The organism is Pseudomonas sp. BF-R-24, from assembly GCF_019947335.1.
GTDB classification, from domain to species: domain Bacteria; phylum Pseudomonadota; class Gammaproteobacteria; order Pseudomonadales; family Pseudomonadaceae; genus Aquipseudomonas; species Aquipseudomonas jessenii.
Genome location: NZ_JAGYGG010000011.1, coordinates 1 through 169,983 on the forward strand (window position 1 = coordinate 1; position 169,983 = coordinate 169,983).

The 169,983-nt window shown below is 60.2% G+C and carries 155 protein-coding genes and 2 tRNA genes; 69 read left to right on the forward strand and 88 right to left on the reverse strand.

The genetic code is table 11. From position 1 onward, the window contains the following. Together KGA98_RS11105 and KGA98_RS11110 are read right to left on the reverse strand one after the other, a co-directional pair. Nucleotides 1–697: TPM domain-containing protein (locus tag KGA98_RS11105; protein WP_223502344.1), on the reverse strand; the 697-nt coding region annotated here is incomplete at its 3' end. Between the two features lie 37 nt (nucleotides 698–734). Then, entirely contained in the window at nucleotides 735–1,340 is a 606-nt protein-coding gene (locus KGA98_RS11110) for a LemA family protein (protein WP_150717735.1), read from the reverse strand. A 263-nt stretch (nucleotides 1,341–1,603) separates the two neighbouring features. Between KGA98_RS11110 and bglX the strand changes: the two genes are divergently transcribed. Further along, entirely contained in the window at nucleotides 1,604–3,895 is a 2,292-nt protein-coding gene (gene bglX, locus KGA98_RS11115) for a beta-glucosidase BglX (RefSeq protein WP_223502345.1), read from the forward strand. Between the two features lie 141 nt (nucleotides 3,896–4,036). Here the strand turns inward: bglX and KGA98_RS11120 are convergent, their stop codons facing one another. The 5 genes from KGA98_RS11120 to KGA98_RS11140 all read right to left on the reverse strand — a co-directional run bounded on the left by KGA98_RS11120 (nucleotide 4,037) and on the right by KGA98_RS11140 (nucleotide 8,515). Then, nucleotides 4,037–5,194, reverse strand: coding sequence for a phospholipase D-like domain-containing protein (locus KGA98_RS11120; RefSeq protein WP_223502346.1), 1,158 nt, complete (start codon nucleotides 5,192–5,194; stop codon nucleotides 4,037–4,039). Between the two features lies 1 nt (nucleotide 5,195). Beyond that, entirely contained in the window at nucleotides 5,196–5,786 is a 591-nt protein-coding gene (locus KGA98_RS11125; protein ID WP_090453580.1) for a YceI family protein, read from the reverse strand. A 271-nt stretch (nucleotides 5,787–6,057) separates the two neighbouring features. Further along, a complete protein-coding gene (locus tag KGA98_RS11130) occupies nucleotides 6,058–6,381 on the reverse strand; it encodes an amidase (protein ID WP_223502347.1) in 324 nt (107 codons plus the stop codon). Next, nucleotides 6,378–7,472 (reverse strand): serine hydrolase domain-containing protein, encoded by a 1,095-nt coding sequence (locus tag KGA98_RS11135; RefSeq protein WP_223502348.1) that lies wholly within the window; start codon nucleotides 7,470–7,472, stop codon nucleotides 6,378–6,380. The genes KGA98_RS11130 and KGA98_RS11135 overlap by 4 nt, the downstream gene beginning before the upstream one ends. Before the next feature lie 155 nt (nucleotides 7,473–7,627). Next, nucleotides 7,628–8,515 (reverse strand): acyl-CoA dehydrogenase family protein, encoded by an 888-nt coding sequence (locus KGA98_RS11140; RefSeq protein ID WP_223502349.1) that lies wholly within the window; start codon nucleotides 8,513–8,515, stop codon nucleotides 7,628–7,630. A 155-nt stretch (nucleotides 8,516–8,670) separates the two neighbouring features. Here KGA98_RS11140 and olsB point away from each other — a divergent pair, with 155 nt between their 5' ends. After that, nucleotides 8,671–9,426, forward strand: coding sequence for an L-ornithine N(alpha)-acyltransferase (gene olsB / locus KGA98_RS11145; protein ID WP_057400777.1), 756 nt, complete (start codon nucleotides 8,671–8,673; stop codon nucleotides 9,424–9,426). Continuing rightward, complete coding sequence (locus KGA98_RS11150; RefSeq protein WP_154909678.1) at nucleotides 9,426–10,217, forward strand: lysophospholipid acyltransferase family protein; 792 nt, start codon at nucleotides 9,426–9,428, stop codon at nucleotides 10,215–10,217. Before olsB ends, KGA98_RS11150 begins: the two co-directional genes overlap by 1 nt. Nucleotides 10,218–10,325: 108 nt before the next feature. Here KGA98_RS11150 and KGA98_RS11155 read toward each other — a convergent pair whose 3' ends face one another. Beyond that, a complete protein-coding gene (locus KGA98_RS11155; protein WP_223502350.1) occupies nucleotides 10,326–10,904 on the reverse strand; it encodes an ACP phosphodiesterase in 579 nt (192 codons plus the stop codon). 170 nt (nucleotides 10,905–11,074) lie between these two features. On the opposite strand from KGA98_RS11155, the gene KGA98_RS11160 reads away from it, so the two are divergent. Genes KGA98_RS11160 through KGA98_RS11170 form a run of 3 tightly spaced genes read left to right on the forward strand, consistent with a single transcriptional unit; the run spans nucleotide 11,075 to nucleotide 13,652 of the window. Then, nucleotides 11,075–11,377: an ArsR/SmtB family transcription factor gene (locus KGA98_RS11160; protein WP_008019443.1), complete on the forward strand. Its 303-nt coding sequence runs from the start codon at nucleotides 11,075–11,077 to the stop codon at nucleotides 11,375–11,377. 34 nt (nucleotides 11,378–11,411) lie between these two features. After that, complete coding sequence (locus KGA98_RS11165; protein ID WP_223502351.1) at nucleotides 11,412–12,581, forward strand: MFS transporter; 1,170 nt, start codon at nucleotides 11,412–11,414, stop codon at nucleotides 12,579–12,581. A gap of 21 nt (nucleotides 12,582–12,602) precedes the next feature. Further along, nucleotides 12,603–13,652: an alkene reductase gene (locus KGA98_RS11170; protein ID WP_223502352.1), complete on the forward strand. Its 1,050-nt coding sequence runs from the start codon at nucleotides 12,603–12,605 to the stop codon at nucleotides 13,650–13,652. A 280-nt stretch (nucleotides 13,653–13,932) separates the two neighbouring features. Here the strand turns inward: KGA98_RS11170 and emhR are convergent, their stop codons facing one another. Then, the gene (emhR, locus tag KGA98_RS11175) at nucleotides 13,933–14,565 is read right to left on the reverse strand and encodes an efflux system transcriptional repressor EmhR (protein WP_102672174.1); all 633 of its coding nucleotides are present in this window, start codon (nucleotides 14,563–14,565) and stop codon (nucleotides 13,933–13,935) included. A gap of 289 nt (nucleotides 14,566–14,854) precedes the next feature. On the opposite strand from emhR, the gene emhA reads away from it, so the two are divergent. The 4 genes from emhA (at nucleotide 14,855) to KGA98_RS11195 (ending at nucleotide 22,335) form a co-directional block, all read left to right on the forward strand. Next, the gene (gene emhA / locus KGA98_RS11180) at nucleotides 14,855–16,012 is read left to right on the forward strand and encodes an efflux RND transporter periplasmic adaptor subunit EmhA (RefSeq protein ID WP_223502353.1); all 1,158 of its coding nucleotides are present in this window, start codon (nucleotides 14,855–14,857) and stop codon (nucleotides 16,010–16,012) included. A 3-nt stretch (nucleotides 16,013–16,015) separates the two neighbouring features. Continuing rightward, nucleotides 16,016–19,177: an efflux RND transporter permease subunit EmhB gene (gene emhB / locus KGA98_RS11185; protein ID WP_057716082.1), complete on the forward strand. Its 3,162-nt coding sequence runs from the start codon at nucleotides 16,016–16,018 to the stop codon at nucleotides 19,175–19,177. Next, nucleotides 19,177–20,637 carry an efflux RND transporter outer membrane subunit EmhC gene (emhC, locus tag KGA98_RS11190; RefSeq protein WP_090453567.1) on the forward strand — a complete coding sequence of 487 codons (1,461 nt, stop codon included), beginning with the start codon at nucleotides 19,177–19,179 and terminating at the stop codon, nucleotides 20,635–20,637. Before emhB ends, emhC begins: the two co-directional genes overlap by 1 nt. Before the next feature lie 438 nt (nucleotides 20,638–21,075). After that, nucleotides 21,076–22,335 (forward strand): OprD family porin, encoded by a 1,260-nt coding sequence (locus KGA98_RS11195; RefSeq protein ID WP_223502354.1) that lies wholly within the window; start codon nucleotides 21,076–21,078, stop codon nucleotides 22,333–22,335. Between the two features lie 121 nt (nucleotides 22,336–22,456). Here KGA98_RS11195 and pcaC read toward each other — a convergent pair whose 3' ends face one another. From pcaC to pcaR, 11 genes are all read right to left on the reverse strand, one after another. Next, entirely contained in the window at nucleotides 22,457–22,849 is a 393-nt protein-coding gene (gene pcaC / locus KGA98_RS11200) for a 4-carboxymuconolactone decarboxylase (protein ID WP_223502355.1), read from the reverse strand. A 10-nt stretch (nucleotides 22,850–22,859) separates the two neighbouring features. Further along, the gene (gene pcaD / locus KGA98_RS11205; protein WP_223502356.1) at nucleotides 22,860–23,651 is read right to left on the reverse strand and encodes a 3-oxoadipate enol-lactonase; all 792 of its coding nucleotides are present in this window, start codon (nucleotides 23,649–23,651) and stop codon (nucleotides 22,860–22,862) included. Between the two features lie 12 nt (nucleotides 23,652–23,663). Next, on the reverse strand, nucleotides 23,664–25,028 hold the full coding sequence (locus KGA98_RS11210; protein ID WP_223502357.1) for a 3-carboxy-cis,cis-muconate cycloisomerase: 1,365 nt from the start codon (nucleotides 25,026–25,028) through the stop codon (nucleotides 23,664–23,666). A gap of 43 nt (nucleotides 25,029–25,071) precedes the next feature. Beyond that, nucleotides 25,072–26,376 (reverse strand): MFS family transporter, encoded by a 1,305-nt coding sequence (locus KGA98_RS11215; RefSeq protein ID WP_090453557.1) that lies wholly within the window; start codon nucleotides 26,374–26,376, stop codon nucleotides 25,072–25,074. Nucleotides 26,377–26,572: 196 nt separating this feature from the next. Then, entirely contained in the window at nucleotides 26,573–27,139 is a 567-nt protein-coding gene (pcaG, locus tag KGA98_RS11225; protein ID WP_223502358.1) for a protocatechuate 3,4-dioxygenase subunit alpha, read from the reverse strand. A 1-nt stretch (nucleotide 27,140) separates the two neighbouring features. Then, entirely contained in the window at nucleotides 27,141–27,845 is a 705-nt protein-coding gene (gene pcaH, locus KGA98_RS11230; protein WP_057716089.1) for a protocatechuate 3,4-dioxygenase subunit beta, read from the reverse strand. Nucleotides 27,846–27,882: 37 nt separating this feature from the next. Beyond that, nucleotides 27,883–29,088, reverse strand: a complete 1,206-nt coding sequence (gene pcaF, locus KGA98_RS11235) for a 3-oxoadipyl-CoA thiolase (protein ID WP_174245503.1) — start codon at nucleotides 29,086–29,088, stop codon at nucleotides 27,883–27,885. Beyond that, complete coding sequence (locus KGA98_RS11240) at nucleotides 29,085–29,864, reverse strand: CoA-transferase subunit beta (protein WP_102672185.1); 780 nt, start codon at nucleotides 29,862–29,864, stop codon at nucleotides 29,085–29,087. Before KGA98_RS11240 ends, pcaF begins: the two co-directional genes overlap by 4 nt. Beyond that, nucleotides 29,864–30,721: a CoA transferase subunit A gene (locus tag KGA98_RS11245; RefSeq protein ID WP_008054173.1), complete on the reverse strand. Its 858-nt coding sequence runs from the start codon at nucleotides 30,719–30,721 to the stop codon at nucleotides 29,864–29,866. Before KGA98_RS11245 ends, KGA98_RS11240 begins: the two co-directional genes overlap by 1 nt. A 271-nt stretch (nucleotides 30,722–30,992) precedes the next feature. Then, complete coding sequence (locus KGA98_RS11250) at nucleotides 30,993–32,339, reverse strand: MFS transporter (protein WP_057716092.1); 1,347 nt, start codon at nucleotides 32,337–32,339, stop codon at nucleotides 30,993–30,995. A gap of 123 nt (nucleotides 32,340–32,462) precedes the next feature. Next, nucleotides 32,463–33,305, reverse strand: coding sequence for a pca regulon transcriptional regulator PcaR (gene pcaR, locus KGA98_RS11255; RefSeq protein ID WP_057716093.1), 843 nt, complete (start codon nucleotides 33,303–33,305; stop codon nucleotides 32,463–32,465). Between the two features lie 684 nt (nucleotides 33,306–33,989). Here pcaR and KGA98_RS11260 point away from each other — a divergent pair. Then, complete coding sequence (locus tag KGA98_RS11260) at nucleotides 33,990–34,190, forward strand: hypothetical protein (RefSeq protein ID WP_007986337.1); 201 nt, start codon at nucleotides 33,990–33,992, stop codon at nucleotides 34,188–34,190. 376 nt (nucleotides 34,191–34,566) lie between these two features. Then, nucleotides 34,567–36,042, forward strand: a complete 1,476-nt coding sequence (locus KGA98_RS11265) for an inorganic phosphate transporter (protein WP_057716094.1) — start codon at nucleotides 34,567–34,569, stop codon at nucleotides 36,040–36,042. A gap of 268 nt (nucleotides 36,043–36,310) precedes the next feature. On the opposite strand, the gene ccoM is transcribed toward KGA98_RS11265, so the two are convergent. From ccoM to KGA98_RS11275, 3 genes are all read right to left on the reverse strand, one after another. After that, complete coding sequence (ccoM, locus tag KGA98_RS28500; protein ID WP_007976669.1) at nucleotides 36,311–36,421, reverse strand: cytochrome c oxidase subunit CcoM; 111 nt, start codon at nucleotides 36,419–36,421, stop codon at nucleotides 36,311–36,313. A 143-nt stretch (nucleotides 36,422–36,564) separates the two neighbouring features. Then, nucleotides 36,565–36,726, reverse strand: a complete 162-nt coding sequence (locus KGA98_RS11270) for a hypothetical protein (RefSeq protein WP_008016476.1) — start codon at nucleotides 36,724–36,726, stop codon at nucleotides 36,565–36,567. A gap of 99 nt (nucleotides 36,727–36,825) precedes the next feature. Beyond that, nucleotides 36,826–37,167, reverse strand: coding sequence for a hypothetical protein (locus KGA98_RS11275; protein WP_057716095.1), 342 nt, complete (start codon nucleotides 37,165–37,167; stop codon nucleotides 36,826–36,828). Between the two features lie 217 nt (nucleotides 37,168–37,384). Between KGA98_RS11275 and rapA the strand changes: the two genes are divergently transcribed. Then, entirely contained in the window at nucleotides 37,385–40,231 is a 2,847-nt protein-coding gene (rapA, locus tag KGA98_RS11280) for an RNA polymerase-associated protein RapA (protein WP_057716096.1), read from the forward strand. A 170-nt stretch (nucleotides 40,232–40,401) separates the two neighbouring features. On the opposite strand, the gene KGA98_RS11285 is transcribed toward rapA, so the two are convergent. Beyond that, complete coding sequence (locus KGA98_RS11285) at nucleotides 40,402–41,751, reverse strand: spinster family MFS transporter (protein WP_057716097.1); 1,350 nt, start codon at nucleotides 41,749–41,751, stop codon at nucleotides 40,402–40,404. A gap of 268 nt (nucleotides 41,752–42,019) precedes the next feature. Between KGA98_RS11285 and KGA98_RS11290 the strand changes: the two genes are divergently transcribed. After that, on the forward strand, nucleotides 42,020–42,385 hold the full coding sequence (locus KGA98_RS11290; RefSeq protein ID WP_046043993.1) for a YkgJ family cysteine cluster protein: 366 nt from the start codon (nucleotides 42,020–42,022) through the stop codon (nucleotides 42,383–42,385). 147 nt (nucleotides 42,386–42,532) lie between these two features. Then, complete coding sequence (locus KGA98_RS11295) at nucleotides 42,533–44,749, forward strand: putative bifunctional diguanylate cyclase/phosphodiesterase (protein ID WP_317848852.1); 2,217 nt, start codon at nucleotides 42,533–42,535, stop codon at nucleotides 44,747–44,749. Here the strand turns inward: KGA98_RS11295 and KGA98_RS11300 are convergent. Beyond that, nucleotides 44,706–45,602, reverse strand: a complete 897-nt coding sequence (locus tag KGA98_RS11300; RefSeq protein ID WP_223502360.1) for an NAD(P)-dependent oxidoreductase — start codon at nucleotides 45,600–45,602, stop codon at nucleotides 44,706–44,708. The two genes, KGA98_RS11295 and KGA98_RS11300, sit on opposite strands and share 44 nt — an antisense overlap. Nucleotides 45,603–45,798: 196 nt before the next feature. On the opposite strand from KGA98_RS11300, the gene KGA98_RS11305 reads away from it, so the two are divergent. After that, nucleotides 45,799–47,997, forward strand: coding sequence for a hypothetical protein (locus tag KGA98_RS11305; protein WP_154861793.1), 2,199 nt, complete (start codon nucleotides 45,799–45,801; stop codon nucleotides 47,995–47,997). A 284-nt stretch (nucleotides 47,998–48,281) separates the two neighbouring features. Here the strand turns inward: KGA98_RS11305 and KGA98_RS11310 are convergent, their stop codons facing one another. Continuing rightward, complete coding sequence (locus KGA98_RS11310) at nucleotides 48,282–48,587, reverse strand: DUF2288 domain-containing protein (RefSeq protein ID WP_008052913.1); 306 nt, start codon at nucleotides 48,585–48,587, stop codon at nucleotides 48,282–48,284. 350 nt (nucleotides 48,588–48,937) lie between these two features. On the opposite strand from KGA98_RS11310, the gene KGA98_RS11315 reads away from it, so the two are divergent. The 5 genes from KGA98_RS11315 (at nucleotide 48,938) to KGA98_RS11335 (ending at nucleotide 53,940) form a co-directional block, all read left to right on the forward strand. After that, a complete protein-coding gene (locus tag KGA98_RS11315; RefSeq protein WP_223502361.1) occupies nucleotides 48,938–50,065 on the forward strand; it encodes a branched-chain amino acid ABC transporter substrate-binding protein in 1,128 nt (375 codons plus the stop codon). A 232-nt stretch (nucleotides 50,066–50,297) separates the two neighbouring features. Further along, nucleotides 50,298–51,221: a high-affinity branched-chain amino acid ABC transporter permease LivH gene (gene livH / locus KGA98_RS11320; RefSeq protein ID WP_218543446.1), complete on the forward strand. Its 924-nt coding sequence runs from the start codon at nucleotides 50,298–50,300 to the stop codon at nucleotides 51,219–51,221. Then, nucleotides 51,218–52,474 carry a high-affinity branched-chain amino acid ABC transporter permease LivM gene (locus KGA98_RS11325; RefSeq protein ID WP_150727615.1) on the forward strand — a complete coding sequence of 419 codons (1,257 nt, stop codon included), beginning with the start codon at nucleotides 51,218–51,220 and terminating at the stop codon, nucleotides 52,472–52,474. The genes livH and KGA98_RS11325 overlap by 4 nt, the downstream gene beginning before the upstream one ends. After that, the gene (gene livG, locus KGA98_RS11330) at nucleotides 52,471–53,238 is read left to right on the forward strand and encodes a high-affinity branched-chain amino acid ABC transporter ATP-binding protein LivG (RefSeq protein ID WP_150812949.1); all 768 of its coding nucleotides are present in this window, start codon (nucleotides 52,471–52,473) and stop codon (nucleotides 53,236–53,238) included. Before KGA98_RS11325 ends, livG begins: the two co-directional genes overlap by 4 nt. Further along, nucleotides 53,239–53,940 (forward strand): ABC transporter ATP-binding protein, encoded by a 702-nt coding sequence (locus KGA98_RS11335; RefSeq protein WP_020798122.1) that lies wholly within the window; start codon nucleotides 53,239–53,241, stop codon nucleotides 53,938–53,940. 182 nt (nucleotides 53,941–54,122) lie between these two features. Here KGA98_RS11335 and KGA98_RS11340 read toward each other — a convergent pair whose 3' ends face one another. Beyond that, nucleotides 54,123–55,031: a LysR family transcriptional regulator gene (locus tag KGA98_RS11340; protein WP_218495061.1), complete on the reverse strand. Its 909-nt coding sequence runs from the start codon at nucleotides 55,029–55,031 to the stop codon at nucleotides 54,123–54,125. Between the two features lie 106 nt (nucleotides 55,032–55,137). Between KGA98_RS11340 and KGA98_RS11345 the strand changes: the two genes are divergently transcribed. Further along, entirely contained in the window at nucleotides 55,138–55,737 is a 600-nt protein-coding gene (locus KGA98_RS11345; protein WP_150812948.1) for a short chain dehydrogenase, read from the forward strand. Nucleotides 55,738–55,749: 12 nt separating this feature from the next. Here the strand turns inward: KGA98_RS11345 and KGA98_RS11350 are convergent, their stop codons facing one another. Continuing rightward, on the reverse strand, nucleotides 55,750–56,106 hold the full coding sequence (locus tag KGA98_RS11350) for a hypothetical protein (protein ID WP_223502362.1): 357 nt from the start codon (nucleotides 56,104–56,106) through the stop codon (nucleotides 55,750–55,752). Between the two features lie 172 nt (nucleotides 56,107–56,278). On the opposite strand from KGA98_RS11350, the gene KGA98_RS11355 reads away from it, so the two are divergent. Continuing rightward, nucleotides 56,279–56,947, forward strand: coding sequence for a COG3650 family protein (locus KGA98_RS11355; protein WP_223502363.1), 669 nt, complete (start codon nucleotides 56,279–56,281; stop codon nucleotides 56,945–56,947). Between the two features lie 95 nt (nucleotides 56,948–57,042). Then, nucleotides 57,043–58,656 carry an NAD(P)/FAD-dependent oxidoreductase gene (locus KGA98_RS11360; protein ID WP_090453539.1) on the forward strand — a complete coding sequence of 538 codons (1,614 nt, stop codon included), beginning with the start codon at nucleotides 57,043–57,045 and terminating at the stop codon, nucleotides 58,654–58,656. A 117-nt stretch (nucleotides 58,657–58,773) separates the two neighbouring features. Here the strand turns inward: KGA98_RS11360 and KGA98_RS11365 are convergent, their stop codons facing one another. Next, nucleotides 58,774–59,871 (reverse strand): PLP-dependent cysteine synthase family protein, encoded by a 1,098-nt coding sequence (locus tag KGA98_RS11365; protein ID WP_223502398.1) that lies wholly within the window; start codon nucleotides 59,869–59,871, stop codon nucleotides 58,774–58,776. A 247-nt stretch (nucleotides 59,872–60,118) separates the two neighbouring features. Between KGA98_RS11365 and nhaA the strand changes: the two genes are divergently transcribed. Next, the gene (nhaA, locus tag KGA98_RS11370) at nucleotides 60,119–61,306 is read left to right on the forward strand and encodes a Na+/H+ antiporter NhaA (protein ID WP_057716110.1); all 1,188 of its coding nucleotides are present in this window, start codon (nucleotides 60,119–60,121) and stop codon (nucleotides 61,304–61,306) included. Between the two features lie 102 nt (nucleotides 61,307–61,408). On the opposite strand, the gene KGA98_RS11375 is transcribed toward nhaA, so the two are convergent. Beyond that, nucleotides 61,409–61,873, reverse strand: coding sequence for a glycine zipper 2TM domain-containing protein (locus KGA98_RS11375; RefSeq protein WP_057716111.1), 465 nt, complete (start codon nucleotides 61,871–61,873; stop codon nucleotides 61,409–61,411). Between the two features lie 165 nt (nucleotides 61,874–62,038). On the opposite strand from KGA98_RS11375, the gene KGA98_RS11380 reads away from it, so the two are divergent. Next, complete coding sequence (locus KGA98_RS11380) at nucleotides 62,039–62,275, forward strand: hypothetical protein (protein WP_046041257.1); 237 nt, start codon at nucleotides 62,039–62,041, stop codon at nucleotides 62,273–62,275. A gap of 5 nt (nucleotides 62,276–62,280) precedes the next feature. Here KGA98_RS11380 and pdxH read toward each other — a convergent pair whose 3' ends face one another. The 5 genes from pdxH to dinG form a co-directional block, all read right to left on the reverse strand. Further along, nucleotides 62,281–62,928, reverse strand: a complete 648-nt coding sequence (gene pdxH, locus KGA98_RS11385) for a pyridoxamine 5'-phosphate oxidase (protein WP_223502364.1) — start codon at nucleotides 62,926–62,928, stop codon at nucleotides 62,281–62,283. A 24-nt stretch (nucleotides 62,929–62,952) separates the two neighbouring features. Then, entirely contained in the window at nucleotides 62,953–63,960 is a 1,008-nt protein-coding gene (locus KGA98_RS11390; RefSeq protein WP_223502365.1) for an OmpA family protein, read from the reverse strand. A 113-nt stretch (nucleotides 63,961–64,073) separates the two neighbouring features. Beyond that, on the reverse strand, nucleotides 64,074–65,219 hold the full coding sequence (locus KGA98_RS11395) for a serine hydrolase domain-containing protein (RefSeq protein WP_223502366.1): 1,146 nt from the start codon (nucleotides 65,217–65,219) through the stop codon (nucleotides 64,074–64,076). A 219-nt stretch (nucleotides 65,220–65,438) separates the two neighbouring features. After that, entirely contained in the window at nucleotides 65,439–67,931 is a 2,493-nt protein-coding gene (locus tag KGA98_RS11400; RefSeq protein ID WP_223502367.1) for a beta-galactosidase, read from the reverse strand. Between the two features lie 96 nt (nucleotides 67,932–68,027). Next, nucleotides 68,028–70,172: an ATP-dependent DNA helicase DinG gene (gene dinG / locus KGA98_RS11405; protein WP_007992389.1), complete on the reverse strand. Its 2,145-nt coding sequence runs from the start codon at nucleotides 70,170–70,172 to the stop codon at nucleotides 68,028–68,030. Between the two features lie 99 nt (nucleotides 70,173–70,271). On the opposite strand from dinG, the gene KGA98_RS11410 reads away from it, so the two are divergent. Then, on the forward strand, nucleotides 70,272–70,736 hold the full coding sequence (locus KGA98_RS11410) for a CopD family protein (RefSeq protein ID WP_223502368.1): 465 nt from the start codon (nucleotides 70,272–70,274) through the stop codon (nucleotides 70,734–70,736). 153 nt (nucleotides 70,737–70,889) lie between these two features. On the opposite strand, the gene KGA98_RS11415 is transcribed toward KGA98_RS11410, so the two are convergent. The 4 genes from KGA98_RS11415 to KGA98_RS11430 all read right to left on the reverse strand — a co-directional run bounded on the left by KGA98_RS11415 (nucleotide 70,890) and on the right by KGA98_RS11430 (nucleotide 73,556). Further along, entirely contained in the window at nucleotides 70,890–71,648 is a 759-nt protein-coding gene (locus tag KGA98_RS11415) for a collagen-like protein (protein WP_223502369.1), read from the reverse strand. Further along, on the reverse strand, nucleotides 71,641–71,919 hold the full coding sequence (locus tag KGA98_RS11420; protein ID WP_223502370.1) for a DUF1145 domain-containing protein: 279 nt from the start codon (nucleotides 71,917–71,919) through the stop codon (nucleotides 71,641–71,643). Before KGA98_RS11420 ends, KGA98_RS11415 begins: the two co-directional genes overlap by 8 nt. A 148-nt stretch (nucleotides 71,920–72,067) precedes the next feature. After that, nucleotides 72,068–72,775, reverse strand: a complete 708-nt coding sequence (locus KGA98_RS11425; protein WP_102669871.1) for an OmpA family protein — start codon at nucleotides 72,773–72,775, stop codon at nucleotides 72,068–72,070. A 91-nt stretch (nucleotides 72,776–72,866) separates the two neighbouring features. After that, entirely contained in the window at nucleotides 72,867–73,556 is a 690-nt protein-coding gene (locus KGA98_RS11430) for an OmpA family protein (protein WP_057716121.1), read from the reverse strand. A gap of 189 nt (nucleotides 73,557–73,745) precedes the next feature. Here KGA98_RS11430 and KGA98_RS11435 point away from each other — a divergent pair, with 189 nt between their 5' ends. From KGA98_RS11435 to KGA98_RS11450, 4 genes are all read left to right on the forward strand, one after another. Next, entirely contained in the window at nucleotides 73,746–74,243 is a 498-nt protein-coding gene (locus KGA98_RS11435) for a DUF6231 family protein (RefSeq protein ID WP_090453527.1), read from the forward strand. Nucleotides 74,244–74,247: 4 nt separating this feature from the next. Next, nucleotides 74,248–74,724 carry a YchJ family protein gene (locus tag KGA98_RS11440; RefSeq protein ID WP_150812936.1) on the forward strand — a complete coding sequence of 159 codons (477 nt, stop codon included), beginning with the start codon at nucleotides 74,248–74,250 and terminating at the stop codon, nucleotides 74,722–74,724. An 87-nt stretch (nucleotides 74,725–74,811) separates the two neighbouring features. Beyond that, the gene (locus tag KGA98_RS11445; RefSeq protein WP_150812935.1) at nucleotides 74,812–75,306 is read left to right on the forward strand and encodes an LEA type 2 family protein; all 495 of its coding nucleotides are present in this window, start codon (nucleotides 74,812–74,814) and stop codon (nucleotides 75,304–75,306) included. Further along, nucleotides 75,303–75,515, forward strand: coding sequence for an SEC-C metal-binding domain-containing protein (locus tag KGA98_RS11450; protein ID WP_223502371.1), 213 nt, complete (start codon nucleotides 75,303–75,305; stop codon nucleotides 75,513–75,515). The genes KGA98_RS11445 and KGA98_RS11450 overlap by 4 nt, the downstream gene beginning before the upstream one ends. 149 nt (nucleotides 75,516–75,664) lie before the next feature. On the opposite strand, the gene KGA98_RS11455 is transcribed toward KGA98_RS11450, so the two are convergent. Further along, nucleotides 75,665–76,222 carry a cysteine hydrolase family protein gene (locus tag KGA98_RS11455; RefSeq protein WP_150812934.1) on the reverse strand — a complete coding sequence of 186 codons (558 nt, stop codon included), beginning with the start codon at nucleotides 76,220–76,222 and terminating at the stop codon, nucleotides 75,665–75,667. A gap of 194 nt (nucleotides 76,223–76,416) precedes the next feature. Between KGA98_RS11455 and KGA98_RS11460 the strand changes: the two genes are divergently transcribed. The 6 genes from KGA98_RS11460 to KGA98_RS11485 all read left to right on the forward strand — a co-directional run bounded on the left by KGA98_RS11460 (nucleotide 76,417) and on the right by KGA98_RS11485 (nucleotide 83,417). Continuing rightward, complete coding sequence (locus KGA98_RS11460; protein ID WP_223502372.1) at nucleotides 76,417–78,867, forward strand: penicillin acylase family protein; 2,451 nt, start codon at nucleotides 76,417–76,419, stop codon at nucleotides 78,865–78,867. 352 nt (nucleotides 78,868–79,219) lie between these two features. Continuing rightward, on the forward strand, nucleotides 79,220–80,002 hold the full coding sequence (locus tag KGA98_RS11465; protein WP_057716127.1) for a transporter substrate-binding domain-containing protein: 783 nt from the start codon (nucleotides 79,220–79,222) through the stop codon (nucleotides 80,000–80,002). Nucleotides 80,003–80,058: 56 nt separating this feature from the next. Beyond that, nucleotides 80,059–80,787 (forward strand): ABC transporter permease, encoded by a 729-nt coding sequence (locus KGA98_RS11470; protein WP_057716128.1) that lies wholly within the window; start codon nucleotides 80,059–80,061, stop codon nucleotides 80,785–80,787. Continuing rightward, nucleotides 80,784–81,494 (forward strand): ABC transporter permease, encoded by a 711-nt coding sequence (locus KGA98_RS11475; RefSeq protein ID WP_057716129.1) that lies wholly within the window; start codon nucleotides 80,784–80,786, stop codon nucleotides 81,492–81,494. The genes KGA98_RS11470 and KGA98_RS11475 overlap by 4 nt, the downstream gene beginning before the upstream one ends. A 26-nt stretch (nucleotides 81,495–81,520) precedes the next feature. After that, complete coding sequence (locus KGA98_RS11480) at nucleotides 81,521–82,639, forward strand: succinylglutamate desuccinylase/aspartoacylase family protein (RefSeq protein WP_150812930.1); 1,119 nt, start codon at nucleotides 81,521–81,523, stop codon at nucleotides 82,637–82,639. Nucleotides 82,640–82,652: 13 nt separating this feature from the next. Further along, nucleotides 82,653–83,417, forward strand: a complete 765-nt coding sequence (locus KGA98_RS11485; RefSeq protein WP_057716131.1) for an ABC transporter ATP-binding protein — start codon at nucleotides 82,653–82,655, stop codon at nucleotides 83,415–83,417. 132 nt (nucleotides 83,418–83,549) lie between these two features. Here KGA98_RS11485 and KGA98_RS11490 read toward each other — a convergent pair whose 3' ends face one another. Both KGA98_RS11490 and dcd read right to left on the reverse strand, forming a co-directional pair. After that, nucleotides 83,550–83,759: a hypothetical protein gene (locus KGA98_RS11490; protein WP_008052149.1), complete on the reverse strand. Its 210-nt coding sequence runs from the start codon at nucleotides 83,757–83,759 to the stop codon at nucleotides 83,550–83,552. A 107-nt stretch (nucleotides 83,760–83,866) separates the two neighbouring features. Continuing rightward, nucleotides 83,867–84,433 carry a dCTP deaminase gene (gene dcd, locus KGA98_RS11495; RefSeq protein ID WP_007940589.1) on the reverse strand — a complete coding sequence of 189 codons (567 nt, stop codon included), beginning with the start codon at nucleotides 84,431–84,433 and terminating at the stop codon, nucleotides 83,867–83,869. 353 nt (nucleotides 84,434–84,786) lie between these two features. On the opposite strand from dcd, the gene KGA98_RS11500 reads away from it, so the two are divergent. Then, nucleotides 84,787–84,996: a cold-shock protein gene (locus tag KGA98_RS11500; RefSeq protein WP_002554837.1), complete on the forward strand. Its 210-nt coding sequence runs from the start codon at nucleotides 84,787–84,789 to the stop codon at nucleotides 84,994–84,996. Nucleotides 84,997–85,145: 149 nt separating this feature from the next. Here KGA98_RS11500 and KGA98_RS11505 read toward each other — a convergent pair whose 3' ends face one another. Continuing rightward, a complete protein-coding gene (locus tag KGA98_RS11505) occupies nucleotides 85,146–86,153 on the reverse strand; it encodes a DUF481 domain-containing protein (protein ID WP_223502373.1) in 1,008 nt (335 codons plus the stop codon). A gap of 130 nt (nucleotides 86,154–86,283) precedes the next feature. Between KGA98_RS11505 and KGA98_RS11510 the strand changes: the two genes are divergently transcribed. From KGA98_RS11510 to KGA98_RS11525, 4 genes are all read left to right on the forward strand, one after another. After that, complete coding sequence (locus KGA98_RS11510; RefSeq protein WP_223473832.1) at nucleotides 86,284–86,670, forward strand: MGMT family protein; 387 nt, start codon at nucleotides 86,284–86,286, stop codon at nucleotides 86,668–86,670. 44 nt (nucleotides 86,671–86,714) lie between these two features. After that, the gene (locus KGA98_RS11515) at nucleotides 86,715–88,274 is read left to right on the forward strand and encodes an AmpG family muropeptide MFS transporter (RefSeq protein ID WP_057716135.1); all 1,560 of its coding nucleotides are present in this window, start codon (nucleotides 86,715–86,717) and stop codon (nucleotides 88,272–88,274) included. A 151-nt stretch (nucleotides 88,275–88,425) separates the two neighbouring features. Continuing rightward, a complete protein-coding gene (locus KGA98_RS11520) occupies nucleotides 88,426–90,141 on the forward strand; it encodes a proline--tRNA ligase (RefSeq protein WP_223502374.1) in 1,716 nt (571 codons plus the stop codon). 19 nt (nucleotides 90,142–90,160) lie between these two features. Then, nucleotides 90,161–91,114 carry a hypothetical protein gene (locus KGA98_RS11525; RefSeq protein WP_057716137.1) on the forward strand — a complete coding sequence of 318 codons (954 nt, stop codon included), beginning with the start codon at nucleotides 90,161–90,163 and terminating at the stop codon, nucleotides 91,112–91,114. Nucleotides 91,115–91,212: 98 nt separating this feature from the next. Here KGA98_RS11525 and dinB read toward each other — a convergent pair whose 3' ends face one another. After that, complete coding sequence (dinB, locus tag KGA98_RS11530) at nucleotides 91,213–92,274, reverse strand: DNA polymerase IV (RefSeq protein ID WP_057716138.1); 1,062 nt, start codon at nucleotides 92,272–92,274, stop codon at nucleotides 91,213–91,215. Nucleotides 92,275–92,574: 300 nt separating this feature from the next. Here dinB and KGA98_RS11535 point away from each other — a divergent pair. From KGA98_RS11535 to KGA98_RS11550, 4 genes are all read left to right on the forward strand, one after another. Further along, nucleotides 92,575–92,651, forward strand: a tRNA-Met gene (locus KGA98_RS11535). A gap of 232 nt (nucleotides 92,652–92,883) precedes the next feature. Then, nucleotides 92,884–92,960: transfer RNA gene (locus tag KGA98_RS11540), tRNA-Met, on the forward strand. A 279-nt stretch (nucleotides 92,961–93,239) separates the two neighbouring features. Continuing rightward, the gene (mprF, locus tag KGA98_RS11545; RefSeq protein WP_090453509.1) at nucleotides 93,240–95,882 is read left to right on the forward strand and encodes a bifunctional lysylphosphatidylglycerol flippase/synthetase MprF; all 2,643 of its coding nucleotides are present in this window, start codon (nucleotides 93,240–93,242) and stop codon (nucleotides 95,880–95,882) included. Further along, the gene (locus tag KGA98_RS11550; RefSeq protein WP_223502375.1) at nucleotides 95,882–97,177 is read left to right on the forward strand and encodes a virulence factor family protein; all 1,296 of its coding nucleotides are present in this window, start codon (nucleotides 95,882–95,884) and stop codon (nucleotides 97,175–97,177) included. Before mprF ends, KGA98_RS11550 begins: the two co-directional genes overlap by 1 nt. Before the next feature lie 178 nt (nucleotides 97,178–97,355). On the opposite strand, the gene KGA98_RS11555 is transcribed toward KGA98_RS11550, so the two are convergent. Further along, a complete protein-coding gene (locus KGA98_RS11555) occupies nucleotides 97,356–99,257 on the reverse strand; it encodes a potassium transporter Kup (protein ID WP_150812924.1) in 1,902 nt (633 codons plus the stop codon). Nucleotides 99,258–99,550: 293 nt separating this feature from the next. On the opposite strand from KGA98_RS11555, the gene rimO reads away from it, so the two are divergent. From rimO to tsaA, 6 genes are all read left to right on the forward strand, one after another. Continuing rightward, nucleotides 99,551–100,888 (forward strand): 30S ribosomal protein S12 methylthiotransferase RimO, encoded by a 1,338-nt coding sequence (gene rimO / locus KGA98_RS11560; protein ID WP_057716142.1) that lies wholly within the window; start codon nucleotides 99,551–99,553, stop codon nucleotides 100,886–100,888. A 112-nt stretch (nucleotides 100,889–101,000) separates the two neighbouring features. Next, a complete protein-coding gene (locus KGA98_RS11565; RefSeq protein ID WP_150812923.1) occupies nucleotides 101,001–101,474 on the forward strand; it encodes a GNAT family N-acetyltransferase in 474 nt (157 codons plus the stop codon). Between the two features lie 190 nt (nucleotides 101,475–101,664). Continuing rightward, entirely contained in the window at nucleotides 101,665–102,375 is a 711-nt protein-coding gene (locus KGA98_RS11570; RefSeq protein WP_057716144.1) for an rRNA pseudouridine synthase, read from the forward strand. A 75-nt stretch (nucleotides 102,376–102,450) separates the two neighbouring features. Further along, nucleotides 102,451–102,921 (forward strand): DUF1456 family protein, encoded by a 471-nt coding sequence (locus KGA98_RS11575; protein ID WP_046041186.1) that lies wholly within the window; start codon nucleotides 102,451–102,453, stop codon nucleotides 102,919–102,921. A gap of 215 nt (nucleotides 102,922–103,136) precedes the next feature. After that, nucleotides 103,137–103,907, forward strand: a complete 771-nt coding sequence (locus KGA98_RS11580) for an SDR family oxidoreductase (protein WP_223502376.1) — start codon at nucleotides 103,137–103,139, stop codon at nucleotides 103,905–103,907. A gap of 185 nt (nucleotides 103,908–104,092) precedes the next feature. Continuing rightward, nucleotides 104,093–104,791, forward strand: a complete 699-nt coding sequence (tsaA, locus tag KGA98_RS11585; RefSeq protein ID WP_090453501.1) for a tRNA (N6-threonylcarbamoyladenosine(37)-N6)-methyltransferase TrmO — start codon at nucleotides 104,093–104,095, stop codon at nucleotides 104,789–104,791. 183 nt (nucleotides 104,792–104,974) lie between these two features. Here the strand turns inward: tsaA and fpr are convergent, their stop codons facing one another. Next, the gene (fpr, locus tag KGA98_RS11590) at nucleotides 104,975–105,754 is read right to left on the reverse strand and encodes a ferredoxin-NADP reductase (RefSeq protein WP_008054100.1); all 780 of its coding nucleotides are present in this window, start codon (nucleotides 105,752–105,754) and stop codon (nucleotides 104,975–104,977) included. A 147-nt stretch (nucleotides 105,755–105,901) separates the two neighbouring features. On the opposite strand from fpr, the gene KGA98_RS11595 reads away from it, so the two are divergent. Beyond that, entirely contained in the window at nucleotides 105,902–106,828 is a 927-nt protein-coding gene (locus KGA98_RS11595) for a LysR family transcriptional regulator (RefSeq protein WP_043302480.1), read from the forward strand. Here KGA98_RS11595 and KGA98_RS11600 read toward each other — a convergent pair. The 3 genes from KGA98_RS11600 to KGA98_RS11610 form a co-directional block, all read right to left on the reverse strand. Next, nucleotides 106,825–107,187, reverse strand: a complete 363-nt coding sequence (locus tag KGA98_RS11600) for a diacylglycerol kinase (protein WP_057716147.1) — start codon at nucleotides 107,185–107,187, stop codon at nucleotides 106,825–106,827. The genes KGA98_RS11595 and KGA98_RS11600 overlap by 4 nt on opposite strands. 75 nt (nucleotides 107,188–107,262) lie before the next feature. Beyond that, nucleotides 107,263–107,913, reverse strand: a complete 651-nt coding sequence (gene erdR / locus KGA98_RS11605; RefSeq protein WP_057716148.1) for a response regulator transcription factor ErdR — start codon at nucleotides 107,911–107,913, stop codon at nucleotides 107,263–107,265. Between the two features lie 218 nt (nucleotides 107,914–108,131). Continuing rightward, entirely contained in the window at nucleotides 108,132–108,890 is a 759-nt protein-coding gene (locus tag KGA98_RS11610; RefSeq protein WP_223502377.1) for a tRNA-uridine aminocarboxypropyltransferase, read from the reverse strand. 189 nt (nucleotides 108,891–109,079) lie between these two features. Between KGA98_RS11610 and KGA98_RS11615 the strand changes: the two genes are divergently transcribed. Beyond that, nucleotides 109,080–109,502: a PA3611 family quorum-sensing-regulated virulence factor gene (locus tag KGA98_RS11615; RefSeq protein ID WP_057716150.1), complete on the forward strand. Its 423-nt coding sequence runs from the start codon at nucleotides 109,080–109,082 to the stop codon at nucleotides 109,500–109,502. Here KGA98_RS11615 and KGA98_RS11620 read toward each other — a convergent pair whose 3' ends face one another. Further along, nucleotides 109,503–109,697, reverse strand: coding sequence for a hypothetical protein (locus KGA98_RS11620; RefSeq protein WP_057716151.1), 195 nt, complete (start codon nucleotides 109,695–109,697; stop codon nucleotides 109,503–109,505). A gap of 481 nt (nucleotides 109,698–110,178) precedes the next feature. Between KGA98_RS11620 and KGA98_RS11625 the strand changes: the two genes are divergently transcribed. Next, nucleotides 110,179–111,297: a TIGR00730 family Rossman fold protein gene (locus tag KGA98_RS11625; RefSeq protein WP_223502378.1), complete on the forward strand. Its 1,119-nt coding sequence runs from the start codon at nucleotides 110,179–110,181 to the stop codon at nucleotides 111,295–111,297. Between the two features lie 45 nt (nucleotides 111,298–111,342). Here the strand turns inward: KGA98_RS11625 and recX are convergent, their stop codons facing one another. From recX to KGA98_RS11650, 5 genes are all read right to left on the reverse strand, one after another. Further along, nucleotides 111,343–111,810, reverse strand: a complete 468-nt coding sequence (gene recX / locus KGA98_RS11630) for a recombination regulator RecX (protein WP_056720921.1) — start codon at nucleotides 111,808–111,810, stop codon at nucleotides 111,343–111,345. 8 nt (nucleotides 111,811–111,818) lie between these two features. Then, nucleotides 111,819–112,877 carry a recombinase RecA gene (gene recA / locus KGA98_RS11635; protein ID WP_007996915.1) on the reverse strand — a complete coding sequence of 353 codons (1,059 nt, stop codon included), beginning with the start codon at nucleotides 112,875–112,877 and terminating at the stop codon, nucleotides 111,819–111,821. 83 nt (nucleotides 112,878–112,960) lie between these two features. Continuing rightward, nucleotides 112,961–113,461: a CinA family protein gene (locus tag KGA98_RS11640; RefSeq protein ID WP_057716659.1), complete on the reverse strand. Its 501-nt coding sequence runs from the start codon at nucleotides 113,459–113,461 to the stop codon at nucleotides 112,961–112,963. Between the two features lie 118 nt (nucleotides 113,462–113,579). Beyond that, entirely contained in the window at nucleotides 113,580–113,921 is a 342-nt protein-coding gene (locus tag KGA98_RS11645; protein WP_150812918.1) for a phage holin family protein, read from the reverse strand. Nucleotides 113,922–114,093: 172 nt separating this feature from the next. Further along, a complete protein-coding gene (locus KGA98_RS11650; protein WP_150812917.1) occupies nucleotides 114,094–114,828 on the reverse strand; it encodes a helix-turn-helix transcriptional regulator in 735 nt (244 codons plus the stop codon). 209 nt (nucleotides 114,829–115,037) lie between these two features. Here KGA98_RS11650 and mutS point away from each other — a divergent pair, with 209 nt between their 5' ends. Beyond that, nucleotides 115,038–117,617 carry a DNA mismatch repair protein MutS gene (gene mutS / locus KGA98_RS11655; RefSeq protein ID WP_223502379.1) on the forward strand — a complete coding sequence of 860 codons (2,580 nt, stop codon included), beginning with the start codon at nucleotides 115,038–115,040 and terminating at the stop codon, nucleotides 117,615–117,617. 142 nt (nucleotides 117,618–117,759) lie between these two features. Continuing rightward, the gene (fdxA, locus tag KGA98_RS11660) at nucleotides 117,760–118,083 is read left to right on the forward strand and encodes a ferredoxin FdxA (RefSeq protein WP_007970729.1); all 324 of its coding nucleotides are present in this window, start codon (nucleotides 117,760–117,762) and stop codon (nucleotides 118,081–118,083) included. A 473-nt stretch (nucleotides 118,084–118,556) separates the two neighbouring features. Here fdxA and rpoS read toward each other — a convergent pair whose 3' ends face one another. The 8 genes from rpoS to KGA98_RS11700 all read right to left on the reverse strand — a co-directional run bounded on the left by rpoS (nucleotide 118,557) and on the right by KGA98_RS11700 (nucleotide 125,690). Further along, on the reverse strand, nucleotides 118,557–119,564 hold the full coding sequence (rpoS, locus tag KGA98_RS11665; RefSeq protein ID WP_007990225.1) for an RNA polymerase sigma factor RpoS: 1,008 nt from the start codon (nucleotides 119,562–119,564) through the stop codon (nucleotides 118,557–118,559). Nucleotides 119,565–119,668: 104 nt separating this feature from the next. Further along, a complete protein-coding gene (locus KGA98_RS11670; protein ID WP_090453404.1) occupies nucleotides 119,669–120,526 on the reverse strand; it encodes a peptidoglycan DD-metalloendopeptidase family protein in 858 nt (285 codons plus the stop codon). Nucleotides 120,527–120,737: 211 nt separating this feature from the next. After that, the gene (locus tag KGA98_RS11675; RefSeq protein WP_172435346.1) at nucleotides 120,738–121,373 is read right to left on the reverse strand and encodes a protein-L-isoaspartate(D-aspartate) O-methyltransferase; all 636 of its coding nucleotides are present in this window, start codon (nucleotides 121,371–121,373) and stop codon (nucleotides 120,738–120,740) included. 41 nt (nucleotides 121,374–121,414) lie between these two features. Further along, entirely contained in the window at nucleotides 121,415–122,164 is a 750-nt protein-coding gene (gene surE, locus KGA98_RS11680) for a 5'/3'-nucleotidase SurE (RefSeq protein ID WP_057716156.1), read from the reverse strand. Next, nucleotides 122,152–123,210: a tRNA pseudouridine(13) synthase TruD gene (gene truD, locus KGA98_RS11685; RefSeq protein ID WP_223502380.1), complete on the reverse strand. Its 1,059-nt coding sequence runs from the start codon at nucleotides 123,208–123,210 to the stop codon at nucleotides 122,152–122,154. The genes surE and truD overlap by 13 nt, the downstream gene beginning before the upstream one ends. Next, nucleotides 123,207–123,680 (reverse strand): 2-C-methyl-D-erythritol 2,4-cyclodiphosphate synthase, encoded by a 474-nt coding sequence (ispF, locus tag KGA98_RS11690; RefSeq protein ID WP_223502381.1) that lies wholly within the window; start codon nucleotides 123,678–123,680, stop codon nucleotides 123,207–123,209. Before ispF ends, truD begins: the two co-directional genes overlap by 4 nt. A 43-nt stretch (nucleotides 123,681–123,723) precedes the next feature. After that, complete coding sequence (fghA, locus tag KGA98_RS11695) at nucleotides 123,724–124,569, reverse strand: S-formylglutathione hydrolase (RefSeq protein ID WP_154861809.1); 846 nt, start codon at nucleotides 124,567–124,569, stop codon at nucleotides 123,724–123,726. An 8-nt stretch (nucleotides 124,570–124,577) separates the two neighbouring features. After that, nucleotides 124,578–125,690, reverse strand: coding sequence for an S-(hydroxymethyl)glutathione dehydrogenase/class III alcohol dehydrogenase (locus KGA98_RS11700; RefSeq protein WP_015093777.1), 1,113 nt, complete (start codon nucleotides 125,688–125,690; stop codon nucleotides 124,578–124,580). Nucleotides 125,691–125,797: 107 nt separating this feature from the next. Between KGA98_RS11700 and KGA98_RS11705 the strand changes: the two genes are divergently transcribed. Then, nucleotides 125,798–126,694: a LysR substrate-binding domain-containing protein gene (locus tag KGA98_RS11705; protein WP_218543484.1), complete on the forward strand. Its 897-nt coding sequence runs from the start codon at nucleotides 125,798–125,800 to the stop codon at nucleotides 126,692–126,694. A gap of 177 nt (nucleotides 126,695–126,871) precedes the next feature. Here the strand turns inward: KGA98_RS11705 and ispD are convergent, their stop codons facing one another. The 23 genes from ispD to rpsB form a co-directional block, all read right to left on the reverse strand. After that, nucleotides 126,872–127,579, reverse strand: a complete 708-nt coding sequence (ispD, locus tag KGA98_RS11710) for a 2-C-methyl-D-erythritol 4-phosphate cytidylyltransferase (RefSeq protein ID WP_223502382.1) — start codon at nucleotides 127,577–127,579, stop codon at nucleotides 126,872–126,874. Further along, a complete protein-coding gene (gene ftsB / locus KGA98_RS11715) occupies nucleotides 127,576–127,854 on the reverse strand; it encodes a cell division protein FtsB (RefSeq protein WP_007970710.1) in 279 nt (92 codons plus the stop codon). The genes ispD and ftsB overlap by 4 nt, the downstream gene beginning before the upstream one ends. Before the next feature lie 169 nt (nucleotides 127,855–128,023). Then, nucleotides 128,024–129,313 carry a phosphopyruvate hydratase gene (gene eno, locus KGA98_RS11720; RefSeq protein WP_056720952.1) on the reverse strand — a complete coding sequence of 430 codons (1,290 nt, stop codon included), beginning with the start codon at nucleotides 129,311–129,313 and terminating at the stop codon, nucleotides 128,024–128,026. Between the two features lie 156 nt (nucleotides 129,314–129,469). Continuing rightward, nucleotides 129,470–130,315, reverse strand: a complete 846-nt coding sequence (kdsA, locus tag KGA98_RS11725) for a 3-deoxy-8-phosphooctulonate synthase (protein ID WP_223502383.1) — start codon at nucleotides 130,313–130,315, stop codon at nucleotides 129,470–129,472. A 5-nt stretch (nucleotides 130,316–130,320) separates the two neighbouring features. Further along, complete coding sequence (locus tag KGA98_RS11730; protein ID WP_057716161.1) at nucleotides 130,321–131,952, reverse strand: CTP synthase; 1,632 nt, start codon at nucleotides 131,950–131,952, stop codon at nucleotides 130,321–130,323. A 274-nt stretch (nucleotides 131,953–132,226) separates the two neighbouring features. Further along, the gene (gene tilS, locus KGA98_RS11735) at nucleotides 132,227–133,555 is read right to left on the reverse strand and encodes a tRNA lysidine(34) synthetase TilS (RefSeq protein ID WP_223502384.1); all 1,329 of its coding nucleotides are present in this window, start codon (nucleotides 133,553–133,555) and stop codon (nucleotides 132,227–132,229) included. 133 nt (nucleotides 133,556–133,688) lie between these two features. Further along, nucleotides 133,689–134,636 (reverse strand): acetyl-CoA carboxylase carboxyltransferase subunit alpha, encoded by a 948-nt coding sequence (locus tag KGA98_RS11740; RefSeq protein ID WP_223502385.1) that lies wholly within the window; start codon nucleotides 134,634–134,636, stop codon nucleotides 133,689–133,691. 139 nt (nucleotides 134,637–134,775) lie between these two features. Next, nucleotides 134,776–138,297: a DNA polymerase III subunit alpha gene (gene dnaE / locus KGA98_RS11745; RefSeq protein WP_057716164.1), complete on the reverse strand. Its 3,522-nt coding sequence runs from the start codon at nucleotides 138,295–138,297 to the stop codon at nucleotides 134,776–134,778. Nucleotides 138,298–138,373: 76 nt separating this feature from the next. Further along, the gene (rnhB, locus tag KGA98_RS11750) at nucleotides 138,374–139,000 is read right to left on the reverse strand and encodes a ribonuclease HII (protein ID WP_223502399.1); all 627 of its coding nucleotides are present in this window, start codon (nucleotides 138,998–139,000) and stop codon (nucleotides 138,374–138,376) included. Nucleotides 139,001–139,011: 11 nt separating this feature from the next. Continuing rightward, nucleotides 139,012–140,142 (reverse strand): lipid-A-disaccharide synthase, encoded by a 1,131-nt coding sequence (gene lpxB, locus KGA98_RS11755; protein WP_223502386.1) that lies wholly within the window; start codon nucleotides 140,140–140,142, stop codon nucleotides 139,012–139,014. A 2-nt stretch (nucleotides 140,143–140,144) separates the two neighbouring features. After that, a complete protein-coding gene (gene lpxA / locus KGA98_RS11760) occupies nucleotides 140,145–140,921 on the reverse strand; it encodes an acyl-ACP--UDP-N-acetylglucosamine O-acyltransferase (RefSeq protein ID WP_057716167.1) in 777 nt (258 codons plus the stop codon). Continuing rightward, nucleotides 140,918–141,358, reverse strand: a complete 441-nt coding sequence (fabZ, locus tag KGA98_RS11765; RefSeq protein WP_007978374.1) for a 3-hydroxyacyl-ACP dehydratase FabZ — start codon at nucleotides 141,356–141,358, stop codon at nucleotides 140,918–140,920. Before fabZ ends, lpxA begins: the two co-directional genes overlap by 4 nt. Before the next feature lie 108 nt (nucleotides 141,359–141,466). Beyond that, nucleotides 141,467–142,522: a UDP-3-O-(3-hydroxymyristoyl)glucosamine N-acyltransferase gene (gene lpxD / locus KGA98_RS11770; RefSeq protein ID WP_223502387.1), complete on the reverse strand. Its 1,056-nt coding sequence runs from the start codon at nucleotides 142,520–142,522 to the stop codon at nucleotides 141,467–141,469. 2 nt (nucleotides 142,523–142,524) lie between these two features. Next, complete coding sequence (locus tag KGA98_RS11775; RefSeq protein WP_007990260.1) at nucleotides 142,525–143,028, reverse strand: OmpH family outer membrane protein; 504 nt, start codon at nucleotides 143,026–143,028, stop codon at nucleotides 142,525–142,527. A 45-nt stretch (nucleotides 143,029–143,073) separates the two neighbouring features. Beyond that, entirely contained in the window at nucleotides 143,074–145,449 is a 2,376-nt protein-coding gene (bamA, locus tag KGA98_RS11780) for an outer membrane protein assembly factor BamA (protein ID WP_223502388.1), read from the reverse strand. Nucleotides 145,450–145,523: 74 nt separating this feature from the next. Continuing rightward, nucleotides 145,524–146,876: a sigma E protease regulator RseP gene (gene rseP / locus KGA98_RS11785; protein ID WP_223502389.1), complete on the reverse strand. Its 1,353-nt coding sequence runs from the start codon at nucleotides 146,874–146,876 to the stop codon at nucleotides 145,524–145,526. A gap of 53 nt (nucleotides 146,877–146,929) precedes the next feature. Further along, nucleotides 146,930–148,120, reverse strand: a complete 1,191-nt coding sequence (gene ispC / locus KGA98_RS11790; protein ID WP_223502390.1) for a 1-deoxy-D-xylulose-5-phosphate reductoisomerase — start codon at nucleotides 148,118–148,120, stop codon at nucleotides 146,930–146,932. After that, complete coding sequence (locus KGA98_RS11795) at nucleotides 148,117–148,923, reverse strand: phosphatidate cytidylyltransferase (protein ID WP_057716172.1); 807 nt, start codon at nucleotides 148,921–148,923, stop codon at nucleotides 148,117–148,119. Before KGA98_RS11795 ends, ispC begins: the two co-directional genes overlap by 4 nt. Next, entirely contained in the window at nucleotides 148,923–149,678 is a 756-nt protein-coding gene (uppS, locus tag KGA98_RS11800) for a polyprenyl diphosphate synthase (RefSeq protein WP_150812904.1), read from the reverse strand. The genes KGA98_RS11795 and uppS overlap by 1 nt, the downstream gene beginning before the upstream one ends. A 14-nt stretch (nucleotides 149,679–149,692) precedes the next feature. Then, nucleotides 149,693–150,250: a ribosome recycling factor gene (gene frr, locus KGA98_RS11805; protein WP_008000041.1), complete on the reverse strand. Its 558-nt coding sequence runs from the start codon at nucleotides 150,248–150,250 to the stop codon at nucleotides 149,693–149,695. Further along, the gene (gene pyrH, locus KGA98_RS11810) at nucleotides 150,247–150,990 is read right to left on the reverse strand and encodes a UMP kinase (protein WP_056720982.1); all 744 of its coding nucleotides are present in this window, start codon (nucleotides 150,988–150,990) and stop codon (nucleotides 150,247–150,249) included. The genes frr and pyrH overlap by 4 nt, the downstream gene beginning before the upstream one ends. Nucleotides 150,991–151,203: 213 nt before the next feature. Next, the gene (tsf, locus tag KGA98_RS11815) at nucleotides 151,204–152,067 is read right to left on the reverse strand and encodes a translation elongation factor Ts (protein WP_008052779.1); all 864 of its coding nucleotides are present in this window, start codon (nucleotides 152,065–152,067) and stop codon (nucleotides 151,204–151,206) included. 189 nt (nucleotides 152,068–152,256) lie between these two features. Next, the gene (gene rpsB / locus KGA98_RS11820; protein ID WP_007978390.1) at nucleotides 152,257–152,994 is read right to left on the reverse strand and encodes a 30S ribosomal protein S2; all 738 of its coding nucleotides are present in this window, start codon (nucleotides 152,992–152,994) and stop codon (nucleotides 152,257–152,259) included. A gap of 371 nt (nucleotides 152,995–153,365) precedes the next feature. Between rpsB and map the strand changes: the two genes are divergently transcribed. The 3 genes from map to dapC all read left to right on the forward strand — a co-directional run bounded on the left by map (nucleotide 153,366) and on the right by dapC (nucleotide 158,290). Next, the gene (gene map / locus KGA98_RS11825) at nucleotides 153,366–154,148 is read left to right on the forward strand and encodes a type I methionyl aminopeptidase (protein WP_102669828.1); all 783 of its coding nucleotides are present in this window, start codon (nucleotides 153,366–153,368) and stop codon (nucleotides 154,146–154,148) included. 41 nt (nucleotides 154,149–154,189) lie between these two features. Further along, nucleotides 154,190–156,892, forward strand: coding sequence for a [protein-PII] uridylyltransferase (locus KGA98_RS11830; protein ID WP_223502391.1), 2,703 nt, complete (start codon nucleotides 154,190–154,192; stop codon nucleotides 156,890–156,892). Between the two features lie 198 nt (nucleotides 156,893–157,090). Next, nucleotides 157,091–158,290 (forward strand): succinyldiaminopimelate transaminase, encoded by a 1,200-nt coding sequence (dapC, locus tag KGA98_RS11835; RefSeq protein WP_223502392.1) that lies wholly within the window; start codon nucleotides 157,091–157,093, stop codon nucleotides 158,288–158,290. Between the two features lie 21 nt (nucleotides 158,291–158,311). On the opposite strand, the gene KGA98_RS11840 is transcribed toward dapC, so the two are convergent. After that, a complete protein-coding gene (locus KGA98_RS11840; protein WP_223502393.1) occupies nucleotides 158,312–159,943 on the reverse strand; it encodes a Na+/H+ antiporter in 1,632 nt (543 codons plus the stop codon). A gap of 317 nt (nucleotides 159,944–160,260) precedes the next feature. Between KGA98_RS11840 and KGA98_RS11850 the strand changes: the two genes are divergently transcribed. From KGA98_RS11850 to KGA98_RS11865, 4 genes are all read left to right on the forward strand, one after another. Further along, complete coding sequence (locus tag KGA98_RS11850; protein WP_008052792.1) at nucleotides 160,261–160,623, forward strand: ArsC family reductase; 363 nt, start codon at nucleotides 160,261–160,263, stop codon at nucleotides 160,621–160,623. A 32-nt stretch (nucleotides 160,624–160,655) separates the two neighbouring features. Beyond that, nucleotides 160,656–161,690 carry a 2,3,4,5-tetrahydropyridine-2,6-dicarboxylate N-succinyltransferase gene (gene dapD, locus KGA98_RS11855; protein WP_102669823.1) on the forward strand — a complete coding sequence of 345 codons (1,035 nt, stop codon included), beginning with the start codon at nucleotides 160,656–160,658 and terminating at the stop codon, nucleotides 161,688–161,690. A 147-nt stretch (nucleotides 161,691–161,837) separates the two neighbouring features. Further along, complete coding sequence (locus tag KGA98_RS11860; RefSeq protein ID WP_223502394.1) at nucleotides 161,838–163,043, forward strand: aminotransferase class V-fold PLP-dependent enzyme; 1,206 nt, start codon at nucleotides 161,838–161,840, stop codon at nucleotides 163,041–163,043. Further along, nucleotides 163,040–163,444 (forward strand): SufE family protein, encoded by a 405-nt coding sequence (locus KGA98_RS11865; RefSeq protein ID WP_223502395.1) that lies wholly within the window; start codon nucleotides 163,040–163,042, stop codon nucleotides 163,442–163,444. The genes KGA98_RS11860 and KGA98_RS11865 overlap by 4 nt, the downstream gene beginning before the upstream one ends. A 117-nt stretch (nucleotides 163,445–163,561) precedes the next feature. Here the strand turns inward: KGA98_RS11865 and tcdA are convergent, their stop codons facing one another. Then, complete coding sequence (gene tcdA / locus KGA98_RS11870) at nucleotides 163,562–164,380, reverse strand: tRNA cyclic N6-threonylcarbamoyladenosine(37) synthase TcdA (RefSeq protein WP_154861817.1); 819 nt, start codon at nucleotides 164,378–164,380, stop codon at nucleotides 163,562–163,564. A gap of 264 nt (nucleotides 164,381–164,644) precedes the next feature. On the opposite strand from tcdA, the gene KGA98_RS11875 reads away from it, so the two are divergent. The 4 genes from KGA98_RS11875 to KGA98_RS11890 all read left to right on the forward strand — a co-directional run bounded on the left by KGA98_RS11875 (nucleotide 164,645) and on the right by KGA98_RS11890 (nucleotide 169,897). Further along, the gene (locus KGA98_RS11875) at nucleotides 164,645–167,236 is read left to right on the forward strand and encodes a glycosyltransferase (RefSeq protein WP_223502396.1); all 2,592 of its coding nucleotides are present in this window, start codon (nucleotides 164,645–164,647) and stop codon (nucleotides 167,234–167,236) included. A gap of 241 nt (nucleotides 167,237–167,477) precedes the next feature. Continuing rightward, the gene (gene dapE / locus KGA98_RS11880) at nucleotides 167,478–168,629 is read left to right on the forward strand and encodes a succinyl-diaminopimelate desuccinylase (protein WP_102669819.1); all 1,152 of its coding nucleotides are present in this window, start codon (nucleotides 167,478–167,480) and stop codon (nucleotides 168,627–168,629) included. Further along, nucleotides 168,629–169,438 (forward strand): putative RNA methyltransferase, encoded by an 810-nt coding sequence (locus KGA98_RS11885; protein ID WP_223502397.1) that lies wholly within the window; start codon nucleotides 168,629–168,631, stop codon nucleotides 169,436–169,438. The genes dapE and KGA98_RS11885 overlap by 1 nt, the downstream gene beginning before the upstream one ends. An 81-nt stretch (nucleotides 169,439–169,519) precedes the next feature. Next, nucleotides 169,520–169,897, forward strand: a complete 378-nt coding sequence (locus KGA98_RS11890) for a hypothetical protein (protein WP_057716183.1) — start codon at nucleotides 169,520–169,522, stop codon at nucleotides 169,895–169,897. Nucleotides 169,898–169,983: the final 86 nt, after the last annotated feature.

The window sequence follows — 169,983 nt, forward strand, 5'->3', positions numbered from 1 at the left end:
CCCCTCCACCGCCGCCGCCAAATCCACCACCGCCAAAGCCGCCCCCGGATCCACCGGAGCCGCCCCGGCCAGCGGGAAGAATACCGAGCATCTGGCACACAAAAACAGTCAGGATGAATAACATCACAAAAAACACGAACAACCCGGGATGCCGCGCGATGAAATCGTCCCCCGGATCGCCTCTGGATTCATACGCCGTGGAGGGTTCGTCCAGGGGGTTGCCGCCCAGCACCACCAGCATCGCCGCTACGCCGTCACTGATGCCTTTACTGAAATTGCCGGTCTTGAATGACGGGGTGATGACCTGGTTGATGATCACCGAACTCTGGGCATCGGTCAGGCGATCCTCCAGGCCGTATCCGACTTCGATACGCAGCCGGCGCTCGTCCCGGGCGATGATCAGCAAGGCGCCGTTGTTCTTGTCCTTCTGCCCGATGCCCCAGTGGCGGCCGAGTTGGTAACCGAAGTCGGCGATGTCGGTACCTTGCAAGTCCGGCAACGTCACTACCACAAGCTGCTCGCCGGTGGCTTGCTCATGGGCCTGAAGCTGTTGGCTGAGCTGCTGGCGCACCGATGGCTCGATCATCTGCGCAGTGTCGACCACCCGCCCGGTCAGCGCCGGAAAGCTCAGCTCGGCGCAGGCAGCGATCGCCACCACCCACAACAACAGCAACAGGCCTGTTTTCAGGACGCGCATTCGCAACCTCTTGCGTGGTGACGCCGATTAGCGCTGTTCAGAATTTGACCTCGGGGGTCTTTTCCGAACCCGGCGTGGCTTCGAAGGTCTCGCGCATCGGCAGGTCGCTATACATCACGGTGTGCCACAGGCGACCGGGGAACGTGCGGATCTCGGTGTTGTATTTCTGCACCGCGAGGATGAAATCGCGCCGGGCCACGCTGATGCGGTTCTCGGTGCCTTCAAGCTGCGATTGCAGGGCGAGGAAGTTCTGGTTGGCCTTGAGGTCCGGATAACGTTCGGAGACCACCATCAAGCGACTCAAGGCGCCGCTGAGCTGGTCCTGGGCCTGTTGGTACTGCTTGAGCTTTTCCGGGTTGTCGAGGGTCGAGGCATCCACCTGGATCGACGTGGCCTTGGCCCGGGCTTCGATGACGGCGGTCAGGGTTTCCTTCTCGTGGGCCGCATAGCCCTTGACGGTTTCCACCAGGTTGGGAATGAGGTCGGCGCGCCGCTGGTACTGGTTCTGCACCTGGCCCCAGGCGGCCTTGGCCTGTTCGTCGAGCGTCGGGATGTTGTTGATGCCGCAGGCGGTCAGCAACGTAGCCAGCATCAGCAGCGTGACGACCTGCAAACGCGAGCGATAGGTTGGACTTACATTCATCAGGATGATGCTCCCTTGTGCATTTCATGAAAAAACCGACCGTGAAACCTTCTGGGCCGGCTCTTGGGGCATAATCGCCCGCGCCTCTGGATTGCAACGGGCCGATGGGCTAAAAAGAGGCCCTGCGCGAAAACGCATCCGCCATCTGGCTGTGGTTTTTTGACTCTGGTCTTTTGAGCCGGCACCCGAACAACAATAGACGCTCCCTAAATTTTGGCTGGCCGGCGTGTACATCGCCGTTTGGGCCCTTGAGAAAACTATTCATGAAGAAGCTGTGTTTGCTGGGCCTGTTCGTCAGCCTGGCCAGTCATAACGTATTGGCCGCCACGACGCCCGCACCCCTGGAGAACAAGGAAGCCTTCGTCAGCAACCTGATGAAGCAAATGACCCTCGATGAAAAAATCGGCCAGCTGCGCCTGATCAGCATCGGCCCGGAAATGCCGCGCGAAATGATCCGCAAGGAAATCGCGGCAGGCAACATCGGCGGTACGTTCAACTCGATCACCCGCCCGGAAAACCGGCCGATGCAAGACGCGGCCATGCGCAGCCGCCTGAAGATCCCGATGTTTTTCGCCTACGACGTGATCCACGGCCACCGCACCATTTTCCCGATCCCGCTGGCCCTGGCCTCGAGCTGGGACATGGACGCCATCGGCCTGTCCGGGCGCATTGCCGCCAAGGAAGCGGCAGCTGACAGCCTCGACATCACCTTCGCACCGATGGTCGACATCTCCCGCGACCCACGCTGGGGTCGTACTTCCGAAGGCTTCGGTGAAGACACTTACCTGGTGTCGCGCATTGCCGGCGTGATGGTCAAGGCGTTCCAGGGTACTGGCGCGAACGCCGCCGACAGCATCATGGCCAGCGTCAAGCACTTTGCCTTGTACGGCGCGGTCGAGGGTGGCCGCGACTACAACGTGGTCGATATGAGCCCGGTCAAGATGTACCAGGACTACCTCCCACCGTACCGCGCCGCCATCGATGCCGGCGCCGGCGGGGTCATGGTCGCGCTGAACTCGATCAACGGCGTGCCGGCCACCGCCAACACCTGGCTGATGAATGACCTGCTGCGCAAGGAGTGGGGCTTCAAGGGCCTGGCCGTCAGCGACCACGGGGCGATTTTCGAGCTGATCAAGCACGGTGTTGCCGCCGACGGTCGCGAAGCGGCGAAGCTGGCAATCAAGGCTGGCATCCACATGAGCATGAACGACACCCTGTACGGCAAAGAGCTGCCAGGGCTGCTGAAGTCCGGCGAGATCCAGCAGAGCGACATCGACAACGCCGTGCGTGCGGTACTGGGCGCCAAGTACGACATGGGCCTGTTCAAGGACCCGTACCTGCGCATCGGCAAGGCCGAGGATGATCCGGTCGACACCTACGCCGACAGCCGCCTGCACCGCGCCGAAGCCCGTGATGTGGCACGCCGCAGCCAGGTGCTGCTGAAAAACCGGAATGACACCCTGCCACTGAAGAAGACCGCGAAAATCGCCCTGGTCGGTCCGCTGGCCAAGGCGCCCATCGACATGATGGGCAGCTGGGCCGCCGCCGGTCGCCCTGCTCAATCGGTGACCCTGTTCGATGGCATGACCAACGCCCTGGGAGACAAATCGACACTGATCTACGCCCGTGGCGCCAACATCACCAGCGACCCGAAAATCCTCGGTTACCTGAACTTCCTCAACTTCGATGCCCCGGAAGTGGTGGACGACCCGCGCCCGGCGAACGTGCTGATCGACGAAGCGGTGAAAGCGGCCAAGGATGCTGATGTGGTGGTTGCCGCCGTCGGCGAATCCCGTGGCATGTCCCACGAATCGTCGAGCCGCACCGACCTGAACATCCCGGAAAACCAGCGCGAGCTGATCCGGGCCCTGAAAGCCACCGGCAAACCGCTGGTACTGGTGTTGATGAATGGCCGTCCACTGACGATCCTCGAAGAGAAGGAACAGGCCGACGCGATCCTGGAAACCTGGTTCACCGGCACCGAGGGCGGCAACGCCATCGCCGACGTGCTGTTCGGCGACTACAACCCGTCGGGCAAACTGCCGATCAGCATCCCGCGTTCGGTAGGCCAGATTCCGACCTACTACAACCACCTGACCATTGGCCGGCCGTTCACTCCGGGCAAACCGGGCAACTACACCTCGCAGTACTTCGATGACACCACGGGCCCCCTGTACCCGTTCGGCTATGGCCTGAGCTACACCGAGTTCAGCCTGAGCGACATGGCGCTGTCGTCGACCACGCTGAACAAGACCGGCAAGCTCGACGCCAGTGTCACGGTGAAAAACACCGGCAAGCGCGATGGCGAAACCGTGGTGCAGCTGTACATCCAGGACGAGACCGGCTCGATGATTCGTCCGATCAAGGAACTGAAGAACTTCCAGAAAGTGATGATCAAGGCCGGCGAACAGAAAGTCGTGCACTTCACCATCACTGAGGACGACCTGAAGTTCTACAACACCCAGCTCAAGTACGCGGCGGAGCCGGGCAAGTTCAACGTGCAGATCGGCCTGGATTCAGAGGACGTGACGCAGCAGAGTTTTGAGTTGCTGTAATCCCTGACACACCGCAAAAACCTGTAGGAGCGAGCCTGCTCGCGATGAGGCCATAACATTCAACATCATTGTTGACTGTCAGGCCGCCATCGCGAGCAGGCTCGCTCCTACAGTAGTTTCAGGGTGTTTGAAAGTTTGCGTTCAACCCCTTCGATTCAGCAGGTTCACCACCACCCGATCCACCCATCCCCACACCCGTTGCTTGACCCGCCGCCACAGTGGCCGGCGCTTCCATTCCTCCAGGCTGACTTGCTCACTCAACCCGAAGTCCCGTTCGAAACTCGCCGCCACCGACCGGGTCAGTCCGGGGTCCAGGGCTTCCAGGTTGGCTTCCAGGTTGAACCGCAGATTCCAGTGATCGAAGTTGCACGAACCGATGCTCACCCAGTCGTCGACCAGGACCATTTTCAGGTGCAGGAAACACGGCTGGTACTCGTAGATTTTCACCCCGGCCCTGAGCAGTCGCGGGTAGTAGCGATGACCGGCATAACGCACGGATGGGTGATCGGTACGGGGGCCGGTCAGCAGCAAGCGCACATCGACGCCCCGGGCAGCCGCCCGGCGCAGGGAGCGGCGGACTTTCCAGGTCGGCAAAAAGTACGGCGTGGCCAGCCAGATTCGTCGCTGACCACTGTTCAGGGCACGCACCAGCGATTGCAGAATGTCCCGGTGTTGACGGGCGTCGGCATAGGCCACCCGGCCCATGCCCTCGCCTATGGACGGCACCCTTGGCAGGCGCGGCAGACCGAAATGCGAAGCCGGTCGCCAGGCACGTCGATGACGGTTGGCAATCCACTGACGATCGAATAGCAGCTGCCAATCGAGTACCAGCGGGCCGGTGATTTCCACCATCACTTCGTGCCATTCGCTGGCGTCTTCCCCCGGAGTCCAGAATTCATCAGTGACACCGGTGCCGCCGACCACGGCCAGGCTCTGGTCCACCAATAACAGCTTGCGGTGATCGCGGTAGAAGTTGCCGACCCAACGTCGCCAGCTCAGGCGATTGTAAAAACGCAGCTCCACGCCAGCGGACATCAGCCGCTGACGCAAGGCCAGGGTGAAAGCGAGGCTGCCGTAATCATCGAACAGACAGCGCACCCGTACACCGCGCTCGGCGGCCTGCACCAATGCCTGGACCGTGGCTTCGGCGCAGGCACCCGCCTCCACCAGATACAGTTCCAGTTCAACCTGCTCTTCAGCCCGGGCAATCGCCACCAGCATGCGCGGAAAAAACTGCGGACCGTCAATCAGCAGTTCGAAGTGGTTGCCTTCACGCCACGGAAAAATCGCTCCGGCCATGTCAGCGCGCCGTGAAAATCAGTACCGCACCCACCGGTACGGAAAGACTGATAGCTGATAAACCGGCCAGTTTGCGCAACGTTTCCAGGCCGGGAGCCAAATCGAAATCCTCGGCGTTGATCACCAGCGGTTCGAGGGTCACCACCTGGAAGCGCCGGTCATCGAGTCGGGTCGCCAACAGTTCGGCCTGGTATTCGTGTTGTTTGCCGTGCAGGTCGACCATCAGCGGCAGGCGCAACTCCAACTGCGCGCCGGGAGCGAGGTCATTGATCGGGCGCAGATCGATTTTCGTGGTGATCATGGCGTCGGGAAACCGGTCGATCTGGAACAGTTCCTTACGCATGCGCTCATCGCGCAACGGGATGCCGCTGTTGATCGACTCCAGCTCGACTTCCACCTGCGCCAGCCCCTCGGGGTCGACCTTGCCGTGCAGCACCAGGAAGCGCTGCACTTCGGAAACATTGGCATTCTTGGTGCTGACAAACGACAGGCGCGAAGACTCGCCATCGAGGTACCAGTCGGCGCGGGCCGACAACGCGGCACCGGCCAGCAGCAGGAAAGTGAGGGTTTGGAAGGTGGAGCGCTTGAACATAGAGACTCGTGGGGCAGATAAACCTGTGCTGAACCTTAACTGGCTTGTCACAGGTTGCAAACTTTCTGTTGCTCCATGAACACATTCCATAGGGCGAGTGAGCTTTTGTGGCGAGGGGGCTTGCCCCCGTTGCGCTGCGAAGCAGTGCTGAAGTCTACAACCAAGTAAGCCTGACGGACCGGAGAGGCTGGCTTTGCGTCTGCTTCGCAGCCGAGCGGGGGCAAGCCCCCTCGCCACAAAAACTCACCACCACCCAAAGCACATACCCCGCTCAAGGCTCCAAACGACAACCCTGGCGCTCGCCGATCCACACCGCGCTGTTGCTGCGGCCCATGCCACTGACCGAGACACGCTTGCCGACCGGGTCATCGGTAAAGCCGCTGGCGGGCAGCCACTGTTTCACATAACCGTGGCAGTACTCGGCATCGTTGTTCATCACGTAGCGGCACGAACAATATTCCTTGGCGGTGTAGGCGCTGATGATGTCGGGGAACGCCCACAGCGCCACCCGCTCGTGCCAGATCCAGCCGAGCAAGGCGATCAGCAGGATCAACAACAGGGAACTGAGCGGTCGACGGCGAATGAAACCGCTCATGGCTGCACCTTCCCGGAAAAGGCCTTGAGCGCGAGCTGGAGCAATTGGTTGTGCCGGTAAGTGCCGTCGCGGTCATCGCCGTAGCGGACGATCACCAGCTGTTCACTGGGGATCACGTACATCGCCTGGCCCCAATGCCCCAGCGCGGCGAAGGTGTCGGCGGGGGCATCGGGCCAGGGTCGTGCCGCGCCCTCAACGGCTCGATTGAGCCACCACTGGCCGCCGGGGACGGCCTCGTCTTGATCGGCGTGATAGTGAGCGAACGGCTCGCGGTTGAACGCCACCCAGTCCCTGGGCAGCAGTTGCCTGTCTGCCCAGCGCCCCTCGCGGGCCATCAACAGACCGACCCGGGCCAGGTCCCGTGCAGTGAGATAGGCATAGGACGAAGCAACGAGAGTGCCCGTGGCATCGGTTTCCCACACGGCTTGGCGGATGCCCAGCGGCTCGAACAGCGCTGTCCACGGATAGTCCGGATAGCGGCCGGGGCCGACGATGGTTTTCAGCGCGGCGGACAACAGGTTGCTGTCACCGCTGGAGTAGCGAAACGCCTGGCCCGGCGCCGCGTACTCGGCATGGGCCGCGGTGAACGCAGCCATGTCGTGGTGACCGCGGGTGTAGAGCATGGCCACTACCGAAGACTTCAGCGGTGCGTATTCGTAGTCTTCCTGCCAATCCAGGCCCGAGGCCCAGTGCAGCAGGTCGGCCATGGTCAGGTCGGGGTATTTTTGCAGGGGCGGATAAAACTTCGCCACAGGGTCGCCGAGTTTGAACAAGCCTTCGCCGTAAGCCACACCGAGGACCGCGGCCATCAGGCTCTTGCTGATCGACCAGGTCAGGTGCGGCGTCTCGGCCGTCGTTGGGCCGGCGTAGCGTTCGTAGATCAACTGGCCGTCGCGGATCACCAGCAAGGCATCGGTGCGAATGCCCTGGCGAGTGGTGTCATCGCGGGATGGGAAGGCATAGGCCTCCAGGGCTTGAAGCGCCGGGCCAGCGGGCGTCGGCGCGGTCGGCCATTGCTCGGCGGGCCAGCTTTCAGCCTGGGTCGTGAGGCTGAGCAACAGCAGGAAAATCAGGGACAGGCCTTTGGGCATGACGGGGGCTCGAAGATTGAACCTGCTGAGCCTAGTCGAGGTTGATGACAGTTCAGGAATTCATGCTGCCAATCAGGCCGCCATCGCGAGCAAGCTCGCTCCCACAGGAGAATGCATTCCAAATGTGGGAGCGGGCTTGCTCGCGAAGAGGCCAGTCAGGGCAGTGAAGATTGCGCCAATGCCTTCGCCAACCGCTTGCCCCGCGCCCCTGCCGCCAAATCCATCACCGCCTGATCCCGCTGCCACATCGCCGCCCACTCTTGAGGCCCTCCGGCCAGCGCTTCATTCACCTCAGCCTTGAGCCCTTCGAACTGCGCAAACAACCCGCCAAGCAACACATGCCCGGCCGGATGGGTGGGTGGCTGGCGGCTGGTTTCCGCGCACCCCGCCAGCAACCCCAGCAACCGCAATTGCAAGCCTTGCGGCCAATCGCATTCCTGGCCGACGCCATACAACCACGCTGTCATGGCGCTCAGCACATAGATGTCTTCCAACGTTCGGAACGGTTTGACGTAAGCGTCCCAACCATCCCCTGCGAGCAACTCGCACAGCGCGTTATCCAGAAACAACCGGCCATGGCTGATGTCCGGCATCAACGGGAGCGGCGCCAGCTTTTCCACCCGCACACCCGGCTCATCGCGATAGATCACCGCCAGGCTCAAGCGTGGGTCGGCGCCGGGCTCCTCGCTGCGCGCCGCCACCAGCAGCCAGTCGGCGGCATTGCCGGCGGTGACGAAATCCTTGCGTCCGCTCAGACGCAAATCGCTCAGTCGGGTTTGCATATCGGCCGGGCGCAGGCTGCCCTGCTCGGTGGCGCACAACGCGCCCAGGCTCAGTGGCGCGCTCGGCCAGAGCATGCGCAAGGCCGCCTGATACCCCACCAGAAACGCTTGCCCCGGTGTCGCCATCAACCGCCCGCCAAGCACCGCCAATTCAAACGGAGTGACCGTTCCCAACTGCTGCAACAAGGTCGCGAAACCTTCCGCCAGATCCGGGTTGGCGGGCAAGCGATCACGGCGGTTCAACAGGGTTTGCCAGGGCATAAGAGTCTCCTCGAAGGCTGTCATATAAGCATCACCAAAGCTTAATGGCGATGACACCGGGGCTACATAGCCTGACTTTGCACAACACGGCTAGACAAAGAAAGTCGATTCGCTGTAGCCCAAAGACGGGTGAGCAGCCCGCACGGAGATTCGCCATGACTCAGATCGCCCGCATCAGCGACACCGGCAACGAACGCCGCCTGCAAGCCGAACGCCTGGTGGGCGCCGAGGCTCTGCAGGAAGCCCAGGCCTTGCGCTTCAACGTGTTCAGCGGCGAATTCAACGCCAGGCTCAAAGGCGCTGAACTGGGTCTGGACATGGATGACTACGACGTTCACTGCGCCCACATCGGCGTGCGTGACTTGAATACCGGGCGCCTGGTGGCAACCACCCGTTTACTCGACCACACGGCTGCCAGCAGCCTGGGCAAGTTCTACAGCGAAGAAGAGTTCAGCCTCCACGGCCTGGTGCACCTGCAAGGCCCGATCCTGGAAATCGGTCGCACCTGTGTCGACCCAGCCTACCGCAATGGCGGCACCATCGCCGTGCTCTGGGGCGAACTGGCCGAAGTCCTGAACCAGGGCGGCTACAGCTACCTGATGGGTTGTGCGAGCATTCCGATGCAGGATGGCGGCGTGCAGGCCCACGCGATCATGCAGCGTCTGCGCGAACGCTACCTGTGCACCGAACATCTGCGCGCCGAGCCGAAAAACCCGCTGCCGAGCCTCGACATCCCGTCGAACGTGATCGCCGAAATGCCACCGCTGCTCAAGGCCTACATGCGCCTGGGCGCGAAGATCTGCGGCGAGCCATGCTGGGACGAAGACTTCCAGGTCGCCGACGTGTTCATACTGCTCAAGCGCGACGAACTCTGCCCGCGTTATGCCAAACACTTCAAGGCGGCTGTGTAATGGGCCGGTTGCGGGTGTACGCGCGAATCGCGCGAGTGCTGATGGTAGTGACGCTGGGCTTGGGCATGGCCAGTGTGTTCGGGCTGTTCGAGCGCTTGGGCATGGCCCATTCGATGGCGCGCCGGCAACGCTGGTCGCGGTTTTTCATGGCCCGCCTGAGCAATGCCCTGCCCTTCGACGTGACTGTCCACGGCGAGTTGCCGAAGGCACCGATGCTCTGGGTCAGCAACCACGTGTCCTGGACCGACATCCCGCTGCTGGGCATGCTCACGCCGCTGTCGTTCCTGTCCAAGGCCGAAGTGCGCACCTGGCCGGTAGCCGGCTGGTTGGCGGCCAAGGCCGGCAGCCTGTTTATCCGCCGTGGCTCGGGTGACAGCCAGTTGATCCGCAAGCAGATGACCCGTCACCTGGAACAGGCACACCCGCTGCTGATGTTCCCCGAAGGCACCACTACCGATGGCCGTTCGCTACGTACTTTTCACGGCCGCCTGCTGTCCGCCGCCATCGATTCAGAAGTGGCAATGCAACCGGTGGCGATTCGTTATGTGCGTGACGGCGAGCCTTGCGCGCTGGCGCCGTTCATTGGCGACGATGACTTGCTGTCGCATCTGATGCGGTTGTTCGCCAATGACCGTGGCGGCGTGGAGATTCATCTGCTCAAGCCAATCGCTTGCGAAGGCCGGGAACGCGCGGCATTGGCGTTCGAGGCGCAGCAGGCGGTGCAGAAGGTGTTGTTCGGGGCGATTCCCGAAAAACAGCAAGTGCCGATGCGTCCCGCGATTGCCGCTTGAACACATGCCATCTGTGGGAGCGAGCCTGCTCGCGAATGCGGTGGATCAGTCGACATCAACGTTGGATGACAGACTGCATTCGCGAGCAGGCTCGCTCCCACAATGGATTTATGTGCCAGTGTGGTTCCGGGCAAAATCCTGAAGCTGCGGATAGAACAACCGAAAGTCCTCGCTCAACGGTTCATACAACCGCCGCAATTCCTGCATTGCCGCCGCCAGTTCCTCCGGTCGGGTCAGGCGTCGCGAGATCCCGCGCAACACCTGCTCCAGCACTTCGAATTCCTGATACGAACCCAGCCAGTCATTGGCCACCATGTGCGGCGCAATCTTCGCCAGCCGCTCCGGCAATTGCCGTTCGCTGGACAGCACCCGGTAAACGTCCGAAGTGAACAACGCCAGGGGCCGGTCGGCATACAGCGTCCAGTCCCGGGCCAGGCAATGGTCGAAAAACACATCGAGCACAATACCCGCGTAGCGACGACGGGTCAGGGAGAAACGCGACAACGCGACGTCCACCAGCGGATGGCGGTCGGTGAACACGTCGATGCTGCGGTGCAACTGGATAGCCCCCTCGATATCCGGAGCGAACTGCCCTTGCAGGCGTCCCTTGACGAAATCGCCATACAGACTGCCGAGCAATTGGCCGGGACGCTGGCCACCGAGGTGAAGATGTGCGAGATAGTTCATGGGCGCAGCTTAGCACTGCCCCCTTGTCTTGTTACACTCAACATATCGTTATAACTCGATATACCGAAATGTGAGTTGGTCAGAGCCAAATCATATTTGTATATCGCGAAATACCGATTTAAAGTTCGCCTCATCGCGATATAGCGTTTTAAACATCACGAGCCCACATCATGACCATCAATCTCGACGAAATAATAAAAGCCCTGGCACACCCAGTACGGCGAGACATCCTGCACTGGCTCAAGGACCCGACCGTCGAATTTCCCGACCAGTCCCACAGTAACGAGCACGGCGTTTGCGCCGGGCAGATCGATCAACGTTGCGGCCTGTCGCAGTCCACGGTGTCCGCACACCTGGCGACCCTGCAACGCGCCGGCCTGATCAGCAGCCGCAAAGTCGGCCAGTGGCATTTTTTCAAACGCAACGAGGAAACCATCCAGGAATTCCTCAAAACCTTCAGTAAAGAGCTCTGACCCTTAACGTCAGTCGGCCGACAAGGAATTAAACATGCCCCTCTCGCTACTCATCCTGGCCTTGAGCGCCTTCGCCATCGGCACCACCGAGTTCGTCATCATGGGCCTGCTGCCCAACGTGGCGGCTGACCTCGGTGTGTCGATTCCCGGTGCCGGCTGGCTGGTGACCGGTTACGCCCTGGGCGTGGCCATCGGCGCGCCGTTCATGGCACTGGCCACCGCCAGACTGCCGCGCAAGGCAGCCCTGGTGGCGTTGATGGGCATCTTCATTGTCGGCAACCTGCTTTGCGCAGTGGCCGGCGACTACAACGTGCTGATGTTTGCCCGTGTGGTCACCGCCCTCTGCCATGGCGCCTTCTTCGGTATCGGTTCAGTGGTAGCCGCCGGCCTGGTGCCTGCGAACAAACGCGCTTCGGCCGTGGCCCTGATGTTCACCGGCCTGACCCTGGCCAACGTCCTCGGCGTACCGCTGGGCACTGCCCTCGGTCAGGAAGCCGGCTGGCGTTCGACCTTCTGGGCCGTGACCGTGATCGGTGTGATCGCGCTGATCGGCTTGATCCGCTTCCTGCCGGCCAAGCGTGATGAAGAGAAACTCGACATGCGCGCCGAACTGGCCGCACTCAAGGGCGGCGGCATCTGGCTGTCCCTGAGCATGACCGCGCTGTTCGCCGCCTCGGTGTTCACCCTGTTCACCTACGTCGCCCCGCTGCTCGGCGAAGTCACCGGCGTTTCGCCCCGTGGCGTGACCTGGACCCTGATGCTCATCGGCCTGGGCCTGACGGTCGGCAACATCATCGGCGGCAAGCTGGCCGACAAAGGCATGGCCGCGACGCTGATCGGTGTGTTCGTCACCATGGCCGTGGTGTCCACCGTGCTGACCTGGACCAGCGTCGCGCTGATCCCTACCGAAATCACCCTGTTCCTCTGGGCCACCGCGTGCTTCGCCGCCGTACCGGCGCTGCAAGTGAACGTGGTGACCTTCGGCAAGGCCGCACCGAACCTGGTGTCGACCCTGAACATCGGCGCTTTCAACATCGGCAACGCCTTGGGTGCCTGGGTCGGCGGCAGTGTGATCGCCCACGGCTTCGGCCTGACCAGCGTCCCCCTCGCCGCAGCGGCCCTGGCGGTACTCGCCCTGCTGGTCACCCTGATTACTTTCCGTCAGAGCGGCAATCCCGACCTGGCCCCAGCTACTTCTAACTGATCTCCAAAAGAGAGCCACTAAATGACGACTATTTTCGATCCGATCAAACTGGGCGACCTCGAGTTGGCCAACCGCATCATCATGGCGCCACTGACCCGCTGCCGCGCCGACGAAGGCCGCGTGCCCAACGCGCTGATGGCCGAGTACTACGTGCAACGTGCCACCGCCGGCCTGATCCTCAGCGAGGCCACTTCGGTGACCCCAATGGGCGTCGGCTACCCGGACACCCCGGGCATCTGGTCCAACGATCAGGTGCGTGGCTGGTCCAACGTGACCAAGGCTATCCATGGCGCGGGCGGCAAGATCTTCCTGCAACTGTGGCATGTGGGTCGCATTTCCCACGGTTTGTACCTGAACGATGAAGCCCCGGTCGCCCCGAGTGCCATCCAGCCCAAGGGCCACGTCAGCCTGGTTCGTCCGCTGGCCGACTTCCCTGTGCCGCGCGCCTTGGAAACCGCTGAAATCGCCGACATCGTCGACGCTTACCGCGTCGGTGCCGAGAACGCCAAGGCCGCCGGCTTCGACGGTGTGGAAATCCATGCCGCCAACGGTTACCTGCTCGACCAGTTCCTGCAAAGCAGCACCAACCAGCGCACCGATAACTACGGCGGTTCCCTGGAAAACCGTGCCCGCCTGCTGCTGGAAGTGACCGACGCCGCCATCGAAACCTGGGGCGCCGGCCGCGTGGGTGTGCACCTGTCGCCACGCGCCGACCTGCATGACATGGGCGACGACAACCTGGCCGAAACCTTCACCTACGTCGCAAGCGAACTGGGCAAGCGTGGCATTGCCTTCATCTGCTCGCGGGAGAAAGAAGGTGCCGACAGCCTCGGCGCACAACTCAAGGAAGCCTTCGGCGGCCCCTACATTGCCAACGAGCGTTTCACCAAGGACAGCGCCAACGCGTTGCTCGCCAGTGGCCAGGCCGATGCAGTCGCCTTCGGTGTACCTTTCATTGCCAACCCTGACCTGCCGGCACGCTTGCAGGCTGACGCGCCGCTGAACGAAGCGCGTCCGGAACTGTTCTACGCCAAGGGCCCGGTCGGTTACATCGACTACCCGACGCTGTAATCAGCAACAGTGGAAACGCAAAAGCCCCGACTCGAAAGAGCCGGGGCTTTTTGTTATCTGACGGTTTGACACTATCCACTAATGTGGGAGCGATCATCCCCGATTATTGGCAGGTGCTCACGGCACTCGACACAAATTCCCTACAAATTACTGAGTTTGCTACCTGTCAACCTGCCGAACGTAAGTATATAAAAGCACCCCATTGTCGAAGGGCGCGTGAAGAACTGTTCATCTGCGGCTTCAACGGTTGACACACAAGGCGCCGATTACGCATTTTGCTTTATTTGCGCAGGCTGGGGCTAAAGCGCAACAGATCCAGCCCGGTATCGACCCAACGCTCGGCTTCGGCGTGCAATTCAAAACTGTCGGGGGCCAGCAGCCACTGGTACAGGATGCCATCAATATAAGCATGCAAGCTGATCGCCGCGCGGGCGGTGTCGAGGTTTTCCGGCAACTGACCGCGATTCACTGCATTACTCAGGGCCAGGCCGATCCGCACATTGCATTCGAGGCTGGCTGACACCCGTTGTTGGCGCAGGTCGCACATTTCATCGGTGAATTCGCACTTATGAAAAAGAATCTCATTGATGCGTCGGGTTTTCGGGTCCAGCGCAATTTGATGAAACAAATGAATCAGCAACTTTCGCATGCAGCCCAGAGGATCGAGTTCGTCTTCGCTCTCGCTGGCCTTGGCCATTTCTTCCAGCGGCTCATGCAGAGTGTCGAGCATGGCCTGCACCAGATCCGCCTTGTTGCTGAAATGCCAGTAGATGGCCCCTCGAGTGACGCCGGCCAGGGTCGCGATGTCCGCCAGGGTCGTGCGTGCCACGCCTCGCTCGAAAAAGGCCTTTTCGGCCGCCACGAGAATTTGCGCGCGGGTTTCCTGAGCTTCCTCTTTGGTACGACGGACCATGGCAGTACAACCTCAATCAGGGTGCTTCAGCGGTGCCTGAACATCAGCTGAATAAAAGTGGGGCGAACGTTCTGGGGGTTCGTCCCCGGCCTACAATTCCAACCTTTCAACGGCTTGTGTAGCGGCTTGTGTAGCGGCTTGTGTAACGGCGTTGATACGCAGCCTGGGTATTTACAAACAGCCATGTACGTAAGTATATTCCTTAGCAAGCTACTTATCCACTCGGCAAACATTTTTCAACCTTCCACCTTTCTAGTGCGCACCTTGCGTGCCTGACCCGAGGATTTTCATGCAATTCAAGCCAGCTGTTACCGCTCTGGTCGCCGCCGTCGCCCTGGCATCGCTGCTCAGCGGATGCAAAAAGGAAGAGGCAGCACCGGCCGCCCCACCGCCTCAGGTCGGCGTCGTGACTCTGCAACCTCAAGCTTTCACCCTGACATCCGATCTGCCCGGCCGTACCAGTGCGTTCCGCATTGCCGAAGTCCGCCCGCAGGTCAACGGCATCATTCTCAAGCGCCTGTTCAAGGAAGGCAGCGACGTCAAGGCTGGCCAGCAGCTGTACCAGATCGATCCGTCGGTCTATGAAGCGACGCTGAAAAGCGCTGAAGCCAACCTGCGCTCGACCAAGTCGATTTCCGACCGCTACCAGCAACTGGTCAACGAACAAGCCGTAAGCCGTCAGGAATACGACACCGCCGTGGCCAACCGCCTGCAATCGGAAGCCGCGTTGCAAACCGCGCAGATCAATGTGCGCTACACCAAGGTCAACGCCCCGCTGACCGGCCGCATCGGCCGTTCCTCGGTGACCGAAGGCGCGCTGGTCAGCAATGCCCAGGCCGATGCGATGGCGGTGATCCAGCAAATCGACCCGATCTACGTCGACGTGACGCAGTCCTCGGTCGAGCTGCTGCAACTGCGCCGTGAGCTGGAAAGCGGTCGCCTGCAAAAGGCTGGCGATAACGCAGCCTCGGTCAAGCTGACCCTCGAAGACGGCAGCGAGTACAAGCTGGACGGCAAGCTGGAGTTCTCCGAAATCTCGGTTGACCAGACCACCGGTTCCGTCACCCTGCGCGCCATTTTCCCGAACCCTGACCACACCCTTCTGCCTGGCATGTTCGTGCACGCCAAGTTGCTGGCCGGTGTGAACAGCGCGGCGATCCTGGCCCCGCAGCAAGGCGTGACCCGCGACCTCAAGGGTACGCCGACCGCACTGGTTGTCGGCCCGGACAACAAGGTCGAACTGCGTCAACTCAAGGCCAACCGCACCGTCGGCAATCAATGGCTGATCGAAGACGGCCTGAAGGCCGGCGATCGCCTGATCACCGAAGGTCTGCAATTCGTCAAACCTGGCATCGAAGTCAAGGCCAGTGAAGCGACCAACGTAGCCGTAAAGAACCCGGCCCCCGCCCAGGTAGCTGATAAAGCCTCTGGCGGCAAAGGGGAGTAAACCATGTCGAAATTTTTTATCGACCGTCCGATTTTCGCCTGGGTAATTGCCCTGGTGATCATGTTGGTCGGGGCACTATCGATCCTCAGACTGCCGATCAACCAGTACCCGAGCATTGCGCCTCCAGCGATCGCCATCTCCGTGGCCTACCCGGGTGCTTCGGCACAAACGGTTCAGGACACCGTGGTTCAGGTGATCGAGCAACAGCTCAACGGTATCGACAACCTGCGTTATGTCTCGTCGGAAAGTAACTCCGACGGCACCATGACCATTACCGCGACCTTCGAACAAGGCACCAACTCCGACACCGCGCAGGTCCAGGTCCAGAACAAGCTGAACCTGGCCACCCCGCTGCTGCCGCAAGAAGTGCAACAGCAAGGTATCCGCGTCACCAAGGCGGTGAAGAACTTCCTGTTGGTGATCGGCGTGGTGTCGCGTGACGGCAGCATGACCAAGGACGACCTGTCCAACTACATCGTGTCGAACATGCAGGACCCGATCTCGCGGACCGCCGGTGTCGGCGACTTCCAGGTGTTCGGTTCCCAGTACGCCATGCGAATCTGGCTCGACCCGGCCAAGTTGAACAACTTCAACCTGACCCCGATCGACGTCAAGACCGCTATCGCCGCGCAAAACGTCCAGGTGTCGTCCGGCCAGCTCGGCGGCCTGCCTGCCCTGCCCGGCACCCAGTTGAACGCGACCATCATCGGCAAGACCCGCCTGCAGACCGCGGAAGAGTTCGAAAAGATCCTGCTCAAGGTCAACAAGGACGGTTCCCAGGTTCGCTTGAGGGATGTTGCCGAAGTCGGCCTGGGGGGTGAGAACTACAGCATCAACGCCCAGTTCAACGGTGCCCCGGCTTCCGGCCTGGCCGTGAAACTGGCCACCGGTGCCAACGCGCTCGATACCGCCAAGGCCCTGCGCGCGACCATCGACAGTCTCAAGCCGTTCTTCCCGCAAGGGATGGAAGTGGTGTTTCCGTATGACACCACTCCGGTAGTAACCGAATCGATCAAGGGCGTGGTTCACACCCTGGTCGAAGCGGTCGCGCTGGTGTTCCTGGTGATGTTCCTGTTCCTGCAGAACTTCCGCGCCACCATCATCACCACGATGACCGTGCCGGTGGTATTGCTCGGTACATTCGGCATCCTCGCGGCTGCCGGTTTCAGCATCAACACCCTGACCATGTTCGGCATGGTGCTGGCCATCGGCTTGCTGGTGGACGACGCCATCGTCGTGGTGGAAAACGTCGAACGGGTGATGAGCGAAGAAGGCCTGTCACCCAAGGAAGCCACCAAGAAGTCCATGGGCCAGATCCAGGGTGCGCTGGTCGGTATCGCCCTGGTGTTGTCGGCGGTTCTGCTGCCGATGGCGTTCTTCAGCGGTTCCACCGGTGTGATCTACAAGCAGTTCTCGATCACCATCGTCTCGGCCATGGCCCTGTCGGTGCTGGTCGCGCTGATCTTCACCCCGGCGCTTTGCGCCACCATGCTCAAGCCGATTCCCAAAGGCGAGCACGGCGTACCCAAGCGTGGTTTCTTTGGCTGGTTCAACCGCAATTTCGACCGTGGCGTTCGCAGCTACGAGCGCGGTGTCGGCAATATCCTGCAGCGCAAGATCCCGTATCTGCTGGCGTACCTGCTGATCGTGGTTGGCATGATCTGGCTGTTCACCCGCATTCCAACGGCGTTCCTGCCGGAAGAAGACCAGGGTGTACTGTTCGCCCAGGTGCAGACCCCGGCCGGTTCGACGTCCCAGCGCACCCAGGTGGTCGTGGACGAAATGCGTGAATTCCTGCTGCGCCCTGGCAAGGATGGCGGCGAAGGCGATGCGGTGAACTCGGTGTTTACCGTGACCGGCTTCAACTTCGCCGGCCGTGGCCAGAGTTCGGGTATGGCGTTCATCATGCTCAGACCGTGGGACGAACGTAACGCCGACAACAATGTGTTCAAGGTGGCGGCCCGTGCCCAGCAGCACTTCTTCACCTTCCGCGATGCCATGGTGTTCGCCTTCGCGCCACCGGCGGTACTGGAACTGGGTAACGCCACCGGTTTCGACGTGTTCCTTCAGGACCGTGCCGGTATCGGCCACGAAAAACTGATGGAAGCGCGCAACCAGTTCCTCGGCATGGCCGCACAAAGCAAGATTCTGTCTCAGGTGCGTCCGAACGGCCTGAACGACGAACCGCAATACCAGCTGGAAATCGATGACGAGAAGGCCAGTGCCCTGGGCATTACCATCGCCGACATCAACAACACCCTGTCGATTGCCCTGGGCAGTAGCTACGTCAACGACTTCATCGACCGTGGCCGGGTGAAGAAGGTGTACGTGCAAGGCCAGCCAGGCGCTCGAATGGGCCCTGAAGACCTGCAGAAGTGGTACGTGCGCAACAGTACCGGCAACATGGTTCCGTTCTCGGCGTTCGCCAAGGGCGAGTGGATTTACGGTTCGCCGAAACTGGCCCGTTACAACGGCGTGGAAGCGATGGAAATCCTCGGTGCCCCGGCGCCAGGCTATTCCACCGGTGAAGCCATGCTCGAAGTCGAGGCCATTGCCAAGAAACTGCCGGCGGGTGTCGGTATTTCCTGGACCGGCCTGTCGTACGAAGAGCGTCTGTCCGGTTCGCAAGCACCAGCGCTGTACGCCCTGTCGCTGCTGATGGTGTTCCTGTGTCTGGCGGCGTTGTATGAAAGCTGGTCGATTCCGATCGCGGTGATGTTGGTTGTACCGCTGGGGATCATCGGTGCGCTGATGGCCACCAGCCTGCGTGGTTTGTCCAACGACGTGTACTTCCAGGTAGGTTTGTTGACGACTATCGGTCTGGCGGCGAAAAACGCCATTCTGATTGTCGAATTTGCAAAGGAATTGCACGAACAAGGGCGTAGCCTGCGCGATGCAGCGATCGAAGCCTGCCGCATGCGTCTGCGACCGATCATCATGACCTCGCTCGCCTTCGTCCTCGGTGTGGTACCACTGGCGATATCCACCGGTGCGGGCTCCGGTAGCCAGCATGCAATCGGTACCGGCGTAATCGGCGGTATGATCACGGCCACTGTGCTGGCGATCTTCTGGGTCCCGCTGTTCTTCGTCACCGTGTCGTCCATTGGCCAGCGCAAAATCGCCGACCAGGATGACGCTATTGAAACTTCTAAAGAGGCTGGCTAATGAGCAAGTCGCTACTCTCCCTGGCAGTCGCCGCCTTCGTGCTCGGTGGCTGCTCGCTGATACCTGACTATCAGCAGCCCGAAGCGCCGGTGGCGGGCCAGTACCCGCAGGGCCCGGCGTACTCGCCGGCCCAGGCACCGGCGCAAGCGGCTGCCGAGCAGGGCTGGAAGCAGTTTTTCCATGACCCGGCGCTGCAACAGCTGATCCAGGTTGCCCTGGAAAACAACCGTGACCTGCGTGTCGCGGCCCTGAACATCGACGCGTTCGCGGCTCAATACCGCATCTCCCGTGCCGATCTGTTCCCGGCCGTCTCGGCCAATGGCAGCGGCAGCCGTCAGCGGCTTCCGGCTGATGCTTCCCAGACCGGCGAAGCCGGCATCACCAGTTCCTACTCGGCAACAGTTGGCGTCAGCGCCTATGAACTCGACCTGTTCGGTCGGGTTCGCAGCCTGAACGAAGAAGCGTTGCAGAAGTACTTCGCCACTGAAGAGGGTCGCCGCAGCACGCAGATCAGCCTGGTGGCCAGCGTGGCCAATGCCTACCTGACCTGGCAGGCCGACAAGGAACTGTACAAGCTGACCCAGGACACCCTCGCCGCCTTCGAGGAGAGCTACAAGCTCACCGCCCGCAGCAACGAAGTCGGCGTCGCCTCGGCCCTGGACCTGGCACAGTCGCGCACCTCGGTGGAAAACGCCCGTGCGCAACTGGCCAAGTACACCCGTCAGGTCGCCCAGGACGAGAACAGCCTGGTGCTGCTGCTCGGCACCGGTGTCCCGGCCAACCTGCAAGCGGCCAAACCACTTGACGACGACCTGCTGAGCGACGTTCCACCCGGCCTGCCGTCGGACCTGCTGCATCGTCGTCCGGACATCCTTCAGGCCGAGTACAACCTGAAGGCCGCCAATGCCAACATCGGCGCGGCGCGGGCTGCGTTCTTCCCGAGCATCAGCCTCACGGCCAATGCCGGCACCCTGAGCCCGGACCTGTCCGGTCTGTTCAAGGGTGGTTCGGGCACCTGGTTGTTCCAACCGCAGATCAACCTGCCGATCTTCAACGCCGGCGCCCTGAGCGCCAGCCTGGATTACTCGAAAATCCAGAAAGACATCGGCGTGGCGAACTACGAGAAGTCCATTCAAACGGCCTTCCAGGAAGTCGCCGACGGCCTGGCTGCCCGCCAGACCTACGTCCAGCAGTTGCAGGCACAGAAAGATTTCGTCAGTGCCAACCAGGACTACTACCGCCTGGCCGAGCGTCGCTACCGCATCGGTGTCGACAGCAACCTGACTTTCCTCGATGCCCAGCGTCAGCTGTTCAGCGCGCAACAGGTGCTGATCACCGACCGACTGGCGCAGCTGGTCAGCCAGGTCAACCTGTACAAGGCCCTGGGTGGTGGCTGGAACGAACAGACGGCGAAGAACGAGCCGTTGAAAGAAGAAGCGCCGAAGATGAAGTATTTCTGATAGCGCTGTAAAAACGAGAAGCCCACCGATTGGTGGGCTTTTTGTTGGCTGCGGGAAAAGGTGTGTTCTCAGTGATGGCCCCATCGCGAGCAAGCTCGCTCCCACAGTGGACTTACAGCGTGCATAAGATTTTTGCCAAACCCGGCCACCTGTGGGAGCGAGCTTGCTCGCGATGAGGCCCGCACAGGCCACACAAAATCCAGCGACATGTTGCGTTCGATAATCGCCCAAAACCTGCTTTTAACAATTGAACCATCCAGTACATTCCACGCACCATCCGAACCACAAAACCAATAACAACAGGTTCGACACCATGCCCCCGCGCCCTGCCCTCTCCGGCTGATCCGCTTCGTTCGTGCTGATTTCGAATATTCGTCTGCAACCCAGGGTTGCGGCATGACCCCGCTTCATCCCAAAGAATTAGAGAGACCCGAGCCCATGACGCCTTCTCCCGCGCAGTACTTCGTTCCCAGCCTGATTGCCATGACTCTGGCCAGCGCGGCCCTGCCCGCCCACGCCGAAGAGTCGGGTTTTGTCGAAGGGGCCAAGGTCAACCTGAACCTGCGCAACTTCTACATAAATCGCAACTTCACCAACCCGACCAAGGCCCAAGGCAAGGCTGAAGAGTGGACGCAAAGTTTCATCCTCGACGCCAAGTCCGGCTTCACCCAGGGCACCGTCGGGTTCGGCATGGATGTGCTCGGTCTGTATTCGGTGAAGCTCGACGGCGGTAAAGGCACAGGCGGTACGCAACTGCTGCCGCTGGATCATGACGGTCGCCCGGCGGATAACTTCGGGCGCACCAATGTCGCGTTCAAGGCCAAGCTGTCGCAGACCGAAGTGAAAGTCGGCGAGTGGATGCCGGTGTTGCCAATCCTGCGTTCGGACGACGGTCGTTCGTTGCCGCAAACCTTCCGGGGCGGTCAGATCACGTCGAAGGAGATCAATGGCCTGACGCTCTACGGCGGCCAGTTCCGGCAGAACAGCCCCCGCGATGACAGCAGCATGGACGACATGTCGATGACCGGCAAAGCGGCGTTCACCTCGGACCGTTTCAACTTTCAGGGCGGCGAATACCTGTTCAACGAAAAGCGCACCCAGATCGGCCTGTGGAACGCCGAACTCAAGGACATCTACAGCCAGCAGTTCATCAACCTGACCCACAGCCAGCCATTGGGTGACTGGACCCTGGGCGCCAACCTGGGTTTCTTCTACGGCAAGGATGACGGCAGTGCCCGGGCCGGCGAGTTGGACAACAAAACGATGTACGGCTTGTTCTCGGCAAAATACGGCGGCAACACCTTCTACGTCGGCCTGCAAAAACTCACCGGCGACAACGCCTGGATGCGGGTCAACGGTACCAGCGGCGGTACCCTGGCCAACGACAGCTACAACTCCAGTTACGACAATGCCCGGGAGAAATCCTGGCAAGTACGCCACGACTACAACTTCGCCGCCCTGGGCGTTCCGGGCCTGACCCTGATGAACCGTTACATCAGCGGTGACAATGTGCACACCGGCACCATCACCGACGGCAAGGAATGGGGACGTGAAAGCGAACTGGGCTACACCGTGCAAAGCGGTGCGCTGAAGGACCTGAACCTGAAATGGCGCAACTCGACCATGCGCCGCGACTACAGCAACAACGAGTTCGATGAGAACCGCCTGATCATTAGCTACCCGATCAGCCTGTTGTAAACACAAAACAAATGTGGGAGCGAGCTTGCTCGCGATGGCGGTGTATCAGGCGACATCAATAGTGAATGTGCCGACGCTATCGCGAGCAAGCTCGCTCCCACAGGTTGTTCTCCGTTACCGCTTACTCCCGCGACTCAACCCCCAACTCATCCCACACCGACTCGGCCAGGTGGAACGTCGCATTGGCTGCCGGGATGCCGCAATAGATCGCGCTCTGCATGATCACTTCCTTGATCTCGCTACGGCTCACGCCATTGTTGGCGGCGGCGCGCAGGTGCAGTTTGAGTTCGCCCTCGCGGTTCATGCCGATCAGCATGGCGATGGTGATCAGGCTGCGGGTATGGCGTGGCAGACCCTCGCGGGTCCAGATGTCGCCCCAGGCGTGGCGAGTGATCATCTCCTGAAACTCCGAGTTGAACTCGGTCAGGGTGGTCAGGCTGCGGTCGACGTGAGCATCGCCCAGTACCGCGCGACGGACTTTCATGCCTTCGTCGTAACGTTGTTTCTCGTCCACGGAATATCCCTCAACGAGCCTTCAGAAAGGCCAGAACACATTCGCTGAAATCAGCGCCAGCCTGCACGTTGGACAAGTGCGCAGCGTAGAACTCGGCGTACTCGGCGCCCGGTACATGTTCCTGAATGAAGTGCCCACCCGACGGCGGCGTGACCGCATCCTCAGTGCCGGTGATCACCAGCAGCGGCGCCTTGATCGAGGACAACTGATCGCGGAAATCGGCATCGCGCACAGCTGCGCAATTGGCCGCGTAACCTTCTGGCGAAGTCGCCGCCAGCATGTCGGTAATCTGCTTGGCCGCCGCCGGGTTGGCTTCGGAAAAATCCGGGGTGAACCAGCGGGCAATCGACGCATCGCGCAGGGCAACCATGGCCGCCTGACCATCGCGCAGCACCATTTCAATGCGCGGGTTCCACACCGACGGATCGCCGATTTTCGCTGCGGTGTTGCACACGATCAGCTTGTTCAGTCGATCGCCGGCGTTGATCCCCAGCCACTGGCCGATCAGCCCGCCCATGGACAAACCGCAGAAATGCGCGCGTTCGATGTGCAAGGCATCCAGCAATACGAGCACGTCGCGGCCCAGTTGCTCGATGCTGTAAGACCCCGGCGTTACCAATGACTGGCCATGGCCGCGGGTGTCGAAACGCAGCACGCGAAAATGCTCGGAGAATGCCGGGATTTGCGCATCCCACATGTGCAGGTCCGTGCCCAGGGAGTTGGACAGCACCAGCACCGGCGCATCGACCGGTCCATCGAGTTGGTAATGCAGTTCGCCCTCGGCGAGTTGTACAAAAGCCACAGCAAGTCTCCTTCAGGCAGTCAATGCAGAATGTTCAGCCACCGCCCTCTCGACCCAGGTTTTGGCCTGGCCGAGGTAATGGGCAGGGTCCAGCAGATGATCGAGCTCAGCCGCCGACAGTTCGGCGGTCACTTGTGGTTCGTCGCCGAGGACCGCACGCAGGTGACGTTGTTCGGCCACGGCGCGTTTGCAGCATTGCTCCAACAGATGATGCGCGGTATCGCGCCCAACCCGCTGCGCGAGGACGATGCTCACCGCTTCGGCGAGCACCAGGCCCTGGGTCAAATCGAGATTGCGCGCCATGCGCTCGGCATCCACTTCCAGCCCTTGGGCGATCAACAATGCTTGATGCAGGCTGCCCGACACCAGGCAGCAGATTTCCGGCAGGGTTTCCCACTCGGCATGCCACAGACCGAGGCTGCGCTCGTGCTCCTGGGGCATGGCGCTGAACAGCGTCGAGAGCAAACCGGGTACGCGAGTCGCCGCGCCGATCAACACCGCCGCGCCCACCGGATTGCGTTTGTGCGGCATGGTCGAGGAACCGCCCTTGCCCGGCGCCGAAGGCTCGAACGCTTCGGCGGCCTCGGTTTGCATCAACAGGCTGATATCACGCCCGAGTTTGCCGAGACTGCCGGCGATCAGGCCGAGCGCAGCGCCGAACTCCACCACGCGATCGCGCTGGGTGTGCCACGGCTGATCGGGCAAGGTCAGTTGCAGTTCTTCGGCCAGCGCTTGGGCAATCGGCATGGCCTGTTCGCCAAGGGCCGCAAGGGTTCCGGACGCACCGCCGAATTGCAGCACCAGCAGACGCGGCTTGAGTTCGGCCAAGCGTTGGCGACTGCGGGTCACCGCCCCCAGCCAGCCGGCGACCTTCATGCCGAGGGTGACCGGTGTCGCATGCTGCAGCCAGGTGCGTCCGGCCAATGGCGTGGTCGCGTAGCGCTGGGCCTGGGACGCGAGTGTCTGCCCCAGTTGTGTCAGGTCGCTCTCGATCAGTTCCAGCGCCCGGCGCAGTTGCAGCACCAGGCCGCTGTCCATCACGTCCTGGCTGGTCGCGCCCAGATGCACATAGCGCTCGGCTTCGGTATCGGTGGCCGCGATCTGCTTGCCCAGCGCCTTGACCAACGGAATCGCCGAGTTACCCGCCGTGGCAATGGCCTCGCCCAACATCGCAAAATCATAAAGCCCGGCACGGCAAGCTGCTTCAATCGGCGCGACAGCACTCGACGGAATCATCCCGACCCGTGCTTCGGCCCGGGCCAATGCCGCTTCGAAATCGAGCATGGCCTGGATCCGACCCTGATCGCAGAACACCTCACGCATATCGCGGGCCGTGAAATAGGCATCGAACAATTGATTGCCCGGTCGCTGGTTCATAAACAATTCCTGGAGGCGCGGGCCTGCGGTCCGCGCGTGAAGATCAAAGGTCGTGATGCAGATACTTCGCCTGTTTCGGCAGACGCAGGCTGAACAGGAACGCTATCGCCATCATCACCGTCACGTACCAGTAGAAGGAGTTTTCCATGCCCACGGCCTTGAGGCTCAAGGCCACATACTCCGCCGAACCACCGAAAATCGCATTCGCCACCGCATACGCCAGGCCGACACCCAATGCACGCACCTCGGGCGGGAACATCTCGGCTTTCACCAGGCCACTGATGGAGGTGTAGAAACTGACGATCGCCAGCGCCAGGGTAATCAACACGAAGGCCAGAAACGGACTTGTCACGCTTTTCAGGCTCAACAGGATCGGCACAGTGCACAGCGTGCCGAGGGCGCCGAACCAGAGCATCGAGTTACGCCGGCCGATCTTGTCGGCGAGCATGCCGAAAATCGGCTGCATGCACATATAGAGGAACAGCGCGCCGGTCATGATGTAGCTGGCGGTCTTGGCCGGCATGCCGGCGGTGTTCACCAGGTACTTCTGCATGTACGTGGTGAAGGTGTAGAAGATCAGCGAACCACCGGCGGTGTAACCGAGTACGGTGATGAACGCGGTTTTATGGTCGCGAAACAGGGCGCTGATGCTGCCGGCGTCCTTGTTTTCGCGCATTGCCTTGCTGGTGGTTTCCTTGAGCGAACGACGCAGATACAGCGAAACCAGCGCCGCCATGGCACCCACTACGAAGGGTATCCGCCAGCCGTAGGCACGCAGGTCATCTTCGGTGAGGAACTGTTGCAGGACCACCACCAGCGACACCGCGAGCAATTGGCCGCCAATCAGGGTCACGTACTGGAACGAGGCGAAGAAACCGCGCTGGCCCTTGAGCGCCACTTCACTCATGTAGGTTGCGGTAGTGCCGTACTCACCGCCCACCGACAAGCCTTGCAGCAAACGGGCGAACAGCAACAGGATCGGCGCCCAGACCCCAATGCTGCTGTAGGTCGGCAGGCAGGCGATAAGCAGCGAGCCGAAGCACATCATCAGAATCGAGATCAACATCGAATTCTTGCGCCCGTGCTTGTCCGCCAAGCGCCCGAAAATCCAGCCACCAATCGGCCGCATCAAGAACCCGGCGGCGAACACGCCAGCGGTATTGACCAGCTGCACGGTGGGGTTATCGGACGGGAAAAAGGCCGGTGCGAAATAGATCGCACAGAAGGCGTAGACGTAGAAGTCGAACCATTCAACCAGGTTGCCGGACGAGGCACCGACAATGGCGAAGATCCGCTTGCTGCGTTCTTCGCCCGTATAAAGAGCTATAGGCGCTGTGGGTGTTGTCATTGTTTTTTCACTCAATGGGGACAGTGAGAGTCTAGACACACTTTGCAACACTCCCGTTCCGCAGATGTTTCAGCGAACACACATCCCTGTGGGAGCGGGCTTGCTCGCGAAGGCGTCGTATCAGTCGATATCAATGTTGTCTGATACACCGCTTTCGCGAGCAAGCCCGCTCCCACAGTTTTTTTGCAGTGTTCACTTAATAGTCGAAGAACACCGTCTCGGCATCGGTACCCTGCAGAATCACATTCCACTGATAAACACCCGACGCATCCTTCTTGGCCAGCAAGGTACTGCGGCGCTCGGCCGGCACGCACTCCAGCAACGGATCGTTGACGTTGGCCGCCTCGCCTTCAAAGTAGATCCGCGTCAGCAGGTGCTTCACCAAACCACGGGCAAACACCAGAACGACAAGGTGCGGTGCCTGGGTCGTGCCTTTGAGACCCTCGACCGAACCGGGCTTGATGGTGGTAAAGCGAAAGCGTCCTTCGGCATCTACCGGCACCCGGCCAAAGCCTTCGAAGTTCGGGTCCAGGGGTTTGTCCTGGTCGTCTTCGGGGTGGTCATACTTGCCGGCGGCGTTGGCCTGCCAGACTTCCAGCATCGCGTCGTTGACGATGTCGCCATTGCCGTCGACCACTTGCCCGGTGATCGCTACGCGCTCGCCCAGGGTTTGTTCGACGGTCAGGTTTTCGCGGTTCAGCCAGGTCAGGCCGATGTGGTAGTACGGCCCGACGGTGTGGGACGTGGTCGCAGTCAGCGTCATCTTATTTCTCCATCGGCGTGGCGTCGCGGCCGCGCAAAACGATGTCCCAGCGATAACCGAGGGCATAGGAAGGGATGGTTTTTTCCAGATCGAACGTGGCGATCAAACGCTCTTTGGCGCTGGTATCAGGCACGCAGTTGTAGATCGGGTCGTACGCCAGCAGCGGGTCGCCCGGGAAATACATCTGCGTCACCAGGCGCGTCAGGATGCTCGGCCCGAACAGCGAGAAATGGATGTGCGCCGGGCGCCAGGCGTTGTGGTGGTTACCCCATGGATAGGCGCCGGGCTTGATGGTCTGGAACTGGTACCAGCCATCGGCGTCGGTCACGGTGCGGCCGGTGCCGGTGAAGTTCGGGTCCAGCGGTGCGTCGTGCAGGTCGCGGGCATGGGCGTAGCGACCGGCGGCGTTGGCCTGCCAGATCTCCACCAGAATCCCCGGCACCGGCAGACCGTTTTCATCCAGCACACGGCCGTGGATGATGATGCGCTCCCCCTGAGGCTGCCCCTCGTGCTGGGCGGTCAGGTCGTTATCCTTCTCGTTGATGCGCTCGGCGCCGACGGTAGGACCGGTGATTTCCGACAGCGAATGCGGCAGGAACACCAACGGCTTGGACGGCGAGCGCAGGTTGGTGGATTGATAGGTCGGGTGCAGGTACTCCGGCTGGGTGCCTTCCTGCGGGCGACGGTAACCAGGCTTGTCAGTCATGAAACATTCCTCAGTTCGTATAAGTCTTCAGAGCGCGTCAGACGCGCTCGATCGCCAGGGCCAGACCCTGACCGACACCGACGCACATGGTCGCCAGACCTTTCTTGCCACCGGTTTTTTCCAGCTGATGCAATGCGGTCAACACCAGCCGCGCGCCGCTCATGCCCAACGGGTGCCCCAAGGCAATCGCGCCACCGTTCGGGTTGACCTGGGCCGCGTCGTCCGCGATCCCCAGTTCACGCAGCACCGCCAGGCCTTGGCTGGCGAAGGCTTCGTTGAGCTCGATCACGTCGAAATCGCTGACCGCCACACCGAGGCGCTCGATCAGTTTACGCACCGCCGGCACCGGGCCAATGCCCATCACCCGCGGGGCAACACCGGCGCTGGCCATGCCCAGCACTTTGGCACGGGCAGTCAGGCCGTGTTTCTTCACCGCTTCGGCCGAAGCCAGGATCAACGCGGCGGCGCCGTCGTTTACACCCGAGGCATTGCCGGCGGTGACGGTCTTGTCGGGGCCGTTGACCGGTTTGAGTTTGGTCAGAGCTTCCAGGGTGGTGTCGGCGCGAGGATGCTCGTCCTGGCTGACCACGGTTTCACCCTTCTTGTGGGCTATGCGCACTTCAACGATTTCTTCGGCGAAGAACCCGGCGGCTTGTGCGGCGGCCGTGCGTTGTTGACTGCGCAGGGCGAACGCGTCCTGGTCGGCGCGGGACACCTTGTAATCGTCGGCCACGTTGTCAGCGGTCTGCGGCATCGCATCCACGCCGTACTGGGCCTTCATCAACGGGTTGATGAAGCGCCAGCCGATGGTGGTGTCTTCGAGCTTCATGTTGCGCGAAAAAGCGGCATCGGCCTTGCCCATCACGAACGGCGCACGGGACATCGACTCGACGCCGCCGGCAATCGCCAGCTCCATCTCGCCGCTGGCGATGGCGCGGAACGCGGTGCCGATGGCATCCATGCCCGAAGCGCAAAGGCGATTGAGGGTCACGCCGGGAATGGTTTCCGGCAGGCCGGCCAGCAACAGTGCCATACGCGCAACGTTGCGGTTGTCTTCACCGGCCTGGTTGGCGCAGCCGAGGAACACCTCGTCCACCGCGTTCCAGTCCACCGACGGGTTGCGCTCCATCAAGGCCTTGATCGGCACGGCAGCCAGGTCGTCGGCACGCACCGTCGACAGGCCACCGCCGAAACGGCCGATGGGGGTACGAATCGCGTCGCAGATATAAACGTCACGCATCACGCTTCTCCGGGGGCTTGGCCGTGTGCGGCAGCGGTACGGGCTTCGAGGTCGCGCAGCGCGGTCAATTCGACTTCAGTCGGCTCGGCGGTTTGCTCAACCTGGTCAGCAAAGCGAATCGCCCAACCGGTGGCAGCAACCACTTGCTCGCGGGTCACACCCGGGTGTAGTGCAGTGACCACGAACTCATGGGTACCGGCTTCCGGCTCCATGATGCACAGATCGGTGATGATCCCCACCGGTCCGGCGCCTGGCAGACCGAGACGCTTGCGCGAATCGCCGCCCTCGCCGTGGCCGACCGAGGTAATGAAGTCGAGTTTGTCGACAAAGGAGCGCGACGACTGCTTGAGGATGATCAACACGCTCTTGGCGGAACCGGCAATCTCCGGCGCGCCACCTGCACCCGGCAGACGGACTTTCGGCGCGTGGTAATCACCCACGACGGTGGTGTTGATGTTGCCGAAACGGTCGACCTGCGCCGCGCCGAGGAAACCGACGTCAATGCGCCCGCCCTGCAGCCAGTAACGGAAAATCTCGCCGGTCGGCACCACGGTGTCGGCGGTTTCCGCCAGCTCACCGTCGCCAATCGACAGTGGCAATACACTTGGCTTGGCACCGATCGGGCCCGATTCGTAGATCAGCACCACATCAGGCGAGGAAGTCAGGCGCGCCAGGTTGGCCGCTTTCGACGGCAGGCCGATGCCCACGAAGCACACCGAGCCGTTCTTCAGGCGACGGGCAGCGGCAACGGTCATCATTTCATTGGTGGTGTAAGTCATTACTTCGCCTCCGAAGCGGCGGCCAGTTTGGCCTGGAACTCGCTGAAGTCAGCGCTGCCGTGGATGTATTCGTTGATCCACGCGGTGAAGGTTTCACGGTCGCGGGCAATCGGGTCCCAGGCCTGGTAGAAGCGGTTGTCGCGTTCGTTGTAACCGTGGGCGTAGGACGGATGCGCGCCGCCAGGTACGTGGCAAACCGCGCTCAAGGCCCAGGTTGGCAGCACACAGGAGTTCATCGGCGCATTGAGGTCGTCGACGATTTCCTCAACGGTGACGATGCAGCGCTTGGCCGCCAGCGCAGCTTCTTTCTGCACGCCGAGGATGCCCCACAGCAGCACGTTGCCCTTGCGGTCGGCTTTCTGCGCGTGAATCACCGTGATATCCGGACGCACCGAAGGCACGGCGGCCAACACTTCGCCAGTGAACGGACAGGTAACCGATTTGATCAGCGGGTTGACCTTCGGCAAATCGGAACCGGCGTAGGCACGCAGCACCGCGAACGGCAGACCGGATGCCCCGGCGACGTAGGCGTTGGCCAGGTCGGCGTGGCTGTGTTCTTCGATTTCCAGCGCGTGGGGCCACTGTTTCTCCACAGCGTCACGCAGGCGATGCAGTGAGCCGACACCCGGGTTGCCGCCCCAGGAGAAAATCAGTTTGCGGGCACAACCGGCACCGATCAACTGGTCGTAGATCAAGTCAGGGGTCATCCGCACCAGGGTCAGGTCTTTCTTGCCCTGACGAATGATTTCGTGACCGGCGGCCGTCGGGATCAGGTGAGTAAAGCCTTCGAGCGCGACCGTATCACCGTCGTTTACGAATTGCTTCACCGCGTCGTGCAGCGAAAGGATTTCAGCCATTGGGGCAGGCTCCCGTTTATTGTTAACCGACAGTGGAAGAAGGCGCCGATGCGCAGCGCCGGAATGACTGAAGGTTAAGCTTCTGAAAAAGGCCAAACAATCCGATAATCGACTGAGCGTTCGATTATCGAACACATTGTTGCTCGGCTAACAATCCAGATCAAAAGCTTCGCGAGCAAGCCCGCTCCCACAGGGATAGGTGTGATCCTTGTGGGAGCGGGCTTGCTCGCGAAGAGGCCCGCAACAGCAATAAAGAACCCGAGTGATGGCCTCAGGTCGCATCCGCATGACTGACCATGCCCTTGATCACCACCGCCGTCGTCGCCAGCGCCGCCGGAATCACCAGCGCCGTCAGCACTTGCTCGAAGTTCCAGCCCAGGCCCAGCAGCGTCGCGCCCATCCACGCCCCGAGGATGGCGCCGAAGCGGCCGATCCCGAGCATCCACGACACGCCGGTGGCCCGCCCCTGAGTCGGATAAAACCGCGCAGCCAGTGACGGCATTGCCGATTGCGCACCGTTGACACACATCCCGGCCACCAGCACCAGCGTCGCCAACAGCGCGATGTTGCCCAGGCTCTGCCCTACCGCGTAGGCAAACACCCCGGCCAGCAGGTAGAAAGTGCCGATGACCTTGTGCGGATTGAACCGGTCCATTGCCCAGCCCACGCCCACCGCACTCAGCACGCCACCAAACTGGAACAGCGCGCCGATGAAGGCGGCCTGCTCCATGCTCGCGCCACTGTCACGCATCAGCGTCGGCAGCCAACTGGTCAGCAGGTAAACGATCACCAGACCCATGAAGTAGGTCAGCCACAAGAGCAAGGTGCCGGTGCTGTAGGTGCCGGAGAAGATCACCGCGAACACATTGCGCGCCTTCACGGTTTTCTGTTCCGGCACACTGAAACTGGACGCCTGGGCCACCACCGTCGGGTCAATCGGCGCCAGTGCCTTGCGTACTTTGTCCGTACCGCGGTTGCGCACCACCAGGTAACGCGCCGACTCCGGCAGCCAGAACAGCAAAACGACGGCGAGGATCAGCGGCAGCACTCCACCGATCAGCAGCAGGCTGTGCCAGCCAAAGGCCGGAATGAGCTTGGCCGAGATAAATCCGCCGCCAGCCATGCCGAGGTTGAAGCCGCAGAACATGCTGGTCACCAGCAGGGACTTTTTGCGCTCCGGGGTGTATTCCGACAGCAGCGTGGTGGCGTTCGGCATGCCGGCGCCCAGACCCAGGCCGGTCAGGAAGCGCAACACCAAAAGCTGATCGACATTGGTGCTGTAGGCCGAGGCCAGGCTGAAGGCACCGAACAACAGCACCGCGCCGACCAGTACGACTTTTCGCCCGAAGCGGTCAGCCAGAGGGCCGGAGCCCAGTGCGCCGAAGACCATGCCGATCAACGCCGCACTCATCACCGGGCCGAGACTGGCTCGGTCGATACCCCAGTCCTGGGACAGGGCCGGGGCGATGAAGCCCATTGCCGCGGTGTCGAGGCCATCGAGGAAGACAATCAGGAAACACAGGATCACCACGCGCCACTGGTAGCGCGAAATGGGTTGGGCATTGATGAAGGACTGCACGTCGAGGCAGTTACCTACAGCAGACTGAGGCTGGTTCATTATTTTTATCCCACGGATCGCGGTCGAACGATGTCAGCAGATGCCGACGAAGCCGCGACAGTAATGATCCGGAGGAAACAGCGTCAATTCGATAAACGCGACTCTGTGCGTTTATCGAACGGCTTAGGCAAACAACTGGGCGCTGAGGTCGCGGCTGGCGCTCAACAAACCGGGCAGGAAACGCTGTTCCAGTTCATTGCGGCTGACTCGCCCGGCGTGAGTGCTGACATTGAGGGCCGCGACCACCTGCCCGGAAGCGTCATACACCGGGACGGCAATCGAACGCAGCCCTTGCTCGAGTTCCTGGTCGACGATGCACCAGCCTTGCTGTCGCACCTCTTGCAGGCATTCGAGCAACGCCTCGGGGGTGTGGATCGTGCGGCTGGTCTTGGCTTGCAATTCGGCGTGGTCGAGGTATTCGCCCAGCGAGGTGTCATCCAGCGCGGCCAGCAGGATCCGCCCCATCGAGGTGCAATAGGCCGGCAAGCGCCCGCCCACCGACAGGTCCACCGAAATCAGCCGCTGGGTGGTCGCGGAGCGCGCAATGTACAGAATGTCATCACCCTCCAGCGTGGCCATGTTGCAGGCCTCGTGCAGTTGCTCGCTCATGCGGTCCAGGTAAGGCTGTGCGGAAACCGCCAGCGGCGTTGATGACACATAGGCATGGCCGAGGGTCAGCACTTTGGGCAGCAGCGAATAGGTGCGGCCGTCGGTGGTGGCGTAGCCGAGTTTGATCAAGGTGTGCAGGCAACGACGCACGGCGGCGCGGGGAATTTCCGTGCGGTGACTGATCTGGGCGATGGTCAGGTGCCGTTTGCGCTCCTGAAACGCTTGCACCACGGCCAGGCCACGGGCCAGGGACGTCATGAAATCCGGGTCGCCGGTCAGTGCCTGGATCCGTTTGGCAGGTGAGGCAACGATGGGAGGAGCCACTGAAGCGAAGGAATTGCGCATTTGATCGTTCATACAAGGTCCTTTTACCCATTCGGATCAGCGACTATTACAAAGGGCGAGCCTGGCGCTCAAGCCCGGCCCGCCAACTCCGTGCGATTATCGAACACTCGACCGATAATCGCAATCCGTCGTGCAAATCACATGCGCTGATGTCCGGTTTTCGCTGACTTGCGCCCCATGTTTGCGCCGACTCGACGCAGGACTTAATGGGGCAATCCAATTACCGTAACTTGCCTGATTTAATGGCGTCAGAAAGGCATCGCAGCAATGCGGTATCCGTCGACGTTCTAGTTAATCGCAAAGTTTCGAGCAACAAAACGGTCACACACCAAGATTCACTTTTAACTCTTTGGAGATAGTGTTCTTCAAATCGGCCGCTATAATACAATTCAGTAGCGCTTCGGTTTTTTACTTGCCGAACCCGCTGCCCGGCCAGGCGATGTTCCATCGCCGTTGCCCGTTGCAAGCGCCAGATCCGCACTGCACAGCCTTGCCATCGCGCTTGCCGAAACAGGAAACTGAAGCTACGTCAGCTGTTTATATCTGGTGTCGTGGCCGCCTGTGACATGGAAGTATTGATCACGTTGTTGCCAAAAACGATGCCTTGACGGGCATTGCCCACTCGACGAACGTGATCAAACGATTTGATGCAGCGCGTTTTCACCAGAATTTATCCCAACTCAATCAGGTAGCACTGTGACGAAAGACGAACTGCGCGCGGAACTAGAGCGCCAGGAACAACGTTACAAGGAAGTTTACGGCGGAGAAGTCACCACTTACGCCGCTCAACCCGAACCGGAACGCAAACCCTGGCGTAAACGCGCCACCGTTCAGGATCAGGTTTTCCAGCAAGAACTTCAAAAAATGGAAAAGGAACTCAAAGCCGAAGAGCCGTGACTGCTTCGGCCTGATCCTTACAAGGGCCTACCTCTGCACCCGTTAAAAGCGGGATGTATTGATGTTGCCTTTCGCGCCCGCTACGAGCGGGCAGCGGCCATCACCGTCGTCGAATCAGGCAGATTTCCGGTATCTGACCTATTTCTCAGATTTTTCTCACAACCGTTCAAGCCCCTCCTGCCGGGCCGTGAAGGTTTTGTGACGGTCAATTTTTTCAATAAAATCAATGACTTAAAAAACACAGCAAAACCGTGGGTTTTCAGGTTCTGCGGCAAAAAAATTCGTTGAAGAATGTTACCGATGAGCAGCTAGTGCATTGATTAGCAGTCTTTTCTGGCATAATCGCGCCCCCTTATGACCGGGTCAGAAAACCTTCATGATCGATTTATTCAGCGGACTGGATGCTTGGGTGCTTGTGAGCCTCTTGCTCGCCCTGGCCTTTGTCCTCGCCTTCGAGTTCATCAACGGCTTTCATGACACCGCTAACGCGGTGGCGACCGTTATCTACACCAAAGCCATGCCGCCTCACCTGGCAGTGTTCTTCTCCGGTGTGTTCAACTTCCTCGGCGTGCTGCTGGGCGGGGTCGGCGTGGCGTATGCCATCGTCCACCTGCTGCCGGTAGAACTGCTGATCAATGTGAACACCGGTCACGGACTGGCCATGGTGTTCTCGTTGCTCGCCGCAGCCATCACCTGGAACCTGGGCACCTGGTACTTCGGTATCCCCGCCTCCAGCTCCCACACGCTGATCGGTTCGATCCTCGGCGTGGGCCTGGCCAACGCCCTGATCAACGAAATTCCGTTGGCTGACGGGGTGAACTGGCAAAAGGCGATCGATATCGGCATGTCGCTGGTATTCTCGCCAATGGCAGGCTTCCTGATCGCCGCGCTGATCCTGATCGGTCTTAAATGGTGGCGTCCGCTGTCGAAGATGCACAAGACGCCGGAACAGCGCCGCAAGATCGACGACAAGAAACACCCGCCGTTCTGGAATCGCCTGGTACTTGTGATCTCGGCCATGGCCGTGAGTTTCGTTCACGGCTCCAACGATGGCCAGAAAGGTATCGGCCTGATCATGCTGGTCCTGATCGGTATCGTGCCAGCCCAGTTCGTCCTCGACCTGAACAGCACGACCTACCAGATCGAACGGACTCGCGACGCTACGTTGCACCTGAGCCAGTTCTACCAGCGCAATTCCGAAACCCTGGGCGAGTTCCTGGCCCTTGGCAAGAGCCTGAATGGCGATCTGCCGGAGAAATTCCGTTGCAACCCGCAACAGACCGAACCGACCATCACCGCCCTGCTCGGCACCCTCAAGGGTGTAGCCGACTACCATTCGCTGTCGGCGGAAAGCCGCATCGAAGTACGTCGTTACCTGCTCTGCCTGGATGACACCGCGAAGAAAGTCAGCAAATTGCCAACGCTCGGGGCGCGTGAAAAGGCTGACCTGGACAAGTTGCGCAAAGACCTGACCACCACCACTGAGTACGCTCCGTTCTGGGTGATCCTGGCGGTTGCACTGGCCTTGGGCCTGGGCACCATGGTCGGCTGGAAACGCGTGGTACTGACCATTGGCGAGAAAATCGGCAAGCAAGGCATGACCTACTCCCAAGGCATGTCGGCGCAGATCACCACCGCCAGCCTGATCGGCATGGCCAACATCTTCAGCCTGCCGGTTTCCACCACCCACGTGCTGTCCTCGGGCGTGGCGGGCACCATGGTCGCCAACAAGAGCGGCCTGCAAGGCGGCACCGTCAGAACCATCCTGCTGGCCTGGGTATTGACCCTGCCAGCCACCGTGGCCCTGTCGGCCGGGTTGTTCTGGCTGGCCTCGAAGGCGCTGGGTAGCTGATACAGCTGCATCGAAAAAGGCGCGCTCCGCAAGGACCGCGCCTTTTTTATTGCCTCTTCCAAACACCACAAATCAACTGTGGGAGCGGGCTTGCTCGCGAAAGCGGTGTGTCAGTCAACATTGATGTTGAATGTCAGTCAGCATTCGCGAGCAAGCCCGCTCCCACACTGGTTTTGTGTACACCGTCCAGAAATCGGAGGCAAAAAAAAGGGCAACCGAAGTTGCCCAAAATGCCTTGCGTGCTCATTACATCCAGAAAGAACGACGGTTATTTCCGCTTGTGCGAATCCTTCCAGATAAAAAGTCCGAACCCTGCAAAAAATACAAACATGAGGCTGACAGTCAGCACTCCGGCGATCACCACGTTGTCGAAAAACATGACGCGTCTCCTGTACCTGCCCTGTTGCGATAGGGCTAAGTTAACCAAACGGGCAGGAGAGAATATTGACCGGGATCAATGTCGCCCGAGACTGGGCAAGAGGAAGGGAGAAGTTTGACCCGCATCAATGAATGCGGGGGATTTCAGCGCTTTTTCGGTTTGTTTTTCGGCTTTTTTTTGGCCTTGCCCAATGGCATGGCCTGCTCGAACGCCTGGCGAACTTCATTGAGCCGCTTGTCATTGAGGTCATGAACACGCTTGGCGCGCTCGGCATTGAGGTCAATCAGTTTGTCGTCTTGGCTCATGGCAGTCAGTGCATCGCTTGAAATGAGTTTAAGCCGCCGTAGCGTTCGGCAACCCTGCGCCAATAATGCGGCCTGACGGCCGTGCTGACCAGCCTGCGCTCAAATCTCGATATCGACCCACAACCCTTGCCGCGGCTGATCTTCCATCAGCGGCGCCACCGGCACGGTGTTGTCAGCATTGAGCTCATCCCCGGGAATCGCCAGGTGAGCCTGCGGGTCATTATCAGCTTCGTGGCGACGTCGTTCCTGCTCCTGCCTGCGGCGCTGTTCCTCGCGCAGCACCAGTCCGTCCTCCTCAGGATTGCGCTTTTGCAGGTCGATCGTGCTTTCACTGGAGCTTTCCTGCACCGGCACCACCGGAGGAATATCCGGACGCTGACGGATCGGGTCGGTCTGTGAAGTGATCGGCACGGCACTCAAGGGGAGCATCGGTGGCAGCATGGTTTTCAGTCTCCTGTCAGCAGGCTGTCGGCTGCGGGGATGGCGACTTGAGCCATCGGTCGCAAACTGTGACTCATTTGGCACTCATTAGTGCACCGGGCGGCGCGTCATGCACAGGTGGGCTAACGTATGACTGTGAGTTTTTCTGAGAGTCCTTTGGCCCTGAAGCCCTCATTCCGTTAAGATAGCCCGCTTTTTCAGGTGGGAGTCAGGCAGCATGGCGCAGCAGTATCAACCGGGGCAACGCTGGATCAGTGACAGCGAAGCCGAGCTGGGTTTAGGCACCGTTCTGGCACAGGACGGCCGCTTGTTGACCGTGCTCTATCCGGCCACTGGCGACACTCGCCAGTACGCGCTAAGGAATGCGCCCCTCACCCGTGTGCGGTTTTCGCCCGGTGACTCCATCACTCACTTCGAAGGCTGGAAGCTGACCGTTCGCGAAGTCGACGACGTCGATGGCCTGCTGGTTTACCACGGCCTCAACGGGCAGAACGAAGTGGTCACCCTGCCGGAAACCCAACTGTCGAACTTCATCCAGTTCCGCCTGGCCAGCGACCGTCTGTTCGCCGGCCAGATCGACCCGCTGGCCTGGTTCTCCCTGCGTTACCACACACTGGAACACACCAGTCGCCAGTTGCAGTCCTCCCTTTGGGGTCTGGGTGGCGTGCGTGCGCAACCGATCGCGCACCAGTTGCACATTGCCCGCGAAGTCGCCGACCGTATCGCGCCACGGGTTCTGCTGGCCGACGAAGTGGGCCTGGGCAAAACCATCGAAGCCGGCCTGGTGATCCATCGCCAATTGCTCTCGGGCCGCGCCAACCGCGTGCTGATCCTGGTTCCGGAAAACCTGCAGCACCAGTGGCTGGTCGAGATGCGCCGCCGCTTTAACCTGCAGGTCGCGCTGTTCGACGAAGAACGCTTCATCGAAAGCGATGCCAGCAACCCCTTCGAAGACACCCAGCTCGCACTGGTCGCGCTTGAGTGGTTGGTGGACGACGAGAAAGCCCAGGACGCGCTGTTCGCGGCGGGCTGGGACTTGCTGGTGGTCGACGAGGCTCACCACCTGGTGTGGCACGAAGATCAGGTCAGCCCCGAGTATTCCCTGGTCGAGCAACTCGCCGAGACCATTCCCGGCGTGCTGCTGTTGACCGCCACCCCGGAACAACTGGGCCAGGACAGCCACTTCGCTCGTCTGCGCCTGCTCGACCCGAACCGTTTCCACGACCTGCAAGCCTTCCGCGCCGAGAGCGAAAACTATCGCCCGGTGGCTGAAGCCGTTCAGGAGTTGCTGGACAAGGGACGCCTGTCGCCGCAAGCCCACAAGACCATCCACGGCTTCCTCGGCAACGAAGGCGAAGCCCTGCTGGCCGCCGTCAACGATGGCGACACCGAAGCCAGCGCGCGTCTGGTGCGTGAATTGCTCGACCGCCACGGCACCGGCCGCGTGCTGTTCCGCAACACCCGCGCTGCCGTGCAGGGTTTCCCGGAGCGCAAGCTGCACCCGTACCCGCTGCCGTGCCCGGACGAATACCTCGAACTGCCATTGGGCGATCACGCCGAGCTGTACCCGGAAGTCAGCTTCCAGGCCCAACCGGACGCCAGCGAAGAAGAACGCTGGTGGAAATTCGACCCGCGCGTCGAATGGCTGATCGATCAACTGAAGATGCTCAAGCGCACCAAAGTGCTGGTGATCTGCGCCCACGCCGAAACCGCCATGGACCTGGAAGACGCCCTGCGCGTGCGTTCCGGCATCCCGGCCACGGTGTTCCACGAGGGCATGAACATCCTCGAGCGTGACCGCGCCGCCGCCTATTTCGCCGACGAAGAATTTGGCGCGCAGGTGCTGATCTGCTCGGAAATCGGCAGTGAAGGTCGCAACTTCCAGTTCTCCCATCACCTGGTGCTGTTCGATCTGCCGTCCCACCCGGACCTGCTGGAACAACGTATCGGTCGACTGGACCGGATCGGTCAGAAGCACATCATCGAACTGCACGTGCCGTACCTGGAAACCAGCCCGCAAGAGCGCCTGTTCCAGTGGTACCACGAAGCGCTGAATGCGTTCCTCAACACCTGCCCTACCGGCAACGCCTTGCAGCACCAGTTCGGCCCGCGCCTGCTGCCGCTGCTCGAAGAAGCCGACGATGGCGAGTGGCAAGCGCTGATCGACGAAGCCCGCACCGAGCGTGAGCGCCTTGAAGCCGAGCTGCACACCGGCCGCGACCGTTTGCTGGAGCTCAACTCCGGTGGCGCTGGCGAAGGTGATGCGCTGGTTGAAGACATCCTCGAACAGGACGATCAGTTCGCCCTGCCGATCTACATGGAAACCCTGTTCGACGCCTTCGGCATCGACAGCGAAGACCATTCGGAAAACGCGCTGATCCTCAAGCCGAGCGAAAAAATGCTCGACGCCAGCTTCCCGCTGGGCGACGACGAAGGCGTGACCATTACCTACGACCGTAACCAGGCGCTGTCTCGCGAAGACATGCAGTTCATCACCTGGGAGCACCCGATGGTTCAGGGCGGCATGGACCTGGTGCTGTCCGGCTCCATGGGCAACACCGCCGTGGCACTGATCAAGAACAAGGCGCTGAAACCTGGCACCGTGTTGCTGGAACTGCTCTATGTCAGCGAAGTGGTTGCCCCGCGCTCGCTGCAACTGGGCCGCTACCTGCCACCGGCCGCCCTGCGCTGCCTGCTCGACACCAATGGCAACGACCTGTCGGCCCGCGTGTCGTTCGAAACCTTGAACGATCAGCTTGAAAGCGTGCCACGTGCCAGCGCCAACAAGTTCATCCAGGCCCAGCGTGACCAACTGACGCCACGGATCAACGCCGGTGAAGCGAAGATCCTGCCGCGCCACACTGAACGTGTCGCCGAGGCGCAGCGTCGCCTGGCCGCCGATACCGACGAAGAACTGGCGCGCCTGACCGCCCTGCAAGCGGTCAACCCGACCGTGCGCGACAGCGAACTGGTGGCCCTGCGCAAACAACGCGAGCAAGGCCTGGCCATGCTCGACAAGGCTGCGCTGCGACTGGAAGCGATTCGGGTGCTGGTGGCGGGTTAACAACCCTCCTCCACCGCTATGAAAAAAAGGCCCGCAGCGATGCGGGCCTTTTTTGTTTACTTCAAATTCAGTAGTGCTGCTGATGACCTCATCGCGAGCAAGCTCGCTCCCACATTGGATCTTCAGTGCCTATGAGATACCTGTGGGAGCGAGCTTGCTCGCGATAGCGGTTAAGCAGTCACCGCAGAACTGTCAGGCTCAACCACCGCCACCAACCCGTCCTTCATCCGCTTGGCGTCCCTCACAAAACACCGCGAAGCCAGGAACAGAAACACCACGGTGAGCAACAACGCCACCGGTATCAGGTACATCGCGTCATGCAGGCCGACCGCTTTAAACGCCTCAGTCATTTGCTCCGCGCCCGCCGCAAGCATCGCCGTGTGGGCGAAGTGATCCGACAAGGCCCCGACCACCACCGGCCCCAGGCCACCGCCCAACAGGTACAGCCCGGCAAAGAACAGCGCCATCGCCGTTGCCCGCAACCGAGGCTCGACCACATCCTGAATCGCCGTGTACACGCAGGTATAAAAGTTGTAGGCGAACAGCCAGCCCATACTGAATACCGCGACAAACACACCGATCTCGATTCGCCCGGAATGCAGCGCCCACGCAGTGCAGACCGTCGAAATCACCAGGCTGAAGGCGGCAAACAAAAGCCGTCCGTTGGCGATGCGCTGGTGAATCTTGTCCGCGATCCAGCCACCGAGGGTCAGGCCGACCAGCCCGGTCACACCGACAATAACCCCGGTCGCCACTGCGGCATCCTGCAACGGCATGAGGAAGTAGCGTTGCAGCATCGGCACCAGAAACGAGTTACAAGCATAAGTGGCGAAGTTGAAACACAGGCCGGCCATCACCAGCCACAGGAAGGTTGGCACTGCCAATACCCGACGGATCGGCCGATCGATTTTTTCCTGCGAAACCTGAACGCTCTCGGCAGCGCCGCGCTTCGGTTCCTTGATGAAAAACATGAAGATTGCCAGGATCAGCCCGGGCACCGCCGCGATAAAGAACGGTGCGCGCCAGCTATCGAAGGCCTTGACCATCGCGCCAATGGTGAAGAACGCCAGCAACAGCCCCAAAGGCAGCCCCAGCATGAAGATCCCCATGGCCCGCGCCCGACGGTGCGCCGGAAACAAGTCGCCGATCAGCGAGTTGGCGGCTGGCGCGTAACTGGCCTCGCCGATGCCGATGCCCATGCGCACGATCAGGAAGCTCCAGAAACTGCCCACCATGCCGTTGACGGCGGTCAACCCGCTCCATACCGCCAGCCCCCAGCCCATCAGCTTGCTGCGCGAGCCGGTATCGGCCATGCGCCCCAGCGGCAAGCCGGCTATGGCGTAGACGATGGTGAATGCCGTCCCGATGATCCCCAACTGGAAATCACTGAGGTGCCATTCCATGCGAATGGGCTCGATGATGATGGCCGGGATGGTGCGGTCGAAAAAATTGAACAGATTGGCCAGGAACAACAGGAACAGAATGCGCCAGGCATTGGCCGCTTGGGTCGAGTTCTGCATGGGTCCGTCTCTTTTATTGTTTTTGGGGCGTCACTGCCCCCGGACTTTGCAATCTAGACAGGCCGGCCGCGCCTGTCTTTCATTATTCGCCAGGCTGATACCAACCCATGGGACGCAACCTGTAGGAGCTTTCGCGGGACGGGTATTTCGCAGTCCGTCCGACCGATGAAAAATACCTTTCAGCCCCCCTTCCCAAGCCGTTGGCGAAGCCTAGAATAGCGGCCTTGTTTCCCCCCCTGTGTCTCCACTCCTCCTTAGATAATCGCCCATGTCCGAAGCCAGTCCGTGTCTGAATTGCGGTGCCTGCTGTTCTCATTTTCGCGTGTCATTTTTCTGGGGTGAATGCGCCTCGTCCGGGGGGACGGTACCCGATGAGCTTGTCGAGCAGATCAGCCCCAGTCGGGTCGCGATGCTCGGAACCGGCTGCAAACCCGTGCGCTGCACCAGCCTGGTCGGAGACGTGGGCAGTACGGTGCAGTGCTCCATTTACGAAAAACGCTCCAGCACCTGTCGGGAGTTCGACGCTTCGTGGGTCGATGGCCTGGCAAATCCCGATTGCGACGCGGCCCGTGCGGCTTTCGGCTTGCCGGCCCTGCAACCCGCGTTCGAGACGCCTCAGAAGCAAATCGCCTGAGTCATAGCACTAATCGCTATTAAGCTAATATCAAAAAAATTGGCATCAATGTGCCACTACCGCTTGCGCTCCATCCACGCCCTCTATACTCCACGACATTCGCCGACGCTCCTTGCGCCGACCTGAAGCTTAACGATGGGGCATGCTATGGAGTGGCTTGGTTTGCATTTCATTACCGAGCTACCAGAGACTGGGCAGGTCATACTTAATTGCACACATGACCCGTTTCTGGTGCTGCTGGCTTATCTGGTCGCCTGTGTCGGCGGTTTCGCGACACTGGACATGGCCGAACGGGTTGCTCACGCTGAAAAATCCGCGTCTCAAACGCTCTGGCGCTGGGTGGGCAGCGGATGCCTGGCCGGCGGCATCTGGGCCATGCATTTCGTCGGGATGCTGGCATTCCAGGCGCCTATCGATCTTCACTACCAACTGCCTGTCACGGTGTTCTCGCTAACCATCGCGCTGTTCGCCGCATGGCTGGCGATGCATACCCTCAGCCTTCCTGAGCTGAGTTTTCGACAGTGCCTCACGTCATCGGTCGGGATCGGCCTGGGTATCGCGACCATGCATTACGTGGGCATGACGGCCATGCACTCCAATGCCTCGGTCTATTACCATCCGGGCCTGTTCGCCCTGTCCATCGCGATCGCGATCGGTGCCGCGCTGGCCGCCTTGTTGCTGGCATGGTATCTGCGCGACGGCGCCGGCATGCTGCATCAGCTTTTCAAATTCTGCGCCAGCCTGGTGCTCGGGGCGGGCATCCTCGGTATGCACCTCACTGCCATGGCCGCCTTCAACATGGTGATGCCCAGTGGCAGCCTGCCAGCGCAAACCGGCGAACACAGCCATCTGCAACTGGCGCTGACCGTGACAGTCATCACCCTGCTGATCATCGGCAGCAGCATCAGCGCGGCACTGGCGGACAAGAAGCTGCAACACAAGGACCACGACCTGCAACGGGTCAACTCCCTGCTAAGCCAACTTGATCAGGCGCGCATGTCGCTGCAACAGCTGGCGCACTACGATGCGCTGACCAACCTGATCAACCGCCGTGGGTTCAACCAGGTCTTCGCTGAAAAACTCATCGAGAAAAGCAACAAAGGCGGGATGCTGGCGGTCATGTTCCTGGACATCGACCATTTCAAGCGGATCAACGACAGCCTTGGCCACGATGCCGGTGACGAACTGCTCAAAGTGCTTGCCGGGCACATCAAGAGCTCTGTTCGCAGTCATGAGGATGTGGTCGCTCGCTTCGGCGGCGACGAGTTCTGCCTGCTCATCGACCTGCGTGATCGTGACGAAGCGCGGCAGATGGCCCAACGCATCATGCTGAAAATGAAGGAGCCCATCGAGTTGGCCGGCAGGCGCATGGTCATGACCACCAGCATCGGCATCAGCCTGTTTCCGGAAGACGGCAAGACCTGTGAGGAACTGTTGAAAAACGCCGACCTGGCGCTGTATCAGTCCAAGGGCGGCGGCCGCAACGGGCTGAGTTTTTTCAGTGCCGACCTGAAAACCCGCGCCACACTCGAGCTGCAATTGGAAGAAGAGTTGCGCCACGCCCTGCGTGAAGATAACGGTTTGATGCTTTATTATCAGCCGATCTATGACCTCAAGACCGGTCAGGTGAGCAAGCTCGAAGCCTTGATCCGCTGGCAACACCCGGTCCACGGTTTCCTCGTACCGGATCGTTTTATCGCCATCGCCGAAGCCAATGGCCTGATCGCCGAGCTGGACAACTGGGTGCTGCGCAAGGCCTGCGAGGATCTGGGCGAGTTGTCGCGCCAAGGCTGTGAAGACCTGAAGATCGCCGTGAACTGCTCGCCCCTGAACCTGGCGCGCGAAGAACTGGCCGATGAAATCGAGTACGCATTGCGGGCCTCCGGTGTAGAGCCCCACCGTCTGGAACTGGAGGTCACCGAAAACGCCTTGATGGGCAATATCGCCGACACCCTGGTGCTGCTGCGCCAGATACGCGCCCTCGGCGTTTCGCTGTCGATCGATGACTTCGGCACCGGCTATTCATCCCTGGCCTACCTCAAGCGCTTGCCGCTCAACACGCTGAAAATCGACCGCTCGTTCATCCAGGACATTCCCAAGGCGACCCAGGATATGGAAATCGTCCAGGCGATTATCGTCATGGCCCATACCCTGCACCTGCAAGTGGTCACCGAAGGGGTCGAAACCTTCGAGCAATACCAGTTCCTGGAAGACCATGGCTGTGACTTCGTTCAGGGCTACCTGCTGAGTCGGCCGGTGCCACTGGCCGAACTGCATCCGGTGCTGAACGAAATCAACCAGCGCAAGCACGCCTACTCCGTCACGACGCTGAGCCTGGTTCACGGTACATCTGCACTAATGTAGACGGGTCCTTTTCAAGAAACCCCTGACTCCCATGCAGGCGCATCAACTGCGCGGCCAGACCGCTGATCGGTGTCGCCGAGCCTTGTTCACGGGAAAACTTCACTGCTGTATCCAGATCCTTGAGTAACGTCCGTACGTGCCACTTGACCGGTTCGAATCGGTTTTGCGCCATCTGCGGAGCCAGGATCTGCAAGGGTTTCGAATCGGCAAAGCCGCCGGCCAGCGCTTCGGCGATCAGGCTTGCATCAACCCCGGAACGCTCCGCCAATGCGACCACTTCGGCAATCACCAATGCATTGCAGGCGACGATCATCTGATTGCACGCCTTGGTCACCTGCCCTGCCCCGACGCCGCCCATGTGTGTCACACGCTGTCCCAGGTTCAACAGGACAGGCCTGACCCGCTCCAGATCCTGTAGCTCACCGCCGACCATGATCGCCAGGCTTCCAGCCTCGGCACCGACCACGCCACCGGACACCGGCGTATCGAGCCAGCCCATGCCGGTTTTAGCGGCAAGTTCTGCAGCCATTTCCCGCGTAGCGTTGGGCTCCAGGCTGGAGAAATCCACCAGCAGCTGGCCTTTTTTGGCGCCCTCCACAACACCTGCCGGACCAAACACCACCTCGCGTACGACCGAGGTATCGGCCAGGCACAGCATCACCACGTCAGCGTGCTGGCACAGTTCGGCCGGGCTGGCGACCTGGCGCGCGCCGGCCTCCACCAGCGGCTTGCACTTGTCCGGATTGCGATTCCATACCGCCAGCGGATAACCCGCGGCCAGCAGGCGCCGGCACATCGGCAGCCCCATCAGGCCGATCCCGGCAAACCCTAGCGAAGGTAGCGTTGACATCATTTTGCCTCTTCTTGATTAAAGATCACCGAATATTGGCCGATTCATCATGACTCAGGAAAGGATTCACTCCGAGCAATGCTCAGGCTAAAGACCAAGGCATGGTCCAAGTACGCGCTGAAAAAAGACGCGATTGTATTCCGTGACGGTTCGACGACAGTGAGTCGGCCAACCAATCAGCCCAGGTAGATGGCGAACTATGACTTCTAAAAACAACCCGGCCACTGCGGTAACCGATCTGACGTTGAGCCCCGCGGCCAACAGCCCGTCATCACCTAAGCCATTGATTCAATCGCGCCCGTTGGCGACCCAGCAATACCTGTACTTCACCGAAACCAACACCGACCGCATCCTCGACAACCTCGACGGCCTGCGCGACATGGTGTTCCCGCGCGCACCGCACCTGGAAGGCGACAGCGAACAGCACAGCGATCAGGAATTCCCGTCGGTATGCCTGATCGGCCTGGGCCGCTGTGGCTCGAACATTGCGCTGGACGTGGCGGAACTGGTGTACAACGCCCGCAAGTTCTACCTCAATGAATTCAATAACGAAGATCGCCTGTCGCCGGACAAGCGCTTTGCCGAAAAGGGTTACAGCCCGGCCCAGTGGATCCGCAACAACCTGCGCCTGGGCCAGAACAAAAACACCAAGCCAGTGTTTCTGGTCGAGCCGCTGGTGATGCTCGGCGACCTGGACAAGGACATCGCCGGGCGCATCCGTTTCTCGCGCAAGGGCGAAAAAAGCGGCTTTCTGCGCGACTACAGCAAGATGAAGATCATGGACCTGTCGGAAGTCCACGCCGGTGGCGCCGGTAACGCGCCGATCCTCGGCCAGTACCTGGCCAAGATCATCCTGAACAAGGACACCCAGCGCTTCTCCAGCCCCGACTGGAAAATGATTCACTCGTACCTGATCGACAGCTGCGGCATCAAGGCCAACCAGTCGCGCCTGTATTTCTCGATCTTCAGTGCCGGCGGCGGTACCGGCTCGGGCATGGCCTCAGAGTTCGGCCTGGCCCAGCAGCACTCGTACATGAACAAGACGTTCGACACCAAGCCGATGGACGAGCACGACAGCAAGAGCGGCCACTCCTTCGTCTTCGAACCGATCTTCACCAGTGGCATCTGTGTACTGCCGAACATTTCAGATCACCGCAGTGAAATGTCCGAGGCGCTGCACATCAACGCCGGTCGCCTGTTGTGCAAATACCTGTCGGAAGAGTGGGACTTCTCCTACAACTTCGCCAACGAAGACAGCAGCGAAGCCAGCGTCATGGGCCGCATCCGCCCATGGAACGCGATGATGCTGATCTCCAACGACATCATGCGTTACGCCGAAGAGAACGATGACGGCAATATCCAGAACATTGATGTCAATGCCATGGAAAAGCATGCCAACCAATATATCTCGCAGCAGATCTTCAACATTCTGACGGCCCAGGCGGTGACCACCGACTACGACCAGAACTATTTCCGTCGCGCCGGCATCGACATCGGCGAAACCATCCGCCTGGACGCCAACGACCTGTTCATGAGCCTGGCCGGCCCGGTGGCGATTGCCTACGCCGAGTCCGTGGTGCCGGAAACCCCGGCGCCGAGCAGCGACAAATTCAAGGTGTTCGAGAAGGAGCCGCAACGCCTGAACATCGATGACCTGTTCTTCCGCTCGATCGACCTGCCGCACTTCAACAAGGTCACCCAGGCCATCGAGGGCATCAGCCTGTTGCCGATCGAGTCCAAGCGCTATCGCGCGTCGCTGGAGCAGTACAAGAACTCGGGTTACGACGCGGCGGCCCTGCATGACCTGCACTTCTTCAAGAATTGCTCGTCGGTGGTGTCGATCGTTTCGTTGCCGAAGGACTACAAGCTGTCCTACATGGATTTGAACCGGTTGAAGACTCATCTCAACAGCCTGTTCCCCAACACCACGCTCAAGCGCTACGCGCTGGTGATCGGTGCTTCGGCCAACCTGTCGCTGACCACCCTGATCGCCAAGAGCCCGTGCCTGTCGGACGATTTCCTGACGCTGATCGTGGCCTTCATCAAGCGCTGCTTCGCGAAAAACCCGTACCGCTTCGACGAGACCCTGGACAACTCGATCCTGGACTTCATCATCAACGAACAGTTCGATGAAGACCGGATTGACGAACTACTCAACGAATTCGAGAACCCGGCGAAGATCCTCGATACCAACTGGTACGCGATCAAGCCGATGTACGAGAAGAAGTACCGTGAGCTGATCAACGACAAGGACAAGTTCGTCTCGATCAACGACATCCGCCTGTCCCGGGATTGCGTGAAGAAATCGATCAAGTACCTGCGCGAGATCTACCGTCACCGCATCGGCAAGACCAAGGTTATTTCGTTGAATAACCATACGGGCAAGACCGCTCACTAAGCGTCGTCCCCATTCGCGAGCAAGCCCGCTCCCACATTCGACTGCATTCCTTCTGGAAGAACACGGTTAAATGTGGGAGCGGGCTTGCTCGCGATGGCGGCCCCACAACCAACGCAAATCAACATCCAGAAACAATTGAGCAGACGTTCAGTTGCCCTCCCAACTGTTCCCGTTACGTTTACGTCACCGTGAGGCTGTGGCCTTTCTCTACGGCAACATGCCATCACGCTACTCGGCTACACACTTTTCCCTCAGAAATGAACGCACCAATCAGGTGCAACCTTTTAAGCCTGCGCCCTTTCCTGGATCAGAATCCACGGCGAAACAACCACGGCCCACAGCTGTGGATCACGTTCAAAAAGATCCAGCGCCCGCGTTTCAGACAGCTTGCCGAGCTTGTCGGCGGCCAGCCAGGCAGCCACTTTCTCCCCTTCATCCTGGGCAACGGCCTCGGCGGCGGCGATCAGATCCAGGCCAGGATCGACCCACAATAGGGCACCCTTGGCGAAGAACGGCTCCAGCTCTTTCCAGGTAATAGATGCGGTTTCACCAAGCAGCTTGGCATAGAGGGTGCTAGGTTCTTGATTCATGGGACTGTCCGGAAAAGAAATCGACGCGAATGATAACGTCGGTGGACTGGCAGAAAAACCCGGATGCAATTGAGTGACCGAAATGAAAAGCGCAGGAAAGCCAGGGAATGCACTGAATACGGCTATAAGCCCCTCAACACCCCGCCGCAATTCTGTCTTTTACTTTCAATAAAGCGACACTTGCAGGTTTTGTCCCCCGGCGCTGCCTTCCCAGGCTGACAATCGGCGCTCTACACTGTACCGGTACAGTTGCCGAGGGACTTTTCCGGGGAATGTCGCAGATATCTGACCCGGTTCTGCTGCTTTCGGCGCCAGGACTATAAAAACTACAACAGTAAGAGTGGAGCACTATGACTAAGGCTACTAAGCAGATTTCCAAACTGTTTGCCGCTATGGTTCTGGCCGGGTTTGCCAGCCATTCGTTCGCAGCTGACACCATCAAGATCGGCATCGCCGGCCCTAAGACTGGCCCTGTAGCCCAATACGGCGACATGCAGTTCAGTGGCGCCAAAATGGCCATCGAGCAAATCAACGCCAAGGGCGGCGTGGACGGCAAGAAACTCGAAGCCGTTGAATACGATGACGCCTGCGATCCGAAACAAGCTGTGGCAGTCGCGAACAAGGTCGTCAACGACGGCGTCAAGTTCGTAGTCGGTCACCTGTGCTCCAGCTCCACTCAACCGGCTTCGGACATCTACGAAGACGAAGGCGTGATCATGATCACCCCGGCTGCCACCAGCCCGGACATCACCGCCCGTGGTTACAAAATGGTGTTCCGCACCATCGGTCTGGACAGCGCCCAGGGCCCTGCAGCCGGTAACTACATTGCCGACTTCGTAAAACCGAAGATCGTTGCTGTTCTGCACGACAAACAGCAATACGGTGAAGGCATCGCCTCTGCCGTGAAGAAAACCCTGGAAGGCAAAGGCGTCAAGGTTGCCGTGTTCGAAGGCATCAACGCCGGCGACAAAGACTTCTCGTCGATGATCGCCAAGCTCAAGCAAGCCAACGTCGACTTCGTCTACTACGGCGGCTACCACCCGGAGCTGGGCCTGATCCTGCGTCAGTCTGCGGAAAAAGGTCTGAAAGCCAAGTTCATGGGTCCGGAAGGCGTGGGTAACGACTCCATTTCGCAGATCGCCAAGGACGCTTCCGAAGGCCTGCTGGTGACCCTGCCGAAATCCTTCGACCAGGATCCGGCCAACGTTGCCCTGGCTGATGCGTTCAAAGCCAAGAAAGAAGACCCAAGCGGTCCGTTCGTGTTCCCGGCCTACTCGGCTGTGACCGTGATCGCCGAAGGTATCAAGGCTGCCAAGTCCGAAGACTCCGCCAAAGTGGCTGAAGCCATCCACGCGGGCACCTTCAAGACGCCTACCGGCGACCTGAGCTTCGACGAAAAAGGCGACCTGAAAGACTTCAAATTCGTGGTTTACGAGTGGCACTTCGGCAAACCTAAAACTGAAGCCAAGCCTCAGTAAGGCGTTGCCTGACTGACTGCCAATAAAGCCCACGGCGTGCCGTGGGCTTTGTTTTACGAACGTATTGGGCCGCGCTGGCGTGATCCGCCAGTCTCCCCACCTGAAAATCTCAAAACCGTCATCAGCGGTTCGCTGGCAAACCCCGAATTCGAAGTGGATGCAGATCCACGGGGCTCGGGCGGGAAAATGACTCCACCAGTGAAATGCGTATCAGGTTTTTAGGAGCGCTGTAATGCCTGACATCTATCACTTCTTCCAACAGCTGGTTAATGGCCTGACCATTGGCAGCACGTATGCCCTGATCGCCATCGGCTATACGATGGTTTACGGCATCATTGGAATGATCAACTTCGCCCACGGCGAGGTGTACATGATTGGCTCCTACGTGGCGTTCATCGCCATCGCCGGGCTGGCCATGCTGGGACTCGACAGCGTGCCGCTGTTGATGACCGCCGCTTTTCTCGCAACCATCGTTGTAACCAGTGCCTACGGCTACAGCATCGAACGGATCGCCTACCGCCCCCTGCGCGGCAGCAACCGTCTGATCCCGCTGATTTCCGCCATCGGCATGTCGATCTTCCTGCAGAACACCGTTCTGCTGGCGCAAGACTCCAAGGACAAATCCATCTCCAACCTGATTCCGGGCAACTTTGCCTTTGGGCCAGGTGGTGCACATGAAGTGCTGATTTCCTACATGCAAATCGTGGTGTTCGTGGTGACCTTTATCGCCATGCTCGGCCTGACGCTGTTCATCTCCCGTTCTCGCCTGGGTCGCGCCTGCCGCGCCTGTGCCGAAGACATCAAGATGGCCAACCTGCTGGGTATCAACACCAACAACATCATCGCCCTGACCTTCGTCATCGGTGCGGCGCTGGCAGCGATTGCCGCCGTCCTGCTGAGCATGCAATACGGCGTGATCAACCCGAACGCCGGTTTCCTCGTCGGCCTCAAGGCCTTCACCGCCGCGGTACTGGGCGGTATCGGCAGTATTCCGGGCGCCATGCTCGGCGGGCTGGTACTGGGTGTGGCGGAAGCCTTTGGTGCCGATATCTTCGGCGACCAGTACAAGGACGTCGTGGCGTTCGGTCTGCTGGTTCTGGTGCTGTTGTTCCGGCCAACCGGCCTGCTGGGCCGTCCGGAGGTTGAGAAAGTATGACTAGGAATCTTAAACAGGCGCTGTTCAGCGCTTTGCTGGTGTGGGCCGTGGCCTACCCGGTACTCGGTCTGAAGCTGACCATCGTCGGCATCAACCTCGAAGTTCATGGCACCAGCGACGCCACCCTGATCACCATCGCGGTGTGCTCGGTGCTGATGTTCCTGCGTGTGCTGTTCGACCAGCAGATCAGCTCGGCCTGGCGTTCTTCGCCGAGCATGCCGCTGATCCCGGCCAAGGCCAGCAACTTCCTGACCCTGCCGACCACTCAGCGCTGGATCATCATCGCGCTGATCGCCGGTGCCCTGGTCTGGCCGTTCTTCGGCTCTCGCGGTGCGGTGGACATCGCCACGCTGGTGCTGATCTACGTGATGCTCGGCCTCGGCCTGAACATCGTGGTCGGCCTGGCCGGTCTGCTCGACCTCGGTTACGTCGGCTTCTATGCCGTCGGCGCCTACAGTTATGCCCTGCTGTCGCATTACTACGGCCTGAGCTTCTGGATCTGCCTGCCGATCGCCGGGATGATGGCGGCCACTTTCGGCTTCCTGCTCGGTTTCCCGGTACTGCGCCTGCGCGGTGACTACCTGGCGATCGTGACCCTGGGCTTCGGTGAAATCATCCGTCTGTTCCTGCGTAACCTGACCGACATCACCGGCGGCCCGAACGGCATCAGCAACATCGAGAAGCCGACGTTCTTCGGCCTGACCTTCGAACGTAAAGCCGCTGAAGGCCTGCAGACGTTCCACGAGTACTTCGGTCTGGAATACAACTCGATCAACAAGGTGATTTTCCTTTACCTGGTCGCATTGTTCCTGGCGCTGTTCGCACTGTTCGTCATCAATCGCTTGCTGCGCATGCCCCTGGGGCGTGCCTGGGAAGCGCTACGTGAAGATGAAATCGCCTGCCGTGCGTTGGGTCTGAACCCGACGATCATCAAGCTTTCAGCCTTCACCCTGGGCGCCTGCTTCGCCGGTTTCGCCGGCAGTTTCTTCGCCGCGCGTCAGGGCCTGGTGACACCGGAGTCCTTCACCTTCATCGAGTCGGCGACCATTCTCGCCATCGTCGTGTTGGGCGGCATGGGCTCGCAATTGGGCGTGGTGCTCGCAGCCACGGTGATGATCCTGTTGCCGGAAATGATGCGTGAGTTCAGTGAGTACCGCATGTTGATGTTCGGCGCCTTGATGGTGCTGATGATGATCTGGCGTCCTCAAGGTCTGCTGCCCATGCAACGCCCTCACATGGAGCTGCGCAAATGAGCCGCGAGATCCTGAAAGTAGAAAATTTGAGCATGCGCTTCGGCGGCTTGCTGGCGGTCAACGGCGTGGCCTTGAGCGTGAAGGAAAAACAGGTCGTGGCACTGATCGGCCCCAACGGCGCCGGCAAGACCACCGTGTTCAACTGCCTGACCGGCTTCTACAAGCCGAGCGGCGGCAGCATCCTGCTCGATGGCGAATCGATCGAGGGCCTGCCCGGCCACAAGATCGCCCTCAAGGGCGTGGTGCGTACCTTCCAGAACGTGCGGTTGTTCAAGGACATGACGGCGGTCGAGAACCTTTTGATCGCTCAGCACCGTCACCTGAACACCAACTTCCTGGCCGGCCTGTTCAAGACCCCGGCGTTCCGCAAAAGCGAACGCGAGGCCATGGAATTCGCCGAGTACTGGCTGGAAAAGGTTCACCTCAAGGAGTTCGCCAACCGCCCGGCCGGCACCCTGGCCTATGGTCAGCAACGCCGCCTGGAAATCGCCCGCTGCATGATGACCCGCCCGCGGATCCTCATGCTCGACGAACCGGCCGCCGGCCTGAACCCGAAGGAAACCGAGGACCTCAAGGCGCTGATCAGCATGCTGCGTGAAGAGCACAACGTCACCGTGCTGCTGATCGAACACGACATGAAACTGGTCATGAGCATTTCCGACCATATCGTCGTGATCAACCAGGGCACCCCCCTGGCCAACGGCACGCCGGAACAGATCCGCGACAATCCTGAAGTGATCAAAGCCTACCTGGGGGAAGCGTAAATGCTGCAGTTCGAAAACGTTTCCACCTTCTACGGCAAGATCCAGGCCCTGCACAGCGTCAACGTCGAAGTCCGCCAGGGCGAGATCGTGACCCTGATCGGTGCCAACGGTGCCGGCAAGTCCACGCTGCTGATGACGCTTTGCGGTTCGCCGCGCGCCCACAGCGGCAGCATCCGCTACATGGGTGAGGAACTGGTCGGCCAGGACTCCTCGCAGATCATGCGCAAGAGCATCGCCGTGGTGCCGGAAGGTCGTCGGGTGTTTTCCCGCCTGACCGTGGAAGAAAACCTGTCCATGGGTGGCTTCTTCACCGCCAAAGGCGACTATCAGGAACAGATGGACAAGGTTCTCGGACTTTTCCCACGCCTGAAAGAACGCTTCAGCCAGCGCGGCGGCACCATGTCCGGCGGCGAACAGCAAATGCTCGCCATCGGCCGTGCGCTGATGAGCAAGCCCAAGCTGTTGCTGCTCGACGAGCCATCGCTGGGCCTGGCACCGATCATCATCCAGCAGATCTTCGACATCATCGAACAGCTGCGCAAGGACGGTGTGACAGTGTTCCTGGTCGAGCAGAACGCCAACCAGGCGCTGAAGATCGCTGACCGAGCCTACGTTCTGGAGAACGGCCGGGTGGTGATGACAGGCACCGGTGAAGCGCTGCTGACCGACCCGAAAGTGCGTGATGCGTACTTGGGCGGCTAAGCCTTAGCGGTAAACAAAAAAACGGCCTTCGCGGGCCGTTTTTTTATGCCCCCCTATAGCTACACAGACCCTCTTCTGTAGGAGCGAGCTTGCTCGCGAAAAACTGGAGGGCGCCACGTTCATTCAGACAGCCCTCATCATCGTTAACGTCCATCGCGAGCCGGCTCGCTCCCACAGGACATTCACAGCCGATCCAGCACCTCCCCACTGCGCTTGAACCACCCGATCAAATAATCCGCCAGTACCTGCGTGCGCTTGGGCAAACCGCCCTGATATGGATGCACCAGGTACATCGGCATGCTGCGGGTCTGATAATCGCGCAGCAGCCATCGCAAGCGCCCGTCCGCCAGCTCTGTTGGCAAACAGTAGGATGGCAGGCGCGCAATGCCGGCGCCGACCAGTGCGGCTTTCTTCAACAGGTTGTAGTGGTTGCTGGCGAACGGCCCCGACACTCGCACCCGCAACAACTCGTGCTGCTGGTGATACAGCCACTCTTCGCGGCCGCTGTAATGACTGTTGAGCAGGCAGCGATGCTCGGCCAGCGCCTGGGGAGTTTGCGGTTCACCGTATTGCTCCAGATAAGCCGGGCTGGCACAGGTCAGTTCTTGCCACGCCAACAGTGGACGCGCCACCAGTCGCTGGTCAATGGCCACGTCGGAACGAATCGCCAGATCGAAGCCGTCGCGAGACAGGTCGCGGTAGCTGTTGTTGAGCTCCAGCTCGATCTGCACCTGGGGATACCTGGCCGAGAACTCCAGCAACAGGCCATCGAAGAAGGTTTCCCCGAGCGACACCGGTACCGTCATCCGCACCGGGCCGGCCATGTCGTCCTTCAGGCGCGCCAGGGCCTGGCGGGCCCGCTCGACTTGCACTACCAGCGCCTGGGCCTGGGGCAACAACGCAGCACCGGCGGCGGTCAGGCTCAAGCGGCGGGTGGTACGTTGCAACAACACCACGGAAAACTGCGCTTCCAACTGGCTGATGCGCTTGGACAGCTGGCCTTTGCTGCAACCAAGCTGCTGCGCCGCCAGGGTAAAACTCCCCGCCTCGATCAACACCGCGAACGCCGCCAGGTCATCCATCTCGCTCATGGATTGTTTCCATTTGAAAACCAAAGGTTGCCTATTAGTGCGCTTATCCGGAGAAAAAACCACCCTAAACTGAAACCTCGTTCAACCCATACGAGGATCAGCCCCCATGAAAATTCTTTTGATCGGCGCAGGCGGCACCATCGGTTCGGCAGTCGACAAGGAACTGTCGCAACGCCACGAAATCATCCGCATCGGTCGCACCAGCGGCGACTTTCAGGTGGACATCAGTGACAGCACCTCGATTCGCAAGCTGTTCGAGCAGACCGGCAAATTCGATGCACTGGTGTGCGCGGCCGGTAACGTGACCTTCGCACCGCTCAACGAAATGACCGAAGAGAGCTTTGCCCTGGGCCTGAAAGACAAGCTCATGGGCCAGGTCAATTTGCTGCTGATCGGCCGCGACTTCGCCAATGACGGCGCTTCGTTCACCTTCACCACCGGCGTGCTCAGCCACGACCCGATTCGCAGTGGCGCCTCGGCGGCGCTGGTCAACGGTGCACTGGACAGCTTTGTCCGCGCCGCCGCCATCGAGCTACCGCGCGGCCTGCGGGTGAACTCGATCAGCCCGAACGTCCTGGTCGAAGCCATGGGCAAATACGCGCCGTACTTCCGTGGCTTCAAGCCGGTTCCTGCGGCGGATGTGGCCTTGGCCTACGCCAAGAGTGTGGAGGGCCTGCAAACGGGTCAGATCTTTCACGTAGGCTGAACCGGCTCAAGCTCAATCAACCAACGTGGGCAAGAGGTCTTTGGCGATGGCTTTCGGGATGGACACCCTGAACTGCGAGCCCAAGACCGATTGCACTGTCGCCGTAGAAACCTTCCAACCATTGATCGATAGCGTCAATTTCTGGCCTATTGACTCGCGTGTAATGCGCTGCATACGCTCAGTTGCTTCAGGACTGAGCGTGACATTCATTTCAAACGCCGAATGAAGTCTGTCGTTGTCCTTCAATAGCAACTCCATTCGGGTGAAGTCGATTGCCGAAGACAAATTGATCTCGGCAGCCTGACTGCCCGTGGCCCCCGTCATCACAATTGAAAACAACCAGATCTTCCAGCCCATTGCGTTCTTCATATCTGCCCCTGCAAAAACGCGGCAGCTTACCTTCGGCATCCTGATACTCGACATCGGAATAATTCACAAGATGTTGCCGGAAATCACCCTCTACTTTGCCTGTGACCAACTCCAGCCTTGTGATGAACGGTCAGCCTGAGTAACGTGGCGGCACCTGTCAGGAGACCCCAAGATGCGTGTTGCCCGTTCCTTAGTCCTCGTTGCCCTGCTTCCGCTGTTCGCCGCTTGCCAGTTGTTCGAGGGTGAGCGGCAGAACGCCTCCCATGTCGGCCAGACACGCATGCAAGGCCAGTTGACCGCGGCGGACGGCAAACTGCTGTTCCAGCCGTGCAACCAGACAAACCGCTACGTGGTCAACGACACGGGCGGTACCAGCGTCCTGCAGCAGGCCGCAAACCTGGTGGACAAGCAGGGCAAGCTGTTTGCCGACGTGCGCGGGCGGGTTGTGGCCGGCGGCGGTGGTGACGGCCAGCTCGATCTGGAGCAGTTGTACCGCGTCGAGCGCTCGGGCACCGCGTGCGACGATCCGAATTTCAAGCTGCTGATCCTGCGCGCCGCCGGCCACACCCCGGAGTGGAGCGTGAAAGTCAGCGGCAAAGGCATGGTCCTCGACCGGGCCGGCCAGCCGCCGTTGGCCGTGCCTTACGTCGAGGAGCAATTGGGCGATGGCCGTTTCAACCTCAGCACCGAAGCCAACAACCAGCACATCGAACTGTGGGTTGCACCGCAACGTTGCGTCGACAGCAGCACCGGCAGCATCCAGCACATGAGTGCCGAGCTGCGCATCGACGGTCAGGTACAGCGCGGCTGCGGGTATTTCGGCGGATCGCGCGACGACTGATCGTTTAAGCCTCACGGGCCTGCGCCTTTGAGGCTTATAATCGCGGGTTTCAAACGCCCTGGCGCAGTTGTGCGCCCCGCGAACCGGATCCCGCCATGTTACGAATCACCGAACTCAAGTTGCCGATCGACCATCCCGAAGAAGACCTGCGCCCTGCCATCGTGCAGCGCTTAGGGCTTGCCAGCGATGACCTGCTCGATTTCACCTTGTTCAAGCGCAGCTACGATGCGCGCAAAAAGTCCTCCGAACTGTGCTTCATCTACACCATCGACCTTGAAGTTCGCGATGAGGCGGCGGTACTGCACAAGTTTGCCGATGACCGTAACGTCAACGTGGCGCCGGATGTCAGCTACAAGGAAGTCGGCCAGGCGCCGGCCGATCTGAGTGTGCGGCCGATCGTCGTCGGCTTCGGCCCGTGCGGGATTTTCGCCGGGCTACTGCTGGCGCAAATGGGCTTCAAGCCGATCATCCTCGAGCGCGGCACCGAAGTACGCCAGCGCACCAAGGACACCTGGGGCCTGTGGCGCAAAAGCGTGCTCAACCCGGAATCCAACGTGCAGTTCGGTGAAGGCGGCGCGGGGACGTTCTCCGACGGCAAGCTCTACAGCCAGATCAAGGACCCGAAATTCCTCGGCCGTAAAGTCCTGCACGAATTCGTCAAGGCCGGTGCTCCGGAAGAAATCCTCTACGTCAGCAAACCGCACATCGGTACGTTCCGTCTGACCGGCGTGGTGGAAAACATGCGTGAGCAGATTCGCGCCCTGGGCGGTGAAGTGCGCTTCCAGCAGCGCGTCACCGACGTGTTGATCGAAGACGGCCAACTGGTCGGCGTCGAACTCAATGGCGGCGAACAGATCCACTCCAAACACGTGATCCTGGCCCTCGGCCACAGCGCCCGCGACACTTTCCGCATGCTTCACGGCCGTGGCGTGTTCATGGAAGCCAAGCCGTTCTCGGTGGGTTTCCGCATCGAGCACCCGCAGTCGCTGATCGACCGTGCGCGCCTGGGCAAGTACGCCGGCCACCCGAAACTGGGCGCCGCCGACTACAAACTGGTGCACCACGCCAAGAACGGCCGTTCGGTCTACAGCTTCTGCATGTGCCCGGGCGGCACCGTGGTGGCGGCGACTTCCGAGCCAAACCGCGTGGTCACCAATGGCATGAGCCAGTACTCGCGTAACGAGCGCAATGCCAACTCCGGCATCGTCGTCGGCATCACGCCGGAAGTCGATTATCCGGGCGGCCCGCTGGCCGGTATCGAGCTGCAGGAACGCCTGGAGTCCCACGCATTCGTGCTGGGCGGCAGCAACTACGAAGCCCCGGCGCAACTGGTCGGCGATTTTATCGCGGGCAAACCGTCTACCGAACTGGGCAGCGTCGAGCCATCCTACAAGCCGGGCGTTGCCCTGGGTGATCTGGCGCTGGCACTACCGGCATTCGCCATCGAAGCAATTCGCGAAGCCTTGCCGGCATTCGAGAAGCAGATTCGTGGTTACTCGCTGCACGACGCAGTGCTGACCGGGATCGAGACCCGCACCTCGTCGCCGCTGCGCATTACCCGTAACGAGTCGCTGCAGAGCCTGAACGTGAAGGGCTTGTTCCCGGCCGGTGAAGGGGCCGGTTATGCGGGCGGGATTCTGTCGGCGGGTGTTGACGGGATTCGCATTGCTGAAGCGGTGGCCCGGGATATCCTCGGTCTCGAGGCCTGATAACACTCTAATGTGGGAGCGGGCTTGCTCGCGAAAGCGGTGGATCAGCCAATGCATATGTTGGATGTGAAACCGTCTTCGCGAGCAAGCCCGCTCCCACATTTGATCTTCGGTGTGTCAGATATTGGAGCGCAAAACCGAGTCCGGCAACGGCTCACCCCGCTCCACCGTCGCTGCCACCGCAGCCATCAAACCACTCAGCTCATACCCCTGAGCCTTGAGCCAGCCCTGATCGTAATAGGTCGTGGCATAGCGCTCGCCGCCGTCACACAGAATCGCCACCATCGACCCCGTCTCCCCTGCCGCCTTCATGTGCTGGGCGGCCATCAGTGCGCCGATCAGGTTGGTCCCGCTCGACCCGCCCACATGCCGTCCCAGACGCTCCGCCAGGTAGTGCATGGCCGCCAGCGACAAGGCATCCGGCACCTTGACCATCGCGTCGATCACCTTGGGCAGAAACGACGCTTCCACGCGCGGCCGGCCGATGCCTTCGATACGCGAGCCGTGGTCCAGTCGCAGGCTGGCATCGCCGGTCTGGTAGTAATCGAAGAACACCGAACGCTCGGCATCGGCACACAGCACGCGGGTGCCATGCTGGCGATAACGCACATATCGGCCCAGGGTGGCCGTGGTGCCGCCGGTACCGGGGCTGGAAATCAGCCAACTCGGTTCGGGATGCTGCTCGAAACGCATCTGCTGAAAGATCGACTCGGCAATGTTGTTGTTCGCCCGCCAGTCGGTGGCGCGCTCGGCGTAGGTGAACTGGTCGATGAAGTGCCCGTCGTGCTCACGGGCCAGGCGCTCGGACTCGGCGTAGATCTGGGTCGGATCGTCCACCAGGTGGCTTTGGCCACCGTAGAAGGCGATCTGCGCAATCTTCTCCTTGGACGTGGTCGCCGGCATCACCGCAATGAACGGCAAGCCCAGCATGCGCGCGAAGTACGCTTCGGAAATCGCCGTCGAACCGCTGGATGCCTCAATCACCGGCGCACCGGGCTTGAGCCAGCCGTTACACAGCGCATACAGAAACAGCGAACGGGCCAGACGGTGCTTGAGGCTGCCCGTGGGGTGGCTGGACTCATCCTTGAAATACAACTCGATGCCTGGAAAACCCGGCAGCGGCAAGGGGATCAAGTGGGTGTCGGCGCTGCGCTGGAAATCGGCTTCGATGATCCGGATCGCTTCGCGGGACCACTGTCGGTTGTCGCTCATGATGGTTTTCTCGTTGTATCGGGCAGGAGTCGGCCTTTTGACAAGGCTGATCCAACAAGCTTAGGAAAAATCCTGCATCCAGCACAGGTACAGATGAAATCCAATACGCCCGGCAACTGCTAGGCTCAGGTCGGTGCCGAGGGATCACTCTGTAACGGCATATAACAAAAAAGAATATAACTTTTGTTTTAACAACTAACGGTACTTGTTAGGGTGTAACACCTATTGAATTCATGGATGGAGAGCGACCTTGCCTCTGCGTAGCACTTTCACGCGTTTCTTTCAGTTGGAAGCTGCCAGCGGTCTGTTACTGATCGCCGCTGCCGTTCTGGCTCTGATCATCAACAACTCGCCGCTGTCGTGGCTGTACAACGGCCTGCTGGACACCCCCGTGGTGGCCCAGATCGGCGCACTGAAAATCGCCAAGCCCTTGCTGCTGTGGATCAACGACGGCCTGATGGCGCTGTTCTTCCTGCTGATCGGCCTGGAAGTGAAGCGCGAAGTCCTCGACGGCCAGTTGTCCAAACCGTCGCAGATCGTCCTGCCCGGTGCCGCCGCCATTGGTGGCATGGTGGTGCCGGCGCTGATCTACTGGTACCTCAATCGCGACACGCCAGCCGCCCTGAACGGCTGGGCAATCCCGACCGCCACCGACATCGCCTTCGCCCTTGGCGTACTGGCGCTGCTGGGCAAACGGGTTCCGGTATCGCTGAAACTGTTCCTGATGACCCTGGCGATCATCGACGACCTTGGCGCGATCATCATCATTGCGATCTTCTATTCCGGCGCGCTGTCGACCCTGTCTCTGGCGCTGGCCGCGACCTGTATTGCGGCGCTGATCGGGATGAACCGGCTTGGCGTGGTCAAGCTCGGGCCGTACATGATCATTGGACTGATCCTCTGGGTCTGCGTGCTCAAGAGCGGTGTCCACGCCACCCTGGCCGGCGTGACCCTGGCATTCTGCATTCCGTTGCGCACGAAAAATGCCGAACCTTCGCCACTGCTTGCCCTGGAGCATGCCCTGCACCCGTGGGTCGCCTACGGCATCCTGCCACTGTTCGCCTTTGCCAACGCCGGCCTGTCCCTGAGCGGTGTCACCGTCGAGAGCTTCACTCACCACGTCCCCATGGGCATCGCCATCGGGCTGCTGCTGGGCAAGACCGTCGGTGTCTTCGGCCTGACCTGGCTGGCCGTGAAAACCGGTATCGCCGCCCTGCCCCAAGGTGCCAATTGGGGCCAGATACTGGGCGTGGCGATTCTCTGCGGCATCGGTTTCACGATGAGCCTGTTTGTCGGCTCGCTGGCCTTCGAGCCAGGCGTGAGTGATTTCGCCGGGATGGACCGCATGGGGATCTTGACCGGTTCGATTCTGGCTGCGCTGATCGGTTATGTGGTGACGGCGATGGCGAGCCGCAAGAACAGCGCGCTGGCTTCCTGATAAACCGCCATAACGGCCGGCATCAATCAGGACTCACCTGCTGAAAAACAAAAAACCCGATCAGTCACCTGATCGGGTTTTTTGTTTAGCCGGTGTTTGCGCTTAGTGCGAAACGCGGCTGGTGCCATTCACACTGGCGATGCGCACACGTTCGCCGACACGGAACACTTCGTTCGGCTGAACTTCCTGAACGTAGGCGCGCATGCTGCCATCGTCTTCGCGCACGGTGATTTCCACGCCCTGGGTGCGGGTCAGGCCTTCTTCAGCCGCTGAACCGAGCAGGCCACCGGCCACGGCACCGATAACCGCTGCAACGACGCTGCCTTTGCCGCCACCGATGGCACTGCCGCCAACGCCGCCGACCACTGCACCTGCAGCGCCGCCGATCGGGGTTTTGGTGCCTTCGATTTTCACCGGGCGCAATGCTTCGATGGTGCCCATGCGAACGGTCTGCACGCGACGCGCCTCGTCACGGGAGTAGGAGTCACCGGTCAGGCTCGATTGGCAACCAGTGAGCAACATCGCCATCGTGGAAAAGGAAGCAACCAGCAGAACAGACTTACGCATAGCATCAACTCCAAAAAAACAGTTGTTCATTAAACTCCGCTGCTTGACGCCTGTCACGGCATCGCCCGGGTAAAATTGGTTTGATTCAGGCTCCGTTAAGGCGCCTCCACGAACTCACACAGTAGCGGCAAATTCGCAAAGCTGCCCCACTGGCCAAGGATTCCCATGGATTACTTTATCATCGTCGTCACGACTGTTGCCGGTTTGTACTTCCATTGGTGGCTGTACGTGCGGATCAAACGCTGGATGGACCGCGACCTGGCGCTAGCGCTGGCGGGCAAGGACGAGCAGAAAAAAGCCTTCATGCTCGAACGATTGGCGAGTGCTCAGGCGCAGAAGATCAAGCGTCGAGACCTGCCGAAGTGGCTGGAGGCCGCTGCGGCAGGCTATCCCGATCGGTAGACTGCTCAGGGTGCCAGACGTTCAAGAATCCAGTCGGCGCCCTGCTGGCGGTAATTGAGGCGGTCGTGCAGGCGGCTTGGGCGACCCTGCCAGAATTCGATGCGTTCCGGCAGCAGGCGATAACCACCCCAGTGTTCCGGGCAATGGGGCTGGGTGTCGCTGAAACGTTGCTCGGTGTCCTTGAGCAGCGCTTCGAGCTCGCTACGATCGGCGATCACCTGGCTCTGCGGCGACGCCCAGGCTCCCAGGCGACTGCCCAGTGGACGGACCTGATAGTAGGCGTCGGACTCTTCAGGCGTCACCTTCACCACCCGCCCTTCGATGCGCACCTGGCGCTCCAGCGCCGGCCAGAAAAACGTCATGGCCGCATACGGATTCGCGGCCAGTTGCTGGCCCTTGGCGCTGTCGTAGTTGGTGAAAAAGGTGAAGCCCTGCTCGTCCAGGCCCTTGAGCAACAGAATGCGACAGTGCGGTCGACCGTCCTGGTCAACGGTGGCCAGGGTCATGGCGTTGGCTTCCACCGGCACCTGTTCGGTTTTCACCGCGTCGGCGAACCATTGGTGGAACAACGCAAACGGCTCGGCCGGGGCTTGTGCCTCGGTCAAGCCATCACGGGTGTAGTCACGACGCATATCAGCCAGGCCCTGGGTCATGGCGCATTCCTTTTGGTTAACGAATCACTGCTTTGAAGTATCGGTGGCTGCGCCTTTCTTGTCAGCCGCGGAGGCTTTGGCTGGCGTGGTCTTTTTCGCCGGCGTTGCGGTTTTCGCAGGTGTTTTCTTGGCCGGTGCTTTTTTCGCGGGGGCTTTTTTCGCCGCTGGAACAGCAGCCTTTTTAGCCGCCGGGGCCGGTGTCACAGGCTTGGCGACCGGCTTGACCTCAGCAGCAGTGACCTTGGTCACAGGGGCCGGCGCCGGCATATTGTACTTGCTCAGCAGTGCGGCCATGGTGTTTTGCGGGGTCACCAGCAGCTCCACGCGGCGGTTCAACGCACGCCCTTCCACGCTGTCGTTGGCGGCGCGCGGCGCATCACCGCCCAGACCACGCAGCATCAGGCGATCACGCTGCAAACCACTGAGACGGAAAATCGCCGCAACGGCCTGGGCACGCTCCTGGCTCAGTTTGACGTTGGCAGGTGCAGCGCCGGACGTATCGCTGTGGCCGAGGATCAACACAGCGGTCTTTGGATCGGCTTCAAGGATTTTGGCAACGCGGGTCAACGGACCGAGTGTGACCGGCAGCAGCATGGCCGGACGGTCAGGATTGAACGAGCCTTCGACCGGCGCAGTCACCACCAGCACGTTTTCGCGGCGCTCGAGTTGCAGGTTACTGCCCTTGACCGCCTCCCGCAGGCGCGGTTCATAGTCGTCAAGCCAGGCCTGGGTGACTTTCGGGTCGGGCATCGGCACAGCCTTGGCGGCGCTCTGCTTGCTGCCGCCGAACGGCCACCACCACTTGCTGCCGCTATCGGTTTCGGCCTTGGCCACCGCAACGGGTTTGACTTCAGGTTTCACCTCCGGCTTGGCCGCAGGCTTACCGGCGCTCTCGTCGGAACCGAATGGCCAGTACCAATGGCTGCCACTTTCAGTCTTGGCAACGGGGGCTGTCGCATCTCTCTGTGGAGTCTGTGCGCAACCGGTAATAGCAAAGCACAGGGCCAAGGCGAGGGTTTTATTGGATGACATTGGATATCCACAAGAATGAAGTCAAAAAAATCTGGCCACAGCGGCCCGCACAAACTGACGCTTTGAAACTGAAAAGGCTATCGGGTTCCAGCCCTGGAACCCGATAACCGCTTTTACAGACAAGTGGCCAGAACCCGCACCAGCTTTTGCGCACGCGGGTCCATCAAGACGTACGGCCCCAGGGTATTTGTCACAAATCCGAAAGCCACGTCGTGCTCCGGGTCGGCAAAACCGATGGAGCCGCCGGCACCCGGATGACCAAACGCCCGCGGGCCAAGGCCAAAGGTGGCATTGGCAACGTCCGGTTGATCGAGCATGCAGCCCAGACCGAAACGGGTCCGGGTCAGTAAGGTCTTGTCCTCGCCGAGGCTGTGCTCGCGGGTCAGCTCATTGAGCATTTCGCTTTCCAGCAGGCTGCCGTCGAGCAGGCCGGCGTAGAACCCGGCCAGGCTGCGGGCATTTCCATGGCCATTGGCGGCTGGCTGTTGCATGCGTCGCCACTCGGGCTTGTTGGTGCTGGTCATGATCGACGGAGGGTTGGTGAACGCCCGGGTCGTCATGGCCGCTGGCTCACGCATGGTCACTTGCAGCAGGCGCTGGGCGGCGGCATCGCCGACACTGCCCTTGCCCCGCGCAATGTGGGCCACGCGATGGAACTCCTCGTCGGCCAGGCCCACATGGAAGTCCAGCCCCAACGGTTTGGCGACCCGCGCGACAATGGATTCACCCGGCCCACGACCGTCGGCACGGCGCAGCAATTCGCCGATCAGCCAGCCATAGGTGATCGCCGCGTAACCGTGGCCTTCGCCCGGCGTCCACCACGGCGTTTCGGCGGCCAGGGCGTCGACCATGGTTTGCCAGTCGTAAAGGGCTTCGGGGGCCAGTAACTCGCGCAATGCCGGAAGGCCGGCCTGATGGCAGAGCAGTTGACGCAAGGTGACGGACTCTTTGCCGGCAGCGGCAAATTCGGGCCAGTAGCGCGCGACCGGGGCATCCAGTTGCAGCTTGCCTTCAGCCACCAATTGCAGCGCGGTGACGGCGGTAAAGGTCTTGGTGCAGGAGAACAGATTGGCGATGGTGTCGCTGTGCCAGGCCTCGGTCCCGTCCTTGTCGGCAGTGCCGGCCCACAGATCGAGGACGGTTTCGCCGCCGACCTGAATGCACAACGCTGCGCCACGTTCCTGGGGATCGTCGAACAGCGCCGCGAACGCCTCTCGCACCGCTTCGAACTTAAGCTCGTAATGACCCTGAATCTGCACCCGCAACTCCCCGGATTAACGCTCTACAAAGTGGCGGGCATTGTTCCAGCCCTTGAGGGTTTTGGGAACAGGGTTGGGCCGGGCGGTCGCTCTGCCATCAACTTGAAATGCAGTGGAGATGCTGATGACGCCTTCGCGAGCAAGCCCGCTCCCACATTGGAATGCATCCTCCTGTGGGAGCGGGCTTGCTCGCGAAGAACGATAACGCGGTGTCAGGGCTCAGTGACCATTCCCGGAGTGCCCGCCAGCGCCCTTCCCCGGCCCCTTGCCGGCCTCGGCCTTGCGGCCGCCCTCAGCGTCGTGGCTGGCTTTGTCGGCGGCGGCCGCAGCCTTCTCGGCCTCTTTGCCCAATTGCTCGACTGTCGCCAGGTTGCTTTTGCGCACGCTGTCGACAAAACCCTGGAACGGCAGATCAGTGATGCCCACCAACCCGAAGTGACCGTTTTCGCCGTCAAGCAGGCGCCCGGTGACCGGTTGATCGAGGTACTGGAACCAATGCACGCCAACAATCGACGGCTCGCTCAATGCCTGCTTGAGGAAGTTGGCGTACGCCGGACCGCGGTCTTCCTCCTTCACCAAAGGCGTAACGCCGCCCCAGAACGGGCCACGATCAGCCGAGCCGAAATTGAACTCGGTGATCAGTACCGGTTTGTCGAGACTGCGCAGCCTGGCGAAGTCGTAACCATCCTGGGGTTGCAAGGTGTACATGTTGAAGCTCAACACGTCGCAATACTGGGCGCAGGACTCCACGGCCTCCGGCGTGCTGATGGCGAAACGGCCGCCGAGCAATAGCTGGTTCGGCGCGTGCCACTTGAGCGAGTCGGAGATGGTCTTGAAGTAAGTGTCGGCAAAGACCTTCTGGAAGTATTTGAAGTCGGCTTCGATTTCCGGGTGCTCGGCGCTTGGCAACGGCGGCACGAATCCCGGATCTTCCATCAGTTCCCAGGCCGCCAGATCGATGCCCCAGGCTTTCGACAAGCCAGCCTGATTGCGGTACTTGTCACGCAGCTGCTTGAGGAATGCGCGCTTGGCCGGCACGTCGGTGGTCATTTTCAAGGTGCCGTAGGCCAAGGCATACCGGGCTTTCGGGTCATCCCCGGGACCGGCCCAGGCCAGTTCGTTGTCGGCGTAGTAACCGATCAACCACGGATCGTCACGATGATCGCGGGCGGCAATGGCCACGGCACGTTCGGTGGCCATCGCGAAACGCGGGTCAAAGGGGTCGGGCATGCCGCCCCACCAGTCGGTACCGGTGCTGATGCTGGCGTAGTCGCCGACGATCGACAGCGGCAAGGTGTAGGGCACGCGATCAGCGTCGCCCAATACGGGTGCGCTCCAGTTGCCAATGGTGTTGAAGCCCCAGGCCTGCAAGCGATCAAGGGTGTGACTGGCCCAACGCTGCTCGTCGAACAGCGGCTTGCACGGTTCGACGGGTTTTTGCTCGGCGGCTTTCGCTACCGTCGCTTCAGTCCTGGCCGCTTCGGCGACACCAGACTCGGCAGTTGCAGGCACTACAGGTTGCTCCGCCGCCATGGCCGCGGTCGCCTCAACTGCATCCGCCTTGGCCGCCGCAGCGACGCCCGCCTTGATATCGCTGCCCTTCACACACGGGTCGCCATACAGGCGTTGCAGGTTGGCACCGTAGAAGTCGTACCAGCGACCGGCATTGTAGCCACGCCCTTGATCGGCACCGTTGCCGCCACGGTTGTCGCCTTCGCCGTAGTGGCTGGCGAGTGCGTCATCTGCTTTGGGCAGGGATTCGAACATCCACTCACGACCGGCAATGTAGGTCGGGTTGACGTCTGCAGCGACGGTGTTAACCCCGAGCGAGTAAAACGGATGGCCTTGCGGCGTCACCAGATACCAGCGTCCATCGCGTTTCTCGGTGCGGAAAAAGCCACTGGCCTTGAAGGACGGGCCTTTGGTCAAACCACCGAACTTGTCCAGGGAGGACTTCTCGCGCTCGGCCAGCCAGGTTTTCAGTTGCTGCTGCTCCTTGCTGGCGGTGCTTTTCAGTTGTTCGTCACTGCTGATTTTTTCCGGCCATTTGTTTCGGGTCGACTGGCCGTAGGCATCCACCAACCCGCCATACACGGCTTGGGTTAGCGACTCACCGTCCTGCACACCAAAGCGCTCCAGCAGGATGCTTTGCGCGGCTTTGGGCTGGTCCATCGACAGGCTCACCGACACCACCCGGCTGCGATCCAGCTCACCGGCGCTGCTGGCCAGCAACACTCGCTGCCCCTCAACGGTCATCGGCATCGGCGGGCCAGCCTTCATGCCCTGGCTCAGCGGTGATGTCGCTTGCAAAGGCACCAACAGGGTTTGCGCAGGCCCCGCCGGCAGATCGACGCGGCTGACCAGTGTCTTGCCGTCGTTGCTCTGGATGGTCACGTAAAGGGTCAAGGCCCAGTTCATGGCGCTCTGGATCCGCAGGCTCATGACGCCCGACTGCGACCAGTCCCAGGCGCCGCTTTGCGGGGTCAGGCGCAACGTCGGCCGGGCAACCGGGTTGAACGTCACCCGGCGCAGCACTTCGCCCTCGGGGGTTTGCTCGGCGTTGGATTGCGGCAGGCTGGCGTCCTGAGTCGCCACCTGGACCACGTCGGCGGGGCGCACAAAGTTGAACAGCGTCTGCTGGCTGGCGGGGGCTGCCAACAGCGGTGTTGCGAACAGCAGGGTAAAAACAGCAGGCAACGAACGGCAAATCATGAGAACGAAATTCTCCCTAACGACCTTCAATGGGCCAGTGGAAAAGCGATGGCAGAGAGATAGACAACGCGGCGGGCAAAACTGCCCACCGGTGCTTCAGGAAATTTCTCGACGGAACGGCGGCAACGCGTTGAGGATGGCTTTGCCATAGCGCTGGGTCACCAGGCGCCGGTCGAGCAAGGTGATGGTGCCGCGGTCTTCTTCGGTGCGCAGCAAGCGACCGCAGGCCTGGACCAGTTTCAGCGAGGCGTCCGGCACGGAGATTTCCATGAACGGATTACCGCCCCTGGCTTCGATCCATTCGGCCAGCGCCGCTTCGACCGGATCATCGGGTACCGAGAAAGGAATCTTGGCAATGACCACGTGCTCGCAATAGGCGCCGGGCAAGTCGACCCCTTCGGCGAAGCTCGCCAGGCCGAACAACACGCTGGAATCGCCGCCATCTACCCGCGCCTTGTGCTTGTTCAGGGTTTCCTGTTTCGACAGGTTGCCCTGGATGAACACTTGCTTGCGCCAGTCGCGGTCCAGGCCGTCGAACACGTCCTGCATCTGTTTGCGCGAGGAAAACAGCACCAGCGTGCCCCGCGAGCCTTCGACCAGCTCAGGCAAATCACGAATGATCGCGGCGGTATGCGCCGCTGCATCACGGGGATCGGCGTTCAGGTTCGGCACCCGCAACACACCGGCGTCGGCATGATGAAAGGGGCTTGGGACCACGGCGGTCACGGCTTTTTTCGGCAGGCCAGCGCGCATGCGAAAGCGATCGAAGGTGCCGAGGGCCGTCAAGGTCGCCGACGTCACCAGGCAGCCATACGCCACGTTCCACAGGTTGCGCCGGAGCATTTCCGCCGCGAGGATGGGGCTTGCATTGACCTCGATATCGAACAGCGAGCCGCTTTCGGCCAGGGTCAGCCAGCGCGCCATGGGCGGGTTGTCTTCCGGGTCTTCGACGGTGAAGGCGGTCCACAACTCCCAGTTGCCGGAAGAACGCGACAACAGGCTGCCGAACAGCGGATACCACTCCTCGGCCTGGTTGCTGGCGATGCCAATGTTGACCTCGCCGTCCATGCCCTCCTTGAGCAACTCGGTCAGGCGGGTGAACAGATCGGTCAGCCGTGCGAAGCCTTTCTTCAGCTCGATGCCCATTTCACGCATGTGCTCGGGAATCACCCCGCCGACGAATCGGTGACGCGGGCGCTCGCGGCCTTCGACGTCTTCGCCGGGCTTGAAATCGGCAATCTGCTCGCACGCGGTGAACATGAACTGCTGCTGGGTCTTGATCTCCCGCGCCAGTTCCGGCACCTGCTCGATCAACTTGCCCAGGTCCCCCGGCAATGGATGCTGGGCCAGAAGTTTGGTGAGGTTCTTGGCGGTGGTTTCCAGCCAGTCGGCGGTGGAGCGCAGGCGCGTGTAATGGGCGAAGTGGCCGATGGCCTTGTCCGGCAGGTGATGGCCTTCGTCGAACACGTAGATGGTGTCGCGCGGGTCCGGCAGCACGGCGCCGCCGCCCAGGGCCAGGTCGGCCAGTACCATGTCGTGGTTAGTGACGATCACGTCGACCTTGCCCATGCCTTCGCGGGCCTTGTAGAAGGCGCACTGGCCGAAGTTCGGGCAATGACGGTTGGTGCACTGGCTGTGATCGGTGGTCAGGCGCGCCCAGTCGGCGTCTTCCAGGGCGGTGGACCAACTGTCGCGGTCGCCGTCCCACTTATTGCCGGCGAGTTTTTCGATCATGCTGGTGAACAGCTTCTGACTGGCCTCGTCGACCTCGATCTTGAAACCTTCTTCTTCGAACAACTGAGCGGTGGCGGTCTGCGCGTGGCCTTCCTGGAGCAACATGTCGAGCTTGGACAGGCACATGTAGCGCCCGCGTCCCTTGGCCAGGGCGAAGCTGAAATTCAGCCCGCTGTTGCGCATCAGGTCAGGCAAGTCCTTGTAGACGATCTGCTCTTGCAGGGCCACGGTGGCCGTGGCGATCACCAGGCGCTTGCCGGCGGCCTTCGCCGTGGGAATCGCCGCCAGGCTGTAGGCCACGGTCTTGCCGGTACCGGTGCCGGCTTCCACCGCGACAATCGCGGGGTCGCCACTGCGCCGGCCTTCGTCGTCGGTGTCGATGTCACCCAGGACCTTGGCGACTTCGGCGATCATCAGGCGTTGGCCGTAGCGCGGCTTGAGGCTCTTGGCTTCGAGAAAACGCGAGTAGGCGCCCTGGATCGTGGTTTTGAGTTCAGTGCTGATCATGGATTGTCGGGCGCAAAAAACGCTGGATAAATTTTCAGTAGTTCGGTTCGGTCGCTATCATACCCCGCTAATGAATCCCGCGCAGAACGGAGTAACCCAATGACACCTTTTAGCCTCATTTATAGCCTGCACGTACTGGCGGCCCTGGTCTGGGTCGGCGGCATGTTTTTCGCCTGGATGGTCCTGCGCCCCGCCGCAATCAAGGCACTTGAAGGCCCAGCCCGACTGAAGCTGTGGGTAGAAGTGTTTCAAGGCTTTTTCCGCTGGGTCTGGGTGGCGGTGGTGCTATTGCCGGTCAGCGGCGTGGGCATGCTGCACATGCAGTTCAATGGTTTTGAAGCCGCGCCGCGCTATGTGCAGGTAATGATGGGCTTGTATGTGGTAATGACCGCGCTGTTCATCCGCATTCAGGCGCTGATGCTGCCGGAACTGCGCACCGCGGTGGCCGAGCAGGATTGGCCAGCCGGTGCAGCGGTGCTGGGACGGATCCGCAAGTTGGTGGGGATCAATCTGCTGGTAGGGTTGGCTTTGGTGGTGATTGCTGCGGCCCGGCCTATGCTTTGATTCTGCCGAACTTTTGTGGCGAGGGGGCTCGCCCCCGTTCGGCTGCGAAGCAGTCGTAAACCAGACACCACTAACCTTCGCGAATGCCGGAAATGGGGCCGCTTCGCGGCCCAACGGGGGCAAGCCCCCTCGCCACAGGGCTTTCGACGCATCTTACAACCGCTGCACCGTCACCGAACCAGCGGCACCTTCTGGCCCAGGCTGACCATCAGCCCCGGGTTTACCGCTCTTGCCACCATCGGCCTTGTAAATCAGGCAGCCCTTGGCCTTGCCACCTGCGCCCGGTTTGCCGCCCAGGCCGGCCAGGCCACCGGCACCGCCAGCCACCTGAACCTTGATCCGGTCTGCCGGGAAGTCGTGCGGCACTGCCAGTTTGACCAGCGCCCCCGGTGCTCCCGGCTGACCGTTGCTGCCATCACTGCCATCAGCACCGCGACCGGCCTGACCCCATGTGCAGCCCGGTTCCTGACCGTTACCCCCATCAAGACCAACGAACCCCGGTGCACCCGCACCACCGCGAGCATCAACGGTCAATTGCGCTGCGTTCAGTGTCTTGATCTGCAAATCAAGGCTGCGCCCGGATCGAGCGGCCTTCTGGTAGGTCCCGGGTGAGCCACGGGAGGTGATCTGGCTGCCTTCGGACAAATCAGCGCGACGGACCTTCAGCGCCAGCGCCTGTTCCCCCGGCACGATGGCAATGCGCGCTTCACGCCCCAGATGCAATTCACCCACGGTGACTTCGGTGACGTTCGAAGGAATCAGCAAGGTGCCGTAATCGGCCACTTCCAGGCGTTCCAGTTGCAGGGCGCTGGCGGTGTTGGGCAAGCGCATCAGCGAGTTGGGTTCGACACTCACCACCTGTGCGCAGGCCAATGGGCTGATGAGTGCGGCGAGCAGACAGAGTTTACGCATGGGAAGCCTTCGAAGCGGTGGGGGCTGGAATGGTTTGCAGGTGGAATACGCCGAAAAAGACGATCTTCAAGCGGTCAAGCCAGGGATGGGTGCGACCTCGAAGGCTGCGATAGCACAGCAACGCTTCCAGGAGATGGATGAACCCCAACAGGCCGCCGGCCAGGTTGACCAACGGGTGCAGCGGAAAGACAAACGGTGTGAGCAGATTGACCAGCACTACCGCCCAGAACAGCAAGGTCAGTAATCGCCCCAGTCCCCATATGACTTTCATACGCGCCCCCGATGAGAATTATTGTTTGCGCGCACAGTAACGGCTTCCACGCGGGATAAGCCAGAGGGCAACGGAAAATTCTTCATGGAGGCCGCCGAACGGCCGTCGCAGCGATCACACCAGTCGCTCGACGGCTCTATCTCTTGGCTCAGCGGTTTATATGCAGTTCCACGCGACGGTTTTTCGCACGGCCTTCTTCTGTTTCGTTGTCGGCAATCGGTTGGCTCTCGCCCCTGCCTTCGCTGGTGATTTTGTTCGGCGCCACACCCTGGCTCAACAGGTATTCCGCCACGCTGCTGGCACGCCGCTCCGACAAGGCCTGGTTATAGGCATCCGAACCGACACTGTCGGTGTGGCCGACCACCTTGATGCTGACCACATCGGCATCCTCGAACTTGCTCATCAACGCATCCAGTTGACTCTTCGCCGTCGGGGTCAGCTCGGATTGATTGAAGACAAACAGTACATCGCTCAGAGTAATGACTTCGGATTGCGCAGGCTCGACCTGGACGCTGTCCGGGTACTGCGGCACCACGCAACCGCGATGGTCGACCGGGGTATTGGCAGGGGTATCAGCGCAACGGTCGCGTCGGTCGAAAACGCCGTCGCCATCTTCGTCGCCATCCTGGGCATAGCAGATCAAGCCGCCGGACAAGATACCCAGCGCCGCCCCACCCGCGGCCCAGGCACTACTCTCGATTGCGCCCAGACCACCACCGACCAGACCGCCGATGAGGCTGCAAATTGGCCAGGTGCGTTGATTGAGGGGGGCGGTGCCATCGCTGTGGGTCGCGCAGCCGGTCAAGAGGCTGCCAAGTAGCAGAACCGGCAAGACGGTCCTTGTGAGAACGATCATGTTGAAAGCTCCTGTGTCCCCGGCCAATACCGGTTACACAGGAGTAAAGACCCGCATCCGCGACTGCACAAGGCGCGGATGCGAGGGGGGCCTAACGCTGGATTTTGATTTCGGTACGGCGGTTCTGTGCACGACCGTCAGCGGTTTTGTTGTCTGCAACCGGCTGGCTTTCACCGGCACCGACAACCGACACGAAGTTGCTGCGAGGTACGCCTTGATCGATGAGGTATTCAACCACCGAGTGGGCGCGTTTATCCGACAGTTTCTGGTTGTAGGCGTCGCTACCCACGCTGTCGGTATGGCCGGTTACGGTCAGTTGAGCAGTCGGGGCTTCGGCTTTCAGGCGAGTGGCAATCTTGTCGAGTACCAGTTTGTCGGACGAGGTAAGCGTGGCTTTATCAAACTGGAAGTGGACATCGCGAATGACGATGGTTTCTTCCTGGACCACAACCGCTTCTTCGACCACAGGCGCAGGTGGTGGGCAACCGTTGGCATCGACTTGAACGCCTTTAGGCGTGCCTGGGCACTTGTCACGACTATCCGGCACACCGTCGCCGTCTTCGTCGCCATCACCGTGCACCCAGCAATAAGCCGCTGCCGTACCGCCGACGAGCAGAGCACCATACCCTGCCCATGCCGAGCTTTCGGTCGCTCCGAGGCCCGCACCCACGACACCACCAACAGCCGCACAGGTCGGCCAGTCGGTTTTCTGCAAACCTGCGCAACCAGTCAAGACACTGGTTAGCAGAACCAAGGGTAATGCTGTCCGAACTATGCTCATCTAGTTTTCTCCTGAAGGATCGGCTTAGAACCGATTCAGGTAGTAAAGACCCGAGTTTTAAACTCCGCCAGCAATAGGCCATGCTGTTTATTTGCGTATTAACGGCAGCTCGGCGCTTTTGTCGCCAAGGCGCTCTAGGCCCGAACGTAAGGGCAGGCTAGTCTTGGCAGATCTGATTGAGGATCTTCGATGACTGCAGGTATTTCTTCACGCACGCCACAACAGGCACTGGCCGCGCTACTCGACCGATATGCCCCAGCACGTCTGTTGTTGATCGGCGCCAGCGAGTTCCCGGCACTGGAGGCTTTCAAACTCGCTCACCCGGACAGCTGCGTCGCTTTCGCCGCCCCCGGGCCGTTGCCCGACGAGTTGGCGGCCCGCCGTTTCGACCTGGCCCTGGTGGTCGATTGCCTGGAGCATCTGCCCAAGCGCGACGGCCTGAACCTGCTGGGTGGCATCCGCAACCTCAACGCCAGCCGCATCGCGGTGCTGGCGGATCTGCCGGCCTGTGGCTGGCAGGAAACCGACTTTTTCTCCCTGGCCCTGCAAGCCAGTGAACGCTTCCAACGGGACGAACAGGTCCTGACCCTGTTTACCTACGATCTGCTTGAATACAAACAAGTCCCCGACTGGCTCAATTCGCGCTTCTGGGCCAATCCGGAAAACTTCGGGAAATACTGGTGGTAATGCAATGAGTACATCCATTTGCCCTTGCGGCAGCGGCACCCTGCTCGACGCCTGCTGCGGTCACTACCATGCCGGACACCCGGCGCCGTGCGCCCAAGCCTTGATGCGCTCACGCTACAGCGCCTATGTGTTGGGGTTGGTCGACTATCTGGTGGCCACCACCCTGCCCGCCCAACAGGCCGGCCTGGACCGTCAATCGATCAGCGACTGGAGCGCGCAAAGTACGTGGCTGGGCCTTGAGGTGGAAAGCTCCGAAGTGCTGGGCGGCCAGCCTGAACACGCTTTCGTGACCTTCACCGCGCGCTGGCACGACAGCAATGGCGAGCACAGTCATCGAGAGCGCTCATCGTTCGTACAGAACGCCGGGCGCTGGTATTTCATCGACCCGACCGTGCAACTCAAACTCGGGCGCAATGACCCTTGCCCGTGCGCGAGTGGGCAGAAGTTCAAGAAGTGTTGTGCGGGGTACTTCAGCAGCTAGTACATGGAATGACTGACCACCACGCAGGAGCTGTCGAAGGCTGCGATCCTTTGGGTCTAGACTGGGGCTCAAGGGAGAAACACCACGATGATCATCCGTCGCTGCGCACTCTGTCTGCTCACCTTGTTCCTGACATTGGGACTCGGTGGCTGTGCGTCGTGGTTCGACGACGACTTACCGGACCCCGAGGTCCATCTGGTGAAGATCGAGGTGGTCAACGCCAAACTGCTGGAACAGAAATTCCTCCTGCATTTTCGCATCGACAACCCCAACGACAGCGACCTGACGGTGCGCGGTCTGGAGTACCGCGTTCACTTGGGCGACATACTGCTGGCCGACGGCGAGTACGAACACTGGTTCACCATCAGCCCCAGGCACAGCGCTTACTTCAAGGTACCGATCCGCACCAACCTGTGGTCCAAGGTCCGTGACCTGGCCAAACTGCTGAAAAAATCCGATCAACCCATTCCCTATCGTCTGGAAGGTGAACTGGAAACCGGTATATTCATCACCCACTACGTGCACCTGACGCGCAATGGCGTGATAATCGCCGCCGATTTAATTCCGGAGCAACACCGATGATCCAGCAACCCCATGTCCACGGCCCTGACTGCAATCACGATCATGATCATGACCATCACCACCATGATCACGACCACGGCCATGTCCACGGTCCGAACTGCGGCCACGCTCACCAGGAACCGGTGCGCAATGCCCTGAAAGACGTCGGCCGCAACGATCCGTGCCCATGCGGCAACGGCAAGAAATTCAAGAAGTGCCACGGCGCTTGATGCTTCGGGCGAAGACTTGCTTCGCCTGTTGAATCGTCTTCGCGAGCAGATCTGTGCTGTGAATGCAGTTCCCTTGCTCGCGATGGACTGTCAGTCGACATCTGTGTAGCTGACACACCATCGCGAGCAAGCTCGCTCCTACAGGTTTTTCAGTCAGCCGTTAATACACATGCGGTGCTGACCACCGTCGCATACTCACCGTGCAAATTCCCCAGCGACATCGCATGCACCACTTCGGCGCTATGGGCTTGGCCAAAGAAATCAGCCTTGTCGAAGGTAAAGCACGCATCCTCGGCCACCCACGTATCAAACCCCAGGTTGCCCGCGGTACGCGCCGTGGACTCCACCGAGTTGTGGGTCGCGACACCGACGATGATCAACTGCCCGATCCCCGCCTCGCGCAACTGCGCCTCCAGCCCCGTCGAACAAAACGCATCCGGCACCTGCTTCTGGATCAAGCGTTCACCGGCCATTGGCTCAAACCGTTCCTGAAACTCCACCCCCGACTGCTGCGGCCAGAACACCGAGTCCTCCGAGCGCGACAGGTGCTGCACATGGATCACCGGCCTAGCGGTGCATCGCCAATGGCCAAGCAAGTCCAGCATGCGCGCTTCGGCCTCTGGATTATTCCTGCGGCCAAGTCTGGGGTGCAGGATGCCCTTTTGTTGATCGATGATGATCAGTGCCGCGTTTGCCTTGAGCTCCATGCCGACTGTTCTCTTGAATTGTTGAGCGTTTCGCACTTCAACATCCCCCATTGCGACTGACAAGACTGCGATCTTTCCGGTTTATCAGACAAATCCTGAAATAACCTTGTACCCCGCTTGCGCGGCCACCTCCCGCTCACTAACGTAGCGCCTTTATTGCGCGCCGCCGCCTCTACCCCCGCAGGAGCTTTGCCATGGCCTCGCCAGCCCTTACTCATTTTCTACCCCGGTTCGGCGTTGCCGCAGCAGTGGCCGGTGTGTTGAGCCTGACCGGTTGTCAGAACTTCAACGCCCAGGACACCCTCCCGCCGACCTCCGGCGTACAACCACTCAAGGGCCTGGCGCAGAGCGTTTCGGTGCGCCGCAATGCCATGGGCATGCCGCTGATCGAAAGCAACAGCTTCCACGACGCGCTGTTCACCCTCGGTTACGTGCATGCCAGCGACCGCATCACCCAGATGGTCACCCTGCGCCTGCTGGCCCAGGGCCGTTTGGCCGAGATGCACGGTGCGGACCTGCTGGATGCCGACCGTTACATGCGGGCGGTCAACCTGAAGAAAAATGCTGGCGAGCTGTACAAGGCTTCTTCACCGCGCCTCAAGCGTTTCTTCGAAGTCTATGCGCGCGGGGTCAACGCCTACCTGTTCCGCTATCGCGACAAACTGCCGACGGATCTGGCGGCCACCGGCTACAAGCCTGAGTACTGGCAGCCGGAGGATTCGGCGCTGATTTTCTGCCTGCTGAACTTCAGCCAGTCGACCAACCTGCCGGAAGAAATTTCCTCGCTGGTACTGGCCCAGACCGTTACCACCGACAAACTCGCGTGGCTGACGCCGTCGGCTCCCGACGAAAAACTGCCGGTCGCCGAAAGCGAAAAACTGCAAGGCCTCAAGCTCAACGGGCAAGTACCGGGGCTGGCCGAACTCAGCAAAGCCACGGGCCAACTGTCGGACCTGAACCTGTTGGGCGCCACTTCGTCGAACAACTGGGCCATCGCTCCACACCGCAGCCGCAGCGGCAAGAGCCTGCTGGCCAGTGACAGTCATGGCCCGCTGGGCGTGCCTTCATTGTTCAGTTACGTGCAGATTCGCACGCCGAAGTATCAGGCATCCGGCGTGACCATCGCAGGTCTGCCGATGGTGCTTGGAGGTTTCAACGGCAAGGTGGCGTGGAGCATGACGTCCGTGATGGGCGACAACCAGGACCTGTTCCTGGAGAAGATCAAGCGCCAGAGCAACGGGCTTACCTACGAAAACGCCGGGAAGTGGCAGCCGGCGATCGTGCGCAACGAAACCTATTTCGTCAAAGGCCAGCGGCCGATTCGCGAAGCGGTGTACGAAACCCGCCATGGCCCGCTGCTCAACAGCGCCCAGGGCACCACGCTGGCCAATGGTTTCGGCCTGGCCTTGCAGACGCCGAACTTCACCGACGACAGGACCCTGGACGCGCTCTTCGACCTGTCCCGCGCCCAGAGTGTCGAGAAAGCCTCGGATGCCAGCCGCGAAATCCGCGCCATTGCGATGAACCTGGTGTTCGCCGACGCGAATCACATCGGCTGGCAAGTCACCGGCCGCTACCCGAACCGCCGCGAAGGCGAAGGCTTGCTGCCCTCCCCGGGCTGGGAAGGTCGATACGATTGGGACGGTTACGCCGACCCGATGCTGCACCCGTACGATCAGGACCCGGCTCAGGGCTGGCTCGGCACCGCCAACCAGCGGGTCATTCCCCATGGCTACGGCATGCAGCTGTCCAATTCCTGGGCCGCTCCGGAGCGCGGCGAGCGCCTGGCCGAACTGGCCGGTGCAGGCAAACACGACAGCCGCAGCCTGATCGCCATGCAATACGACCAGACCACCACCTTCGCTGCCAAGCTGAAGAAAATGTTCGAAGCGCCGGGTATGGCCCAGCCACTCAAACAAGCCATGGACGCCTTGCCGGCGGCCGATCGTGCCAAGGCACACGAAGCCTACAGTCGCTTGATGGCGTTCGACGGCAAGCTCAGCCCGACCTCCACCGATGCGGCCATCTACGAACTGTTCCTGCAGGAAAGCACGCGGCAGATCTTCCTCGATGAACTGGGCCCGGAAAGCAGCCCGACGTGGAAAGCTTTTGTCGCCGACGGCAAGTTGTCCTACGCGGCCCAGGCCGATCACTTGCTCGGGCGTGAGGACAGCCCGTTCTGGGATGACGTGCGCACCGCCCAGAAAGAAGACAAACCGGCCATCCTCGCTCGCAGCCTCGCCGCCGCGATCAGCGCCGGCGACAGCCAGTTGGGCGGCGATCACAAAGCCTGGCAATGGGGCAGACTGCATCGCTATGAATGGAAAAACAGCAGCGGCCAGATCGTACGCGGACCGCTGCCGGCCGGTGGCGATCACACCACTCTCAACACCGCCGCCTTCGCCTGGGGCCAGGACTTCAACACCACGCTGGCGCCAGCCATGCGCTTTATCGTCGACTTCGGCCAGTCCGAACCGCTGATGGCGCAGAACGGCACCGGCCAGTCCGGCAACCCGGCCAGCCCGAACTACCTCAACAGCATCGAGCCGTGGTTCAAGGGCCAGTACATGAGCCTGCCGATGCAGCCGCAGAACTTCGACAATGCCTATGGCAAGGCGCGGTTGACGCTGACACCCGGTAAATAACCCAGCCCTTTACTTGCCCGCGATAGCGGTCTGACATTCAAAATAGAGGTTGAATGTTGAATCGTTATCGCGGTTGCGCTGACTCAAGGACAAGTCGTGTCACGAGGTGGAGTGCCCGGCCCTGCGAAACCTGCTCAGTCAATCCGTTCTTTTGTGGCGAGTTGATTTGGTGCACCCATTTCCCTGCGCCCGTTTTCGTGCATAAATCTGTCTCCGGCCATTTCCAAGTACCTAAATAAAACGCTTGTTCGGCACTCTGGTTCGGAAATTGCTACTTTCAACAGGTCTTACGCTTTCCAGTAACAATAATTCTGCGCCACAAGCGCTCATATTGGTTTTTAGGGATTGAATAATGAAAAAAGCATTGCTGACCCTTTCTGCACTGGCGTTGTGCATGGCGGCTGGTTCCGCCATGGCGAAGGAGTACAAAGAACTGCGTTTCGGCGTTGACCCTTCCTACGCACCGTTCGAATCGAAAGCGGCCGATGGCAGCCTGGTAGGCTTTGACATCGATCTGGGGAACGCGATCTGCGCCGAACTGAAGGTCAAGTGCAAGTGGGTCGAGAGTGACTTCGATGGCATGATTCCGGGCCTGAAAGCCAATAAATTCGACGGCGTGATTTCGTCGATGACCGTTACCCCGGCCCGTGAAAAAGTCATCGACTTCTCCAGCGAGTTGTTCTCCGGCCCAACCGCCTACGTGTTCAAGAAAGGCTCCGGCCTGACCGAAGACGTCGCTTCGCTGAAGGGCAAAACCGTAGGCTACGAGCAAGGCACCATCCAGGAAGCCTACGCCAAAGCCGTTCTCGACAAGGCCGGCGTGAAAACCCAGGCCTATCAGAATCAGGATCAGGTGTATTCCGACCTGACTTCCGGCCGTCTCGACGCAGCGATCCAGGACATGCTGCAAGCCGAACTGGGCTTCTTGAAGTCACCAAAAGGTGAAGGCTACGAAGTCAGCAAGCCAGTCGACAGCGAACTGCTGCCTGCCAAAACCGCGGTCGGTATTAAGAAAGGTAACACCGAGCTGAAAGCACTTTTGGATAAAGGTATCAAAGCGTTACACGATGATGGCACCTACGCCACCATTCAGAAGAAACACTTTGGCGATCTGAATCTGTACAGCGGCAAATAATGCCCGGCGCCCATCTCTCGATGGGCGCTTTTTTCATCCGATCAGGTTGCTGATTTATGTTCGAAACCTTATTAGAAAATCTGGGGCTCTCTGCCTTCAGCCTCAAGGGCTTCGGTCCGCTGCTGATGCAAGGCACCTGGATGACGATCAAGCTGTCGGCGTTGTCGCTGTTGCTGGCCGTGCTACTCGGGCTGCTCGGCGCCAGTGCCAAGCTGTCAAAAGTCAAACTGATGCGCGTGCCTGCCCAGCTCTACACCACACTCATTCGCGGCGTTCCGGACCTGGTCCTGATGCTGCTGATCTTCTACAGCCTGCAAACCTGGCTGACCTCGTTTACCGATTACATGGAATGGGAATACATCGAGATCAACCCGTTCAGTGCCGGGGTCATCACCCTGGGCTTCATCTACGGTGCGTATTTCACTGAAACCTTCCGTGGCGCGATTCTCGCCGTTCCGCGGGGTCAGGTCGAAGCGGCCACCGCCTATGGCCTCAAGCGCGGCCAGCGTTTCTGGATTGTGGTGTTCCCGCAGATGATGCGTTATGCCCTGCCGGGTATCGGCAACAACTGGATGGTGATGCTCAAGGCCACGGCCCTGGTGTCGATCATCGGCCTCGCCGACCTGGTCAAGGCTGCCCAGGACGCCGGTAAAAGTACCTATCAGCTGTTTTATTTCCTGGTGCTTGCCGCGCTGATCTACCTGGTGATCACCAGCGCGTCCAACGTCATCCTGCGCTGGCTCGAACGTCGTTACTCCGCCGGGACCCGGGAGGCCGTACGATGATCGAACTCCTGCAGGAATACTGGAAACCCTTCCTCTATAGCGACGGCAACAACATCACCGGCCTGGCCATGACGATGTGGCTGCTCAGCGCTTCGATCTTCATCGGTTTTATCGTGTCGATCCCGCTGTCCATCGCCCGTGTATCGCCGCACTTCTACATCCGTTGGCCGGTGCAGTTCTATACCTACCTGTTCCGTGGCACGCCGCTCTATATCCAGCTATTGATCTGTTACACGGGGATCTACAGCCTGGCCGCCATTCGGGCCCAGCCCGTACTGGACGCGTTCTTTCGCGATGCGATGAACTGCACGATCCTGGCCTTCGCCCTGAACACCTGCGCCTACACCACGGAGATCTTCGCCGGGGCCATCCGCAGCATGAACCACGGCGAAGTCGAAGCGGCCAAGGCTTACGGCCTGACCGGCTGGAAACTGTATGCCTACGTGATCATGCCATCGGCCTTGCGTCGCTCGTTGCCGTACTACAGCAACGAAGTGATCCTGATGCTGCACTCGACCACCGTGGCCTTCACCGCGACCATCCCGGACGTGCTCAAAGTTGCTCGGGACGCCAACTCGGCGACCTTCCTGACCTTCCAGTCGTTCGGCATCGCCGCGCTGATCTACCTGACCGTCACTTTTGCGCTAGTCGGCCTGTTCCGCCTTGCCGAACGCCGATGGCTGGCCTTCCTCGGGCCGACCCACTAGGTCTCAACCTGCTTCAGGAACAACAGATGCGCCACCAGAAACATGACCTGCTGGCCCCGCTGCCGGGGACCGCGAGACAGATCCACAGCTTTCACTTCGGCCCTCAATCGGCCAACGGCAAGATCTACATCCAGGCCTCCCTGCACGCCGACGAAATGCCCGGCATGCTGGTGGCCTGGCACCTCAAGCAACGCCTGGCGGAGCTGGAAGCCGCCGGGCGCCTGCGCAGCGAAATCGTGCTGGTGCCCATCGCCAACCCCGTGGGCCTGGAACAGGTGCTGATGGATGTGCCGCTGGGTCGCTACGAGCTGGAAAGCGGCCAGAACTTCAACCGCTGGTTCGTCGACCTCAGCGAGGAAGTCGGCAACGCGATCGAAGGCAAGCTCGGTGACGATCCGCAGCACAACCTGCAATTGATCCGCAGCAACCTGCGCGACGCGCTGGCCCGGCAGACCGCCGGCACCCAATTGCAATCCCAGCGCCTGACCCTGCAGCGACTGGCCTGCGACGCCGACATGGTGCTCGACCTGCATTGCGATTTCGAAGCGGTCGCGCACCTCTACACCACACCTGAAGCCTGGTCGCAGGTCGAGCCGCTGGCCCGTTACATCGGCGCCCAAGCCAGCCTGCTGGCAACCGATTCCGGTGGCCAGTCGTTCGACGAATGCTTCACCCTGCTCTGGTGGCAATTGAAGGATCGCTTCGGCGAGGACTTCGACATTCCGCCGGGCAGTTTTTCGGTGACCGTCGAACTGCGCGGTCAAGGGGACGTCAATCACCCGCTGGCCAGCCTCGATTGCCAGGCACTGATCGATTACCTGATCCATTTCGGCGCGATCGCCGGCGAACCCGCGCCCCTGCCCGACCTGCCCTATCCGGCGACACCGCTGGCCGGTGTTGAGCCGGTGGCCACGCCCGTCGGCGGCCTGCTGGTGTTCACCGCGCGGCCGGGCCAGTACCTGGAAGCCGGGCAACTGATCGCCGAGATCATTGATCCGGTCAACGATCTGGTCACTCCCGTTCATTGCGCCACAGCCGGGCTGATGTACGCCCGCTCGCTGCGCCGCATGGCCACTGCCGGCATGGTGATCGCCCACGTCGCAGGCACCGAAGCCTATCGCAGCGGCTATCTACTTTCGCCTTGAGGATGCACGCCCCATGTACAAATTGACCATCGAAGGCCTGCATAAAAGCTACGGCGACCATGAAGTCCTCAAAGGTGTTTCGCTCAAGGCCAAAACCGGCGACGTCATCAGTCTGATCGGCGCCAGCGGCTCGGGTAAAAGTACCTTTCTGCGTTGCATCAACTTTCTGGAACAACCCAACGATGGCGCCATGAGCCTAGACGGGCAGAACATCCGCATGATCAAGGATCGTCACGGCATGCACGTGGCCGACGCCAATGAACTGCAGCGGATTCGCACCCGCCTGGCCATGGTGTTCCAGCATTTCAACCTGTGGAGCCACATGACGGTGCTGGAAAACATCACCATGGCGCCACGCCGGGTGCTGGGCTGTGACAGGAAAGAAGCCGAGGATCGCGCCCGGCGCTACCTCGACAAGGTGGGGCTGGCCCCCCGTGTGGCTGACCAATACCCGGCATTCCTGTCCGGCGGTCAGCAACAACGGGTAGCGATTGCCCGCGCACTGGCCATGGAGCCGGAAGTCATGCTGTTCGACGAACCGACCTCGGCGCTGGACCCGGAACTGGTGGGTGAAGTGCTCAAGGTGATCCAGGGCCTGGCCGAAGAAGGCCGGACCATGATCATGGTGACCCACGAAATGAGCTTTGCCCGCAAAGTGTCGAGCCAGGTGTTGTTTCTGCACCAGGGCCTGGTGGAGGAAGAAGGCGCACCGGAAGAAGTGCTGGGCAATCCGAAAAGCGAGCGGTTGAAGCAGTTCCTCAGCGGCAACCTGAAGTAACACCTGACAAAAAACCTGTGGGAGCGGGCTTGCTCGCGAATGCGGTCTGACATTCAACATTTGTGTTGTCTGGCACACCGCTTTCGCGAGCAAGCCCGCTCCCTCATTTTTTGATCTGTAGTGTCTGGATTATCAGACTACTGGCGCAGGCGGCGGCTCATCCGGCAGCGTAGGCTCGCCCGGTTCATTAGGCTGCTCGTTCGGGGTATCAGGATCAGGCTGGCCGGGAATACCCCCTGCCATGCTGACGGGCGGGTGTGCCAACAAGGACCAGGCCAGAACGCCAACCTGATTGGGTTCAAGCCTTGCCAGTTCGGCACTGATTCGCGGATCGATCTTCATTCGGCACTCCTGAGCGATGACCCGACCCACCTTGCGCGGATCGGAACAGTACACCCCATAGAGTGTACGCCCGCTCAGGAATTCCCGGCATTTGCCAGACGGTTGACTCAGGTGCGAGGCAGGGTCACGCCACGCTGGCCCTGATACTTGCCGCCACGGTCCTTGTAGGACACTTCACACTCTTCGTCAGACTCAAGGAACAGCATCTGTGCCACGCCCTCGTTCGCGTAGATTTTCGCCGGCAGATTGGTGGTGTTGGAGAACTCGAGGGTCACGTGACCTTCCCACTCAGGCTCGAGCGGTGTGACGTTGACGATGATGCCGCAGCGCGCATAGGTGCTTTTACCCAGGCAAATGGTCAAAACGTTACGCGGAATGCGGAAATATTCGACGGTGCTGGCCAGGGCGAAGGAGTTCGGCGGAATGATGCACACGTCGCTGTGGATGTCGACGAAGCTGCCGGCATCGAAGTTCTTCGGGTCGACGATGGCCGAATTGATGTTGGTGAACACCTTGAAATGATTGGTGCAACGCACATCGTAGCCGTAGCTCGACACGCCGTAGGAGATCACACGGCTATCGTCGCTGCCGCGCATCTGGCGCTCGACGAATGGCTCGATCATGCCGTGTTCCTGCGCCATGCGGCGAATCCACTTGTCCGATTTGATGCTCATGGCGGGTGTCCTGAATAGCGAGGTCGAAAAATTCTGTCCGGCATCTTACCGGGCGCGCCGCCGGGTTCAAAGTCCGCGGTGCAATTCTCGCCGAACAGGCGGGAATTACCTGCGCTGGCGACGAACCGTCACACCGCCGATCCTTAAAACAGAGAAACCTGTGCAAGAAGCATTGGCACGTTCCGGAAAAAGGGTTAAGGTGGCGTCACTGTGCTGCTTGTGTCACTGAGAATCTCTACACGATATGTTGAATTTCGATCCAACCATCTACAAGAATTTTTCCTGCTCTTTGCACTCAGTCTCGGCCAGGGTTCTTCCTGAGTCGCAGTTATCTTTGTTCAAGGAGTTACACCATGTCTAATCGCCAAACCGGTACCGTTAAGTGGTTCAACGATGAAAAAGGCTTCGGCTTCATCACTCCACAATCCGGTGACGACCTGTTCGTTCACTTCAAAGCTATCCAGTCCGACGGCTTCAAAAGCCTGAAAGAAGGCCAACAGGTTTCTTTCATCGCTACCCGCGGTCAGAAAGGCATGCAAGCTGAAGAAGTTCAAGTTATCTAACTTGTACTTGCTTTAGTAAAAAGCCCCGCCCTCAACAGCGGGGCTTTTTTGTGGGCGGGTGTTTTGTCCACACAAAAAAGATCGCCGCCTTCGACAGCTCCCGGGTTGACCCTGCAGGCGCTGTCGAAGGCGGCGATCTTTTGATGCTCTTACCAGGTCACGCCAAACCCTGCGGTGTAGCGTGTCTTGTCCAGATCCGCATCGTCGGCGCCGCTGATGATATCGCGTTCCGCCTTCAGGTTCAGCGAAGCCCAGTCAGTCACCTTGTAGCGCAACCCCATCTCGGCATCGAGCGCGTAGTCGGCCACGCCCGACAGCGGCTTGCCGACCTCACCATTGGTGAAGAACTCGACACGTTTGCCGATCAGGTAGCGGTTGTAGTCCCACTTCATGGCCAAGGCGTAGAAACTTTCCTTGCTGCCATCGGAGAATTCATAGTCCGTGCGGTTGACCAGCGAACCCAGGGAGAACGCCCCGAGTTCGTTATCCCAGAACTGATAGCCGGGACCGGTACCGACGGTGCGTTGACGGGAAAGGTCTTCGACCTTGTCGCGTTTGTAGACCAGGCGCCCCTGCCAGAACCATTGCTCGGTCAGGAATCGGTCGATGGAGTACTCCGCCCGCCAGTTGTCCGTGGTCACCACGTCGTCCTGGAACTCACGGTTGTACTCACCTTCAGCGGTGTGCCGCCAGCGCCCGTGTCGCGCACTGGTCTTGAAGTCGATGTCGTAGTCATCGGTGTCGTTTTCCGCCCGCTGATAATCCAGCGCGACATCGACGTTGCCTTTCCACACCAGATCCTCGACCACCGGTTTTGGCTTGAGAATCTGCTGGATGCTCGCCAGTTCGACCGTCTTCGGTCCCTCGCCGTTGGCCAGCGTGACCTTGCCGTCGTCCGCCGCTTTCAACGATTTGGCTTTCTCACCACTGTAGGCATCCTGCTTGACCAGCAACTCCTGATCGCTGTCCAGGGTCTTGACCTGTTTCCAGTCGATCGTCACCGCACCGGCGTACTCGGTCTGGATCAGCAGCTTTCCGCCATCGAACAGCGTGATCTTGCCGCTCAGCTTGTCACCGTTCTTCAACCACACGGTATCGGCCAGCAAGGGAGAGGATGCGCCAAGGACGGCGAGACACAGCAGGGATCTGGACAACATAAACAAAATACAGGCTCAGGCTTGCGAGAAAAGTCGGCATTATCCGTAGGAACAAGGCCCTGACAAGGACTGACCCGACTATTTCTGTTGAGTTCATTTCTCAACTTCCTGCGCAGGAATTACTCTACAGATGGTAAGGCAAACTTCTTCAGGACTGACGGACGTGAGCGATCCAACCGAAGACCCCGAGAGTGCCGCGCAAATCCGACGCACGGCGCTGTATTTGACGCTGGCACAAGTACCCGAGGGCAAAGTCGTCAGCTACGGCCAGCTGGCCGAGCTTGCAGGACTGGGTCGCGCCGCCCGCTGGGTCGGGCGCACACTCAGTCAACTGCCCGGCGACAGCAAGTTACCCTGGCACCGTGTTCTGGGCGCGAACGGGCGTATCAGCCTGCCGGTCGGCAGCCCTTCGGGCGATGAGCAGCGCGCACGATTACGCATGGAGGGCATCAGTGTCCTGAACAATCGTGTTGATATTCAGCGCCATGGCTGGCGTCCGGTAGAGCACAGCGGTTAGAGTGCGCGCTTTGTTTCCGTATTTCTTGAGGCAGACTCCAGCCCATGCCCCGTAAAACCTGGCGCGCCGCGCTCGCCGCTTATGCCAGCCCCTCGACACTCGTGCTGTTGCTGCTTGGTTTCGCCGCCGGCCTGCCCTACATGCTGGTGTTTTCGACGCTTTCAGTCTGGCTGCGCGAAGCCGGCGTGGCGCGTGAAACCATTGGCTATGCAAGCCTGATCGGCCTGGCGTATGCCTTCAAATGGGTCTGGTCACCCCTGCTCGACCAATGGCGACTGCCATTGCTCGGCAAACTCGGTCGACGAAGGTCCTGGCTCGTGCTGTCCCAGGCACTGGTCATCCTTGGCCTGATCGGGATGGGTTTCTGCGACCCGCAAAAGCATTTGTCCTGGCTGATCGCCATTGCTGTCGTCGTCGCTTTCGCATCAGCGACGCAGGACATCGCGGTCGATGCCTACCGTCTGGAAATCGCCGAAGACAACCGCCAGGCCGCACTGGCCGCCAGTTACATGTCCGGTTACCGGGTCGCTGCGCTGCTGGCTACCGCAGGCGCGCTGTACTTCGCCGAAGGTTTTGGCTCCACCGGCTTCAACTACAAGCATTCGGCCTGGGCTGGCACTTACATCCTGTTCGGCGCCCTGATGGTCCCGGCACTGCTGACATCCCTGTTCATGCGCGAGCCGCCAGTACCATTGCGCACGCAACTGCAGGCCGGGCGCTACAGCTTCGTGCATCAACTGGCCTCGGTGTTCGTGCTGATCGTATTGCTGGTGTCCGTGCCGGCCATGTTCACCCAGCTCTACAACACCGACTTCGCCAGCGTACTGTTCGAAGGCGAGAGCCTGCTCGACCTGCTGCTGGAGGACCGCGCCTTCCTGCGCGCGATTCTCTATACCACCCTCACCGCCCTGTGCCTCTCGGCCATGGGCCGTCGTGGCCTGGCGCCAGTGCTGACACCCGTCAACGACTTCATCCTGCGATACCGCTGGCAAGCGCTGCTGCTGCTCGGCTTGATCGCCACCTATCGGATGTCCGATACGGTCATGGGCGTGATGGCCAACGTGTTCTACATCGACCAGGGCTTCACCAAGGACCAGATCGCCAGTGTCAGCAAAATCTTCGGGCTGATCATGACCCTGGTCGGCGCTGGCATGGGGGGCCTGCTGATCGTGCGTTTCGGCATCCTGCCGATCCTGTTCATCGGCGGTGTCGCTTCCGCGGCGACCAACATCCTGTTCCTGATGCTCGCCGACATGGGCCCCAACCTGAACATGCTGGTGCTGACCATCTCCCTGGACAACTTCAGCTCGGGCCTGGCGACCTCGGCGTTCGTCGCCTACCTGTCGAGCCTGACCAACCTCAAATTCTCCGCCACCCAATACGCCCTGCTCAGCTCGATCATGCTGCTACTGCCACGCCTGATCGGCGGCTACTCCGGGGTCATGGTGGAGAAGTTCGGTTATCACGACTTCTTCCTGATTACCGCCCTGCTGGGCGTCCCGACCCTGCTGTTGATCGCCTTGCACTGGTTCCAGGAGAACCGCCGTGAAGGTCCGACACCTACACCGGAACCGGTGCATACCCCGGTCGCCGAAGAATCGTAGGTTCGTTACGCAGGAAGAATCATGGAGGGCCGAGTGAATCGCGCCCTCCTGCCACACCACCGACCGCACGCCTGTACGCCTGTACGCCAGCGGATCTCGCCCGTACAATGCTCCGTCATATCTCGTCATCAGCAATCGATAACGGCCAACCATGCGCACCAGTCAATTTTTGCTCGCCACACAAAAAGAAACGCCTTCCGACGCGGTCGTGATCAGCCACCAGCTGATGCTGCGCGCCGGCATGATCCGCAAACTCGCCTCAGGCCTGTACACCTGGCTGCCGATGGGCTTGCGGGTAATGCGCAAGGTCGAAGCCGTCGTTCGTGAAGAAATGAACGCTGCCGGCTCTCTCGAAGTGTTGATGCCAAGCACGCAACCGGCTGAGCTGTGGCAGGAATCCGGGCGCTGGGAAGAGTACGGCCCTGAATTGCTGCGCTTCAAGGATCGCCACGGTCGCGACTTCTGCGCCGGCCCGACCCACGAAGAAGTCATCACCGATCTGATGCGCAACGAATTGAGCAGCTACAAGCAGCTGCCGATCAACCTGTACCAGATCCAGACCAAATTCCGTGACGAAATCCGCCCACGCTTCGGCTTGATGCGCGGCCGCGAATTCATCATGAAGGACGCCTACTCCTTCCACGCCGACCAGCCTTCGCTGCAGGTCACCTACGACCGCATGCACCAGGCCTACTGCAACGTGTTCACCCGTCTGGGCCTGAAGTTCCGCCCTGTAGAAGCCGACAACGGCTCCATCGGCGGTGCCGGCTCCCACGAGTTCCACGTACTGGCCGAATCCGGTGAAGACGACATCGTGTTCAGCAACGGCTCCGACTACGCCGCCAACATCGAAAAAGCCGAAGCCGTGCCTCGCGAAACCTCGCGTGCCGCTGCGACCGAAGAGCTGCGCCTGGTCGACACGCCGAACGCCAAGACCATTGCGCAACTGGTCGAAGGCTTCAACCTGCCGATCGAGAAAACCATCAAGACCCTCGTGGTGCATGCTGAAGAGAAAGGCAAGCTGATTGCCCTGATCATCCGTGGCGACCATGAGCTGAACGAAATCAAGGCCGCCAACCAGCCAGGCGTTGCCAGCCCGCTGGTCATGGCCTCGGAAGGCGAACTGCGCGAGGCCATTGGCGCCGGTGCCGGTTCCCTCGGCCCGTTGAATCTGCCGCTGCCGATCATCATCGACCGTTCGGTCGAGCTAATGAGCGACTTCGGCATCGGTGCCAACATCGATGATAAACACTACTTCGGCGTGAACTGGGAACGCGACCTGCCTGTTCCGACCGTTGCCGACCTGCGCAACGTCGTGGCCGGCGACCCGAGCCCGGACGGCAAGGGCACCCTGGAGATCAAGCGCGGCATCGAAGTCGGACACATCTTCCAGCTGGGCAACAAGTACAGCAAAGCGATGAAATGCGAAGTGCTGGGCGAGAACGGCAAGCCGGTCACCCTGGAAATGGGCTGCTACGGCATCGGTGTGTCTCGCGTGGTGGCGGCTGCCATCGAGCAGAACAACGACGAAAACGGGATCATCTGGAGCGACACCCTCGCGCCGTTCCAGATTGCCCTGGTGCCTCTGCGCTATGAAACCGAGCAGGTTCGCGAAGCCACCGACAAGCTGTACGCGCAACTTACCGCTGCCGGCTTCGAAGTGCTGCTGGATGACCGTGACAAGAAAACCAGCCCGGGCATCAAGTTCGCGGACATGGAGCTGATCGGCATTCCACACCGGATCGTGGTCAGCGACCGCGGCCTGGCCGAAGGCAACCTGGAATACAAGAGCCGTACCGAGGGCGACGCACAAGCGCTGCCGGTCGCCGACGTGCTGTCCTTCCTTCAGGCCCGCATCCGCCGCTGATAGCAGATATAGGGACGTCATGTTCAAGCGAAACACCTTAGGCCTCGGTGGTGCCGCCTTGTGCGGCGCCCTGCTGGTCAGCGGCTGTGCCAATCAAATGTCACAACGCAGCGAGCACGAGGAACGTGTCGAGCGCAAATTGCTCGATCACAGCCTGCAGATCGATGTCGGTGAGCCCAAGGTGCTTGAGCTTCCGCAACGGCGGGTGAAAATCCACGAGCAGAAGACTTTCGAAGTCACCGAATACGAAGTTACGCGTCACTACGACCGCTATACGCCGTACCAACCCTGGCGGGAGATTTACGAAATCCCGCTGGGCGCGGTGGCCGTGGTAGCGGGTGTCGGTGCCAACGTGGTCAATGTGTTCGCCCTCGGCAATTTGCCGGACAGCGTGACCAAGGACTGGCTGAGCTACGGTTTCGCCGGGCTCAACCCGTTCATGAACGTGCAGTCCCACGGTCGCGCGCAGCAGAACCTGGCCGGTATTGATGAAGTCCAGCGCGACAAGCGCACGGAGTACTCAAGCCTGCCCTGGAGCGAGCGCCCGGTCGAGGTCAAGGCCGGCAAGGAAACCTTCGAACTGACCACCGACAAAAACGGCGTGTTGCGCCTGAATCTGTTGGACAACCCGTTCGCTGAACATGACATCAATCACCTGAGCCGGTTGCTGATTCGTGTCGAGGATGCCAAGGACGACGTACACACCGACTCCTCGCTAGCCGTCAGCAGCACCTTGCGCAGCAAGCTCTATGAGGCCCATGGGCTGATTTATGACGATCTCGAGGGCGACGAAGTCAATCAGTGGGTCCACCGGGTCAAGCGCCTGTCGGAGCTGGGTCTTGAAGAGGAAGCCAGTGAACTGGAACAGAGCCTGATCGAACTGACACGCAATGATCCCGAATTGCAGACTGAGTTCCTGAAGTCACTGGCCCGCAATGGCGAGCGACTGGTAGCGAATCCGGGGCTGAACTAAACGCGAGCAGGCTCGCTCCCACATAGGATTTCAGGTGTTCACAAATCCAATGTGGGAGCGGGCTTGCTCGCGAAGGGGCCCGCACATTCACCACAAAACTACCGCTCAAACAACTCCATCTGCTCGAACCCGCCCCGCAAGTCCTCCAGCCGCACCCCGACACCCAACAACCGCACCGGCTTACCGCCGCGATTGAAGGCCTGGGTCAGCATCAACTGATAACTGCCCAGATCCCGCCCTGCCCCGGCCTGCTCCAATGTAGTCTGGGTGAAGTCGTGGAACTTCACTTTGACGAATGGCTTGCCCGGACGATAGCTGCTGTCGATCCGCGCCATGCGACCGGCCAGGGTCTCCAGCAGCTCGGGCAACTTGTCCAGGCAGCTCTTCAGGTCCGGCAGGTCAACGTCGTAGGTATTTTCAACGCTGATCGACTGACGACGACTGTCGTTGTGCACCACACGGTCGTCGATCCCACGGGCCAGGCTCCAGAGTCGCTCGCCAAAGCTGCCGAACTCACGCACCAGCGCCAACTTGTCCCACTCGCGCAATTGCAGGCAATCGGTGATACCCAGCTTGCCGAGCTTGTCGGCGGTGACTTTGCCGACCCCGTGCAATTTGCTCACCGGCAAACCACTGACAAAGTCCTCGACCTGGTCCGGTGTGATGACAAACAGGCCGTTGGGCTTTTTCCAGTCACTGGCAATCTTGGCCAGAAACTTGTTCGGCGCCACACCCGCCGACACGGTGATATGCAACTGGTTGGAGACCCGGCGCCGGATGTCCTGGGCGATTCGCGTTGCACTGCCTGCAAAATGCGCGCTGTCCGACACATCGAGGTACGCTTCATCGAGCGAGAGCGGCTCGATGATCTCGGTGTAATCGCGAAAGATTGCATGAATTTCCCTGGACGCTTCTCTATAGGCATCCATGCGTGGCTTGACGATGGTCAGGTCCGGGCACAGCTTCAAGGCATGCCCGGAGGACATCGCCGAACGCACCCCGTACGCTCGCGCCTCATAATTGCAGGTGGCGATCACCCCGCGCCGGTCCGCCGACCCACCTACCGCCAGTGGTTTACCGGCCAGGCGTGGGTCGTCGCGCATTTCGATGGCTGCATAGAAGCAGTCACAATCGACGTGGATGATCTTGCGTTGGGTCATAGCAAAGCTGTGTTCATGGCAAGGAAAAGGCGTCATGGCGTGCCGGACAAACAGTATCTCACCGACACCTGTATATAGCACCAGTAGTCTGAATGTTCTTTTCCAATTGTAGGAAGAGTCGATTGTGAATTTATTTTTTCAATCGAAAAAATACTTTCAATAGACTCGCAGGCCTTGTCCTGCCTGCCTCACAGACCGGTCGAACTCCCCTTTTGAACGCTAAGCGATTGAACGGGAAGAGGTTTTATCGGAATTGGAGGTTGACACCCGAGCGCATCTCTATAGAATGAGCCACACAGACGCGGGATGGAGCAGTCTGGTAGCTCGTCGGGCTCATAACCCGAAGGTCGTCGGTTCAAATCCGGCTCCCGCAACCAAACATCAAAAAAGGCTACTCGAAAGAGTGGCCTTTTTTGTGCGTGTTCGTTTTGTAGCACCGAACGCAGGAACAAGGCCTGGACGCTCAACGAAACCGAAACCGGAAATCGTTCTGATTCCGAAACTTAGGCCATCCCTGCGACCGTTTGCCGCGATTCAACATTTATTTGACCTGCTTCAGGATTAACGGTTGACACCCCGGCGCATCTCTATAGAATGCCGCCACACAGACGCGGGATGGAGCAGTCTGGTAGCTCGTCGGGCTCATAACCCGAAGGTCGTCGGTTCAAATCCGGCTCCCGCAACCAAACATCAAAAAAGGCTACTCGAAAGAGTGGCCTTTTTTGTATCTGTTGAAAAAGTCCTTTCGCAACAATGACCTGTCACTGTGTAGCAAGCCGCTTGGGGATCACCCATGCGCCGGGTTCAGACTATGCTCTATCACAGGCTGAAGCCTCCGCGACTGATACCGCGCCATCCCTGTTGCCGGGTGATAGGCGTTAAAATTTGTGATTATTTTTTTCTACAGGGATTGGTAACTTGGCTGGATACCTCCATCCTGTCGCGCACGATCCAAGAGGTGATTGATGCGCGCCAACTCGTCTGATTCACAAGACACTGTCACAGCGACACAACCGATCAATGCCGAGCGCCTGCGCCTGCTTGATCGTTTGAGCAAATACCGTCAACCCATTGGCCTGGCGGTCACCCTGCTGCTGTTCGCGATCGCGCTGATTGCCTGTCGCCACCTGTTGAGCGAACTCGACCTTAACGCCCTGCACGACTCGATCCTCGACGTTCCGAAACCTGCCTTGATGGGCGCACTGGCTGCAACTGTGGTGGGCTTCATCATTCTGCTCGGCTACGAATGGTCAGCCAGCCGCTATGCCGGGGCGAGCCTGGCACCGCGCACCCTGGCCCTGGGCGGTTTCACGGCCTTTGCCATCGGCAACGCCATCGGTCTTTCAATGTTGTCGGGAGGCTCGGTTCGCTATCGCCTCTATGCCCGTCATGGCCTGGGAGCGGCAGAAGTCGCCCGCATGACTTTGTTCGCCAGCCTCTCGCTGGGTTGCGCCCTGCCACCGCTGGCTGCCCTGGCGACGCTCAGCGACCTGCCAGCGGCGTCCTCCGCCCTGGGACTCTCCGAGACGTTGCTGGGCGTGGTGGCGACTGCCGTGCTCGTGCTGTTTTCAGTGCTGGCCATCGGTATCTACCGTCGACGGCTGCCGGAACAGCCTTACCCGGACAACCTGCTGGTCAGGATCGGGCGCCGCACCTTGCGTCTGCCCGGGCGTCGCCTGACCTTCCTGCAATTGGTCATCACCGCCCTGGACGTAGCCGCCGCCGCGACCGTGCTCTATCTGCTGCTGCCGGAAACACCACCCTTCGGTGCGTTCCTTCTGGTTTACCTGCTGGCGCTGGCTGCCGGCGTGCTCAGCCATGTGCCGGGCGGTGTCGGGGTGTTCGAGGCCATTTTGCTGGCGGCGTTTTCCGACACCCTGGGTGCTGCGCCACTGGCGGCCGCCCTGCTGCTCTATCGCTTGATCTACGTGGTCCTGCCCTTGCTGGTGGCCTGCCTGTTGCTGCTGATCAACGAAGGCCAGCGCCTGTTCCAGACACGCCAGACGTTGCGCGCTGCCTCGGGTCTGGCGGCTCCGATACTGGCGGTGCTGGTGTTCCTGTCCGGTGTTGTCCTGCTGTTCTCCGGCGTCACTCCGGAAATCGATACGCGCCTGGAACACATCGGTTTTCTGATCCCCCATCGACTGGTCGATGCTTCGCACTTTGGCGCCAGCCTGGTCGGCGTGCTTTGCCTGTTGCTGGCCCAGGGGCTGCGTCGCCGGCTGTCGGCCGCGTGGATGCTGACCACCATTCTGTTACTGGTCGGCGCCCTGCTCTCGCTGCTCAAAGGCTTCGACTGGGAAGAAGCCAGCCTGATGGTGCTGACGGCGAGCCTGCTCGGGGTATTCCGCCGCTCGTTCTATCGCCCCAGCCGCCTGACCGAAGTACCGTTCTCGCCGCTGTACCTGGTGGCCAGCCTGTGCGTGCTCGGCGCCTCGATCTGGTTGCTGCTGTTCGCCTATCAGGACGTTCCGTACAGCCACCAGCTCTGGTGGCAGTTCACTCTGGACGCCGATGCCCCTCGCGGCCTGCGCTCGCTGCTCGGGGCTGCCGTGCTGCTGGTGGTGGTGTCCCTGACCTGGCTGCTGCGCACCGCGCGTCCGGTCATTCACCTGCCCACACCCGACGAACTGGAGCGCGCCAGCAAGATCCTCATGGCATCGGCCCAACCGGATGGCGGCCTGGCCCTGACCGGCGACAAGGCGCTGCTGTTCCACCCCAACGACGAGGCGTTCCTGATGTACGCCCGTCGCGGTCGCAGCCTGGTGGCGTTGTATGACCCGATCGGCCCGGGCCAGCAACGGGCGGAAATGATCTGGCAGTTCCGCGACCTTTGCGACATCCACCACGCCCGCCCCGTGTTCTATCAAGTGCGTGCAGAGAACCTGCCGTACTACATGGACATCGGCCTGACCGCGATCAAGCTCGGCGAAGAAGCCCGGGTCGACCTCAAGCGTTTTGATCTCGAAGCCAAGGGCAAAGAGATGAAGGACCTGCGCTACACCTGGAACCGTGGCACCCGCGACGGCCTGTCCCTGGAAATCCATGAACCCGGCCAGGCGCCGATGGATGAGCTCAAGGTAATTTCCGATGCCTGGCTGACCGGCAAGAACGTCCGGGAGAAAGGTTTTTCACTGGGTCGCTTCAGCGATGACTACCTCAAGCATTTTCGCATCGCGGTGATTCGTTTCGAAGGACGCCCGGTGGCGTTCGCCAACCTGCTCGAGACCTACGGCCATGACCTGGCCAGCCTCGACCTGATGCGCGCGCACCCGGATGCTCCGAAGCTGACCATGGAGTTCATGATGGTCGGCCTGATTCAACATTATAAAAATCATGGATACGCGCGTTTCAGCCTGGGCATGGTGCCGTTGTCGGGGTTGCAACCCCGTCGAGGCGCACCCTTGACCCAGCGCCTTGGCTCGATGGTATTCCGCCGTGGTGAGCAGCTGTACAACTTCCAGGGCTTGCGCCGCTTCAAAGACAAGTTCCAGCCTGATTGGGAACCCCGTTATATGGCCGTGCCCGCCGGACTCGATCCGCTGGTTGCGCTGGCCGACACCGCTGCCCTGATCGCGGGTGGCTTGACCGGATTGGTGAAACGCTGATGATTCAACGCTCCTTGCGGTATGTATTGGGCACACTGGTGATAGTGGCCCTGATTCTCGGTGGCGGTTTCTGGTACCTGAAACGCCCGGCACCGGAGCCGACCCTCGAATTGCTGACCCCGGCCGATGGTGCGGCGATGACCCGTGTCATCCCCGGCACAACGCCACGCGCCCAGGTGCTGGTGGCGGTCAACGAAGACCAGAAACTCAGCGACAAGCAATTGATGACCCTGAGCCGCAGTGGCGCGGCGCAAATTGTCCAGGTGATCCTGCCCAAGGATTGCCTGCTGCAAAGCCGCGCCCTGCAATCAGGCCTGCGCGAACTCAAAGGCCCGGCGACCCTGGTCAGCGGCATCGGCCCTGGCGCCGTGCTGGCCTGGCGCTGGTTGTCCGAGCAAAAGGACGACAAGGCCCAGGCCGTCTCGGTCGACCTGGCCCTGGAAAAGGGCGGCTGCACTCACCTGCTGCCCAAAAGCGCGGCCCACGGTCACTGGCTGGTCGCGTGGAACGACAACCCGGACGACACCAGTGCCGGTTTCGTGCGTGATCAACCGAACGCCGAAACCAGCATCAGCGACTACGACATCAACCTGCCACAAGTGCTGAACAACGAACTGCGCAAGATCCTCGTCGGTGGCGACAAAGCCGCTGGCGGCCTGCAGATCCCAGTGGTCGAAGTGCCAGCGGGCCAGGCCAGTGACACCGTGACCCTGTTCCTGTCCGGCGACGGTGGCTGGCGCGACCTCGACCGCGACGTGGCGGGCGAGATGGCCAAGATCGGCTACCCGGTGGTCGGCATCGACACCCTGCGCTACTACTGGCAGCACAAGAGCCCGGAGCAAAGCGCGCTGGACCTGGCGGAACTGATGCAACACTACCGGCAGAAATGGGGCACCAAGCGCTTCATCCTGACCGGCTATTCGTTCGGCGCCGACGTACTGCCGGCGATCTACAACCGCCTGGCCGAATCGGAACAGCAACGCGTCGACGCGATCATCCTGCTGGCCTTCGCCCGTACCGGCAGCTTCGAGATCGAAGTCGAAGGCTGGCTCGGCAACGCCGGCAAGGAAGCCGCCACCGGCCCGGAAATGGCCCGGCTGCCAGCCGCCAAAGTGGTGTGCATCTACGGCGAAGAAGAAACCGACGAGAGTGGCTGCACCGACAAGACGGCGGTGGGCGAAGCCATCAAGCTGCCTGGCGGCCACCACTTCGACGAGAACTACCCGGCGCTGGCCAAGCGCCTGGTGGATGTGATCGAGAAGCGTCAAGCCAAAGAAGCAGAAGCTCAAGAGTGATCTGAGCCCCACAAAAAAGCCCCCGCTGCCGCAAGGTAACGGGGGCTTTTTCATTCAACACCACAACACACTGTAGGAGCGAGCTTGCTCGCGATGGACGTCAACGATGACGCGAAAATCCTGAATAAACGCGGTGCATTTGAGACCATCGCGAGCAGGCTCGCTCCTACAGGAAGGTTTACATTTCGACCTGCGTCCCCAGCTCAATCACCCGGTTCAGCGGCAGATTGAAGAAACGCAAATTGCCGTTGGCGTTCTGCAACATGAACGCGAACAGCGCCTCGCGCCAGCGCGACATGCCTTCGAGCTTGGAGGCGATGACCGTTTCGCGGCTGAGGAAGTACGTGGTGCGCATGGGGCTGAAGTCCAGCTCTTCGAGATGACACAGCTTCAGCGCCTGCGGTACGTCCGGCTCATCGGTGAAGCCGAAATGCAGGATGACCCGGAAGAACCCTTCGCCATAGGAGTCGACCTCGAAGCGCCGATTCGGCGGCACCCGCGGGATGTCTTCGTACACTACCGTCAGCAGCACCACTTGCTCGTGCAGTACCTGGTTATGCAGCAGGTTGTGCAACAGCGCGTGGGGCACGGCATCCGGCCGTGCCGTCAGGAACACGGCGGTGCCCTGAACACGATGGGGTGGTTGTACGGCAATACTGCTGATGAAGATCGGCAGCGGCAATCCACCCTCATCGATACGCTCGACGAGCAACTGCTTGCCGCGCTTCCAGGTGGTCATCAGCACAAACAGCGCGAAACCCGCGATCACCGGGAATGCACCGCCCTGAACGATTTTCGGCACGTTGGCGGCGAAGTACAGACCATCGACCAACATGAAGCCGAACAATATCGGAACCGCGAAGATTGGCGGCCACTTCCACAGCAGCAGCATCACCGCCGACACCAGGATGGTGGTCATCAGCATGGTGCCCGTCACTGCCACGCCATAGGCCGAGGCCAGGGCGCCGGAGGATTCGAAACCGATCACCAGCAGGATCACGCCGACCATCAACGCCCAGTTCACCGCACCGATGTAGATCTGGCCCTGTTCGGCACTGGAAGTGTGTCGGATGTGCATGCGCGGAATGTAACCGAGCTGGATCGCCTGGCGGGTCAGGGAGAACGCACCGGAAATCACCGCTTGCGAGGCAATCACCGTGGCCAGGGTCGACAGGCCGACCAGCGGGATCAACGCCCAGCTCGGCGCCAGCAGGTAGAAGGGGTTACGGGCCGCTTCCGGATCACCTAGCAGCAGCGCGCCCTGGCCGAAGTAGTTCAGCACCAGCGCCGGCAGTACAAGGATGAACCACGCACGTGCGATCGGCTTGCGGCCGAAGTGGCCCATGTCTGCGTACAGCGCTTCGGCACCGGTCAATGCCAGCACCACGGCGCCGAGAATCGTCACGCCCATGCCCGGATGGACCATGAAGAAACGTACGCCCCACATCGGGTTCATCGCTTCCAGGACTTCCGGATGCTGGCTGATGCCATAGACGCCCAATGCACCCAGCACGAGGAACCAGGTGACCATGATCGGCCCGAACAGAATGCCGATGCGCGCCGTGCCGTGACGCTGGATCAGAAACAGCGCGACCAGCACCACCAGCGACAGCGGCACGACCCAATGGTCGATACCTTCGAACGCCAGCCCCAGGCCTTCAATCGCCGACAGTACGGAGATCGCCGGGGTGATCATGCTGTCGCCATAGAACAATGCCGCGCCGATCAGTCCGCAGACCACCAGCAACATGCGCAATTTGGCATGCCCCGCCGCCGCCCGCCGGGCCAGTGCGGTCAAGGCCATGATCCCGCCTTCGCCCTGGTTGTCGGCGCGCAGCACGAACATCATGTACTTGATCGACACGACCCAGATCAGCGACCAGAAAATGAGCGCAAGAATCCCCAGCACCCCGTCATGGTTGACCGGCACGCCATAGCCTCCGGAAAACACTTCTTTGAGGGTGTACAACGGACTGGTGCCGATATCGCCATAAACCACCCCGACTGCCGCGACCAGCATGCCGATCGGCTTCACCGCCGAATGCTCGGCATCGGTAGCCTGACTACTTGCCTGACCCATCCACCACTCCTACTTCTCAGACCCGGGCTTCTTTGAAAGAAGCACTATGCTTTGTCGTGCAGCATGCGCTGTTTTACTTCACGTTACAGACGTTTTGTTGACAGTAAAAAATCTGTAAGGCGTAACGGCGCGAAGCATAGCGCAGCACTCGTCGTATTTCCCCGCATAAAGCTGGTCAAGTGAACGACTCATCGCTAGAATTGCGCACTTTTTGATCAGAGGCGCAGTTCAAGCGCCCGTCCGTCGGTTTTGCCCTGCCCGGCAAACGGCGTCACAAAATACCGAGGTTAGACATGTCCACCACTCCTGCGCCGGCCAATCCAAAGGTTGGCTTCGTATCCCTGGGTTGCCCCAAAGCACTGGTCGACTCCGAGCGCATCCTTACCCAGCTGCGCATGGAAGGCTATGACGTGGTGTCCACCTACCAGGACGCCGATGTCGTGGTAGTCAACACTTGCGGCTTCATCGATTCGGCCAAGGCCGAGTCCCTGGAAGTGATTGGCGAAGCCATCAAGGAAAACGGCAAGGTCATCGTGACCGGCTGCATGGGCGTCGAAGAAGGCAACATTCGCAACGTACACCCGAGCGTGCTGGCGGTGACCGGCCCGCAGCAGTACGAGCAAGTGGTCAATGCCGTGCACGAAGTCGTGCCGCCGCGCCAGGACCACAACCCGCTGATCGACCTGGTGCCGCCACAAGGCATCAAGCTGACCCCGCGCCACTACGCCTACCTGAAGATTTCCGAAGGCTGCAACCACAGCTGCAGCTTCTGCATCATCCCGTCGATGCGCGGCAAACTGGTCAGCCGCCCGGTGGGTGATGTGCTCGACGAGGCCCAGCGCCTGGTCAAGTCCGGCGTCAAAGAGCTGTTGGTGATCTCCCAGGACACCAGCGCCTACGGCGTCGACGTGAAATACCGCACCGGTTTCTGGAACGGCGCGCCGGTGAAAACCCGCATGACCGAACTCTGCGAAGCCCTGAGCACCCTCGGCGTCTGGGTTCGCCTGCACTACGTTTACCCGTACCCGCACGTTGACGAGCTGATCCCGCTGATGGCCGCCGGCAAGATCCTGCCGTACCTGGACATCCCGTTCCAGCACGCCAGCCCGAAAGTGCTCAAGTCGATGAAACGCCCGGCCTTCGAAGACAAGACCCTGGCGCGGATCAAGAACTGGCGCGAAATCTGCCCGGACCTGATCATCCGTTCGACCTTCATCGTCGGCTTCCCGGGCGAGACCGAAGAAGACTTCCAGTACCTGCTGAACTGGCTGACCGAAGCCCAGCTCGACCGCGTCGGCTGCTTCCAGTACTCGCCGGTTGAAGGCGCACCGGCCAATGACCTGGACCTGGAAGTCGTCCCGGACGACATCAAGCAGGACCGCTGGGAGCGCTTCATGGCGCACCAGCAGGCCATCAGCTCGGCGCGTCTGCAAATGCGCATCGGCCGTGAGATCGAAGTGCTGGTCGATGAAGTCGACGAGCAAGGCGCGGTCGGCCGCTGCTTCTTCGATGCCCCGGAAATCGACGGCAACGTTTTCATCGACAACGGCAGCAACCTCAAGCCGGGCGACAAGGTCTGGTGCAAAGTGACCGACGCCGACGAATACGATCTGTGGGCTGAACAGATCTAAACGCAAAAAATACGCAAAGCCCCGCTCTCTTGACGAGATGCGGGGCTTTTTTACGGCTATCGTTTGCACATGGAAGGATTCCTATCAACCACTGCATAAGAGGCAGACGGGCATGCGTCAGCATTCGGTCATCCACACGCCGAAACTCGGCGACTACGAAGAATTGACCCGGGTCTGGGAGGCCTCGGTACGCGCCACCCACGACTTTCTGCCAGACAGCTACATCGAACTGCTGAAGAACCTGGTGCTGACCCGCTACCTCGATGCGGTGATGCTGATCTGCACCAAGGATTCGAACCAGCGCATCACCGGGTTCGCCGGCGTCGCGGCCGGCAAGATCGAAATGCTCTTCATCGACCCCGACCATCGCGGCCAGGGCCTGGGCAAGAAATTGTTGCACTATGCCCTGGAACACCTGAACGCCGACGAACTGGACGTCAACGAACAGAACCCGCAAGCCCTCGGCTTTTACTTCAAGCAAGGCTTCGAGGTCATCGGTCGCTCGGAGGTCGATGGCATGGGCCAGCCGTATCCGTTGTTGCACATGCGTTTGCGTCAGGACCAGCAAAAATCACGGCATGGATGACACAACACAGATCAAATGTGGGAGCGGGCTTGCTCGCGAAGGCGGTGTGTCAGCCAACATACATGTTGAGGCTGATGGCCCTTTCGCGAGCAAGCCCGCTCCCACAAAAAGCCTCACTGCGTAAATGGAACCGGGATTAACCGGCGCCAGGCAGGTACAATGCCCACCCCCTTTTTGTTACGGCCCTGACATGACTGACCCGATTCGTCTCTCCAAACGCCTCATCGAACTCGTCGGCTGTTCCCGTCGGGAGGCTGAGCTGTTCATCGAGGGCGGCTGGGTCACCGTCGACGGTGTGGTCATCGACGAGCCGCAATTCAAGGTCGACACCCAGAAGGTCGAGCTTGATCCAGAAGCCAAGGCCACCGCACCGGAACCGGTGACCCTGCTGCTCAATGTGCCCGCAGGCATGGACGCAGACACCGCCTTGGCCACCCTCGGCGCCGAGACCCTGAGCGAAGAGCACCGCTACGGCAAGCGCCCGTTGCGCGGGCACTTCCTGCGCCTGACCGCCAGCACCGACCTGCAGGCCAACGCCAGCGGGCTGCTGGTGTTCACCCAGGACTGGAAAATCCTGCGCAAACTCACCGCCGACTCCAGCAAGATCGAGCAAGAGTATGTGGTCGAGGTTGAAGGCGAGATGGTGGCCCACGGCCTGAACCGCCTGAACCACGGCCTGACCTACAAGGGCAAGGAGTTGCCGGCGGTCAAGGCCAGCTGGCAGAACGAGAACCGTCTGCGCTTTGCCATGAAGAACCCGCAGCCGGGCATCATCGCCCTGCTCTGCCAGGCGGTCGGCCTCAAGGTCGTCGGTATCCGCCGCATTCGCATCGGCGGCGTGTCCATCGGCAAAGTGCCGGTGGGGCAATGGCGCTATCTGTCCGGCAAAGAGAAGTTCTAAGGCTTTTCTCGCCGCCATCCATTTCGGCGCCGCGCCTGGCCGCGACGCCCACAGCTGAATATCAGGACTGCACACATGATTCATAACGACGTACTGCGCAGCGTGCGCTACATGCTCGACATCAGCGACAAGAAAGTCATCGAGATCATCAAGCTCGGCGGCCTGGACGTGACCCTGCCGGACCTGTTGACCTACCTCGACAAGAAAGAGGAAGACGAGGAAGGTTTCGTACGCTGCCCGGACGAAGTCATGGCGCACTTCCTCGACGGCCTGGTGATCTTCAAGCGCGGCAAGGACGAAAGCCGCCCGCCGCAGCCGATCGAAGTGCCGGTGACCAATAACATCATCCTGAAAAAGCTGCGGGTGGCGTTCGAGCTGAAAGAAGACGACATGCACGCGATCCTCAAGGCTGCCGAGTTTCCGGTGTCCAAGCCTGAACTGAGCGCACTGTTCCGCAAGTTCGGTCACACCAACTATCGCCCGTGCGGCGACCAGTTGCTGCGCAATTTCCTCAAGGGCCTGACCCTGCGAGTGCGTCCGCAGTAAGCTCGAGACACATCTGTTTTCTGTAGGAGCTGGCTTGCCAGCGATGGTCGCAAACGATAATGCGTGCTGACTGGATGAACGCGGCGGTCTCTCATCCTTCGCTGGCAAGCCAGCTCCTACAGGACCGAATGCCTCCCTATTCCGCGCAAAAATAGTGGCTCCGCTTCTGGCGGCTGACGACTAGGGTGTAAAGACCTCAGTTCTCAGGATTCGCCATGCATCCCTACTTTTCCCTGCAAGGCCGCACCGCCCTGGTGACCGGCGGCACCCGTGGTATCGGCAAGATGATCGCCAAGGCCTACGTCGAGGCGGGCGCTACCGTATACGTCTGCGCCCGCGACGTCGAAGCCTGCCAGCAAACCGCTGACGAACTCGGTGCACTTGGCCGCTGCCGCGCCATCGCGGCGAACCTCGCCACCGAAGAGGGCGTCCTGCAACTGGCCACGCGCCTGGGCGAGCAGCTCACTCATCTGGACATCCTGGTGAACAATGCCGGCACCACCTGGGGCGCACCGTTGGAGAGCTACCCGATCAAAGGCTGGGAAAAAGTCATGCAGCTCAACGTGACGTCGGTGTTCAACTGCATCCAGCAGTTCCTGCCCCTGCTGCGCAAGGCCGGTTCCGAAGCGAATCCGGCGCGGATCATCAACATAGGATCGGTGGCAGGGATTTCCTCCTTCGGCGAGCAGGCGTATGCCTACGGGCCGAGCAAGGCTGCGTTGCACCAACTGTCGAGGATTCTGGCGCGCGAACTGGTGAGCCAGCACATCAACGTCAACGTGATCGCCCCGGGGCGGTTTCCGAGCAAGATGACCCAGCACATCGGCAATGATGAACAGGCGCTGGCGCAGGATACGGCATTGATCCCGATGAAGCGTTGGGGCCGCGAGGAAGAGATGGCGGCGCTGGCGATCAGTTTGGCAAGTACTGCCGGAGCCTATATGACCGGAAACATTATTCCTTTGGATGGCGGGTTCAGCCTGTAGATCGGCGGTGCGGCCTTCGCGAGCAAGCCCGCTCCCACATTGGTCCTGAGTTGTTCACATATTTGTGTTTCAACCCGTTCAAATGTGGGAGCGGGCTTGCTCGCGAAAGGGCCGGCACTGCCACCACTGAACACAGGTCGATCGGGTTATCATGCCCGCCTCTTCCCCCGTCTCGACCTCAAACCATGACCTACAGCGTTTCCCCCATCGGCTTCGTGCGCTCCTGTTTCAAGGAGAAGTTCGCCATTCCGCGCCAACCGCAACTGGCCCCGGCTGCCCGTGGCGTGCTGGAACTGGTGGCTCCGTTCGATCAAGGGGACGCGGTACAAGGCCTGGAGCAGGTCAGCCACGTGTGGCTGCTGTTCCTGTTCCACCAGGCCCTGGAAGAAAAACCTCGCTTGAAGGTCCGCCCACCGCGCCTCGGCGGCAACAAGTCCATGGGCGTGTTCGCCACCCGCGCCACCCACCGCCCCAATGGCATCGGTCAATCCGTGGTCAAGCTGGACAAGATCGAAGCCAATCGCCTGTGGATATCCGGTATTGACTTGCTGGACGGCACGCCGATTCTCGACATAAAACCCTACGTGCCTTACGCCGACATCATCGATACAGCCACCAACAGCATCGCCAGCGCTGCGCCGCTGTTGATTCCCGTGCAGTGGACGGACGCAGCGCTGCAACAGGCTCACGAGCACGCTCAGCGCCTTGAGGAGCCTTTGGTTGAGTTGATCGAGCAATGCCTGGCGCAAGATCCACGCCCGGCCTATCAAATACCTGCACCCGAGCGGGAATACGGCGCGCAGTTCTGGGATCTGGATGTGCGTTGGCATTACCCGACACCGGAGCTGATCCGCGTCCTGGAAGTCATTCCCGCGCGGGTCTGAACTCCGGAAACGAAAAAGCCCGCATGACCTTCTCAGGTCATGCGGGCTTTTTAGATGCGCTGCAAATCTTCTGTAGGAGCGAGCATGCTCGCGAAAAACCTGAGGACGCCGCGGGGTATCAAGCTTCCCGCGTTATCGTTAACGACCATCGCGAGCCAGCTCGCTCCTACAGGTGACCTGCGGTCACTTCTCGACGAACGCTCGCTCGATCAGGTAATCACCCGGCTCGCGCATCCGCGGCGAAACCTTCAGGCCGAAGCTGTTCAGCACTTCACTGGTCTCGTCGAGCATGCTCGGGCTGCCGCACAGCATGGCGCGGTCGTCCTGCGGGTTGATCGGTGGCAGACCGATGTCGCTGAACAGCTTGCCGCTGCGCATCAGGTCGGTCAGGCGACCTTCGTTCTCGAACGGTTCACGGGTCACGGTCGGGTAGTAGATCAACTTGTCACGCAGCGCGTCACCGAAGAACTCGTTCTGCGGCAGGTGCTCGGTGATGAACTCGCGGTAAGCGACTTCGTTGACGTAACGAACGCCGTGGCACAGGATCACTTTTTCGAAGCGCTCGTAGGTTTCCGGGTCCTGGATGACGCTCATGAACGGCGCCAGACCGGTGCCGGTGCTGAGCAGGTACAAATGTTTGCCAGGCTTGAGGTCATCCAGTACCAGCGTGCCGGTAGGCTTCTTGCTGATGATGATCTCGTCGCCTTCCTTCAGATGCTGTAACTGCGAAGTCAGCGGACCATCAGGCACCTTGATGCTGAAAAACTCGAGATGCTCTTCCCAGTTCGGGCTGGCAATCGAGTAAGCGCGCATAAGCGGGCGGCCGTTGGGCTGTTGCAGGCCGATCATCACGAACTGACCGTTCTCGAAGCGCAGACCCGGATCACGGGTGCACTTGAAGCTGAACAGAGTGTCGTTCCAGTGGTGAACACTGAGGACACGCTCGTGGTTCATGTTGCTCATGTACGTGGGACTCCTGGAGATTGGTCTGCGCGTGTTCGGCGCCTGCTCTGCAAAAAAGCCGGCTCTGCGCAATTGCATCGCATTCTAAAGGCAGAGACAATATCTGTTAAATGGATTATTAAGATAAGGGTTATCGGTTATATCGATATGCGATTTACTCTCCGTCAACTTCAAGTATTCGTCGCCGTCGCCCAGCAGGAAAGTGTGTCCCGTGCCGCGGGTCTGCTCAACCTCTCGCAATCGGCGGCGAGCACCTCGATCACCGAACTGGAGCGCCAGTGCAGCTGCCAGTTGTTCGACCGTGCCGGCAAACGGTTGAGCCTGAACGCCCTTGGTAAACAACTGTTGCCACAAGCGGTGGCGCTGCTGGACCAGGCCAAGGAAATCGAGGACCTGCTCAATGGCAAATCCGGTTTCGGCTCGCTGGCCGTGGGTGCAACCCTGACCATCGGCAATTACCTGGCCACATTGTTGATCGGCAGCTTCATGCAGCGCCACCCGGAAAGCCAGGTGAAGCTGCATGTGCAGAACACTGCCAATATCGTGCAGCAAGTGGCCCACTATGAAATTGATCTGGGTCTAATCGAAGGCGACTGCAGTCATCCGGACATCGAAGTACAAAGCTGGGTCGAGGACGAACTGGTGGTGTTTTGCGCCCCTCAGCATCCGTTGGCCAAGCGCGGCACGGCCACCATGGAGGAGTTGAGCCACGAAGCCTGGATCCTGCGCGAACAGGGCTCGGGCACGCGGTTGACCTTCGATCAAGCCATGCGCCATCACCGCACTTCGTTAAACATCCGGCTCGAGCTTGAGCACACCGAAGCGATCAAACGCGCGGTGGAGTCTGGTTTGGGGATTGGCTGCATTTCCAGGCTGGCTTTGCGCGACGCATTTCGCCGCGGCAGCCTGGTGCCTGTCGAGACGCCGGATCTGGATCTGGCGCGACAGTTTTATTTCATCTGGCATAAACAGAAATATCAGACCTCGGCGATGCGCGAGTTCCTCGATCTGTGCCGCGCCTTCACCGCCGGGGTTCAGCGCAGCGACGAGATCGTGCTGCCGACGATCGCCTAGAGCAGAATCACCGCCCACACCAGGGCAATCATGCTCAATGCCACGGCTTGGGCGGCACTGCCCATGTCCTTGGCATTCTTGGACAGCGGGTGCCGCTCAAGGGAAATGCGGTCGATGGCCGCTTCCACGGCCGAGTTGAGCAACTCGACGATCAACGCCAACAGGCATACCGCGATCAACAACGCCTGTTCGACCCGGCTGACATTCAGGAAGAACGACAAAGGAATCAGGATGACGTTGAGCAATACCAATTGCCGAAAGGCAGCTTCACCGGTGAAGGCTGCGCGCAGGCCGTCCAGCGAATAACCGGAAGCATTGAGAATACGTTTCAGGCCGGTCTGGCCTTTGAAAGGTGACATAGAGTGGGCAACTGGCAAAAAAGAAGTGGGAAAGCTAGTTCAACCAAAGTCAAAAAAGCGTGAATTTGCCAGCCTTTAATGGCTGGAAATTGACTCAAGTTGTTGCAAGAGCAGCGCGGCCTGGGTCCGGGTCCGCACATTCAGTTTACGGAAAATCGCGGTCACGTGCGCCTTGATAGTCGCCTCGGAAACACTCAGCTCGTAGGCGATCTGCTTGTTCAGCAAGCCTTCGCAGACCATGGTCAGCACCCGGAATTGTTGCGGGGTGAGGCTGGCAAGCCCTTCGCTGGCCGCCTTGGCTTCATCCGAGACGCTGACCGCTTCGAACGCCTGTGGCGGCCAGAACACGTCGCCATCGAGGACCGCCCGCACGGCTTTCTGGATCACACTCAAGTCGCTGGATTTGGGAATGAAGCCACTGGCGCCGAATTCACGAGACTTGACCATGATGGTCGCCTCTTCCTGGGCCGAGACCATGACCACCGGAATCTGCGGGTACTGCCCCCGCAGCAGGACCAGCCCGGAAAAACCGTAGGCCCCCGGCATGTTCAGGTCCAGCAGCACCAGATCCCAGTCGGACTTTTCCGTCAGGCGGGCTTCCAGTTCGGCGATGCTCGCCACTTCCACCAGACGGACATCCGGGCCAAGGCCCAGGGTCAGCGCTTGATGCAAGGCACTACGAAAAAGTGGGTGGTCATCGGCAATCAGGATTTCGTATGTGGCCATTTTTCAAATGATCCTGTTTTTCATGGGACGCCCGATGCATTCGGACCTCGCCAAAGCACCTCAAGGCACAGCCACGGAGCTGCACTGACAAGGCACGCTCAGCGCAAAAAACGGCGCCGAAAACTCCGGCCGCACCCTAATCGGCGCCAAGCATGCCCAGCGAAGCCGGGGTGGTCAAGCAGCATGGCCGGTACACTTTATTGCAGTATGCGCGACAATCAGTCCATCAATGGGGTGACCACCTGAACATAGGGCATCAATTCGGCGTGCGCTGGGGTCGAAACGTTCATGTCCAACTGATGTTTGGCATCGAGGTAATGCTGGCTGAACACATCGAAGTAGGCATCCAGCGCCGATGCCGCGGCGACATCACCTGCAAGGTCGAGGCATAGCGCCGCCACTTCCGCCGTGCACAGATGCTCGCTGCGGGTCGAGCGGCGCAACCGGTAGCGGGAGAGTTTCTCTGGCAACAGGCTGAGGATCGGCAGTCGGTCGAAATAGGGGCTCTTGCGAAAGATCTTTCGCGCTTCAGTCCAGGTCGCATCCAACAGAATGAAAAGCGGGCGCTTCGTGCCATCGACGTCCACGCTGTTTGTCACGCGCTCAGGTTCGACGTACTCACCCGGAAACACCAGGAAAGGCTGCCATTGCGGGTCGGACAACAGCGCCAGCAACTTCGGATCAACCTCGGTACGGGACCAGATGAAGGCATGGTTGTCAGGCACCACGTCGGCAATCAGCCAACCGGTGTTGCTCGGTTTGAACACCTCCTTGTTGGTCATGATCAGGCACACGCCGGAGCGGGTAGCGACCTGCGGACGCCATGCACACAGACAGTGACTCTCGATCACCCGGCAGTCACGGCAGCGCGGCGCACGCCAGCCGCGGGCCTGAATCGGCTTGATGCCCTCCTCTTCGCGCTGATCGCGCAAGCGGGCTACGGCATTCAAGGCAAAGCGCGCGGGGGTATGACTCATCGCGGGCAACGCCCACAGAGAAGGGAAATCGACACGAAAAACACTCGACAGGGTAAAAAGTGCCAGCAGTTTACCAGACCGCCCGGCGCAAGCCTGTACCGTCCAGCTAGCCTCCCCTATAATTCGCCGCCACTGAACGCACAGTCACGTGACGGGTCAAACCCCGCATCACTGAACCAGGAGAGTTTCATGCTGCGCCTTATCGTTCCTACCGCGGCCATTTTGCTGGCGTCGTCCTTCAACGCCCAGGCTGCGTCCTTGAAAGACACGGAACTGAACAAAATGCTGCAAAACGTCGCCACCCAAAGCAGCGTCGGCACTCCTCGAGCGATCAACGAAGACATTCTCGATCAAGGCTACACCGTTGACGGCAAACAGCTGATCAACCATCTGAGCGTGCAGAGCAGCCACGCCGACAAGATGCGCGCAGATCCAAAAGCGGTTTACTTCCAGTTGGGAGCCTCAGTCTGCCGAAACGAAGGGTTTCGCAAGCTGATGGCCAAGGGCGCGATCATGCGTTACGACTTCACTGAGGTGAAGACCAACCGCCCGGTCGGTTCCGCAAGCTTCCAGGAATCGGACTGCCTGCAACCTGCCAAGAAGAAAAAGTAATCACCTGGAGTTGGCGCGCCGTTGTTCATCTTCGGCGCGCAGTTCCGCCAGCAGCGCCTGCAAATAATGCGAACGACGCTCGCCACCGCGCAAACGTCGGCAGCACTCCTCTTCGAGACTCAAATGATGGGTCTCGGCCGATGACTTCAGCAATCGATACAGTTGCGTATCGATCTCCAGAACGACTCTGGCCATGGTTTCCCGCCTCCTTGCACTTCACTCATGTTTGAGCAAAAAATCCTTGAACCACTTGTATTGCGCGCCTTGCCGTTGACGCAAAGTTGTCGTGTCGCACCTGTAACTTAGTAAATCAGAGTGCAGCACACGCGACGTGCGTTCAGACGAGCGGTGAAAGCACCTTGCAAATCGTCAATAAGCGGTTGCCAGGAAAGACTTTGAGGCGCAATGATCAAGGCAGCGCAAATCACTGTGAAGGTCTAGATTTCAGGGTATCCACTTTCACTTTTTCAGGCCTGGAAAGGGGCTGGCCGTCGCTTGTCGTGTTATGCGAACGTTTCTTTCATCCAAGGGAAAACAGAACCTGTTTGGATGATCCGATGCCTTTCGGGTCAAGTAGGTCGCCCAGGCATGGGCCTGGGCAGACAGCGACACATGAAGTGTCGTGGCACCGACGTACATTGTCGGGCCGAGGGTTCTGTGCAGAAGGAGAAGTTGAATGCCTTACCAACCGAACGATCTCCTGAGCCGTCATTTTGAAGAAAGCGGCCACGACCTTATCAGCAAGGTCGAAGAACAACTCAAGCTGATTTCACCCAACAGCCCGAACATCCCGATCTACCGCGACATGATCCTGACCGTGCTGCGCATGGCCCAGGAAGACCACAACCGCTGGAATGCCAAAATCACCCTGCAAGCCCTGCGCGAACTGGAGCAGGCTTTCCGCGTGCTGGAACAATTCAAGGGGCGGCGCAAGGTCACTGTATTCGGCTCGGCCCGAACCCCCATGGAACATCCGCTCTACAGCATGGCCCGGGAACTCGGCGCCGCTCTGGCGCGCTCGGACATGATGGTCATTACCGGCGCCGGTGGCGGCATCATGGCCGCCGCCCATGAGGGCGCCGGCCTGACACACAGCCTGGGGTTCAACATCACCCTTCCCTTCGAGCAGCATGCCAACCCCACCGTCGACGGCACGACCAACCTGCTGCCCTTTCACTTCTTCTTCACCCGCAAGCTGTTCTTCGTCAAGGAAGCCGACGCCCTGGTACTGTGCCCGGGTGGCTTCGGTACGCTGGATGAGGCGCTGGAAGTACTGACACTGATCCAGACCGGCAAGAGCCCATTGGTACCCGTGGTGCTGCTCGACTCGCCGGACGGCAAATTCTGGCAAGGCGCACTGGACTTCATTCACCAGCAACTGGAAGAAAACCACTACATCCTGCCCACTGACATGAAACTGGTGAAACTGGTCTACAACGTCGAAGAAGCGGTAGAGCACATCAACCAGTTCTACAGCAACTTCCACTCCAGTCGCTGGCTCAAGCATCAGTTCCTGATTCGCATGAATCACACACTCAGCGACCACGCACTCGAACACATGCAGGCGGCATTCGCCGACCTGTGCCTGAGCGATCATTTCCATCAGCACGCTTACAGCGGTGAAGAACACAACGAAGCCGAATTCAGCCATCTGGCGCGGCTGGTCTTCAACTTCAATGCCCGCAATCATGGTCGCCTGCGCGAACTTGTGGACTACATCAACCTGCCGGAAAACTGGGCACAATCAAAACCCCAGGTACAACAACGCACGCGGGAGCCGTCAAAGGTTTCGTGAGGCATAAAAAAACGGCCCGCTATCTAAATAGCGGGCCGTTTCAGTTCAATCGTCCATCCCTCGACCGCTGAACAGGCGGTTGATCATTTCCATGGAGTATCCCCGATACGCCAGGAACCTGCCTTGTTTGGCTCGCTCCCGAGCATCTGCCGGCAATTGCCCGGAGAACTTGCGTCGCCAGGTATCGATCAATTGCTCCTGCCAATCGATACCGCTCTCACGCAGGGCGAGTTCAATATCGGTGCGCTGCAGGCCACGCTGGCCCAACTCTTCACGAATGCGTAAAGGGCCATAACCGGAGCGGGCGCGGTAGGAAACGAAACTTTCCAGGTAACGGGTTTCGGACAACAACCCCTCTTCCGTCAACCGGTCGAGTGCTGTTTCGATCATTTCAGGGAGGGCGCCGCGCTGACGCAGTTTACGCGTCAGCTCGACACGACCGTGCTCGCGTCGTGCGAGCAGGTCCATTGCGGTTCGCCGCACCGCGACGAGTGTATCGAGTACGGCGGTCATCGCTTCGATCAGATATCAGCGTCAGCCAGGTCGTCTTCGGTCTCTTTGACCGCAGAAGCTTTGGCGTCCGCAACCGATGCAGGCGACAGCAGCTTGTCACGCAGTTGCTTCTCCAGCTTTGCCGCGACTTCCGGATTGTCTGCCAGGAACTTGGCCGAGTTGGCCTTGCCCTGACCGATCTTGGTGCCTTCATAGGCATACCAGGCACCGGACTTCTCGACGAAACCGTGCAGAACACCCAGGTCGATCATCTCACCGTTGAGGTAGATGCCCTTGCCGTAAAGAATCTGGAACTCGGCCTGACGGAACGGCGAAGCCACCTTGTTCTTCACAACCTTGACGCGGGTTTCGCTACCGACGACTTCATCACCTTCTTTCACCGCACCCGTACGACGGATGTCCAGACGAACAGATGCGTAGAACTTCAGTGCGTTACCACCGGTGGTGGTTTCCGGGCTACCGAACATCACACCGATTTTCATACGGATCTGGTTGATGAAGATCACCAAGCAGTTGGCGTTCTTGATGTTACCGGTGATTTTACGCAGTGCCTGGGACATCAGACGGGCTTGCAGGCCCACGTGCATGTCACCCATTTCGCCTTCGATTTCAGCCTTTGGCACCAGGGCGGCCACGGAGTCGACGATGATCACGTCAACCGCGTTGGAACGCACCAGCATGTCGGTGATTTCCAGGGCCTGCTCGCCGGTGTCCGGCTGGGAAACCAGCAGGTCGTCGACGTTGACGCCCAGCTTGCCGGCGTACTCAGGGTCGAGGGCGTGTTCGGCGTCGACGAATGCACAGGTCGCGCCGGCTTTTTGAGCCTGGGCGATCACGGACAAGGTCAGCGTGGTTTTACCGGAAGATTCAGGACCGTAAATTTCAACAATACGGCCTTTTGGCAGACCGCCAATGCCGAGAGCGATGTCCAGCCCCAGAGAGCCAGTGGAAATGGCCGGGATCGCCTGACGGTCCTGATCGCCCATACGCATTACGGCACCCTTGCCGAATTGACGTTCGATCTGACCCAGGGCCGCAGCCAAGGCTTTCTTCTTGTTGTCGTCCATTAAAGTCCTCACGTAATCAATAAGGCCTGACGGCCAACACCTGTATAAGTAGCCAGTATTATTCCACAGCGTTTCCGGATCGCCTACCCCTGATTTGAGATTTCTGCCGCGGCATAGCGCAGCAGCCCCTCTAGCGCGGCCTTCACCGTTTGTCGGCGGACGTCATCGCGATTACCCGGGAAGTGCTGCCGCTCGCAGAACACCTGATCTCCGACGCCCCAGGCCAGCCACACCGTGCCAACCGGTTTGTTCGCCGTTCCGCCATCCGGCCCGGCGATGCCACTGACCGCCACGGAGAAATACGCGCTATTTTTCTCCTGCGCCCCCCGGACCATCGCCTCGACCACCTCGCGGCTGACCGCGCCCACGGTGGTGAACAACTCCACCGGGACATTCAGTTGCAGGGTTTTCTGTCGGTTGGAGTAAGTGACATAACCGGCCTCGAACCAGGCCGAACTCCCGGGGATACGGGTGATTGCCTCGGCGATGCCTCCGCCGGTGCAGGACTCCGCCGTGGTGACGTGGGCATTGAGAACCTGCAGGCGTCTGCCGAGTTCGGCGGCGAGCTGGGTGATTTCGTTCACGGTCATCTCCTGATCGGGCGGGATGAGGTTAACCGTACACGAGCAGACCGCACTTGCAAGCGACAGGAACGATCAAAATGTAAAGAACCGGAGGCTCTGGAAAAGGCCTGTCGGAGAATCAATCCTCCACGTCACCGGAGGGGGTATGGCCGATACCCATGCGCTTGGCCAGCCAACGCTCATACAACCCCAGAACGACGTCTGTCCCGGCCATCGCCGCTAAACAACCACCCGCACAAGCAGCCCAGATGGAAACATTGGCAGCGTGCAGCAGCATGATGACCGAAGCGCCGCAGATCATGCTGGATCCAGACCGCAGGCTCAGGCGCCGGACAAGGGACCAGCCACGAACACCCTCTTTTTCGGCACGCCACATTTCACCGGTAACGCCACCAAGTATTGGCAGACTGATGACCAGCCACAGAGGCATGTCCAGCAACGCATATTGCTCAGCGGTCATTTCATGCCTCCTTGAGTGAGTGTTCACAGCGCATTCTTAAAAGTCAGGCAGCAACACTATGCACTTATGCATAAACAGTCAATGCACAAACGCATGATCAAAGGATGTCCAATGCTTTCGGCACACGAAAAAAACCCGCTCGGGAAGCGGGTTTTATCTAAACGGATGAGTGTTAGCGGGCGTACATACCCCACCAGAAGACATGTCCGAGGATAACAATCGGCTCCTCCTGGATCTCCTGAAAGGTGTAATCCTCGTCCGGATGCTCGTCACGGTTGAAGCTGCGCAGGCGAATCCCGGTCGGCAGGCGATAGAGTTGCTTCACCCGCAATTGGCCGTTGTGATTGATTGCATAAAGGTCGCCGTCAACGATATCGCCAATGCCGCACTTGCCGGCATTGACCCCGACCGTGGCGCCGTCGCGCAGCACCGGCAACATGCTGTTGCCCCGCACTGTCACGCATTTGGCCTGGTCGAACTGCACGCCGTTATGGCGCAGGCTCCGTTTGCCGAAGCGCAGGCTAGAGCGCTCGCTCTCCTCGATAACGAATCTTCCCGATCCCGCAGCCAATTCAACCTCGCGAAGAAAGGGGACCGACACCTCGTCGTCATCGACAGGGGTATCGTCGTCCCACAGACTTATATCCTTGAGTTCCGAATGCACAGGAGCACGCCCGGCATTGGCGGCAGACGAGACGTCCGCGCGGCCACGCAACTGGTCGGTGCTCAAGGCGAAATACTCGGCAATCTTCGAAATATGTTTATCCGAAGGATCGACGATCTTCCCGCTGAGAATGCGCGAGAGCGTGGATTGAGGCACGCCGGTGCGACGGTGAAGCTCCGTGGGGGAGATCCCGTGCTGATCGAGCAATGCCCTTAATACAGTAGATACGTTGCGCTTTTGCATAACGCGCATAGTGCTTGCACTTTTCGAAGAAGACAATGCCGATTTGCATAATCGATGCATAACATGATTTTTGCATCGTAAAGGATGTCACCCGGCCGTGGCGCCTGCGTCGGGCAGACCGCCCATGGTAACCTTGCGCCCATCGCGGAAAAGCCCGGCCGTTGCCCTGCTTTTGCCCCACCTCTTTCAACGAGCTTCCTGACAATCCGATGAATAAAGCCGTCTCCGACCTGTCCTCCCACACCCCGATGATGCAGCAGTACTGGCGCCTGAAAAACCAGCACCCGGACCAGCTGATGTTCTACCGCATGGGCGACTTCTACGAGATCTTCTATGAAGACGCGAAGAAGGCCGCCAAGTTGCTGGACATCACCCTGACCGCCCGCGGGCAGTCGGCCGGCCAGGCGATTCCGATGTGCGGGATTCCTTACCACGCCGCCGAGGGTTACCTGGCAAAACTGGTGAAGCTTGGCGAATCGGTGGTGATCTGCGAGCAGGTCGGCGACCCGGCCACCAGCAAAGGGCCGGTGGAGCGGCAGGTGGTACGCATCATCACGCCGGGGACGGTGAGTGACGAGGCGCTGCTCGACGAGCGCAGGGACAACCTGATCGCCGCTGTCCTGGGCGATGAGCGCCTGTTCGGCCTGGCGGTGCTGGACATCACCAGCGGCAACTTCAGCGTGCTGGAAATCAAGGGCTGGGAAAACCTGCTGGCGGAACTGGAGCGGGTCAACCCGGTGGAGTTACTGATCCCGGATGACTGGCCCAAGGACTTGCCGGCGGAAAAACGCCGCGGCGTGCGTCGCCGTGCGCCGTGGGATTTCGAGCGCGATTCGGCGCTCAAAAGCCTGTGCCAGCAATTCTCGACCCAGGATCTCAAGGGCTTTGGCTGCGAAAACCTGACCCTGGCGATCGGTGCCGCCGGTTGTCTGCTGGCCTACGCCAAGGAAACCCAGCGCACCGCCCTGCCCCACTTGCGCAGCCTGCGCCATGAACGCCTGGACGACACCGTGGTGCTCGATGGCGCCAGCCGTCGCAACCTGGAGCTCGATACCAACCTGGCCGGGGGGCGCGACAACACCCTGCAATCGGTGGTGGATCGTTGCCAGACCGCCATGGGCAGCCGCCTGCTGACCCGCTGGCTGAATCGCCCATTGCGCGACTTGACGGTGCTGTTGGCACGCCAGAGCTCGATCACCTGCCTGCTCGACGGTTATCGCTTCGAAAGACTGCAACCGCAGCTCAAGGAAATCGGCGACATCGAGCGGATTCTTGCGCGGATCGGCCTGCGTAATGCCCGCCCCCGCGACCTCGCCCGGTTGCGTGACGCCCTCGGCGCACTGCCCGAACTGCAAGTGGCAATGACGGCGCTCGAAGCCCCACACCTCCAGCAACTCGCCACCATCACCAGCACCTATCCGGAACTGGCGGCACTGCTGGAAAAAGCCATCATCGACAACCCGCCCGCGGTCATTCGTGATGGGGGCGTGCTAAAAACCGGCTACGACAGCGAACTCGACGAATTGCAGTCGCTGAGCGAAAACGCCGGACAATTCCTGATCGACCTCGAGGCACGGGAAAAGGCCCGCACCGGCCTGTCGCATCTGAAGGTTGGTTACAACCGCATCCACGGTTACTTCATCGAGCTGCCAAGCAAGCAGGCGGAATCGGCACCGGCCGACTATATTCGCCGCCAGACGCTCAAAGGCGCCGAGCGCTTCATTACGCCGGAACTCAAGGCATTCGAAGACAAGGCATTGTCAGCCAAGAGTCGCGCCCTGGCCCGCGAGAAGATGCTGTACGAAGCGTTGCTCGAAGATCTGATCAGCCAGCTGCCACCTTTGCAGGACACCGCCGGCGCCCTGGCCGAGCTGGACGTCTTGAGCAACCTGGCCGAACGTGCACTGAACCTCGATCTGAACTGCCCGCGCTTCGTCAGCGAGCCGTGCATGCGCATCAGCCAGGGTCGTCACCCGGTGGTCGAACAAGTGCTGACCACGCCGTTCGTGGCCAACGACCTGAGCCTGGACGACAACACCCGCATGCTGGTGATCACCGGTCCGAACATGGGCGGTAAATCCACCTACATGCGTCAAACCGCATTGATTGTGCTCCTGGCGCACATCGGCAGCTTCGTGCCAGCGGCCAGTTGCGAACTGTCGTTGGTCGACCGCATCTTCACCCGGATCGGCTCCAGCGATGACCTGGCCGGCGGGCGTTCGACCTTCATGGTGGAAATGAGCGAAACCGCGAACATCCTGCACAACGCCACCGAGCGCAGCCTGGTGCTGATGGACGAAGTCGGGCGCGGCACCAGCACCTTCGACGGTCTGTCCCTGGCATGGGCGGCGGCCGAGCGCCTGGCGCATCTGCGTGCCTACACGCTGTTCGCCACCCACTACTTTGAACTGACCGTCCTGCCGGAAGCCCAGCCGCTGGTGGCCAACGTGCACCTCAATGCCACCGAGCACAACGAACGCATCGTATTCCTGCACCACGTGCTGCCCGGGCCGGCCAGCCAGAGTTATGGCCTGGCCGTTGCGCAGCTGGCCGGCGTACCGAGCGAGGTCATCACCCGTGCTCGCGAGCATCTGAGCCGCCTGGAGGACACCGCCTTGCCCCACGAAACACCGGCACCGGCCAAAGGCAAACCGGCCGCGCCGCAGCAAAGCGACCTGTTTGCCAGCCTGCCGCACCCGGTGCTGGATGACCTGGCCAAGCTCGACCTGGACGACATGACGCCACGTCGTGCTCTCGAAATGCTCTATACACTAAAGACACGGATCTAACGCAGCGGCTTGCAAGCTGTTAGAATCTCGCGCGGTTTGGGATGCTGCTGGCTAATAGCCTGGCCAGCAGACTATCGCTCCCGAACCTGGCGACCCCTACGAGAAGGGGCGCAGCAAGCCGCGCCTGAGGAGAAAATTAGAAATGACCTTCGTCGTCACCGACAACTGCATCAAGTGCAAGTACACCGACTGCGTAGAAGTCTGTCCGGTGGACTGCTTTTACGAAGGCCCGAATTTCCTGGTGATCCACCCGGATGAGTGCATCGATTGCGCGCTGTGCGAACCTGAATGCCCTGCCGTGGCTATCTTCTCTGAAGATGAAGTTCCGGCCGGCATGGAAAACTTCATTGAGCTGAACGCTGAGTTGGCCGATATCTGGCCAAACATCACCGAACGCAAAGATCCAATGCCCGATTCCGCAGAATGGGACGGCAAGCCAGGCAAGATCGCAGACCTCGAACGCTGATTACCCCCGCGTTCGCGAAAAAGGCCCCACAAGGGCCTTTTTGCTTTTCTGCGGGCAAAAAAAGGGGCGGTTTGACCCGCCCACATTTTTTCCCTATTCCCTGTATTCCTTTTCATCGTCCTGATGAATCGCGTCCTGCGATATCCATATCCCTCATCCATGAAGGACGTGTCTGTCCGTCGACACAACCTCAATACTAGAGTGTTCCCCTCCGGGATCAATCGGCCCTTGGCGCGAGATTCTGGTGTCACACATCATTAATACTAAAAAATATTAATATAAATCAAACACATATAGGCAGTCAGCGCTCCGAATGGACGACTGCCGGGGTGTAAAAATAACGAACACTTACGCAAGAGTAAGCCTAGGCTTACAGCACGAAACCAAAATCCCGAGGGGGGGCTCGGTCTCCTGGCCAGGCAATAAAAAACCCCGAGCAAGTCGGGGTTTTTCATGCCATCGCAGTGAGTGCCTTATTGGAACAGCGACTCGCTCGACAGACCATTTTTTTCCAGGATCTCGCGTAGCCGCTTCAAGCCCTCCACCTGAATCTGTCTGACCCGCTCCCGGGTCAGGCCGATTTCCAGGCCGACGTCTTCAAGGGTGCTGCTTTCATGGCCGCGCAGGCCGAAGCGGCGTACAACCACTTCGCGTTGCTTGTCGGTCAGTTCCGAGAGCCATTGATCGATGCTCTGGGACAGGTCGTCGTCCTGCAACAATTCGCATGGATCGGTTGGACGGTCGTCAGTCAGGGTGTCCAGCAGGGTTTTATCCGAATCCGGACCCAGCGAGACGTCGACCGAAGAAACCCGTTCGTTAAGGCCGAGCATACGCTTGACCTCTCCCACCGGTTTTTCCAGCAGGTTGGCGATTTCTTCGGGTGAGGGTTCATGGTCGAGTTTTTGCGTCAGCTCCCGCGCAGCCCGCAGGTACACGTTCAGCTCCTTGACCACATGGATCGGCAGCCGGATGGTCCGGGTCTGATTCATGATTGCGCGTTCGATGGTCTGGCGAATCCACCAGGTCGCGTAGGTCGAGAAGCGGAAACCGCGTTCCGGATCGAACTTCTCCACCGCCCGGATCAAGCCGAGGTTGCCCTCTTCGATCAGGTCCAGCAGCGACAGCCCACGATTGACGTAGCGTCGGGCGATTTTCACCACCAGTCGCAGGTTGCTTTCAATCATGCGTTTGCGCCCGGCCGGATCGCCACTTTGCGACAGGCGCGCAAAATGAACTTCTTCTTCGGGTGACAGCAGGGGAGAGAAACCAATTTCATTGAGATACAACTGCGTGGCATCAAGTGCCCGCGTGTAGTCAATGTACTTGTGCTGTTTCAAGGATGCGGAGTGTTTGGATTTGGCACGAACGGAAGGTGGAGCCGCCCCTTCATCATTCGACATCGAATCCGTATCGATGCTGCTCTCCATCAGGAGAACCTCATCGTCGATGTCAAACTCCGGCACTTCTTTACTGAGAGCCATTGTTATAGTCCTTTGGTGAGTTCGACCTCAAGCTCAAGCGGCGCCTTTCTCCCTGGCAACGCTGGAGCCTGTCCCCTCTACGCGACGGAACAGGCTGGTAGCGATCAACGGCGTGGCAGGAATTGCAGCGGATCTACAGGTTTACCTTGGCGGCGAATCTCAAAATGCAGTTTCACCCGGTCTGTACCCGTTGACCCCATTTCGGCAATTGTCTGTCCGACCTTGACCTGCTGCCCCTCCCGAACCAACAGCCTGCGGTTATGTCCGTAGGCACTGACGTAGGTTTCACTGTGCTTGATGATCACTAATTCGCCGTAGCCCCTTAAGCCACTCCCGGCGTATACCACCGTCCCATCAGACGCAGCTAAAACAGGCTGTCCCAAATCTCCGGCGATATCAATTCCTTTATTCAAACTACCGTTTGAAGAGAATTTTCCAATCAGAATGCCATTAGATGGCCATCCCCAGCCGGTCGGGGCTGGCCCGGGAGGTGGCAAAGGAGCAGGGGCTGGCTTGCTCGCGACGGACGGTACAACCGTCGTTGTGCTGGTGGTCGTACCGTTTGCCGAACGACGGATGACCGTGGTTTTACTCGACGACGAAGGTGTTGAACTGGACGAGCTGACCACCGCCGTCGACGTTGAATTGGTACGACCATCAAAGCGAATCGTCTGACCCGGACGGATGGTGTAAGGCGCAGGAATGTTGTTGCGTGCCGCCAGGGCCTTGTAGTCCCAGCCGTAACGGAAGGCGATGGAGAACAGGGTGTCCTTGGGCCGAACAATGTATTGCCCGGTGGTCACGGCTGGACGCTGAGCCGCGGCATTGTTACGGTCCACGACACGAACATCGCTGGACTTGTTGCTGGAACAACCGACCAGCAAAGTGCTCAAGACAAGGCCAGTCACCAGGCGCTGAAAGCTCGTTTTACTCATACGCTGCGCAATGACTGTGAGACTCACCCGCCGCTCCCTCTGTGGTGGCTGAAAATGTGAAATGCCGGAGTCCGGCATGAACTGTCGCAAGTATAACGGGCCGTGCACGCTTTACCTTTAATGTGGCGAATCGGTGCCGCGCACACGTTTGCTGCCTGACGATGAATCCCGTTTAACACAACGATGCCGCTGTAAGACAAAGGCAATCGAAGAGAATTCAGCGTGCCGAAACAAATGCTCAGGCCAGTGGCCCATTGAGCAGTGGCACGAAGCGCACAGCCCCCAGGACATGCCTGGAAAAACCTTGTTCCTCGCGGATGATCAGCATCAATTGCTGGACTTCGCCGGCCCCGACCGGGATCACCATTCGGCCTCCCGGTGCCAACTGGTCAAGCAATGCCTGGGGCACGTCGGTTGCCACTGCGGTGACGATAATCCCGTTGTATGGTGCCAGTGCCGGCCAGCCCTCCCAGCCATCGCCCCAGCGGAACACCACGTTGCGCAGGTTCAGTTCGACCAGGCGTTCCTTTGCCCGATCCTGCAGAACCTTGATGCGCTCGACCGAGAACACACGCTCGACCAGTTGCGACAGCACCGCCGTCTGATAACCCGACCCGGTGCCGATCTCCAGCACCTTGTCGAGGGGACCGGCCTCCAGCAGCAGCTCGCTCATGCGCGCCACCATATAAGGCTGGGAGATGGTCTGGTTGTTGCCAATCGGCAGCGCGGTGTCTTCATAGGCACGGTGCGCCAGCGCTTCGTCGACGAACAGGTGGCGCGGGGTCCGGCGAATGACCTCCAGTACCCTGGCGTTGGAGATGCCTTCTTCGTACAGGCGCTGGATCAGCCGCTCCCGGGTTCGCTGGGAGGTCATGCCGATGCCGCGACGCAGCATATCGTCTTGTTCGCGACCCATCAGCGCAGCCCCTCCAGCCAGCCGTCCAGACTTCTGAAGGCATCATTGAAGGTGCGATCCAGCTGCAGCGGCGTGATCGAAACATAACCCTGCATCACTGCATGGAAATCGGTACCCGGGCCGCCATCTTCGGCATCCCCGGCCGCCGCGATCCAGTAACCGGACTTGCCCCGCGGATCCACCACTTTCATCGGTGCCGCGGCTCGGGCGCGATGGCCCAGGCGGGTCAGCTGGATACCGCGGATGCGGTCCAGCGGCAAATTGGGAATGTTCACGTTCAGTACCGTACGCGGTGGCAGATCCAGGTCAGCATGGGCTTCAACCAGTTTGCGCGCGAAATGGGCAGCTGTGGGAAGGTTCTCTACCTGGCGTGAGACCAGCGAAAAGGCAAACGAGGGGTGATTCAGGAAACGCCCCTCGAGGGCCGCCGCCACCGTGCCGGAATACAGGACATCGTCCCCCAGGTTCGCACCCAGGTTGATACCGGAAACCACCATGTCCGCTTCGCGCTCCAGCAGGCCGTTGAGGCCCAGGTGCACACAATCGGTTGGCGTGCCGTTGAGGCTGATAAAGCCGTTGGCCAGGGTTTGCGGGTGCAACGGACGGTCGAGCGTCAGCGAACTGCTGGCGCCGCTCTTGTCCTGGTCCGGGGCGATAACCACGCACTCGGTGTAATCCGCCAGCGCAGCATAAAGCGCGGCGAGACCGGGTGCTGTTACCCCATCGTCGTTAGAAATCAGAATACGCATGGGCTGTCCGTCTGCCCCACCGGCACCAGATCAACAAGCTCGCGCACCAATACGGTGGCGAAGCATCCGGCCGGCAGGACGAATTCCAGTTGCAGAATGTCAGGCTCGGGATAATGCCACGTCAACCCGCCAATGGGCAGCCGCAGGATGCGACGTTCGTGGCTCATACCGGCGTTAATCAACCAATCGCGAAGGTCTGCTTCGCGCGCGGCGATTGCCTGCTCCAGTTCATGGACAACGCCCGTGGCCGGCGAGTCACCTTCGCCCCACTGCGGGCCGGTCGGGTGCAGATCGAGAATCGCCAGGCGCGGGTCGCTGCACTCGGCTTCGCCTGCCGGGAAAAAGCTGCGGCTGTCGGTGAACGCCAGCAGGTCACCGACCTGGGCACGCTGCCAGGTACCATCGGCGACACGTGCGGCCAACACTTGGTTGAACAGAAAACTGCGGGCGGTCGAGAGCAGACGCGAGCGCACGTTACGCTGCTCCGGCAAGGCCTTGCGCGCGGCCCAGGTGCGAGCATCGACGACGTTGCCGCCGTCATGGCCGAAACGCTGTGCGCCGAAATAGTTAGGGATGCCGTGCTTAACGATCAGTTGCAGGCGTTCTTCGATAGCGGCCTTGTCGCCAGCGAACTGGGTGAGGCGCAAAGTGAAGCCGTTGGCCGAGTGGGCACCGCGTTGCAGTTTGCGCTTGTGGCGGGCGGTCTTGAGGATCTTCAGCGTATCGTTTTCCGCAGCCGACAGATCAGGGTCGGCCTTGCCCGGCAATTGCACGCTGAACCACTGGCGAGTCAACGCCTGACGGTCCTTGAGCCCGGCATAACTGACGGTGCGCAATGGCACGCCGGCAACCTTGGCAATCCGTCGCGCCGCTTCCTCAGTATTCAGACCACGCTTTTCCACCCAGATCCACAGGTGTTCGCCCTCGCCGCTGAGGGGAATGTCGAGGACTTCGTCGACCTGGAAATCTTCGGCGATCGCTTTCAGGACCGCCGTGCCGAGGGCCTCACCGTAAGCCCGCGGGCCGAGCAATTGCAGTTCGTTCATGCGCGCAGCAACAAGGCAACGGAGTGCACGGCAATGCCTTCTTCGCGACCGACAAAGCCGAGCTTTTCGGTGGTGGTAGCTTTCACGTTCACTTGATCCAACTCTACTTGAAGATCCGCAGCAATCAGCGCGCGCATCGATTCGATATGCGGCGCCATTTTCGGCGCCTGGGCGACGATGGTGTTATCGACGTTGCCGACTTTCCAGCCTTTGGCATGGACCAGTGCGACGACGTGACGCAACAGCGCACGGCTGTCGGCGCCCTTGAATTGCGGGTCGGTATCCGGGAAATGCTTGCCGATGTCGCCCAGCGCCGCGGCGCCGAGCAAGGCATCGCTCAAGGCGTGCAAGAGGACGTCACCGTCAGAGTGGGCGAGCAGCCCGAAGCTGTGTGCAATGCGCACACCGCCCAGAGTGAGGAAATCGCCTTCAGCGAAACGGTGCACATCATAGCCGTGGCCAATACGCATAAAAAAACGCCCCGATTTTTGTCAGGGCGTGATTCTACCTGCATTAGCCAACCAGAGCATGCGCGTGATGCCGCAAGTGCTCATCGATGAAACTGGCAATGAAGAAATAGCTGTGGTCATAGCCCGGTTGCAGGCGCAACGTCAGCGGGTGACCGGCCAGTTTGGCCGCCTGCTGCAAGGCTTCCGGCTTGAGCTGGTTGGCGAGGAAGTCGTCGCGATCACCCTGGTCGACCAACAGCGGCAGCTGCTCATCGGCCTCGGCAATCAACGCGCAGGCATCCCATTCGCGCCATTTCGAACGGTCCTCTCCCAGATAGCGGGAAAAGGCTTTCTGCCCCCACGGGCAATCCATCGGGTTGTTGATTGGCGAGAATGCCGACACCGACAGATAGCGCCCCGGATTGCGCAAGGCGCAGACCAGCGCACCGTGGCCGCCCATGGAATGGCCACTGATACCGCGTCTGTCCGACGCCGGAAAATGGGCTTCGACCAATGTCGGCAATTCCTGCACGACATAGTCATGCATCCGATAGTGCCGCGACCACGGTTCCTGGGTGGCATTCAGGTAAAACCCGGCGCCGAGGCCAAAATCCCAGGCGCCATCCGGATCGCCCGGCACTTCAGGACCGCGAGGGCTGGTGTCCGGTGCGACGATGATCAGCCCAAGCTCCGCGGCCATGCGCATGGCGCCGGCCTTCTGCATGAAGTTCTCGTCGGTGCAGGTCAGGCCGGACAACCAGTACAACACCGGCAGCTTGCCGCCCTGCTCCGCTTGCGGTGGCAGGTAGACGGCGAACACCATGTCGCAGCCGAGCACTTCCGAGCGATGGCGATAGCGTTTGTGCCAGCCGCCGAAGCTTTTCTGGCAGGAGATGTTTTCCAGGCTCATGGCGGACCTCAGAAATGGATGACGGAGCGAATGCTTTTCCCTTCGTGCATCAGGTCAAACGCCTTGTTGATATCTTCCAGGCCCATGGTGTGGGTGATGAAGGTATCCAGCGGAATCTCACCGGTTTCGGCCATTTCCACATAGCTTGGCAACTCGGTACGGCCACGCACGCCGCCGAACGCCGAACCGCGCCAGACGCGACCGGTGACCAACTGGAACGGACGGGTCGAGATTTCCTGGCCGGCACCGGCAACGCCGATGATGACCGACTCGCCCCAACCCTTGTGGCAGCACTCCAGTGCGGCGCGCATCAGTTGCACGTTACCGATGCACTCGAAGGAGAAATCCACGCCGCCATCGGTCATGTCGACGATGACTTCCTGGATCGGGCGATCGAAGTCTTTCGGGTTCACGCAATCGGTAGCACCCAACTGCTTGGCGATCTCGAATTTCGCCGGGTTGATGTCGATGGCGATGATGCGGGCAGCCTTGGCTTTTACGGCGCCGATAACAGCCGACAGACCGATGCCGCCAAGACCGAAAATGGCGACCGTATCACCCGGTTTCACCTTGGCGGTGTTGAGCACTGCACCGATACCGGTGGTGACACCGCAGCCCAGCAGGCAGACTTTTTCCAGTGGCGCTTCCTTGGCGATTTTCGCAACGGAAATCTCCGGAAGCACGGTGTACTCGGAGAACGTGGAAGTGCCCATGTAGTGGAAAATCGTTTCGCCCTTGTAGGAAAAACGCGAAGTACCGTCGGGCATCAAGCCTTTGCCCTGGGTCGCGCGAATCGCCTGGCAGAGGTTGGTTTTTCCCGACAGGCAGAATTTGCACTGACGGCATTCCGGGGTGTACAGCGGGATCACATGATCACCGACTGCAACGGAGGTCACGCCCTCGCCGATCGCTTCCACGATCGCACCACCTTCATGGCCGAGGATCGACGGGAAGATGCCTTCCGGATCAGCGCCGGACAGTGTGTAGGCATCGGTATGGCAAACACCGGAGGCCACCACGCGCAGCAAGACTTCGCCGGCCTTGGGCATGGCGACATCGACTTCAACGATTTCGAGGGGCTTCTTGGCCTCGAAGGCAACGGCGGCGCGCGACTTGATCATGGTGATTCTCCAGTGAATTAAAACGAGACAAGGAGTGTAATACATGGCTCAACGATGAATAATCGATGCAAATGCAAAATATTATTGCCACACAGGGATAATCATTGATGTCCGAAAATCGCTGGGAAGGGATCGACGAGTTTGTCGCCGTTGCCGAATGCAGCCAGTTCACCGCTGCCGCGCAACGCCTGGGGGTTTCTTCCTCCCATATCAGTCGACAAATCGTACGCCTCGAAGAGCGCCTGCAAACCCGCCTGCTCTACCGCAGCACCCGCCGGGTCACGCTGACAGAGGCCGGGCAAACCTTCCTGCAACATTGCCAGCGCTTGCAGGATGGCCGCGAAGAGGCGTTGCGCGCGGTGGGCGACCTGACCAGCGAACCCAAGGGCATGCTGCGCATGACCTGCGCCGTGGCTTACGGCGAGCGCTTCATCGTGCCGCTGGTGACCCGCTTCATGGGGCTGTATCCGCAACTGCGGATCGACATCGAACTGAGCAATCGCCAGCTTGACCTGGTGCACGAAGGCCTCGACCTGGCGATTCGCCTCGGGCGCTTGCAGGATTCACGGCTGGTCGCCACCCGCCTCGCGCCACGACGCATGTTTCTCTGTGCCTCTCCGTCCTACCTTGAACGGTACGGTCGCCCACACAGTTTGTCGGAACTGAGCCGCCACAACTGCCTCATCGGCAGTTCGGACCTATGGCAGCTGGAACAGAACGGGCGGGAATATTCGCAACGGGTGCAGGGAAACTGGCGCTGCAACAGTGGGCAAGCGGTGTTGGACGCGGCGCTACAAGGCGTGGGGCTGTGTCAGTTGCCGGACTATTACGTGCTGGAGCATCTGAAGAGTGGTGCGCTGATTTCGCTGCTGGAGGCGCATCAACCACCGAACACAGCGGTTTGGGCGCTGTATCCGCAGCAGCGGCATCTGTCGCCGAAGGTGCGCAAGTTGGTGGATTATTTGAAGGAAGGGTTGGCCGAACGGCCGGAGTACCAGTGCTAGTGTTTTGTTGGTGTGTCAGCGAGATGTCAGCTGCCTGGACCACCGCTTTCGCGAGCAAGCCCGCTCCCACAGGGGATTAGGGTTGTTCACTAGTATTGCGGGTAACGCCGATCAAATGTGGGAGCGGGCTTGCTCGCGAAAGACGCGACGCAGTCCAGCAGTTGCCCCCAAAACCCTCTAGCGGCGGTTAGCCCAACGCTGCCTCAACCATTCCAGATCCTCCGGCCGAGTGACTTTGAGGTTGTCAGCTCGACCTTCAATCAAGCGTGGCGCCAGCCCCGCCCACTCCATGGCCGACGCCTCGTCGGTGATCACCGCGTCAGCCACCAGACTGTCCGCCAAAGCCCGATGCAACGCCCCAAGGCGGAACATCTGCGGCGTGTAGGCCTGCCAGATCACACTGCGATCCACGGTTTCGACCACACGACCGTGCTTGTCGACCCGCTTGAGCGTATCCCGCGCCGGAACCGCCAGCAGCCCGCCGACAGGATCGTCAGCCAGTTCAGCCAGCAATCTGTCCAGATCGTCACGGCTGAGGTTCGGCCGTGCGGCATCGTGAACCAGTACCCAATCCTCATCATCAGCGCCCTGTGCATGCAAGTACAGCAAGGCGTTGAGCACCGACCCGGAACGTTCGGCGCCGCCCTCGACCCGGGCAATACGCGGATCACTGGCACACGCCAGGTTCGGCCAATAAGGATCGTCCACAGCAACACTGACCACCAAACCTTTCAGGCAAGGATGGTCAAGGAAACAGCCAAGGCTGTGTTCGAGAATAGTGCGCCCGCCCAGTTGCAGATACTGCTTGGGACGGTCCGCGGCCATACGGGCACCGACGCCCGCGGCAGGAATCACGGCCCAGAAGGCCGGTAACGAATTAATCATTGGGCCAACTGGTAAAGGGTTTCACCGTCCTTGACCATACCCAACTCATGGCGAGCCCGCTCTTCGACGGTCTCCATGCCCTTTTTCAACTCACTGACCTCGGCGTCCATCACCCGGTTGCGTTCCAGCAATGCCTGGTTCTCAGCCTGCTGATCCGCAATCTGCTGAGTCAACTCGGCCACTTGCGCCAGACTGCCATTTCCCACCCACAGGCGGTACTGCAGGCCAGCCAGCAACAAAAGCAGGATGAGGAACAACCAATTGGGACTGCGCATCGAATATCAGGTATCCAGTGAAAAAAGACAGCCATGCCAAACGTGAAGCTTCTGATAGCACGAAGCCTGGAAGAACCAGGCTTGTGCATATAAGGCATCAGATTAGTGGCAAAAACGTCGCTGTAGCGATTTTTTCGACACAATCCGGTGTCTTTTTATCGATTTCCGCTTAACCGCGGAACTCGCTGCGACCGTTGTACTTGGCTTTGCCGTTCAACTGCTCTTCGATACGCAGCAGTTGGTTGTACTTGGAAACGCGGTCGGAACGGCACAGGGAGCCGGTCTTGATCTGGCCAGCCGAGGTGCCCACGGCCAGGTCGGCAATGGTCGAGTCTTCGGTTTCGCCGGAGCGGTGCGAGATCACTGCGGTGTAACCGGCGGCCTTGGCCATCTGGATGGCTTCCAGGGTTTCGGTCAGGGTGCCGATCTGGTTGAACTTGATCAGGATCGAGTTGGCGATCTTCTTGTCGATGCCTTCTTTCAGGATCTTGGTGTTGGTAACGAACAGGTCGTCGCCTACCAGCTGAGTCTTCTCGCCGATCTTGTCGGTGAGGATCTTCCAGCCAGCCCAGTCGGACTCGTCCAGGCCATCTTCGATGGAGATGATCGGGTAACGCTCGGTCAGGCCTTTGAGGTAGTCAGCGAAACCTTCGGCGGTGAACACCTGGCCTTCGCCGGACAGGTTGTACTTGCCGTCTTCGTAGAATTCGCTGGCTGCGCAGTCCAGGGCCAGGGTCACGTCGGTGCCCAGCTTGTAACCGGCGTTGGCCACGGCTTCGGAGATCACTTTCAAAGCGTCTTCGTTGGAGGCCAGGTTCGGCGCGAAACCACCTTCGTCACCGACGGCAGTGCTCAGGCCACGGGCCTTCAGCACGGCTTTGAGGTGGTGGAAAATCTCGGTGCCCATGCGCAGACCTTCCGAGAAAGACTTGGCGCCAACCGGCTGAACCATGAATTCCTGGATGTCGACGTTGTTATCGGCGTGCTCGCCGCCGTTGATGATGTTCATCATCGGAACCGGCATCGAGTAGACACCCGGGGTGCCGTTCAGGTTGGCGATGTGAGCGTACAGCGGCAGGTCCTGGTCCTGTGCTGCTGCCTTGGCCGCGGCCAGGGAAACGGCGAGGATCGCGTTGGCGCCCAGGGAACCTTTGTTTTCAGTACCGTCGAGCTTGATCATTGCCAGATCGAGCGCTTTCTGGTCGCTTGGGTCCATGCCTTTCAACAGGTCGCGGATCGGACCGTTGATGTTGGCTACGGCCTTCAGAACGCCCTTGCCCAGGTAACGGCTCTTGTCGCCATCGCGCAGCTCGAGCGCTTCACGCGAGCCAGTGGAAGCACCGGACGGCGCGCAGGCACTGCCGATGATGCCGTTGTCGAGAAGCACGTCCGCTTCCACGGTGGGATTGCCACGGGAGTCGAGAACTTCACGACCTTTGATGTCGACGATTTTAGCCATTGTTGTAAACACTCCAAAGTTGACGAAAACGACGCAGCTGTAGGAAATCTTTGATCGTCGGCAAGTGAGGTGCAGCGGGCAGTCTTGCAGACGACAAGGCTCAGGCCCGAGGGCCTGAGCGTTAAATCGTGCGGTACTTTACCGGAGAATTGAGGATTACGCGGTTTCTACCGTCGGAAAACTCTTCACCAGTTCGTCCAGGGCTTTGAGCTGGGCCAGGAATGGCTCCAGTTTGTCCAGACGCAAGGCGCAAGGGCCGTCGCATTTGGCGTTGTCCGGATCCGGGTGGGCTTCCAGGAACAGGCCGGCCAGAGACTGGCTCATGCCGGCTTTCGCCAGATCCAGGACCTGGGCGCGACGACCACCAGCGGAATCAGCACGACCGCCCGGCATTTGCAGCGCGTGGGTCACGTCGAAGAACACCGGGTATTCGAACTGCTTCATGATGCCGAAGCCGAGCATGTCGACGACCAGGTTGTTGTAACCGAAGCTCGAACCGCGCTCGCAGAGGATCAACTGATCGTTACCCGCTTCCACGCACTTGTTCAGGATGTGTTTCATTTCCTGGGGGGCGAGGAACTGGGCTTTCTTGATGTTGATCACGGCGCCCGTTTTGGCCATCGCGACCACGAGGTCGGTCTGGCGCGACAGGAATGCCGGCAACTGGATGATGTCGCAGACTTCAGCGACGACCGCGGCCTGGTCAGGCTCGTGGATGTCGGTGATGATCGGCACGCCGAAGGCTTGCTTGATGTCCTGGAAGATGCGCATGCCTTCTTCCAGGCCAGGACCACGATAGGAGGTCACAGAAGACCGGTTGGCCTTGTCGAAACTGGCCTTGAACACGTAAGGGATACCGAGCTTTTCGGTGACCTTCACATACTCTTCGCAAACCTGCATGGCCATGTCACGGCTTTCCAGCACGTTCATGCCGCCGAACAGCACCATGGGCTTGTCGTTGGCAATCTCGATGTCGCCGACGCGGATGATCTTCTGTGCCATCGGGGTTACGCCTTCTTCTGGTGTTGAGCCAACGCGGCCTTGACGAAACCGCTGAACAGCGGGTGACCGTCGCGTGGCGTCGAGGTGAACTCAGGGTGGAACTGGCAAGCGACGAACCATGGGTGATCCGGAGCTTCAACCACTTCAACCAGTGCGCCATCACCGGAACGACCGGAGATTTTCAAACCGGCTTCCATGATTTGCGGCAGCAGGTTGTTGTTCACTTCGTAGCGATGACGATGACGCTCGACAATCACGTCCTTGCCGTAGCAACCGTGGACCAGGGAACCCGGCTCCAGCAGGCAATCCTGCGCGCCCAGGCGCATGGTGCCGCCCAGATCGGAGGTTTCGGTACGGGTTTCGACGGCGCCGGTGGCATCTTCCCACTCGGTGATCAGGCCCACGACCGGGTGACCGCTTGCACGATCGAACTCGGTGGAGTTGGCGTCTTTCCAGCCCATCACGTTACGTGCGAACTCGATAACGGCCACTTGCATGCCCAGGCAGATACCCAGGTACGGAACCTTGTTTTCGCGAGCGTATTGAACGGCAGTGATCTTGCCTTCAACGCCACGCAGACCGAAGCCGCCCGGTACCAGGATGGCATCGACGCCTTCGAGCAGCGCGGTGCCCTGGTTCTCGATGTCTTCGGAATCGATGTAGCGCAGGTTGACCTTGGTACGGTTGCTGATGCCCGCGTGACTCATCGCTTCGATCAGCGACTTGTAGGCGTCCAGCAGCTCCATGTACTTGCCGACCATGGCGATGGTGACTTCGTGCTCAGGGTTGAGCTTGGCGTCGACCACGGCTTCCCACTCGGACAGATCGGCACCGCCGCATTGCAGGCCGAAACGCTCGACGACGAAATCGTCCAGGCCCTGGGAGTGCAGGATGCCCGGGATCTTGTAGATGGTATCGGCGTCTTCCAGCGCGATTACCGCACGTTCTTCGACATTGGTGAACTGCGCGATCTTGCGACGCGACGACACATCGATCGGGTGGTCGGAGCGGCAGACCAGCACGTCTGGTTGCAGGCCGATGGAACGCAGTTCCTTCACCGAGTGCTGGGTCGGCTTGGTCTTGGTTTCGCCGGCAGTGGCGATGTACGGCACCAGTGTCAGGTGCATCAGCATCGCGCGCTTGGCGCCGACTTCGAAACGCAGTTGGCGGATCGCCTCGAGGAACGGTTGCGACTCGATGTCACCCACGGTGCCACCGATTTCGACCATTGCCACGTCAGCGTCGCCGGCACCCTTGATGATGCGGCGCTTGATTTCGTCGGTGATGTGCGGGATCACCTGGATGGTTGCACCCAGGTAGTCACCACGGCGCTCCTTGCGCAGGACGTGTTCGTAGACACGGCCCGTGGTGAAGTTGTTGTTCTGGGTCATGGTCGTGCGGATGAACCGCTCGTAGTGACCCAGGTCCAGGTCGGTCTCGGCGCCGTCGTGAGTGACGAACACTTCACCGTGCTGGAACGGGCTCATCGTGCCCGGGTCGACGTTGATGTACGGGTCCAGCTTCAGCATGGTGACCTTAAGTCCCCGCGCCTCCAGGATGGCCGCCAATGATGCCGATGCAATGCCTTTCCCCAATGAAGAAACAACACCGCCCGTGACGAATATGTAGCGCGTCATGAAAAACCCTAGAAGTCTGCGTTAAAGCGGTCCGAGCCGCCGGGGAAAGCGAAGGAAGGCCGAAGCCCCCGATCACCTGCATTAATCACAGTGCACCTTTCGAAAAAACCGCCGCGTTGGGACAGACCGGAAAATGAAACACCGGTTCGTTGCTCGCTACACATTTTTTGGAATCGCCCAGCAAAGACTGCTTGGTAATCGGCAACTCCTGCAATTCAGGCGAATCCACAGAAGTTGTATCAAGAAGGGAGCGTAGTCTACCGGAAAGCCCCTTTCAGCTCAAACCTTGATCTTCGTTCAGTGGCTGCCAATGCAAATGCCAGTCGCCGAGTGCACCACCATCGAGCCCCTTGAGGTTCGCTACCGCCAGCAGTTGCCCGTCTTTGTAGAGCAGCGGCAATCTGCCGCGTACGAAGGACGGTACAGCACTTTCATTGAGCAAACGTTTCAGGTCCCTATGGCCGCGGCCTGACAATGCCATGACCTCTCCCCCTTCACGATAGCGGATATGCAGCGGGCCATCGGGGATTTGCCCGGTCAGCGAAAGCACGCCGTTGCCCGGGATAGCCAGCGGTGAAGCCGGATCCAGCCACACCCCGGCGCCGGGCAGAGGCCTCAGCCAGTGGCCGGACAGCCACCAGATCCGTCCGCCCGCCCGATGCAGTTCGCCATCGGCCAGCCGCCACACCGGGCAGGCATCGCCGGTGGCATCGCGCAAATCCTCCCAACCCGACCAATGGTCAGTGTCCGGCAAGCGGGTCAGCGGTTCGAGCCAATGACTCAAGGCGTTGCGCTGCCGGGCATCAGACAATTGCGCAAGCGGCGCCAGCTCAAGCGAGCGCAAGCCCAGCCAGGCAAACTCACTGGCAGAGCTGGCCTCACGCAAATCCATGTCCGCCAGTTCTTCGAGCAGTCCCTGCGCCTCACTCAAATGCGTCGCGCTGCGGGCCATGGTCGCCACCGCTTGCGGCCAGCGCTGGATCAGCACGGGCAAGACTTGATGCCTAAGGTAATTGCGCGAGTACTGCCGATCCTGGTTCGAGGGATCTTCGACCCAGCTCAAGCCATGCGCACTGGCATAAGCCTCCAACTCAGCCCGCGTGACATCAAGCATTGGCCGCAGCAAATGCCCCTTGCCCAAAGGGCGCTGACGCGGCATCCCGGACAATCCGCGCACGCCCGCTCCGCGCAACAAGCGAAACAGCAGCGTTTCCGCCTGATCATCGCGGTGCTGGGCCGTCAGCAGCACTTCGTTGGCCTGAAGGGCTTCAGTGAAGGCGTGATACCGCGCATCCCGGGCTGCACGTTCAAGGCTGGCACCCGGTTGCACCTGCACGCGAACCACTTGCAGCGGCACGCCCAGCGCAGCGCACACGGCACGACAATGTTCCGGCCACGCATCGGCTACGGCTTGAAGGCCGTGATGCACATGGATGGCGTTGAGCGCCGGCAGGGATTCGGTTTGGGAGAGTGTTGCCAGAAGGTGCAGCAGGACAGTGGAGTCGAGGCCGCCGGAGAAGGCGATGCGCCAGGTCGCAGCATTGCGCCACGAGGCAAGATTCAACAAGAGTCTGGCGGGCAGATCAATATTGGACCGACTCATATCCATCACCTTGCACAAATCAAATGTGGGAGCGGGCTTGCTCGCGAAGGCGGATCAACATTCAACGCACCCGTTGACTGTTATACCGCTTTCGCGAGCAAGCCCGCTCCCACATGGGCACTGCGTGTACGGCTTAGAGACCGTAGCTCATCAGTCGATCGTAGCGGCGCTTGAGCAGCGCGTCGTTATCGAACTTCTTCAGCATCGCCAGTTGCGAGCTCAGTTCGGCGCGAATCGATGCGGCTGCGGTGGCCGGGTCGCGGTGCGCGCCGCCCAGTGGCTCGCCAATCACCTTGTCCACGATACCCAGGCCTTTGAGGCGCTCGGCGGTGATGCCCATCGCTTCTGCGGCATCCGGTGCCTTCTCGGAGGTTTTCCACAGAATCGAAGCGCAACCTTCCGGCGAAATCACCGCATAGGTGGAGTATTGCAGCATGTTCAACTGGTCGCAGACGCCGATCGCCAGCGCACCACCGGAACCACCCTCACCGATCACGGTGGCGATGATTGGGGTTTTCAGGCGGGCCATGACACGCAGGTTCCAGGCAATCGCTTCGCTCTGGTTGCGCTCTTCAGCGTCAATGCCAGGGTAAGCGCCCGGAGTGTCGATGAAGGTCAGGATCGGCATTTTGAAACGTTCGGCCATTTCCATCAGGCGGCAAGCCTTGCGGTAGCCTTCCGGACGCGGCATGCCGAAATTGCGGCGAACTTTCTCGCGCACTTCACGGCCTTTCTGGTGACCGATGATCATCACCGGCTTGTCGTCCAGACGGGCAATACCGCCAACGATGGCAGCGTCGTCGGAGAAGTGACGGTCACCGTGCAGTTCGTCGAACTCGGTGAAGATGTGTTCGATGTAGTCCAGGGTATACGGACGTTTCGGGTGACGCGCCAGACGTGCGATCTGCCAGCTGGTCAGCTTGCCGAAGATGTCTTCGGTCAGCGTTTTGCTCTTGTCCTGCAGGCGGGAGATCTCATCGCCGATATTCAGCGAATTGTCATTACCGACCAAGCGCAACTCTTCGATCTTGGCTTGCAGGTCGGCGATCGGCTGTTCGAAATCTAGAAAATTCGGGTTCATAGGCGTCCGTCTTGGGTCGAGTCCCAAGGGTTCTTGGGCCGGCCGGTTGTCTATTCGCGCCCTACCTTAAGGGACAGGCGCGTTGAGGTCGAGATTAAAAATTCAGGTCAAGGTCAGGGCAATCTGATAGCACTGACCGTCAACGGTATTGGAGGAAGACGTTGTCTCGCCCGAACTGGTCACGCAGGGCTTGAATCAACGCATCCGCCGGATCGATTCGCCAGCCTTCGCCGAACTGCAACAAGGCCTTCGCATCGGGGCTGGTGTAGTCCAGGGTGATCGGGCACGCGCCGCGGTGACGCTTCAACAGTTCACCCAGCCAGCGTAGCTGATCGCCCTTGAGGTCCTTGGTATGCAACTTCAGGCGCAGGCTTTCGGCCAGATTGGTGCGCGCATCCTCCATGCTCATCACCCGCTTGACCCGCAATTTCAGGCCACCGGAGAAGTCGTCGTTGCTGACCTCGCCTTCGACCACCACCATCGCGTCGGTCTGCAACAGCGATTGCGCGGAATGGAACGCCTCGGAAAACAGCGAGGCCTCGATCCGTCCGGAGCGGTCGTCGAGGGTGATGAACCCCATCTTGTCGCCCTTTTTGTTCTTCATCACCCGCAAGGCGATGATCATCCCGGCAACGGTCTGGGTATCACGCGCCGGTTTCAGGTCGATGATGCGCTGGCGGGCGAAGCGACGGATTTCACCTTCGTACTCGTCGATCGGGTGACCGGTCAGGTACAGGCCGAGGGTATCTTTCTCCCCCTTCAGGCGCTCCTTGAGGGTCAGCTCCTTGGCCTTGCGGTGATTGGCGTAGACGTCAGCGTCTTCTTCGACAAACAGACCGCCAAACAGGTCGGAGTGACCGCTGTCCTGGGTGCGCGCGGTCTGTTCGGCCGCCTTGATCGCCTCTTCCATGGCCGTCAGCAGCACCGCTCGATTGCGGTCGATGTTGGCCTGGTAGGCTTTCTGCTCGTCGTGGAAGTACGGCCCGAGGCGATCCAGGGCGCCGCTGCGGATCAATCCGTCAAGGGTGCGCTTGTTGATGCGCTTGAGGTCGACCCGTGCGCAGAAATCGAACAGATCCTTGAACGGACCGGCCAGACGCGCTTCGGTGATCGCCTCGACCGGGCCTTCACCCACGCCCTTGATGGCGCCCAGGCCGTAAATGATCCGGCCTTCGTCGTTCACCGTGAACTTGAATTCGGAGGTGTTCACGTCCGGCGCGTCGAGACGCAGCTTCATCGTCCGCACTTCTTCGATCAAGGTCACGACCTTGTCGGTGTTGTGCATATCCGCAGAGAGTACCGCGGCCATGAACGGCGCCGGGTAGTGCGCCTTCAGCCATGCGGTCTGGTACGACACCAGGCCATAGGCGGCGGAGTGGGATTTGTTGAAGCCGTAACCGGCGAATTTTTCCACCAGGTCGAAAATGTTACCGGCGAGGTCCGCGTCGATGTTGTTGGTGGCGCAACCTTCAATGAAGCCACCGCGCTGCTTGGCCATTTCCTCGGGTTTTTTCTTACCCATGGCTCGACGCAGCATGTCCGCACCACCGAGGGTGTAACCGGCCATGACCTGGGCAATCTGCATCACCTGTTCCTGGTACAGGATAATGCCGTAAGTCGGTGCCAGTACCGGCTTGAGGCCTTCGTACTGGTAGTCCGAGTGCGGATACGCCAGCTCGGCGCGACCGTGCTTACGGTTGATGAAGTCGTCCACCATGCCCGATTGCAGCGGGCCCGGACGGAACAGTGCCACCAGTGCGATCAAGTCTTCCAGGCAGTCGGGCTTGAGCTTTTTGATCAGCTCCTTCATGCCCCGGGATTCAAGCTGGAACACCGCCGTGGTTTCGGCTTTTTGCAGCAAGGTGTAGGTCGGTTTGTCATCCAGCGGGATGAACGCGATATCCAGCGGCGGTTCGTTGACCTTGGCACGGTCGCGGTTGATGGTTTTCAGCGCCCAGTCGATGATCGTCAGGGTCCGCAGGCCGAGGAAGTCGAACTTCACAAGGCCGGCCGCCTCGACGTCATCCTTGTCGAACTGGGTTACCAGGCCATCACCGGCTTCGTCGCAATAGATCGGCGAGAAGTCGGTCAGCTTGGTCGGGGCGATTACCACACCACCGGCGTGCTTGCCGACGTTACGCACAACGCCTTCGAGCTTGCGGGCCATCTCCCAGATTTCCGCGGCCTCTTCATCGACCTTGATGAAATCGCGCAGGATCTCTTCCTGCTCATAGGCCTTTTCCAGGGTCATGCCGACTTCGAACGGAATCATCTTCGACAGGCGATCCGCCAGGCCATAGGACTTGCCCTGCACCCGCGCCACGTCGCGGACCACGGCCTTTGCCGCCATGGAACCGAAGGTGATGATCTGGCTCACGGCATTGCGGCCGTACTTCTCGGCTACGTAGTCGATTACCCGGTCGCGACCGTCCATGCAGAAGTCGACGTCGAAGTCGGGCATCGACACCCGTTCCGGGTTGAGGAATCGTTCGAACAGCAGGTCATATTCCAGCGGGTCGAGGTCGGTGATCTTCTGCACATAGGCCACCAGCGACCCGGCACCCGATCCACGGCCAGGACCCACCGGCACGCCGTTGTTCTTGGCCCACTGGATAAAGTCCATCACGATCAGGAAGTAACCGGGGAACCCCATCTGGATGATGATATCCAGCTCGAAATTCAGCCGGTCGACATAGACCTGGCGCTTGGCCTCGTAGTCTTCGGTGGTGTCCTTGGGCAGCAGAACGGCAAGGCGCTCTTCCAGGCCGTCGAAGGACACCTTGCGGAAGTATTCGTCGATGGTCATGCCATCAGGGATCGGGAAGTTGGGCAGGAAGTGCGTGCCCAGCTTCACTTCAATGTTGCAGCGCTTGGCGATCTCGACGGTGTTTTCCAGCGCTTCGGGAATGTCGCTGAACAGCTCGGCCATTTCCTCGGCGCTTTTGAGATACTGCTGATCGCTGTAATTCTTCGAACGCCGCGGATCGTCGAGGGCGCGGCCCTCACCGATGCAGACGCGGGTTTCATGGGCAGCGAAGTCTTCCTGCTTGATGAAGCGCACGTCGTTGGTCGCCACCAGCGGCGCACCGAGCTTCTCGGCCAGGGCCACGGCGCCGTGCAGTTGTTCTTCATCGTTGGGGCGGTTGGTGCGCTGGATTTCCAGATAGAAACGATCCGGAAACACGTCCATCCATTCGCGGGCCAGGGTTTCGGCCTCGGCGGGGTTGCCGCTGAGCATGGCCTGGCCGATCTCGCCTTCTTTGGCCGCCGACAGCATGATCAAGCCCGAGTTGGCTTCAGCAACCCATTCGCGCTCGATGATGATCGCGCCGTTGCGCTGACCATCGATAAAGCCGCGGGAAATCAGCTCGGTGAGGTTGCGATAGCCTTCGGCGTTCATCACCAGCAGGCTGATCCGGCTCAGGGGGTTGTCCGGATCCTTGTTCGACAGCCACAGGTCGGCGCCGCAGATCGGCTTGATCCCGGCACCCATGGCGTTTTTATAGAATTTGACCAGGGAACACATGTTGTTCTGGTCGGTGACCGCCACGGCAGGCATGTTCATGCCCACCAGGGTCTTGACCAGCGGTTTGATCCGCACCAGACCGTCGACCAGGGAGTATTCAGTGTGCAGGCGTAGGTGAACGAATGAAGCCGGCATAGTGATCCTGCGTTAAGTCATGAAAACAACAAGGCCCGGATTGTACCGGGCCTTGAGTAAAACATCAGCCTCGCGACTAACTCTCGATGAGACCTTCCCGTGCCTCATACGCCAGCCGCACCGGGGCAAACGAACGCCGGTGAATCGGTGTCGGGCCAAGACGGGCAAGTGCATCCAGATGAACGGGCGTCGGGTAGCCTTTGTGCCCGCCGATGCCGTAACCCGGGTAGATCAATTCGAACGCGGCCATTTCACGATCACGGCTGACCTTGGCCAGAATCGATGCGGCGGCGATGGCTGGAACCTTGCTATCGCCCTTGACCACGGCTTCGGAGCGCATCGGCAGTTTCGGGCAACGATTGCCGTCGATCATCGCCAGCTTCGGCTGAACGTGCAGCCCGGCGACCGCGCGCTGCATGGCCAACATGGTGGCGTGCAGGATATTCAGTTCGTCGATTTCTTCGACTTCGGCGCGAGCGATGCACCAGCTCAGCGCTTTTTCGCAGATTTCGTCGTAGAGCTTTTCGCGACGGGCTTCGGTGAGTTTCTTCGAGTCATTCAGGCCGAGGATCGGGCGGTTCGGATCGAGGATCACCGCCGCTGTCACCACCGCACCACAGAGCGGACCGCGACCCACCTCATCGACACCGGCAACCAACTCTTCGATTTCAGCGACCAAGGTGAAATCCAGCCCCATCTGCATATTCGTTTTACTCATTTTACTTGGCCGATCAGGTTCAGCACTGCGTCCGCAGCCTGGTTGGAGGCATCCAGACGCAGGGTCCGGTGAATCTCGTCAAAACCGCGGGTCTGCTCTTCCCCATCCTCGATCAGTGGCGACAAGGTCTGGGCCAGCGCTTCGACCGTGGCATCGTCCTGCAACAACTCGGGCACCAACAGACGTTGGGCCAACAGGTTCGGCAACGAAATGTAGGGGCTTTTCACCATGCGTTTGAGAATCCAGAACGTCAGCGGCGCCAGGCGATAGGCGACCACCATCGGTCGCTTGTACAGCAGCGCTTCAAGCGTCGCGGTACCGGAGGCAATCAACACCGCATCGCACGCTGCCAGGGCCAGATGAGACTGCCCGTCGAGCAGGGTCAGCGGCAGATCGCGACCGGCCAACAGTTCTTCGAGCTGTGCGCGACGTTGCGCACTGGCGCACGGCATGACAAACCGCACCCCCGGGCGCAACGCCCGCAGGCGCTGCGCCGTATCGAGAAACAATGAACCGAGCCGGCCAACTTCACCGCCACGGCTGCCTGGCATCAACGCCACCAGCGGCCCGTCAGGCAAACCGAGTTCGGCCCGTGCAGCAGCGCGATCGGCCTGCAGTGGAATGGCATCGGCCAGGGTATGGCCGACGAAACGCACCGGCACGCCTTTCTCTTCGTAGAATCTGGCTTCGAACGGGAACAGCGTGAGCATCAGGTCGCAACCTTCGCGAATCTTCAGCACGCGTTTCTGCCGCCAGGCCCAAACCGACGGGCTGACGTAATGCACCGTCTTGATCCCGGCCTGGCGCAGCTTGAGTTCGATATTGAGGTTGAAGTCCGGCGCGTCGATACCAATGAATACATCGGGTTTCGCGTCGATCAGGTCGGCGACCAGCTTCTTGCGCCGAGCCAGCAACTCGCGCAACCGGCCCAGCACTTCCACCAGGCCCATGACGGACAGACGCTCCATCGGGAAATACGAGGTCAGGCCTTCAGCCTGCATCAACGGACCACCGACACCGATGAACTCGACCGCCGGGTGGCGAGCCTTGAGCGCGCGCATGACACCCGCACCCAGAATGTCACCGGAAGCCTCACCTGCTACCAGCGCAATACGCAGATTGGCCATGGTTAGCGGGTGATGCCGCGGGTCGAAGACTGGATGGAGTCACGGAACACCGCTACTTCCGGGAACTGCGCAGAAGGCTCCGCCAGTTCGGCGAGCGCCTGCTCCACGGTCAGGCCCTGGCGGTACACCACCTTGTAGGCACGACGCAGCGCGTGGATCGCATCTTCGCTGAAGCCCCGACGGCGCATGCCCTCGAAGTTCATGCTCCGGGCTTCGGCAGGGTTGCCGAACACCGTGACATACGCAGGAACATCCTTGCCGATCGCTGTACCCATACCTGAAAAGCTGTGGGCGCCAATGTGGCAATACTGGTGAACCAGGGTAAAACCGGAAAGAATCGCCCAGTCTTCCACATGCACATGGCCCGCCAGTGCGGTGTTGTTCACCAGGATGCAATGGTTGCCGATAACGCTGTCGTGGCCTATGTGGGCATAGGCCATGATCAGGTTGTGGTCGCCCAGGGTCGTTTCCGAGCGGTCCTGGATGGTGCCACGGTGAATCGTCACGCCTTCACGGATGACGTTGTGGTCACCGATCACCAGGCGGGTTTCCTCGCCCTTGTACTTCAGGTCGGGTGTGTCTTCGCCCACCGAGGAAAACTGGTAGATGCGATTGTGCTTACCGATTCGGGTCGGGCCCTTGAGAATCACGTGTGGCCCGATGACTGTCCCCTCGCCGATTTCCACACCTGCGCCGACGATCGACCACGGGCCGACCTCGACGCCGTCAGCCAGAACGGCTGTCGGATCGATGATTGCACGAGGGTCAATCAAACTCATAGCTTGCGTTCCGCACAGATGATTTCAGCCGAGCAGACAGGCTTGCCATCGACCGAAGCCTGGCACTCGAACTTCCAGATCTGACGCTTGCAGCTGATGAACTTGGCCTCAAGGATCAGCTGATCGCCCGGCAAAACCGGCTGGCGGAAGCGCAGCTTGTCGGACCCGACGAAGTAATAGAGCGTGCCGTCAGCCGGTTTCACGTCGAGCATTTTGAAACCAAGGATCCCGGCAGCCTGAGCCATTGCCTCGATGATCAATACGCCCGGCATGATTGGATGCGCAGGGAAGTGACCATTGAAAAACGGTTCGTTGATGCTGACATTCTTGTAGGCGCGAATGCGCTTGCCTTCAACATCCAGCTCCACTACCCGGTCCACCAGCAGGAACGGGTAACGGTGAGGCAGGTATTCGCGAATCTCGTTGATGTCCATCATTTCGGGGGGAAGCCTATGTAAAGATTGGGAGCGCGCGACTGACACACGCCCCTCTAGCAAATCAAGCAGGCCGTCTAACGGCTGTGCACACTTGATATGGAAATGGTATCAGCCATCTGATGAAGCATTACCGTCAGGGGTCACTTCCCCTACACGCTTTTCCAGCTGTCGCAGGCGCCGCGCGATGTCATCGAGCTGACGGATGCGAGCCGCGCTTTTGCGCCATTCGGCTGCTGGCTGCATTGCCGTTCCGGAAGAATAGGAACCCTTTTCGGTAATCGAGTGGGTCACCATGGTCATCCCGGTGATGAAAACGTTGTCGCAAATTTCGATATGCCCCACCAGCCCTACACCGCCAGCGAGCATGCAATGCTTGCCGATTTTGGTGCTGCCGGAGATCCCGACGCAGGCGGCCATGGCGGTGTGATCACCGACCTGAACGTTGTGGGCGATCTGGATCTGGTTGTCGAGCTTCACACCATTACCGAGAACGGTATCGGCCAATGCGCCGCGGTCGATAGCGGTATTCACGCCAATCTCCACATCGTCACCGACCAACACACCACCGATCTGGGCAATTTTCTGCCAGACACCTTTCTCATTGGCAAAACCGAAACCTTCGCCGCCGAGCACGGCACCCGACTGAATGACCACACGCTTGCCGATGCGCACGTCGTGATACAGCGTGACCCGCGGGGCCAGCCAGCCGCCTTCGCCAATTTCGCAACGGGCACCGATGAAGCAATGCGCACCGATGGTCACACCCGCAGCAATACGTGCCGCGCTTTCGATCACCGCAAAGGCACCAATACTCGCAGCCGGGTCAACCACCGCGTCCTCGGCCACAACGGCTGTCGGGTGAATGCCGGCAGCCGCTTTCGGCTTTGGATCGAACAGGTGGGAAACACGCGCGTAGGCCAGATACGGATCAGGCACGATCAGTGCATTACCGGCAAAACCTTCGGCATCAGCAGCCTTCAGTAACAGAGCTGCGGCCTGGCTATCTGCCAGGTACTTACGGTATTGAGGGTTTGCGAGAAAGCTCAACTGAGCTGGGCCAGCCTCTTGCAAAGTGGCTAGCCCAGTAATTTCTTTCTCCGGGTCGCCACGTAGCGTGGCGCCGAGGAACTCGGCCAATTGGCCGAGCTTTATAGTCGCTGTCATAGTTACTTCAGCTGATTCATGCGCTCGATAACCTGGCGAGTGATGTCGTACTGAGGCTTGACATCAATCACTGCGCCACGCTCGAAGACCAGGTCAAAAGCACCTTTCTTGATGACTTCTTCCACAGCGCTGTCCAGTTTCGGCTTGAGCTGCTTCAGCATTTCACGGTCGGCAACGGCTTTGGCTTCGTTCAGTTCCTTGGACTGGAACTGGAAGTCACGGGCCTTTTGCTTGAATTCAAGCTCCAGACGCTCGCGCTCGCCCTGCTGCATTTTGTCGCCACCGGCCATCAGACGGTCCTGAATGCCCTTGGCGCTGCTTTCCAGCGTCTTGAGCTTGGTCAGCTGAGGGCCGAACTTCTTCTCGGCATCCACGGCGTATTTCTTGGCCGCGTCGGACTCCAGCAGAGCCATCTGATAGTTCAGAACAGCAATTTTCATGTCGGCGAACGCCGGACCAGCGACCAGTACGCTGGCCAGGAGAACCAATTGAGTCAACTTACGCACGATGCACCCCTACAAAATTCATTGTCGTTATCTTGGGTCAGACGCTTAGAACGTCTGGCCGAGAGAGAATTGGAACACTTGAGTTTCAGCGTCATCCGGTTTCTTGACTGGCATGGCCAGGGCGAAACTCAGAGGACCCAGTGCGGTGACCCAGGTCACACCCACACCGACGGAACTGGCCATGTTGCTCAGACTGATATCGTTGCACTTGGTATTGGACTTCGAGCCATCCGCGTTTGTGGTATCCGAGCAAGATGAATCGAACACGTTACCCACATCCCAGAATACCGAGGTCCGCAGGGAGCGTTGATCCTTGATGAACGGCAGCGGGAACAGAACCTCCACACCACCCTGGATCAGGACGTTACCACCGAACGGCAGCGGATCCTGGTCCGGGTCGACCGCTGTACCAGGGTTCTTGCCGGTACTTGGTGTACTGCGAGGCCCCAGGGTGCTGTCCTTGAAGCCACGAACCGAGTTGAAACCACCAGCATAGTAGTTTTCATAGAATGGCAAGCCATCCGTCGACCCGTAGCCATCGCCATAACCCAGCTCGGTGTGCAGGCGCATGGTGTAGTTCTCGCTCAATGGCTGGAACAACTGGCCACGGTAGTCGAGCTTGAAGAACGACAGGTCGCTGCCTGGAATCGTGGATTCCAGCACCAGGCTCTGGGAATGACCACGGGTAGCGAGCACACCCTTGTTCAGGGTGGACTCGGACCAACCGGCCGAAGCCTTGAAGTTCAGGTACTTGTCGCCTTCCTTGTTAACGAAGTCGAAGATCTCGTCAACGGTGTACACACCTGTCTTGATCTCGTCCTGCTGAGCCGTCAGGCCAAAGGTCAGACGCGAAGTCTCGCTGATCGGGTAGCCAACGCTCACGCCTGCACCCAGGCTGTCTACGGCGTAGCTGGCGATGTCAGTATCGAGCTCGTCATAGTCAGTCGTGCGGTAGAACGCGTTGTAACCCAGGCTCACGCCGTCGGCGGTCCAGTAGGGGTCGACAAAGCCGAAGTTATAGCGGGTCTGGTATTCGCTTTTGGTCAAGCCGACGCTGACCTTGTTACCGGTACCCAGGAAGTTGTTCTGGGTGATCGAACCACCGAGGATCAGACCGGCGCTCTGGGCGAAACCGACGCTGGCGGTAATCGAACCGGAGGCTTGTTCTTCAACGCTGTAGTTGACGTCCACCTGGTCATCGACACCCGGCACGGCCGGGGTCTCAACGTTGACTTCCTTGAAGAAGCCCAGACGTTCAAGACGGGTCTTGGATTGGTCGATCAGGTAAGTGGAAGCCCAGCCGCCTTCCATCTGACGCATTTCACGACGCAGCACTTCGTCTTCGGACTTGGTGTTGCCACGGAAGTTGATGCGGTTCACGTAGGCACGCTTGCCCGGATCGACCGCGAACAGGATGTCTACGGTGTGATCTTCTTCGTGCGGTTGAGGCACACCGTTGACGTTGGCGAAGGTGTAACCCTCGTTACCCAGGCGACGGGTGATCAGTTCGGAGGTGGTGGTCATCAGCTTGCGCGAGAACACCTGGCCTTTTTGCACCAGCAACAGGGACTTGACCTGGTCTTCAGGGACTTTCAGGTCACCGCTGAGCTTGACGTCACGAACGGTGTACTTCTCGCCTTCGTTGACGTTGACGGTGATGTAGACGTGCTTCTTGTCTGGCGTAATGGAGACCTGAGTCGAAGCGATATCCATGTTGATGTAGCCACGGTCCAGATAGTAGGAACGCAGGCGTTCCAGGTCACCGGACAGCTTTTCACGGGCGTACTTGTCATCGTTCTTGAAGAACGACAACCAGTTGGTGGTCTTGAGTTCGAACAGGTCGATCAGGTCTTCGTCAGGAAAGACCGTGTTGCCCACCACGTTGATGTGCTGGATAGCCGCAACGGTGCCTTCGTTGATGTTGACCTTCAGGCCGACGCGGTTACGCGGCTGCGGCACCACTTCGGTGTCGACGGTAGCCGAGTAGCGACCCTGGGCGACGTACTGACGTTGCAGCTCGTTACGCACACCTTCGAGGGTGGCACGCTGGAAGATCTCGCCTTCGGCCAGACCGGATTGCTTGAGGCCTTTCATCAGGTCTTCGGTAGAGATCGCCTTGTTGCCTTCGATCTCGATACTGGCGACCGACGGGCGCTCGACTACCGTAATGACCAGGACGTTGCCATCGCGGCCCAGCTGGATATCTTGAAAGAAACCGGTTTTGAACAACGCACGAGTGGATTCCACCAGGCGACGATCATCCGCCTGTTCACCGACGTTCAACGGCAAAGCACCAAAGACGCTACCCGCGGAGACCCGCTGGAGGCCATTGACGCGAATATCAGAGATAGTGAAGGACTCGGCGTGAACTTCGGCGATCATCAATACGGTGAGAACCGCAGTTAGCAGCAGACGTTTCATGAAGTCCTTTCTTATTCCAACTGGCAATAAACAAACTGCCGCAAAATGCGGCAGATTCGCAATTCAGCGAAGCGTTACAGTCGACCCAGATCATTAACCAGAGCAAGCAACATCACCCCGATCACCAAACTGATACCGATCTGTATCCCCCAACCTTGCACCCGATCTGACAAGGGACGACCACGCACCCACTCGATCAGATAAAACAACAAATGCCCCCCATCCAGTACCGGAATGGGCAACAAATTCAGAACGCCCAAGCTAATACTCAGATAAGCAAGGAAATTCAGGAAATCAGCAACACCCGACTGGGCCGAAGCGCCCGCCACTTTAGCAATGGTTATCGGTCCACTCAAGTTTTTTACCGAGAGCTCGCCGAACAACATTTTCTTCAGTGAATCGAGGGTCAGCACGCTCATGGTCCAGGTGCGTCGAGCCCCCTCGCCAATTGCTGCCAATGGTCCGTAGCTGACCTCGCGGATCATCTCCGGCGGCCAGTCGATCGCTTTCACCCCTGCCCCCAAATAACCGCTGGGTGACTTGCTCTCGCCGCGAGCGGCAAGTGTTACCGGGACGTCGATCTGAGCACCGTCGCGCTCAACCCGCAGCATGATTTTGGTATCAGGATGCATACGGACGGTATCGACAACCTGCTGCCAGTCATCGAGCGTACGACCATCGAGCGCGAGCAACCGGTCACCGGTCTTCAGGCCGGCAGCCTTGGCCGGCCCCTTTGGATCGAGCTCGGCCAGGACAGGCGGCAATGCCGGACGCCACGGACGAATCCCCAAAGAATGGATAGGGTCGGGCTCGTCAGCCCCTTTGAGCCACTTGTCCAGCGCAAGTTCACGAGGAGAGTCGGCCGTGGAACCCTGTTCGCGCACCACTATCTGCAACGAACCGCTTTCGCCCAGGCGACGCACCAGCTGCAGGTTCACCGCCGCCCAGCCGGAAGTCGCCTCACCATCAATGGCCACGATTTCCTGGCCGGGGCTCAAACCTGCCTTGGCCGCAATACTCCCGGACTCGACAGCACCGATGACCGGACGCACCTGCTCGCTGCCGAGCATTGCCAATACCCAGAAGAACGCCAATGCCAGCAGGAAGTTGGCAATCGGCCCCGCCGCTACGATGGCAATGCGCTGACGAACGGATTTACGATTGAAGGATTGATCAAGCTGATCGAGCGGTACTTCACCTTCGCGCTCGTCGAGCATTTTGACGTAGCCGCCCAACGGGATGGCGGCGACGACAAACTCGGTGCCCTGTTTGTCGTGCCAACGCAGCAAAGGCATGCCGAAACCTACGGAGAAGCGCAGCACTTTGACCCCACAGCGACGCGCGACCCAAAAATGGCCGAACTCGTGGAAGGTAACCAGCACACCCAGAGCGACCAGGGTGCCGACAATCATATAGAGCGCGCTCATCTACTTTCTCCGCATTCCTATCCACTGCTGCCTGGGCCAACTATCCGCAGCATTTACCGCCCGTGACGGCTCAACCATTGTCCGGCCAGCAATCGGGCCTTCGCGTCTGCCGTGAACACCGCATCGAGATCATCCACTGCCACTACGGGCTCCAGATTCAGTACTTCCTCGATGATACTCGCGATTTCCGGGTAACGAACCCGTTCGTCGAGAAATGCCGCTACCGCCACCTCGTTCGCCGCATTGAGCATGGCTGGCGCGCTGTTACCCGCTTCGGCCGCCTGACGAGCCAGACGCAGGCACGGGAAACGATCTTCATCGGGCGCCTGGAAGTCCAGCCGCGCAATGGCAAACAGGTCCAGCGGCGCCACACCCGAGTCAATCCGCTCCGGCCAGGCCAGGGCATTGGCGATGGGCGTGCGCATGTCCGGATTACCCAGCTGTGCCAGAACAGAACCATCGACGTAGTCGACCAGCGAATGGATCACACTTTGCGGGTGAATCACCACCTCGACCTGCGAAGGCTTTGCATCGAACAGCCAGCAGGCTTCGATCAACTCAAGCCCCTTGTTCATCATGCTGGCCGAGTCAACGGAGATTTTTCGCCCCATGGACCAGTTCGGATGAGCACACGCCTGATCGGGAGAAACATGCGCCAGCTCCGCCATGGGCGTCTGTCGGAACGGACCGCCGGAAGCCGTCAGCAGAATCCGACGTACGCCAACCACCTCAAGGCCACGGGCATAATCGAGCGGCATGCACTGGAAAATCGCGTTGTGCTCGCTATCGATCGGCAGCAACACCGAACCGCTCTTGCGCACGGCCTGCATGAACAGCGCGCCGGACATGACCAGCGCTTCTTTATTGGCCAGCAGAATCTTCTTGCCGGTCTCCACCGCCGCCAGTGTCGGGCGCAAACCCGCCGCACCGACGATGGCCGCCATGACCGTATCGACTTCCGGATCGGAAGCGACCTGACACAAACCTTCCTCACCCACCAGAACACGGGTCGAGAGACCCGCCGCGCGCAAATCATCTTGCAGGGTGCGGGCAGCTGCGACCTCAGGCACCACGGCAAATCGCGGGACATGGCGCACGCAGAGCGCCAGCAATTCACTCAAGCGGGTGAAGCCAGTCAAGGCAAAGACCTGATATCGATCAGGGTGACGAGCGATGACGTCGAGCGTGCTCAGGCCAATCGAGCCGGTCGCCCCCAGAACGGTAATCTGTTGCGGGCGGCTCATGGGGCAGCCATCCACAGCAGCACCGCAAACACCGGAATCGCTGCCGTCAGGCTGTCGATACGATCCAGCACGCCGCCGTGACCCGGAAGCAGATTACTGCTGTCCTTGATCCCGGACTGACGCTTGAACATGCTTTCAGTGAGATCACCCACCACCGAAATGAACACGATCAGTGCGGCACCGATCAACCCTTTGAGCAGCTCGGCCACCGTCCAGTCGCGTACCAGACCAACGATTGTGGTAATCACCAGGCTCAGCGCCAGACCACCGTACACGCCCTCCCAGCTTTTGCCCGGACTGACCTGAGGTGCGAGCTTGCGTTTGCCGAAAGCGCGACCGGAGAAGTAGGCGCCAATATCGGCACCCCAGACCAACACCATCACCGCCATGATCAGCCAGTTACCCAGCGGGTATTGCTTGATCTGCACCAGACCTTGCCAGGCCGGCAGCAGAATCAACAGACCGATCACCAACTTGGTCGCCGCACTGGACCATTGCTCGCTCGAGCGCGGATAGGTCAGCACCAGATACGTCGCCACTGCCCACCACAGCACTGAAGCGCCCAATACCCAAGGCGCGAGGCCGGGCAGGATGTACATGAGGAACAGCACCAGAGCGACCACAGCGGCATAGCCGACGCGGTACGCTTGAGCGGCAAAACCCGCCAGACGCGCCCATTCCCAGGCACCAAGGGTCACGACCAGCCCGATGAACAGTGCAAAACCGGAACCTTCAAGCAGGAAAAATCCGCACAAGGCAATCGGCAACAGGATCAGTGCGGTGATGATTCGTTGTTTAAGCATTAAACCCGGGCCCCAGCCTCGACCTGCTCGCTCGTTTTACCGAAGCGGCGCTGGCGGGAAGCGAAATCGGCCAGCGCATTGCGCATGGCATCGTGTTTGAAGTCCGGCCAGAACAGGTCGGAGAAATACAACTCGGCATAGGCCAGTTGCCAGAGCAGGAAGTTGCTGATGCGGTGCTCGCCACCGGTGCGGATGCACAGGTCCGGCAACGGCAGATCGCCTGTGACCAGGCAGGTCTGCAGCAGATCAGGCGTGATGTCTTCCGGACGCAAGTGCCCGGCCTGAACTTCTCGCGCCAGTCGTTGCGCAGCTTGCGCGATATCCCACTGACCGCCGTAATTGGCGGCGATCTGCAGAACAAAACGATTGGCACCAACCGTCATGGCCTCGGCTTCACGCATGGCAGCCTGCAGCTCAGGATGAAAACGCGAGCGGTCACCAATGATGCGCAGGCTGATGTTGTTGTCGTTGAGGCGTTTGGCCTCACGACGCAGCGCCCTGAAGAACAGGTCCATCAAAGCGCTGACCTCATCGGCAGGACGCTGCCAGTTCTCACTGGAGAAGGCGAACAGGGTCAGCACCTCGACCTTGGCCTCGGCGCAGACTTCAATGACTGCACGTACCGCATCCACGCCCGCTTTATGCCCGGCGACACCAGGCATAAAGCGTTTCTTCGCCCAGCGATTGTTACCATCCATGATAATCGCGACATGGCGCGGCACCGCGGACGGTGCAGTCTGCTTAGTCTTTTCCATGAAAACACAACCCTTTATACGGCCATCAGGTCTTTTTCTTTCTGTGCCAAGTCCGCGTCGATTTTAGCCACGAATTTTTTGGTCAGGTCGTCGATCTCGCCAGTCGCACGACGCTCTTCGTCTTCACTGATCTCTTTTTCCTTGACCAGATCCTTGAGCTGACTGTTGGCATCACGACGGATGTTGCGCACGGCAACACGGGCATCTTCCGCGACGTCACGAGCCTGCTTGGTGAAGCCCTTGCGGGTTTCTTCGGTCAGGGCAGGCATGGAGATCAACAGCAACTCGCCAAGGTTGGTCGGGTTCAGGTTCAAACCTGCGCTACCGATCGCCTTGTCGACAGCACCCAGCATGTTGCGCTCGAAAGCAACGACTTGCAGGGTACGGGCGTCCTTGACTGTGATGTTGGCCACTTGCTTGATCGGGGTGTCGGAGCCGTAGTACGGCACCATCACACCTTCCAGGATGCTCGGGTGCGCCTGGCCGGTACGAATACGGCCGAAGTTGTGCGCGAGCGACTCCACGGACTTCTGCATGCGCTCTTGAGCGTCTTTCTTGATTTCGTTGATCATTGTGCGCCTTCCTCGATCAGGGTCCCTTCAGCGCCGCCGTGTACGATATTCAGCAGGGCGCCGGGCTTGTTCATGTTAAATACGCGTAGTGGCATCTTGTGGTCGCGGCACAGGCAAATGGCCGTCAGATCCATCACACCCAGCTTGCGATCCAGCACTTCATCATAAGTCAGATGATCGAACTTCTCGGCATGCGGGTCTTTGAACGGGTCAGCGGTGTAGACACCATCGACCTTGGTCGCCTTGAGCACGACATCGGCATCGATTTCGATTGCACGCAGGCAGGCTGCCGAATCCGTCGTAAAGAACGGGTTGCCGGTACCGGCCGCGAAAATCACCACGTCCTTGGAATTCAGGTGACGCATGGCCTTGCGACGATCGTAGTGATCGGTCACGCCAACCATGGAAATAGCGGACATCACGATGGCCGAGATGTTGGCGCGCTCAAGGGCGTCGCGCATCGCCAGGGCGTTCATCACAGTGGCCAGCATGCCCATGTGGTCGCCGGTGACCCGGTCCATGCCAGCCTTGCTCAGCGCTTCACCGCGGAACAGGTTGCCACCACCGATAACCAGACCAACCTGAACGCCGATGCCGACCAGTTGGCCAACTTCCAATGCCATGCGATCCAGAACTTTCGGATCGATCCCGAACTCTTCCGAGCCCATCAGGGCCTCGCCGCTAAGCTTGAGTAGAATGCGTTTATAGCGAGCCTGATAACCACTGCCCTGCTGAGCCATTGCGAATCTCTCCTGCGGCGTATTTTAAAAAAATTCTTTGCGAGCTGTTTTACAGCTGACGCTCACTCTAGCTTGGCACTGCTTCAGCGCCATCGGAACATGGCTTTGTAAGCCAGTTCCAAAGGGAAACCAAATAAAAATTGATACCCCATCTGAAAAGAGGCTGCGCGCGTGAGCGGGCAGCCTCTTCTGGGCGACAGTTAAAAAACCGTCTTATTGCTTGGCGGCAGCCAGCTGGGCAGCAACTTCTTCTGCGAAGTTGTCCACTGGCTTCTCGATGCCTTCGCCTACTTTGAAGTAAGTGAAGGAAACGATTTCAGCGCCGGCTTTCTTGGCCAGGGCACCAACGGTGACTTCCGGGTTCATCACGAAAGCTTGCTCTACCAGGCTGGCCTCAGCCAGGAACTTGGTGATACGGCCGGCAATCATCTTCTCGACGATTTCAGCTGGCTTGCCTTTCATCTTGTCTTCGTTCAGGGTCAGGAAAACGCCCTTCTCGCGCTCGATGGCTTCTGGCGAAACCTGCGATGGCAGCAGGAACTCAGGGTTGCTTGCCGCCACGTGCATGGCGATCTCTTTGGCCAGCTGAACATCGCCGCCCTTGAGAACAACAGCAACACCGATCTTGTTACCGTGCAGGTAGGTGCCGACAACGTCGCCCTCTACGCGTACCAGGCGACGAATGTTGACGTTCTCGCCTACTTTGGCGACCAGAGCTTCACGAGCCGATTCCTGAGCGGCGATCAGCGGAGCTGCGTCGGTCAGTTTTTCGTCGAAGGCTTTTTCTACGCAGGCAGCAACGAAGTTCTTGAAGTCGTCTTGCAGGGCCAGGAAGTCGGTCTGCGAGTTAACTTCCAGCAGCACGGCTGCCTTGTCGTCAGCCTTGATGGCGATAGCGCCTTCAGCGGCAACGTTGCCAGCTTTCTTGGCAGCCTTGATGGCGCCCGAAGCACGCATGTCATCAATGGCTTTCTCGATGTCGCCGCCAGCCTTGGTCAAGGCCTTTTTGCAGTCCATCATGCCTTCGCCAGTACGCTCGCGCAGTTCTTTGACCAACGCTGCAGTAATCTCTGCCATTTCAAAATCCTCTTGGATAGGTTTTCAACCATTCCACCCGATCGAACGGGCGATCAATTCTTCCCGAACCACCCTTGTTAGCTGCCGCACGTTACAGATAGAGCAGTGGGCGCCGACAAATGGTTTTCGAGGTGGCAAAAAGGGGGCCAAGCCCCCTTTTTGCTTACTGAGTCAACGCCAAGGCGTCAATTACTCAGCTGCTGCTACCGGAGCTTCTTCAACGAAAACTTCGGTGCCGCCGGCAACATTGTTGCGACCGCGGATGACAGCGTCAGCCATCGAACCCATGTACAGCTGGATAGCGCGGATTGCGTCATCGTTGCCTGGGATGATGTAGTCAACGCCTTCCGGGCTGCTGTTGGTATCGACTACGCCGATAACCGGGATGCCCAGCTTGTTGGCTTCGGTGATCGCGATGCGCTCGTGATCAACGTCGATAACGAACAGAGCGTCTGGCAGACCGCCCATGTCCTTGATACCACCCAGGGAACGATCCAGCTTTTCCAGGTCACGAGTGCGCATCAGCGCTTCTTTCTTGGTCAGCTTGGCGAAAGTACCGTCTTCGGCTTGTACTTCAAGGTCACGCAGACGCTTGATGGAAGCACGGATGGTCTTGAAGTTGGTCAGCATGCCGCCCAACCAGCGGTGATCGACGTACGGCGAACCGCAACGTGCTGCTTCTTCAGCAACGATCTTGCCAGCGGAACGCTTGGTGCCGACGAACAGAATCTTGTTTTTGCCCTGGGCCAGACGCTCTACGAAAGTCAGAGCTTCGTTGAACATTGGCAGGGTTTTTTCAAGGTTGATGATGTGGATCTTGTTACGCGCACCGAAAATGTACTTGCCCATTTTCGGGTTCCAGTAACGGGTCTGGTGACCGAAGTGCACACCGGCCTTCAGCATATCGCGCATGTTGACTTGGGACATGATAGTTCCTTAATAAGTCGGGTTTGGCCTCCACGTATCCCAATGACCAACCAGCAGCATCAGCTGAAGGCACCCAGGTCATCGTGTCGACACGTGTGTGGATTTAGGCTTCCCGGGACATCCCCGGAAAGCGGCGCATTTTATATCACAAGACAGGGCAAAACGGAACCCGGATTCTGAAATCCTGGCGAGCGTTTTGTTCCACCCCTTGGAATCCGCCAAGAATGCACCATTCTATAGAGAGAAGCGATGCACACGGCCGCAGATTTGCGCTGATCGTCTGGTAGAATCGTATTTTTCAGGGCCGCGAAGTTCGATCGCGCATTGCCCCTTCCGTTTAGAAAGCGCCGCCTGGCGCAAAGAGAGCCTGTATGACCGTCACCCTCAAAACTCCCGAGGATATCGCCAAAATGCGTATCGCCGGCAAACTGGCCGCCGATGTGCTGGAAATGATTGCCGAATACGTCAAGCCGGGCGTTACCACCGATCAACTGAACCAGATCTGCCACGACTACATCGTCAATGAGCAGAAAGCCATCCCTGCCCCGCTCAATTACAAGGGCTATCCAAAGTCGATCTGCACGTCGATCAACCATGTGGTCTGCCATGGCATTCCAAACGACAAGCCGCTCAAAGATGGCGACACCCTGAACATCGACGTCACCGTCATCAAGGACGGTTACCACGGTGACACCAGCCGGATGTTCCACGTCGGCAACGTACCGGTCTGGGCCGAGCGCCTGTCCCAGGTGACCCAGGAATGCATGTACAAGGCGATCGAGATCGTCAAACCCGGCTGCCGCCTGGGCGACATCGGCGAAATTATCCAGAAGCATGCGGAAAAGAACGGCTTCTCGGTGGTTCGCGAATTCTGCGGCCATGGTATCGGCAAGGTATTCCACGAAGAGCCGCAGATCCTGCACTACGGTCGCGCTGGCACCGGCATGGAACTCAAGGCCGGCATGACCTTCACCATCGAGCCGATGATCAACCAGGGCCGCGCCGACACCAAGGTACTGGGCGACGGCTGGACCGCGATCACCAAGGACCGCAAGCTCTCGGCACAGTGGGAACACACCCTGCTGGTGACCGAAACCGGTTACGAGATCTTCACCTTGCGCAGCGATGACACCATCCCTCGCGTTTCGGCCTGATCCCGCTACCGTACATCGCCTATAGAAAGGAAAGCCAATCGATGCCGCAGGTGGATCCCGAACTCTTCGACCGCGGCCAGTTCCAGGCTGAACTGGCCCTGAAGGCAAGCCCGATCGCGGCCTTCAAGAAGGCGATCCGCCAGGCCCGCGAAGTGCTCGACACGCGTTTTCGCAATGGCCGGGACATTCGCCGGCTGATCGAGGATCGCGCCTGGTTCGTCGATAACATCCTGCAAAAGGCCTGGGAGCAGTTCAGCTGGAGCGAGGACGCCGACATCGCGCTGGTCGCGGTCGGCGGCTACGGCCGTGGTGAATTGCACCCTTATTCCGATATCGACTTGCTGATCCTTCTGGACAGCGCCGACCACGAGGTTTTCCGCGATTCCATCGAGCGTTTTCTGACGCTGTTGTGGGACATCGGCCTGGAGGTCGGTCAGAGCGTTCGCTCGGTCGAAGAATGCGCCGTCGAGGCCCGCGCCGACCTGACGGTCGTCACCAACCTGATGGAAAGCCGCACCATCGCCGGCCCCGAGCGTTTGCGCCAGCGCATGCTGGACGTCACCAGCACCGGGCACATGTGGCCGAGCAAGGACTTCTTCCTGGCCAAGCATGCCGAACAAAAGGCTCGCCACCACAAGTACAACGACACCGAATACAACCTGGAACCCAACGTCAAAGGCTCACCCGGCGGCCTGCGGGATATCCAGACGATTCTGTGGGTGGCCCGTCGCGAGTACGGCACCCTGAACCTGCGGGCACTGGCAGGCGAAGGATTCCTGGTAGAGAGCGAAAACGCCCTGCTCGCCTCCTCCCAGGAGTTCCTGTGGAAGGTTCGCTATGCCCTGCACATGCTGGCCGGCCGCGCCGAAGACCGCCTGCTGTTCGATCACCAGCGCACCATTGCCGGGCTGCTGGGCTTCAAAGGCGACGACGCCAAGCAAGCCATCGAAAACTTCATGCAACAGTATTATCGGGTGGTCATGAGCATCGCCCAACTCAGCGACCTGATCATCCAGCACTTCGAGGAAGTCATCCTCGCACCGGAAGACGAAGCGCCACCGCAGCCGATCAACTCGCGTTTCCAGTTGCATGACGGCTACATCGAGGCACGCAACGACAACGTCTTTCGCCGCACGCCGTTCGCCATGCTCGAAATCTTCGTGCTGATGGCCCAGCAGCCCGAAATCAAGGGCGTGCGCGCCGACACCATTCGCCTGCTGCGGGAACACCGCCACCTGATCGACGACGACTTCCGCAACGATATTCGCAACACCAGCCTGTTTATCGAATTGTTCAAATGCAAGATCGGCATCCACCGCAACCTGCGGCGAATGAACCGTTACGGCATCCTTGGGCGTTATCTGCCCGAATTCGGCTTTATCGTCGGGCAGATGCAACACGACCTGTTCCACATCTATACGGTCGATGCCCATACCCTGAACCTGATCAAACACCTGCGTAAGTTGCAGTACACCCAGGTGTCGGAAAAATTCCCGCTGGCCAGCAAAGTCATGGGCAAGCTGCCCAAGCCCGAGCTGATCTACATGGCCGGCCTGTACCACGACATCGGCAAAGGCCGGCATGGCGATCACTCGGACATCGGTGCCGTGGATGCCGAGGCCTTTTGCCAGCGTCATCAACTGCCCACGTGGGACAGTCGCCTGATCGTGTGGCTGGTGCAAAACCACCTGGTGATGTCGACCACCGCCCAGCGCAAGGACTTGTCCGACCCGCAGGTGATCCACGATTTCGCCCAGATCGTTGGCGACGAAACCCGCCTCGACTACCTGTATGTGCTGACTGTCGCCGACATCAACGCCACCAACCCGACCCTGTGGAACTCCTGGCGCGCCAGCCTGCTGCGCCAGCTCTACACCGAGACCAAGCGCGCCCTGCGCCGTGGCCTGGAGAACCCGGTGGATCGCGAAGAGCAGATCCGCCAGACCCAGAGCGCCGCCCTGGATATCCTGGTGCGCGGCGGCACCGACCCGGACGATGTCGAGCAGTTGTGGGCGCAGTTGGGTGATGACTATTTCCTGCGCCACACCGCCGGCGACGTGGCCTGGCACAGCGACGCGATACTCCAGCAACCGGCCGACGGCGGACCACTGGTGCTGATCAAGGAAACCACCCAGCGCGAGTTCGAAGGTGGCACGCAGATCTTCATCTATGCCCCGGACCAGCACGACTTCTTTGCCGTGACCGTGGCAACGATGGACCAGCTCAACCTGAACATTCACGACGCCCGGGTCATCACCTCCAGCAGCCAGTTCACCCTCGACACCTATATCGTGCTCGACACCGACGGCGACTCGATTGGCGATAATCCGGCGCGGGTCAAACAGATCCGCGAGGGCCTGACCGAAGCCCTGCGCAACCCGGACGACTACCCGACCATCATCCAGCGCCGGGTGCCACGTCAGCTCAAGCATTTCGCCTTTGCACCACAGGTGACGATCCACAACGACGCCCAGCGCCCGGTGACGGTGCTGGAACTCACTGCGCCCGACCGCCCGGGCCTGCTGGCGCGGATTGGCACGATCTTCCTGGAGTTTGATCTGTCGTTGCAGAACGCCAAGATCGCCACCCTCGGCGAACGCGTGGAAGACGTGTTCTTCATCACCGACGCCAACAATCAGCCGTTGTCCGACCCGCTGCTGTGCAGCCGCCTGCAGGATGCGATCGTCGAACAACTGAGCGTCAACCAGGAACCTGATATCAAACTGTCGCGCATCAGCATCTGACTTAACAAATTTCCCCCTGTGGCAACGGACTTCCTGTGGCGAGGGGGCTTGCCCCCGTTGGGTCGCGGAGCGGCCCCAAAACCTGCAAACGCGGCGTATCAGGTACACCGCACACCATGGTTTTACGACTGCTACGCAGCCAAACGGGGGCAAGCCCCCTCGCCACACAAGCCTGCTCCCACATTGAACGAGGCCACCATGAACAACGCTCTGTCCCAGCTCCAGCCCTACCCGTTCGAGAAGCTCCGCGCCCTGCTCGGCAGCGTGACGCCCAATCCGGACAAGCGTCCGATCGCGCTGTCCATCGGCGAGCCGAAACACCGTTCACCAAGCTTTGTCGCCGAGGCCCTGGCCAGCAATCTGGAAAAAATGGCTGTGTACCCGACCACACTCGGTATCCCGGAGCTGCGTGAAGCCATCGCGGCATGGTGCGAGCGTCGCTTCGATGTGCCCAAGGGCTGGATCGACCCGGCGCGCAACGTGCTGCCGGTCAACGGTACCCGCGAAGCGCTGTTCGCCTTCACCCAGACCGTAGTCAACCGTGGCGATGACGCGCTGGTGGTCAGCCCGAACCCCTTCTACCAGATCTACGAAGGCGCGGCGTTCCTCGCCGGGGCCAAGCCGCATTACCTGCCATGCCTGGACGAAAACGGCTTCAACCCGGATTTCGACGCCGTATCGCCGGACATCTGGAAACGCTGCCAGATCCTGTTCCTGTGCTCGCCTGGCAATCCGACCGGCGCCCTGATCCCGGTCGAGACCCTGAAAAAGCTGATTGCCCTGGCCGACGAATACGACTTCGTGATTGCCGCCGATGAGTGCTACAGCGAGCTGTACTTCGACGAACAAACGCCGCCGCCAGGCCTGCTCAGCGCTTGCGCGGAACTGGGTCGCAAGGACTTCAAGCGTTGCGTGGTGTTCCACAGCCTGTCCAAGCGTTCGAACCTGCCAGGCCTGCGCTCGGGCTTTGTGGCCGGTGATGCCGACGTCCTCAAGGGCTTCCTGCTCTATCGCACCTACCATGGCTGTGCGATGCCGGTTCAAACCCAACTGGCCAGCGTTGCCGCGTGGAATGACGAAGTGCATGTGCGCGCCAACCGGGCGCTGTATCGCGAGAAGTTCGATGCGGTGCTGGAAATCCTCAGCCCGGTGCTGGACGTACAGCGTCCGGATGGCAGTTTCTACCTGTGGCCGAATGTCGCCGGTGACGACGCTGCGTTCTGTCGAGACCTGTTCGAGCAGGAGCACGTGACCGTGGTGCCGGGTTCTTACCTGTCGCGGGACGTCGATGGCGTCAATCCAGGGGCCGGGCGTGTGCGCATGGCACTGGTTGCGCCGTTGGCAGAGTGCGTTGAAGCAGCCGAGCGGATTCGCGATTTCATCCAGCGCCGCAAATAACCCCCCCACGGGGGGCAGGTGTTACTTCACCTGACCGAGTTTCGCCTCGCTCAGGTCCAGTTCCCCCAGCACCTCCCGCAACACGTCATCACCAATCTGGTGATGACGACTGAGGCTGTACAACTCCAGGCGCTGCGCCCGCAGCGCCTTCAAGCGCAAGCGCCGCTCCAGCAAGTCCATCTGAAACGCCAGGGCTTGCGCCTCAGCGGAGTCGTTGAACACCTCCAACTGATGTCGGTACTCGGACATGATCCGCGCCTTGAGTTCGACGGCCAGTGCTGACTGGGCGGCGTCCTGTGGATTGACCTCTTCTGTCTCAAGCGCATGAATGGCCGCCTCGGCGGTCTTGCGCCAGGCGTCGCGCACTTCGTTGCGCCGCTTGTCGTCCGGACTGGCTTCGATGCCACGCAACAACAGTGGCAGCGCGATGCAGGCCGCAATCAACGACAGCAGAATCACCCCGGCGGCGATGAAAATCAGCAGATCGCGCTCGGGAAATGCGCTCCCTCCCATGAGCATCGGCACCGACATCACACCCGCCAGCGTCACGGCCCCACGCACGCCGCCCACGGTCAGCAACCAACAGGATCGCGCCGTCGGCACCCGGGTCACTTCACCCTTGCCGCGCAAGCGCCGCAGCAGTACCGACAATCGCCAGATGCTTTGCACCCAGACGAACCGCAAAACCAGCAGCACCAGGAAAATCGCCACCACGTCGAGCCCGCGATACAACAACGTCGGCCATAGCGAAGTTTCGTGACTGGCCACCGCCTTGATGATGTCCGGCAACTGCAAACCCAACAGCAGGAAGATCAAACCGTTGAACGCGAACTCCAGCAGCGACCAGACACTTCGGTTGAGCAAGCGCGTGTTGGTCTGGCGCGGCAACAGGTCGAGCCAGCTCTGCATCATTCCCGCCGCCACCGCCGAGAGGATGCCCGACACTTCCATGCGCTCGGCCAGCACGTAGGCCGCAAACGGCAGCAGCAACATGAACACCACATGCGTCGCCGGATCATCCCAGCCCCGCTCGATCATCCACGCCCGCAGACGGCCGACCAGCCAACTCAAGGCCACCCCGACCGCCAAGCCACCGACAGCGACCAGCACGAACGTCAGGCTGGCATTGGCCAGCGAGAACACACCGGTCACCGCCGCCACCAGGGCAAACTTGAATGTCACCAGGCCCGAGGCGTCGTTCATCAGCGCCTCGCCCTGCAAGATGTGCATCAAGGGCGTCGGCAGTCTATTGCGGGAAATAGCCGACACCGCCACCGCATCCGTCGGTGACAGCACCGCTGCCAGGGCGAACGCCACCGGCAACGGCACACCGGGCAGCAACCAGTGAATGAAATACCCGGCACCGACCACGGTGAACAGCACCAGGCCCACTGCCAGGGTCAGGATCGGGCCGCGCAAGTGCCAGAATTCGCGCTTGGGCATGCGCCAGCCGTCGGAGAACAACAGTGGTGGCAGGAACAGAAACAGGAACAGTTCGGGATCGAGGGCTACATGGAGGCCGAGCGTCGGCCAGGCGAGCAAGGCCCCAGCGGCAATCTGCACCAACGGCAACGGCAGCGGAACCACCCGTCCGATCAGGCGCGAAACGCCAACCAGCATCAACAGGATCAGGACGGTATAAGCGGTTTGCATAAAGCGTGGTTCCCGGACGATCAACAGCGTTGAAGTGCCATATTAGCCGCTTAGACTGTCTACTGACCCTTGCACCAATGTCGCACGCCAGAACTACAACCCCCTGTAGGAGCGAGCTCGCTCGCGATGGTCGTTAACGATCACGCTGTATACCTGACACCCCGCGGCGTTCTCAGGTTCATCGCGAGCGAGCTCGCTCCTACAAAGGTTTTATGCCATGACTCAGAGACAAACCCGACCACAGCCGCCGCGAAACCGTCCGGCCATGGCATAATCCGTCACCTTTTATTTACGGCACCTGCAAAGGGGGCAATTCCTTGACCGTTTCAAGTAAAACGTTGCACCTTTTCGGCATCAAAGCCTGCGACACCATGAAAAAGGCGCGCACCTGGCTCGATGAACACGCTGTCAGCTATGACTTTCATGATTACAAGGCGGTCGGTATCGACCGTGAACACCTGACCCAATGGTGCAACGAGCACGGCTGGGAAGTGGTGTTGAACCGTGCAGGCACGACCTTTCGCAAGCTCGACGACGAACGCAAAGCCGATCTCGACCAGACGAAAGCCATCGAACTGATGCTCGCACAACCCTCGATGATCAAGCGCCCGGTGCTTGATCTCGGTGACCGAACCCTGATTGGCTTCAAGCCAGATATCTACGCGGCCGCGCTCAAGTAAGCAGCCCGTTTCAATTTGCTAGAGGTATCAACATGTCTACTACCCTGTTCAGCCTGGCCTTTGGTGTCGGCACTCAAAACCGTCAAGGCGCATGGCTGGAAGTGTTCTACGCCCAGCCACTGCTCAACCCGCCCGCCGAACTGGTCGCCGCCATTGCGCCGATCCTCGGTTACAGCGAAGGCAACCAGGCCATCACCTTCACCACCGCGCAGGCCGCGCAACTGGCTGAAGCCGTGAAAGGCATCGACGCGGTACAAGGCAAACTGCTGACCCGCCTGGCCGAGAGCCACAAGCCGCTGGTTGCCACCTTGCTGGCCGAAGACGCCCAGCTGTCGTCCACCCCTGAGGCCTACCTCAAGCTGCACCTGCTGAGCCATCGCCTGGTCAAGCCACACGGCCTGAACCTGGCCGGGATCTTCCCGCTGCTGCCGAACGTGGCCTGGACCAGCCAGGGCGCTGTCGACCTGAGCGAACTGGCCGAACTGCAACTCGAAGCCCGCCTGCGCGGCGAACTGCTGGAAGTGTTCTCGGTGGACAAGTTCCCGAAAATGACCGACTACGTGGTTCCGGCCGGCGTGCGTATCGCTGACGCTGCGCGCCTGCGTCTGGGTGCCTACGTGGGCGAAGGCACCACCGTGATGCACGAAGGTTTCATCAACTTCAACGCCGGCACCGAAGGCCCGGGCATGATCGAAGGCCGCGTATCCGCTGGCGTATTCGTCGGCAAGGGTTCGGACCTGGGCGGCGGCTGCTCGACCATGGGCACCCTGTCGGGCGGCGGCAACATCGTGATCAAGGTCGGCGAAGGCTGCCTGATCGGCGCCAACGCCGGTATCGGTATCCCGTTGGGCGACCGCAACACCGTCGAGTCGGGCCTGTACGTGACCGCTGGTACCAAAGTCGCGCTGCTGGACGAGAACAATCAACTGGTCAAAGTGGTCAAGGCCCGTGAACTGGCCGGCCAGCCGGACCTGCTGTTCCGTCGCAATTCGGAGACCGGTGCCGTGGAATGCAAAACCCACAAATCGGCCATCGAGCTGAACGAAGCGCTGCACGCTCACAACTAAGCCACACGACCACCCGCACCGCTGTAGGAGCGAGCTTGCTCGCGATGGACGATTAGACGACACGTGCTGTCTGGTGCACCGCGTTATCGTTGACGTCCATCGCGAGCAAGCTCGCTCCTACAGGGGGCAGGCGTACAGGCGAACAACATGATGATTCTCTCCCCCTGGCGTGCCGATTTTCCGGCCATCGCCGCCCTGCAACGGCAAGACCAGACCTATCTGGACAACGCCGCCACTACGCAAAAACCTCAAGCCCTGCTCGATGCCCTGGCGCACTACTACGCCAACGGCGCGGCCAACGTGCATCGGGCGCAGCATTTGCCCGGCGCCCACGCCACCCAGGCGTTCGAGGACAGCCGCCGCAAAGTCGCGCAATGGCTCAATACTGGCGATTGCGGGCAGATCATATTTACCCACGGCGCGACGTCCGCGCTGAATCTCCTGGCCTATGGCCTGGAACATCTTTTCAATCCGGGCGACGAGATTGTCATCAGCGCCCTGGAGCATCACGCCAACCTGCTGCCCTGGCAGCAACTGGCGCACCGTCGCGACCTGAAACTGGTGATCCTGCCGCTGGATACCGACGGCGTGATCGACCTTGAAGCCGCCGCCGGTTTGATCGGTCCACGCACGCGTCTGTTGGCGGTCAGCCAGTTGTCCAACGTGATTGGCGCATGGCAGCCGCTGCCGCAATTGCTGGCACTGGCCAAGGCGCACAACGCCCTGACCGTGATCGACGGCGCCCAAGGCGTGGTCCATGGTCGCCACGACGTGCAGGCGCTGGGCTGCGATTTCTATGTGTTCTCCAGCCACAAGCTCTACGGCCCCGATGGCCTGGGTGTGCTGTTCGGGCGCAATACAGCACTGCAACAACTGCGTCCCTGGCAGTTCGGTGGTGAAATGGTGCTCGATGCCAATTATCACGACGCACGCTTTCGCCCGGCACCGCTGGGTTTCGAGGCCGGGACGCCGCCGATTGCCAGCGTGATCGGCCTGGGAGCGACCCTGGACTACCTCGCCGGGCTCGATCAGGACGCCGTGTCTGCCCATGAAGCCGCGTTGCATGCCTGTCTGCTCAAGGGCCTGGAGGCGCGCAACGGCATTCGCCTGTTGGGCAAGCCGCAAGTGGCACTGGCCAGTTTCACCGTCGAGGGTGTGCATAACTCCGATCTCGCGCATTTGCTGACCGAACAAGGGATCGCGGTGCGTGCCGGCCACCACTGTGCGATGCCGCTGCTCAAACGCTTCGAACTGGCCGGAGCGATTCGGGTGTCGTTGGCGCTGTACAACGATTCCGAAGACCTGGAGCGGTTCTTTGAAGCCCTGGATCAGGCGCTGGAGCTCTTGCGATGAACCTGCCTGCCGATGCCGTGACGGCACTCGATATCTTTCAGAAAGCGGCAGGCTGGGAACAACGCGCACGCCTGCTGATGCAATGGGGCGAGCGCCTGCCCGCGTTGAGCGACACGCAAATGTGCGACGCCAATCGGGTACACGGCTGTGAAAGCCAGGTGTGGCTGGTGGGCGAGTTGCGCGACGGTCATTGGCAGTTCAGCGCCAACAGTGATGCACGGTTGATTCGCGGGCTGGTGGCGTTGCTGCTGGCGCGGGTCAACGGCTTGTCCGCGGCCGAGTTGCAGCAGGTGGATTTGCCGGACTGGTTCAATCAGCTGGGGTTGGGACGGCAGTTGTCCGAGTCCCGCAGCAATGGCTTGAATGCGGTGCTTCAGCGGATGCGGGAGTTGGCCGGTTAATCGCCTTCGCGAGCAAGCCCGCTCCCACATTGGACTTCGGTCGTACACAAAAACTGTATTCACTGAAGATCAAATGTGGGAGCGGGCTTGCTCGCGAAGAGGCCATCAGCAACAACCTCAGGCCTGCGACTTGACCCGCTCCGCCGGCCGCCGCACACCCGCGACAATCTTGTCCACAGCCTTGGTCGCCGCGACCATGCCAAACGTCGCCGTCACCATCATCACTGCGCCAAACCCGCCGGCACAGTCGAGCTTCACGCCATCACCGACAAAACTCTTCTGCAGGCAAATGCTGCCATCCGGTTTCGGGTAGCGCAGTTGCTCGGTGGAAAACACGCACGGCACGCTGTAGTGGCGGGTCACGGTGCGTGAGAAGCCGTAGTCGCGGCGCAGCGTGGAGCGCACCTTCGACGCCAATGGATCATTGAACGTGCGATTGAGGTCGCAGACCTGGATCAACGTCGGGTCAATCTGCCCGCCCGCGCCGCCGGTGGTGATGATCTGGATCTTGCGCCGCTTGCACCAGGCGATCAGCGCGGCCTTGGCATTGACGCTGTCGATGCAGTCGATCACGCAGTCGATGTTCGGCGTGATGTACTCGGCCATGGTGTCGCGGGTGACGAAGTCAGGCACCGCATGCACCGTGCAATCCGGGTTGATCCCGCGCAGACGCTCGGCCATCACCTCGACCTTGGGCTTGCCCACCGTGCTGTCCAGCGCGTGCAACTGGCGGTTGGCGTTGCTGACGCAGACGTCATCGAGGTCGAACAGCGAAATTTCGCCAACACCACAACGGGCCATGGCTTCCGCCGCCCAGGAACCGACGCCACCGACGCCCACGATCGCCACATGGGCCGCTTTCAGGCGCTCAAGGCCTTCAATGCCATACAAGCGGGCGATGCCAGCAAACCGCGGATCTTCTGTACTCATGACCATTACCCCAAAAACCGGCGCGCATTATAGGGCCGTCGGCGCCCAAGAGCATCATTGCGCTATGAACGGGCAACATCCACGAAAACTACATCGAACAAAGATTCGTCCTACACGCTCTAAAGAAAGAACTTAAACCGACTTGGATTGCCCAATGTCCGGCAATTCCCTGTCCGCTGTACGACCAGAGAATGCCCGGTGTAGGATGCGCGCCCCTTGGCGACCGCCAACCGTTCCTTCGTTCCACAGTCTTTGGAACCCGAAATAACTATGTCATCGCGTAAATTTGGACTCAACCTGGTCGTGGTGCTCGCCATCGCAGCCTTGTTTACCGGCTTCTGGGCGCTGATCAACCGCCCGGTCACCGCCCCCAACTGGCCTGAACAGATCTCCGGCTTCTCGTACTCGCCATTCCAGCAGGGCCAGTTCCCGCAGAAAGACCAGTACCCGACCGACGATCAAATGCGTCGCGACCTGGAGATCATGAGCAAGCTGACGGACAACATCCGCATCTACTCGGTCGATGGCACGCTGCAGAACATCCCGAAACTGGCGGAAGAGTTCGGCTTGCGGGTAACCCTGGGGATCTGGATCAGCCCGGACCTGGAACGCAACGAACGGGAAATCACCCGCGCCATTGAAATCGCCAACTCCTCGCGCAGCGTGGTTCGTGTGGTGGTCGGCAACGAGGCCATTTACCGCAAGGAAATCACCGCCCAGGAACTCAGCGTCATGCTCGATCGCGTGCGTGCCGCCGTGAAAGTGCCGGTGACTACGTCCGAACAGTGGCACGTGTGGGAAGAACACCCGGAACTGGCCAAGCACGTCGACCTGATTGCCGCGCACGTCCTGCCTTACTGGGAATTCGTCCCGATGGACAAGGCCGGGCAGTTCGTCCTCGACCGCGCCCGCGACCTGAAAAAGATGTTCCCGAAAAAACCACTGCTGCTTTCCGAGGTGGGCTGGCCGAGCAACGGCCGCATGCGTGGTGGCGCCGACGCCTCCCCGGCGGACCAGGCGATTTATCTGCGAACCCTGGTCAACAAACTCAATCGCCAGGGCTTCAACTACTTCGTGATCGAAGCGTTTGACCAGCCGTGGAAAGCCAGCGACGAAGGTTCCGTCGGCGCCTACTGGGGCGTGTTCAACGCCGCGCGCCAGCAGAAGTTCAACTTCGAAGGCCCGGTGGTGGCGATTCCGCAATGGCGCGTGTTGGCCATTGGTTCGGTGGTATTGGCGCTGTTGTCGCTGACCCTGCTGATGATCGACGGCTCGGCCCTGCGCCAGCGTGGCCGTACCTTCCTGACCTTCATTGCGTTCCTGTGTGGTTCGGTGCTGGTGTGGATCGGTTACGACTACAGCCAGCAATACAGCACCTGGTTCAGCCTGACGGTGGGCTTTTTGCTCGCCCTCGGTGCGCTCGGGGTGTTTATCGTGCTGCTGACCGAAGCCCATGAACTGGCCGAAGCGGTGTGGGTGCACAAGCGCCGCCGCGAGTTCCTGCCGGTGGAAGGCGACTCCAGCTACCGCCCGAAAGTGTCGATTCACGTGCCCTGTTACAACGAGCCGCCGGAGATGGTCAAACAGACCCTCAACGCCCTGGCCAACCTCGACTATCCGGACTTCGAAGTCCTGATCATCGACAACAACACCAAGGACCCGGCGGTCTGGGAACCGGTGCGCGATTATTGCGAAACCCTCGGCCCGCGCTTCAAGTTCTTCCACGTGGCACCACTGGCCGGCTTCAAGGGCGGTGCGCTGAACTACCTGATCCCGCACACCGCCAAGGACGCCGAAGTGATCGCGGTGATCGACTCCGATTACTGCGTGCACCCGAACTGGCTCAAGCACATGGTGCCGCACTTCGCCGACCCGAAAATCGCCGTGGTGCAGTCGCCGCAGGATTACCGCGACCAGAACGAAAGCACCTTCAAGAAGCTCTGCTACGCGGAATACAAAGGCTTCTTCCACATCGGCATGGTCACCCGCAACGACCGCGACGCGATCATCCAGCACGGCACCATGACCATGACCCGTCGCTCGGTGCTCGAAGAGCTGGGCTGGGCCGACTGGTGCATCTGCGAAGACGCCGAACTGGGCCTGCGGGTATTCGAAAAAGGCCTGTCGGCAGCGTATTACCACACCAGCTACGGCAAGGGCCTGATGCCCGATACCTTCATCGACTTCAAGAAACAGCGTTTCCGCTGGGCCTACGGAGCGATCCAGATCATCAAGCGCCACACCGCCAGCCTGCTGCGCGGCAAGGACACCGAGCTGACCCGTGGCCAGCGCTATCACTTCCTCGCGGGCTGGTTGCCGTGGGTGGCGGACGGCATGAACATATTCTTCACCGTCGGCGCGCTATTGTGGTCGGCGGCGATGATCATCGTGCCGCAACGGGTCGATCCGCCGCTGCTGATCTTCGCAATCCCGCCATTGGCGTTGTTCGTGTTCAAGGTCGCCAAGATCATCTTCCTCTACCGTCGTGCGGTCGGGGTGAATCTGAAGGACGCCTTCTGCGCGGCGCTGGCCGGTCTGGCGTTGTCCCACACCATCGCCAAAGCGGTGCTGTACGGCTTCTTCACCAGCAGCATTCCGTTCTTCCGTACGCCGAAGAATGCCGACAACCACGGCTTCTGGGTGGCGATTTCCGAAGCCCGGGAAGAGATGTTCATCATGCTGCTGTTGTGGGGCGCGGCGCTGGGGATCTTCTTGGTGCAGGGTCTGCCGAGCAACGACATGCGCTTCTGGGTCACCATGCTGCTGGTGCAGTCGCTGCCGTACGTCGCGGCGCTGATCATGGCGTTCCTGTCGTCGCTGCCGAAACCGGCCGCCGAGCCTGAAACGGCACCTGTCGTCTAAATCTGCGCGGATGCACTAAACGGCGGCCAATGGTCGCCGTTTTGCTTTAAGATAAGCGCCATTTTACGGGGCTTGGCGTGATACAGGTCTTACTGACCGCACACAATTCCTGTGGGAGCGGGCTTGCTCGCGAATGCGTTGTAACAGTCGAGGAGTATGTTGACTGACACACTGCATTCGCGAGCAAGCCCGCTCCCACATTAAAAGCCAAAGCCCATATCTAATGATTCCGGAGTTTTCCATGACGGCCCACGCCGACCTTTCGCCGACCCTCCAACTCGCCATCGACCTGATCCGCCGTCCGTCCGTGACGCCGATCGACGCCGATTGCCAGAAGCAGATGATGCAGCGCCTGGGCGATGCCGGTTTCACCCTGGAACCGATGCGCATCGAAGATGTGGATAACTTCTGGGCCACCCACGGCCAGGACGACGGTCCGGTGCTGTGCTTCGCCGGCCACACCGACGTGGTCCCGACCGGCCCGGTGGCGGCCTGGCAGATCGAACCGTTCAACGCGCTGATCGACGAACACGGCATGCTATGCGGCCGTGGCGCCGCCGACATGAAAGGCAGCCTCGCCGCCATGACCGTCGCCTCCGAGCGTTTTGTCACCGACTACCCGAATCACAAGGGCAAAGTCGCCTTCCTGATCACCAGCGACGAAGAAGGCCCGGCGCACCACGGCACCAAGGCCGTGGTCGAACGCCTCGCCGCACGCAAGGAACGTCTGGACTGGTGCATCGTCGGCGAACCGTCGAGCACCACCCTGGTGGGTGACGTGGTCAAGAACGGTCGTCGCGGCTCCCTCGGCGCCAAGCTGACCGTGCGCGGTGTGCAAGGCCACGTGGCCTACCCGCACCTGGCCAAGAACCCGATCCACCTCGCTGCCCCGGCCCTGGCCGAACTGGCTGCCGAGCACTGGGATCACGGTAACGATTTCTTCCCGCCCACCAGTTTCCAGATCTCCAACGTCAACTCCGGCACCGGTGCGACCAACGTGATCCCGGGTGACCTGGTGGCGGTGTTCAACTTCCGTTTCTCCACCGAATCGACGGTCGAAGGCCTGCAAAAGCGCGTCGCCGACATCCTCGACAAGCATGGCCTGGACTGGCACATCGACTGGGCGCTGTCCGGCCTGCCGTTCCTCACCGAACCTGGCGCGCTGCTCGACGCGGTATCGTCGAGCATCAAGGACATCACCGGTCGTGAAACCAAGGCGTCCACCAGCGGTGGTACCTCCGATGGCCGCTTCATCGCAACCATGGGTACCCAGGTTGTTGAGCTGGGCCCGGTCAACGCGACCATCCACCAGGTCAACGAACGCGTGCTGGCAGCCGATCTCGACGTACTGACCGAAATCTACTACCAGACCCTGATCAAGTTGCTCGCCTGATGCTTGCGTGCCCGATCTGCAGTGAGCCGCTCAATGCGGTGGACAACGGCGTGGTCTGCCCCGCCGGGCATCGTTTCGACCGTGCGCGCCAGGGTTACTTGAACCTGTTGCCGGTGCAGCACAAGAACAGCCGTGACCCTGGGGATAACCAGGCAATGGTCGAAGCCCGTCGCGACTTCTTGAACGCCGGGCACTACGCCCCGGTGGCCAAGCGTCTGGCGGAGCTGGCGGCAGGTGTAGCACCACAGCACTGGCTGGACATCGGTTGTGGCGAGGGTTACTACACCGCGCAAATCGCCGAGGCACTGCCAGATGCCGAAGGTTATGCCCTGGACATCTCCCGCGAAGCGGTCAAACGCGCCTGCAAACGCAACCCGCAGCTGACCTGGTTGATCGCCAGCATGGCGCGGGTGCCGTTGGCTTCCGGCAGTTGCCAGTTCCTGGCCAGCGTCTTCAGCCCGCTGGATTGGGAAGAAGCCAAGCGCCTGCTCAGTGTTGGCGGCGGCCTGATGAAAGTCGGGCCGACCAGCGGCCACCTGATGGAACTGCGTGAGCGGCTGTACGACGAAGTCCGTGAATACACTGACGACAAGCACCTGGCCCTGGTGCCGGAAGGCATGGCGCTGGCCCACAGCGAAACCCTGGAATTCAAACTGACGCTGGAAAGCGGTCAGGACCGGGCGAACCTGCTGGCCATGACGCCCCACGGCTGGCGCGCCAGTGCCGAGCGCCGTGCTGCCGTTATCGAGCATGCCGAGCCGTTCGAGGTCACCGTGTCGATGCGCTACGATTATTTCGTACTTCAATAACCTTAATTTTTGGTCTCGGGCAAATGCTCAAGACCGGCTAAATCCGCGAATGGATTTTTCAGACCCGCAGTGAGGACATCCATGCGCCAACCCGATATCGAGATTTACCTGAAAGACGCCGACGTCGACCACAAAGCCATTGCCGCCTGGCTCGGTGCGGCATTGGGTCCGTGCACCGATTGGGTCCAGAAGGGCCAGACCTACAAGTGCAAGGCTGGCAACGTGCCAGTGACCTGGCTGCCAAAAGCCGTCGGCAAATGGAACAGCCTGTATCTGGAAAGCGACCAGACCCCGTGGGACGACGACATCGCCTGCGCCCGCGCCGCGTTTGCCGCGCTCAACGTGGAAGTGCGTTGTGCACCGGGCACCTGGGTCGAGGAAGAAGGCGAAGAGACGGCGGACCGCTGGATCCGCATCAGCGCCGATGGTGAAGAAGAAATCACCTGGAAAACTGCTTAACAACAAGCGGCACCGACCAAATGTGGGAGCGGGCTTGCTCGCGAAAGCGGTACATCAGTCGACATCAGCTTTGACTGACACACCGC

What these genes read in the sequence shown, in the direction of transcription:
- KGA98_RS11110 (WP_150717735.1), bottom strand. Translation starts at nt 1,340, where the DNA reads ATGAATGTAAGTCCAACCTATCGCTCGCGTTTGCAGGTCGTCACGCTG.
- bglX (WP_223502345.1), top strand. Translation starts at nt 1,604, where the DNA reads ATGAAGAAGCTGTGTTTGCTGGGCCTGTTCGTCAGCCTGGCCAGTCAT.
- KGA98_RS11120 (WP_223502346.1), bottom strand. Translation starts at nt 5,194, where the DNA reads ATGGCCGGAGCGATTTTTCCGTGGCGTGAAGGCAACCACTTCGAACTG.
- KGA98_RS11125 (WP_090453580.1), bottom strand. Translation starts at nt 5,786, where the DNA reads ATGTTCAAGCGCTCCACCTTCCAAACCCTCACTTTCCTGCTGCTGGCC.
- KGA98_RS11130 (WP_223502347.1), bottom strand. Translation starts at nt 6,381, where the DNA reads ATGAGCGGTTTCATTCGCCGTCGACCGCTCAGTTCCCTGTTGTTGATC.
- KGA98_RS11135 (WP_223502348.1), bottom strand. Translation starts at nt 7,472, where the DNA reads ATGCCCAAAGGCCTGTCCCTGATTTTCCTGCTGTTGCTCAGCCTCACG.
- KGA98_RS11140 (WP_223502349.1), bottom strand. Translation starts at nt 8,515, where the DNA reads ATGCCCTGGCAAACCCTGTTGAACCGCCGTGATCGCTTGCCCGCCAAC.
- olsB (WP_057400777.1), top strand. Translation starts at nt 8,671, where the DNA reads ATGACTCAGATCGCCCGCATCAGCGACACCGGCAACGAACGCCGCCTG.
- KGA98_RS11150 (WP_154909678.1), top strand. Translation starts at nt 9,426, where the DNA reads ATGGGCCGGTTGCGGGTGTACGCGCGAATCGCGCGAGTGCTGATGGTA.
- KGA98_RS11155 (WP_223502350.1), bottom strand. Translation starts at nt 10,904, where the DNA reads ATGAACTATCTCGCACATCTTCACCTCGGTGGCCAGCGTCCCGGCCAA.
- KGA98_RS11160 (WP_008019443.1), top strand. Translation starts at nt 11,075, where the DNA reads ATGACCATCAATCTCGACGAAATAATAAAAGCCCTGGCACACCCAGTA.
- KGA98_RS11165 (WP_223502351.1), top strand. Translation starts at nt 11,412, where the DNA reads ATGCCCCTCTCGCTACTCATCCTGGCCTTGAGCGCCTTCGCCATCGGC.
- KGA98_RS11170 (WP_223502352.1), top strand. Translation starts at nt 12,603, where the DNA reads ATGACGACTATTTTCGATCCGATCAAACTGGGCGACCTCGAGTTGGCC.
- emhR (WP_102672174.1), bottom strand. Translation starts at nt 14,565, where the DNA reads ATGGTCCGTCGTACCAAAGAGGAAGCTCAGGAAACCCGCGCGCAAATT.
- emhA (WP_223502353.1), top strand. Translation starts at nt 14,855, where the DNA reads ATGCAATTCAAGCCAGCTGTTACCGCTCTGGTCGCCGCCGTCGCCCTG.
- emhB (WP_057716082.1), top strand. Translation starts at nt 16,016, where the DNA reads ATGTCGAAATTTTTTATCGACCGTCCGATTTTCGCCTGGGTAATTGCC.
- emhC (WP_090453567.1), top strand. Translation starts at nt 19,177, where the DNA reads ATGAGCAAGTCGCTACTCTCCCTGGCAGTCGCCGCCTTCGTGCTCGGT.
- KGA98_RS11195 (WP_223502354.1), top strand. Translation starts at nt 21,076, where the DNA reads ATGACGCCTTCTCCCGCGCAGTACTTCGTTCCCAGCCTGATTGCCATG.
- KGA98_RS11210 (WP_223502357.1), bottom strand. Translation starts at nt 25,028, where the DNA reads ATGAACCAGCGACCGGGCAATCAATTGTTCGATGCCTATTTCACGGCC.
- KGA98_RS11215 (WP_090453557.1), bottom strand. Translation starts at nt 26,376, where the DNA reads ATGACAACACCCACAGCGCCTATAGCTCTTTATACGGGCGAAGAACGC.
- pcaG (WP_223502358.1), bottom strand. Translation starts at nt 27,139, where the DNA reads ATGACGCTGACTGCGACCACGTCCCACACCGTCGGGCCGTACTACCAC.
- pcaH (WP_057716089.1), bottom strand. Translation starts at nt 27,845, where the DNA reads ATGACTGACAAGCCTGGTTACCGTCGCCCGCAGGAAGGCACCCAGCCG.
- KGA98_RS11240 (WP_102672185.1), bottom strand. Translation starts at nt 29,864, where the DNA reads ATGACTTACACCACCAATGAAATGATGACCGTTGCCGCTGCCCGTCGC.
- KGA98_RS11245 (WP_008054173.1), bottom strand. Translation starts at nt 30,721, where the DNA reads ATGGCTGAAATCCTTTCGCTGCACGACGCGGTGAAGCAATTCGTAAAC.
- KGA98_RS11250 (WP_057716092.1), bottom strand. Translation starts at nt 32,339, where the DNA reads ATGAACCAGCCTCAGTCTGCTGTAGGTAACTGCCTCGACGTGCAGTCC.
- pcaR (WP_057716093.1), bottom strand. Translation starts at nt 33,305, where the DNA reads ATGAACGATCAAATGCGCAATTCCTTCGCTTCAGTGGCTCCTCCCATC.
- KGA98_RS11265 (WP_057716094.1), top strand. Translation starts at nt 34,567, where the DNA reads ATGATCGATTTATTCAGCGGACTGGATGCTTGGGTGCTTGTGAGCCTC.
- ccoM (WP_007976669.1), bottom strand. Translation starts at nt 36,421, where the DNA reads ATGTTTTTCGACAACGTGGTGATCGCCGGAGTGCTGACTGTCAGCCTC.
- KGA98_RS11270 (WP_008016476.1), bottom strand. Translation starts at nt 36,726, where the DNA reads ATGAGCCAAGACGACAAACTGATTGACCTCAATGCCGAGCGCGCCAAG.
- KGA98_RS11275 (WP_057716095.1), bottom strand. Translation starts at nt 37,167, where the DNA reads ATGCTGCCACCGATGCTCCCCTTGAGTGCCGTGCCGATCACTTCACAG.
- rapA (WP_057716096.1), top strand. Translation starts at nt 37,385, where the DNA reads ATGGCGCAGCAGTATCAACCGGGGCAACGCTGGATCAGTGACAGCGAA.
- KGA98_RS11285 (WP_057716097.1), bottom strand. Translation starts at nt 41,751, where the DNA reads ATGCAGAACTCGACCCAAGCGGCCAATGCCTGGCGCATTCTGTTCCTG.
- KGA98_RS11290 (WP_046043993.1), top strand. Translation starts at nt 42,020, where the DNA reads ATGTCCGAAGCCAGTCCGTGTCTGAATTGCGGTGCCTGCTGTTCTCAT.
- KGA98_RS11295 (WP_317848852.1), top strand. Translation starts at nt 42,533, where the DNA reads ATGGAGTGGCTTGGTTTGCATTTCATTACCGAGCTACCAGAGACTGGG.
- KGA98_RS11300 (WP_223502360.1), bottom strand. Translation starts at nt 45,602, where the DNA reads ATGATGTCAACGCTACCTTCGCTAGGGTTTGCCGGGATCGGCCTGATG.
- KGA98_RS11305 (WP_154861793.1), top strand. Translation starts at nt 45,799, where the DNA reads ATGACTTCTAAAAACAACCCGGCCACTGCGGTAACCGATCTGACGTTG.
- KGA98_RS11310 (WP_008052913.1), bottom strand. Translation starts at nt 48,587, where the DNA reads ATGAATCAAGAACCTAGCACCCTCTATGCCAAGCTGCTTGGTGAAACC.
- KGA98_RS11315 (WP_223502361.1), top strand. Translation starts at nt 48,938, where the DNA reads ATGACTAAGGCTACTAAGCAGATTTCCAAACTGTTTGCCGCTATGGTT.
- livH (WP_218543446.1), top strand. Translation starts at nt 50,298, where the DNA reads ATGCCTGACATCTATCACTTCTTCCAACAGCTGGTTAATGGCCTGACC.
- KGA98_RS11325 (WP_150727615.1), top strand. Translation starts at nt 51,218, where the DNA reads ATGACTAGGAATCTTAAACAGGCGCTGTTCAGCGCTTTGCTGGTGTGG.
- livG (WP_150812949.1), top strand. Translation starts at nt 52,471, where the DNA reads ATGAGCCGCGAGATCCTGAAAGTAGAAAATTTGAGCATGCGCTTCGGC.
- KGA98_RS11335 (WP_020798122.1), top strand. Translation starts at nt 53,239, where the DNA reads ATGCTGCAGTTCGAAAACGTTTCCACCTTCTACGGCAAGATCCAGGCC.
- KGA98_RS11340 (WP_218495061.1), bottom strand. Translation starts at nt 55,031, where the DNA reads ATGAGCGAGATGGATGACCTGGCGGCGTTCGCGGTGTTGATCGAGGCG.
- KGA98_RS11345 (WP_150812948.1), top strand. Translation starts at nt 55,138, where the DNA reads ATGAAAATTCTTTTGATCGGCGCAGGCGGCACCATCGGTTCGGCAGTC.
- KGA98_RS11350 (WP_223502362.1), bottom strand. Translation starts at nt 56,106, where the DNA reads ATGAAGAACGCAATGGGCTGGAAGATCTGGTTGTTTTCAATTGTGATG.
- KGA98_RS11355 (WP_223502363.1), top strand. Translation starts at nt 56,279, where the DNA reads ATGCGTGTTGCCCGTTCCTTAGTCCTCGTTGCCCTGCTTCCGCTGTTC.
- KGA98_RS11360 (WP_090453539.1), top strand. Translation starts at nt 57,043, where the DNA reads ATGTTACGAATCACCGAACTCAAGTTGCCGATCGACCATCCCGAAGAA.
- KGA98_RS11375 (WP_057716111.1), bottom strand. Translation starts at nt 61,873, where the DNA reads ATGCGTAAGTCTGTTCTGCTGGTTGCTTCCTTTTCCACGATGGCGATG.
- KGA98_RS11380 (WP_046041257.1), top strand. Translation starts at nt 62,039, where the DNA reads ATGGATTACTTTATCATCGTCGTCACGACTGTTGCCGGTTTGTACTTC.
- pdxH (WP_223502364.1), bottom strand. Translation starts at nt 62,928, where the DNA reads ATGACCCAGGGCCTGGCTGATATGCGTCGTGACTACACCCGTGATGGC.
- KGA98_RS11390 (WP_223502365.1), bottom strand. Translation starts at nt 63,960, where the DNA reads ATGTCATCCAATAAAACCCTCGCCTTGGCCCTGTGCTTTGCTATTACC.
- KGA98_RS11400 (WP_223502367.1), bottom strand. Translation starts at nt 67,931, where the DNA reads ATGATTTGCCGTTCGTTGCCTGCTGTTTTTACCCTGCTGTTCGCAACA.
- dinG (WP_007992389.1), bottom strand. Translation starts at nt 70,172, where the DNA reads ATGATCAGCACTGAACTCAAAACCACGATCCAGGGCGCCTACTCGCGT.
- KGA98_RS11410 (WP_223502368.1), top strand. Translation starts at nt 70,272, where the DNA reads ATGACACCTTTTAGCCTCATTTATAGCCTGCACGTACTGGCGGCCCTG.
- KGA98_RS11415 (WP_223502369.1), bottom strand. Translation starts at nt 71,648, where the DNA reads ATGCGTAAACTCTGTCTGCTCGCCGCACTCATCAGCCCATTGGCCTGC.
- KGA98_RS11420 (WP_223502370.1), bottom strand. Translation starts at nt 71,919, where the DNA reads ATGAAAGTCATATGGGGACTGGGGCGATTACTGACCTTGCTGTTCTGG.
- KGA98_RS11425 (WP_102669871.1), bottom strand. Translation starts at nt 72,775, where the DNA reads ATGATCGTTCTCACAAGGACCGTCTTGCCGGTTCTGCTACTTGGCAGC.
- KGA98_RS11430 (WP_057716121.1), bottom strand. Translation starts at nt 73,556, where the DNA reads ATGAGCATAGTTCGGACAGCATTACCCTTGGTTCTGCTAACCAGTGTC.
- KGA98_RS11435 (WP_090453527.1), top strand. Translation starts at nt 73,746, where the DNA reads ATGACTGCAGGTATTTCTTCACGCACGCCACAACAGGCACTGGCCGCG.
- KGA98_RS11440 (WP_150812936.1), top strand. Translation starts at nt 74,248, where the DNA reads ATGAGTACATCCATTTGCCCTTGCGGCAGCGGCACCCTGCTCGACGCC.
- KGA98_RS11445 (WP_150812935.1), top strand. Translation starts at nt 74,812, where the DNA reads ATGATCATCCGTCGCTGCGCACTCTGTCTGCTCACCTTGTTCCTGACA.
- KGA98_RS11450 (WP_223502371.1), top strand. Translation starts at nt 75,303, where the DNA reads ATGATCCAGCAACCCCATGTCCACGGCCCTGACTGCAATCACGATCAT.
- KGA98_RS11455 (WP_150812934.1), bottom strand. Translation starts at nt 76,222, where the DNA reads ATGGAGCTCAAGGCAAACGCGGCACTGATCATCATCGATCAACAAAAG.
- KGA98_RS11460 (WP_223502372.1), top strand. Translation starts at nt 76,417, where the DNA reads ATGGCCTCGCCAGCCCTTACTCATTTTCTACCCCGGTTCGGCGTTGCC.
- KGA98_RS11465 (WP_057716127.1), top strand. Translation starts at nt 79,220, where the DNA reads ATGAAAAAAGCATTGCTGACCCTTTCTGCACTGGCGTTGTGCATGGCG.
- KGA98_RS11470 (WP_057716128.1), top strand. Translation starts at nt 80,059, where the DNA reads ATGTTCGAAACCTTATTAGAAAATCTGGGGCTCTCTGCCTTCAGCCTC.
- KGA98_RS11475 (WP_057716129.1), top strand. Translation starts at nt 80,784, where the DNA reads ATGATCGAACTCCTGCAGGAATACTGGAAACCCTTCCTCTATAGCGAC.
- KGA98_RS11480 (WP_150812930.1), top strand. Translation starts at nt 81,521, where the DNA reads ATGCGCCACCAGAAACATGACCTGCTGGCCCCGCTGCCGGGGACCGCG.
- KGA98_RS11485 (WP_057716131.1), top strand. Translation starts at nt 82,653, where the DNA reads ATGTACAAATTGACCATCGAAGGCCTGCATAAAAGCTACGGCGACCAT.
- KGA98_RS11490 (WP_008052149.1), bottom strand. Translation starts at nt 83,759, where the DNA reads ATGAAGATCGATCCGCGAATCAGTGCCGAACTGGCAAGGCTTGAACCC.
- dcd (WP_007940589.1), bottom strand. Translation starts at nt 84,433, where the DNA reads ATGAGCATCAAATCGGACAAGTGGATTCGCCGCATGGCGCAGGAACAC.
- KGA98_RS11500 (WP_002554837.1), top strand. Translation starts at nt 84,787, where the DNA reads ATGTCTAATCGCCAAACCGGTACCGTTAAGTGGTTCAACGATGAAAAA.
- KGA98_RS11505 (WP_223502373.1), bottom strand. Translation starts at nt 86,153, where the DNA reads ATGTTGTCCAGATCCCTGCTGTGTCTCGCCGTCCTTGGCGCATCCTCT.
- KGA98_RS11510 (WP_223473832.1), top strand. Translation starts at nt 86,284, where the DNA reads ATGGTAAGGCAAACTTCTTCAGGACTGACGGACGTGAGCGATCCAACC.
- KGA98_RS11515 (WP_057716135.1), top strand. Translation starts at nt 86,715, where the DNA reads ATGCCCCGTAAAACCTGGCGCGCCGCGCTCGCCGCTTATGCCAGCCCC.
- KGA98_RS11520 (WP_223502374.1), top strand. Translation starts at nt 88,426, where the DNA reads ATGCGCACCAGTCAATTTTTGCTCGCCACACAAAAAGAAACGCCTTCC.
- KGA98_RS11525 (WP_057716137.1), top strand. Translation starts at nt 90,161, where the DNA reads ATGTTCAAGCGAAACACCTTAGGCCTCGGTGGTGCCGCCTTGTGCGGC.
- dinB (WP_057716138.1), bottom strand. Translation starts at nt 92,274, where the DNA reads ATGACCCAACGCAAGATCATCCACGTCGATTGTGACTGCTTCTATGCA.
- mprF (WP_090453509.1), top strand. Translation starts at nt 93,240, where the DNA reads ATGCGCGCCAACTCGTCTGATTCACAAGACACTGTCACAGCGACACAA.
- KGA98_RS11550 (WP_223502375.1), top strand. Translation starts at nt 95,882, where the DNA reads ATGATTCAACGCTCCTTGCGGTATGTATTGGGCACACTGGTGATAGTG.
- KGA98_RS11555 (WP_150812924.1), bottom strand. Translation starts at nt 99,257, where the DNA reads ATGGGTCAGGCAAGTAGTCAGGCTACCGATGCCGAGCATTCGGCGGTG.
- rimO (WP_057716142.1), top strand. Translation starts at nt 99,551, where the DNA reads ATGTCCACCACTCCTGCGCCGGCCAATCCAAAGGTTGGCTTCGTATCC.
- KGA98_RS11565 (WP_150812923.1), top strand. Translation starts at nt 101,001, where the DNA reads ATGCGTCAGCATTCGGTCATCCACACGCCGAAACTCGGCGACTACGAA.
- KGA98_RS11570 (WP_057716144.1), top strand. Translation starts at nt 101,665, where the DNA reads ATGACTGACCCGATTCGTCTCTCCAAACGCCTCATCGAACTCGTCGGC.
- KGA98_RS11575 (WP_046041186.1), top strand. Translation starts at nt 102,451, where the DNA reads ATGATTCATAACGACGTACTGCGCAGCGTGCGCTACATGCTCGACATC.
- KGA98_RS11580 (WP_223502376.1), top strand. Translation starts at nt 103,137, where the DNA reads ATGCATCCCTACTTTTCCCTGCAAGGCCGCACCGCCCTGGTGACCGGC.
- tsaA (WP_090453501.1), top strand. Translation starts at nt 104,093, where the DNA reads ATGACCTACAGCGTTTCCCCCATCGGCTTCGTGCGCTCCTGTTTCAAG.
- fpr (WP_008054100.1), bottom strand. Translation starts at nt 105,754, where the DNA reads ATGAGCAACATGAACCACGAGCGTGTCCTCAGTGTTCACCACTGGAAC.
- KGA98_RS11595 (WP_043302480.1), top strand. Translation starts at nt 105,902, where the DNA reads ATGCGATTTACTCTCCGTCAACTTCAAGTATTCGTCGCCGTCGCCCAG.
- KGA98_RS11600 (WP_057716147.1), bottom strand. Translation starts at nt 107,187, where the DNA reads ATGTCACCTTTCAAAGGCCAGACCGGCCTGAAACGTATTCTCAATGCT.
- erdR (WP_057716148.1), bottom strand. Translation starts at nt 107,913, where the DNA reads ATGGCCACATACGAAATCCTGATTGCCGATGACCACCCACTTTTTCGT.
- KGA98_RS11610 (WP_223502377.1), bottom strand. Translation starts at nt 108,890, where the DNA reads ATGAGTCATACCCCCGCGCGCTTTGCCTTGAATGCCGTAGCCCGCTTG.
- KGA98_RS11615 (WP_057716150.1), top strand. Translation starts at nt 109,080, where the DNA reads ATGCTGCGCCTTATCGTTCCTACCGCGGCCATTTTGCTGGCGTCGTCC.
- KGA98_RS11620 (WP_057716151.1), bottom strand. Translation starts at nt 109,697, where the DNA reads ATGGCCAGAGTCGTTCTGGAGATCGATACGCAACTGTATCGATTGCTG.
- KGA98_RS11625 (WP_223502378.1), top strand. Translation starts at nt 110,179, where the DNA reads ATGCCTTACCAACCGAACGATCTCCTGAGCCGTCATTTTGAAGAAAGC.
- recX (WP_056720921.1), bottom strand. Translation starts at nt 111,810, where the DNA reads ATGACCGCCGTACTCGATACACTCGTCGCGGTGCGGCGAACCGCAATG.
- recA (WP_007996915.1), bottom strand. Translation starts at nt 112,877, where the DNA reads ATGGACGACAACAAGAAGAAAGCCTTGGCTGCGGCCCTGGGTCAGATC.
- KGA98_RS11645 (WP_150812918.1), bottom strand. Translation starts at nt 113,921, where the DNA reads ATGACCGCTGAGCAATATGCGTTGCTGGACATGCCTCTGTGGCTGGTC.
- KGA98_RS11650 (WP_150812917.1), bottom strand. Translation starts at nt 114,828, where the DNA reads ATGCAAAAGCGCAACGTATCTACTGTATTAAGGGCATTGCTCGATCAG.
- mutS (WP_223502379.1), top strand. Translation starts at nt 115,038, where the DNA reads ATGAATAAAGCCGTCTCCGACCTGTCCTCCCACACCCCGATGATGCAG.
- fdxA (WP_007970729.1), top strand. Translation starts at nt 117,760, where the DNA reads ATGACCTTCGTCGTCACCGACAACTGCATCAAGTGCAAGTACACCGAC.
- rpoS (WP_007990225.1), bottom strand. Translation starts at nt 119,564, where the DNA reads ATGGCTCTCAGTAAAGAAGTGCCGGAGTTTGACATCGACGATGAGGTT.
- KGA98_RS11675 (WP_172435346.1), bottom strand. Translation starts at nt 121,373, where the DNA reads ATGACCTCCCAGCGAACCCGGGAGCGGCTGATCCAGCGCCTGTACGAA.
- surE (WP_057716156.1), bottom strand. Translation starts at nt 122,164, where the DNA reads ATGCGTATTCTGATTTCTAACGACGATGGGGTAACAGCACCCGGTCTC.
- truD (WP_223502380.1), bottom strand. Translation starts at nt 123,210, where the DNA reads ATGAACGAACTGCAATTGCTCGGCCCGCGGGCTTACGGTGAGGCCCTC.
- ispF (WP_223502381.1), bottom strand. Translation starts at nt 123,680, where the DNA reads ATGCGTATTGGCCACGGCTATGATGTGCACCGTTTCGCTGAAGGCGAT.
- fghA (WP_154861809.1), bottom strand. Translation starts at nt 124,569, where the DNA reads ATGAGCCTGGAAAACATCTCCTGCCAGAAAAGCTTCGGCGGCTGGCAC.
- KGA98_RS11700 (WP_015093777.1), bottom strand. Translation starts at nt 125,690, where the DNA reads ATGATCAAGTCGCGCGCCGCCGTTGCCTTCGAGGCCAAGAAGCCCCTC.
- KGA98_RS11705 (WP_218543484.1), top strand. Translation starts at nt 125,798, where the DNA reads ATGTCCGAAAATCGCTGGGAAGGGATCGACGAGTTTGTCGCCGTTGCC.
- ispD (WP_223502382.1), bottom strand. Translation starts at nt 127,579, where the DNA reads ATGATTAATTCGTTACCGGCCTTCTGGGCCGTGATTCCTGCCGCGGGC.
- ftsB (WP_007970710.1), bottom strand. Translation starts at nt 127,854, where the DNA reads ATGCGCAGTCCCAATTGGTTGTTCCTCATCCTGCTTTTGTTGCTGGCT.
- eno (WP_056720952.1), bottom strand. Translation starts at nt 129,313, where the DNA reads ATGGCTAAAATCGTCGACATCAAAGGTCGTGAAGTTCTCGACTCCCGT.
- kdsA (WP_223502383.1), bottom strand. Translation starts at nt 130,315, where the DNA reads ATGGCACAGAAGATCATCCGCGTCGGCGACATCGAGATTGCCAACGAC.
- KGA98_RS11730 (WP_057716161.1), bottom strand. Translation starts at nt 131,952, where the DNA reads ATGACGCGCTACATATTCGTCACGGGCGGTGTTGTTTCTTCATTGGGG.
- tilS (WP_223502384.1), bottom strand. Translation starts at nt 133,555, where the DNA reads ATGAGTCGGTCCAATATTGATCTGCCCGCCAGACTCTTGTTGAATCTT.
- KGA98_RS11740 (WP_223502385.1), bottom strand. Translation starts at nt 134,636, where the DNA reads ATGAACCCGAATTTTCTAGATTTCGAACAGCCGATCGCCGACCTGCAA.
- dnaE (WP_057716164.1), bottom strand. Translation starts at nt 138,297, where the DNA reads ATGCCGGCTTCATTCGTTCACCTACGCCTGCACACTGAATACTCCCTG.
- rnhB (WP_223502399.1), bottom strand. Translation starts at nt 139,000, where the DNA reads ATGCAGATGGGGCTGGATTTCACCTTGGTCGCTGAAATCGAAGAGTTG.
- lpxB (WP_223502386.1), bottom strand. Translation starts at nt 140,142, where the DNA reads ATGGCCAATCTGCGTATTGCGCTGGTAGCAGGTGAGGCTTCCGGTGAC.
- lpxA (WP_057716167.1), bottom strand. Translation starts at nt 140,921, where the DNA reads ATGAGTTTGATTGACCCTCGTGCAATCATCGATCCGACAGCCGTTCTG.
- fabZ (WP_007978374.1), bottom strand. Translation starts at nt 141,358, where the DNA reads ATGATGGACATCAACGAGATTCGCGAATACCTGCCTCACCGTTACCCG.
- lpxD (WP_223502387.1), bottom strand. Translation starts at nt 142,522, where the DNA reads ATGACAGCGACTATAAAGCTCGGCCAATTGGCCGAGTTCCTCGGCGCC.
- bamA (WP_223502388.1), bottom strand. Translation starts at nt 145,449, where the DNA reads ATGAAACGTCTGCTGCTAACTGCGGTTCTCACCGTATTGATGATCGCC.
- rseP (WP_223502389.1), bottom strand. Translation starts at nt 146,876, where the DNA reads ATGAGCGCGCTCTATATGATTGTCGGCACCCTGGTCGCTCTGGGTGTG.
- ispC (WP_223502390.1), bottom strand. Translation starts at nt 148,120, where the DNA reads ATGAGCCGCCCGCAACAGATTACCGTTCTGGGGGCGACCGGCTCGATT.
- KGA98_RS11795 (WP_057716172.1), bottom strand. Translation starts at nt 148,923, where the DNA reads ATGCTTAAACAACGAATCATCACCGCACTGATCCTGTTGCCGATTGCC.
- uppS (WP_150812904.1), bottom strand. Translation starts at nt 149,678, where the DNA reads ATGGAAAAGACTAAGCAGACTGCACCGTCCGCGGTGCCGCGCCATGTC.
- frr (WP_008000041.1), bottom strand. Translation starts at nt 150,250, where the DNA reads ATGATCAACGAAATCAAGAAAGACGCTCAAGAGCGCATGCAGAAGTCC.
- pyrH (WP_056720982.1), bottom strand. Translation starts at nt 150,990, where the DNA reads ATGGCTCAGCAGGGCAGTGGTTATCAGGCTCGCTATAAACGCATTCTA.
- tsf (WP_008052779.1), bottom strand. Translation starts at nt 152,067, where the DNA reads ATGGCAGAGATTACTGCAGCGTTGGTCAAAGAACTGCGCGAGCGTACT.
- rpsB (WP_007978390.1), bottom strand. Translation starts at nt 152,994, where the DNA reads ATGTCCCAAGTCAACATGCGCGATATGCTGAAGGCCGGTGTGCACTTC.
- map (WP_102669828.1), top strand. Translation starts at nt 153,366, where the DNA reads ATGACCGTCACCCTCAAAACTCCCGAGGATATCGCCAAAATGCGTATC.
- KGA98_RS11830 (WP_223502391.1), top strand. Translation starts at nt 154,190, where the DNA reads ATGCCGCAGGTGGATCCCGAACTCTTCGACCGCGGCCAGTTCCAGGCT.
- dapC (WP_223502392.1), top strand. Translation starts at nt 157,091, where the DNA reads ATGAACAACGCTCTGTCCCAGCTCCAGCCCTACCCGTTCGAGAAGCTC.
- KGA98_RS11840 (WP_223502393.1), bottom strand. Translation starts at nt 159,943, where the DNA reads ATGCAAACCGCTTATACCGTCCTGATCCTGTTGATGCTGGTTGGCGTT.
- dapD (WP_102669823.1), top strand. Translation starts at nt 160,656, where the DNA reads ATGTCTACTACCCTGTTCAGCCTGGCCTTTGGTGTCGGCACTCAAAAC.
- KGA98_RS11860 (WP_223502394.1), top strand. Translation starts at nt 161,838, where the DNA reads ATGATGATTCTCTCCCCCTGGCGTGCCGATTTTCCGGCCATCGCCGCC.
- KGA98_RS11865 (WP_223502395.1), top strand. Translation starts at nt 163,040, where the DNA reads ATGAACCTGCCTGCCGATGCCGTGACGGCACTCGATATCTTTCAGAAA.
- tcdA (WP_154861817.1), bottom strand. Translation starts at nt 164,380, where the DNA reads ATGGTCATGAGTACAGAAGATCCGCGGTTTGCTGGCATCGCCCGCTTG.
- KGA98_RS11875 (WP_223502396.1), top strand. Translation starts at nt 164,645, where the DNA reads ATGTCATCGCGTAAATTTGGACTCAACCTGGTCGTGGTGCTCGCCATC.
- dapE (WP_102669819.1), top strand. Translation starts at nt 167,478, where the DNA reads ATGACGGCCCACGCCGACCTTTCGCCGACCCTCCAACTCGCCATCGAC.
- KGA98_RS11885 (WP_223502397.1), top strand. Translation starts at nt 168,629, where the DNA reads ATGCTTGCGTGCCCGATCTGCAGTGAGCCGCTCAATGCGGTGGACAAC.
- KGA98_RS11890 (WP_057716183.1), top strand. Translation starts at nt 169,520, where the DNA reads ATGCGCCAACCCGATATCGAGATTTACCTGAAAGACGCCGACGTCGAC.